The sequence below is a fragment of the Roseibium sp. genome, assembly GCF_039982295.1.
Lineage (GTDB): Bacteria > Pseudomonadota > Alphaproteobacteria > Rhizobiales > Stappiaceae > Roseibium.
Genome location: NZ_JBDWYP010000092.1, coordinates 115,343 through 346,028 on the forward strand (window position 1 = coordinate 115,343; position 230,686 = coordinate 346,028).

Below are 230,686 nucleotides of genomic sequence, written 5' to 3' on the forward strand. Positions count from 1 at the left end.
CGCCATAGGCAAAATGCACATCCTCAAAACGGATTTCGCCCTCGCTCACGACAAGATCCGTCGACGTCGGATTGTCCTTGAGCACGGGAACGTCATCGATCAGCTCATACATCAACCTGACGCCGACAAGGCTGTTGTTGAGATTGACCTGCAAACGGGCCAGACGGCGCGCGGGATCATAGGCCATCAAGAGCGCTGCAATAAACGAGAAGAAGGCGCCTGGATCCTGCTGGCGCTCGACGACGGAATAGCCGCCATAGAGAATGACCAGAGCAATTGCGAAACCGGCCAGCGTATCCATCAGGGGAGATGTCCGCGCGGTGAGCGACACAATCTTGTTTGACTGCCGCTCCACATCCGAGACTGCATTGTTCATTCGCGCCTGCATCGTCGGTTCAACGCCAAAGGCCTTGACGACGCGAATACCCTGAACGGTTTCCTGCAGGGCCGACATGATCTGCGTGTTGGAAACGAACTGCATTTTTGCATATTTGCGCACGCGGCGGATCAGGACGGCAACGCCAAGCACCGCAGGCGGCATCACAAGCAGCGCAAAGCCGCTCAGGAGCGGATCCTGAATGATCATCACCGCCACAAGCGCAATCACTGTCAACACATCACGGCCCAATGCGATGACCACCGTGTCGATCACCGATCTGGTGTCCGTTGCACCCCGGCTGATGCGCACGGCAATGTCACCGAATGCGGTCTTGTCGAAATAGGAAATATCCTGCTCCGACATATGCTTGAAGAGCTTTCGTTGAAGCTTCGCGACGATCGCATTTCCAATACGGCCCAGAATCAGCATCTGACCGTAGGCAGCGCCTCCCTTGACTGCGAAAATCGCCATCACAGACAGGGCGATGATGTAAATCATCTGCTTGTCGCGATTGATGAAAACCTCGTTGATCACATCACGGAGGATCCAGACACTCGCAGCCGTCGAGGCAGCGACAAGGCCCATAAAAATAAAGGCAAGGACATAACGGCTGGCGTGTTCGCGAGCGTTCTCACGGATCAGCCGCTTGATCAACTGCACGGACCCGTCCGGATCGTTCAACATCTGCCACTTGGCTGGATTAAGCAAAACTGCCTCTTTCAAGCAAAAGGGCCGGTTTCCCGGCCCTCGAGATATTCATCGGCCAAATCATCTGACTTGCCCCATATAAGCGGATCGGCCTCAGGGCGCCAGCTGTTCAGGCAGCTTTCTGCCCGTCAGCCATCCCTGCCGATACTCAGCTTTCCGGCAGGTTCAGACGCAGATGAAGCTCACGCAGCTGGGCCGCCTGCGGATCCGATGGTGCGTTCATCATCAGGTCTTCCGCCTTCTGGTTCATCGGGAACATGATGACCTCACGGATGTTCGCCTCATTGGCCAGCAGCATGACAATCCGGTCAATCCCGGCCGCGCAACCGCCGTGGGGGGGGGCACCATACTGAAAGGCTGTGACCATGCCGCCGAAGCGCTTTTCAACTTCTTCCTTGCCATAGCCGGCAATCTCGAAAGCCTTGTACATGATCTCCGGCTTGTGGTTCCGGATCGCACCGGAGACCAGCTCGTGACCGTTACAGGCCAGATCGTACTGGTAGCCCAGGACTTCCAGGGGATCACCTTCAAGCGCTTCCATCCCGCCCTGAGGCATGGAGAACGGGTTGTGCTCGAAATCGATCTCACCGGTGTCCTCATCCTTTTCATAGATCGGGAAATCGACGATCCAGGCGAACTCGAACTTGTCGAGATCGGTGAGACCCAGCTCTTCACCGATGATGACACGGGCTTTGCCGGCAACGGTCTGAAAGGCCTTCGGCTTGCCGCCGAGGAAGAAGGCTGCGTCGCCAACTTCGAGACCAAGCTGCTGGCGGATCGCTTCTGTCCGCTCCGGACCGATGTTCTTCGCCAGTGGACCGGCAGCTTCCATGGAACCATCTTCCGCCTTGCGCCAGAAGATATAACCCATTCCCGGAAGGCCTTCGCCCTGGGCGAATTTGTTCATGCGGTCACAGAACTTGCGGCTGCCACCGGTCGGTGCAGGGATCGCGCGAACTTCCGTGCCTTCCTGCTTGAGCAGATTTGCGAAGATCGCAAAGCCGGAATCTTTGAAGTGCTCGGAAACGACCTGCATCTTGATCGGGTTGCGCAGATCCGGCTTGTCGCTGCCGTACCAGAGCGCCGCGTCCTTGTAGGAGATTTGCGGCCAGTTCCGATTGACTGGGCGACCGCCGCCGAACTTTTCGAAACAGCCAGCCAGCACCGGCTCGATGGTGTCGAAAACGTCCTGCTGGGTGACGTAGGACATCTCGAGATCGAGCTGGTAGAAATCGGTTGGCGAGCGGTCGGCCCGTGGGTCTTCATCTCGGAAGCAAGGAGCGATCTGGAAATACTTGTCGAAGCCCGACACCATGATCAGCTGCTTGAACTGCTGGGGCGCCTGCGGAAGAGCGTAAAACTTGCCCGGATGCAGACGGGATGGGACGAGGAAGTCTCGTGCACCTTCAGGCGAAGACGCCGTGATGATCGGTGTCTGGAATTCGTTGAAGCCGATGCCCCACATACGCTGGCGCAGGTCCGCCACCACATTGGAGCGCAGCATGATGTTGTTGTGTAGCTTCTCGCGCCGCAGATCCAGGTAGCGGTACTTCAGACGGACCTCTTCAGGATAATCCAGATCGCCAAAGACTGGCAGCGGCAGCTCTTTCGCAGCGCCGAGCACTTCCATGTCCCGAATGAAGATCTCGACCTCACCGGTGCCAATGTCCGGGTTGATGGTCTCATCCGTGCGCTTTTTCACATCACCATCGATGCGAATGCACCACTCGGAACGGACTGTTTCAGCCAGCTTGAAAGCCTTGGAATCAGGATCGATTACGCACTGCGTAACGCCATAATGGTCACGCAAATCGATGAAGAGCAGGCCTCCGTGATCGCGGACGCGGTGGACCCAACCGGACAGGCGAGTGGTTTCGCCGACATGGGTTGCGCGCAAGTCGCCGCACGTGTGACTACGGTAGGGATGCATGAATTCCTCGACAGTTTCAAAAGCCAATGGGATCTTGTCGTCTCTGCCGGATGGCAGGCCACGTCGGCTGGAAAAGCCACGTCAGCGGGGCAAAGTCAAGGGACCGGGCCATAAACGGCCAGCTTATTGACCACTTGGGTAACGATACGCCGATCTGATCAACCGGCACCGAATTAATCCAGCGCCTGCAGCAATGGGTGCCATTGGCTCCGGACATCCGCAGAGGCAGTATCCTTATGGTCGAAAATGCCGCTTCCCCGCGCCGCTTCACGTGCATAGATAACGCGGTCGCCGATGCGGCACAGGACCGGATAGCCCTTGTCCGACAAGGTCTCCTCAAGATCACCAAGCTGAGTCGAACGACGATTGACCCGGTTGGCGACCACATGGATGTCCGCCTTTCCCTTGCGCACCCGCTTCACCTCAGAGATGCCATCCAGGAACCTCAAGGTCGCATCCCAATCGAAGACGGAAGGCAAGACGGGCACAACGATGTCACTGGCTTCAGCAATCAGGGACTTGGCCAACTCGCTCCGCAAGCCGCCAGGCCCATCGATAATGATCACATCGAGATCCTTGCCCTTGTCTTCGCCGATGTTTTCCGCCTTGGACCAGTTGAGTGCCTTGATCGGTGCCATCGACTTGCTGCGACGCTTGACCCATTCGAGAGATGATTTCTGTCGATCCGCATCAGCCAGCGCCACATCCGCACCGCGCGCAGCGAAGGAAGTTGCCAGGTTCGTAGCCAAAGTGGTCTTGCCGCAGCCGCCCTTGGAGTTGACAACCAGTATCTTACGCATTCGCCAGTTCCCTCTTTTCCCTGTCCGTTTCGCGAGCGCCCCGCTCCGCCCTGCCCTGCCTCGGCGCCGTCAATCGACTGGCCTTTCAGCGCTTATTTGCCTGTCGCCTTCGTGCAACATCTCTTGCGCAATGCTACAATAAGCGCACTTATTGCACCCACACAACCAAAGACCAAGCCTTGCCTTGCGATTTCGTGGCGACAAAGTGGCAAGACTGCGATATAGCTCCCGATCACCATGCATGTGATTACGAATACAACAGAACTCGCCAACGCTTGCGAGCGCCTCGCCGCCCACGACTATGTCACGGTCGACACGGAATTTTTGCGAGAAACAACTTTCTGGCCGAAGCTTTGCGTCATTCAGATGGCTGGTCCTGATATGGCCTTCATCGTTGATGCCCTTGCGGACGGATTGGATCTCGAGCCGTTTTTCGCGCTCATGCGCGACGAGAGCGTGACAAAGGTGTTTCACGCCGCACGCCAGGACATCGAGATCGTCTTCAAGCTGGGCGGTCTGATACCCGCGCCTCTTTTTGACACGCAGGTCGCGGCAATGGTCTGCGGCTTCGGCGACTCGATTTCCTATGACCAGCTGATCTACAAGGTCACAGGGGCACGGATCGACAAATCCTCGCGCTTTACCGATTGGGCGCGCCGCCCGCTGACCCAGAAACAGCTGGACTATGCCCTGGCTGACGTCACACACCTGCGCGACGCTTATCAATTCCTGAAGGCCAACCTGGCAGAGCAGAACCGCAGCCATTGGGTCGAGGACGAGATGAAAATTCTCACCTCGGAGGGAACCTACCATACGGAGCCTGCCAATGCCTGGCAGCGGCTCAAGATGCGGGTGCGCAAGCCCATCGAGCTTGCCGTCATGATGGAAGTCGCCGCCTGGCGTGAGAGTGAAGCCCAGGGGCGCGACGTGCCGCGCAGCAGGGTTTTGAAAGACGACGCCATCTATGAGGTCGCCGCACAGCAGCCGCAAACAGCGGAGGCTCTCGGTCGCCTGCGGACAATTCCGCGCGGATTCGAGCGGTCAAAATCGGCAGATGAAATCCTCAAGGCCGTCAAACGGGCTATGGCCATTCCGCGCGACAAACTGCCGAAACTGCCCAAGGGGCGCCAGGCGCCTGACGGATCTGCCGCCGCTGTCGACCTTCTCAAGGTTCTACTGAAACTCGTAAGCGAGGCCCATGGTGTTGCATCCAAAGTGATCGCCACCGTTGATGACCTTGAAAAAATCGCGGCCGACGATCATGCGGATGTTGCTGCCATGAAGGGCTGGCGCCTCGAACTCTTCGGAGAAACGGCGCTGAAGCTGAAACGCGGCGAAGTGGCTCTGGCCTTCCGCGATCGCCAGATCGTCGCGATCGATCAGCAGCCGGAAAACGCAGAAGCGGCTGAGTAACACTTTCCAGCATTTGAAATGAAAAACGCGCCACATGGCGCGTTTTTTTGTTGCTCAGCGTCACCCACCTTTTTCTCAGGCAGGCAGTACGGCAATCATCCCTTTCGAGCCAATAAGCTTGGCAAACTGTCCGAGGCGCTTGCGAAGGCGCTCGCCCTCAAAGGTCGACAAATTGGCTGGCAGCCGCAGGATAACCATTTCATCATCGGCCAGAACGGATGTCTGCGGCAAGACGCCGGGCATGGACGCACTCAACAGGGACGCCACCCGGAGTGCTGCTCCCAGGATCCGCGCACGCTGGCTCAAACGCTCTGTTGAGAGCTTGCGGACCACAGGTGAAAGGCCGTCCTCATTCAAGCCCTGATGACGGTAGAAGACTGCTGCCGCCAAATAGGCGCGCGCCGCATGATCCAGCCCGACGAAGGCTGCATTGGAGATAATGTTGAGGCTTTGCTCTCCACGGTAATCAGGATGAGCGCGCCAGCCGATGTCGGACAAAAGGCAGGCCGCATGGCGCAGATGCCGCTCCTGTCCCGTTTCCTCGATCTCGAGTGCTTCAAAAATACCGTCCGTCCACGCAATCAGTTCCTCTGCGTGTTCCGGAGAGCGCGCGCGCAAGATGGAAAGTTCTCGGGCAGCTTCAATGACCGGATCCTGCACCTGAATTTCCGCCGGCAGCTTTTCATGCAAAAGCCCCTCGCGCACGCCCGTCGCCGACAAGACGACCTTGTCAGCGCGCATGGAGCGCAGGATCTGCTCCAGTACGACAGCCCCAAAGGGCACAAGTGCGCGACGCTGCTTGGACACGACCTCGGCTGAATCGACGCCTTCCAGATTGACCTTTTGCAGTGACTTGCAGAAGGCAATAGCCTCCTGGCCATCAATCTCGTAGTTGTGCATCACATGCAGCGGATATTTCTTCTGCTTCTGGTGCAGCCGCGCAAGAGAGCGCCACGTCCCGCCAACCGCGTAAAATACGCGCTCGCCATCGGCCATGTCCGGCCACGTGTACTCGGACAGGCATTCTTCGGCGATTTTCTGCGCCTTGGAGATCTTGCCGTCTGCCTCTTCCTGAATGCGCAGGCCACCAAGCGGAAACGTGGTGCCCCTGCCCGGTTTGTTTCCGGCCAATTGCACCAGCTCCAGACTGCCGCCCCCCATATCGCCGACGATGCCGCGAGGTTCCCAGAAACCGGCGACGACCCCAAGAGCCGAATAAAAGGCTTCCTCGTTACCATCCAGAATCCGGACAGGCTCACCCAGAACCTCCTCCACGCGCGCAACGAACTCAGCCCCGTTTTCTGCGTCACGAGCGGCGGCGGTGGCAATGACATGGGTCTCCTGAACCCCGATGTGATCTGACAGCGCACGAAAGCGCTTCACGGCGCCGAGCGCGATTTCAATCGATTCATCGGACAACCGGCCAGATGCCGCGATGCCGCGGCCCAATCCTGCGAGAACTTTCTCGTTGAAAAGCATAGTCGGCGTCCGAGCCTTGCGCTCATAGACAACCAGACGCACAGAGTTGGACCCGATGTCGACCACTGCGATGGGACCAGTGCCATTGAGCCGACCCCGGGCCGGAGAAAAACTACCTGTCATTTCGTCCAATTTTCACCTTAGCCACGTTCCGGGCGCTTTAGAAACGGACGCGGGCGATCACTCTTGAGCGACTTTCCACGACCGGACAGTGACGGATTTGTCATGAAATAGCGATGGGCATTGAAGGGTTCCTCGCTGGGAGCAGGAACAACCCGTTCATGGCTTCCGTCTGGCAGGATGCGCCAGCTTTGCTGGTTGTCCTTGAGGTTTGCGACCATGATCTGGTCGAGCACCTGTTCGTGCACCGTTGCGGTCTGCAGCGGCACTAGAACCTCAACACGACGGTCGATGTTACGCGGCATCAAATCAGCTGAACCGATGTAGACATGCGCTTGTGGTGACGGCAGGCCGTGCCCGTTGCCGAAACAGAAGATCCGCGAATGCTCGAGAAAACGTCCGACGATGGATTTGACGCGGATGTTCTCAGACAGGCCAGGAATACCAGGGCGGAGACAGCAAATACCGCGAATGATCAGGTCAACTTGAACACCGGCTTCACTTGCTCGGTAAAGAGCATCGATGATCTGTGGATCGACGAGTGAATTCATCTTCATCCAGATCTGTGCCGGACGTCCCGCCTTGGCATGGCCAATCTCGGCCTCCGTCAGCTCCAGCATGCGCGAGCGCAAATTGACAGGAGATACCGCAAGGGCCTTCAACTCTGCAGGTTCTGCATAGCCCGTGATGTAGTTGAAAACACGGGCCGCTTCCTGGGCGATGTTCGGATCGTCGGTGAAGAATGACAGATCCTCGTAAATCCGGGCGGTGATCGGGTGATAGTTACCAGTCCCGATGTGGCAATAAGTCTTGAGCTCACCATGTTCACGCCGCACGACCATGGACAGCTTCGAGTGGGTCTTCAGCTCGATAAAGCCGAAGACAACCTGAACCCCCGCACGTTCCAGATCACGTGCCCATTTGATATTGGCCGCTTCATCAAAGCGAGCCTTCAACTCGACAAGGGCGGTGACCGACTTGCCCGCTTCAGCAGCCTCGGCCAGAGCCTTGACGATGGGTGAATTTCTCGACGTGCGATAGAGCGTCTGCTTGATCGCAACGACATCGGGATCCTGCGCCGCCTGCCGCAGATACTGAACGACCACATCGAAGGATTCGTAGGGGTGATGGACGACGATATCCTTCTGTCGGATCGCGGCGAAACAATCACCGCCGTGCTCGCGGATCCGCTCCGGGAAACGGGCCGTGTATGGCTCGAACTTGAGGTCATTGCGCTCAAGGTCGACCAGCTGCGACAGATTGTTAAGCGCGAGAAGGCCGTCGGCAAGGAAGATCTCGTGCTCTTCGACATCCAGTGCGTCGGCGACGAACTCGCGCAAGGCTGGCGGCGTCGTGTCCTGGATTTCCAGCCGAATGACCGATCCGCGGCGTCGGCGCTTCAATGCGCTTTCGAACAGACGTACCAGATCCTCTGCTTCTTCTTCAATCTCCAGGTCGCTGTCGCGAATGACGCGAAATGCACCCTTTCCGAGGATCTCGTAGCCCGGGAAGAGCCTGCCGATGAAAAGACCGATCACGCGTTCGATCGCAACGAAACGGGACGCTCCCCCAGCCCCGTCAGGCAGCTGGACGAAGCGAGCGACCTGACCGGGAATACGGAGCAAGGCGATCATCCCGCGTCCGCCCCCGACCGGGGCAAGCTGGAAGACGATCGAGAAACCAAGGTTGGGTATGAACGGGAAGGGGTGAGCTGGGTCAATCGCAAGCGGCGTCAGCACCGGAAAAATGTAGGACAGGAAATGATCTTCCAACCATGACCGGTCCTCGTCGCTGATCGTCCGGGTGTCGAGGATCTCAATGCCTTTTTCTGCAACCTCGGCCCTGAGCTCACGCCAGATCGACTGTTGCGACGCCTGCAGGCCGCGCACGGCCTCGGAGATCTTTTCGAGTTGCTCGGTCGGCCCAAGGCCATCATCCGAGCGATGGGTCACGTCCGCCCTTTGCTGACCGCGCAGGCCTGCAACGCGTACCATGAAGAACTCATCGAGATTGTTCGCTGAAATGGAAAGGAAGCGCACCCGCTCAAGAAGCGGATGGTTGCGGTTCATCGCTTCTTCGAGAACCCGGTGATTGAACTGAAGCCATGACAGCTCCCGGTTCATGAAACGGGCGGGAGAATTCGCAAGATCGCTGATCTCGGTTCCCGGATCCGTCGTCAGCGAGTTGGGGGCGCTCGCCGATGCCTCAACTGCCTTTGATAGATCGACGTTCTCGTTCATCCCCGTCTCCTTCACGCTGGCAGTTTCCAGCGTACAACCTGACTTCCTGAAACCTGGACAGACGGACTGCCCAGCGCTGTTTCAAACGTTTCAGCCGTTGCCCGCCTGTACGACTTCGAGCACCCTTCCCGCAAGAGGCTTTGTGATCTTCACGCGGCCTGCAAGTGCTTCCCGATCAATGGCTTCCACAGCCCTGCCCGCAACGCCCAAAGACCGCTCCATGCGGACAACCAGATATTCGACTACTCCTGGATCAATGACAATTTGACGATCTGCGAAGAGTTTCACCAGGACCTGACGCAAAAGATTGTCGTCTGGCTCGAGAATTTCGACGGGGGTCGCGGCCCTCAGCCGAGACACCAGATCAGGAAGGGTCAGGTTCCAGGCCGTCGGCCACGTACGGCTGGTGATCAGAACGCGTACGCCCGCCTGACGAGCGGCATTGAGCAGATGAAACAAGGCCGTCTCATCCACACCTTTATGCGCATCTTCCAAGGCAACGGCGCCAGCCGCAACCAGGCCCGTCACGCTTTCGACCGTCAGATCTGCAGCCGCGAGAACCGATGCGCCTGTGTCCTCATGCCATGCTTCCACCAGATGGGTCTTGCCGGCGCCAACCGGTCCGGCCAGGACAACAACAGCCGAGGGCCAGTCCGGCCAACGTTCGAGAAGATCGAATGCGGCGCGGTTGGAGCTGCCGACGAGATAGTCATCCCGGCCCAGCGCCTGCTCATGCGGCAATTCCAAGGGCAGCTGACGAGGTGGTTCCGCCATATCTTAAAGCGCCTATTCCTCAGGGGTCGCCTCCTGGCGCCCGGTCCCCGTGTACAATGGGCTCGCTAGGTACTGCCTCAAGGCGAAACGCGCAAGTACACCGATCATGGCGGCTGCGGGAACGGCAATCAGCATCCCCACAAATCCAAAGAGATATCCAAAGGCAAACAGCGCAAACATCAAAGCGACCGGATGCAAGCCCGTGCTCTCTCCGACCAATTTGGGCTGAAGGACATTTCCCTCCAGAAACTGGCCAATCGCGAAGATGATACCAACCACAACGATCATGGTCCAATCTGGCCAGAACTGGACCAAAGCAACACCGAGCGAAACGATAAATCCAAGCCCTGCGCCCACAAAGGGAATAAAGCTGACGAGGCCGGCGCCCATACCGATGAGAAGGCCAAAGTTCAGCCCGGCCAGCATGAGACAAATGGCATAAAACAGTCCCAAGAGCACACAGACTGAGACTTGGCCACGCACGAAGCCAGCAACGGCCGTATCCATTTCCCCTGCGAGAGAACGGATCGTCGTAAGGTGCTGACGCGGCAACCAGCCGTCGATCCGCGCGACCATACGGTCCCAGTCCAGCAAGAGATAAAACGCAACAACCGGTGTGACGACGAAGAGCGACAGCACAGAGAGAAGCGCCTGTCCGCCGCTCCAGATCGATTTGGCAAGTCCTGCAACCCATCCAGCACCTTGACCGATCAAATCTCCCATGGACGACTGCAGATCCTCACCGGTCAAACCGGACATGCCAAGCAACCGCTCTCCAAGATTGCTCGAGAGGAGGCCTTGAAGCTGTTTCACCAATTCGGGAAGCTTTTCGAGGAATGCCGCGAGCTGATTTCCAAGAACCGGCAGCACCATGAGGAAAAACATCACGAGAACCACGACAAAGGCAAAGAGGATGCAGAGCGTTGCCCAAAGGCGCCCCATCCCCTTCGTTTCAAGCCAGTCACAAACCGGGTCGAGCAGGTAGGCGACCGCCATACCGGCCACAAATGGCAGCAGCACCTCTGAGAAAACCATCATGAACGCGATGAAAGCAATCAGCGACAGCAGCCAGAACTGAACGTGTCGGCGAAGGTTCATTTCAGTTTCTCCATGTTCGTGCGATCCGGCTCTGCGAGTGTCCGTTGACTGTTAAGCCGCTCAAGTTCCTTCGCACTTAGGAATGTCGACCGGAAAAGGTCAAGACCGCGAGGCGGTCCGGCGTCCTGTGGCAAACGCTCAAAGGATCGGGCATTTGCAGGTTCTTCCACCTGTTTCCGCCATGCCAGGTCCTGCCCTCCCCTTGTATTCCGCACAGACAGCCTGTAAGCGCGTGCGTATCTGTTTGGATCCAAGCCGCATACATCGGAGAGCCTCATGAGTGACACCAAGCCCTCTGGAGATAACGGTCTGACATATGCCCAGTCCGGCGTCGACATCGATGCAGGCAATGAGCTCGTCCGGCGTATCAAGCCTCTGGTCAAGGCGACGGCCCGCCCAGGTGCTGACAGCGATATTGGCGGCTTTGGCGGCTTATTCGACGTCAAGGGAGCCGGTTTCAAGGATCCAATCCTGGTGGCAGCCAACGACGGTGTCGGCACAAAGCTCAAGATTGCTATCGATACGCGGCAACATCGCACGGTCGGGATCGACCTGGTTGCCATGTGCGTCAATGATTTGATCGTTCAGGGCGCCGAGCCTCTGTTCTTTCTGGACTACTTTGCCTGTGGCGCGCTCGATCTCGAGACGGCAACCGATGTGGTGGCCGGGATTGCAGACGGCTGCAAGATGGCGGGATCGGCTCTCATCGGCGGTGAGACGGCTGAAATGCCGGGTATGTACGCCGAAGACGACTATGACCTTGCCGGCTTCTCGGTCGGTGCGGTCGAGCGAGGAGAGATCCTGCCACGCAAGGATGTTGGCGCTGGCGACGTTCTGTTGGGCCTTGCATCCTCCGGCGTCCACTCCAATGGCTATTCCCTGGTCCGAAAGATCGTCGAGCTGTCAGGCCTGTCATGGGAGGACCCAGCTCCTTTCGCTGATGGCAAGTCCCTTGGCGAAGCTCTGATGACGCCGACCAAGATCTACGTGAAGCCGCTGCTTGCAGCTCTCAAGGGTTCGTCGGGCATCAAGGCTCTCGCCCATATCACCGGCGGCGGGCTTCCGGAAAACCTGCCCCGGGTTCTGCCGGCTGACACGTCGGCGACAATCGATCTGAGTGCGATCGATTGCCCTCCCGTCTTCAAATGGCTTTCAAAGTCTGGCGGCGTTGCCGAAGCGGAGATGCTGCGCACCTTTAACTGCGGGGTCGGCATGGTCGTCGTCGTCGCCGCAGATGAAGCTGACAAGATCAGCGAAATCCTCGCTGGTGAAGGAGAGACGGTTTTCCGTATCGGCGAGGTTTCCAACGCAGGGGACGCGCCGGTGCTCTTTGCCAACTCCCTGGGACTTGGCGAATGAGCCCCCGCAAAAAAGTCGCGGTGCTGATTTCCGGACGCGGCAGCAATATGATGTCGCTTATTTCCTCGGCCATGTCGCCAAGCTACCCCGCGGAAATCGGTCTTGTGGTGTCCAACAAGCCCGACGCCGCGGGTCTGGCCAAAGCAGCAGACCTTGGAATCAAGACCGCAGTGGTGGATCACCGGGACTACAAGGGCGACCGCGAGGCTTTCGAGCATGCGCTCAATGGCCTCCTGAAGGACAATGCCATCGAACTGGTGGCGCTCGCCGGATTCATGCGCCTGCTCACGCCTTTTTTGGTCAACGAGTGGCGCGACCGCATGATCAATATTCACCCGGCGCTGCTGCCAAGCTTCAAGGGGCTCAACACCCACGAGCGGGCGCTGGATGAGGGCGTCAAGCTGCATGGCGCCACCGTTCATTTCGTCTCTGCGGAAATGGATGACGGTCCGATCATCATGCAAGGCGCCGTGCCAGTGCTTGAGGACGACACGCCCGAAACCCTTGGTGCACGCGTCCTTGGCGTCGAGCATCAGATCTACCCCAGGGCCCTGGAACTGGTCGCAAATGGCAAAGCCAGGGTCAAAGGCCAGAAGGTGTCAACCGCCGACACTGACGCTGCAGGTTCTGACACTCTGATCGCGCCCTGATCCGATTTATCCCGTGTAGCTCTGCCTTCACTTTCGCTGCGTATTGAAACCCTGGTGCACAATCGGACTTGCTCCTGACATAGCGTTGTCAGGAGGCTGCATTCTGTCGTCCGATTTCAGCACCTTGGCGTCTTGCCGATCACGACCTGCGAGTGTCATCAGAGGAATGTTCTCCGAACCTCTTCACCTCACAGGAACGCACCAAAATGGCTGAGCCACTGAAATACCTTTTCAATGATGCACTGGTCGAAGGCATGGCAGACCATTTCTCACGCCATTGGTCAGAATTTGATGCAAGAGGCTTTCAGCAGAGCGTTCTGGATGGCTTTGACGAACTGGAGTTGAAACAGCGCTCCAACCGGGTTCTGGAGGGACTGAAAAACTATCTACCTCGGGACTATGAAAAAACTGCGGAGATCTTTCTCGCCTCGCTTGCTCCTGATGACGATGCAGATCTTGCAGGTGCAACGATTACAGAGGCGGGAATTGCAGGTTGGGCGATTGCACCGATGTGCGACTATGCCGGACAGCTTGGCGCCGAGCATTTCGACACGTCTATGGACCTGATGAAGGAGCTGACCAAGCGCCTGACAGCGGAGTTTGGCATCCGCTACATCCTCCTTCGTGAGCCGGAACGGTGTCTTCAAACGCTGGCAGGCTGGATCGACGACCCGAGCCGTCATGTACGCCGGCTCATCTCGGAAGGCACACGTCCCCGCCTGCCCTGGGCGATGAGGTTGCCCGCCTTTATGGCGGACCCCGCGCCGCTCCTGCCTTTGCTGGAAGCACTCAGAGATGACCCGGAGGAATATGTTCGGCGGTCGGTCGCCAATCATTTGAACGACATTTCCAAGGACCACCCGGATGTCATTGCCGATCTTGCCCGGCGCTGGAAGGACAATGGGAACAAAAACAGAGGCCGGTTGATCAAACACGCTTGCCGCAGTCTCATAAAGCAAGGCCATCCGGGTACATTGTCGGCCCTGGGTTATGGCAACCCGCAAATCTCGGTCGAGGCGTTTCATGCCACAGAGAGGATCACTCTCGGCGACGCGATTGAGTTCGGCATTACACTCACGTCAACAGCGGAAACGAAACAGCGTCTGGTGGTCGATTTCGTCATCCATCATCGCAAGGCCAACGGCAAAACCTCTCCGAAGGCCTTCAAATGGAAAACCTTCGAACTTGAGCCCGATCAGGACATCCATCTGGTGAAACGGCACAGCATTCGACCGATCACAACCCGCACCTATTATCCTGGGACACATGCGATCGAAGTTCAGATCAACGGACAGAGCGTTGCAAAGGCCGATTTCGAGTTGGAGATATAATTTTCTCAGGCGCTAAGCCTTGCGGATCCAAACAGCAGTGTCGTGAAACGCCGCGCCGCCATACGGAGCGACCGGATCGGCACCAACGAGCGTGTTGATGCCCTTGCCGTCCACAAAGGCATCGTTCGGCCAGATCCCTTCTGAGATCACCGTGCCTGGCGTTAGGTGCTCGTAAAACCGGGCATGCAGGGTGATGACGCCGCGGTCATTGCCCATCTTCACAAGATCGCCGTCTGATACGCCATAGAGGGCGGCCTCATCCGGAAGCAGCCAGACCTCGGGCCGCTTTTCCTTCTTCCGCCCACTCTCGGTTTCATTGAAGCTGGAATTGAGAAAGGAACGTGCTGGCGCAGTCACCAAACGGAAGGGGTGGCGATCGTCAGCAGCCTCGATGGCGTCCCATTGATCCGGCAGCTCTGGCATCGTTGTCCAGGGCCCCATCGCCTGCCCCGACGCAGGCTTGTTCGGCGCTGCAGAGCGGCCCCAATCGGGACGAAAATGAAACTTGCCGTCCTCGTGGCCGAAACCGTTGAGAAAGTGGGAGGTCTCAAAGTCAGGCTGCAGGTCGATCCAACGCGTGGTCTCCAGCTCCTCCAGGGTTCCGTAACCGGACTGCTGCAACATCCAGTCGATATGCTCGCGGGCGGTCATCTTGAAGCCTGGATGATCCGGGGCGCCGAGGCGGTGCGCCAGTTCGTTCAGAACATAGAGATTTTCCTTCGGTCCCTCGGGCCCCTCGACAACCTTTGGCCCCAACAACAGATGCTGCTGCCCGCCCCCCTTGTAGAGGTCATCGTGTTCGAGGAACTGGGTCGCGGGCAGGACGATGTCCGCCATTTGCGCCGTTTCGGTCATGAACTGCTCATGCACCACCGTGAAAAGATCCTCTCGAGCGAAGCCCTTTTTCACAAGCTCCTGTTCCGGGGTTACCGACACAGGATTGGTGTTTTGGATCAACATGGCCTTCACTGGCGGACCGCCGAGAAGTGCTGCCTCATCGCCGGTCAGCACACGGCCGATCAGGCTCTGGTCAAGTGCGCGGACAGACGGGTCCTTCAGATCGGTCGCTTCGACCATTGATTTGTCGAGTTCGTAGATGGCGCCATTGTTGTGGAAGACGCCGCCACCTTCATGCTGCCAGCACCCTGTCACGGCGCCGATGGAGGCTGCCGCATGCATACCGACCACGCCATTGCGAGAGCGGGTAAAACCATAGCCGAGACGGAAGTAGGTTCTGGGAACCTGGCCGATCAACAGGGCAACTTCTTCGATCTGTGCAACATCGAGCCCGGTGACAGCTGCCGCCCATTCAGGCGTCTTTGACTTTAGGTGCGCCTCAAGTTCGAGCGGACAATCGGTAAACCTGGCCAGATAGTCTTGGTCCGCCAGGTCATCGCGGAACAGAATATGCATGATCGCGCAAGCCAAAGCAGCATCTGTGCCTGGCTTCAGGACCAGTCCGATGTCCGCCTGTTTCATGGTCTCGGTCCGGTAGACATCGATCACGATGATCTTGGCGCCGCGCTTTTTGCGGGCTGCGATTGCATGGGTCATCACGTTGACCTGCGTGGCAACCGGGTTGGTCCCCCAAATGACGATCTGATCAGAGACGGCCATCTCGCGCGGGTCGGGACCCGCCAGCTTTCCGGTGCCGGCCACGTAGCCCGTCCAGGCCATGTTGGTGCAGATGCTGTCGAACTGGAGCGAATACCCCTTCGCATGTCGGAACCGGTGAATTGAATCGCGCTGAACCATCCCCATGGTACCGGCGTAATGATAGGGCCAGATGCTCTGCGCCCCGAACTCGGCTTCAATCTGCAGGAATTTTGCCGCGATCAGATCGAGAGCTTCATCCCAGGAAACCTCTGCGAAACGCCCTTCTCCCTTGGCGCTGATCCGGCGGAGCGGCTTCAAAAGGCGATCCGGGTGGTAGAGACGCTCGGAGTACCGCGCCACCTTCGCACAGATAACACCGGCCGTATAAGTGTTTAGCGCCGAACCACGCAGCCGCCCTACTTTTCCATCTTCCAGAAGCTCGACATCAAGTGCGCAGACCGATGGGCAATCGTGCGGACAGGTGGAAAATGCAGTTGGCTTAACAGGCTTGTTCATGGTGCCGATATCTTTCATGGAGACGCTGCAAAGTCATCGGGAACACGTCAACTGTCAAGCAAAAGCCCGCACAAGCGCGGGCCTTGACACCTCTGAATTCTAGTTCATTTGACTGATGACCTAACTACCCGAGCACGGCATCTTGCCGCCGCGACGTGCACCGTCGGGGCGTGGGCCGGCTCCTCTGGGGGGGCGCATTTCTGCGCCTTGGCCGAGACGTTCGCCGTGTCCCGCAAGCCGCGCCCGTCTCGCTCCGCCGCCCCTTTTCAAGCGGCTAAAGCTCTGATCAGGAGATCCCATCCAGCAACGGGGAATGAATGGAAAGCTATCGGTCAACACATAGTGATACGTGCCGTTCGGGTACGCGGGCGTTACCGCAAAGCGGCCGTTGCACTGGTCCAGATCGCCCTTGCCATCCTGATATGCGTAATCCTGTGTAAAGACGCCGTTGTAGGGGCCGCCGGGGCCGCTCGGCCGTGTGCCGGATTTTACAACGTAGCTGCTGTTCAGCTTCTTCATTGACGAAGGTTTGGCGGAATCTGAATAGCCATAGTTGCCATAGATCGGAAACCCATCCGCAGCATACCCAATCAGGGCCGGGCTCTTTCGACCGCCATTTTGAGCCATCAGACCGGTCGGGAGGCCGTGATAGTGGTAGGTACCGTCAGGCTGAACATGGGCGTTGAACTTGTCGAGGCCCAACCTGCAGGCTCCGCCCTTCGCCTCGTAGTTCCATCCCGACTGCCTGTCGTTTTGCCAGGTTTCAGCAGTTCCCGGATCCATGAGCACACCGTTCAGTCCAATGCCGAAAGGTTTGTTGCCGATGGCGGTTGCCTGGCTGTTCCTTTTCGGTTCAAGCGGTACGGAGAGCTGATAGTTCTTCGTGCTGATCGCATGCGGGTTGCCGCGATTGGGGAAATTACCCGGCGCAATGTCGGGATAACCGTTGGCAGTGATGATCCGCTTGTTGCCCGAAACAGAGAATGTCGCAGAAGCTTCCGCCTTCGCGACGAACATATCCCACAAGGCCTCGGCAGCCGTCTGCTCAATGACTTCCGATTCGCCCTGCAAATGCAGGCTGCTCTCATGGGCGCCAGCGCCACATTGCATCGAGATCAAAAAAGCGCCCGTGACCAGCGGCTGAAAAAGTTGATGTTCGAATTTCATGTCTCGTTCCCATGCCGTATTGGCCAAAGTCATCAGGAACTTGCGACGTCAAAACTTGATTTCCAAGCCCAGGATCACCGGGAATTTGTATCGAGATGTAGGCTTGGAAACATTCCTTGCCACATTGAAAACAAAGCCTGCAGGTGACGTCATCTGCAGGCCTCTGGCGCAACTCCATAGAGTCTCTCAGTCGTCAGATCCCGCCGCCACCAGAGACGAGAGAGGGCGACAGAAGATAGTTATTGGCCCTTAGGTATCTAATGACTTCCTCGGCGACGTCTTCCGGGTCTTTTCCAACGTTGTTGAGCACAAGTTCCGGATCTTCGGGGGCTTCATAGGGGCTGTCGATACCCGTGAAGTTCTTGATCTCACCGGCCTCGGCCTTGGCGTAGAGCCCCTTGGGATCGCGCTTCTTGCATTCCTCGATCGGCGTGTCGACGAAGACCTCGATGAACTCGCCCTCACCCACCATTTCGCGTGCAAGCTGGCGCTCGGCGCGGAATGGCGAGATGAAGGAGACGAGCGTGATCAGGCCCGCATCAGCAAAGAGCCGCGCCACCTCGCCGACCCTTCGGATGTTCTCCACCCGGTCCACATCCGTGAAGCCCAGATCCTTGTTGAGGCCGTGCCGGACGTTGTCACCGTCCAGCGTGTAGGTGTGCCGGCCTTCAAGGTGAAGTTTCTTCTCAACGATCGAGGCAATGGTCGATTTGCCCGAGCCAGAGAGGCCTGTGAACCACAGTACAGCTGGTTTCTGGCCCAGGCTGTCCGCACGGGCGGTCTTGTCGACCTCAAGCGCCTGCCAGTGGATGTTGGTCGCCCGGCGTAGCGCGAACCAGACCATGCCTGCTCCGACTGTAGCGTTGGTCACCCGGTCAATAAGGATAAAGGATCCCGTGGTGCGGTTGGCCTCATACGGGTCAAAGGCAACGGGGGCTGCCAGTGCAAGATTGCAAAAGGCAATCTCGTTGAGCTCCAGCTGCTTGCCTGCCACATGCTCGAAGGAGTTGACATTGATCTTGTGCTTGATCTCCGTCACCGTCGCCGTGACCGTCTTGGCACCCATCTTCATGATGTAGGAGCGGCCCGGCATCAGCGCGTCTTCGGCCATCCAGATCAGATGAGCTGCCATCTGGTCGGCCACATCCGGACGCGAACCTGCCGCCGCCAGAAGGTCACCGCGAGAGATGTCGATTTCATCTTCCAGGGTGATCGTAACGGCCTCACCTGCCCTTGCAAGCCGGGCTTCACCTTGAGGCGTCAGGATCTGATCCACTTTGGATGTCTTGCCGGAAGCCGAGACGACAAGCTCATCGCCGACCTGAACGGATCCGGCAGCAATCGTGCCCGAATACCCACGGAAGTCGAGATTGGGGCGGTTCACCCACTGCACGGGCAGGCGGAATGGCTGCGCCAGTTCATGTTCGCCGATCTGGACCCCTTCCAGATGCTCCAGAAGAGTTGGACCATTGTACCAGCCCATTTTCTCGCTGCGTCCGGTGACATTGTCGCCATAGCGCGCGGACATGGGAATGGCCTCAAGGCTTTCGAAGTCGAAGCCTGCGGCAAAAGTCTCAAAGTCGCTCTTGATCTCGTTGAAGCGCTCTTCGGAGAAGTCGACCAGATCGATCTTGTTCACCGCCAGCACCACGTGGCGAATGCCAAGCAGCGAGGCGATGAAGGCGTGACGTCGGGTCTGAACCATCAACCCGTGGCGGGCGTCCACAAGAAGCACTGCCAGATCGGCGGTCGAGGCGCCTGTCGCCATGTTGCGGGTGTACTGCTCATGGCCCGGCGTATCGGCAACAATGAACTTGCGCTTGTCGGTGGCAAAAAAGCGATAGGCCACATCAATGGTGATGCCCTGCTCGCGCTCAGCCTCAAGACCATCCACCAGAAGCGCCAGATCAATGTCTTCGCCCACAGTTCCGTGTTTGCGGCTGTCTTTTTCCAGGGACGCCAACTGATCTTCAAAGATCAGCTTCGTATCGAACAACAGACGCCCGATCAGCGTTGACTTGCCGTCGTCCACCGAGCCGCAGGTCAGGAACCGCAGCTGGTCCTTTTGCTCCTGCGCGAGGATGTAATCGGTGACCGCCTCTTGCGGGGCTGTGCTTGTCGCCGTGGATGTATCTGTGCTCGACATCAGAAGTAGCCCTCGCGCTTTTTCTTTTCCATGGACGCGCTGTCGTCGTGGTCAATCAGACGGCCGGACCGTTCGGATGTCCGCGCGATCAGCATTTCCTTGACGATGGCTTCAAGTGTATCGGCGTCAGATTCGATCGCCCCGGTCAGCGGATAGCAGCCAAGGGTGCGAAAGCGGACCATCTTCTCCATAACCTCTTCACCAGGCTGGATCTCCATGCGCTCGTCATCGACCATCATGAGCATGCCGTCGCGCTCGACCACCGGGCGCTTGGCGGCCAAATAGAGCGGCACCATCGGGATATTCTCGGTCAATATGTATTGCCAGATATCGAGCTCGGTCCAGTTCGACAGCGGAAACGCCCGGATGCTCTCTCCTTTGGCGACACGCGCATTGTAGACGTTCCAAAGCTCTGGACGCTGGTTCTTCGGATCCCAGCCATGAGAGGCGTTGCGGAATGAAAAGACACGCTCCTTGGCGCGGCTCTTTTCTTCATCACGCCGCGCACCGCCAAAGGCTGCATCAAAGCCGTATTCATCAAGTGCCTGCTTCAGCGCCTCGGTCTTCATGATGTGCGTGTGCACCGAAGAGCCGTGCGAGAAGGGGCCGATGCCCTTTTCCAAGCCCTCCGGATTGGTATGAACGAGCAGGTCCAGCCCCAGCCGCTTTGCCGTCTCGTCTCGGAATGTGATCATGTCCCGGAACTTCCAGGTCGTATCCACATGAAGGAGCGGAAACGGCGGCTTCGAGGGATAGAAAGCCTTCATCGCGAGATGAAGCATAACGCCGGAGTCCTTGCCGATCGAATAGAGCATCACCGGATTGCGAAATTCGGCCGCAACCTCGCGGATGATGTGAATGCTCTCCGCTTCCAACCGACGCAAGTTACTCAGACGTTCGGCCGTCAGGCCTGTTGCCGTGATGTCCATCAGGATCAACCTTTTACAGCTCTCACCAGCCCTTGCGGGAACCGATGTAATAACAAATACGATTCAAGCCCGGCTTATGCGGGCTCTGGAACGATCCCGGCCTCGGCCAGGAGCGCCGTGTCGCACAGGGCGACAAAATGCGGATTGAGAAGATCGGACTTGGTCGCACCTACTGGAATCCGGTAAGCGCGCGGTTGCCAGCTCTGCGCCTCAAGAACCTGACCACCAGCGGCCCTCAAAACAGCATCGCCCGCTGCAATGTCCCACTGCATGGTCGGGGCAAGCCGTGGATAGAGATCCGCCCTGCCTTCTGCCACCACGCAGAGCTTCAGAGACGAGCCAAACGACACGCATTCGGCAACCTTGAAGCGTTCGATGAAGGCAGCGGTTTCTTGAGACAAATGCGAGCGGCTGGCCAGAACTGAAAGCCCTTCAGGCGGCGCCTTGCGCACTGTGATCGGCGCTGCATCGACAATCTCGCTGTCGACAACCTTCGCCTTGAAAGCGCCCTCGCCTGAGGCATCCGGTGCTGCCAAATCAGATGGAAGCGCACCACCCCAGTAGATATCACCGAGCACCGGGGCATAGACGACGCCAAACACCGGAACGCCCTGGTCAACCAACGCGATGTTCACCGTGAATTCGCCATTGCGGCTGACGAATTCCTTCGTTCCATCCAGCGGATCAACCAGGAAATAGCGTTCGCCCACGTCAGGTAGATTGCCCGCCTCGACCGCCTCTTCCGCGATCACAGGAACAGTGGGAAATGCCTTGGCGAGCCCGGCCAGAATGACACCCTCGGCCCTCTCATCTGCAACCGTCACTGGAGATCCGTCAGACTTCGTCTCAGCCGCAAAATCCTCGCCGTAAACTGACAGAATTTCAGAGCCGGCGGAAACCGCGAGCGAAAGAAGAAGAGACAATTGCGACTGGCTTTGAACGTTATCCGGCACGATAAATCCTGGCAGGTTCGAATTTATGGAGAAGCTATCCTCAATCCCTTGAGACGGTAACGAATGGCTTTCCGCTCAAAGTCAGGTGGCAGGGTTTTTTAATCTCAAATATGCGCTTTGACAAAAACGCAGGCACCCAAAACGAAAAACCCCTCGCCGATCAGGCAAGGGGTTTTGAGATTTGATGACCAGTTGCCCCGACTAACTGAGCATGGTCGGCACCAGAAGGACGAGCACCGGGAAGGCTATGATCAATCCTATTCGAACGATCTCGACCAGGAAGAATGGCACCACGCCGCGGAACGTCTCCGACATGGGGATGTCCTTCGCCAACGCATTGATGATGAAGACATTCAGACCCACGGGTGGCGTCATGAGCCCCAGCTCGACCACGATTAAAGCAAGGATCCCGAACCAGATCTTCAGATCTTCCGCATCCATACCAAATGTGGAAGACGCCGCTGTTGCGTAGTCGCCGCCGTTCAGATCGATCAGGACCGGCCAGAAAAACGGCACGACAACCAGGATCATCGCGAGCGATTCCATAAAGCAGCCGAGAACCACCAGGATCAGAAGCATGAGAACCAGGATCAGCCAGGGATCAAGGCCGCTGGTGCCTGCCCATGTTGCCATGGCCGATGGCAAGCCGGCCCGCGTGAAAAAGCCCTTCAGCACCTCGGCGCCAAACAGAATGAAGTAGATCATTCCACTTGTGATCGCCGTTTCCAGCAATGCAGTCTTCACGCCGCCAAGGCGCAATCCTTCGTCGTTCCAAAACCGCTGCGCAAAGCCATAGACCAGGATGGCAAAGACACCAACCCCGGCGGCAGGTGTGGGTGTGAACAGACCGATCCCGAGGCCGACAATGATCGAGCCAAAGATTAGCAGCACCGGAATGAGCTTGAGGATCGCACGGCGCCTTTGCGCCTTGTCCATGTCGGAAACTGATGGCGCCAGGTCCGGCTTCCATCGAACAAGAAGCGCGATCACTGCAATGAAGAAGACGACGGCAATAAATCCGGGGATGATGGCAGCCCGAAACATCTCGATGATCGAGGCTTCAACGATGACCGCGTAGATCACAAGCGCCACGGAAGGTGGAATCAGGATCCCGAGAGTTCCGCCAGCCGCAAGCGCACCGGTCGCCAGACGCGGGGAGTAATTCAACTTGCGCAATTCGGGCAAAGCCACGCGACCCATGGTTGAAGCCGTGGCAAGGGACGACCCGCATACGGCGCCAAAGCCTGCACATGCGCCAATGGCCGACATAGCCACGCCGCCGCGAAACCGGCCCATGAGCGCGTTCATGCCTTGGAAGAGGTCCCGGCTCAAATTGGCCTGACTGGCGAGATAGCCCATAAAGACGAAGAGCGGGACAACCGACAGATCGTAGTTCGCCATGTTCGACCAGAGCAGCGATTTGAACTGCTTTACATATGGCCCGAACCGTACATAGGAGACCGTAAGCGACAAGGCGTAAGTGCCGCCAACGCCGACAAGCAGCATCGCGAGGCCGACCGGCATCCTCAGTGCCAACAGGAAGAAGAGCACGGCGAGACCGGCAATGCCGATGAATTCCATTTCACCCATGGGATTTGGCTCCGAAGGCCTGCGCCAGAGAAATGAGCGCCCAGAGCGCCATCGACACGACACCCGGCAGATACCATGGCCACTCGGCCCAGCCCAAAACGGCAGTCATCGTGTTGTCAGAGCGCGTTTCGAGCAAGCCGATCCACATCCAGTAGGCAAGAAAGACCGCCAGCGTCATGGTCAGCAGGAGCCACAGCTTGTCGAGGGTCCGTTGCAGCCATTGAGGGAAGTTCTGAACGAAGAGCTCAACCGCAACATGCCCGCGTTTCATCTGACAGTAGGGAAAGAAGCTGAGCGCGGCTGCACTGATCGCCAGACGGACAAAATCCTCATACCCAGGCAGGGCAGACACAAAGATCCCAAAGTTTTTCAGGATCGAGTCAAGAATGAAAGCACCGACATTCACCGCCGTTACCAGCACAATTGCGACCACGAGCACTCCACCCAAGAGTGCCCAGAAGCTGATCGCTCGCTGCAGCAAAGAGTACATTTTTCAGACCTTGGAAAAGAAACGAACGGCGCTCACACGCCGTTCGCGCAGTAGGTAAGCCGGAAATGCTAGTTGCCGCTGGCTTCGGCGACGGCAGCGCGTGCTGCATCCACCATGCCCGAACCATCAAGCCCGTTGCCATTGGCGTCAGCAACCCAACGCTCAACGACGGGAGCCATCTTTTCGTCAAACGCGGCGTACTCGTCGTCGGACAGGGTGATCAGCTCACTTTTCTCGCGAATAAGCTTCTTTCCGCCCTCTTCACTGGCATCCCAGACAGCGCCATAGGTTTCAGCAATATTTCCCATGGAGTGATCGTCGATGACCTTCTTCAGATCGTCCGGAAGGCTTTCGTAGCTGTCCTTGTTCATCCCGATCATGAACGTCGCAGTGCCGAAGCGGTAGCTGTTCGGGCCCTCGACCGAGTGCTTGGTCAGTTCCTGGATCTTGAGCGGCGCCACAATCTCGAAGGGAATCAGCGCGCCCGCAACAATGCCCTTGGACAGGGCTTGCGGCAGGGCGGGAACCGGCATGCCCACAGGCTCGGCACCCAATGCCTCAATGGTCCATCCACCAATGCGCGACGGGGTCCGGAGCTTCATGCCGACCAGATCGTCCGGCGTACGGACCGGCTTGTCGACCATATGGAAGGCCTGTCCGCCGTGTGTGTGCACGAGGATAGGCTTGATATCCTTGAAGTCGTCCTTGATCAGATCCCAGGAGTTGGCGATCGCGACGGTTGTTTCCTCGGCGGAGCCGCGGTGAACCGTGGGAAGTTCGAACACTTCCGTGCGTGGGAAAACACCCGGCGTGTAGCCCAGAACCGTCCAGACAATATCGACCACACCATCGCGTGCCTGGCGATAGAGCTCAGGCGGCTTGCCACCGAGCGACATGGCCGGAAAGATCTCGACCTTGATGCGGCCACCGGAGGCCTCTTCGACACTCTTGGCCCAAGGCTCGATCATCTTGGTCTGTGCCGGAGCCTTCGGACCAAGAAAATGGTGAAATGTCAGGGTGACTTCCTGTGCACTGGCTGATGCAGCCAGCACGGTTGCAGTGGCGAGGCCAACCGCAACGGACATAATACGCTTCATACCAAACCTCCCAATTAGTCATACACGATGAGCCAAGACTTCCAAACGCAGACGCCGTGCATCTGCCCTCCCAAGCCTAACACCAGTGACCCCAAACGCTATGCTATCTCGTTCGTTATGTAAAATAAGCAATCATAGGTGATGAATAATCACTAGTTATGTATCTGCATTGTCGTTTTACGCAGTCTAGCGCGCTCCGATTACAGGTGCATGGACATCTTTTCAGCCGATGCCCGTAGAGCGCTCTGAAACATCAACAAGGCCGGCGTTGGCGGTGCGTCGGCACGGGTTGTCAGTCCAACAGGACCTGTTGTTTCCGACGTTTCAAGGGGCAATTCGACAAGCTCGCCTGCGGCAATGTCACGCGACACAACACCGCTCGAAATGATCCAGACTGCATCAGTATCGAGCGTGTAGGTTCTGCCGAAGGAGTTGGAGATGGTCTCGACCCTCTTCGGCAACCGGGTAATGCCATGCGTGATCAAAAGCCGCTCGATATAAGGGCGAATGATCGCTTCCTTGGTCGGATACAGAACCGGAAAATCGGCAATCCTCGCCAAATCACCGCTCTTTTCATACAAAAGCGGGTGACCTCGCCGGACCACAAACGATACGCTTTCCGAATATAGATGCGCGAAGGACAAACCAGCCATCTGCTCGGGGTCAGCCAGTCGGCCCACCACCAGATCCAGTTCGCCAACCCGCAGTCGGCTCAAGAGAAACGTGTTCGGCCCGGTGATGAGCGTCAGGGTGGTCTCCAGACTCTCTTCGGACTGGAATGTCTGGACGGCATCCGGGACTATGCGGGCGGCAACGCTCGGCAGGACGCCCACATTTAGATAGGATTCGCCTGACATGCGCGCCTGCGCGACACTGTCCAGCCCCTGCTTCAAAGCCGCCAGACTTGCGCCTGCATAGTGCAGAAAGACCTCGCCGAACTGGGTCAGAGACACGCCCTTGCGACTGCGCTCAAAAAGACGCACCTCAAGGATATCCTCGAGCTCTTTGAGCGTCTTGGAGACGGCGGGCTGTGTGATCGAAAGTGCATCCGCTGCCTTGACCAAACTCCGCCTTCTGGAAACCTCCAAAAAGCACTGGACATGCCTGTACTTCACTCGAGGATCAATCATCATTCCATTCCCAAGAGTTATTTTTCTCGCTTGATTTCTCATTTTACATAACTGAACAAAGAGTAAAATATGCAATCAATCAAAAAGTCACGACAAACCGACAAGCTGCCTGGTTCGCTTGAGAACCAGCGTGAGGAGACACCAGTCAGATGAACTTGATCAGGGCAAACGGCCAGGTCCTTCATTTTACCGATACGGGCGAAGACGATTTACCGGTTCTTGTCTTCGCCAACAGCCTTGGGACCGACTTCAGGATCTGGGACCGCGTTTGCGCGCAACTAGCCGGAACCTTCCGGCTCGTGCGCTATGACAAACGTGGACACGGATTGAGCACTGCTCCTGCGTCTCCCTATTCGATGGACGATCATGTCGATGACCTGGCCGCTCTTCTGGATACGCTCAAACTGAAGTCGGTCATCGTGGTCGGGCTTTCAGTTGGTGGCCAGATTGCTCAAGGCATCGCTCTAAAGCGCCCGGAATCGGTCCAGGCTCTGGTTCTCTGCGACACGGCGGCAAAGATCGGCGATCACGGCACATGGACTACACGGATGGAGGCGATCGACGCGGGCGGCATAGAAGTTTTGGCCGAAGCTATCCTTGCGCGCTGGTTCTCGGCAGACTTCAGAACCCAATGCGCGGATGAACTCGAAGGCTGGCGCGCCATGTTGGTGCGAACCCCCAGACAAGGCTATCTGGGAACCTGCGCCGCAATCCGGGGCACCGATTTCACACAGCAAGCGAGCCAACTGAAGCTTCCTGTTCTTTGCATCTGCGGAACGGAAGACCTGGCGACCACGCCGGAGCTGGTCCAGGCCACCGCCGGCCTCATCGACAATGCGCGCTATGTTCCCATTGAAGGCGCGGGGCATCTGCCCTGCATCGACTTTCCCGATGAGCTTGTTGATGCCATGACCAATTTCTTTCAGGAGAACAGTATTGTCTGATCGCACCTCAGGTTCCCGATATGAAACCGGCATGGCCACTCGGCGCAGCGTTCTGGGCGATGTTCATGTCGACCGGGCCAGTGAAAACATGACGGATTTCGACAGCCCGTTTCAGACGATGATCACAGAAGGTGCCTGGGGCACAGTCTGGTCCGGCGATGCGCTGACAAAGCGGGAAAGGTCCATTGTGACCATCGCCCTGCTGGCAGCTCTCGGCCACGAAGAAGAGCTGGCAATGCACATCAGGGCGACTGCAAACACAGGCGCGAGCGCGGAAGATATTCGGGAGGCCCTGATGCATGTGGCCATCTACGCCGGAGTTCCTGCGGCCAACACCGCTATCAAAGTGGCCAAGGACACCCTGCAGGGATTGAAGAAGTAAGCTTTTCGCTTTCTTCAGGAGGGGCGCGAAGGAATGCCTGCAAGGTATTCAGCTACCGGGAGAACCCCATGACAACCAAACAATCGAACAGTGACCAGAGGGCTCGGATGACCGGTGAATATTTTCAGCGTGACCGCAATCTCCAGCCTCCCGCCTATACACCTACCTACAAGACATCGATCACCCGCTCGCCACAAAAGGCTTTGCTGTCTCTGGAACAGTCCCTGTCAGAACTGACAGGGCCGGTCTTCAGTCACAATGATATTGGCGCGCTCGATCATGACATGATCCTGAACTATGCCACGGACGGCGAGCCCATTGGTCAGCGGATAATCGTTCATGGACGCGTGATCGACGAAAGCGGCCAGGGGGTATCAAACACCTTGGTTGAGGCATGGCAAGCGAATGCCGGAGGGCGCTATCGGCACAAGAAAGACACCTATCTCGCCCCCATCGATCCAAACTTCGGTGGCTGTGGACGATGCCTGACCGACGACGAGGGTTACTATTTCTTTCGCACGATAAAGCCCGGCCCCTACCCCTGGCGCAACTATGTCAACAGCTGGCGCCCCGCACACATCCACCTGTCGGTTTTCGGGCCCTCCTTCACGCAGCGTTTGATCACACAGATGTATTTCGAGGGCGATCCGCTGATCGACATCTGCCCGATCGTCAAAACCATTCCGGATGACGACGCAATAAAGCGCCTGGTCGCTCCACTTGATCTCAACGCAAGCATTCCCCTCGACTGCCGCGCCTACAAGTTCGATATCGTCCTGCGAGGTCGCCGCTCGACCTTGTTTGAAAACCGTCTGGAGGGCAATTGAGCCATGGTTCAGCCGCTGAATTATTTCAAGGAAACCGCCAGTCAGACCGCTGGCCCCTACGTCCACATTGGCCTTGCACCCGACTATGCCGGCTTCGACATTTTCGAGACCAATTTTTCCAACGTGGTAGCTGGTCCAGACACCAAGGGCGAACGCATCAAGATTGAAGGCCGCGTGTTCGATGGAACGGGCGCGCCTGTGCGCGATGTGCTGATCGAAAGCTGGCAGGCCAACTCGGAAGGCAAATACAACCACCCGGAAGATAGGCAGCAAAAACCGGTCGAAACGGATTTTCGCGGCTGGGGCCGGATTTGCTCGGACTTCGAAACCGGAATTTTCACGATCGAGACGATCAAACCAGGCCCGGTGCCCGGCCGGAACGGCAAGATCCAGGCACCTCACATCAGTCTCTGGATTGTTGCGCGCGGCATCAACATCGGCCTGCAGACCCGGCTCTATTTCTCCGATGAAACAGCGGCAAATGGCGAGGACCAGGTGCTTAACCTGATCGAGCAGGAAGAGCGGCGCCAAACACTGATCGCTCAACGCCGCGAAAGAAACGGCGAGACCATCTATAGCTTCGACATTTATCTGCAGGGCGACAACGAAACCGTCTTCTTCGACGTCTGATCGGCGCCCGCGTTCAATCAAAAGAACGACCCGCTCTTCCCCTGCGGGTTGTTTTCACAAGACCAACGAGTAGGAACCATGGCGAAATTTCAGTCCCTGGCCGATGCGGTTGCTAACACCCTCAACGATGGCGACAGCGTTGCCTTTGAAGGCTTCACCCATCTGATCCCGCATGCCGCTGCCCATGAGGCGATCCGCCAAGGCCGCAAGGGTCTGACCGTGATGCGCATGACGCCGGACATAATATATGACCAGCTGATCGGCATGGGCTGCGTGAAGAAGATGATTTTTTCCTTCGCGGGCAATCCTGGCGTTGGCCTGCTGCGCAGATTCCGGGACGCACTTGAAAATGGCTGGCCGCATCAGCTTGAGATCGAAGAACACAGTCATGCCGCCATGGCGAACGCCTATGAAGCGGGCGCATCCGGCCTGCCCTGTGCCATTTTCCGGGGTTACCGGGGCGCAGAGCTGACACGGGTCAATCCGAACATCAAACAGATCGAGTGCCCCTTTACAGGCGAAAAGCTGGCCGCCGTGCCCGCGCTTCGTCCCGATGTTGCGGTCATTCATGCGCTCAAGGCAAATCGCAAGGGGGATGTGTTCCTAGAAGGCATTACCGGCGTTCAAAAGGAAAGCGTCCTGGCAGCCAAACGCTCGATCGTCACCGTTGAGGAAGTCGTCGATGACTTCGATGATCTTTCGCCAAATGCGACGGTCCTGCCCGCCTGGACCGTAAGCTCCATTGCGGTCGTTCCGGGCGGAGCGCACCCATCTTATACACAAGGCTATTACAGCCGGGATAATGGCGCCTACCTGGAGTGGGACAAGATCGCGGCCGACAGAGATATGTTCATGGACTGGATGAAGGCCAATGTTCTTGAACAGACGTCGGATATTTTCGCTACCCGTGTTGCACACCTGAAGACCCAAGGCTGAGGAGCGCGGAGATGAGCACCTTCACCCCGACCGAAATGATGACGGTTGCCGCCGCACGTGCGCTGTCCAACGATGATGTCTGCTTTGTCGGCATCGGCGCGCCTTCGGCAGCCTGCAACCTGGCGCGTCTGACCCATGCGCCCGATATCACCCTGATCTATGAAAGTGGCACCATTGGAACGGCGCCAACGGTGCTGCCACTGTCCATCGGTGACGGCGAACTGTGCGACACGGCGCTGAACACGGTCTCGGTGCCGGAGATGTTCCGCTATTGGCTCCAGGGCGGACGCATCACTGTAGGCTTCCTTGGGGGCGCACAGCTGGACAGGTTCGGGAATATCAACACCACTGTCGTCGGGGACTATGATAACCCGAAAGTCCGCCTGCCTGGCGGCGGCGGCGCACCTGAAATCGCCATTTCCTGCGGCGAGATCTTCATCACCATGAAACAGTCGACCCGTGGGTTTGTCGAGAAACTCGACTTCATCACATCACTCGGCCATGGCAAGGGCGGATCGGACCGAGCCGATCATGGTGTCCATACCAAGGGACCGACAAGGCTCATTACCGATCTCGCAGTATGGGAACCGGATTCCCAAACCAAGGAGTTCACCGTGACCTCGCTGCATCCTGGCGCTTCTCGAGCGGACGTTCAGGACACCGTTGGCTGGCCCGCCAAGTTCGCCGAGCATGTGATCGAGACGCCCGCCCCGAGTGCCGAAGAGCTACAGATCCTGCGGGATCTGCATGCCCGCACCAAAGCCGCCCACGAAGGCCAATAAGGGAGCCCGCAATGCAACGTGCCTATATCTGCGACTATATCCGCACTCCCTTCGGACGATTTGGCGGATCGCTTGCCTCGGTTCGCGCCGACGATCTGGGAGCGATCCCGATCGAGGCCCTGATCGAGCGTAACCCGGATGTGGATTGGGCTGCGGTCGATGAGGTGATCTATGGCTGTGCCAATCAGGCTGGTGAGGACAACCGCAATGTCGCCCGCATGTCGTCGCTTCTTGCCGGTCTGCCCGAAACGGTTCCCGGCACTACGATGAACCGGCTTTGCGGATCGGGTATGGACGCGATCATAACCGCCTCAAGGGCGATCATCTCCGGTCAGGCGGATCTCATAGTCGCTGGAGGCGTCGAAAGCATGTCGCGAGCGCCTTTTGTCATGCCAAAGGCCGAAACAGCTTTCAGTCGCTCGAATGAGGTGCACGACACGACCATCGGCTGGCGTTTCATCAATCCCCTGATGAAAAGGCAGTATGGCGTCGATTCGATGCCGGAAACGGGTGAGAATGTCGCCGAAGACTTTTTGATCTCGCGCGAGGATCAGGACGCCTTTGCCTATCGCTCGCAAAAGAAAGCGTCAGCCGCCCAGGAAAGCGGGCGATTGGCGGAAGAAATCGTTGCGGTGACGATCCCGCAACGCAAGGGCGATCCTGTGATCGTGGAAAAAGATGAGCACCTGCGGCCGGACACCACCCATGAGACCCTTGCAAAACTGCGGGCACCCTTCAGAGACGGCGGCACGGTGACCGCCGGCAATGCGTCGGGCGTCAATGACGGCGCCGCGGCACTGCTGATTGCGTCTGAAGATGCGGTCCGCAAATACGGTCTCACACCGATCGCCCGCGTCGTTGGCGGCGCGACCTCAGGTGTTCCTCCGCGCATCATGGGCATCGGCCCCGCTCCCGCCACGCGCAAATTGTGTGGGAGGCTTGGCATTGCGCCGAAAGACTTCGACATCATTGAACTGAACGAGGCTTTCGCTTCACAAGGTCTTGCGGTTCTGCGCGATCTCGGACTTGATGAAACAGCTGACTGCATCAATCCGAATGGCGGTGCCATTGCCATCGGTCACCCGCTCGGCGCATCAGGTGCCCGGATCACGGGAACTGCGGCACTGGAACTGAAAAAACGTGGCGGCAAACTGGCGCTGGCGACGATGTGCATCGGAGTCGGTCAGGGCATCGCCATCGCACTGGAGAGCGCTTAGAACATGGGGCCGACTGCCTTCGACAGCCAGATCACGGGTGCACTTCTGACAGCTCCTGAGACCGCCACCCTTTTCGAGGACAAGGCCGTCATCAAAGCCATGCTCGATGTCGAAGCTGCGCTCGCATTGGCAGAGGCCGACTGCGGGCTCATCCCGGAGGTTTCGGCAGCTGCTATTGCGGCGACCTGCGATAGCCTTCTGATCGACCCGATCAGCCTCGCGGAACGGACTGCGAGAGACGGCGTCGCCGTCCCTGCCCTGGTTGCGCAACTCCGCGCAGCGGTCGGGTCTGAGCATGCCAGTTTTGTTCATTGGGGCGCGACCAGTCAGGACATTTGCGACACAGGGCTCATCTTGCGGCTGCGCACCGCAATTGATCTTCATGAAGCATCTCTGAAGCAGCTGGCCGCCCAACTGGCGAAGCTCGCAGATGCTCACCGCAACACGCCAATTGCTGCAAGGACACGCATGCAGCAGGCGACCCCAACGAGTTTTGGCCTGAAGGTCGCCGTCTGGCTCTCCGGTGTTTTGCGCCATCTGGAGCGGCTCAAAGGCATCAAGTCACGGCTTTTGGTGCTTTCATTTGGGGGCGCAGCGGGCAATCTCTCCGCCCTTGGCGAGCGCGCGGTCGCTGTCGAAACGAACCTTGCCGCGCGTTTGAACCTTGGCGTTTCACCAGCTCCCTGGCACACATTGCGCGACGGTCTGTATGACTACGCCGGCTGGTTGTCGCTTGTGACGGGGACACTTGGCAAAATCGGCACTGACATCGTGCTGCTGGCGCAGAATGAAATCGCGGAAGTGCGCCCGGGCGGCGGTGGCGGTTCCTCGACCATGCCGAACAAGGTCAACCCGGTCGGCGCCGAAGTGCTCGTTGCGCTTGCACGCCAAAATGCAGGATTGCTCGGAACCTTGCATCAGGCCGCGCTTCAAGAGCATGAAAGATCTGGTGCCAACTGGACCCTTGAGTGGCTGACACTGCCGCAAATCGTCCTCTCGACGGGCAGCGCCCTGGATCATGCGAACCGACTTGTCGGAGCGCTTGAGGTCAAAGGCGAGCCCATGCGCGCGACAATCGAGACGTCCAATGGCCTGTTGCTTGCCGAGGCTGCCAGTTTCGCGCTGTCAGAACACATGCCACGTCCAGAGGCGCAAGCACTCGTCAAGAGCGCCTGCAAAGAGGTCAATGAAAAAGGGGTACATCTCTTCGATGTCCTGGCAGGCCTCAGCGATACCACCGTTGACTGGGAAGACATGAAGGATCCGGCGCACCACATGGGCGCAAGCGATGCCATGATTGATCGTGTTCTGGAATCCTATCAGCATCTTGAGGACTAACGCTAAGATGTTGATTCAGTGACTTTGAAAGTTGAGTCAGATGTTTTCATTCAGCGTTTGATTGAAAACCCGTAGGTAAGCCCTTGCCTTCGCGCTGAGCATTTGGAGCTTTTCAATGCTGATCATTTTCTCCGGATTGCCCGGAACGGGCAAAACGTCGATCGCACGCGAATTGGCTTCAGATCTTCAAGCCGTTTATCTGCGGATCGATACGATCGAAAAGGTCATGCTGTCCTGCGAAGCGATCAAGACACCTGACGACATTGGACCTGCGGGCTATGACACGGCCCGCGCAGTCGCGTTGGACAACTTGCGCCTTGGGCGTTGGGTGATCCTGGACAGCGTCAATTCAGTCAGTCTTTCACGCGAAAGCTTTCACGAGACCGCCCGCGACGCAGGTGTCGCGTGGCTGGATGTCTGGGTCGACTGCTCCGACAAGGAGGAGCATCGTCAACGCGTGGAGAAGAGGAAGGGCAACAACCCGGATATTCAACTGCCTGATTGGCACACGGTGCAAAATCGTGAGTTTGAACCCTGGTCTGAGCGCCAGTCCGCAAACCTTTTGCAAGTTGATACGGCCCGTCATTCTCCCCTCGAATGCATCGCGCAGATCAAGACACACCTTCGGCCGCAGAAGGACTGACTCCCTTCAAAAATGTTGAGTGTCAACTGACCTCAACTGATCAGTCAAAATGTCCAAGTCTTCAATCAGATGATCCATTCCGTTCGCTGAGCTGGCTCCTAAGATCCTCCCAACACATCGAAATCGCCCTGGGGAGGATCGTTCATGCGCACACAGGTTGTCATCATCGGAGCGGGCCCGTCGGGACTGCTGCTTTCCCAGCTTCTGCATCTTGCCGGTGTCGACTGTCTTGTCCTGGAGCGACGGGACCCTGAGTATGTGCTCTCACGCATCCGCGCCGGTGTTCTCGAACAAGGCATGGTGGACATGCTGGAACGTGCCGGTGTTTCGGACCGAATGCGCAAGGAAGGCCTGCCCCATGACGGCTTCACACTGAGTGTTGCCGACACCCGGCTGCGGATCGACCTCAAGGGCCTGACTGGCGGCAAGAGTGTCATGGTCTATGGACAAACCGAGGTCACCCGGAACCTCATGGATGCGCACCGGGCGCGCGATGGAAAGGTCATCTATGACGCGTCGAACGTGACGCCCCTCGATTTTGACGGGCCCAGCCCGCGCGTCACCTATGACAAGGACGGCACGACGCATGAGATCGCCTGTGACTTTATCTGCGGTTGCGACGGTTTCCATGGCGTTTCACGCGCGTCGGTGCTCGATGGTGCGATCACCGAATACGAAAAGGTCTACCCCTTCGGCTGGCTCGGAATCCTATCTTATGTGAAGCCGGTCGACCATGAGCTGATCTATTCCAATCATCCCAATGGCTTTGCTCTTGCCTCCATGCGTTCGGAAAAACTGAGCCGCTATTACATCCAGGTTCCCATTGGAACGGACATCAACGCATGGTCCGACGATGCCATATGGGATGAGTTGAAAATTCGCCTTGGAGAACAGGCCGCGGCCAATATTCAGACAGGCCCCTCGATTGAAAAAAGCATTGCACCGTTGCGCAGTTTCGTCGCGGAGCCATTGCGGTTTGGCCGTTTGATGCTGGCAGGTGACGCGGGCCATATTGTGCCTCCCACCGGAGCCAAAGGCCTCAACCTTGCGGCCTCCGACATCCATTATCTGTCCAACGCCCTGATTGAATATTATGGCGAGAAATCAACGGCCGGTCTGGATGCATATTCCCAGCATGCATTGGCCCGGATCTGGAAAGCAGAGCGTTTTTCCTGGTGGATGACATCACTGCTGCATCAGTTTCCCGAGCTGGGCCCCTTCAACGCCCGCATGCAGCAGGCGGACATGGATTACCTTGCGAGTTCCAATGCGGCGCAGGTCAGTTTGGCGGAGAACTATGTCGGCCTACCCTACTAGAACGTCTCACCGGTCAAACAAAAGCCCCGGAGCATCGCTGCGTCGGGGCTTTTTGCTGACTGGGACCTGCCGCTGGAACTTTCAGTCAATCCTGCGTGCAACGTCCTGAAGTTCCTTGTCAATGGCCCCGAATAGAGCCGTGGGCATATAGACTCCCGCTGCATGGAGACGGACGAGAATGTCTTCCATCTCGTCAAGATCGATCGCATGATAGGTTCTTTGAGACAGAACAATAAGTTCGTTGCCATCGACAACCAATCTCTCGACGGTGCGCTCGGCTGCGTCCGTGTTCACGGCAACCATGACGGAAAACCCGAACATGAAAGCTGCAAAAACATAGACGGTAAAATAGCGGCTCGAGAGGTTCATGTGACACCCACCCTTCGTCAAATTAACAAATTATTAACCCCGCAAAAGTGATAAGCCGCAGAGGCGCCAAACACAATGAAGGGTTGTGCTTCGAGCCTGCAATTCTAAACAAATGGTTAATTTACCCAGTCAAATCCAAAGCATCGGAAGATGATATATCTCTGATCAGGTAGCGTGACGCGCACGAAAGTCGGCCGGAGCTTCTCCGGTTTCTTTTCTGAACACCCTGGAAAAATATGCTGGATCCTCATAGCCGAGGTCGTAAGCAACCTGGGAAATACTGAGGTCGGAGAATGCGATAAGGCGGCGCGCCTCCAGAATCACCCGATCGCGAATGCTCTGCGCAGCGGTCCGATCGGCGAACAATCGGCAATATCTGTTCAGCCGCTGCGTCGTCAGCCCCATCTCGGCGGCATAAAACTCGGTGGAACGCTGCGTTCTGAAGTGCTCATCAACCAAAGCGCGAAATCGAAAGAGTGAGAAACCCGGTGTTCGATCAAGTTCACCCGCGTCCGCTTTTCTGGAAAAGAGCAGGACAAGCGCCAGACTGAGGAGTGGGCGAAACATGTCGCGCCGTCTTCGCCCGTTGCCAAATTCCTCCGCCATTTCGTCAAGACAGAATGTCAGCCGCCGCTGGTCTTCCCGCTCCAGCTCGAACACCAGATTGGATGCGGCATGCAATGCCGATCGTTCTGCCTCGGCGCGGTTTTCTTCACGCCCTCCAAGATAGTCGGGGCTGAAGGAGACGACATAGCCTTGCGTATCCGGCGTAAAGGTCCAGCCGTGGACCGCACCCGCGGGGTTGAACACCGCCATCGTGGGCGAAATTTCCCGCTCACCGGTGTCGTCGACGAGATGGCCGGCGCCCTGCGTGATCATAAGCATCTGGAACAAGTGCGCATGGCTGTGCGCGCCCAAAGACCAGCCGTGCGGCTTTGACCGGGTCCGGATGGTTTCGATATGAAAGAAATCGAAATCCTCAACCGGGTCATCTTCACCGTAAAGGTGGTATGTGGGTATTGGGGTCGCCGAGGCCATGTGCCGGTTTTGTGCTCCTGATGATCAAGAGAACCGGACAGGTTCCCACTCGATAACATTACCCCAAACCATCAGGCCTCGCCAAATGATCGACAACCTGCCCTTGGTAGCCTCTACCCTCGCGCATGATGGGCATGCCAATGCCAGGCGATGTCGATGCGGCGCGTCAGCCAGACCTTGTCGTGGGAGGCGACATAATCCAAAAACCGCGCCAACGCAGCGGCACGGCCGGGCCGTCCCACCAGCCGGCAATGCAGGCCAATGTTCAGCATCTTGGGCGCGCCAGCCTCGCCTTCGGCGTAAAGCACGTCGAACGCGTCCTTCAGGTAGGTGAAGAACTGATCCCCGGAGTTGAAGCCCTGAACGGCTGCAAAGCGCATGTCATTGGTGTCGAGCGTATATGGAATGACCAGATGGTCGCCATCAGGCCCGTCGACCCAGTAAGGCAGGTCGTCAGCATAGCTGTCGCTGTCGTACAGAAAGCCGCCTTCTTCCATGACCAGCTTTTGTGTCTGCATGGAGCAACGCCCCGTGTACCAGCCCAGAGGCCGCGATCCGGTCACCTCTTCATGGATGCGGATCGCTTCGCGCATCTGTTCGCGTTCCTCCTCTTCGGGCATGTCCGCGTATTCGATCCACTTGAGACCATGGGATGCAATTTCCCAATCAGCCTCCTTCATGGCGGCAACGGCTTCCGGGTTGCGCTCCAGAGCTGTTGCGACGCCATAGACCGTGACCGGGATCGAGCGGCTGGTGAACATGCGCCACAAGCGCCAGAACCCTGCGCGCGATCCGTACTCGTAGATGGACTCCATGTTCCAATGCCGTTTACCCGGCCAGGGCTGAGCGCCGACAATTTCAGACAGAAACGCTTCAGAAGCTGCGTCGCCGTGCAGAATATTATTCTCTCCGCCTTCTTCATAGTTAATGACAAATTGAACGGCCACGTTGGCCTCGCCAGGCCAATTGGGCTGCGGCGCAGTCCGTCCGTAGCCAACCATGTCGCGCGGATAAGACGATGTCATTTCACGGAAATCCTGATCAGTATCTGGTTGCCTGAGCAAACCCCAACCGGCGCCATGTTGCAAGCGCACAATCGCCCGGAAACGGCTAAGGAACGGCAGCGCCTCGTCAAAAATACTATTGTATCAAATTTTAGTGGATCGGTTTCCTCGGCTTTAGAAAGTCGCTGCCTAAAAGCGGCTCAACAGCTTTTCAAGGAGATGGCCATGCATCTTACATCCGCCGGACTACTGCTCCTGCTCACGGGCGCAACCATGACGCTCTTCGCAGACTTCGACCCGGTCCCTGCCCACGCGCAGACTCCAATGCCCCACGTACAGTCAGCAGAAAACCACAACTAGGGCAGGTCCTGTCAGGTCCCGCCCCGATCAACTCGCGCGCCTCTTGTCGGCCCGCGCAGACACCGGAACCGACTGGTGAGCAGCCCCCAGCGCCAAAGGCCAGTTCAGGTTACGTTTTCCCCCATCACCGTCCTTCGCGCCCAGCATCATGATGGCTGAGCCCATGACCACAGAGGTCAGTGTGATGATGAACCCCACCGCCAACATCACGATGGGCAAAACCGGGTCTTCGGATCGGGTTACAAGCACCCTCAAATTACCGATGTTCGCCCAGAACACACCGGCCAGTAGCCCCCCGGATATAGCCACCCCGAGCACACCGTTGATCGTCAACAAACGAAATAACGGGTTTTTCGGCAGCAAATCTCGGAATGAACGGAAAGATCTGTTCAGCCATAGCATGCCATTTCCCCTTTCATGCGATTGTTCATCGGCATCGGCGTGGACCACCAAGACCTGGCGAACGCTTTCTGAAGATGGAAATCCAGTCTACCGCTGAGCTGACTCGAGCAGCAATGCGGCAAAATTCCTTGCCTTCTGCCCGTTTGTCGAAGGATCACAAATTTGTTATATCGATCACACATATATAGACACGATATATATAGAGCGAGTACCTAGTCAAATCACCGATGGTCAAAGTGACGGCAAATTGCCGCGGCCAATACAGGCCGGGATGTGACCCTTGAAGCGGCGTTGGCTTTCCCGACGCGGGAGTAATGGAATGAGCGTTCGCAGCCTCTGTCTGGCGATCCTCGGTTTTGGCGATGCCACGGGATACGAGATCCGCAAGGAATCGACCGAGGGCAAGTTTAGCTATTTCGAGGATGCGAGCTTCGGCTCCATTTATCCGGCCTTGGCACGGCTAGAAGCCGAGGGCCTTGTCACTGTGCGCGAAGAGCTGCAGGACGGCAAGCCGACGCGCAAGGTCTATTCGATCACTGAGGCCGGCCGTGCCGAATTCCTAAAAGGTCTCACCGAACCCCAGGCTGCCGACACATTCAAATCACCGTTCCTGCTGGTTGCTCTCTATGCGGAGCACATCGGGCCGGACGCCATCGAAAAGGCGATTGAGCGTCGCCGCAGTCAGGTTCAGGCAGAACTCGACACGCTGGTCGCCCAAGGCTGCGACGACTCGGACCCCGCATCCTGTTGGACCCGCTCTTATGGCGTCGCTTGCATGACTTTTACCCTTAACTACCTCGCCTCCCATGGCGAGGAACTTGTTCGCATCGCCAAGGGCGTTAGTGGCTTCTCCCAGGCCGTGGCAGCCGAATAGGCAATCGAGAAATTTTGGAGCTATTCCATGCGTTTGAAGTTTTCCTATATTCTGGCCCTTGGCCTTGCAGCAGGCATTGGCGCCTGGATGTACTCCGGTACGGTCGTGATCGGCGGGCGCGCCGACAGCCCGAACGCGACACCTCCTCCGGCTGAACGTCAGGATGCGGCGACAGATGGTCTCTTTCGGGTAAAAGTCGCGCATCTGACAGCAACAGAACGCAAGGCGGTTCTCGACATCCGCGGGCGGACGGAAGCGCACGCCAAGGTTCAGGTACGTTCGGAAACTGCGGCCCGCGTCATCGAACGACCGGCGAAGGAAGGCTCGCGGATTGCGGCAGGCGACGTCTTGTGTGTGCTCGCCAAGGGCACACGGGAAGCAAGCGTGCTTGAAGCCAAAGCGATGCTGGCCCAGGCCGAACTCGACCATTCCGCCGCAACACAGCTTTCGACAAAGGGCTTTACCGCACAGACCCGGGTCGCGGCGGTTCAGGCCTCTCTCGACGCTGCACGCGCGCGCGTCGAGGAAGTCGAGCTGGAACTGGACAGAACCATCATCCGTTCGCCCATAGATGGCATTATAGAAAGCCCCATGGCAAACATCGGTGCCCGCCTCAACGTAGGCGATGCCTGCGCGACCGTGGTCGATACGGATCCGATGACAGCCATTGGTCAGGTGTCAGAGGTCGATATCGCCAAGATATCCGTCGGCATGGCGGCGGAAGTCGAGCTGATCACCGGGCAGAGCTTTGACGGCGTGGTGCGTTACATTTCTCCTGCAGCTCACCCTGACACACGCACCTTCAGAATTGAAGTCGAGGTTCCCAACCCCGACGGGATCGCACGCGACGGCGTGACGGCGCTGACCCGTTTGCCGCTGGCGAGCGAAAAAGCGCACAAGATTTCACCAGCAATCCTGACCTTGAACGATGCAGGTCAGGTTGGCCTGCGCGCAGTGGACGACGATAACACGACCGAGTTCTTTCCGGTGACCGTGCTTGGTGGCGAGCAGGATGGCGTCTGGGTCAGCGGGCTGCCGGACAACGTCACCGTGATCACGGTCGGTCAGGACTATGTGACCGACGGACAGATGGTTGAGCCGGTTCTCGAGACCGCGGAGGTTGCCCAATGATCGACATGCTCGAAGGTGTCCTGCGCCGTCCGAAAACCGTTTTTGTGTTGATGCTGGCGCTACTCGTCGCCGGTATCTTCACCTATATCGCCATCCCGAAGGAAGACAGTCCGGACATTGATGTCCCGATCTTCTACATCTCAATCTCCCAGTCGGGCATTTCTCCAGAAGATGCCGAGCGCCTGCTTGTGCGCCCGATGGAGACAGGGCTGCGCGGCCTTGACGGCCTCAAGGAGATCACCGCAATTGCCTCCGAAGGCCATGCCGGGATCGTGCTTGAATTTGATATCGCCTTTGACAAGGACGAGGCCCTGGCCGACGTCCGCGACAAGGTGGATCAGGCCAAGGGAGAACTTCCAGCCGACGCAGAAGAGCCGACAATCGCAGAGACGAACTTCGCGCTGGTGCCAACGATCACCATCGCGCTTTCCGGCAATGTTCCAGAGCGTACGCTCTATCGCCACGCGCGGCGGCTGAAGGATCAGGTTGAAGCAATTGACACGGTTCGCTCCGCCGATCTTGCCGGACACCGCGAGGAACTGCTCGAAATCCTGATTGATGCCCAAAAGCTCGAGGCCTATTCGATCAGCCAGCAGGAGTTGCTGTCGACCCTCACGCTGAACAACCAGCTGGTTCCTGCCGGCTACATTGATGGCGGCAAGGGACGCTTCAACGTCAAGGTTCCAGGTCTCGTTGAGACGGCGGAAGACGTCTATTCGCTGCCGATCAAGCAGAACGGCGAAGGCCTGGTCACTCTCGGCGATGTTGCTGAGATCCGCCGGACCTTCAAGGATGCCAACAGCTATACGCGCGTGAATGGCCGACCGGCGATTGCCCTTCAGGTCACCAAGCGTATCGGCACCAATATCATCGAGAACAACGCAGCTGTTCGTGCCGTGGTGGAAGAAGCATCGAAAGAATGGCCTTCCACGATCAAGGTCGACATGATGCTCGACCAGTCCTCGAACATCTTCGAGGTTCTGGGATCGCTTCAATCGTCGATCCTGACCGCAATTTTCCTGGTGATGATTCTGGTGGTAGCCGCCCTCGGCCTGCGATCAGCGCTGCTTGTGGGCATCGCCATCCCGACCTCCTTCATGGTCGGCTTCCTGATCCTTGGCGGCATGGGGTACACGGTCAACACGATGGTCATGTTCGGCCTCGTTCTCACCGTCGGCATGCTCGTCGATGGCGCGATCGTCATGACCGAATACGCAGACCGCAAGATCTCGGAAGGCATGGAAGACCGGGAGGCCTATATCCGGGCGGCCAAGCTGATGTTCTGGCCGATTGTCTCGTCCACGGCGACGACCCTCGTGGCCTTCCTGCCCATGCTGCTTTGGCCCGGTGTTGCGGGCGAGTTCATGAGTTACCTGCCGATCATGGTGATCATCGTGCTGTCCGCGTCACTGGCCACCGCGATGGTGTTCCTGCCGGTAACTGGCGGGATCTTTGCGCAGGTCTCTCATTGGGCCTCGCGGAACGCGACCGTGCTTCTTGCCCTCGTATTTGCGGCCCTTTCCGCGACAATCGTCCTGAATGCCCCTGTCCTGCCCAGCCTGATGGCCGGCAATGTGCCTGGGGAACTTCTCGGCAATGTTCTGGGCCTCCTGGCCGTCGTCACCTTCGTGGCGGTCGGCGTGGCGAGCTTCTATGTGCTGCGGCCTTTCGTGCGCTGGTCGCAGGAGCGCGCCAAGGCGAGGCATGAAGCGGAAAAGGCCGATGCGCAGGCCCTGTCCGGATCGAACACCTTTGACGTTCGCAAGGTCAAAGGTGCAACGGGTCTATATGTGCGCGGCCTGAAGCTTCTGGCGGGCAATCCCGTCGGCAACATCGTCACCATCGTCCTGATGCTTGGCGGCTGCTTCATGATCTTTACCTCTTTCGCCTCGAATCCGACCGGCGTCGAGTTCTTCGTCGATGAGGAGCCGGATCAGGCCGTTGTGCTGATTTCCGGTCGCGGCAACATGTCGGCGGCCGAGTCCCTCGTTCTGGTGAAAGATGTCGAAGCGCAAGTCCTTCAGGTCCCCGGCGTCGAAAACGTCGTCAGCTCGGCAAATGTACCTGGCAGCGGCGGCGGTCCGGACTTCATTGGGGGTGTGCAGGACAAGCCTGCGGACGTCATCGGCGAGCTTCAGCTTGAACTGGCGGATTTCTGCTGCCGGCGTGAGGCCAAGGAAATCTTCGCCGAGATCCGTGAACGCACCGCGATGCTTCCCGGCATCAAGGTCGAGACACGCAAGATCGAGGGCGGCCCACCAACGGGCAAGGACGTTCAGCTGGAGATCAAGTCCACGGACTATGATACGCTGGTTGAAAATGTCGCGTTCGTCCGGTCCCATTTGAACCGGATGGATGGCCTGATCAACCAGGAGGACGACCGCCCCCTGCCCGGCATCGAATGGCAGATCGCCATCGACCGGGAACAGGCAGGCCGTTACAACGCTGACATCGCATCCGTCGGCTCCATGGTGCAGCTTGTCACCAACGGTGTCTTGATCGGAAAATACCGCCCGACCGACAGCGAAGACGAGGTGGACATCCGCGTCCGGCTGCCGGAGTCTGAGCGGACGGTCGACCGGTTTGACCAGTTGCGTCTTCAGACGCCGCTTGGTCTCGTTCCGCTGGCCAATTTCGTCGATCGTTCGCCGGCCCAGAAGGTGTCGTCGATCACCCGGCGCGACGGTCTTTATTCCATGATGGTGAAAGCGACCGTGGATCCTGCATCGGGCTCAACGCCGGACGCAAAGGTCAAGGAACTGGACGAATGGCTTCAGGCGCAGACCTGGCCGGACAACATCTTCCTGGAGTTCCGCGGTGCGGATGAGGATCAGAAAGAGTCCGGTGAGTTTCTGATGAAGGCCATGGTCGGATCTTTGTTCCTGATGTTCCTGATCCTTCTGACCCAGTTCAACTCGTTCTATCAAACGTTCCTGACCCTCTCGACGGTGGTCATGTCCGTGATGGGCGTGTTGCTGGGAATGTTGATCACGGGACAGAGCTTCTCGATCATCATGACGGGCACCGGGGTCGTCGCGCTGGCCGGGATTGTGGTCAACAATGCGATCGTCCTGATCGATACGTTCAACCGGTTCCGTGAAGACGGCCTGGAACCGCTAGATGCAATTCTGAAAACATCAGCGCAGCGCATCCGACCAATCCTGCTGACCACCATTACGACCATCGCGGGCCTCATCCCGATGGCGACGAAGGTCAACTTCGACTTCTTCAACCAGGTGACGGCATATGGCGGCATCACGGCGGTCTGGTGGGTTCAGCTTTCGACGGCGGTCATTTCCGGCCTTGCCTTCTCAACGATCCTGACGCTGATCATGATCCCGGTCATGATCGCACTTCCCAGTGTCTGGGTCGGGACCTGGCAGCGCCTGCGCAATCGCAGGGGGACTGGTCAGGATCAACGGCTGGAAGAGACGCCAGAGGGTGAAGAGCGGGCACAACCGGCTGCTGAAGAAGTACGGCCAGCCGCCAAGGTGGTGGCGCTGGAGAAGCGCCCGCAGGAAAACAACCGGCCGCTTGAGGGACTTCCGCACGCAGCCGAGTAACCTGGCGCGTACGTTTAAAAGCAAAGGCCGGCCCCGCGAGGGACCGGCCTTTTTCATTTCAGCGAAGAAATGTGGCTTAGCCGACGATTTCGTTACCGGCAAACCAGAACGCGATTTCTTCAGCAGCCGTCTCTGGAGCATCGGAGCCGTGCACAGAATTTTCGCCGATCGAAAGCGCGAATTCCTTGCGGATCGTGCCTTCGGCGGCGTCTGCAGGGTTGGTTGCGCCCATGACTGCACGGTTCTTGGCGATGGCATCTTCGCCTTCGAGAACCTGAACGATGGTCGGGCCCGAGGACATAAACTCGGTCAGTTCACCGAAGAACGGACGTTCGCTGTGAACTGAGTAGAATGCTTCAGCCTGGCGCAGGGACATCCAGACGCGCTTGGACGCAACGACGCGAAGACCTGCTTCTTCGAGCTTGGCAGTGATCGCGCCGGTCAGATTACGCTTGGTTGCATCCGGCTTGATCATGGAAAAAGTGCGTTCGGTCGCCATGGTTCTTCATTCTTTCCTGGGTTGGAGCTTCAAAAGCCCGTCAAAATCGCTGCGGCGAGCCACTGCCCGGCGCCTGTTCGAATTTGCGCTTCCTATATCTTTGCGGCGGAACAACTGCAAGGGGCTAGCCCGTGACAGTTTCATGTCCACGGCGCAGAATTCATCGAAAAGAAGCACGCCGGGCAAGCGACAGCGATTAAATACAACCAAAAATGGTTTATTTCCTTGCCACAGCCTCCCATTCGTTATTAAACCTCCCTCGTGATTTATGCATACATTGCAAAATCTTCGATGCCGGTCACAGCGGCGGGTGACTTCGGGGGGACTGACTTCATGAGAGCCTTCGTGCGAATGATGACGGAATACAATCGCTGGGCCAATGACCGGCTGTTTGCGGACTGCAGAACTGTTGAACCGGTTGAGATGACCCGGGATTTCAAGGCCGAGTACGGCTCCATCCATGGAACCCTTGATCATATCCTTCTGGTCGACCGCCTCTGGCTGGCTCGGTTCTCCAATCAGCCAGACCCCTTCATGAGTTACCAGGACATGGTGACAGAGGACTTCGACGAACTGGCCGAACAACGCGCCTATACGGACGAAGACCTCACGCTGTTTTCAGATTCGGTGACAGAGGCACAGCTGGCGCAGGACATTCGTTTCACTACCATCCGGGAACCGCAACAACTCGCCCAACCGCTTGGATCGGCGATAGTTCATCTCTTCCATCACCAGAGCCAATACCGGGCGCAGGTGCAGGTTTTCCTGCATATGCTTGGAGCGCGCTCCCAGATCCTCGACCTGCTTCATTTTCAGTGCCAGACCCGGCTGGGCGTCACTTCGCATCCCTGATCGCCACATGCTTTTCCTCTCAATCCCATAATGAAACTCTGGAACTTATCAGTTTCCAGGCTTACTTTCCGATAAGCCGACGCTGTTTCGCCCGGCTTTCTGCTCGATCAGGAGAGTGAAGATGCCTAGAGCAACGCTTCGAAAATGGCTGGACCTTCGTCCTTTTCTCCTTCTTCTCGGGCTGTCGGCATCCGCGGCGTTCACGTCTCCTGCGCATGCCGAAAGCAGTCTCCATGACCGCATGAAAGCTCTTTCCCCCGGCGCTCTGGAGGAGCTTTTCGTCTTTGTTGCCGGAAACACGCTTTTCACGCTGCATCACGAAGGCGGCCACATGCTCGTGTCCGAGCTGGGTTTGCCAATCCTTGGCCAGGAAGAAGATGCGGTAGACAATCTGGCGACTGTCACCATGCTCTCGTTCGGCAGCGAAGACATGGACCTTCTTCTCTCCAACGCGATGATTGGGTGGTTTCTCGCGGCTGAGACAGACCACGAGGATCTGACCTTTTATGAAGAACACGATCTGGATCTTCAGCGTGGATACAGAATGCTATGCCTGATGGTCGGCAGTGACCCGGCCGCCTTTGCGGATCTCGCATTCGATCTCGATCTACCCGCTGAACGTGCCGAAACCTGCAGCTTCGATTATGAGCAAGCCGCGATCTCCTGGGAGATTGCCACCGAGGCGTATCTGCGCCGCGAATTTGACACGCGTCGTCAGATTACGGTTCGGCACGATGATCCTGGCGCGGAGTTCGAACAGCTTTCGGTTTTTCTCAAGGAAAGCGAGCTGATGGAGACTGTCGCCGAAGAGCTGGACAGCCTTTACGAACTGCCGGCCGCTGTCACGTTTCGGGCGGCGACCTGCGGCGAAGAGAATGCGTTCTGGAACCCTCAAAACCACGAGCTGACGTTATGCTATGAGCTGGTGGCGGGTTTTGCGGACGTTTATTTCTCAGCCCTGATGAGCGACGGCTAGAGGACTTTGTGCACCATCGCCCGGCTTTCTTGACTTTGGCGTGTGCTAGGGGCTTGAAAGCTGCCGGAACCTCGGCCATTGATCCGCAATGCTACAAATATCCGACCTCACCTACCGCATCGGCGGACGCCTGTTGATCGACAACGCCAGTGTCACACTGCCTGCACGGACCAAGACCGGTCTCGTCGGGCGCAACGGCACGGGCAAATCAACGCTCTTCAAACTGATCACCGGCGATCTCAGCTCTGAGAGCGGCTCGGTCAGCATCCCGAAACAGGCTCGGTTCGGTCAGGTTGCTCAGGAAGCGCCCGGCACCGAAGAGAGCCTTCTCGACGTGGTGCTGAAGGCCGACACGGAGCGCTCTGATCTTCTTGCTGAAGCGGAAACAGCCACTGATCCGCAGCGCATCGCAGAGATCCATGTTCGCCTTGCCGATATTGACAGTCACACCGCGGAAGCAAGAGCTGGCGCGATCCTGTCTGGCCTCGGCTTTGATGCTGAAGCGCAACAACGCCCCTGCTCCGCCTTCTCCGGCGGCTGGCGTATGCGTGTTGCCCTGGCAGCTGTCCTTTTCTCAGAGCCGGACCTGCTGCTTCTTGATGAGCCCACCAACTACCTAGATCTGGAAGGCACCATGTGGTTGGAAAACTACGTCGCGCGCTATCCGCATCAGGTGCTGCTCATCTCCCATGACCGCGACCTTCTCAACAAGGCTGTCGACAGCATTGTTCACCTGGATCAACGCAAACTGACCTTCTACCGCGGTGGATACGACAGTTTCGACCGCCAGCGGCGCGAGACCATGATCTTGCAGCAGAAGGCTAAAGAAAAGCAGGACGTGCAGCGCAAGCACATGCAGGCGTTCGTCGACCGCTTCCGCGCCAAGGCATCGAAAGCCCGGCAGGCGCAATCGCGTCTGAAGATGCTTGAGCGTATGGAACCGCTCACCGGCCTGATGGAAGACAGTTCGACGCCGATCCACTTCCCGGACCCGAAAGGACGCCTTGCGCCTCCTATCCTGAAGCTCGAAGATGTTTCCGTGGGCTATGATGGCAAGCCTGTGCTCAAGCGCATTACAGCCAGCATCGATCCCGATGACCGGATCGCACTCCTGGGCGCAAACGGCAACGGCAAGTCCACCTTTGCCAAGCTGATTTCCGGTCGGCTGGCGGCCATGGGTGGCGACATCACCAAGGCATCCAAGCTCAAGATCGCATTTTTCGCTCAGCACCAGATGGACGAACTGCGGCCGGCCGAAAACGCGATTGCCCATGTCCGTTCTCTAATGCCCACAGCCTCCGAGGCTAAGGTTCGTGCACGTGTCGCCGGGTTTGGCCTGCCGACCGAGAAAATGACGACACCGGCAAAGGACCTGTCGGGGGGAGAAAAGGCCCGCTTGCTGCTCGGTCTGGCGACCTTTGACGGCCCGAACATGATCATCCTCGATGAGCCGACGAACCACCTGGACATCGATAGCCGCGAGGCCCTGGTCATCGCTCTCAACGAATATCAGGGGGCAGTCATCCTGATCTCGCACGACCGCCATCTGGTCGAGGCTTGTGCGGACCGCCTGTGGCTGGTGGGCGACGGCGGCGTCGCGCCCTATGAGGGAGACATGGATGATTATCGTCAGCTGATTCTCAAGGGTCCTGACGCCAAGAAAAAGAAACCCAAGGAAGAAGCTGCGCCAAAGCCAAAAGCTGAAAAGGCGCAGGAAAAACGCAAGGATGCCGCCGTCAAGCGCACGGAACTCAAGCCCCTGCGCAAACGGATCAAGGATGCGGAGACAGAGATTGCAAGGCTTCAAAAGAAGCTGGCCATGATTGACGAGGAATTGTCAGATCCTGGCTTTTACGTCGCCGACGCCGCCCGCGCAGCCAAGTTCGTCAAGGAGCGAGCCTTCTGTGAGAAGAAGCTGAACAAGACCGAAGAGGAATGGCTCGAACTGTCTGCCCAGTATGAGGAAGCGGGCTAGGATCACAGCCTTCGAGCGCTCCGAGAGCCTCAGCAAAAAAGCCCCGGTACAAGCCGGGGCTTTTATATTTTAGACGAATGTCAGCGCGCTCTCAGGCGCTCGAAGCTAGCAGAGTGTTTCACCGGAGTACCGTGTCGGTTTATTCAAGAGCAATCTCCAATTGCGCTTGAAGATATTCGTCCAGACAAGAAAAGGCAGACCTTTCAAGAAGTCCGCGGCGGAGCCCTTTCCAGCATTCCTCATTGTGCGGATCGCAACGCTCGGCAGTGCTGGTCGAAAGAAGCTTTTCGCTGTGATTGGCCGCCCTTCAACCAGCTCCCGAAGCGCTTTTCTGGTCGAAGATGGATTGTTCCAATCCGACCGGAACACGACACAGCCATTCTTATTGATGATGAAGACCGCATTGGGCATGCTGCCATAGGCTTGGTGAGCAAGACCTTCAAAGGTATCGATGAAGACAGTTCTCGTCTCACCGTCAGCATCCTTCAGCTGACGTGCACAGATCGCCTTGTCCTCAAAACTCTTGTGGCCAGGAATGTTGCTTCCAGGATGTGCTTCGCGCACATACAGAACCGCGAAACTCAGATTGCTGAACTCACTCTCTAGTGGCTGCATGATAGTCCGGCGGCTTTGGAACAGCGGACAGGTTCTGCTTCCCATTTCCAGAACCAAAAACTCACCGGAAAAATCGAGTAACCTGCGGTTTTCGCCATCTGTTGTTTCCAACGTGAAGTCCTTGGCTTTTCCGCCAAGCTCGACACCGTCCATGCTGTCAAAATCATAGTCGTTGGTCGAAAATTCTTCATAGTTGTAGCTTGCCATCATGCATCCCTCTTCTTTCGTGGATCAGCATCCGAAGCTGCCGTCACGGTCTCGGTTATTTTTCTGAGCGTTCTGGTCATTGTTTCCAGGTCTTCGGGTGGCACCCCGGCGACGGCCTGTGCGAGCAAAGCCTTGGCAATCGGAATGAGTTTCGCCTTGAGCTCTGCACCGTAGCGACTCACATCGATGATACTTCGCCTTCGGTCACAAGGATCTTCGGATCGCGTTACAAAGCCCTTGCGCTCCATCGTGTCGATCAGCCGGGTCACAGTGGTTCGATCCTTGAAAGTGACACTTGCCAGGTCGCCTGGCGTTTGCGGTCCCTTTTCCCAAAGCACTATCAGCAGGGCCCACTCTTCCGCACTAACGGTGTGACCTGCTTCACGAAACCTGGCTGTGAGCTCTCCTCTGCTGAGAAAGCCAAGCCGGTTTACCCAATGCAGGAAGATATTTTCATAATCAAACATTTGTGCATTATACAATAATTGTATATTACACTCAATAGCCTGATCGTGGGAATGCCAAAGAATCTGACGGTGGCTCAGCGAATAAAAAAGCCCCGGCAAAGACCGGGGCTTTTCCTAACGCAGTTGTCGCAGCCGCTTAGAACGTCAGCGGGCGCTCGCCGGCTTCGTCCTTGATGTAGGTCGGCAGACCGATGCGGTTCAGAATGTTGAGGAACGGCTTGGGGTCGAGTTCCTCCACATTCTTCATCGTTTCCACATCCCAGGTGCCATCGGCAATGAGCATTGCGGCGGCCACTGGCGGAACGCCAGCGGTGTAGCTGATGCCCTGCGAGCCCACTTCATTGTAGGCGTCCTTGTGGTCAGCGACGTTGTAGATGAAGACCTCTACATCCTTGCCATCGCATTTGCCCTTTACCAGGGTCCCGATGCAGGTCTTGCCGGTATAGTCAGGCGCCAGCGAGGACGGGTCAGGCAGGACGGCCTTCACCACCTTGAGCGGCACGACTTCGAGACCTTCAGCGGTCTTGACCGGCTGTTCGGAAAGAAGACCGAGGTTCTTCAGCACCGTGAAGACGTTGATGTAGTGATCGCCGAAGCCCATCCAGAAGCGCACATCAGCCTGCGGATAATTGGTTGCCAGCGAGTGAACCTCATCATGGCCGGTCATATAGGCCTTCTGGGTTCCAACAACCGGCAGATCCCATTCCTTGCCGAACTCGAACATCTTGTTCGACTGCCACTTGCCCTGCTGCCAGGAATAGACCGTGCCGGTGAACTCGCGGAAATTGATTTCCGGATCGAAATTGGTGGAGAACCAGCGGCCATGATCGCCCGCATTGATATCGACAATGTCAATTGAAGCGGGCTCGGTCACATAGTCATCAATACCCAGCTTGGCATAGGCATTGACCACGCCCGGATCAAAACCGACACCGAGGATCGCCGTGACCTTCTTCTCGGCGCAGCGCTCACGGCGCTTCCACTCGTAGTTTCCGTACCACGGCGGCGTTTCGCAGATCTTTTCCGGATCCTCGTGGATCGCGGTGTCCATATAGGCCGCGCCAGTCTCAAGACAGGCTTCCAGCACATACATGTTGACGAAGGCAGAACCGACATTGATGACGATCTGCGCACCGGTATCGCGGATCAGAGCGGCCACCGCTGCCGTGTCCATTGCATTGAGGGCATGAGCCTTCAAAACGCCGTCAACCTTCAGACTGTCCTTTTCGCGGATGCTTTCGATGATCCGCTCACACTTCGCAACCGTGCGCGAAGCGATGTGAATATCGCCGAGCAGGTCGTTGTTCTGCGCACATTTGTGCGCCGTGACCTGCGCGACGCCACCGGCGCCGATGATGAGTACGTTTTGTTTCATTTGGCCCATAGTCCTCCTTGGGTCGGGTTGGCATTCCAATTGTCGGAAGCCGGGGACCCGGCTTCCCTTCGCAGCAGCTTTACGAGGGTAACCCTCAGGAAAGTGCCGCTGCGAAGTCGTCGTAGCCGAAGCTACGGCAAACGTTTACAGACCCATCCAGTTCCTTAACGGCAATGGATGGCATCTTGACACCGTTGAACCAGTTTTTCTTGACCATCGTGTAACCGGCTGCATCCTGCATCGAGAGACGGTCGCCAGGCTTCAAGGGTTCCTCAAAACGAAACTCGCCAAAGATGTCTCCGGCAAGGCAGGATTTTCCGCAGATCATCCATTCTTCCCGGCCGGCATTCGGCAACACCTTGGCGGTTTCCCGGTAGATCAGCAAATCCAGCATGTGAGCCTCGATCGAACTGTCGACGATGGCCAGGTTCTTGCCATTGAACAATGTGTCGAGAACAGTCACTTCCAGTGTCGTCGAGCCGGTGATCGCCGCCTCGCCCGGCTCCAGGTAAACCTGCACCTCATTCTCGCCGGCAAATCGCTTCAGCCGTTCCGCGAACTTCTCGAGCGGATAGCCCTCGCCCGTGAAGTGAATGCCGCCGCCCAGGCTGATCCAGTCCATCTGACGGATGAGAAACCCGAAGCGCTGTTCGATGTGGCTGAGCATGCCATCGAAGCGGTCGAAGTCATCGTTCTCACAGTTGTTGTGGAACATGAAACCGGAGACCCGGTCGATGACTTTCGCGATCTGATCAGGATCGTGTTCGCCAAGGCGCGAGAACGGACGCGCAGGATCCGCAAGGTCGAACTCGGATGTGGAGACGCCGGGATTGACGCGCAGGCCGCGAATGTGACTGGCCGATTGCCTGTCGAACCGCTCAAGCTGTCCGATGGTGTTGAACAGGATCTTGTCGGAAGAGGCGATGACTTCGTCGATCTCGTCATCCGCATAGGCGACCGAATAGGCGTGGGTTTCGCCCGGAAACTTTTCGCGGCCGAGCTTCACTTCATAAAGAGAGGATGACGTCGTGCCGTCCATATACTGGCTCATGAAATCAAACACGGACCAGGAGGCGAAACACTTCAGCGCCAGCAATGACTTGGCACCCGACTGTTCACGCAGCCAGGCAATCTTCTCCATGTTCGGCAGAAGCTTTGACTTGTCGATGAGGTAGTACGGCGTGGAGATCATCTCATGCCCTTCTGATATCGGCGCAACAGCGCGCAGCGAAAATCACGAAGGGCGCCGATTAGCGCGTCTGGCCATCACACTCAACGGAAATCGACCCTTCCGCCTGCAAAATCCTCGTTCAGGTCAAGGACCAGCTGATGCATGAGAGAGCTTCTGGAGCTCCATCCTGTATCGTCAACAGCTGAAAGGCGGCAGGAAGCCCGCCCCATCAGGCACTTGCGCCGGGTAAAACGCTTGCTCTCGCTCTTTGGCGCAGTATAGCGTTTTGGCCGAGCTTTTCAGATTTTCAGCCCCTCCTTTCTCGTTAGCGCCCTGCATGATGGATGTACTCAAAATAGCCCTCGGCAACCATCTCGTCGCGGCCGATCTGCCGGAGGCTTTGACCTCGGGTCTGAAAGACAGTTTTGCACGAGACTGGGCCCTGCCTGCTGATCCGGACACCCGGGCACCGGTCTGCAATTTGCTAGAGGCAGTTGCCGCGCTCGCCCCGATCGAGGGCACCATTGGCCAATTGGCCTCGGCGCTTGTTCCGGTCCTTCCAAAGCTTGTCTGGGTCGTCGACTACCCGGAGCACTCGGTGTTGAAAGAACGCTTTGGCCACGCCGTGCTGCACTTGAGCCCCGACCTCCTCATAGGCTGCAACATCCTGGCGGCGGAGACCGACTATCCGGCCCATAGGCACGCTGCGGATGAGCTTTATGTTCCCATGACGAATGGATCGACGGGGTATTGGCAGGAAACGGGACAAACGCAGCATGTTTCGCCGGGGGAGATTATCCGCCACGCTTCGCGAGAGGCGCATGCCATGAGAACCGGTGCCGAGCCGGTTTTGAACCTGTGGGTCCAGTTCGGGGAAGCACCAGGTGGGCCCACCTGGTTCACTTGAGCGATGCGACCGCCTGCAATGGCACAGGAATGGTCAGGAATTCGCACAGATTTCCCACATGCATTCAACAGGCGTTCAACAAGCTTTCAACAGCTAGCCCTAAGGCTTTTCCACCGGACCACCGGTTTTGACCCAGTCGACAAATCCATCTTTCAGATGAGCACATTCAAAGCCCATGTCGTTCAAGGTGGCGGTCGTTAGGGCAGACCTCCAACCAGAGGCGCAGTGAAAGACAAAGGTTTTGGCCTCACCGAACACGTCCTTGAAATAGGGGCTCTCGGGATCGACCCAAAATTCAGCCATGCCGCGTGGACAGTGAAAACTGCCTGGAATGAAGCCAGAGCGTTGACGCTCACGAACATCGCGCAGATCGACAATCACCACATCAGGATCACCCCTCATGGCGATGCCATCCTGAGTTTCCACCTCGCGGATGCGCGCGCGGGCCCTAGCCACCAGTTCGGCGGATGAGATCTTCAGCTTTGCCATGGGGCCTCCTCCTCAGGGGCGATTCAACTTGGGGCAGTCTAAGACTTGCGGAATTCCGCAAGCACATGCGGGATCGTTCGATCCGGGCGAGCCAGCTCATAATCTTGAAAGTGCTTCAATGTGAGGCCGTGATCCTCGAAGCTCCGCCACTCAGAGGGCATTAGTGGCCAAGGTGGCCCGTCGGCGTCACTGCCCTCTTCTCGCGTTCGACTGATCAGAAGCAAAGTGCCACCTGGCGCGACCAGAGACGCAATGGCCGGGATTGCGTCCGCACGAAGAGGATCCTTCATCGCCTGGATCGTATAGCACTCGTGTACGAGGTCGAAAGCACCCTTCCAATCCTCCGGCAGCGCGAAGAGGTCGCCCGCGATATAATCGACTGCGGTTTCCGGGAAGCGCTTTTTCGCCCAAGCGATGGCCTCGCTGGCGAGATCAAAAGCCGAAGTTCTGTATCCGGCCGAAGCCAACGCCTCGGCATTATCACCAAGTCCGCAAGCCACATCGAGGGCACGGCGTCCCTGCCCCGGATTTTTGGCGAGCCAATCCACAAGCACTGCCTTTGGCGCCAGATCTGCCCAAGGCACAGCCGCAGGATCGCCGCCCGCCTCCAGATAGACCGTTTCAAACCAGGCCTGACGATCTTCAGCATCACCGCCGGTTGCACCAGTCAATCGATCATTCCGCTGCCTGGCGGCCTCGCGCCTTGCAAGAAAGTCGCCTGACTTAACATCGTCGTCGTTGTGCACGTTACACCCCGTCGATCCTGATCACGCCTTGCGTTCCCAGCCACCGTTTTCGCGCTGCTGCCAGTAGGTCACCTGAAAGCCCTCGGACTTTGCATCCTTCCAGCGCTGACGTGCATCGCCAAGCGCGTCTGGATCGTTGCCGTCGAACATATAGACCGCACGCTCATAGCCAGCCAGCGGCGGGGGCGCGGCCCTATCCACAAGAAACCTGACATCAGCGGCGTTCGGATTGTCTGCTTCGCTGGTCAGATAGATCGGCTGCTGCTCGGCAAAGCCGTCGGATTTTGTCCCGTGCGGCAGAAAGCTGTCGTCCTGAAACGTCCACAGATGTGCATCAAGTGCCTCGCATCTCTGCTGGGATCCGGCCTGCACGACAACCCGCCAATCCCGCTCAAGGCACTTCTGCAAGAGAGCAGGAAGGGCGGCTTCCAGCGGTTGGTGCATCAGATGATAGAAAAGCACGTCGACGGTCATGAACTTCTCAATTACCTTCTTCAGCAGCGGACGCTTTCAAGATTCACGTCCTGTCATGTCGCAACCGCGTCGATCACCCAAAGCCCAAATACGCTCGGGCCACGGGTGCGACAGCCAGATGTGATGCGGTTGCGCAACACATCCAAATGACCTTGCGGAATTGCGATTGCCAGCATGGACATGTGCAGCGAGTCGTATCATTAACCCTTCGCAAATGTCGATTAGCTAGAGAATTGACCAGGGATATTTCGTGAATCAAATCACGAAAGACGCCGGTCCGGCGTATCAACGGACACGACGTTTCGGGGGACTGAATGATTACGCGCGTTGTTGTGTTTTTTACACTCGTCTTTGCCATTGCTGGCGCTACTGCAAGCCTTGGCCTGGTTGTTACGGAAGAGGCCACAGCCTGCCAGGCCTACAAGACCTGCTAACCGAGCGTTCTTGTTGGCATCGAGCCAAACCAGACAGATTGAAAACCCGCCGGAACCGGCGGGTTTTTTGTTTCTGTGACCGGCTTACGCCTCGTAGAATTCGGCGACGAGACGATCCAGCAATCTCACGCCATACCCTGTCGCCCAGCTCTGGTTGATTTCATTCTTTGCAGGACCGAAGGCCATGCCCGCGATGTCGAGATGCGCCCAGGGCACATCATTTGCGAAGCGCTGCAGGAACTGGGCCGCGGTGATCGAACCCGCGGTCCGGCCGCCCGTGTTCTTCACGTCCGCATTGGGCGTGTCGATCAGCTTGTCGTAGTCCTTGCTGAGCGGCAGCCGCCATACGGTTTCTCCGGAGGCCTTGCCTGCGGCATCCAGCCTTTCAGCCAGCTCGTCATTGTTCGAGAAAACGCCCGCGTTGACATGACCAAGCGCAACAAGCACTGCGCCAGTCAGTGTTGCCAGGTCGATCATGAACGCCGGTTTGAAGCGCTCCTGCGTGTACCAGAGCGCATCGGCGAGTACGAGACGGCCTTCCGCATCCGTGTTGAGGATCTCGATGGTCGTGCCGGACATGGCGGTCAGGATGTCGCCTGGACGATAGGCATTGGCATCAGGCATGTTCTCAACGAGCCCGATGACGCCGATCACGTTGGCCTTGGCCTTGCGTGCGGCCAGGGCGTGCATAAGGCCCGTTACAGCCGCCGCACCGCCCATATCACCTTTCATTTCGTCCATGCCGGCGCCGGGCTTGAGAGAGATACCGCCCGTGTCAAACACGACACCCTTGCCGACGAAGGCAAGCGGTGCCTCACCCTTCTTGCCGCCGTTCCAGCGCATGATCGCCAGACGTGGTGGACGGACCGAGCCCTGTGCCACACCGAGCAATGCGCCCATCTTGAGCTTCTTCATTTCCTTTTCGGTGAGGATCTCCACCTCGACGCCGAGTTTTTCGAGACCACTGGCCGACTTGGCGAATTCCACCGGTCCGAGATCATTTGGCGGAAGATTGACCAAATCTCTCGCCAAGCACACTCCGTTGGCGACGCCCTCGCGTGCAGACCAAGCCTTCTTGGCGGCCTTCACATCGTCAACGGCGATTTCCAGCTTGGTCGCAATCGGCGCCTCGTCGTCCGCTTTTTTCGTCTTGTAGGTGTCAAAAACATAAGAGCGGAGCTTGGCGCCCATGGCGATGGTGGCAGCATCTTCCGCTGAGACAGGCTCATCAGCTGCAACATCCAACAGCAAGGTCGCCTTGTCGGCTTTCGCGCCTTTCAGAAGCGCCTGGATCGATCCGCCCAGTTTCAGCCAGTCCTCTTCGGCCAGATCAGCAACATTGCCCAGCCCGACAAGAATAACCCGATCAAGTTCCAGCCCGGCAGGTGCGATCAAATCCAGCGTCGTCAACTTCTTGCCGGTGAAGCCGCCGACCGAGGCCGCACGCTCCAGACCGCCCGCCAGTCCACCCAAGAGCTCTGATGTCGCTGCGCCGAGCGTCAGTCCCTCGCCTGCCAGCAAAACAGCGACACCTGCCTTGGGCGCGCCCGACTTTACAAAAGTTACCTTGGTCAGTTTGGTCATTTTCATTCCCGATGATGCTTGGCCAGTGTGGTCGGCCATATTTCCCGCACAGATGGTGCAGAGGCTGTACATGATCATGGTGCCTTGCCCTGCGCTCGGCAAGTGCTGAGAAATTAATCAAGATTAACCAAGTTTGTTGGTGGGCCGTTCACCAAAAACCGTGTTATTGCGTTGAGAGCATTTGACTTCACTCATTCGGCCTGGCGCCGGCAACCGAGCGACATGAAGACACTCGAGCGATACATCATCAAACGCGCGTTTTTCGCCTTTGCCATGACCCTGGCAGCGATGACGGGGGTGGTCTGGGCAACCCAAGCCCTCCGGCAGCTTGATCTGGTCACCTCCAAAGGCCAGACCATCGTTCAGTTCATCAGCATCACAATGCTCGCGATGCCGTTCCTTGTGGTCATCGTGGCGCCTTTTGCGCTCATGATTTCTCTCATTCTCGTGCTGAACGCGCTTTCCAGCGACAGCGAGCTGATCGTCATCAATGCGACCGGCGGGTCACGCTATCTGGTGCTGAAACCGGTCATGATATTCGCCGCGTTCGTGTTCGGGCTGAGCGCATCCATGTCGCTCTACTTCGCACCACTTGGCCTTGGCGAGCTGCGTGAGGAAATTGCGAGAGTTCGCGCAGATCTGATCGCGAACATCGTCAAGCCCGGGCGCTTCATCACAGTCGAGGACGGGTTGACGTTCCACATTCGCAACAGGTCGGGCAACGGCAATCTGGATGGCCTGCTGCTACACGACACCCGCGATGAGGAAACCGCATTCACCTACCAGGCTGAAACGGGACAAATCATCGAAGCTGCAGACCGGACGCTGCTGGTCATGCAGAACGGCACGATACAACGCCGTCCGAAGGCCGAGGGCGACATTTCCATCGTCCGCTTTCAGTCCTATGCCTTTGATCTTTCAAATCTGATCCCGGAAGCATCTGACCCGGTTTTCAAGGCAAGCGAACGGTCCACGCAAAATCTGATGCACCCGGATCCAGATGATGGCTATGCCAACGAGCACCCTGACAAGCTGCAAACCGAGTTGCATGAACGATTCAGTCAGCCACTTTATTGCATTGCCTTTGCGTTGATAGTGTTCGCGTTCCTCGGGCGGGCACGCACCACGCGCCAGAACCGTTCAGTCGCCGTTCTGGCATCCATTTGCGCTTGCATCGCTCTGCGGACAGCCGGTTTTGGCATCACTGCGATCACCGGGTCCAATTCCACCCTTCTGATCTTGCTCTATTTCGTACCGATTGCCGGTATTGTGCTGGCGCTCTGGGCAATCATGCGTGACGAGCACATGCCAATGCCGAGCTGGATCAGGGAAGCTGTCGACGGTCTCTCGATGATGATCGACAAACTCTCCGCGCGTTTGAATGGTCACAACACTGGCGGAGCGTCATAAGCCATGATCCTCGGCCGAACTCTCGGACTTTATTTTTCAGGTCGTTTTTTAAAGGCGATCCTGGGTCTTTTCCTGCTCGCGACAGTCCTGATCTTTTTGTTCGACGTCCTCGAACTTGTCCGGCGTGGAGGCGACCGGGATGGTTTCTCGGTTCTACGCGTCAGTCTGATCTCGCTATTGCGCGTTCCGCTGTTGCTCGAACAGGTGATCCCCTTTGCCGTTCTCTTCGGCTCCATAGCCGCCTTTGTGAGCCTCAGCCGCGCCCTGGAACTTGTTGTTACCCGCGCCGCCGGCATCTCCGTGTGGCAATTCACGCTTCCGGCCCTTCTGGTCGGTCTCGTGCTCGGCACCCTCTCCGTCACGGTCTACAATCCGGCTGCGGTCTGGTTGCAACAAAAATCCGACGAAGCTGCTGCGGGCCTGTTCGGCTCTGACCAGGGGCTGTTGCTGCAGACAACTGGTGATGTCTGGGTCCGCCAGGATGGGCTGGACGGAGAATCGGTCATGCTCGCGAAACAGCTGCTCAATGGCGGCGAACAACTGCTGACAGTTACGATTTTCACATTCGACAAGTCTGGCACATTTCAAGAGCGCATCGAAGCGAGAGAGGCCAGGTTGGGCAATCAGATCTGGTATCTCAGAGATGCAACGGTCTACACCACCGAGCGTGATCCACAGACCTATGGAAGCTACGAGGTCAGTACCTACCTGACCGCCACAGAGGTGCGTGAAAGCATCGGATCCCCCGAATCAATTTCGTTCTGGAAACTTCCACGTTTCATTGAACTGGCTCGAAACGCCGGATTGCCGGCCTACCGGTATGCTCTGCAATATCAAACTCTTCTTGCCCGTCCCCTGCTTTTGATGGCCATGATTTTGATTGCAGCGGCAGTTTCTTTGAGGGTTTCGCGTTTTGGAGGTCTCGGCGGAATGATTCTGGGTGGAATCATTGCTGGCTTCGTGCTTTACGTTCTATCTGAGCTCGCGAAGGACTTCGGAGGAGCGGGCATCGTCCCGCCCACAGTCGCTGCGTGGGCTCCGGGGATTTTTGGAGTGCTTATGGGGCTTACCATCCTGCTGAATCAGGAAGATGGGTGAAGAACGCGTGAATTGTCCTTCGAACATTTTTCCTGGACCGTATGATCGGTTGGCCGCGCGCGGGATGAGAACCGCAGCGCGAACCCTGTCGCTCGGCCTTTCCTTGTCTATCTCTGCTTTGGCAACAGGTGCTGTCGGCTTCAGCACTTCGGCACGCGCCCAGAGCAGCATAACCGATACGATTGCGAGCCAGGTCAGCGCGGATGCGCAGATGATGCTGGAATCCGCCCAGATTACCTATGACTTCGACCGCGACGTTATTGTCGCCTCGGGTAGCGTGCAGGTGTTCTACGACGGCTATACGGTCGAAGCTCAGCAGATTGTTTTCAATCGCGGCACACAAACGTTGACCGCCCGCGGCAATGTGGTGATGACCGAGCCGAACGGCACCGTCGCCCAGTCTCAGGAAATGATCCTGTCGGAGGATCTTGCCGAGGGGTTCGCCCGGGCGCTACAGATTGACACGCCTGAGCGCACCCGTTTCCTGGCCGAACGGGCCAGCCGTACAGACGGAAATGTCACGACTTTCGAGAATGGTGTTTACACGGTCTACACAAAGCCGACCAATCCGCCGAACAAGCCTCCCTTGTGGCGTATTCGGGCTGCCAAGATCATTCACGACGAGAAAGAACGGACCATCTACTACGAAGATGCGTCGCTTGAGTTCTTCGGAAGACCGATCGCCTACGCACCTTTCTTTTCGATGCCTGATCCAACCGTCAAGCGAAAGTCAGGGTTCCTCATGCCCGGCGGTATCGTGTCCGACAGTCTTGGATATGGGGTCACCGTTCCCTACTATTGGGCGCTCAGCCCCAATTACGACCTGACCACGACCCTCACCCCGATGACAAAGCAGGGTCTGCTCGGAGAAGTGTCCTTCCGTCACAAGCTTGTATCCGGATCCTATACGATTGCCGCGGCGGGGCTGTTTCAGGCGCGGCCGTCCGAGTTCGCCAACACCAGTGGCGACGGGCGCTGGCGCGGAGCCGTAAAGACCACAGGTAATTTCAAGCTTGCCGAAAACTGGGACTATGGCTGGAACCTGACCTACAAGAGCGACCGTGTTTTCCTGGAAGACTACTCGGCGGTTAGCTTCGACGACAACGGCGAGACTTCAGAAATTTATCTGGAAGGCAATACTGTCCGCAATGGACTGACGTTCCGCGGCTACGCCTTCTCGCTCTCCCAGGAAGACTACACGGGCGACGTGGAAAACGACCCAAGTTCGAACTTTTCGCCGCTTGGTCAGTCCCTTCAGGACAAGCAGCCGTTTGTATTGCCAGTCATCGACTATGACTACGTCTTCGCAGATCCCATTGTCGGGGGAGAGCTGTCCCTCACAAGCAATTTCACATCTCTGACCCGCGCAGAAACAGACGCGTTCCAGGCGACAGGTTCTGATGTTGACCAGTTCCGGGGTGTTGATGGAACCTTTTCCCGTCTTTCGATGCAGGGAGAGTGGCGCCGTACATTCATCGACCCGCTCGGCCAGGTCTTCACGCCCTTTGCCTATGTTCGCGGTGACCTTTTCTTCCTTGCTTCTGCCGACGAAGATGTGACCGCGCTTACGGGCGAAGCCTTTGTAGGCCGTGCGATGCCTGCAGCAGGTCTCGAATATCGCTATCCCTTCATTGCCACATTCGATGGTGGCAACCAGATCCTCGAACCGGTCGCCCAGATCGTGGTACGGCCGAATGAACAGCGGATTGGTGAACTGCCAAACGAAGACGCTCAGAGTATCGTTTTCGATGCGACGACACTCTTTGACTATGACAAGTTTTCCGGTTTCGATCGGGCAGAAGGCGGATCACGCGTCAACGTCGGTTTGAACTACAAACTGCAGCTGAACAGCGGGTACTATCTCAGCGCCTTGTTCGGACGTTCCTACCAGATCGGCGGTGAAAACTCTTATGCCACCTCCGACATCCTTGGTGCGACGCTGGATTCCGGTCTCGAAACCGATCAATCGGACTATGTTGGCAGCCTCTACCTGGATACGCAGTATGGCGTCCGCGTTGGAGCCCAGGCTCGATTTGACAACGAGGATTTCCAGGTCCGTCGGTTTGAGGCACAAGCAACGGGCACCTATGGCCCGGTGGTCTCGTCAATCGCATATGCCTTCCTTGACGCGCAACCAAGTCTGGGGATCGACGACCCGCGGGAAGAAATCCTTGGTTCTGCAAGCTTGCGGCTGAAGGAGAACTGGCGCGTATTTGGATCATTGCGCTACGACATTGAAAACTTCGACATGGTTCAGGACGGTTTCGGACTGGGCTATGACGACGAAGGCTTCTCGGTGTCGTTGTCCTATGCCGAGGACCGGAGCCGAAACAACGACGAAGATGTAGACCGAACATTCTACCTTCGGATTGGACTGCGCACGATCGGGAACACACAGGTTTCGACTGGCGTTCAATAAAAAGAGATGCCTCTCGCATTTATTTCCGGGTTTTGCCAAGTTTCCGACACATCCATGCGTCCTAAAGTACGGCATTCTTTGAATTTGCCGCCAGTTTGTGCAAGATCATCGGCAACGTTAAACGTGAGTCATCAGGCCGCTTCGTCGGCGCGGACAGGGTTTCAATGCGCTTCAGGTTTATTACTCTTTTTCTTCCGTTTGTCCTCATGGGCACCCCGTTGCCGAGCGCTGTTGCCCAGACCTCGATCAAGGTCATCGTCAACGATGAGGCGATCACCTCCTATGACATTCAACAGCGCGCGCGCCTTATCACAATGACGCAGCGCAAGGGCGGCGCAACGGCACGGCGAATGGCTGAACAGGAGCTTATCGACGACAAGTTGAAGCTGACCGAAGCGGCCCGTGTTCGCATTTCCATCTCTGACAGCCAGATCGATGGTGCCTACGCCAACATTGCCCGGAACGTGAAGATGAGCCAGTCTCAATTGTCGAGCGCATTGCGCCGGGGTGGCGTCAATCCGCAAACGCTCAAGGACCGTCTCAAGGCACAACTTGCATGGTCACAGGTTGTGAGAAGCCGCTTCCAGGCCGAAGTAAAGGTCACGGAGTCCGATGTGATCGCGGCGCTACGCAAGTCTGACAAGAAAGACCAGAATACAAGCATCGAGTATGATCTGAAGCAGGTCATCGTGGTCGTCCCGAAGAAGGCCAGTGGCGGTTTCAAATCCAAGCGCAAGCGCGAGAGCGATCAGATTCGCAAAGCCTTCAACGGCTGCGAACAAGCCGGGTCTGTTCTTGGACAATACAGCGAAGTCGTTCTGCGCCCTGTTGGCCGGCGGCTCGAGACCGAGTTGCCAGAGAACATGCGCGACGGCATCAATTCCACCGAACCTGGGCGCTTGACGAAACCCCAACAGACCGGTCGTGGCTACGAAATGATCGCCGTCTGCAGCAAGCGTGAAATTCAATCGGATATCGCTGCACGAACCGAGATGGAAAACGAGCTGCGCGCGAAGGAAGGCGAAGCCCTGTCCCGCCGCTACCTGATGGACCTGCGCCGGCGTGCCACGATCGTAGAGCGCTAGGTCTATGGTATCCATCAAGACGCCGCTGGCGGTCACCTGCGGCGAACCGGCCGGCATCGGACCGGATATCACCCTGATGTCGTGGGCTGCGCGCAAAAGCCTCTCGCTTCCGACGTTTTATCTGCGCGGCGACCCTGGGTTTATTGGACGCCGCGCAAGACGGTTGGGCATTGATGTTCCGGTCCAGGTTGTCGAGCCGGAAGAGGCGGCAGGCTGCTTTTCCAAGTATCTGCCGGTGGTGGCGACGGGCGATCCGGTGGATGACCGACCGGGCGAAGAGGTAGTGGAAACGGCTCACGCCGTGATCGCGTCAATCGAAGCATCTGTTGAGGATGTTCGTGAAGGGCGTGCAGGCGGTGTCGTCACCAACCCGATCAACAAGGCAGCGCTTTATAACGCAGGCTTCACCTATCCCGGACACACTGAATTTCTCGGGCATCTCGCCAATACGCATTGGCCGGAAGGTATGCATCGGCCCGTCATGATGATCGCCGGACCTGAACTGATGGTTGTCCCAATCACCATCCATATTGCACTCAAGGACGTTCCTGAGGCGCTCACAGAAGAGCTTATTGTCGAAACCGGACGTATTACTGCAAACGACATGAAAACGCGCTTTGGCTTCCCAGCGCCTCGTCTGGCCTTCTGCGGCCTTAATCCGCATGCGGGCGAGAATGGCGCCATGGGCACGGAGGACCAGTCAGTTATTGCGCCAGCGATAGAGAGGTTGCGTTCGGAAGGCATCGACGCCACCGGACCTTTGCCCGCTGACACAATGTTCCACCCGCAAGCCCGTCAGCAGTATGACTGCGCACTTGGAATGTATCATGACCAGGTCCTGGTTCCTGCCAAGACCATTGGCTTCGATGAGTCCGTCAACGTGACACTCGGCCTGCCCTTCGTCAGAACGTCTCCCGATCACGGAACGGCCTATGCATTGGCTGGCAGCGGCAAGGCCCGGCCCGACAGCTTTGCCGCGTCGCTTCGCATGGCTGCCGTCCTTTCCGACCCGAGCACTCTTTGATGGCGCAGATTGACGATCTTCCTCCCCTGCGAGAGGTCATCGCAACCCATGGCCTTGATGCGCGGAAATCGCTGGGACAGAACTTTCTTCTTGATCTCAATCTTACATCCAGAATTGCGCGGGCAGCCGCGCCATTAGATGACTGTACCGTTCTGGAGATTGGCCCAGGTCCCGGGGGCCTCACGCGTGCGCTTCTTGCCGCTGGTGCCAAACGTGTCATCGCCATCGAGAAGGACACGCGCTGCCTGCCTGCCCTGTCAGAGATATCCGACCACTATGATGGCCGTCTCGAAGTCATCGAAGGCGATGCGCTGAAGATCGATCCGGTCGCTCTTGCCGGAGGTGACAAGATCAAGATTGTCGCGAACCTTCCATACAATGTGGGCACGCAGCTTCTGCTCAATTGGATCACCACCGAGGATTGGCCACCCTTCTGGTCTTCCCTAACTCTGATGTTCCAGAAGGAAGTGGGCGAGCGGATCGTTGCCCGGCAAGGGTCAAAGGCCTATGGCCGGCTCGGCGTCCTGACCGGATGGCGCACGAACGCAAGCATGCTGTTCGATCTCAACCCCAAGGCCTTCACACCACCGCCCAAGGTGACGTCCACCGTGGTCCAGCTAACCCCGCGCGATACGCCTCTCCCCTGCTCTTTGAAGATGCTTGAGAAGGTGACTGCTGCAGCCTTCGGTCAGCGCCGCAAGATGCTGCGCGCCAGCCTCAAGTCACTCGGTGGCCCGGCAGATGACCTGATCGAGGCGGCAGGACTTCGCCCCACCGCGCGGGCGGAAGAAATCGACATAGAAGGCTTTGTAAGGCTCGCAAACCGCTATGCAGAACGCTAGCGCCCCCGCTTCAGCGCTTCCTGCAGGTCTTCAACCATACCATTCATGAGCTTGGCAACGGCGCCGGAGCGCTTCTGCTTCAGGCGTTCGGCCTTGAGGATGGAACGCACGTTCTGATAAGCGCGCTCAAGGTCCTCATTGACGACCACATAGTCGTACTTCGACCAGTGACGCATCTCGCCGACCGCCGTTTCCAGGCGACGCATGATGACCTCTTCCGGGTCTTCTCCGCGACCACGCAGCCGCGCCTTCATCTCGTCGATGGACGGAGGAAGAATGAAGACAGAGACAACGTCCTCACGCATCTTCTCATAGAGCTGAAACGTGCCCTGAATATCAATGTCGAAGAGGATGTCCTTGCCACCCTCGATAGTGTCTTCGACGGGCCCGCGAGGTGTCGCATAGAAGTTGCCGTGCACTTCGGCCCATTCCAGCAACTCGCCCTGCTCCTTCATGTCCTCAAACGCTTCAGGCGTACGGAAATGATAGTGAACGCCATCCACCTCGTTGGAGCGCCGCGGGCGGGTCGTGACAGAGATCGACAGGTCCAGATTGTCTTCCCGCTCCAGAAGCATGCGGGCAATCGTCGATTTGCCCGCGCCCGAGGGCGACGACAGAACCAGCATCAGGCCGCGCCGCTCTCGCTCGGCCTGATCAGCACTGACCATCGTGCTTGATTTTTCAGCCGGTGTCTCGGACATGACCCTACTCCAGGTTCTGTATCTGCTCGCGCATCTGGTCGATGACGGCTTTGAGGTCAAGGCCGATGGCCGTCAGCTCAACGTCATTCGATTTCGAGCAAAGCGTATTGGTTTCGCGGTTGAATTCTTGCGCCAGGAAGTCGAGACGTCGGCCAATGGCGCCGCCGGCAGCAAGCAGTTCGCGCACGGCGTCCACATGCGCATGAAGCCGATCAATCTCTTCACGAATATCTGCCTTCGTGGCGAGGATTGCAGCTTCCTGATGAAGACGCTGCGGGTCCAAGGCGCCACCTGCGGCGTCCAGCAACTCGGCCACCTGCGCAGAAAGGCGCGCCTTGATCGCTTCAGGCTGGCGCGAGGGCAAACCCTCGGCCCGCCCCGTCAGGCTCGCAACCGTATCGATCTGCTGTGTGACGATGGCGTTGATGGCCGCACCTTCACCGCGGCGCATGGCCACAAGCTCATCGAGCGCCTTGTCCAGGGTAGCCAGAAGTTCCACGAACATCGCTGCCCGGGTTTCCTCGTCGTCGTCCTGCTCCTTGAGCTCGAAGACGCCCTTTTGAGCCAGAATGCCATCAAGGGTCGGGGGCGCAACGTCCGGAACGCGAGACCGCAGAAGCTCAATTGCTTCCAGAACAGATTCCAACGCGCTCTCATTCACCGTAAGGGCTGCTTCTCCCTCATCTCGCTTCATGGACAGACCAACGGAAACGTTGCCGCGCTTGAGCACCTCCGCGCATCGTTCACGGATCTTTTGTTCAAGATTTTCCAGGCCTGCCGGTATACGGATCCTGACGTCCAGGTTCTTGCCGTTGACGGATCTCAACTCCCAGGTCCAGCGGACGACGCCTGCTTCGCCCTGGATACGGGCAAACCCTGTCATGCTGGCAAGCGTCATCTCGTTCTCCACTCAGTTCGATTGTGAGGCGGGCTGGTTCTTCTCGGCCTCACGCCGCTCCCGCTCAATCTGTCGCCACTTGCGCACGTTTGCCTGATGTTGCTCGTACGTCTCGGCGAAAATATGCCCGCCGGTGCCGTCTGCGACAAAGTATAGATCCTTGGTGCGAGATGGATTTGCAACAGCTTCCATCGCGGCGCGGCCGGGGTTTCCAATAGGGCCCGGCGGCAAGCCGTTGATCTGATAGGTGTTGTACGGAGTCTCTTTTCTCAACTCGGATTGCTTGATCGCTGACCGGTCTTTCAACCAGGCTTCACCGCCATGGATACCGTAAAGAATCGTCGGATCGGACTGCAGCCGCATGTTCCGATTGAGCCTGTTGACAAAGACGCCTGCCACTCTTGGACGCTCATCCGCCTTGGCGGTTTCCTTCTCGACGATGCTTGCCAGGATCACCAGTTCTTCTGGCGTCTCGATCGGAAGATCTTCGCTGCGCCGGTCCCAGATGTCGGACAAAAGAGCACTCTGGGCCTCCGTCATCTGGTCGATGATCTGCTGGCGGGAGCTGCCGCGGGTAAACGTGTATGTCTCCGGCAGAAGCACACCTTCTTCCGGCACCTCTGTAATTTCGCCAACCAGGACCGGGTGGGAGCGAACGCGCTCCAGAATTTGCGCTGTCGACCAGCCTTCCGGCACCGTTACCGAGTGAGTTACCGCATTGCCCTCAACCAGATCAGTCATGACATCCTGCATGCTGGTTCCGGCCTTGAAGGCATATTCTCCCGCCTTCAGTTTCGTTGCGTTCTTGTAAAATCGCACACCGGCATTGAAGATCAACTCGTCAACGAGTGTGTCCTCGATAACATTTTGCGCCTTCAACCGTTCGGTGATGCCGGAAAGACCAGAGCCGGAGGCGATCACGACAGTGCGGTCCTCGCTGAGCGGACCAGCCTGCTCGAAGACCTGCTTGCCGAAGTAGACCGCTGCGCCGGCTCCGAGCAGCGAAAGAACCGTGATCGAGATGACCATATTGATCAGGATCACGACTGGATTTCGAACGTGGCGAGAGCGCGGAGGAGGTCCCGGCGCTTGTTCTGGCTGGATCGCTTCGCGCGGGCTTTTCGGCTTGATGCGCATCTAAAACGCTCCTCCTGATAAGTCCGGATCACATCCGGTCGACCACTCCGGCGCAGCTCATCAAATACTCATAGCGTAAAAAAGGCGCTGCCGAAGAAAAACGCCGTCTCAGCTCACGCTAGACGGCGACTTGCGGGTGCGGCGCTTACGCCGCAACTTTCTTGAACACCAAGGAGGCATTGGTGCCACCGAAACCGAACGAATTCGACAGGGCCACATCAATGTTCATTGCCTTGGGCTTGTGCGCCACAAGATCGATCTCGGTCTCAACCGATGGATTGTCGAGATTGATCGTCGGCGGCGCCATGCTGTCACGAATGGCAAGCACGGAGAAGATCGCTTCCACGGCACCCGCAGCCCCGAGCAAGTGGCCAACAGACGATTTCGTCGACGACATTGTCAGCCTGGATGCGGAATCGCCAGCAAGGCGCGTGATCGCCCCCAGCTCGATTTCATCACCAAGCGGTGTCGATGTGCCGTGAGCATTCACGTAATCAACATCCGCCGCGCTCACACCAGCTCGCTTGAGAGCTGCTTCCATGCAACGATAGGCACCGTCGCCATCCGACGCAGGAGCCGTAATGTGGTGCGCATCGCCCGACAGTCCGTAACCGACGATTTCGGCGTAGATCTTGGCGCCGCGCGCGACCGCATGCTCGTACTCTTCAAGCACGACAACGCCTGCACCCTCGCCCATGACGAAGCCATCGCGGTCCTTGTCATAAGGACGTGAACCCTTTTCAGGCTGGTCGTTAAATCCGGTGGACAACGCCCGACATGCGGCAAAGCCAGCAAGCGACAGGCGACAAACAGGCGATTCCGTTCCACCGGCAACCATCACATCGGCATCGCCGAAAGCGATAAGACGGGAGGCATCACCAATGGCATGCGCGCCAGTCGAACACGCGGTCACGACCGCATGGTTCGGGCCTTTGAGGCCGTGGCGGATGGAGACATAGCCGCCCGCCAAATTGATCAGGCGGCCGGGAATAAAGAATGGCGACAGGCGCCGCGGCCCCTTGTCGGCCAGAACATGCGCGGCTTCCTCGATACCCTGAAGGCCACCGATGCCGGAGCCAATCAGAACACCAGCGCGAATCTGGTCTTCATAAGTCTCTGCCTTCCAGCCGCTGTCAGCCAGCGCCTGGTCGGATGCGGCAAGGGCATAGATGATGAAATCATCGACCTTGCGCTGTTCTTTGGGTTCCATCCAGTCGTCGGGGTTGAATGCCCCTTCGGCCGATGGATCGCGCGGGATCTGTGCTGCGATCTGGCATGCCAGGTCGTCGACCTTGAAGTTGGTGACCTTGTTGGCACCACTCTTACCTTCGAGGATCTTCTTCCAAGAGACATCAACGTTTCCGCCAAGCGGAGACACCATGCCCAATCCTGTTACAACAACTCGCCTCATGAACCCGCACTTGTTTCGGGCAGACAGCCGAAATCGGTCTTGCCTGCCCGTCCATTCGTCATCAAGTCCGGCGAATTAGCCGGCGTTCTTTTCCAGGAACTTAACAGCATCGCCAACCGTCAGGATGGTTTCAGCTGCGTCATCCGGAATTTCTACACCGAATTCTTCTTCGAAAGCCATGACGAGTTCAACGGTGTCGAGGCTGTCTGCGCCCAGATCGTCGATGAAGCTTGCAGCTTCCACAACCTTTTCAGCGTCTACGCCGAGGTGCTCGACAACGATTTTCTTAACTCGATCCGCGATATCGCTCATTTTCTACTTCCCTGAGTTTACAGTCTTAAAGCCGAGTCACCAGTTCCACCAGTTTGTCGACTTAATCACCGGAATGTCTATCTGCACATTGCACGGGAAAGGTCCATCCTCCTTGTGGGAGCCTCGAACCTTCACGGCGTTGAACACGTTCTGGAAGGACCGGATCTGCAAAACAGCTCGTCACCCTATCCCTTCGAACAATCGGCGGCTAGGTAACACACTTTATCTGCCTTGACCAGCCGCTCCCGACCGCGCGTACGCGGTCTGGTTTCTTTTTGCCGGAAATAAAATTCCGCCTTTTAAATCATGGCCATGCCGCCATTGACGTGCAGCGTCTGCCCGGAGACATAAGCCGCTTCATCACTGGCAAGATAAACGGAAGCGGCCGCGATCTCGTCCGCTTTGCCCAAGCGGCCTGCCGGAACGCTCTGCAGAATTGATTCCTTCTGCTTGTCATTCAGCTCGTCGGTCATGGCCGTCTCGATGAAACCAGGGGCAACGGTGTTGACGGTTATGTTGCGGCTGGCGACTTCCCGAGCAAGCGACTTGTACATGCCGATCATACCGGCCTTGGCCGCCGCATAGTTTGTCTGCCCGGGGTTCCCGGTGACACCGACAACAGAGGTAATTCCAATGATACGGCCTGTCCGACGTTTCATCATGCCCTTGATGGCGGCGCGGCATAGGCGGAAACCGGACGTGAGGTTCACTTCCAGAACCTGGTCCCACTCGTCGTCTTTCATACGCATGAAGATGTTGTCGCGGGTGATTCCGGCGTTGTTGACCAGAATGTCGACCTTGCCGAGTTTCTCTTCAGCCGCCGGGAGCAGCGCGTCGACGGCGGCACGATCGGAGAGATTGGCAGGCGTTACGAAGGCGCGTTCGCCAAGGTCAGCAGCGAGAATTTCCAGCTTTTCCGCGCGCGTGCCGGACAGGGCAACGGTCGCGCCCTGAGCATGAAGTGCGCGTGCGATGGCTTCGCCAATTCCGCCGGTGGCACCCGTGATGAGCGCTGCTTTCCCCTCGAGGGTGAACATGGAGCTTCCTTCCTTTGGATCGCGACCCAAGCCTTAAAGCTTGGGATCAGCCGTTCAATTTTTCAATGAGAGCGTCGATGTCTTCGGGCGAATTGACTGCGATTCCAGCCGTTTCCTTGGCGATACGCTTGACCATACCGGTCAGGACCTTGCCAGTACCAACCTCAACGAGTGTATCGACGCCCTCGCCCGCGAGCCATTCGACGGACTCGCGCCAGCGGACGGTTCCCGTCACCTGCTCGACCAGACGCTTGCGGATCTCACCCGTGTCGGAGATGGGCTGCGCCAGAACGTTTGCCACCAGGGGCACCTTGGGCGCCTTGATCTCAGCGCCTGCAAGCGCTTCGGCCATGGCATCTGCAGCCGGCGCCATCAATGAACAGTGAAACGGGGCACTGACCGGCAACAACAATGCGCGGCGCGCACCTTTTGCCTTCGCAATGTCAATTGCGCGCTCAACAGCTGCAACATGACCGGACACGACAACCTGACCCGGCGCATTGTCGTTCGCTGCCTGACAGACCTCACCCTGCGCTGCTTCGCTGGCAACTTCCTGGGCCGCTTCGAAATCAAGCCCCAGAAGCGCTGCCATCGCGCCCTGACCGACCGGAACGGCATTTTGCATGGCATCGCCGCGCACGCGAAGAAGCCGAGCTGCTGTCGCAACATCAAAAGCGCCAGCTGCAGCCAAAGCGGAATATTCGCCAAGCGAGTGACCTGCGACAAAACTGACGCTTCCCGCCAGGTCAAGACCTTTTGATTCCAGAACACGCATGGTCGCCAGACTGACCGCCATGAGCGCAGGCTGCGCATTGGCTGTCAGCGTCAGATCGGCCTCCGGGCCGTTCCACATGACATCGGAAAGCTTCTGACCAAGCGCGTCATCTACTTCTTCAAAGACTGCCCTAGCTTCGGGATAGGTATCAGCCAGAACCTTGCCCATGCCAACGGCCTGACTTCCCTGTCCGGGAAACGTGAATGCGATGCTCATGCGAGACGTGCCTCCGACGACTTGTTCTCTTGTTTTTATTATCAGGCTTACGGGAACTGTATGGCCCGGCCAGCTGACACAATGGCTGTGGAAGATCGGAAAATCCACTCTTGGGCGCGAGGCTATCGTACGGAGCACCCATGACTGTCAAGAGCTGCGGCCCGATTTGCCCGTATTCAAGGTGTTTCAAGACAGCAACCTGATAGGCTAGGTTCCAGTTCGTTTGTGACCAGGGACCGGAGAAACGAAATGGCCAGCATCACGATTCCTCTGCCGAAAGAACCAAAGCAGATGGCGACAGCGATCGTAGCCTATGCCGGCGTGGCAAAGCGGCTGCATCTGGAACTCACACATCTTGCAGAAACGACAGACATTGATCTGGAGGCCATCAAGGCTGATCTGATCAACGAAGCCAAGAAGGCCGTGCCGGCCGGAGATTTCACCAAGGATGAGGTCGGGCTGTATAATACAATGTTTGAAGCGATCGAGACCATCTTCAAACCCATAGACCCGGCACCCCAAGGCTAGGCGGACCGTTCCAGTCTGCCTGACGTGTCCGAAGTGCCTTGCATTTCCGCGAAGATCGGGTATACCCCGCGACGCAACCGGAAACTTGGCCGGGGGCTGAACGGAAGGGCGTGCAAACGTCAGGGCACATAAAACTGTCTGTCTTCCCGTGTCTCCGCTCTCGTTTTAGAATTCTCGTTCCTTTCCGGAGGTCACGAGGAGGCTTCGCGCCAGTTTCCGAATTGAAACCAAGGAAAGGCTTTTTTCCATGCCTCTTTACGAGCACGTGTTCCTGGCTCGCCAGGACGTTTCGGCCCAGCAGGTCGAAGCCCTCGTCGAACAGTTCAAAGGTTTGATCGAAACCGCTGGTGGAACTGTCGGCAAGGTGGAAACTTGGGGACTTCGCTCCCTCGCATACCGCATCAAGAAGAACCGCAAGGCTCACTACACGCTGATGAACCTCGACGCTCCGCATGCAGCGGTTGCCGAGATGGAACGTCAGATGGGCCTGAACGAAGACGTTCTTCGCTTCATGACGTTCAAGGTCGACGAGTTGGACGATGAGCCGTCAGCAATGATGCAGAAGCGCGACCGCGACGATCGTCGTGGTGGACGCGGCGACCGCTTTGGCGGTGGTGAGCGTGGCGGCGACCGCGGTGGTCGTGGTGGCGATCGGGGCGAACGCGCTCCGCGTCGTGCAGAAGGGGAGTAACAGATCATGGTTGATATCGCACAGATTCCGAGCCGTCGTCCGTTCTTCCGTCGTCGGAAGACCTGCCCGTTCTCCGGTGAGAATTCACCGAAGATCGACTACAAGGACGTTCGCCTCCTGCAGCGCTACATTTCCGAACGTGGCAAGATCGTACCGAGCCGTATCACCGCCGTTTCTGCAAAGAAGCAGCGTGAGCTGGCCCGTGCCATCAAGCGCGCTCGCCTGCTTGGCCTGCTGCCTTTCGTCATCAGCTAAGCTGACCCAAGCCCGGGGACTTCCCCGGGCTCCCGGATTGAGGCCGACCGGATCCCTTGTGATCGGCCTCTAACCGCCTTTGAAGGGCGGGACAGACCGCAGGAGTTACTCCAATGCAAGTTATCCTTCTTGAGCGCATCGCCAAGCTCGGACAGATGGGCGACACCGTCCGCGTTCGTGACGGCTATGCCCGCAACTTCCTTCTGCCTCAGGGCAAGGCTCTTCGCGCAAACAAGGCCAACATGGCCAAGTTCGAAGGCCAGCGTGCCCAGCTGGAAGCCCGCAACCTCGAGCGCCGCGAAGAAGCATCTGCTGTTGCCGCCAAGCTCGACGGCGAAAGCCAGGTCATGATCCGTTCTGCTGGTGAAACCGGCCAGCTCTACGGTTCTGTTTCCAAACGCGATATCGCTGAAGGCCTTACCGCAGCTGGTTTCTCTGTTGCGCGCAGCCAGGTTGAGCTCAACACACCGATCAAGACCATCGGTCTTCATAACGTTCTGGTTGCCCTGCATCCGGAAGTCGAAGTCACGGTCGTGATCAACGTCGCACGCTCCGAAGACGAAGCAACCCGTCAGGCTGCCGGTGAAGATCTCACCGCACCCGAGCAGGACATCTTCGAATTCGAGGAAGACGAAGAAGACGAGACCGAGGGTGAAGGTGAAGAAGGCGAAGCTTCTGAGGAAGCTGCCGAGGAAGAAGAAGCCTGATCGGCTTCGGACCTCTCCCCTTACCAAATCCAGAACGGCGCTCCTCGGGGCGCCGTTTTTGTTTTCAAGGCACTTCAACCTGGGGGATATCCGCCTCCCTGACGGAAACCGGGCCGCACAGGAAGAAACCCAGAAGTTTACCTCGTTTTTGCGCATGCGTTAATTTTTATTAACTATTTCAATGAGTAAGCCCACCAAGCGTCCGAGTCTCTTTCTGCCTGCGACGTCAAGATGTTGCTCCAGATTTCCCCGATGATTTCGACCCGGCTAAGGGAATCGGAGTCAAGATTTTTGATTCCTTGAAGCGCCGCCAAAGATCCGGTTAGACGATACCCGCACGGGTCATTCGGGGGACGTCATGAAGGGCAAACTACAGTCAGTTGAAACTGAAGATGCTACACAGCGCCTGGCGCCGCACAATGCGGAAGCTGAGCGCCAGCTCCTCGGCGCGATTCTGGTCAACAACGAGACCTACTATCGCGTTTCTGACTTTCTCGAGCCTTTCCATTTCTTCGTTCCTCCGCATCAGGATATCTACGAAAAGATCGGGCAGCTGATCCGGGCAGGCAAGACGGCCTCGCCGATCACCCTGAAGACCTTCTACCCTGCAGACACCAAGATTGCCGAGCTCAGCGCAACACAGTTCCTGTTGAGGCTCGCAGCGGATTCGGCATCGATCATCAACGCGGAAGACTATGGCCGCACGATCTATGATCTGGCCATGCGCCGGAACCTGATCCGCATTGGCGAAGACATGGTCAACATCGCCTATGACGCGCCCATTGACGTTCCACCCAACCAGCAGATTGATGATGCGGAACGCCGTCTGTTCGAGCTGGCGGAAACGGGACGGCAAGAAGGTGGTTTCGTCAGCTTCGGTGACGCTCTTACCGAAACTATCGAGATGGCTCATGCGGCCTGGAATCGTGAAGGCGCATTGTCCGGCATTTCGACCGGTCTGACCGATCTTGACCGGCTTATGGGCGGCCTGCAGCACTCGGATTTGATTGTTCTGGCAGCTCGTCCCGCGATGGGCAAAACCTCGCTGGTGACGAACATTGCCTATAATATTGCTCAGGCCTTTCAGGCCGAGGAACAACCAGACGGCTCGCTGAAAACGATGAACGGTGGCGTCGTCGGCTTCTTCTCGCTTGAGATGTCGGCCGAACAGCTGGCAACACGTATCATCTCAGAGCAGACAGAGGTTTCCTCGTCGAAGATCCGGCGTGGAGACATTACCGAGGAAGAGTTCACCAAACTGGCGGGCGCTGCCCAGCACATGCAGACTGTTCCCCTGCACGTCGACCAGACCGGTGGCATCTCAATCGCCTCCCTTGTCGCTCGTGCGCGGCGGCTAAAGCGCCAGCGCGGCCTCGATTTGATCGTGGTTGACTACATCCAGCTTCTTTCGGGCACATCCAAGACTGCTGGCAACCGCGTTCAAGAGGTGACGGAAATCACCACGGGCCTGAAGGCGCTGGCGAAGGAACTCAATGTTCCGATCCTGGCCTTGTCTCAGCTCTCGCGTCAGGTGGAAAACCGCGATGACAAGCGCCCACAACTTTCTGACCTTCGTGAATCCGGTTCGATCGAGCAGGACGCCGATGTGGTCATGTTCATCTATCGAGATGAGTATTACCTGTCGAAGACGGAGCCCGAAGAAGGCTCCCCGGAACATGAGGTTTGGCGCGACAAGGTCGAGCGGGTCAAAGGCAAGGCAGAAATCATCATCGCCAAGCAGCGTCATGGACCAACCGGCACGGTCAACCTGCACTTCGAAGGCCAGTACACACGCTTCTCGGACCTCGCACAAGACGACTACATGCCGGACCGGCACGACTAGGACACGCCTTTTCGGAGACCGTTTCTGCGACATCCAAACGCGCAAAGGCCGTAGCCTGGCGTTTGCGTTGGGCCTACTCTGACCTTGTCGGGTCGGCTGAGTGGCCGATTCTTTCAACAGGACTTCAAGAGGCAGCTCCTTGCAGGACGTCATGTGCGCATCTGAGAAACTCGCCGGCGGGCGTCTGACCATCGACCGCGATGCCATCGCAGCGAACTGGTCCCTTCTGAAGGGGCTCTTGAAGCCGGGTACGGCGTGCGCTGCGACGATCAAGGCCGATGCCTACGGGACCGGCACCACGAGCACGGCACAGCGTTTGTGGGCAGCCGGCTGCACGACGTTTTTCGTTGCCTTGCCAGAGGAAGGCGCCTTGGTCCGCTCGGCGCTGCCTGATGCCACTGTATATGTTCTGGGCGGGCTCTTTTCCGGTGCCGCAACGGACCTTGCGGCCGGCAACCTCATTCCGGTGTTGAACTGTATCGCAGAGGTTCAGGAATGGGCAGACTTTTGCAAAGGTGAAAACAGAGCGTTTCCTGCCGCTCTTCAGCTGAACACAGGCATGAACCGTCTCGGCATGGACCCGGACGAATTCGCAGATGTCATGGCGCAGAAAGACCTGACAGGCAGTTTCGACATTGCCCTGCTCATGACCCATTTGGCCTGCGGCTCCGACCCGGAAGCCCCCCTCAATCGTCAGCAGCTCAATACGTTTATCGCCGCGACCCAGCCCTTCGACCACCTTCCGCGCTCGATGGCCAACTCGGCCGGCGTTTTTCTCGGACCGGACTATCATTTCGATCTCGCACGGCCGGGCATCTCGCTCTACGGCGGCAAGGCACTCGACACCGCTGCGAACGTCATGAACCCCGTTGCCATGGTCGAGGCCCGGGTCATGCAGCTCCGCCACGTGCCCAAGGGCCAGACAATTGGCTACGGCGGGGCGGAGACCGTGACCCGAGACAGCAAGGTTGCGCTGGTTGCGGCCGGTTATGCGGACGGGCTGCATCGCCGCGCCGGATCCAGCGACGATCGACCGGGCGGCTTTGGTGTCATCGGCAACCATAAAGTTCCGCTGATCGGCCGTGTCTCAATGGACATGATCGCTTTGGATGTGACTGACGTTCCAGATGATGCCGTCGCGCGCGGCTCCTTTGTGGAAATGCTCGGCCCTAATGTTGCGGCCTCCGACCTGGCAGCTTATGCCGAGACCATTGACTACGAATATCTCACTGGTCTTGGGCGACGCTATTATCGCCGCTACGCCGCCCTGCCCGCGCCACAAGAGCGCTGAGGAGTTTCAGTCTGATGGCACGCCGTTCCACAAGCTTCGTTTGCCAGTCATGCGGAGCTGTCTATCCCAAGTGGACGGGACGCTGCGAATCCTGCGGCGAGTGGAACTCCATCGTCGAAGAACAAGTCAGTGGCGGTGTTGGTGGCGGTCCGGCCAAGACCAAACCGAGTAAGGGCCGTATCGTTCCCTTGGTCGGGCTTCAGGGGGACACCAAGGAAGCCCCCAGGATCAAGAGCGGAATCAAGGAACTCGACCGGGTCACCGGCGGAGGCTTCGTCCGTGGTTCGGCTCTGCTCGTCGGCGGTGACCCTGGTATTGGCAAGTCGACGCTCCTGATCCAGGCCGCTGCCGCGTTCGCCCGTCTGGGGCACAAGGCTGTTTATATCTCCGGCGAGGAAGCCATCGGCCAGGTGCGTCTGCGCGCGGAGCGCCTCGGTCTTACCGATGCGCCGGTGGCTCTTGCAGCTGAAACCAGCGTCGAGGACATATTGGCCACCCTGCAGGATGGCGAACCGCCTGCCCTGTTGATCCTGGATTCAATCCAGACCCTGTGGACCGAACAGGCCGATTCTCCTCCTGGAACAGTGACCCAGGTTCGCGCGTCAGCCCAGGCGATGGTCCGCTATGCCAAGAAGTTCGGCACGACTCTTGTTCTCGTCGGCCACGTCACCAAGGACGGTCAGATTGCAGGACCGCGGGTCGTGGAACATATGGTCGATGCCGTTCTTTACTTCGAAGGCGATGGCGCGCATCAATTCCGAATTCTGAGATCGGTGAAAAACCGTTTCGGAGCCACCGATGAGATCGGTGTCTTCGAAATGACCGGTTCCGGTCTCTCGGAAGTAGCAAATCCTTCGGCGCTTTTCCTGGGTGAACGATCGACCAACTCGCCGGGTGCTGCCGTTTTCGCCGGGCTAGAAGGGTCGCGTCCCCTGCTGATTGAGGTGCAGGCACTCGTCGCCCCCTCGCCGCTCGGCACACCCCGGCGCGCCGTGATCGGCTGGGACTCTGCCCGCCTTTCGATGATCCTGGCCGTGCTGGAAGCGCGCTGCGGGGTTCGCTTTTCTCAGCACGACGTCTATCTGAATGTCGCCGGAGGGCTTAAAATCAATGAACCGGGAGCGGATCTGGCTGTCGCGGCGGCGCTTGTCTCCTCACTCAGCGGGCTTGCCCTCCCGGCCAATTGCGTCTATTTCGGCGAGATCAGTCTGTCGGGAGCGATACGACCTGTTGCTCAGGCGCAATCAAGGCTGAAAGAAGCCCATAAACTGGGTTTCGACAAGGCATTCTGTCCGAAGGGAAACCTGAAAGACGGAAGGCGTACGGATTTCGCGGCGACGGGCCTCGAGGAACTCGGGGGTTTCATCGCCAAAATTGCGGCAAAGGGTGGTTCGGGCGCAGACGCCTGAGTATCAAAACCCATTGCCTTATGAAGCCGACCCGGCGCATGACGCGCCGTGGCAGGCCCGGACCGGGGACTGAACAGACACATGCCGATCACGCTGCTCGACGGAATACTTCTCGTCATCATGCTCATCTCGGCTGTGCTGGCCATGATCCGCGGTTTTGTGCGTGAGGTCCTGTCCATCGCGTCCTGGGTCGCAGCCGCTGCTGCCGCCTTCCTCCTCTACAAGCAGGTTCTGCCCTACGCGAAGCAGTATATCGCTCACGACCTCGTGGCGCTCGGCGCATCCGTCGCCGTCGTCTTTATCGTGACGCTGTTGATCGTCTCCTACATCACCATGCGGATTTCCGACTTCGTTCTGGACAGCCGGATCGGCGCTCTGGACCGGACACTCGGTTTCGTCTTCGGAGCCGTGCGCGGCATGCTGCTCGTCGTCGTGGCGCTGATGTTCTTCAACTGGTTCGTTCAGCCGGAACAGCAGCCGAATTGGGTGCTCAAGGCGAAGTCCCGCCCGATCCTGATTTCCGTGGGAGAACGGCTTGTAGCCGTGCTGCCAGAGGATCCCGAGCGCGCAATCATGGACAAGCTTCGCGATGGCAACGCCGCTGGCACGACAGGTGGCGAGGGTGAAGGCGAGGAAGAAGCTGGATACAGTGCTTCCGAACGGCAAGGGCTAGAACAGCTCACCACCGGCAGCAACTGATCCCAGACCGGAGCGGTAAAACGCTCGTGGTCCAGCGCCGACGTTACGATTTACGATGCCCTGCGCGGCTTGACGCGTGGTAACACAAGGAGCTTCGCCATGCTGGGCGAGACCGATCTCAATGAGTGCTTCGATCCCAATGCCGACCGGCTGCAGGAAGAGTGTGGCGTCTTCGGCGTCCTCGGTCATGAGGACGCAAGTGCGCTGACTGCACTCGGGCTTCATGCCCTGCAGCACCGTGGCCAGGAAGCTGCCGGCATCGTCACCTACGACAATGACCAGTTCCGCGCCGAGCGCCATCTCGGGCTTGTTGGCGATCACTTCTCCAACGCCGAGACCATGGCCCGGCTGACAGGCATGGCCGCCATTGGGCATGTGAGATACTCCACAAGCGGCGAGACGATCCTGCGCAACGTGCAACCGCTGTTCGCGGAACTCGAAGGCGGCGGCATCTCGATCTGTCACAATGGACATTTCACCAATGCCATGACGCTGCGCCGGCAGCTCATTCAAGACGGTGCAATCTGCCAGTCCACGTCGGATTCCGAAGTTGTTCTTCAGCTTCTGGCCCGTTCTCGTGAAAAGAAAATCGTCGACCGCTTTGTCGAGGCGATTTCCAAAATGGAAGGCGCCTACGCGCTGGTCGCTTTGACGCGCAAGAAACTGATCGGCGCGCGCGACCCCTTCGGCATTCGCCCTCTTGTTCTCGGCGACCTCAATGGCGCGCCCGTGCTTGCCTCGGAGACCTGTGCACTAGACATCATCGGCGCCACCTTCATTCGCGAGATCGAAAACGGCGAAGTGATCGTGTGCACGCCGGGCGGCATCGAATCCTTCTTCCCCTTTGGCAAGCGCCCTGCCCGTCCGGACATCTTCGAATACATCTATTTTTCACGCCCCGATTCGATCCTGGGCGGACGCAGCGTCTATGACGTGCGCAAGGAGTTCGGCCGAGAGCTCGCGCGTGAGGCACCGGTTGAAGCCGATGTGGTGGTGCCGGTTCCCGATTCCGGTGTGCCTGCGGCCCTCGGCTATTCCCAGGAAGCTGGCATTCCCTTCGAACTGGGCATCATTCGAAACCACTACGTCGGCCGTACCTTCATCGAGCCGACGCAAGCGATCCGGACGCTTGGCGTCAAGCTGAAGCATTCGGCCAACAGGAGCCAGATCGAAGGCAAGCGTGTCGTTCTGATCGATGACAGTCTGGTGCGCGGAACGACTTCGGTGAAGATCGTCCAGATGATCCGCGATGCGGGTGCCTCGGAAGTTCACTTCCGCCTGTCCAGCCCTCCGATCCGCTATTCGGACTATTACGGCATCGACACTCCGGTTCGTGAAAAGCTTCTTGCTGCCAAATACAATCTGGAAGAAATGCGCAACTACATCGGCGCAGACACGCTGGCGTTCCTGAGTGTTGACGGCGTCTACCGGGCCATGGGCCATGAGGGACGCGACAAGACCAACCCGCAGTTCACCGATCATTGCTTTACCGGCGACTACCCAACTCCGCTTACGGATCTGTCCGAAGAACAGGAGTTCACCCAAACGCCCCGTCTGGTCGAAGTAGGCTGAGGAAGCTGAATGTCTCAAGATTTTGAAGGTCAGGTGGCGGTCGTCACCGGTGCGTCTCGCGGCATCGGCTATCAGATTGCCAAGGAGCTGGGTCGCCGCGGCGCGCACGTCATCGCCATTGCCCGGACCGTTGGCGGACTGGAAGAGCTGGACGACGACATCAAGGCCGCAGGCGGCCAATCTGCGACGCTGGTTCCTGTCGACCTGACAGACTATGACGCGCTTGATCGGCTTGGCGCAGCTATCTACGAGCGATGGCAGAAGCTCGACATTCTTGTCGGCAACGCTGGTCAGCTTGGTGTTCTCGCGCCGCTCGGGCATATCAGCCCGAAAGACTTCGACAAGGTCATGGGCGCGAACGTGACGGCCAACTGGCGCTTGATCCGCTCGCTTGACCCACTTCTGCGTCAGTCACCTGCCGGGCGCGCTGTGTTCATGACATCTCACCACGCTCGCGAGGCAACGCCGTTCTGGGGTCTTCAGTCGATCTCCAAGGCCGCTCTGGAGGCCATGGTGCGGACCTATGCCCATGAGACCGAGAAAACCGCGCTTCGCGTCAATCTCTTCGATCCGGGACCGGTTCGCACAGGATTGCGCGCCAAAGCCATGCCGGGAGAAGACCCCGGAAAGCAGCCCCAGCCGACGGAGATCGTGCCAGACCTGCTGAAGATGCTCGGCAGCGAGGTCACTGCGACCGGCCACCTTTATGATCGCTCACTCGGCACACTCAAGGCTCTTTAGAAGCTCTATTCCTCTTCAGAAATAAAAAAGGCGCGTCCCGAGCGGGCGCGCCTTTTTTTGTTCTGACGTGCTTATGGAAGACCGGTGATCGATGGCGCTATCGCCGCGGACCGAAAGACGCTTCGACAATTTCAGCAATGTCCTTGAAGACACCAGGACCGCCAACAACAACGCGGGTGCCGTTGGCCAGCGTATGGTCGGCATCATAGGGCGCAACCATACCGCCAGCTTCTTCGGTGATCAGCATGCCGGCCAGGCAGTCCCAGGCGTTCATGTGGGATTCGCAATAGCCGATGAGACGGCCGGAAGCGGCATAGGCCAGCATGAGGCCACCGGAGGCATTACGGAAGAAAACACCGCCCTTGGAGACCAGCGCGCCGATGCAGTTGATTGCGTCGCTGGCTTCGGACCGTCCATTGAAGCCGACGCCCAGGGAGCCATTTGACAAGCTGTCGCTGTCTGTGACCTTGATGGCTCTGTCATTCAAGAAAGCGCCTTCGCCTTTGGCGGCGTGGAAGGTCTCGTTGGCATTGGGATCATGAATGACGCCAACGACGGTTTCTCCGTTGTGAACGCAGGCAATGATCACGCACCATTGCGGGATACCTGAAACGAAATTGGCAGTCCCATCAATGGGATCGATAACCCATGTGTAGCCAGACGTGCCTTCGACACGACCGTGCTCTTCACCGACGATGCCGTCCTGCGGATAGGCCGCAGCCAGCTCCTTGCGAACCAGGGTTTCCACGTCGCGATCGGCTTCGGACACCAGATCCTGATGACCTTTTTTCGTTACCGTCAGGGTCTCGAGGCGGCGGAAGTAATCCATTCCCAGTTCACCGGCCTTGCGGGCCAGGGTTGCGGCAAATTCGAGCCGTTCGGACGCCATCAAATGTCTCCTTGAAGGGAAATGTGAAGAAAGGAACAGGAAGGCCCCGCAGGCGGGGCCGCTATCACTTAAGTGTCTTTTGCGACGGAAAGTTGACTATTGAATCTTGCGTTTTTTCTTCACCGCGTAAGGATTCTCGCCCTTTCGGTAGGAAAGGCGGATCGGCGTTCCGTGAATATTGAACGTCTCACGCAGCTTGTTCACAAGATATCGCGTGTAGCTCTCGGGCAACTGCTCGGGACGGGACGCAAAAGCAACGAAGTGCGGTGGCCGGGTCTTCGCTTGTGTCATGTAGCGAAGACGGACGCGGCGGCCGGCAACTGCAGGCGGCGGATGGTTGATCGTGACCTTGTCCAGCCAGCGATTGAGCTTCGACGTGGAAACGCGGGAGTTCCAAGCCTCATACGCCTTGAAGACGCTTTCAAACAGCTTGTCGATGCCCTGCCCCTGAATACCGGACATGGTGACGATCTGAACACCGCGGATCTGATTGAAATAGCGCTCGTTCGCATCCTTGATGCGTTTCCAGGCCTCTTCCCGGTCCTCGATCAGATCCCACTTGTTGATTGCAACGACAAGCGCACGGCCTTCTCTGGCGACCAGTTCGATGATCTGAAGGTCCTGCTTCTCGAAGGAATTGGTCGCGTCCAGCGTGATCACCACGACCTCAGCGAACTTGATCGCACGAAGGGCATCTGCAACGGACAGCTTTTCCAGCTTCTCCTGAACCCGCGCCTTGCGGCGGATGCCCGCCGTGTCGAACAGCTTGATATGGCGATCATGCCATTGCCATTCGACGGAAATGGAATCGCGAGTGATCCCCGCCTCCGGTCCCGTCAGCATACGGTCTTCGCCAAGCATCGAGTTGATCAGTGTCGACTTTCCCGCGTTGGGTCGTCCAACGATCGCAACCCGCAAGGGGCGCTCGGTGGTGCCAACCGGCTCGTCTTCCTCGAGCGGCTCCCCATCTTCGTCAACTGCGATGTTGGTGCGCGCCTCTTCGACTTCGGCACCCGCAGCCGCCAAAGCCTCTTCCTCATCGATCCGATCGACCAGCGGTTTCAGCGCGTCATAGAGGTCAGACAGGCCTTCGCCATGCTCTGCGGAAATTCCGATTGGATCGCCCAGACCTAGGGAGAAGGATTCGTAGAGACCGCTCTCCCCGGCCTTTCCTTCCGCCTTGTTGGCGAGAAGGATCACAGGTGTAGTGGTCTTGCGCGCGACTTCCGCGAAATGCGCATCCAGCGGCGTGACGCCGGCGCGGGCATCAATGACGAAGAGAACCGCGTCGGCTTCGACGATGGCTTCTTCTGTCTGATGGCGCATGCGGCCTTCAAGACTCGCATTGTCGGCGTCCTCAAGACCCGCCGTGTCAACAATCGTAAAACGCAGATCGCCAAGGCGAGCATCGCCCGGCCGACGATCACGCGTCACGCCAGGCGTGTCATCCACCAGGGCCAGCCGTTTGCCGACAAGACGATTGAACAACGTGGACTTGCCGACATTCGGCCGTCCGATGATGGCGACTTTTGCGCCCACGATCATTACTCCTGATAAGCCGCGCTGACCCGGCGTCCGGGTCAGTTAAATGCGGCGACGGCGTCATCGCCGTCCAAAACGATCATCCGCCCACCGGCAACGATCGGGGTCACATAGACCTTGGTCTTGACGTCATAGGTGGCCATGATGTTGCCAGACGTGGCATCAACCATCGCCATCCGTCCGTCGCTGGATATAGCGACAAGAGCGCCATTCGCAAGCACCGGACCAGCCCAGTTGCGGCGTTTCTTCTTTTTCTCGGGCCGCGGCAAGGTCGTTGCCCAAAGCGTTTCGCCCGACTTGCGATCCAGAGCGACCATGCGGTCATCCAGATCGATCATGAACAGTGCATTGCCCGATACGACCGGCGTATGCACGCTGCCCAGGTCCTGTTCCCAGAGCCTTTCGCCCGCCTTCAGGTTCGACGCAATTGTGCGCCCGGCAACTCCGGTCGCATAGACCGTATTGCCGGAAACAATCGGGCTTGCCGAAACATCTGCAAGACCGGACACGGCGAGTGTACGGAAGCCACGCGCGACGCCGTCGATCCAGGCCGGTTCACCGGTCTTGATATCGAGGGCCATGATTTCTCCAGAGGAGAACGGAACGACGACACGATTGCCGGAAATCGCCGGGCTCGCGGACGACAGGACGCCTGCCGTTTCCTCGATGCCGACGTAATTCCAGGCTTCGGTGCCATCTTCCTGATTCAAGGCATAGACTTCGTTGGACTGGGTCACGACGATGACAAGCCCATTGCCTGCAACAGGCGCGCCACGTGCCGGCGTGCCCAGCTCACCGGTCCATAAAACCTGGCCGGATGCGGCATCAAGCGCTGCAACCTGCTGATAGCCGGTCGCCGCATAAACGATGTTCCCGGAAACAACGACACCGCCGCCAGGTGCAACATCCTTCTCGCCTTCCGGACGCAGGGCCCGTGTCCAGAGGCGTGCACCGCCGGTGCTGAACGCAATGACATCGCCATTGGGCTTGTAAACAAAGATACGTCCCGCCGCACTGACCGGGCGCGCGGAGCCACGCAGGGCATCCGAAGTAAAGCTGCCGCCTGATGCGCCAATCGATGCGCGCCAGACGCGCGAGCCCGAGATACTGACCGCGATATTACCCGGGTCATTGGTCAGACCGCCGCCAGCTGTCGTCCAGTCCTGGCCACCAGTGGCTTTGCCAACCGACGCGGCACGGCCCTCCACAACGGCGGCCGGATCAGCGCCGTCAAAGACGGGTTTGCGCTCTCCGGCGAGTGTCTTTTCCTTGGAAAACGGATTCAGGCTATCGGAGAATTCGGAAACGCTGCCGCAGCCGGACAGAAGCAATGAAAACGCCACAGCCGCGCCGAACGCGCGCGCAGCCGCCAGACCAGAACGTTGTATCACTGGGCAGCTCCGTCGCTATCGTCGGCCGCGCCAAAGGCCGCGTCAATCACTTGTGAGAGAATCCCGACACGGCGCGCGACATCTGTCGGCGTTGCCGGATCGTCTTCCAGAGCTGCGATCCAGGATCGCGCCGTATCAACATCGCCAGCTTTCCATGCCGCAACAGCGAGAATTTCACGAGCCGCTGCACGGAAAGGGCCATCCTCTCCGGTCAGGCCTTCCACCCGGTCGGCAACCCCGGCATAGTCTTCCGAGTCGACAGCCACATAAGCCGCACGCAGGCTCGCAATATCGCGCAGGGTGCTGTCAACGCTGCTGTCGCGGGACAGCGCATCAAATTCGGCCAGAGCCTCGGTGGTCCGCTCTTCGCGAACCATGTCGGTGGCCGCACGCAACTTTGCCAGTGCCGGATAGCCGCCTGTTGCATCCGACAGTTCAGCGAACATCTGCTCCGCCTGCGCAACATCTCCGCTTTCGGACAGACGCACGGCTTCAAAGAATGCATCGCCAGCCTGCTGAGACTGGTTTTCCTGCCAATAGAGCCAGCCCCGGTACCCGCCGGTACCGACGACGATCAAGACAGCAGCTGCGATAACCCAGGGGCCGAGGCGATCCCATAGCCGACGGTACTTCTCCTGGCGGATGTCTTCATCGACCTCACGAAAAATATCGGACATGCGTGTCTTGTTCCTGCATTCAAGTTTGTTATGCCGACCGCAATCGCCTCGCGGCGACAAATCAGTTGGCCAGCGCGACACAATATCGACATGCCTCCCAGGAGGCAAACGCCAGTATCGGCTTCTTTTCAACGGTTTGATGGCGCAAGTTAGGCAAGGAGACGATTTATTTCCAAGCCCTTCTGCACCAAGCTTTCCCGTGCTTACGTCAAGGGGTAGCCAATGACAAGCTCATGGCCCTTCCAGACGAACAAACCATAGGCCACAAGTCCCGCCAAAATGACGAATATTTCCAGATAGGGACGGTCCTGATCAAGGCTGACCGAAACGACCGGGCCTTCCTCGACGCGCCTCTTCAGGGAAATCCGATCGACCACTGCCCAGACAAGAAAACTTCCGAACAGGAGCACTGACGCCAGATCTCCGCGCACAAGAAGGTGCGAAAAAGCCCAGAGCTTGATTGCAATCAGCATCGGGTGACGAAACGTTCTCTTGATACGACCCTGCACATAGGCCCCGATGAGCAGAATGAAGACCGGGATCATGAACAGCATGACCACATGCCGGGTCCATTCAGGCGGATCATAGAGCACCGGAAGATCCTCAACGCGCGCTGCGCCATATCCGGTGATGATTAAATACAGGCCGACAGCCGAGATCAGGGAAAAGGCGATCCGATACGCTGCCCCGCCGAAGCGTCCGATCAAATTTTCCCGAGTTTGAACAAACATCGGCAGACAGTGAATGCCGAGAAAAACGGCAAGGCCGATAACAAGCGCGTACATGAACCACTCTCCCAAGTTCGTCCTGGCCGAACAGTCGGCAAAGACGATGGGAACGTCAAGCATGGTGTTCAACGCGACCACCAGATCAAAGGTTCGTGCCACGCCCATGCACAAAAAGCCGCTCAATCGCGCCAACTTTCGTCCCAAACAGCAACGACTCTACAATTGAAACAAGCATTTGTTTAGATTCCAGGACTACACTCTGTTCTTCGATATTTTCGGGATCAAAGCCATGTCTGACGGACAGGACACAATCGAAGAACGACGTAGCGGCCCTCGCAAACGAACCCTGAAATCGGGACGCATCGTTTTTGGCGGCCTTTCCCAGGTTTTCAACTGCACAATTCGCAACACGAATGAGGATGGCGCGCTTTTGATGCTGCCGAACTCCTTTGGAGTGCCCGGTGCATTCCTGCTCTATGTCGACAACGAATGTACGCGGCGGCCGGTGGAAGTCGTGTGGCGCAAGGAAGATCGCATGGGCGTGCGGTATACTGGCCCAGCAGAAAGCACGTTGAAACGCGCTTCCTAGAAAATCAGCTTGATGAGTTTGCAAACGGCAGCGCCCTATAAGCGCTGCCGTTTTTTGTTTCCCAACTGGTGTTCGCGCTCCAGGTTCAACCAGCCCTGAAGCGCGAGGAAAAGCGTCAGCGCAGCATCGCCAGCGCTTCGTCCTTGCCAAGGCTTGCAGGCCGCGAGCACGGCGTCTCGATGTCCACAAAGCTTCCGGTTTCGCCCGATTTCAGGATAGAGGTCATCACATCGACCGCATGAAGTGCCCTGTCGAGGGAACAGCGATAATCCCGACCCTCAACAAGAGCCTGCGCCATATCTGCCAGTCCGGCCGCCCGGTAGTTGGCCTTCTTACCGTCGCCATGTTCCTCATTCGGGATACCGAAGGGATGACCGTCATCCGCCAGCGTCTCCGCCTGGCCATCACTGCCCGTCAGGACAACATCTCCGCCGAAGAAGTTCGGGTCGGGAACATAGAGCGACCCTTCCGTGCCATATAGCTCCATGTTTTCATGGCGATGTGCCCAGACATCCCAACTCGCCGACAGGGTGATGGTCGCCCCGTTTTCGAACTCGAGCAACGCATGGATGTTGGTTGGTGTCTTGACCGGAATTTTCTCGCCCGCTCTAGGCTGGCTTGAAATCGTTCGTGTCGGCGTTGCCATGGATGTCAGGGCCGCGACCCGCTTCACCGGCCCTACAAGATTGACCAGATTGGCGATGTAGTAGGGCCCGAGATCCAGGACAGGCCCGCCACCTGGCAGAAAGAAAAAGTCCGGGTTCGGGTGCCATTGCTCCATGCCGTGGCTCATGACATGGCATGTGCCGGAGGTGATCTTGCCAACGCGGCCTTCATCGATCGCGCGGCGCGCCCGCTGATGCGCACCGCCCATGAAGGTGTCAGGTGCGGAGCCAACCTTCAGGCCCTTTTCCGACGCAAGTTTCTGCATGGCCTTGCCGTCCTCCAGGGTCAGCACCAGGGGCTTTTCCGAGTAAACGTGCTTTCCGGCAGAGAGGATCTCCTTCGTGACCGGCCAGTGGGCATCGGGGATGGTCAGGTTGACCACGATGTCGATGTCATCGGCCCCCAGAAGGTCGTGCACCGTGTCCGCACGCACACCGTATTCGGTGCCTCGTAATTCAGCGGCGTCGCGATTGAGGTCTGCACAGGCGCGCACCTCCACGCCCTTGAACAGCGGCAGAAACTTGAAATAGGTGGTGGAGATGTTTCCGCATCCGATGATGCCCACGCCAAGAGTGTCACTCATATTCTTGCCTTACCAGGTCTGAGAGGCTTCGATGGAACGCTGCGCGAAACGGGTCGCATCGCTTGGCTTGTCGTGCTCCATGATGAACAACTGCGCCTTTGTGGCCTTCAGGGTTTCGTTGAGCTTTTTCCAGTCCATCGTGCCCTGGCCGACATCCGCCCAGCCATCTTCGTCCTCGCACTCTCCGTTCGGAGCAATGTCCTTCACGTGAACGGCGCTCAGACGGTCGCCATAGGCCTCGATCCATTCGAACGGGTCGCCGCCACCGCGCACGATCCAGGCGATATCAGCTTCCCAGCTGATGTTTGGCGCGTTGTCCAAAATGAGTTTCATCGGGACAGAGCCATCAGCCAGCGGCACGAACTCGAAATCGTGGTTGTGCCAACCGAAGATCATGCCACGGGCACCATAGCGCCCGCCGAGGGCCTCAAGGCGTTTTGCGAAGGCGATCCAGCCCGCCGCATCTGCTGGCCGATCGCTGGCGTCCAGATAAGGGCAATAGATGTGTGTGATGCCGAGAGCCGATGCGATCTCGCAGACTTTTGCCTCGTCCTCTTCGAGCATCTGGATCGAGAAATGGCCTGAAGGCATGGTCAAGCCCGCCGCGTCGAGCGCAGCTCGCGTCGCGCCGGTGTCCTCATAGACACCGCCGTAGCCTTCCACCTGCGCATACCCTGCATCGGCCACCATTTTCAAAGTGTCGGTCAGCGGGGGAAACTCACGCGCACTGTAGAGCTGAAACGAATAATCGCTCATGGTCGATCTCCTAATGTAGGCCGTGGGGCCCTGTCTCAATTGGATGAGCCTGCCGTCCGGGGCGCTGGAGGGTAGACACCCGACCGGCAGGCTTCAGGTCCGCGGATGAATGCGGACCGTGTGGGTCTGCCTGGTGCCCAGGCAGAATTTCGCGGGACGCAGAGACCCTAGATCCGTTCTTCCGTATCAGCGTCAAAGACAGAGGCGTGGTCGAGGTCAAACGTGATGACGACCTCTTCGCCGGGACTGAAGCGGGAACTGCTGTCTGTCCGCACGGACATTGACTGATCACCAAGGCGCAGCCAGACCAGGCTGTCGGCCCCCATAGGCTCTTCGAGCTCGACAACCGCCGGCAAGGACGGGCCGGAGGTCTGATCACGGGTCAGGGTGAGGTGTTCCGGGCGAACCCCAAAGATTACCTTCTGACCGTCCGACAAGGTTCCTTGCGCGTCATAGCCTGCAAGCGGCACCATGAGATTCTCACCAAGGCGCACCGATGGTGCACCGTCCTGAATTTCAATCTGTCCCTTCAGGAAATTCATGGAGGGCGAGCCAATAAAGCCCGCAACGAACAGATTGACCGGCTTGTTGTAGATGGTCAGGGGCGCATCCAGCTGCTGAATGATCCCGCCCTTCATGACCGCGATCCGATCCGCCAGGGTCAAAGCCTCGATCTGATCATGTGTCACATAAATCATGGTGTTGGTGAGGTTTTGATGGAGGCGCTTCAGCTCAACCCGCAGTTCCGCACGCAGCTTTGCATCGAGGTTTGACAGCGGTTCGTCGAAGAGGAAGACATCCACATCCCGCACGAGCGCACGGCCAATGGCAACGCGCTGACGCTGACCACCAGACAACTGTGCCGGCTTGCGCTTCAGCAACGGCTCGATCTGGAGGATTTCAGCAGCCCGCTTGATGCGTGCGGCGATCTCGTCCTTCGGCAGCTTGGCGATCTGAAGTCCGAAGGCGAGATTTTTCTCGACGGTCATCTGCGGATAGAGCGCATAGGACTGAAACACCATGCCGATGCCCCGGTCCTTCGGTTCTTCCCACGTGACATTCTTGCCCGAGATGAAAACCTGTCCCTCGGAGATATCGAGAAGGCCTGCGACGCAGTTCAGCAATGTGGATTTGCCGCAACCGGACGGGCCGAGCAGAACCAGAAACTCGCCTTCGTTGATGTCGAGGTTCAGCGAACTCAAAACCTCCAGAGATCCGAAGCGCAGTGTAAGATCGCGGACTGAGACACTTGTCATGACGGTTACCCTTTCACCGCGCCGGCCGCGATGCCGCGCACGAACAATTTTCCGGAAACGAAGTAGACACAAAGGGGAACGAGCCCGGTCAGGATCGTTGCCGCCATATTGACGTTGTATTCCTTCACCCCTTGGCTCGAATTGACGATGTTGTTCAGCTGCACGGTCATCGGATAGAGGTCCGGCTTGGTGTAGATCACACCGAACAGGAAGTCGTTCCAGATGCCCGTAACCTGCAGGATGATGGCCACAACGAAGATCGGCAGGCTCATCGGCAGCATGATGCGGAAGTAGATCGCCCAAAAGCCGGCGCCGTCGACCCGCGCCGCCTTGAAGAGCTCCTCGGGAACAGAGGCAAAATAGTTCCGGAACAGCAGCGTCAGTATCGGCATTCCGAACACCGAATGCACGAGCACGAGACCGGTCAGGCTGCCATACAGGCCAATCTCCCTGAGCATGATGACGAGCGGATAGATCATCACCTGGTAGGGAATGAAGGCCCCCACAATCAGGATGGTGAAGAAAAGCTCTGCCCCCTTGAAGCGCCAGTTGGCCAACGCATAGCCATTGACCGAGGCAATGGCGATGGAGAGCACCACGGAAGGCACAAGAATCCGTACTGAATTCCAGAACCCGCGCGAAAGCCCTTCGCAATTCAGGCCGGTGCAGGCTTCGGACCATGCCTTGACCCAGGGGGCGAAGGTGACCTCAACCGGCGGCGAGAAGATGTTGCCAAGCCGGATTTCCGGCATGCCCTTCAGGGAGGTCACCACCATCACGTAGAGAGGCAGCAAGTAGTATAGGGCAACCACGATCAGCGTGCCGTAGAGGATGATATTGCGCCGCGTCAGGACGCGCTTGGGCTTCTCGCCGCGAGGCCCTTCTGCGACGGATCCGTCCCCGGCATCACTTTGAGCCGAAAGAGAATTGGTGTTGAGATTTACGACTTTAGCCACGACGAGATTTCCCCCCGAATTCCAGATAGGCCCAGGGGACCACAACGATGACAACAGACAGAAGCATCATGGTCGAGGCGGCAAAGCCCTGCCCCAGGTTCTGCGACAGGAACATGGCGTCATAGACATATTTCGCAGGAACTTCGGAGGCGATTCCCGGCCCGCCGCCGGTCTGGGCGACGATCAGGTCGTAGACCTTGATGATACCGGATGCGATGAGCACAAGCGCCGTGATGAAGATGCCGCGCATCATGGGAATGACGATGAAGATGTAAGTCTTCCAGACCGGAATGCCGTCAACGCGGGACGCCTTCCAGATATCTTCGTCGATGCCACGCAACCCCGCCAGCATCAGACACATGATCAAACCCGTTTCATGCCACAGTCCGGCGATCAGTACGCCATAGATGACGATGTCGGGATTATAGAGTGGGTCAAAGTTGAAGCTTTCGAAGCCCATGCTTCGGACTACGTTTTGGACGCCGAAATCCGGGTTCAATATCCACTGCCACGCAAGGCCCGTGACGATGAAGCTGAGGGCAAACGGATACAGAAAGATCGTCCGAAACGTGTCCTCGAACCTGATTTTCCGGTCCAGAAGCGCCGCAAGCAAAAAGCCGACAACCATGGCAAAAACCAGGGAAAGCGCGCCGTAGATAGCCAGATTTTCAATGGAAATCAGCCATTTGTTACTGGACCACAAACGCTCGTACTGTGCCAGTCCAACAAACTTCTCCTTCGGCAGCAGCTTGGAGCTGGTAAAGGAATAAAGAACCGTCCAGGCCGTTCCCCCGACGAACACGATGCCTGCGGTCGCGATCATCGGGATCGCGGCCACCTTGGCGCTCAGGTTCCGGTGCCATCTGAACGGGCGCTTTGCAACCGCCATGCTTGAAGTGCCCTTTTCTCGGGTCGCTTTATGCAAACCTCAGCCGTTCCCAGGCACCTCGGTCGGCAACCCGGATCTTGAGTGGCTTTCTCGCGCGCCCTCTTCCGGACGCGCGAGAAAGCTGTTCTTGCTGTTCAGGTGTCAGCTTGCGTTGGAAATGATCGACGCGAAACGTGACTGCGCACTCTCAGCCGACATCGACGGGTCGTTGAAAAATTCGACGAAGAGATCATTCACCTGCGTCAGGTCATCTGCCGACAACAGCTGATCCGGCGCCTGAATGATGTTCCCCTTGGCGAGGATATCGAGACCCTTTTTCATGCAGTCATTGGCAGTATTCAGGTCAACATCGCCACGAACGGGAAGTGATCCCTTCTTGAGATTGAACGCAACCTGCGTCTCCGGCGAAATCATGACCTTGGCGAGCTCTGCCTGGGCAGCCGTCACCTCGGCATCATCCACCTTCGGGAAATAGAACGCATCGCCACCAGTCTGGATCACTTCATTGACACCAAGACCAGGCAGACAGGTGTAGTCCTTGCCCGCGACCTGTCCGGCAACCTGAAACTCGCCCTGTGCCCAGTCGCCCATGATCTGACCTGCCGCCTTGCCGGAGATCACCATTCCTGTCGCATCGTTCCAGTTCTGGATGTTGGAATCCTTTGCCATGTCCCGAGCTGCAGATGCGGCCTCGAAGACCTTCGCAAGCTCTTCGCCGCCTGCAAGTTCTGCATCCTTGCCGCCGAACACAGCAGTGTAGGTATCAGGACCAGCGAGGGCGACCAGGAGCACCTGGAATGCCAGCGTCGTCTGCCAGGGCTGCTGACCCATGGCGAGCGGGATGATTCCAGCTTCCTGCAATTTCGGCGCTGCGGCGGCGTATTCCTCCCAATTGCTTGGGACCGGCACACCGGCCTTTTCAAAGGCAGCGTTGGAAAGCCATAGCCACTGCTGGGAATGAATATTGACCGGGACGCAGTAAATGCGGCCATCAAGGGTGCAGCTATCGAGCAGGCTGGACGGACGTACAACATCCTTCCAGTTGCCGGCTTCGGCAATGTCGGTCAGATCACGCATCAGGCCGGCCTCCACCAGCTCCTCCGCCTGACGACCGTGGTTGAACTGTGTCGCCGCCATCGGATCGCCGCCGGTGATGCGGGAGATCATGATCGGACGGGCCGTGCCGCCGGACCCGGCAATCGCGCCGTCCACCCACTTGTTGCCGGTCGCGTCGAAAGCCTTGGCAAACTCGGCCACGGCAGCCGCCTCGCCACCGGACGTCCACCAATGTGTGACCTCCAGATCTGTTGCCAGCGCCCCTGCTCCCAGAGGCATTGCAACAGCTGCCATCAACAGCCCTGCCCGCTTCATTCCTTTTATCGAACCACGCATTTCATTCCTCCCATAACTGCGTTTTACTGCAACGTTATAGTTTGAGCCTAATCCGGCTTTTCAGAATTTTCAACACGGTATAAAAAAGTAGGTGTGCGTGTGCGAAAAAACTCTTGAAAAAATGACAAGCAATACCGAACAAACCTCTCCAATTTAACCAAAATCAGCACCTTATCTATTTGTTTTGATAGTTACATTCACTGTTTCCCGACAAGCCAGACACACGCCTTACGACCCATTCGCAGCCGCAGCACAACCAAAAAACTTCATGCGTAAAATACGCTTTGCGAGGCGAGAGCTTGCGTTTTTTCTGCAACGTTTTAGTATTTCAAGACTGACCTCCCTTGCCGCCCACGCTTGTGCTGCCTTTGGGAGATTTTGCCACCTCTCGACCCGCTACCGCGAGCGATCCGAGCCTCAGTGGCGCAAATCAACGCGGAAAATAAGCTTTCCCGGCATATCCTGGGGCTTTAGAAGATCTGAAACAAAATACATGGCTTTGCGCAAACTCCGGGCAGGATCCGCAACGTGACCGACCAGACAACAACCGACCTGCAACGTGAGACTGGCAACTCTGACGAGGCCGGCGCGCCAAAACTCGCGGCTGGACAACGCCCGACCCTCAAGACAATCGCCTTTATGACCGGCCTTGGCATTACGACCGTGTCCAAGGCGCTCAAGGATGCGCCGGACATCGGTGAAGCGACCAAGAAGCGGGTCCGTCTTGTGGCCGACCAGATCGGCTATCGTCCAAACCGCGCAGGCGTTCGCTTGCGCACAGGCAAGACGAACGTCATCAGCCTGATTCTCAACACCGAAGAAGAGATCCTCGGGCTGACAAGCCAGATGATCCAGGGCATCTCGGAAGTTCTCGCCAGCACCCCCTACCACCTGGTGGTGACACCCTACACGCATGCGAGCGACCCGATGGCTCCTGTCCGCTACGTGGTCGAGACCGGTTCTGCCGATGGCGTCATCCTCTCGCGCACGGAACCCGAAGATGTTCGGATCCGCTATTTGCATGACAAGAAACTGCCCTTTGCCACTCATGGCCGGACGGACATGGGCGTCGCCCACGCCTTTCATGACTACGACAATGCAGCTTTCGCGCGGGATGCCGTGGAAATTCTAGCCAAGCTCGGCCGCAAGAGGTTGACCCTGGTCGGGCCACCAAGGAACCTCACCTACTCGCGTCACATGATCGAAGGCTTTCTGGAGGGCATTGCCCGATATGACCTGCAGCAGGTGCCCATGCCCCCTGTGACGATCGATGATGACATTCACAAACTTGGAGATGCGGTCCACCAGCTGATGACAAGCGACCAGCCCCCCGACGGGATTATCTGTGGCAGCGGAAGCGCCGGCATTGCCGCCGCCTTCGGAACAGAGAAGGCCGGAGTGACCCTCGGCAAAGAAGTCGATATCGTCTCGAAACAATCTTCATTTGACATACTCAAGTGGTTTCGCCCCGGCCTCAATGTCATTGACGAGGATTTTCGCGAAGCTGGTCGGGACCTGGCACGCAAGGTCCTGGCGCGCATCGAGGGAACGCCGGCGGAAGACCTCCAGACCCTTGCCTACTCATCACCTCGAAAGCAGGACTGACGGCAGAGCTTCCCGATCGGTTAGTCCAGCCGGAGGTCAATCTCGCGCGGAGCACCGGTGCTGCCACGAATGATCAGCTCGACCGGCAAAATGACCGCGCCTGCCTTGACCGGCTTGCCTTCGACCATATCCAACATCTTGGTCATTGCGGCTTCGCCGATCAGCCTGCGGGGTTGCCGGATTGTCGTCAACGGTGGTGTCGTGCAGCTGGAAAACGGAATGTCGTCGAAGCCGATAACCGAGAAATCTCCCGGAACATTGTAGCCGCGCTGGCTCAAGGCCAGCAAAACACCAATGGCCATGTCGTCATTGGCGCAGAAGAATGCTGTCGGTAGGGCATCGCGTATGAAAAGCCGCTCAACGGCAAGACGCCCGCCCTCGATGGAGAAATCGCCATCCAGAATCAGGGCCGGGTCGACTTCCAGCCCACTTTGACGAAGTGCCAGCTCATAGCCAGCCCTGCGTTCGGTTGAGAGAATGTTGTTCGGCGGACCCGAGATATAGGCAACCCGCCGATGGCCCAACTCAGCGAGATGTCGAACGGCCGTTCGCGCACCGTGCTGATTGTCAACACCAACGAAGGGAACACTCCCCTCGGCGATCTCTTCGCAGGCCGCCACGATCGGTGGCAGGTGTTGACGCACCTCCGCCGCCCCGAAAGGCAAATGGCCAGTCATCAGGACGATGCCATCAGCCTTGTTCGACCGGGTGTAGGTGAGATAGGTCGCCTCCGTCTGGGGATCGTTCTCCGTGTTGCCAATCAAAAGGCCGTATCCGCGCCTCGTGGCCACCGCTTCCAGACCGAGCAGAATGTTTGCGAAAAACGTGTTCGATATATCCGGCACCATGGCCAGGATCATTTTGGATGACTTGCTGCGGAGGCTTTGCGCCATGGCGTTTGCGGTGAAGCCCGTCTTGGCGATCGCCGCGTTGACTTTCTTGCGCGTGGTTTCGGCCACTTTGCCGGGATGATGAATCGCACGGCTCACGGTCGCAATCGACACGCCCGCCATTCGCGCCACATCCTCAATCGTCGCCATCTCACGCACTTTCAAACAGTCAACTCCCAGCGCAACCCCGTGCTTTTAGGCGATTTTCGGGTCAACAAGCAAGCGAGCCGAAAGTGTGAACAGAATGATAATGTAAACCTTTACATCAAAAATGAAAACGTTTACATAATTTCCAACAGGAGGAAACTGGCACTGCCGGAGGATGTGATGCTGACCCGTCACGTCCTGGTGTCACGTCAGGATGATTTTATCGTCCGGCGCAAACGGCGACCTGGGAGGAAGACCATGAGCGAACTTCGCACCGGCATCGCTGGTGGCGGCGGGCAAGCTGTTGCGGGCCCTGCCCCGTCGAGCGCGCCTGCATCGGACAGGCAACCCGTGCTGTCCGCAAGGCATATCTCCAAGTCGTTTGGCGACATCCAGGTCCTGTTCGGAATTGATTTCGATGTGCTCCCCGGCGAAGTCCATGCGCTGATCGGCGAAAACGGCGCCGGCAAGTCCACCTTGATGAAAATCCTCTCTGGCTATCATCAACCAACCTCCGGAAAGCTTCATCTGGACGCACAGGAAGTGACCCTGCCCCCAGATGGCGAAGCCGAGGATCTCGGCGTCGTTCTGATCCACCAGGAATTCAATCTGGCAGAGCAGCTCTCGGTCGAAGAAAACATCTTTCTCGGCCGCGAACTTCGCCGAGGGTGGTTCATCGATCATGCGGCCATGCGCCGGCAAACCGAAGAGCTTCTGACGCACCTGAATGTCGACATGGCCCCGGACGCCACCGTCGCCAGTCTCTCCGTTTCCCAAAAGCAGTTCGTTGAAATCGCCAGGGCCCTGTCGAGGAACGCCCGCGTCCTGATCATGGACGAGCCCACGGCGGTCCTTACGCCGGATGAAACCAGCGCCTTCTTTGAACAGATCCGCCTTATGCGTGACCGAGGCGTCGGCATCGTCCTGATTTCGCACAAGCTGGACGAGGTCAAGGAACTGGCCAATCGCGTAACCGTTCTGCGCGACGGCCATCAGATCATCACCACCGGCGCGGAGAAGCTGACCGAAGACGACATGGCGCGTCACATGGTGGGCCGCGATCTCTCGGACATGTTCCCGCCGAAGAATGAGCCAGACGTCGATGCCCCACCGGTTCTTGAGGTTGATGGCCTCGGTGTAGGAACCGTGCTTCATGATGTCTCATTCAATCTGCGCAAGGGAGAGATCCTGGGCTTTGCTGGCCTTATCGGCTCGGGGCGCTCGGCACTCTTCGAAGCCATCATCGGTCTACGCCAGCGCACCGCCGGCACCACCCGGTTAAATGGCGAAACGGTCGAAATGACGGCCCTGGATCAGGCCCGCGACCGAGGCATTGCCTATCTGACCAAGGACCGAAAGGGGCAAGGCCTGCTTCTGAATGACGGTTTGAAGATCAATCTCACCCTGTTTGCGCTTCGGCAGTTCAGCAACAAGGGACTGATTGATGACACGCTTGAGGACGCTGCACTTGAACGCGCAATCCGGCGCTTCGACATTCGCGTTCGCGACAGGTCCGTACCCGTTGGCGCTCTTTCAGGCGGGAATCAGCAAAAGCTGCTGCTCGGCAAGGTGCTCGAGATTGATCCGAATATCCTGATTGTCGACGAACCGACACGCGGCATCGATGTCGGGACCAAGCAGCAAATCTACAATTTCATCGCGGCGCTTGCTGCGGAAGGAAAATCGATCGTCCTCATTTCTTCGGAAATGCCCGAAATCATCGGCATGAGCCACCGGGTCGCCGTCATGCGGTCTGGCCGCCTGACCGGCATCCTGCAGGGCGACGAAATCGAGGAACATGAAATCATGCGTTATGCGACCGGGCTCAAGAGCCAGGGTACGGCAGAGGCAACCGGGGGAAACAACACTGATGCAGACCATGTCGCGTAAGGCCGCAGCCATTGGCTTGGGCCCGTTCGATCTCAAGACCTGGGGGCCGCTTCTTGCGCTCATAGGGCTGATGGTTCTGGGCACGGCCCTGAACACGTCATTTCTGTCGGAAGGCAATATCTCCAACATTTTGACGCGGAGTGCCTTCATCGGGATCATCGCGGTTGGGGCGACCTTCGTGATCACGGCCGGTGGCATCGATCTGTCAGTCGGCGCCATGGCAGCGGTGATTTCCGGTGTGATGATCATCTCGATGAATGCGCTGATGAACGTCTTTGACAGCGCCAGCCTGATCATTGCCTGCGGCATTCTGCTGTCGCTCGCACTTGGCCTTCTCGCTGGCGCATTCAACGGACTGGTGACAACGAAAGGCAAGATCGAAGCCTTCATCGTGACCCTCGGCACCATGGGCATTTTCCGATCGCTGGTGACCTATTTCGCCGATGGCGGAACGCTCTCACTCGATTATGCCATCCGCGGTGCCTACCGCCCGTTCTACTATGGCGACCTTCTTGGCATACCGGTGCCGGTTATCGTCTTTGCGGTGGTCGCAGCGATTGGCTGGGTCATCCTCAATCGGACCGCTTTTGGCCGCCACTGCCGCGCGATTGGCTCCAATGAAGCCGTGGCCCGCTATTCCGCCGTTCAGGTCAACCGGGTCAAGACCCTGACCTACATTGTGCAGGGGCTCTGCGTTTCCCTGGCGACCATCATCTATGTTCCGCGCCTTGGCTCGGCCTCCTCCTCGACGGGCGTCCTGTGGGAGCTGGAGGCGATTGCCGCGGTAATCATCGGCGGCACGGTGCTCAAAGGCGGATCAGGCCGCATCGGCGGCACGGTGATCGGCGCGATCATGCTGACCATGATCGGCAACATCCTCAATCTGACGGATCTGATTTCCAACTACCTCAACGGGGCGGTTCAGGGCGTCATCATCATCGTCGCAGTCTGGCTGCAGCGCGGTGGTTGGAAGAACAAAGGCCAGTGAGCCCAAGAAACTTGCGCTGTGGTGTCCCGCCCGGCGCACGACCGGGACAGACCCGGAAAACTGGGAGTGGAGGAAAACATGAAGATGACAGGTAAATTCCTGGGACTGGCGACAGCTTTCGCCTTGTCTCTCTCCGGGACGGCGATCGCAGCCGACCAGATCAAGATCGGGGTGTCTATCCCCTCAGCGACCCATGGCTGGGCCGGCGGCTTGAACTATCATGCCAATGTCGCTGTCGACCGGATGGAAGAACTCTATCCCAACATCGACATGATCCTCGTCACAGCGTCCGATGCCTCGGCTCAGGCCAACGATCTTGAGGATCTAGTCAGCGTCCACAACGTGGATGCGCTCGTGATCTTGCCTTTTGAATCCGAGCCCCTGACCGATCCAGTCCGGATGGTGAAGGAAAGCGGTGCCTTCATCACCGTTGTTGACCGCGGCCTCAGCCAGGAAGGCATCGAGGACCTTTATGTTGCGGGTAACAACCCGGAGCTCGGCCGCGTTTCCGCCGAGTTCGTCAAGGAAAAACTCGACAACAAGGGCGACATCGTTGTTCTGCGTGGCATCCCAACCGTGATCGATGAAGAACGTGTCGACGCCTTCATGGCAGGGATCGAAGGCACCGACATCAAGGTCCTCGATATGAAACATGCCAACTGGAACCGGGACGATGGTTTCGAGGTCATGCAGGACTTCCTGTCACGTTTTCCGAAGATCGACGCGGTCTGGGCACAGGATGACGACATCGCCATTGGCGTGATCGAGGCTGTCAAACAGGCAGGCCGTGAAGACGAGCTGTTCATTCTCGGCGGAGCCGGCATGAAGGACATCATCAAGCGCGTCATGGATGGCGATCGTCTGGTTCCCGCTGACGTTCTCTATCCGCCGGCAATGATCGCCACCGCGATCGAGCTGACGGCACTGAACTACGTCTCCAATGCACCGGTCACCGGGCGCTTCATTCTGGGCGCTCCGCTGGTCACTCCGGAAAATGCCGAGAACTATTACTTCCCGGACTCGCCGTTCTAATCACAGCGAGCCATCCTTGGCAGGCGTCCGACAAGGGGGACGCCTGCCCTTTTTTCGTTTGGGAGAAAAGACATGAAGACCATGAAGGGGCCGGGATTGTTCCTGGCACAGTTTGCGGGAGATGCCGCGCCTTTCAACTCGCTCGAGGCCATCGCGGATTGGGCTGCGGACCTTGGATACAAGGGCTTGCAGATCCCGACCTTCGATGGTCGCTTATTCGATCTTGATCAGGCAGCCGCGTCCAAAGGTTATTGCGACGACATCAAAGGCATGCTTGCCGACAAGGACCTAGCGGTTACAGAGCTCTCCACGCACCTTCAAGGCCAGCTGGTTGCCGTTCATCCTGCCTTCAACGAAGCCTTTGACGCATTCGCCCCCGAAACCGTTCATGGCAATCCCGACGCACGTACCGAATGGGCTGTGGACCAAATGAAAAAGGCGGCTGTCGCCAGCCGTCACTTCGGTCTGGATGCCAGCGTCAGCTTTCCAGGCGCCCTCGCCTGGCCTTACGTCTACCCATGGCCGCAACGCCCCGCTGGTCTGATTGACACCGCCTTCGAGGAACTGGCAAAGCGCTGGAAACCGATTCTTGATGTCTATGACGAGCACGGCGTGGACGTTTGCTACGAGATCCATCCGGGAGAGGATGTCTTTGATGGCGCGACCTTCGAAATGTTCCTGGATGCGCTCGACGGTCATGCGCGCTGCTGCATCAACTACGACCCATCGCATTTTGTCCTGCAGCAACTGGACTATCTGGCTTTCATCGACATCTACCACGAGCGCATCAAGGCGTTTCACGTCAAGGATGCCGAGTTCAATCCGGACGGCCGTCAGGGTGTCTACTCAGGCTATCAGCCGTGGGTCCAGCGCGCCGGCCGTTTCCGCTCCCTTGGCGATGGACAGGTGGATTTCGCCGGTATTTTCTCGAAGCTAGCCGCCTATGACTACGACAGCTGGGCCGTTCTGGAATGGGAATGCGCGCTGAAGCATCCCGAAGACGGGGCTGCCGAAGGCGCTCCGTTTATCGCCGACCATATCATCCGCGTCACCGAGCATGCTTTCGATGACTTCGCCGGCGGCGGAACAGACGCTGCGAAAAACCGCCGAATGTTGGGATTGAGCTAGAGAAAAGGCACAGGACATGACAATCGAAAGCACTGGTAAAACGGGCCACCCCGGGACCATCCGCCTCGGCATGGTCGGCGGCGGACAGGGGGCGTTTATTGGCGGCGTTCATCGCATCGCCTCGCGTATTGACGGCGACTATCAGCTTGTGGCCGGGGCACTTTCCTCCGACGCGGAACGCTCCAAGGCCTCTGGTGCGGAACTTGGACTGGCTCCGGAACGCTGCTACGCCGACTTCAACGAAATGGCAAAGGCGGAAGCCGCCCGCGCCGATGGCATTGAAGCTGTCGCCATCGTCACGCCGAACCATATGCATTTCCCGGTCGCGAAGGCCTTTCTCGAAGCCGGGATCCATGTCATCTGCGACAAGCCGCTGACATCGACCCTCAAGGATGCCGAGGCCCTTGCCGAGGTTGCCGGAAACGCGGGGCGCCTGTTTGTCCTCACACACAATTACTCCGGCTACCCAATGATCCGCCAGGCGCGGGAAATGGCGCAATCGGGAACACTTGGCACCATTCGTCTTGTTCAGATGGAATACGTGCAGGACTGGTTGACCGAAGATCTGGAGTCCTCAGGACAGAAGCAGGCATCCTGGCGCACCGATCCTGCGCGATCGGGTGCTGGCGGCTGCATCGGAGACATCGGAACGCACGCCTATCAGCTCGGTGGCTTCGTCTCCGGACTGAAGACCGACACCGTTCTTGCAGACTTGACGAGCTTTGTTCCAGGCCGAAGGGTCGATGACAATGTCAGCGTGTTACTTCGGTTTGAAGGCGGCGCAAAGGGCATGCTCTGGGCGAGCCAGGTGGCGCCTGGCAACGAAAACGGTCTATCCCTGCGCGTCTACGGCGACAAGGGCGGCCTTGAGTGGCACCAGGAGCAGCCCAACCATCTCTGGTACACGCCTTTCGGCGAACCCAAACGCCTCATCACGCGCGGCGGTTCTGGGGCAACGCCTGCTGCCGAGCGCGTTACACGCGTACCGGCTGGACACCCGGAAGGTTACCTTGAAGGCTTTGCGACCATCTACCGCGAAGCGGCAGAGGCCATCCGGGCTGCGCGCACTGGCGCGTCTGTTTCCAAGGACGTTCAATTCCCTGGAATTGCTGATGGAATGAGCGGCATGCGTTTTATCGACGCCTGCATACGCTCTTCAAGTGAGGGCGCGGTCTGGACGAAGGTATGACGTTAGCTCAGTGAACGAAGAGCTCTACTGGACCGGGCGGGGCGTTGTCTCAACGTTTGCCGTCCGGTCAAGGAGCCAGACTGCACCTAGCAGTACGAACCCCATTAAAAGCGGCATAAAACCGGTAAACCAGAAAGTCGCGTTGGGATCTATATTGACCAGAAAAACCGCGACATAGGGCGCAATCCAAAGCAGTCCTGCCGCCAGCTGGAACAATAGTGGCCATGGAGCTCTTCCGGTCGCCAGCAGCAGCAGAGCGACAGAGACATGCAGCCAGTCGTACATCATGAAAGACGGCGCTGCGAAAGCTGCTGCAAGCAACGTGACGCCAACGCGTTCTTCTCGACTTCCGATATCCCTGACGTACCAAATCAGGCAGGCAGACAAGAAGATCGCTGTCACTTGAGTCAAGAGCCGGACACTGTCAGGCGCTGCCAGCTTTCCCGCCATCGTATGCACAGTCGGCATCAGGTCCAGCAAGAAGCCTGCCTGAGCTGCATGACCGCCGCTCACCAAGGAACCGACAAAGGCGGTCCAAATTGAGAGCTGGTAGATAACAACCGAAAGCAACATCAGCATAAGCGTTGCAATGGTCGCGACCAGCATTGTCTTCCAATAGCCTCTCGCTGCGAGAAAAACAGGTACCAGCAGACCGTATTGCGGCTTGATCGTTGCGAAAGCCAACAGGAGGCCGCTCACAACCGGCCGTTTCCCTGCATTCAAGAGCGCATAAGTCAAACAAAAGGTCACAATCGGTGACAGCTGAAGGTAGTCAAGGGTGAAAAAAAGTCCCGGAGACAAAGCAAGCAGGACAAATGCAGGAAGCGCCGATTTCGGAGACCAGCAGAAAGCCAACCCAACGAGCGCGAGCGCCGAAACCACCAAATAGGTGACCTTCGCCATCGGGTATGTCATCGACGCGAATGGTTGCATGAACAAAAGCGCATGAGGCGGGTTCAAGAATAGCAGGTTCTTGTTGCTCTCAGAGAACGGCTCCTGAAAGACCGCAGGTATATAGGACTGTGCAGCCTGTCCGAGACTCGCGAGTTGCCCCGCCCTGTAGAATGCCGCGATATCTTCGCTCTCAGCTGCTCCAAGAGTGGCTGGTAACTCAAAGATCATGCCAAAATTCGCCCACAGAGCGAAAATGGTAACAATTCCGCCTAGTACGACAGAAAGCATGAATATCACGCCTCCCGGCAGGAGCAGTTCGGCCTTCTGAGAGTGCGAAAAAATCGGAAATTCAGAGAAAAGCCCCATAGTTACCGAACGACGACAATCAGAAGAGGAAGACATTATCAAACTCAATCAACGAACAGCACACTCAAGATATAAATCAGATTTGTCACAATTGATTTAAATCCACGTTTACGTGCAGTTCTTTCTGGGTTTTTTCCTGATCAGCCCTACGCATTCAAGGAGCAAGAACGCAATTGGCGGTTTCCGCTACAACACGCCGGGCTGCAGCGATCAGGGGCGCGCGCAATTAAGGCCTCAAACCCTCCCGGGGCCTCGCTCAAAATGCTCGCGGGCAGTGCCTCAGTGCACCGTACAGGCGTGGCACAGGCCTCGGAGTTCAACGGTGGTTTTGGCCATCTGAAAGCCTTCTGCCTTCGCCCAGTTCTTGAGCATGTCGACAGCCTTGTCGGGGGCAAACTCGGTCACCAGTCCGCACTGCTCGCAAATGGCGAATGCGGCACTGTCATGGGACGTACATCCCGGATGGCGGCAGGCCACAAAGGCATTCAGGCTTTCGAGGCGATGCACCATGCCAAAATCCACAAGCTTCTCGAGCGCGCGATAGACTTGCAGCGGCGCCCTGAAGCCGTCTGCCCTCAAGAGATCCAGGATCGCGTAGGCGGTCAAAGGCCCGTCTGAGCCAGTCAGCGCGCCCAATACCAGAGTCTGGTTCTTGGTCAGAGACGGTTGATCTTTTTCATGATGAGCGCTCACGAAGCTTCTCCCTTACGGTTCTTTTTGTTCCCCCAGCCAAAAGACAAGGGGATCAGACTGATCATGAAGAGCATCAGGGCCGCCACGACGATCGACGGTCCTGACGGGGTATCCCACTCCAGTGAACCGAACAAGCCACTGATGACAGAAAGCGCACCCAACAATGCGGACAGAATTGCCATCTGTTCCGGGCTGGTCGAAAACCTGCGGGCGGTGGCAGCCGGCATGATCAAGAGCGCCGTGATCAGAAGGACTCCGACGATCTTCATGGCAATCGCAATGACGGCCGCCATCAAGAACATGAAGACCAGATTGACCCGCTCCGGTTTCAGACCTTCCGCGGCAGCGAGGTCAGGATTGACCGTTGCTGCAAATAAAGGCCGCCAGATCCAAATCAGGACCGCCAGCACCAGCGCGCCGCCCAGGTACACGACCCCGATATCGGATCGAGACACGGCAAGGATATCGCCGAACAACAAGCCGAGCAGGTCCATCCGAACCCAGGTCATGAAGGCCAGACAGACCAAGCCGACCGCAAGGGCAGCATGCGACAGCAACCCAAGCAGGGCATCTGAAGACAGGGTCTCCCGCTTGCGCAGAAGAATCAGGATCAGCGAGAGGGCCGCAGAGACCACAAAGACCGCGAGCGTTGTATTGACCTCGAGCAGAAGCGAGAGCGCAACACCAAGAAGCGCGGCATGAGAGAGGGTGTCGCCGAAGTAAGCCATCCGGCGCCAGACGATAAAACAGCCGAGCGGTCCGGCGACCATGGCAACACCGACGCCCGCCAAGAGCGCGCGCATGAAGAAATCATCAAGCATGGGTTTTCGCCTCTCTGCCTGTCGTGGTTTCAGCGTGTGCAGAATGGTGTGCATGATCATCAGAGCAATGTTCGCCTGCGCAATCGTCCGTTACCGAACCGTCCGCATGGCGCACTCGCCCATCAGGAAGATGGACATGATCATGATGGTGCTCATAGACCGCCAGGGCCGCTCCCGCGCGATGACCGAACAGCTCCCGGAAAGCAGGGCTTTGGGAAACAACCGTGGGCGTACCGCGGCAACAGACATGACCATTGAGGCAAACGACCTGATCGGTCGCCGCCATCACTACATGGAGGTCGTGGGAGATCATCAAGATCCCGCATCCAAGCTCTTCGCCGAGCTTTGAAATCAGGTCGTAGATCGCAATTTCGCCGGAATAGTCGACACCCTGCACCGGTTCATCAAGAACCAACAGGTCCGGCTTGCGGGCAATGGCCCGCGCCAGCAGAACCCGCTGCATTTCGCCACCGGACAGGTGGCGCACCTCGGCCTGCATGAGATGCGCTACATCTGTTCGCTCAAGCGCGGCTTTCGCCTCATCCTCGTGCAGACGGCTGGTCAGACTCATGAAGCGCCGCACGTTCAGGGGCAACGTCCAGTCAATCATCAGTTTTTGCGGCACATAGCCTATTTGCAGGCCGGGCCGCCGGTATGCTTTTCCCTCTGACGGCTTGAGGATACCAAGCGCCATTTTTGCCGTCGTCGACTTGCCCGATCCATTCGGCCCGATCAGCGTGACGATTTCACCGGCAGAGACCGAAAGGTCCACGCCTCTGACCAGCCATCGATCGGAACGACGAACGCCGGCCTGCTCCAGACGAAGGAGGCAGGATTTCTCATTTTCAGACGTCACCAAGGACACTCTCCGGAGGACCACACTCTGCGCCAAACGGTGCATCTCGAACCGAGTGGCATGCCATCAATGTTATAATATTACTATATAAGCTGTCGAAACAGAGACCGCAATCACCTAGTGCATCCAGAGACCGAAGACATCGCTCCTCCCGAGTGACAACATCGCCCATTTGCGCTGGTTCATTCTCTCCAAACGCCTCAGAGGCAAAGGCTTGGGCAACCGCCTCTTGGCGAAGGCCCTCGCTCATTGCGAAATTCAAGGATTTGACGAGATCCATCTCTGCCCCCTCAAGGGCCTGGTCGCTGCAAGAGTACTCTATGAAAGAAACGGTTTTTCACTCGTCGATGAATACGAGGGCGACCAATGGGGACGCAGTGTCACAGAACAGAAATTCGTCCGGAAAAGCTGACGTCATTCATCGGCTTCAGTTCAATCAAAATACTGGGCTGCAGGCCATACCGGCAGCCCAGTCTTAGCTAGTGCCCCGGACTAGACCTTGTAAATGGAATTTCCGCCGTCGCACAGCAGAGCGGCGCCAGTGATGAAAGACGCCTCTTCAGACAGGAGGTAGCGGGCCGTGCTGGCGATCTCCTCTGGCTTGGCCATGCGCTTGAGCGCATGCAAACCAGAGATAAAGGCGTGAAACTCCGGGTCACTTCCGGCCATGTCTGTGAGCGTTCCACCGGGCAGAAGCGCGTTCACGCGCAGATTGTTCGCGCCATGTTCGGCGGCAAGCACTTGCGTCAGGCCGACCAGTCCCGCTTTTGCCGCTGCATATGCCCCCATCCCCGGAAACCCGATCGTGTGGCCCACGAAAGACGACGTGAAGACAATAGACCCACCGCCCTGTGCCTCAATCGCAGGAACCTGGTACTTTGCAGCGAGAAATGCACTGTCGAGATTGGTCCTCAGCACCTCCTGCCAATTTTCGTAGGACATCGCAGGAACGTCACCCAAGTCTCCAACCGCGCCCGCGTTGTTGAATGCACCATTCAGGCCGCCGAACCTTCCGACAGCGAGATCCACCAACGCCTTGTTGTAGCTCTCATCCGTCACGTCGCCTGAAAGGACGACCGCTCGTGACGCCCCCTCGCCCAAGCTTTGGCGGACCTCTTCGAGCATCGCTTCCCGCCGCGCCGCGAGGACAAGGTTTGCGCCGGCTTCCGATAAAAGTCGTGCTGCGGCAGCACCAATGCCACTGCTCGCTCCGGTCACGATAATCGTCTTGTTTTCAAAGTTCATTGTCTGGTTCCTCATTGAAAGAGGGAGCCTAGATATGCGGGGTTTGAAGCACTAGAAACCCGATTTGCGAGCAGGCTGTTTTTGAAAATCAGCCCGCGTCGTGTTTGTCGCGATCTCCGAGATGATCAAGATCCGTGTCTTCGCAATCACCGTCATCATCCGCTGCAAGTGTCTGATCAGCTTTCAGATATGCCCCGTGCGATCGCCAGGCAAATGGGATCGATACCAGGTACAGAGCAGATCCGACAGCAAGCATCTGGAAGGGATAGCTGACGGTCAGAGCAACGATCAGAACGGCGAAGACAAAAAGCGGCAGCACAAAGTCACGCCGGACCCTCGTTCCCACACGCTTGCCCGAAAAAGTAGGCAGGCGGCTGATCATCAAAAACGCCACCGCAATCGCATATAGAGCAACCCCGGGCGCGAATTCCGGCCAATGAGGCAAGAGCCCGAGGAACTCCCAATAGATCGGCATCAAAACGATGAGCGCGCCAGCGGGTGCAGGTACACCGGTGAAGAAATTCGCAGCCCAGGCAGGCTTGCTTGGATCGTCGAGGGCAACGTTAAAGCGCGCAAGGCGCAGAGCAGCCGAAATGGCGAAAACCAGCGCTGCAATCCAGCCAAGAGAGCCCGCTTCGTTCAAGATCCAGACGTAGAGCATCAGGCCTGGTGTCACGCCGAAATTGACGAAATCAGCCAGTGAGTCCAGCTCTGCGCCGAAGCGTGACGTGCCCTTGAGCATGCGCGCCAGACGTCCATCGAGCGCATCTAGGACGGCAGCAACCAGCACTGCCCCAATCGCGAACTCCCAGCGGTCTTCAAACGCCATGCGAATGGCGGTCAGGCCCGAACACAAGGCCATCAACGTGACCAGGTTCGGCAAGATCAGCCGCAGTGGAACACGCCGGAAACGAGGTTGCCTGCGCTCGGACTTTCCAGCTGCATTCACGTCGTGCTCGTCGAAAGAATCGCTCACCGGCCCGTCCTTAGCTGACACGGGTCAGCGGTTGGGCCTTGCCGCCGTTTTCGGAAAGGTTCGCGAGCACGGTCTCACCGGCGATCATGGTCTGCCCCAGCGCAACCCGAGGCACCGTGCCTTGCGGGAAATAGACATCAAGCCTCGACCCGAAGCGGATAAGGCCAAAGCGCTCACCGGCGCCAATGCTCTCACCTTCACGAACAAAGCAGACAATCCGGCGCGCCACCAGGCCTGCGATCTGGACAACACCGATCCGTACGTCGCCGCGTTCGATCACGAGACCGTTGCGCTCATTGTGCTCGCTTGCCTTGTCCAACTCGGCGTTCAGGAACTTGCCTGCCCGGTAGGCGACGCGTGTGATCTTGCCGCCCATGGGAGCGCGGTTCACATGGCAATTGAAAACATTCATGAAGATCGACACGCGCAGCATTGGCTCGCTGCCAAGTTCCAGCTCTGCAGGAGGCATGACCGGCCCGACGTGGCTGACGACGCCATCGGCCGGCGAGACGATCAGATTGTCGTCAACGGGCGTCACACGCGCCGGATCGCGGAAAAAATAGCAGACCCAGCCTGTCAGGATCAGACCGATCCAGAACAGCGGATCGACGAACCAGCCGATGACGACCGTCGCAACCAATGCGATCGCAACAAAGGGCCAACCCTCGCGATGGATCGGAACGAAGGCCTTGGTGACAGAATCGACGAGTGACATTGGTGTTTCCTTGATTGGTCCGGCTGCCAGGCCGCAGTTTGAAATCGGGGCGCCGAACTGACGGCGCCAAAAGCACCGTTTTGTTTTTCGTTTCTTTTTCGGTTCTAGCGGCTTTTTGGCCGGGAATGAACCGTTCTCATCAAACGGAAGGTGGTTTTCCCGCTTCGGCAGCCCGACTGCTGCGATAATCGGTCTCCCAATAGGGCGGCTTTCCATATTTCGACTTCAAGAAGTCAATAAACGCCGAGACTTTTGGCGGCGTGTATTTGCCTGGCGGGTAGACGGCGCAGATGTCACCCGTGCGCGCGACCGGATAGTCTTCCATCAAAGAGATGACCCTGCCGTCACGCAGGTCTTCCCAGACGTGAGAGATGGATTTGACGCTTAGCCCAAGCCCGTGGATGGTGGCGTCATAGGCAAAGTCGCCGCTATCGCCGTAAATCGAGTGGACCACGCGATGTGCGATCTCGCCATCAGGACCGTGGAAGTACCAGAACGGCATGGCCTCGAGGCCAATACAATCGTGATTGATCAGATCTGAGGGTGACTTGGGTACCCCCTTGCGTGCAATGTAGTCAGGCGAGGCACATAAAGCCCGTTTGTTGCTGCCGAGCCGTCGCGCAACAAGCGAGGAATCGGGCAAGGGTGCACCCCTGATCGCCATGTCATACCCCTCGGCGACGATGTCGACGATCCGATCCGTGCAATCAATCGCAATCCTGATGTCCGGGTAAAGCTCCCTGAATTCACCCAGGTGCGGAAGCACGTGCTTTCGACCGAAAAACATATTGCAGGAAATGCGCAAAACGCCACTAGGCGCTTCGCTAACAGCCTCCAGATAACCAAGCGCCATGTCCATCTCCGACAAGGCAGTGGTGGTGCGATCCAGAAAGAGCCGTCCCGACTCCGTCAGTGTGGTGCGGCGGGTCGTACGTGCGAAGAGCTGAGCTCCAACGGCGCGCTCAAGCGTCGTCAGCCGGGAACTTGCAGCAGAGGGAGACAGGCCAAACTCGCGCCCGGCGGCGGACAGGTTGTTCAACGCTGCAACACGTGTGAAGAACCTAAGATCGTCGAGACGCATTATCCCAAAACTCCGAATGATCCTAACCAATCAAGCCTGATTATAGCACTCAATTGTACATGCGACACTCCTCTCATCACGAAAGGAGACCAACATGTTCCACACCGGAGATGAATTCGAAGAACGCGCACGCCTGCATCGTCATCAGGCCATACGCGCACTTTTTGGCCTGCTGATCGGCCGCCAAAAGAAGGCGTTGCAGAAAGGATCGATTTCCAAAACCGTCAAAAAAACAACCGAGCGCGCCTGCCTGCCCACTCAAAACGAAGCCGCCTGATCTGGGACGGCTTCGCAAAAAACTCCTGGGATCAGACGGGCTCACCTGCGCGAGGTCCACGCTGAACAACTCCAAGTTCATCGGCTTCCTTGGCAGCCCGCAAACGTTCTTCGGCCTCATCGGCCTCACGCTGGCGCGCCCACATGGAGGCATAGAGTCCGCCCTTTGCCATCAACTGCCCATGGGTGCCGCGTTCGGCGATCTCGCCCGCTTCAAGAACAATGATCTGATCCGCATTGACCACGGTGGACAAGCGGTGCGCAATCACAAGCGTTGTCCGGTTCTTCGACACCTGATCCAGAGCCGTCTGGATTTCACGCTCCGTATGCGTGTCCAGTGCTGAAGTTGCTTCATCCAGGATCAGGATCGGCGGTGCCTTGAGGATGGTTCGGGCAATTGCCACGCGCTGTTTCTCGCCCCCGGACAGCTTCAGTCCGCGCTCGCCAACCTCCGAGTCATAGCCACCGGGCAACCGCTCGATAAAGTCATGGATCTGCGCCATACGCGCGGCCTCCCTCACCTCCTCGTCTGTCGCATCCGGACGACCGTAGCGAATGTTGTAGGCGATGGTGTCATTGAAAAGCACCGTGTCCTGAGGAACCATTCCGATGGCGCTGCGCACGCTTTCCTGGGTCACGTCGCGAACGTCCTGATCATCGATACGCACCGCTCCGCCACTGACATCATAGAAGCGGAACAAGAGCCGTGAGATCGTGGACTTGCCTGCCCCGGAGGGGCCAACAATGGCGACGGACTTTCCCGCGGGAACCTCAAACTCGATACCCTTCAGGATCGGCCTGTCCTGATCGTAGTGAAAGCGGACGTTGTCGAAAACAATCCGCCCTTCGACTGCCTGCAGGTCACTGGCATCGGTCTTATCCTGAATTTCGGCGGGAACGCCGAGGAGATCGAACATGCTTTCAATATCGGCGAGGCCCTGACGGATCTCGCGGTAGATGAAGCCAATGAAGTTGAGTGGAATAGAGATCTGCATCAAGAGAGCATTGATCAGGACGAAATCGCCGATCGTCTGACTGCCCGCCATGACCGATCGCGCCGAAAGCACCATACACGCCGCCATTCCGATCCCAAGGATCACGGTCTGACCAAGGTTCAACCAGGCAAGCGACGTCCACGTCTTGGTCGCTGCTCTTTCATATTTTTCCATTGAGACATCGAAGCGCGCCGCTTCCATCTTCTCGTTGCCAAAGTATTTGACGGTTTCGAAGTTGAGCAGGCTGTCGATGGCCTTTGAATTGGCGTCTGTGTCGCTGTCGTTCATCTCGCGGCGAATGGCGATCCGCCAATTGGACGCCTTGATCGTGAACCAGACATAGGCAACGATCATCAGGGTGACAATCGTCAGATAGTCCCAGCCAAACTGATACCAGATCACGACCGCCATGATGGCGAACTCCAGCACCGTCGGGATCCCGTTGAGGATGGTGAAGCGAACAATCGCCTCAATACCCTTGACCCCACGCTCGATCACACGTGACAAGCCGCCGGTCCGCCGCGCCAGGTGAAAGCGCAAGGACAATTCATGCAAGTGCCGGAATGTGATGTTCGCCAGTTGGCGTACCGCGTGCTGTCCGACACGGGCAAAGAGCGCATCGCGCATCTGGTTGAAGGCAACAGCGAGGACACGGGCCGCATTGTAGGCAAGCACCAGCATGATCGGGGCGACGAGGAACGCCGGCAGATTATCGGTCTCTCCCGTCAGCGCGTCAGTCGACCAGGCAAAGAAATAGGGCGAAAACACCGTGACCACCTTGGCAACCACCAAGGCGACGACCGCAAGCAGGACCCGGCCTTTCAGGTCCGGGCGATGGGCTGGCCAGATGTAAGGCCACAGGTTGATCAGCGTCGCAAAGGTGGATCCCTCGTCCGCGCTGACAGGTTTTGCGGGCTGCGCATCAGCCCCAGCGGCATCCGGATCGGCAGAAAACTGTGAGGTCTGATCGGTCAAAAAGTATCTCCAGACGAAATTTCTGTCGTATCGGTAGTGTCGTAGCTCTTGCTATCAACGTAGGCGGTGGGCGGCATGGCAGATGGTGACGACGTTCCCCTGCCCGCTTTCAGGACGGCAGAGAAAAAGGTCTCGGCTGCGGCACTCGCCTCGTGAAGCCTGTCGACATCAAGGTCATAGTGGCAACAGCGACCACGGGTGCAGCAGGTGAGCAAACCGGCCTCTTTCAAAACCTGCAGATGCTGTGAAACCGTCGATTGAGCGAGAGGCAAGGCCTCAACAATATCGCCGCAACAGGCATCAGGGCGGTTCGCGAGGGCTTCGATGATCGCGATCCTGGCGGGATGACCCAAAGCCCTGAAAGTACGGGAGAGATCCATGTTTGGATCCTGGCTGACATTGTCGCGCCTGCACTTGTCCGAACTGTCACGCAAAGACGATCCATCGCCGGTCCGCGTCGGACCGGTTCGCTTGTCATCCATTGAGCGTCCTCTCCACCTGCCCGGCACATCAAGACTGCCCCGGCTCTCATCGTAAATATGCGATGAGTCAGATGTTTAACAAGGGCGTGAGATCAATTTTACGGATCAGCGCACAAGCTGGTGGCGTCAATGGGCCGTTAGCGATGGAAAGAAGGAGCCGCCGCACCCGGACAGGCTACGGCGGCTTCATAAAACACGCAGCAGGCGATTCTAGTTCTGTTCTGGCGCCCAGTTGAGATCGCCCTCAGGGGTCAGGAAAACTTGCCCGGGATAGATCAGGTCTGGATCGCGGATCTGCTTCTTGTTGGCTTGATAGATCGTCGTGTAACGAACGCCATCCCCATAGAGGCGACGAGAAATACGCCACAGATTGTCGCCCTTGCGAATGATGACGTTCGGCAAAGGCTTGGAGACGGTAACGCCCGCGCTGTCGGAGTTGTCTGCGGATTGGCCAGATGCAACGACCTTGGTCAGGACAATGGCTTCTGCTTCCTTTTCAAAGGTCACCGCGGCGCGCGCCAGCACCTTGCCATCAGCACCAATCATATCCGCACGCACCTCGACCGAACCGGGTGCAAGATCCTGATGTTCTTCGATCAGCCAACGGTCATTGCTGCCGACAAGCCCATCGCCAATCAACGCATCGGCAACATAGACCTGTATCGTGTTTCCAGCCTTGCCAGTCCCGGCCACATAGATCTTGCCGGCCTCAGATTCGACAGCATCGACGGTCACGGTGAGCGTCAACGGATCAGAGCCAGCCTCTTCCGCTGTCAACTGCGTCGCGGCCACTGCTTCACTTGCAGGCTTCTGGACGGGCGCCGGTTCTTCAGCGCTGCCAGCGTTGGCGGCCTCGGTTTCGGCAATCGGTTCCCTAACAGGTTTGGCAACCGGGTCTGCAGGACTTGCCGTTTCGACAGGAGCTGGTTCATCAGAGGCGTCGGACTGCGCATCAGAAACAGAAACCTCAGCGGCGTCGGCTGCCACGTCCGGTGCTTCTGCCTCAACGGCCGCAACGACAGTCTCAGCGGCAGCGGGTGCGCCTTCTTCGGCTTTGGTGTCGCCGGCCACATCAGAAACGGTGCCTGCAGCAGTCTCTGCGGCGGGAGCTTTTGTCTCCTCGACCTCTGCCGCCGCAACCTGCTGCTCTTGCTCCGGAGCGGCTTCAGCGAGCTCGGGCTTTTGCAGCAAGGTCGATGGCGCATCCGGGCTGTTCAAAACAACGAGGGGCTGCGACGTGCCGTCTTCGGGAACCGATACCGCCAGGCGCTGGCTCGAATCACGACTAGAAGTACCGTCAGCATTCTGGGTCTGTAGCCCGACATCATAATCACCAGATGGCAGCGGTTTATCGAGAATGATGGTCCATTCGCCCTTGTCGTTTGCGATGCCCTTGCCGACGACTTCTCCGTTTGCCGTTAGCGCCACGATAGCTCCCGGCTCGGAGCGTCCAGCGATAACCGCATCTCCGGTCGGCTCGACGCCGACCACATCAAACAGCAGGGTTTCCGGCGAGGCAGAGGTCGCTTCAGGCTCTCCGGCGGCACTGACGGTGTCATCCGGTGCGCTGGTTGCGGCGACTTCGTCCTTGCTGGCGCTGCCGGCAGGCTCTTGCGTCGTTTCTGCAACCGATTGCGTTGCAGGCGCCTGGTCGTCCTCGCCACCATTCGAGTAGATATACCCGGTGACCAGCGCGGCGCTCCCGACAAAAAAGGCAGCAATAACGGCCTTGATCAAAGCAGTGTTCGTCATTCTGACTTCCCATCCGCGGCGCGGAAACCCTGTTCCTTCCCCACCGTCAAGATCTTTTCCTGACTGGCCAAAGCATCAGGTCAGCTTCAGCAGTCGGTAAACTTTCACTAAGGCTATGAATATACGCCTTTTTGTATCGCGGCAAGAAATCCGCACCCTGTTTGAAAGGCTTGCCACATTTATGATCTGGGCGCTCAAATGCTGCGCTTGACCTTGCGACCTGCCGGTGCAAAATAAAACGGATGAAAAAAATTCAAAGCGTCTGTGTCTATTGTGGTTCCAGCTTTGGGACCGACCCTGTTTATGAGGCAACCGCCACACGCCTCGGGCAGTTGCTGGCCGAAACCGGTTTACGTCTCGTCTATGGCGGGGGCTCTGTCGGTCTGATGGGGACCGTCGCCAAAGCGGTTCTGGACGAAGGCGGCCAAGTCACTGGCATCATTCCACATTTCCTCGAAAAACGCGAAGAAATGCTGGACGCGGTCACCGATTTGACGATTACGGAAAACATGCATGAGCGCAAGCAGCTCATGTTTCAAAAGGCCGACGCCTTCATCGTCCTTCCCGGCGGGATCGGCACGCTTGAAGAAGCGGTCGAGATGATGACCTGGGCTCAGCTTGGCCAGCACAAGAAGCCGGTGCTTCTGGCCAACGTCAACGGGTTCTGGTCACCGCTGCTTGAATTGCTCGACCACATGCGCGCCCAGGGCTTCATCCGTCCGGACAGCGAGGTTCCCTACCTGGTCGCGAACCGAATCGAGGACGCGATTCCCATGTTGACGGACGCCGTGGGGGACGGTTCGGAAGAACCCGACCTCAAGGACGATCGCGCTCCGATGGAAAAGCTCTAAACCGAAGCTTTTGACACTTGATGATTGCAGCCCGCACAGGCGGGCTGCCTGCTCACGCCATCAGCCAGGTGTGGCGACCGCACGGCCCCGCTTCCAGCGCCGCAGGGAGTCAAAGCTAAAGACAGCCAACGCGGCCCAGATGATACCGAAGGTCATCAACGTGGTCTGATCGAGCGGCTCGCCCCAGACAAAAACCGCCATGATGAAATGCAGCGAAGGGGCTATGTACTGAAGCAGGCCGATCAGCACGAGCGGCAGGCGCCGCGCCCCGGCGGAAAACATGACAAGCGGCACGGCGGTGACCGCGCCACTGCCGATCAATGCCAGCAGGACCCAAGGCTGCTCGAGCACAAAGGCATTAGCGCCCCAACTCAGATTCAGCAGCAGATAGCCAAGAGCAATTGGCGACAGCAGGCTTGTTTCGATGAAAAGACCAGGCGTCGCCCGCACGGGAATGACCTTGCGCAGATAGCCGTAGCCGGCAAATGAGAACGCCAGGAACAGCGACACCCACGGCAGACCGCCGGCAAGAACAGCCTTGATCGCGACTGCCAGCGCTGCCAGTCCAACGGCCACGCCTTGAAGCGGCGTCAGCTTCTCTCGAAGAACGACCAGTCCAACAAGAATGCTCACAAGCGGGTTGATGAAATAACCCAATGAAATATCGAGCACTTTCTCCTGGCCAATGGCCCAGACGAACACCAGCCAATTGAACGATACAAGTGTCGCCGATATGGACAAGAAACCGACCAGTTTCGGTGTCCGCAAAATCTCCAACACTTCGCCGAACCTGCGCATCAGCACAAGGAACAGCCCGACGAGCAGCACAGCCCAGACGATCCGGTGCGCCACGATGAGGTCCGCACCAACCGTGTCTGTCAGCTTGTAATAGGCTGGCAGGAAGCCCCAAAGCCCATAAGCGCCGAAGGCATAGGCAAGTCCGACCTTGATGTCGGCTTGATCATCTGACGCAGATTGACCGCCGGGACGGGTCGCAGGACCGGGCACCTTGCTCATGCTCATGCCTTTCGAAGCACCCGCGTCAGGCAGCTACGGCCTTCAGCAGTGCATAATTGATGGAGTCGACCAGGGCCTGAAAAGAGGCATCAACAATATTGCTGGAAACACCAATGGTGAACCAGCGCCGATGCGCGGTCGTGTCGTGGCTCTCGATCAGAACCCGCGTCACAGCCCCTGTGCCGCCGTTGAGGATGCGAACCTTGTAGTCGATCAACTCAAGCCCGTCGATGGCGGCCTGGTATTTTCCAAGATCCTTGCGCAGAGCCATGTCGAGCGCGTTCACAGGACCATTCCCTTCTGCAACCGACATGCGTTCCTCGCCGCCAATGTCGAGTTTGACGACAGCCTCGGAAACGCTGACCAGCTCGCCGATGGCATTGTGACGGCGCTCCACCATGACGCGGAAAGAATTCACGGCAAAGAACTGCGGAACCTCTCCGAGTGCCCGGCGCGCCAACAATTCGAAAGATGCATCGGCAGCCTCATAGGCGTAGCCCTCGGCTTCCTTCTGCTTCACATCCGCCAAAAGGTGGTCGAGACGCGGATCCGTCTTGTTGACTGAAATTCCAAGCCGTTGCAATTCGCCGAGCAAGTTGCTCTTTCCAGCTTGATCAGAGACCAGAACACGCCGACGGTTGCCGACGGATTCCGGCGCCACATGCTCATAGGTCTGGGGATCTTTCAGGATCGCAGACGCGTGGATGCCTGCCTTGGTCGCGAAAGCGGTCTCGCCAACATACGGGGCATGCCGATTGGGCGAACGGTTCAGGATCTCGTCAAAGGCATGGGAGATCGACGTGATCTCGGCCAGTTGTTCCCTGGCAACACCAATCTCGAAACGGTCCGCATAGGCAGGTTTCAGAAGGAGTGTCGGGATCAGGCTGATCAGGTTGGCATTGCCACAGCGCTCGCCGATGCCGTTCAGAGTGCCCTGGATCTGCCGTGCGCCAGCCTCAACGGCCGCCAGCGCGTTGGCAATGGCATGGCCCGTGTCGTCATGGGTGTGAATGCCAATATGGGTCCCGGGAACAACAGCCTGGACCTTCGTGACAATGTCCTTGATCTCGTCGGGCAACGTACCGCCATTCGTGTCGCATAGAACGACCCAACGCGCACCGGCGTCATAGGCGGCCTTGGCACACGCCAGCGCATAGTCCGGGTTTGCCTTGTAACCGTCGAAGAAGTGCTCGCAATCGATCATCGCTTCACGCCCGGTGGCAACTGCCGCCTTCACGGTGTCGGCGATGGACTCGAGATTCTCCTCGTTGGTGCAACCGAGCGCGACCTTGACGTGATAGTCCCATGACTTGGCGACGAAGCAATAGGCATCCACGTCTGCTGCCAGGATCTGCTGCAGCCCGGGATCATTGGATACGGAGCGTCCGGCCCTCTTGGTCATACCGAAAGCCGTGAACCTGGCTTTCTGCGTACGTTTTTCGACGAAGAACTCATCGTCCGTCGGATTGGCGCCTGGGTAGCCGCCCTCCGCGTAGTCCACGCCCAGGCGATCCAGAAGCTCGGCGATCACGATCTTCTCGGTTACGGAGAAATCGATCCCGCTTGTCTGGGCTCCGTCGCGAAGCGTCGTGTCGAAGAGATAAAGGCGTTCCCTGGCCATGTTCAAACCTTGTCGCTCGGTGCTGGCGTGTCCCAGCTTATTGTATCGTGATCAGGATGTTGGAGACTTTCTATCCCGGCGAAGACCGCTGCGGCAGCCGCTTCTTCCTCGGGCGAGCGCTCGGGCAGCTCCGTCAGCCCCTCACACCAGGGCAGGCGATTTTCAACGCCAAGCTGCAGCACTGGCGCAAAACCCTCGGGCTCATCGAGAGAGGCAATGGTAATATCAATGTTCGACGCCTCGAATTCATATGTCAAAGGCGTGCCGCAATTGCCGCAGAACCCCCGGCGCACGAGATTGGAACTTTGAAAATAGCTGGGCTCACCACGGGTCCAGCTCAGATTTTCGGTCACAACAAGCGCAGCGAAGGGACCACCGACAGCCTTCTGGCACATGCGGCAGTGACAAATAGTCGGCCTCTTCAAACCGGATACGCAATAACGGATGGCCCCGCATTGGCAGCCTCCAGAATGGATGTCAGGCTCACTCATGACTGCTCCCTTCCGCAAACCGCCAAGATGCGCCGACAGACGCCATCCAGATCCCGTTGCACTTCAGAATTCCAGAACCGCAGGGTCGTCCAGCCGAGAGCTTCAAGTCTTGCGTCACGCAGATGGTCTGCCTCAACAGCGTCGTTATCCGCATGCTGTGAGCCATCCAGCTCAACGATGACTTTTCGGGATGGGGCTGCAAAGTCGACTATGAAACCATCAATCGGCATCTGGCGGCGAAAGGCGATTCCACCCAACCGATGCGCCCGAATGACTTGCCAGAGACGTTTCTCCTCCGGTGTCATCTGCTTGCGAAGGCGTTTGGCATTCGCGCGCATATAGCCGGGCTGAATGTGTCTGGGCATGAGACCGTGTTCCCCCCCTCTGTCGGCTCGCGCCGACATCTCCCCCTCTAAGGGGGAGAGTGGAGTGTGTGGGAATGCTTTCATTTCCACAACCGATGGTGAGTCAGGATAGAATCCTACACCACACGGAAAAGCCCCCTCTCCCCCCTGGAGGGGGAGATGTCCCTGCAAGGGACAGAGGGGGGGATATGAGGCGCCCATCAAAAACACTAGCGTTTGACTTCCCAGGTGGTCACGCGCTTGCCGGTTTCGGAGTCTTTTGAATCCATTAGCTGAATTCCCTCAGAAACCAGTTCATCGCGAATACGGTCTGCCTCGGCGAAGTTTTTGACCTCGAAAAAAGCCAGGCGTTCTGCAATCCGCGCCTCTATTGAGCCCGTGTCCAGGGAGGCCGTATCAACGGCCACTGGAGCAACCCCGAGCAAAGTCGCGGACGCCGAATAAACGGCAAGCCTTTCCGGATCGCGCGCGGCCTCGCCGGCAAGCGCATGGAGAGCCTGGATCGCAGCCGCCGTGTTGAGGTCGTCACCGAGCGCGGCCATGACATCTTCCGAAGGAAGAACATCGGTTTCGATCACTTCCGGCCACTTGCCGAGCAGGCGTTCGGCCTCCTCCAGCCGCTTGACCGAGAAGTCGATCGGTTCGCGATAGTGGGTCATCAGCATCGCAAGGCGCAGGACTTCGCCGGGCCACTTTCGACCGCCGAACTTGTCGGTCTCCAGCAGGTCATGAATGGTGACGAAGTTGCCTTCGGACTTGGACATCTTCCGACCCTCCACCTGCACGAACCCGTTGTGCAGCCAGTAGTTGGCCATCTTGTCCGTGTCATGGGCACAGCAGGACTGAGCGATCTCGTTTTCATGGTGCGGGAAGATCAGGTCCAGCCCGCCGCCATGAATGTCGAAGACCTTGCCGAGGTGATGCTCGCTCATGACCGAGCATTCGATGTGCCAGCCGGGACGACCCCGTCCCCAAGGGCTATCCCAACCTGGTTCATCGCCGGTGGACAGCTTCCACAGGACAAAGTCGCCCGGACTTTTCTTGTGTTCATCTACCGCGATGCGTGCACCCGCCTTCTGGTCGTCGAGATTGCGCTTCGACAGACCGCCATAGGCAGGCATCGATGCCGTATCGAACAGCACTTCACCGCCAGCCTGATAGGCATGGCCCTTCTCGATGAGGGATTCAATCATCGAGACCATGCCATCGATATGCTGCGTCGCGCGAGGTTCCACGCTCGGCTCCAGGCATCCGAGCGCCTTGACGTCGGCATGAAACTGATTGGCCGTTTTCTCGGTAACCTTCGAAATCGCTTCGTTCAGCGGCAATTCCGGGTAGTCGCGCAAGGCGCGGGCGTTGATCTTGTCATCGACGTCGGTGATGTTGCGCACATAGGTGACATGCTCGGCGCCGTAGAGATGACGCAGCAGGCGGAACAAGACGTCGAAGACGATCACGGGCCGGGCATTGCCGATATGGGCGAAGTCATAGACCGTTGGCCCGCAGACATACATGCGCACGTTTTCTGGGTCGATCGGGACAAAGTCCTCTTTCGACCGGGTCAGCGTATTGGTGAGCTTCAGTCCCTTGAAACCGGGCTTCGCTGCGCTCATGACAAAGATCTCCTGACCGGCTGGCCGGGCGATCCGTCTCAAGGTGCGTGATGCAAAGAGGGAACGGCCACAGCCAGCGGTGTCGCTAGCTGCAAATAATGGTGATCGAAATGATGTTCCGTGTGGCCGTCATCATGGATGGGTTGTCGCCTCTTTCGCCCGACCGGTCAAGCCTGCAGGTTTACAAACGACCGGCTTTGTTAAAATGGCCTCTGTTCCGGCTCCCGGTTCGGCCGAACGCTGGACAACCACGCCGCATGGACTAGGCTCTTTTCAAGGATTCGGATGGCATGCCTGATAGGGCGCCGACGACAGCTTCAGGGTCAAGCTCCGGGGGGACGTGATGACAATTGGAATTCGGGCAGTCTGCCAAAAGAGATACAAGTCCAGCTTTCTCACCGCCTTCTTGCTTGCCCTTCTCTCCGGACCGATCGGCGGCATGCCCGCGATTGGCCAAACAGAAGCGCCCCTTGCTGCGGAGACGCCGACCAAGGCTGCCGCGCCTTTGAGCTTCGCCTTGCTGGCGGAGATCGGCAGCCGCAATATCGATGAAAGTGTCGCCGCCTTTTATGAAGCGCGCGGCTATGCACCGATCTGGCTCGACACGGAGGGGCTTCAAGAGCGCGGGCATCTGACCCTGGCTGCCTTTGCCGCCGCCAATGATCATGCGCTCAATCCCGACAACTACGGCCTGCTTCTTTTTGCAGAAAGGCTGGATGCCGCACAAAGCGATGAAGACTGGGCAGCTCTTGAACTGGACCTGACCGCGCAGTTCATTCGTTACGCAACGCACATGTCCTCGGGCCGTGTTCAGCCGAACGAAGTCAACAAGGCGCTCAACATATTCCCGCATGTGCCGGACCCGGTCGACTTGCTGACCCAGGCGCACGAAACCGTCGATTTCAGCGCCTTTCTCGAAGCCCTTTCCCCGAACACACCGAACTACGCAAGACTGAAGCGCCGTCTTGCTCAGTACCGGGACAAGGCAGCGCTGGGCGGCTTCACGGTCATCCCGGATGGCGAGGTTCTCAAGCCTGGCATAGAGGACGACCGGACGGCCCTATTGCGCCAAAGGCTTGCCGAGGAAGACTACATGCTCGCCACGGACCACAGCGGGACGGTTTACGACGGCGCGCTCGTTGAAGCGGTCAAGACATTTCAGGACTATCACGGGCTCGCAGTTGATGGCGTGATCGGCAATAACACTCTGGCAGAGATCAACGTCCCGATCCGGCAGAAGCTGATCCAGATGGAACTCAACATGGAGCGCCGCCGCTGGATGCCCGATTTTCTCGGCGACACCTATGTTTTCGTCAATCTTGCCGACCAGAATCTCAAGCTGGTGAAGAACGGCAAGACCTGGCACACCACGCGGGTGGTCGTCGGCAAGCCTTACCATGCCACCCCGGTTTTTTCCGATGAAATGACCTACGTGGAAATCAATCCCTACTGGAATGTCCCCTATTCCATCGCGACCAAGGAATATCTGCCGAAACTCAGGCAGAACCCGAACGCACTTTCTGCACAAAACATTCGGGTTTTCAGCGGCGAGCAGGAAGTTGCGCCGACACAGATCGCCTGGAACTCCTATTCGGGCAGCAACTTTCCGTTCAAGCTGCGCCAGGATCCGGGCGGGCGGAACGCGCTGGGCCGGATCAAGTTCATGTTTCCCAACCAGTTCAACATCTACATCCACGATACGCCGTCCAAGACCTTGTTCGACCGGGCGCAGCGGGACTTCAGCCATGGCTGCATCCGCGTGTCAGATCCCTTCGCGCTTGGAGATGTCCTGCTGTCGGACCAGGGATATGACCGGTCACGTCTTGAAGCCATTCGCGATGCCGGAGCCCGCAAGGTGGTCAAGCTGAAAGAACCGGTTCAGGTCCATCTGACCTATCTGACGGCCTGGATGAACAAGGACGGATCAACACACTTCCGGCGTGACATCTATGACCGCGACGAGGTGCTCCTGAAGGCCCTGGCGCGCGCCATGACCGAGAACCTTTGAGGCATTGCGACCCCCGTTAAACAAACTGAACCCTATCTGAACGAGGCCCTCAGGGGCGGTTCAAGGCCCCTCTCCTATTGTCATCTGCATCAACCCCGGATGCGGATCAGGAGCGGGTCATGTTTCAACGTTTGTTTGCAGTCGTTTTTCTCACAGCCGTTCTGGGCGCCCCTTTCGCAGGCCTTTTCAGCCTTGCCGGTGTCACCGAAGCGTCGCCCGCCGTCAGCCAGCAGCGCAGCATGTGCATCACCACGGGTGTTGGCTGTGGTTCGGGCCACATCCTCCTGCCGGCCATTGGCCGGATGTAATAAATCGATTTAGAAATCAGCCCCTATCGTAGCGTATTGCTTGCGATTTCAGGCCGATTTGGGCATTGTCCCGCTCATGAACCAAGAAGCTCTTGAAGATAACGCTGAAGATGCGGCCCGTTTTATGAAAATGCTGGCCTCGGCTCCGCGCCTCCTGCTCTTGTGCAATATGTTCGATCGGGAATGCAGCGTCGGGGATCTGGCAGAGAAGACCGGCATGCGGATGCCGACCGTCTCGCAACAGCTTTCTCTTCTACGCGCGCAGGGGCTTGTGGAAACCCGCCGCGAAGGCACGACGATCTACTACCGATTGGTCAGTGATGCTGCCCAGGAGATAATGGCTGTGCTCTACAAGCACTTCTGTGCGGAGGGAACGGAGCCTGCAGCCGCAGGCCTTCAGGAGATGGCCGACGCTGACTGAGGCAAGCCGCTTCAGCGTTCATTTCAGATCGCCGTCAGGCCCAAGCATATCCCTCCATAAAGATCAAAACGACCGCCAACCGCGGTCCTTTCATGTTTCGCACCAGGTCAATCTGACTCAATCGTCGAGATAGTCGCCGCAACGTGGGGGCGTTTGATCGCCCCATGGCATCAACGGCACAGTCGAAGTCGAGTTCTTCGGGCTGCCTTCGATCAGCTTGTCGGAATAGACAAGATAGACTAGGACGTTGCGTTTGACGTCGCAGCCACGGACAATCCGCATCTTCTTGAAGACGAAGGACCGTCGCTGGCGAAACATTTCCTCGCCCTGTTCAAATTTTTCCGTGATTTCAACAGGGCCAACCTGCCGGCAGGCAAGGGATACGTCCGACACTTCTTCCGCGATGCCGACCCAACCCGAAATGCCGCCTTTTTCGGGCACCGTGAAATGGCATGCAACACCAGAGACGATGGGATCATCGATCGCATAAGTCGCCAGCTTGTGGTCTGGCGTCAGAAACTTCCAGACAGTCGATTTCTTGAAGATCAGGTCGGGCTCATCCGCCGCCGATGCGCCGACCGGCGAAAGTGCAAGTGCAGACAGGCACAGGGAAAGAGCTAGGGACGTTATGCGCATTGAGACATCACCGCGTTTGGATCAGGTTCACCCAGATGTGGGCAGTAAACGCGGTAATGTCCAGTCGGTTGCAGACGAGGGAATTCTTGTCAGGCGTTTTCCGGCTCACGAACCTTGTCGGATGTGTCTTGTTTCTCCGAAGTGGCCGCCTGCTCTTCGGCGGACTGAACGACCTCCTCCAGAACATCGTCATCCACATTACCAGCTTCCGCGATCTCCGCGTCCTCGCTTGCCGCGCCAGGCTCTGCCACCAGCCCGTGGAGCGCGTCCCAAAGATCACGATCCCGCTCGGCGGTCCAGACTTGCGGCATGTCGAGACCATGAGCCTCGTCATAGGCCCTGGCGACGTTGAACGGCAGGCAGTGGTCATGGATCGCATAGTCGCCAAACAATGGATCCATGACAGATTTCACCGCCAGGAACGTGTCCTTGATGCCCATTCCGGAGGCAACGCAGTCCGCGGCCGTGTCACGCAGTGTGGTGATAAAGGCCTCGGTGTGATCAAGCGCCTCCATCACGGCACTGCTGCCGATGACGGCGTCTCCACGCCCGGGCATGAGGGCTGACGGCCTGAAGGCACCAATGCGATTGAGAGCGCGCGGCCAGTCGCCCAGATGAGCATCCCCGCAGTAGCAGGCGGATTTGGATTCCACCAGATCGCCGGAATACATGACGCCGGCATCAGGGACCCAGACCACGGCATCTCCCATCGTGTGACCGCGGCCGAGATGCATGATGCGAACATCCCGGTTGCCGAGGTTCAGTGACAGTGACGATGCGAAACTCAGCGTCGGCCAGGTCAGACCGGGAATGCTGTCGGCGTCCTTGAACAACCGGGGGAACCTTGCAAACTCTGACTTCCAGTCCGCTTCCCCGCGCTCCTCGATCAATCGGCGCGTCAAGTCGGATGCAATGATCTCGCTTGCGCCATATGCGCTCGCACCCAAAACTCGCACCGCGTGGTAGTGGGTCAGAACGACATGCTTGATCGGCTTGTCGGTGACTTCTCGAATTTGCTCGATGACCTGTTCAGCCATGGCGGGCGTCGCCTGGGCGTCGACCACGAGGACGCTGTTGTCACCAATAATGACACCGGTGTTCGGATCGCCCTCCGCGGTGAAGGCGTAACAGCCCTTTCCGATTTCGGTGAAGCTGATCTTCTTGTCCTCAGTGTCGTTGGCGGAAGCAAAGTCGTTGCTCATGGCAGCTCTTTCATTTTCCGACCTGGCCGAGTTTCTCTTCGTCCCGGGTCTGATTGGTCCAGGCCGGCTTCTTCTGCCCGGATTGCAGATTTTCGCGCCGCACCTTGAAAAGGCTGCATAAAATTCCGCATTCCAAGACGGTCTCAGTTTCGCGGACCGATTCGCAAATCCTGGCGGTCATCACATGTGACAATTTGCAGTTTTTCAACAGATTGATGCCATCACGCAAGGAAATACAAGATATTGTTTCCTTTATGGCAACAACCGACCGGCGAAGAGTATTGTCACAATGTTCGAGGGTGCTTGCTCACGTTGATGTACCAATTTCTCAATCAAAGGCTTTGGTGCGGCCAGGAACGACTATAAAATACCGATTGTCAGAACCATGAGACCGAAAGACTTGAGCGCATGAGCGACGACGATATCCCGGCACAGAAGACCAACCAAGTTAGCAGGTCTTGCGACAGTGTGCTGGCGCTCGAGGACTTCCTTCCCTACCGTCTCAATCTCGTGTCTGAAACCGTGAGCCATTCGTTTGCGCGGCTCTACGGCGAACAATTTGGCATGACCAGACCGGACTGGCGCGTCATCGCGATCATCGGACAATGCGGACGCGTGACTGCCAAGACGATCGGCGAGCGCAGCACCATGCACAAGACCAAGGTAAGCCGGGCGGTCTCGACCCTGGAAAAACGCGGCTTTGTCGTGCGCACTCCCAACCGGGAAGACATGCGGGAAATCTTTCTGGAGCTGACCCCCGCGGGCCGGAACGTTTACAATGCGCTTGTTCCGCAGGCCTTTGCCTTCACCCGGCATTTGACAGATGCGCTGAGCCCGGAGGAACGGGAACAACTCGAGACCATCTTGAACAAACTGGTTCAGTCAGCTGCGACCTTTGGCGACTAGGTTTCGAGGTCATAAAAGAGGCTGATCGGACGTTGAACGCTTCTGGATAAAGCGTTGAAAAACTGGCGCCTTGCCTGATCGAGGGTGCGGTCTCAATCCGGAGTGCCCAAGCTGGCACCGAAGCATATGCAACAGCCGGTCTGCACCTAAGGGTGTCGTCGGCGCTCGCACATTAACTCCAAATCAGCGCTTTGCTTGCTATGTTGCTTTCACCTGCCGATAGTGGTGAGTGGCAGGGGGCGTTTCTGACGCCAATGGGACAGGTTGCACAATGAGATCTGAGTGGCAGGTACGGCGCTTCTTCGGAGCATGCCGCAGTGCTTTGGTTTTGATCGCCGTGATGTGCGCTTCAACCGCTGCGGAGGCAGCGACATGCGCCGCCATTCGGGCGGAACTGGCGAGCCTTGGCACGTCGTCCTCAAGATCGCTCAGCCCAGCCGCCCAGAAGTGGCAGGCGGCGCAACGCCAGCAGCGCAAGGCCATTGCTGCGGCGACGCGCGATGCACGCTTCTTTCGCTGCGACAATGCTCCCCAATCGCCCAAGTGCAAGGGGCTCGCAAACAAGATCAAGCGTATGCAAAAGAACCTGCGCGCGATTGATCGCAAGCAGGCTCAGTCGTCAGGTCCGTCAAAGAGTAATATCGAAAGTCGGCGCCGCCGTTTGCAGGCAAGCCTGGCCGCGCAAAAATGCAATGCGCCCAAGCCTGCCCGAACGGCAAAGACCCAGTCCGGCGGCAATGGGCTTTTTGGCAAGATTTTTGACAAGAAGATCGAACAACCGACCGCAGCTACCGACCAGAACTATCGCACCTTGCCAAATGGCCTTGTCGTTCAAAGGCCCAGAAAAGACCTTCTGCTTGCGCGCTCGAACGACCAGGATCTGACACAGCTGAAGTCACGCGCAAGCCTTGCCCGAGACACAAGGTCAAACAGGGCTCGCATCCCGACAGGCGGGACCTTTCGGACCCTCTGTGTCCGGACCTGCGACGGCTATTTCTTCCCGGTCAGCTTTTCGACGGGTCAAAGCCAGTTCGCGGATGACGCAGCCCGTTGCGGGGAAATCTGTCCTGCAGCGCCGACCGAGCTGTTCGTACACCGCAACCCTGGCGGCCTGGCAGAGGAAATGATTTCCCTTGCCGGCATTCCCTATGCCGAAACGGAGAACGCTTATCGGTACAAAACCGAATTTGTTCAAAACTGCAGCTGCCGCGACAGCCGAAACGCTGCCACTGATAGCAAGATGACGCCGCTTGCTGGGCACAACGCCGGAGCGTGGACCAATGAGGACGGCCGCATTCAGGTGTCTTTAAGGCTCGATGGACCAGCGCCCTTCTTTGACAGGGAAAATGTCGCTGCGCGAGGCAGCTGGAGCCTGGATCCGTTGCTTCCTGATCAGCTGCCGAGAGGGACCGATCCGGCCACCCGCATGGATCTGGAAGGCGGTTTCAACGCAGCAATTCGCATTGTTGTCGATGCGGAAGAACCGGACGCTGCAGCGGCGGACCGCGAGCCGGCTTCGGACCAGTTGCCCTTGCTGACATCCCGTGCGGCCAAGGAGGCACCAGCCCCCGAACCGGTTTTCACCAAGCTCGAGGAAAAGGACCAGACCCGGCAGGCACCCAGCGGGCCTATCCGGGTAGTCGGTCCAGAATATTTTGTCGCCCAATAAGGGGAAGCAGCGCTTTCATGTCCGGCCCGTGATCAAGCCCGGTCAATGCGCGGCGCAAAGGCATGAACAGTCCTCGTCCCTTTCGGCCTGTCTCTGCCTTCAAAGCTGACGTCCAGGCACCCCAGGTTTCTTCGGTGATGTCGCCTTCCGGCAGGAGATCACCTGCCTTTGCAATAAATTCGCGGTCTTCGTCCGCCACCTTGCTGTCTACGCTTCCGTAGACGATCTGCCAGTAGTGCTGCGCATCGGAGACCTTCTCGCAATTCTCCCGAATGAGCATCCAGAAGGTCTCGCTCGCGCGGATACCCAGCGAGCGAAGCCGATCCTCCACCACCTCAAAGGGCATGTCGTGGACCAGTTTTGCATTCAGGCCGCCGAGATCTGCCGGATCGAATTTCGCGGCAGAACGTGAGACGGACGACAGGTCGAATTTCTCTGCCAGACCGTCGAGATTCGAAACTGGCTCAACGGCCTGACTGGTACCTGTCAGCACCGCCAGAGAAGCGACAGCCATCGGCTCAAGCCCAGCCTCGCGCAGAGAACCAATGGACAAAGCTCCCTTACGCTTCGACAAGCCTTCACCATCGCGTGTCGTCAGCAGGTTGTGATGGCCGAAGGTGGGCATCTGGGCGCCAAGTGCCTTGAAGATCGCGTATTGAACGCCGGTGTTGGCAACGTGATCTTCGCCGCGAATGACATGGGTGATGCCCATGTCGATGTCATCGACGATGGATGGCAGCGTATAGAGATATGTTCCATCTTCCCGGATCAGCACAGGATCGGAAAGCGAGGCCAGGTCCACCGACTGCTCGCCGCGGCAAAGGTCCGTCCAGGTCACTTCTGTCCGCCGGGGCGAAAAGGGGTCGCCATCGTGGTTTGGCAGAAGGAAGCGCCAGTGAACCTTACGCCCCTCTGCTTCCAGAGCCGCTTTTTCAACAGCGCTGAGCTTCAATGCCGCGCGGTCATAGACAGGAGGCCGACCAAGGGCTCTGGCTCGCGAGCGGCGGCGCTCCAGCTCATCAGCCGTTTCATAGCAGGGATAAAGCAGCCCTTCGGCCTTCAGCTTTTCCGCAGCGGCGTCATAAGACGCAACGCGCTCCGACTGCCGCTCAACCCGGTCAGGCTTAATTCCGAGCCAGGCAAGATCAAGTTCGGTCGCGTCGGCAAACTCTGCTTTCGAGCGTTCCTTGTCGGTGTCGTCGAAACGCAGAACGAAGGATCCATTGTTCTTTTTGGCGAAGAGCCAGTTGAACAATGCGGTTCGGCTATTGCCGATATGGATATGGCCAGTCGGGGACGGCGCAAAACGAACTGTAACGGTCATGGTCCTTGAGGTACCTCCCTGCCCGCGTTGCCGCAAGCCTTCATTGGCGTTTTACCCGGCTGCGCGATCAACGGCGCACGAAACCGGTTTACGTTCGATGGCCCCGTCTTTCAGCAATACGCGAAGTCAGAAAGAGCAGTCCAGTGACCAGGGCACAATATCCACTCATGCCCATCAACTGGCTATCGTAGGAAACCTGAAGATCAATCAGCACGCCAATCAAGCCGGGCCCTGCGGCGGATGCAAACACCATCATAGCGAAGGCCACGGACCGGATGGCGCCAATGTGGCGTGTTCCGTAAAGCTCGGGCCACAACGCACCACCGAGCGTCGCTGTAAAGCCGTTGCTGATACCCAAAAGCGCCATGAAAATGAAGGCGGCCGCCTCGATGTGAACGTTCGCCAGAACGATGCAAGCCAGTGTCAGCGGCAAAAGCATGAAGGGCAGAACGCCTCGGGCCGAGAAACGATCAATCAGCACCCCCAGCGTCAGGGAGGAGAGGATCGCAACCATCGCCATGACAACAAAGGCGGCCGCAAAGAGCTCTAGCGACCAACCGCGCAGATCAACCAGATAAACCTGGTTGAAGAGAATTGCGGTTCCGATGAAAGGCGGAGCCAGGACACCGGCAGAGACGCCCCAGAACACAGGGTCAAGCAATGCCTCGCGGCGTGTCCACTGGCGCCCAGCCGCCTTTTGACCATCGCCGTCGAGAGACTTTGGCTGGCGGTCCTGTTTGAGCAGCCACAAGACCACCGGTAGCGCGAAAAGAAACACCAGCGCAGCGGCAGCGGCCCAACTCATGCGCCAGCCCAAAAGACCCGATGTCAGAACAAAGAGTGCGGGAAAACAGCTTTCGGACGCCGGAAATCCAAGGCTCGCGATGGACACCGCCCTGCCCCGTTGCGCCGAAAACCATCGCCCCATGGCTGTCATCGACGTGTGGGTCATCATGCCCTGCCCGCTCAGGCGAAGGCCGAAAATCACGAAAAAGAGCATCCAGACCGAACTTACATTCGCCATCGCCACACATAGGCCAGTCAGCGCGAGCATCACAACGAAGGCAACGCGCTGCACCGGGAAGGCATCCACGCTGCGCCCGACCCAGGGCAGACAGACAGCCGACCCCAGAGTGGCGATCATATAGAGAAGCCCAAAATCGCCGTGGCTGAGGCCAAACTCCTGGCGCAAGTGGCCTGATGAGAGAGAAATGTAGAAGGTCTGGCCGAAACCGGAAAACGTGGTCAGCAGGAACCCTGCTGCTAGCCAGCGGCTGTTGGCGCGCAGGAACGAGGCGTAGGACAAGGCACATCCAGACAACGATTGGGATCAGGGCCAGCTGGCTGCAAGCCCCGGGGAAAACTTCATCACACGGAGAGATCCCCGCGCCATTTCGCTGAATCCAGCAAAGGTAGCCCTTGAGCTACCTCAGCTGCGATCCCGGAAACGATTGGTAATCGGGTAACGGCGATCACGACCGAAATTCCGCTCTGTGATCTTCACGCCAGGGGGCGCCTGGCGCCGCTTGTATTCGGCAATATACAACAGATGCTCGATCCGGTGAATGAGCGCCTTGTCGTGGCCCCGCTTTTCAATGTCGCTGACCGACATCTCATGCTCGACGAGACAGGAGAGGATATCATCCAGAACATCGTAGGGCGGCAGGCTGTCCTGATCGGTTTGCCCTTCGCGAAGCTCGGCGGTTGGCACCTTTGAAATGATGTTTTCCGGAATCACCATCCCTTCCGGGCCAAGAAGCCCCTCGGGCCGTGTCGTGTTGCGCCAGCGGGACAGGTGATAGACCTGCGTCTTATAGAGATCCTTGATCGGGTTGAAGCCGCCATTCATGTCGCCGTAGAGGGTCGCATAACCGACAGACATCTCGGACTTGTTGCCGGTGGTCACCACCATTGAGCCAAACTTGTTGGAAATCGCCATCAGGATGACACCGCGTGCGCGGGACTGAAGGTTCTCCTCCGTGGTGTCCTGTTCACAGCCAGAGAAAATGGTGGCCAGGACACGCCCGAACCCCTCGACAGGCTCGGCAATCGGCACCGTGTCGTGGCGAATGCCCAGAAGCCTTGCGCAATCGTCAGCGTCTGTGATGCTTTCGCGCGATGTATACCGGTACGGCAACATGACCGCATGGACCTTGTCCGCGCCAAGCGCGTCGACAGCCATTGCCGAGCAAATGGCAGAATCGATGCCGCCGGAGAGCCCAAGCACAACACCTGGAAAACCGTTTTTCAGCACATAGTCGCGCAGCCCCAGGACACAGGCGCGCCAGTTGGCCTCGTCGATCCCAGGCAGAGCACTGACCGGCCCCTCCGTGCAAACCCAGACCTCGTCATCATTGCGAACCCATTCCGATAGAGCGAGGCTGGTTTGGAACTGGGGCATCTGGAACGCAAGGGAACGATCTGCCTGCAAGGCGAAAGAGCCACCGTCGAAGACGAGTTCGTCCTGCCCGCCAAGCTGATTGCAATAGATCAGCGGCAACCCGCTTTCGACGACCCGCGCAACAACCACCTGCAAGCGCTCTTCGGCGCGGTGCCCCCAGTAAGGCGAAGCGTTGGGAACCAGCAGGATCTCCGCGCCTGTTTCGGCAAGGCACTCGCAAACTTCGTCGTTCCAGATATCTTCGCAGATCGGCACGCCGATTCGAATGCCGCGGAAATCCATCGGCCCCGGCAAGGGGCCTGCTTCGAAGACGCGTTTTTCGTCAAAGACGCCATAGTTCGGCAAATCGTTCTTGTAGCGGATGGCCTGAACCTCACCGCCATCCAACAGCGCGACCGCGTTATAGAGCTTGCCGTCTTCGTCGAGCCACGGCGTTCCTACCAGCATCGCCGGACCGTTGTCAGCAGTCTCTGATGCCAAAGCATCGACTGACTTCATGCAGTGGCTGACAAAGGCATGCTTCAAGACCAGGTCTTCGGTGGGATAACCGGCGATGGCGAGTTCCGGATAGAGCACCAGATCGGCGCCCAGACCGGCAGCTTCCTGTCGTGCTGCGCGGATCAGCTCGGCGTTGCCGGCAACGTCGCCGACAGTCGGATTGAGCTGCGCAACAGCAAGGCGGAAACGTCCATCGAGGGTGGCAGGCTTGGATGTGCTGGTCATAAGGCTGATTTAACCCGGCTTTTCTGCCGTGGCAATCTAAAGCAGCGCCATCGAAAGAGGATCTTTCTTCACTCTTGCAGACCCGGCCGCAGGCTTCGTGGCTTGCCCTGCGGCAGGGGACCGTTTGGGCGCTGCAGCAACCTGGCCATAAACACCTTTGCAGCGCCCGTGCAATTGCTGCTTTTGCAGGATATCGCCGATCCGATCGTAGAGAACCGCAGGCGAAACCGGTTTGGCGATAAAACCGTGCACGCCGAGTTTCATGGCTTCCAAAATGGTCGCCTTTTGCGAATGCGCGCTGACGACGACGACCGGGATCGTGCTGATTAATCTGTCCTTGTCGGACCTGAGAATCTTGATGAAGTCCGCGCCGCTTACAGGTGCCATAGCCCAATCCACCAGAACGAAATCCGGGGTTCGATCGAGCACGATTTCGAGACCATCGGCACCGTCTGACGCCTCATAGATCTGCCGCACGCCAAAGCCGCTCAGCACCGAGCGCAGGATGCTTCGCATGTGAATATTGTCTTCAATGACAAGAAAAGAAGTCTGAGACAGATCCCAAGCCCTGTTCATTCTACCTACCCCCTACGCTGCACCCAGCGCGCGAGATATGCGCTCCTTGCGTTAAAACGCGATGACCAGAATCGCCGTTCTTCGGCCATGAAGGGAAAAATCCGGAAATAATTCAGACAAAAAAACGGGGCAGCTGTTGCCACCCCGTTTTCAAACCTTCGAGCCGCTCTTTTCAGCAGCTCAAGCCGCGCTCAACCGTTAACGGCAATCGGGTCGTCGTGACGGCCCTCGCGTTCGGTCTTGAGGTTCTCCGCAATCAGGAAAGCCAGCTCAAGCGCCTGATCGGCGTTCAAACGCGGATCACAATGGGTGTGATACCGGTCACCCAGCTGGTCGGCGGTCAACGCGTGGGCACCACCGGTGCACTCGGTGACATTGCGACCGGTCATTTCGACATGGATGCCGCCCGCATGGGTGCCCTCGGCACGATGCACGGCGAAGAAGGATTCAACTTCCTTCAGAATCTGATCGAATGGACGAGTCTTGTAGCCGCCCGCGGAGATGGTGTTGCCATGCATCGGGTCGCAGGACCAGATCACGGACTTGCCTTCCCGCTCCACGGCGCGCACCAGCTGCGGCAGATGATCGAAGACCTTGTCTGCCCCGAAGCGACAGATCAGGGTCAAACGGCCAGGCTCGTTGTCCGGGTTCAGGATGTCGATCAGCTCAATCAGGCCTTCCGGCGTCATGGAGGGACCACACTTCAGGCCGATCGGGTTCTCGATGCCGCGGAAGAACTCCACATGCGCATGATCAGGCTGACGCGTGCGGTCGCCGATCCAGAGCATGTGGCCGGACGTGGCGTACCAGTCACCAGAGGTGCTGTCGACGCGCGTCAGGGATTCTTCATAACCAAGCAGAAGGGCCTCATGGCTCGTGAAGAAATCGGTAGAGCGCAACTGAGGAACAGAGGTGGAATCGATGCCGCAGGCACGCATGAAGGCGAGCGCTTCTGTAATCCGGTCCGCCAGTTCCTTGTAGCGATGACCCTGCGGGCTGTCGGAGATGAAGCCGACCATCCACTGATGCACCTGATCAAGGTTCGCGAAGCCACCCTGAGCGAAAGCACGCAGCAGGTTCAGCGTCGCCGCCGACTGGCGATAGGCCATGCTCAGGCGGTTCGGATCCGGAATACGGCTTTCCGGGGAGAAGGCGATGTCGTTGATGATGTCACCGCGGTAGCTGGGCAGCTCGACGCCATCCTTGGTTTCCGAATTGGAAGACCGGGGCTTTGCGAACTGACCGGCAATGCGGCCGACCTTTACGACAGGCTGGCTCGCAGCATAGGTGAGCACGACAGCCATCTGCAGGAAGACGCGGAAAAAGTCGCGAATGTGATCGGGATGATGCTCGGCAAAGCTCTCCGCACAATCACCACCTTGTAGCAGGAAACCTTTTCCGGCCGCGACGTCGGCAAGTTGGCGCTTCAGATCACGCGCCTCACCTGCAAAAACCAGCGGCGGATAGGTCGACAGACGTTCTTCAACGTCAGCCAGGGCCTTTTCATCGGGATATTCCGGAACCTGCAAGATCGGCTTGGATCTCCAGCTGTCCGGTGTCCACTTCTCCGCCATTTCAACTACTCCTGAAACGGGACCGGGCGTCCCAAAATAACATTTCTCACCATGCCCGGATAATTTTCTTTCACGCAGTGCTCCTCATGTGGAGCAAACGTGCGGCCTTATACACGGCTCTTCCATTCAAGACCACAGGCTGGCACTTTAAAAATGCCAGCAATTGCAAGCCAAATTCATGAAAGATCTTGTTGATGCCTCTAGAGCACAGTCACGCCCCGCAAGACATCGCCCAACGGCTCAACGCAGGGCCCAGGATCAGCTACCTGAGAGACTGGGTCTATGGTGGAATCGATGGCGCAGTGACGACCTTTGCCATCGTCGCGGGGTCACTCGGAGCCAATCTGTCTCCATCGATCGTCCTCATTCTCGGACTCGCCAACCTGCTGGCGGACGGGTTCTCCATGGCAGCTGCGAATTACTCCGGCACCAAGTCGGAAGAAGATGATTATGTGCGGCTTGAAGGCATCGAAGAAAAACACATCCGTCTCGCGCCCGAGGGCGAGCGTGAAGAAATCCGCCAGATCTTCAAGGCGAAGGGCTATGAGGGAGAAGAACTGGATACCCTTGTCTCCATCATTACCTCGCGCCGCCAAACATGGATCGAGACCATGATGCAGGAAGAATACGGCATGGCAGCCGTGCAGCGCTCCGCCCTAAGAGCGGCCCTGTCCACATTCGCAGCGTTTGTGGTCTGCGGCAGCCTGCCTCTGGTACCGTTTGTCTTCGGCTTATCCGCCTCCGGGACGATCACCACAGTCATGACGGCCTGCGCCTTTTTCCTGATCGGCTCAATCAAGGCGCGCTGGTCCACCCGGAAATGGATTTTCTCGGGCCTGGAAACCACCGCCATCGGCATGGCGGCAGCCGGCATCGCCTGGCTGGTCGGATATCTACTGCATGTGCTCATTGCCTAGCTCACGGCCAGAACCGGCCGCGCTGACTAGACTGTGTTCAAGTCAGGTAAAAAAACGAGCGGGAGGCGCTTAAAGCAATCGTTGCAGAACCAGTCGAAGCGATCTCGCGACAACCGAGCCGGTGGTTCACCCCTCCGCGAGATAAGTCACCTTCTGATCGGCAAGGTGATCGTCAATCATTTCCTGCACCTCAGGCTGCAGCAACACGGCGCGCGGATAGACGGGTGCGTTGCGATCGGCGAGGATTGGAACGTGCCAGCCTCTGGTCGTTTCGATGAAATGACGAATGCCTTCTTCGCCCCAAAACGCGTGGAAGCCCGCAAGAACGCAGTCGACATAGCTTTGCAGGACCGGATTTTCGGCATTGCCCCAGCCGTAATGCTCCGGTTTTGAGCGATACAGGAACATGGCGTCGCCACCAGGCTTTCCTTCCGCATCACAGCGGAAAGCGCTGCCAACGCCATCAATACGATGGTAGCGCCCCTCGCGCTTGTCGAGTTTTTCAAGACCCGCCTTGGGTTCCCGCGCGCTGACGCCCCTGATGGAGGTCGTCGCCTCTGGAGCCACGCTGAGCGCACAAACGCCCTGCCCCTGCATATTGGCACCCCGGATCCGCCACTCGCGCACCCAGCCCGTCAGCGTTCCAGGTTGAACCACTGTGGCAGAACCAAGCGTTGCCACATTGACGAGAGAGCCGTAGCCGAAATAGGTAATGGTCATAAGCTTCATGTAGTTACCCTGCGAGCGCTCGTAAAGCCTCCCGCCCAAGGACTGCCCCATGCCAGCTGATCTGGATTTGAATGCCGATGACATCGCTTTGCTGCGCCGGGACACCCCTGGCTGCGCCAACCGGATCCACTTCAATAATGCGGGCACAGGGCTCGCCCCCCTGCCCGTTCTCAATGCGGTCAAGCAGCACCTGGACCTTGAGGCCGAGATTGGCGGCTATGAAGCGCATAGCGTTAACATCGGTGCGCATGAAGCGTTTTACACCAACACCGCTGCGCTCCTGAACGCAGACAAGTCCGAGATCGCGTTTATCGAGAACGCCACCCGTGCCTGGGACATGGCCTTTTACGGCATCGACTTCAGGCCCGGCGACAGGGTCATCACAGGGCGCGCCGAATATGTCTCCAATTTCGTGGCGCTGCTTCAGATGAAAAAGCGTGTCGGCATCGAGATCGACCTGATCGAAGACGACGCGCATGGTCAGATCGACCTGAAGGCGCTAGAGGCTGCGATCACCCCGAAAACGCGCCTGATCGCCCTCACCCATATTCCGACCTTCGGCGGGCTCATCAATCCGGCTGAGGCGGTTGGTGAAATCGCCGCCCGGCACAAGCTTCTCTATCTTCTCGATGCGTGCCAATCAGCCGGACAGGTGCCGCTCGACGTCAAGGCGATCGGTTGCCACATGCTGTCTGGTACGGGGCGGAAGTATTTGCGCGGGCCACGCGGCACCGGCTTCCTATATGTCAGCGATGGCGTGCTCGACCAACTCGAACCGCCATTTGTGGATCTGGAGGCAACCACCTGGACAGGTCCGGACAGTTATGTGCTGAAGCCGGATGCAAAGCGCTTCGAAAACTGGGAACGGTACTTTGCAGGCCAGATCGGCCTTGGTGTCGCGGTTGGTTATGCGCTTGGCTTCGGCGTGGCCCAACTTTCCCGCCGGATCATCGAGCTGGGCGCCGCCCTGCGCAAAGGCCTTTCTGAATTGCCGGGCGTTGAGGTTCATGACAAGGGCCTGAACAAGGGCGGTATTGTCACCTTCCTGGTTGAGGGGGAAGATCCCGTGCGAACCAAAGCCAGGCTCGCAGAAGCCGGCATCAACGTGTCTGTCTCAACGGCGACATCGTCGCAGATCGACCTGCCTGCCCGCAATCTTTCCGCTTTGGTACGTGCGTCCGTTCACGCCTTCAACACGGACGCAGAAATTGAGACATTGCTCGGCGTTCTTCGATAGCAGCCCGGGCCCTGCCTCAAGCAACGAAACACAAAATCTCCCTGCGTCTTCCATCAATTAGAGACTGTTTTTTCTCTTTTTTCGATGAAACTCAGCACTTCGCATTAACCCCTGAATGCTAGTTTACGCCTAGATACTTCGATCAAGGACCAGGATGGACCTTAGTGGCTGAACAGCATAATCGCAGATATACTGATCGAGACGATGGGCAATCGCGACAACATATTTCCATTCTGGCGTTTCTTCTCGCCGGCCTACTGATCGCGGTGACGTCGATCTCCCTGCTCTTTGTCGGATACATCGCGACACGTGCGTCGGACGATCAGGCGATCCGAAACGAACGCCGACTTTTTCACACGACCCTGGTAGACCGGGAACGTCTGATCGTGCGGGAAGTGGCAGCCATCGCCCGCTGGGACATGTCCGTTGAGAACATTGTCCTCGACTTCGACTATGAATTTGTCCGAGAGCATGTCGGAAGTCTTTGGCTGAACCACGGGCACAACAGGAGTCTTGTGGTTTCGGGCGAAGGCCGAATTCTCGCCGAGACGTTCCGGGACTATACTCACATCAGCAACCGATCTTTGAGCGAAACGCCCGAGCTGATGGAGTTGCTGGAGCAGGCTCGAACCCTTTACAGGCAGAATCGGGTAAGGGTTCCAGGCGGCTACAGCTACCGCTCCATCCAGTCGTTGGCACCATCAGAATTTGCGGCTATTTCCTTCGTTGAAATCGACGGAAAAATAGCACTTGCCGCGGCAATGCCCATCATTCCCGACCATGAAACAGTCCGCCTTCCCGATGGCGAACCGACGATCCTCATTTCGGCAAAATTCGTCGACGAGCCGTTCCTGCGGGACCTCAATGCTCAACTCTCCTTCAAGGAGATGACCTTTTCCCGGACGGTGACTGAAATCCTGGAAGGCCCGGGACACCTTGTGAACAACATCAAGGGCGAAGGTCTTGGCGCTTTCGTCTGGGTCAGCGAAACCCGTGGCGACACCATCTGGCCGACTGTCGTTCCGGTGATCTTGCTGCTTTCACTGGCGCTCGCAGCGCTCGCCTTCGGCATCGCCTGGCGTATCGGCAAGCTGACAACATCTCTTCAGGCAAGTGAACGGCAAAATCGCTTTCTTGCCTTGCACGACACCCTTTCAGGCCTGGCAAACCGCCTGCAGTTCAATCGCGTTCTAGCCTCATCGGTCAAGAACTTGCCCGAGAAACCATTTGCCGTCATTCACTGCGACCTGGACAAGTTCAAAACGGTGAACGACACAAATGGTCACGCGGCAGGTGACGAGGTCATAAAGACTGTCGCGAAACGCATGAAGGAAGTCGTTGGTCGCGGCGGGCTGGTATCACGTGTCGGTGGCGATGAATTTATCATTCTCATGAGAACCGTCACCGATCGCAATGGATTGCGGGAGTTGTCAAACCAGCTGATTGCATCGATCGCCCAGCCGATAGAATTCGCAGAAGGCGCCGAAGCAGAGGTCGGATTGAGTATTGGCATCTCGCTGGCGCCAGACCAGGGAAGCGATGGCGAAGCTTTGGTCGCTGCAGCTGACGCAGCTCTCTATTATTCCAAACAGCATGGCCGCGGCCGAATGGTCTTCTCCAGCGATTTGCCTGCGCTGGCAGCCTCCGAACCCCACGAAAACAGCCTGGAACCCGCGATCTCTGCAGGCGCAGGCAGCTCTATATAAAGCAAAGAAGCCAGGGAACGGCTTCGTTCCCTGGCTTCTCGGTTTGATCAACGCCGATGAAAATCCGGCGCCTAGCCTCGAATGCGTTCTGTCGGCTCGCGCATGGTCACCAGCTCCTCGGCAGCGGTGGGGTGAACCGCGATTGTGCGATCGAAGTCGGCTTTGGTCGCCCCCATCTCGAGCGTAATGCCCAGCACCTGCGCAAGTTCGCCTGCATCCGGCCCCATGATGTGGACACCCAGGACCTTGTCCGTATCCGCATCGACGATGATCTTCATCAGCATCTTTTCGTCCCGGCCGGAAAGCGTGTGCTTCATCGGACGGAAACCAGACTTGTAGATGTCGACGTTGGGCGTGACTTTCAGCGCTTCTTCCTGGGTCAGACCGACCGTGCCAAGCTCCGGCTGGGAGAAGACTGCAGTTGCAATCAAGCTGTGATTCACCGTCCAGGGCTTGTTGCCGAAAATCGTATCAGCGAAGGCATGCCCCTCACGAATTGCGACAGGCGTCAGATTGGCACGATTGGTTACATCGCCAACGGCATAGACCGACGGGACCGACGTTGTGGAAGACGCATCTACCTTGATCGCACCGATGGCATCCATCTCGACGCCGGCCTGCTCCAGACCGAGGTCCACCGTATGCGGCTTGCGCCCGATCGCATGCATGATCTGATCAGCGTCCAGAACCGCGCCCTTGCGAGTCCTGCCTGAAAGCGTGCCGTCCGCCTTTTTCGAGATTTCCGCGAAGGTATCGCCAAGAACAACGCGGATGCCCTTCTTCTCCATCTCGTCACGAACCGCCGTACGCAACTCCATGTCGAAACCGCGCAAGATCTCATCGCCGCGGTACATCAAGGTGGTATCCACACCGAGACCGTTGAAGATCCCGGCAAATTCGACGGCAATATAGCCGCCACCGACAACCACAACCTTCTGCGGCAAGTCCGCCAGATTGAACGCCTCATTCGAGGTGATAACATGTTCGCCGCCGACCAGATCGTCATCGACATTCGGAGAGGCGCCAACAGCGATCAGGATGTATTTCGCGGTGAACGTCTGGCCAGTCGCGAGCAGCCGGACCTTGTTTGGTCCTTCCAGAACTGCGCGGCTGTCATGAGGTTCGACGTTCGTCCGCTCCAGATTGCGCCGATAGATACCCTCGAGACGGGTGATCTCCTGGTCCTTCGCAGCAACGAGCTTTTCCCACGAGAACTGACGCTCGCCGACACTCCAGCCGAAGCCCTCGGCATCTTCGAACTCTTCCGAGAATTTGGAAGCATAAACGAAGAGCTTTTTCGGGACACAGCCGCGAATGACACAAGTCCCGCCATAGCGGAACTCTTCTGCGATACCAACCTTCGCGCCATGAGTGGCTGCGATCCGGGCAGCACGCACGCCCCCCGAGCCGCCGCCAATGACAAAGAGATCGTAATCAAAGTCGCTCATGGGATCCTCATTGTTTGATTTGGCCGCTCGCAGGCCCGCTCCGCATCACCTTGAAAGATGAGCGGATATCGGAGTTGTTCTTTCAAAAAACAAGGCCGCAGAAGCGGCCTTGTTGCATTTCGGCGTCACGAAGCAGTGAGTGGCGGCTACTCAGCTGCGCGCTTGTCCAGTTCTTCACGAACGAGAGTGACCATCTCGGTCGAAATCTTGTCCTGCCACTGACGCGCGGCACCAATCGCCAGCGCGGTGATGGTCGGGCCATTCGCAGCAAGCTTGGCACCAAGCGGTGAGCGGTAAAACTCGGCAAGCTGGTTAAGTTCTTCTTCGGAGAACCGTCGAGCCCAGACTTCATAGACCATGTTGTTCAGTTCACTGCGACGCGGCGCAAGTTTCAGCGCTACTTCCGTGGAAACATCGACAACTTCCTGCGTGCGGGACGGGTCCGACTGGATGAACAAGGTGCGCGTCTGCTCAGCGAGAAGCGGCAAAATGTCATCGAACGAACTTAGCGCCTTGGTTTCCTTGACAACCTGACGAGCCGCTTCGAGATGGCTCGCGCTGAACTCCTGCGCCTGGGCGCTCAACGGAAGAAAACCGGCGACAAAAAAAGCTGCGCCAACAAAGGGACCAGCGGACAGCAGGGACTTAAGTTTCATAGTCGAACTCCATCACGGACAGGTCGTTGTACGCTACCTGTCGTCAAATTCCAAAAATCAATTTGCGGCGTCTTGCGCTGCGGCTTCCACAACGCGCACACCATCAGCTCCGGCCACATAGGCCTTGTCCGCAAGACCGATGAACAGGCCATGCTCTACAACACCGGGAATGGCCGCCAGGTCTTCTGCAAGGCAGGCAGGATGCTCTATGCGCCCGAGCGAAGCGTCGATGATGTAGTGCCCACCATCTGTGACGAAAGGATGATCCTTGCTGCCACGCAAAGTGAGGTCACCTGACAAACCGTTTTCTGCAATCGCAGCCTCGATCGCATTCCATGTTGCGCCCAAACCGAACGGCATCACCTCGATCGGCAATGCAAATGCGCCAAGCACATCAACCACTTTGCCTGCATCCGCGATGACGATCATCTGTCTGGAAGCTGCCGCGACGATCTTCTCGCGCAAGAGCGCGCCGCCACCACCCTTGATGAGAACAAGCGAAGGATCCAGCTCATCCGCGCCATCGACCGTAAGATCCAGTCGCGGCTCTTCCTCAAGCGTGGTCAGTTGAATTCCTTCGGATTGAGCCAGTTCGCGCGTGCGCTCGGACGTCGGCACGCCGATAACATCAAGGCCCGCGCGCACGCGCGCACCCAAGGCTTTGACAAAGTGCTCTGCTGTGGAGCCGGTTCCGATCCCAAGCTTCATGCCGGGCATCACATCCTCTACAGCACGCTCGGCAGCAAGGCGCTTCCACTCATCACTCATTCTGCTCGTCATCCCTCATCCGCAGCAGACTTTCACGAAGCGAAAAAACCGTTTTTCAAAGGCAAGGTGAAAGCCCTGAAATTTGCTCCGCGCGATCATCTGAGCGGCGTGATTAGCACGCCTTTGATGAGCGGCAAAGGGCAAAGCAGCCGTTTCCCGACGAGAAGATGAAAACGCACCGTTAACAAATTAACCATAAGTTTTAAATTATAATTCTTCAATTACTTAAAACTTCCGCTGGTGGAGGCGCTGCAGGAAATGAAACTTCTCAAGCTAAAACGGAAGTCACCGGAAGTTTCTGCGCTGATGCAGTCGGATCTGCCAGTTCTGGAAAATGAACAGGAATCCACCGATACCAGCGAAATGATGGCCTTTGCGCTCGATTCCATCGAGGATGACCTTCAGGTCGCGGCCAAAGACGTCAGCAAGGACGCAGCGGCGGTTCAGGACAAGATCTCCGAGCAGATTCAACTTCTCAGCCACATTCAGGCCGAAAGCGGCGGTCTTCGAGAACAAAGTGCAGAGGCCGCCGCCAATGCGACGGCCCTGGCTGATTCCATCACCGAACTCGCCACCTCCAGCAACGAGATCGGCAAGCAGGTCGTTGTCTCCAACCAGCTGGCGGAACAGGCTCGTGACGTGGCCGATGAAGCCAATGCGGGTGTTCTCAACCTGAAGACCGCCATTGAGGATATTGCAAACGTCGTGAAACTGATTTCCGATGTTGCCAAGCAGACCAACCTTCTTGCGCTGAACGCGACGATTGAGGCGGCCCGGGCAGGAGAAGCCGGCAAGGGCTTCGCTGTCGTCGCCAATGAAGTGAAATCACTTTCCGTCGAAACGCAAAACGCCACGGATGAAATCGTCGCCAACATCGACAGGCTGCAAATATCAGCAGAGACAAGTATCGGCTCGGTCAATCGCATCATCGACGTCATTGGCCAGATCCGGCCAAGCTTTGCCGCGGTTGAAGAAGCCGTTCAGGAGCAGATCGGCACGACAAGCCAGATTGGTGAGCGCGCCAGTGAAACGGCCACGTTCGTCCAGGATGTCACCGGCCGTGCCGATGCAATTGATACTTCGACAAATGACGCGTTCCTCGTCGCAAATGAAGCCAGTCAGGCCAGTGCCGACATGGGTGTTTCCGCCCGAAATCTCGGCAACCGTTTCACAATGATGATCCGTCAGAGCGCCGTTGGCGACCGCAGGAAATCGGACCGTCTTCCGATCAAGCTCAAGGGCCATGTGGTCGCTGGCAGTGAAAGAATCGCCATCGAGACGATTGACATTTCCAAGGGTGGTGTCCTCTTCAAAGGATTCAGTGAAGAGGCACTGGCGAGTGGCCAACAGGTCAAGCTCTCTCTCACTGGCCTGGAAGACTGCGATGCCAGGATTGTCCAAATCTCCGAAAACGGCGCTCATTGCGCTTTCTCTTCGCAGAGTACGGCCTTCGCGGCAGCGCTCGACCATTTGATCGAACGCATTCATGCGGACAACAGTGTTTTCGTGGAGCGAGCGGAGAAAGGTGCAAGCAAAATTGCCGCAGCCATGGAGCAGCTTCTTTCGAGCCGCCGGCTGTCCGTCGACAGCCTGTTCGACACAAAGTACCGGCCGATCCAAGGCACAGACCCTCAGCAATACAGCACTGGTTGCATCACGCAGCTCGAGGAAGTGATGCCTGCGATCCTGGAAGAAATCCTGTCTCTGGACCAGAGCATGGCATTTTGCACCGCTGTCGACAGGAACGGATATCTGCCGGTTCACAACAAGGCCTATTCCCATCCCCAACGTCCGGATGATCCTGTCTGGAACGCGGCCAATTGCAGAAACAAACGCATCTTCGATGACCGCGCCGGCCTCAGCGCGGGGCGCAACACCCGCCCCTTCCTGATCCAGAGCTACGCCCGGGACATGGGCAACGGCAAATTCGTCTGGATGCGCGAAGTCGACGCACCGATCATCGTCGACGGCCGGCACTGGGGCGGTTTCCGAACAGCCTACAAGCTCTAGCAGATACCTTGTCGCGAAGGATTTGAGAGGTTAAGCAGCGAAGTCGCTGCTGCCTTCCATCCTCGAAAGGGCTGTCCATGTCTGTTCTCGTGTTCGATCTTGACGGCACGCTTGTGTCTTCCATGTCAGACCTGACCGCGACGCTGAACGTCGTTCTTGTCGACAACGGCTATCGCTCTGTCGCGCCGGAGAGCGTGCGTGCGCAGGCGGGACAAGGGGCAAAGGCGCTCCTGCAGAAGGGGCTCGAAGCAAACGGTGTCACCTGGACCGACGATGACATCACGCCTCTGTTTGACCAGTTTCTGATCTATTACGAAGCGCATATAGCCGATCATACCCGCCCCTTCCCCGGAGCGATCGACGCGATGACACACCTGCGGGACGAAGGCTGGCGACTGGCCGTCTGCACCAACAAGATGGAACGGCTGACCCACGCCCTGCTGGACGCTCTCGACATGACCCGTCATTTCGACGCGATTGTCGCGCGCGACACATTTGCAAATGCGAAGCCTCATGCGGAGCCGGTACTAGGCGCCATTTCCCGCGCTGGCGGCATGCGGGAACGATCGGTCATGATTGGCGACACAGCGACAGACATCGACGCTGCACGTGCGGCTGGCATTCCGGTTGTCGCGGTCGACTTCGGCTACACGCAGGTGCCCGTCTCGGATCTGGCTCCAGATCGTATCATTTCCCACTTCAACGAGTTGCCGCAAGCCATCCAGGACCTTGCCCGCTCATCCTGAGTCACGGACTTTGCCCGGACCGGGCATCCGGTGCCATGCCAGCTGACCGGCGGGACAAGACATTGCGTTCAAGGGCCCTCGCTGCACCACAATCTGCGTCGGGGCGGGCTCATTGCCGTCTTTCCACGAAAAATCGCGCCAATGCCGCCCAGTCACCGACCTGTTCCCTCCTTCCTGAAGCCCTGCCTGCTATACCTTCAAGAAGTGATTCTCGCTGGTGACAGGTAAGGACCGATAGAACGATGGCGCCAAAGACTGCAGCCAATCCGTTGATGGAAAAGATGCACAAGGCGCTCGCCTACCAGAAGCAGGGCGAGACCGAAAAGGCACAACGGCTATACAAGCAGGTCCTGAAAAAGGTGCCCAACAATCCCGACGCCAATCATCTGCTTGGCGTCTGCTACCGTCAGCTCGGCTTCCCGAAACGCGCCATGGAGTACATCCAGAAGGCTATCGAACTTGCCGATGACCGCGCACCCTTTTACGCAAATCTTGCCAGGACGATGTCGGATCTTCCAGGCACAACGCCAGAGACCACGCTGGCAGTGACGCAAAAGGCGCTTTCCCTTGATCCCAACATTGTCGAAGCGCAAAACCTGCAAGCGATCGCACTGAGCAAGCTGGACCGCCTGGAAGAAGCCGAGGAGATATTCCAGCGCCTGATTGTCCGCCACCCGGAGCATCCCGATGCCTATCGAAACTACGGCATTCTCTTGCGCGATAACGGTGATCACGACAAGGCGGCGGTACTCTTGTTCAAATGTATCCAGCTGGATCCTGACAATCCCGAAAACTACATCCAGCGCGCGAGGGCCAGGCACGAGGCAAATCAGTTCAAGGAAAACGAAGCGGAGTTGAACAAAGCCCTCGATCTGTTCCCAGAGAACGGTGATCTGCATCACGAGTTGGCACGAACTCTGTTCAAGCTGAGCCGTACCTTTGAAGGTCTGCCGCACGCGGAGTTTGCAGCAAAACAGGACCCTGACAACTACCACAAGCATGTCACGCTTGGCGTTCACCACAACGCAATGGGCGTACTGGACAAGGCAGCAGCGTCTTACAAGAAGGCGCAAGCCGTTGCGCCCGGAGCACTTCCAGTTGTCGATTGGAACTTATCTCTTGTTCATCTGGGCATGGGCGAACTTGGTCGGGGTTGGGATTTGCATCGCGCCCGTTTTTTAGACACAAACACCACGACGCTTTGCCGCGAATTCGAAAAGCCCGAATGGGACGGAGAGCCACTCACCGGAAAGTCCATATTGCTTTGGCCAGACCAAGGCCTGGGTGATGCGCTGCGCAGCGGGACCATTATTCCCGACCTTCTGGAGAGCGGTGCCAGTGTGCTCATCGAATTGCCTCCGAAGATTCGGGAGGCCTTTGCCTTCAGCTTTCCTGAAATTGAAATTAGACCAACCGCTTTCGACTCGGCGACCATAATGGCGCAAACCCACGACTATGACTTTCATTGCTCCCTAACTGACCTTGCGAAGTTCTACCGTCGCTCCCACGCGGACTTTGAAAAAGCAAAATTTCCCGCCTTTTCCTTCGACGCGAAAACGGCGCGCGAGTTTCTTCATCGCCTGAATGGCGATAAAGAAAAGCCAATAGTCGGAATTAGCTGGAGGTCTAAAAACCTTGCGGAATACCGGGCAAGATACTACCTGTCTGTACCAGAGATTTCGCCAATTCTGGAGTTTGACGACGTTATATACGTCAACTTGCAGTATCTCAGCATTGAGCGTGAACGTGAGTATCTAGCCCAAAAAAGAAAGTTCAACTTTCACCATTTCGATGATGTTGACCTATTTGACGACATCCACGCGGCAGCGGCTCTGACTGCCTGTTGCGACCTTGTGATATCGGCAAACACCAGCGTTGCGGACATTGCCGGTTCCTACGGCATCCCATGTTGGCGTTTTGGTCCGCCGGAGGCAATTATCATGCTCGGCAAGGACTATATCCCCTGGTCCCCTCTCACAACGCACTTCCCCGTCGCTGAAGAGGAACCGGCAATAGCGGTCGTTCCCCGCCTTAAAGAAGCGCTAAAAACCTGGCTGGAGACCTTTTCACCGGAAGAGCGCAACGAGCGTCTTGGCCTGTAGGTAGTTTGAGCTGACAAAACCTTCGCAGATCAGCAATCTCCGGGCGCAGTTGCAACCGCAACGAGCGTGTCTGTCGCATCGATCTTGCGCAAAGCTGCCTCATAGGCTGCTGTGAGTTCAGGAGTATCGACGATCGAAAGGGTTGACTTATGTCCACCCGGCTTTGCGTCAGCGAGCCAAGTCATGTGATTGGACAAGGGGTAGCGCTGAACCCCTTCAATCATAACCTGTTCAAACCCAGCATATGAAATCATCCGCCGTAAACTCTCCCGCGTATGCAACAGCAAATGCTGGCTCCAAAGGGTAAAGGCCTTAAATGCTTCGCAGCGGACCTGTGACAAGAGCAGGTCGCTGGCATGGGGAACCTCGACGATAAGTCGTCCACCTGGTTTCAGCTTGGCCCTCATCGAGGCCAGATCACTTAGCGGACCGGGAAGATGCTCAAGTACGTGAAAGCAAAAAAGCGCATCCAGCGAAGCATCCTCAATTTCCTGCAATGAGGTGACGCAGCTAATGCCGTCCTGCCGGAGAGCCTGCACAAAGCTTTCCTGCAACTCGACGCCGATTACGTCTCCTGCATCTGACGAAATCGCTTGCAGAAAAGCGCCTTCCCCACACCCAAAATCGGCAACTCGTTTGCCAGTATAGAATTGGTCATAAGATTTCGACCGCCGCGATGCATCCGCCTTGACTTCATAGTCACGAGCGCCAGCTCGTTCCACGCTCTGTTTCCGATACCCACCGTCGCAATAGGTCTCGTCTCCCACATAAAATGTGTCAATGAATACAACGCCAGAAAGTCGATCGCGATAGACATTGAGAGGTTTTACATCGCGTGTCTCTTCCGCATAGATCTCCAACGTATCTTCACTCGACAGGTTCAGAACCTCAAGCGTCTCGCGAATCCGATTGCGGACTTCACCTGTATTTGCTGAAGGTCCACCTTTCGAAGTCATCTCGTCTCCAATCCCCTGTTGCGCGCGGCTTCAATTGCCGAGGAGCTTCCTCGAAATCAACAGGTCACAAAACTCACGCACAGCGCCCTGCCCGCCGCGTCGCTCCAGAACAACATCAGCCTGCGCCTTTACCTCCGACTGCGCGCTGCGTGGTGCGGCGCTGAGACCACAGGCAAGCATCGCGGGCAGATCGCTTATGTCCTCGCCGATGAAGGCGATCTGGTCCCACTCCAGTCCCTTGGCAAGCCGCCATTCGTCGAGAACTGCTTTCTTGTCATAAGGATGGTATCGAAATTCCATTACAAGCTTGCGCGCTCGAGCCGCGGCCAGCGGACTATGCTCACGCTCAAGCATGAGAAGGTCCGTTCCCCGGCCAATCAAAAGATCGAGCCCCATCTCGTCACTGCGATTGCATCTGATAGTTTCATTTCCGTCAGCGGAAACGAATACGCTATTGTCAGTATGAACGCCTTCGAACGAGCTTACCAACGCCTTGATCGGCGCGACCGAGTCCATATCGATCGCACCTGTAAAGGGCTCGGTTTTGATGAAAGCCTCGGCGATGTCCCAGTCCTGGGACGTGTCGATCTCGATCCAGGTCGAGTCCAACGGCACAAGTATTGTCTTTCCGCAGTAGCGGTTTCCCGTCTCGAGAAACTCTGGCACGCGCATGGCATAGACAGCACCGTTCTCGCGGTATCGTGCGGATATATCCTGTCGGCGAATTCTGGGCATGCTGGGATCGTGATTGAGCCCCACGCCTGCGCCGTGCTCATCGACCTCCCAGTAGAAGCCGTGATCGTCCACGACAGATATTGCACTGGTCGCACCCTCAGACAAAAGAGCTTCAACAACCTGATCAACATGGTGTGCGAGTGTGAAGGGAGCTGTGCATTGAAGAAAGACAAGAATGTCGGGAGCGTCCGCCAGCAAGGACGGCTCGTTGCGAAGCAGATGTATCAGTGCCGATTCCGAACTGGCAGTCGGACCGCTCAGCTCGTCCGGACGCTGAAACCCGATCGCACCATACTTACGCGCAACAGATAGAATTTGCTCGGAGTCACTGGATACGAACACATCCGAAATGAAACGCGATCCGCGTGCGGCGCGAACTGTTCGCCCCACAAGCGGAATCCCGTTCAGCGGACGAATATTTTTTCCTGGAAGCCCAACCGATCCGCCACGGGCAGGAATAGCGGCAACAATTTTCATTTCAGAGGCTCCAGGACTGCCAAATTGCCGCTTTCCACTCCATCCATCATTCGGCGACCTTTCTCGCAAAAACGGTCACAAACGATCCCCAAAATGCAGGCGATACACTGCTCTTCCCCTCCAGCATGGCCTCGCATGCTTCAACGGAGGCGAACCGTGTGTTGAAGAAAGGAAACTCGACTTTCTCAATGACAAACCCCTCATCGCGCAAAAGGCGTAGCAGCGAGTCATCTGTAAAGAGGCTGACGTGGGTGGGATCATGCAAGAGCCGAAAGCGATCCCCGAAAACACGAGCTGCAGCGCTCGCAAAATTAGGTGTACCGCAGACAAAATGACCACCTGGTTTGAGAATGCTGCAGATATTTCGAACAAAGCCGATAGGCTCTTCAACGTGTTCGATTACATGGTGGGCGATCACCACATCGAAATTATTGGCGGGAAAGGTATCGCCTTCAAGGATACCCAGTCTTAGGTCGGCATCGCACCTTTCTTGTGCAACATCGATTGCTCGCTGCGAGGTGTCCAGACCGATACAGTCATGGCGCACCTCCAGTTGCTCCAGCAGCTCTCCCAACCCAAAACCTATGTCCAAAACCTTCCCTGGCATCAGGCCGTTCACGAAGGCAGCTATGTAAGCCAGATCGCTCTTTCGTTGATCACGCTCGCCGGCAAGGTCACGAACGTTCCCATCCGGGTCGACTTTTGCGTTCCAATAATCCTGCGGCAATGGTCTTGCAGGATAATGTACAAAATAGTCGAGCGTTTCATAGAGGCGCAGACAGCGATCAATCATGGACATTGCGAAAAACGACTCTCCGTCTGAGCATTTCTGCGCAGCGGGTGGTCACGCAGACGATCTAGATTAAACCCATTCCAAGTGATTCGTGCCATCTACTCGCAACAGATCCGGCTAAGAACGAATTCTTCACCCGGCTCTTTAAGGCACTTACACAGCTCAAAACGCTATGCGTACGCTCTAGAGCCGGTTTTTTCTGATCAAATCAGAAACGTCTGGGCGTCAGACACCTAGACTGTCTGGTTCCGCCGCAGTTTTTCGGCAATGGGCTTTTCGTCGTCGTAAACGCGAATGGTTCCATCTCCGAGGGCAACCTCGAGGCGGCGGATGTCGCTCACCAGATCAGTCAGCTCACTCATCTCGATTGAAGCGGCCTGATCGGAGCCCCAGTCCGAGCGGTCCAGTGTGACATGACGCTCAACGGAAACCGCACCGAGCGCGACGGCTGCAACCGTCGGCATCAAGCCGGTTTCATGGCCGGAGTAGCCAATCTTGAGATCAGGAAATTCTGCTGCGAGCGTTTGAACGCCGCGCAGGTTGATCTCGCCATCCTTGGTCGGGTAGGTCGAGGTGCAGTGATAGAGGCATGCGATTGTGCCGCCGGCGACGTCAATGGTCGCAACGACACGGCGTATCAGGTCAAGATCACTCATCCCGGTGGAAACGAGCAGCGGGCGCCCGGTGCGGGCGCAATGCTCAAGGAAATCCCTGTCCGTCAACATGGCGGACGCGACCTTGAGGTAAGGGCTCTCATAGCCCATCAAAAACTCAGTAGATCCTTCGTCCCACGGAGACGCGAACCACTCGATGCCGATCTCCCGGCAGAGGGCATCAATCCGGTCATATTCGGCCTTGCCGAACTCCAGGCCACGTTTCTGCTCGCCATTGGTCGTGCCGAAAACGCTTTCCCTCGGCCGTGCCAATTCTTCGGGGGAGTAGACGACGTCGATCGTGCGCTTCTGAAATTTGACAGCGTCGCAACCGGCTGCCCGAGCGGCCCGGATCATTTCCAGAGCCTTGTCGACATCGCCGTTGTGGTTGATGCCGATCTCGGCGATGACATAGCAGCTGCTGTCGGTGATCATTTGGCCCTGGTCCGTTTCGCCATTCAGCCTCAAGGCGATGTCCCTGAAGTAGAATGCCTATTTTGCGGTCACGCGCATAGCGTCGAGGCAATCTTCCTGCCACTACCACTCACGGCTGTCCAGCGCTCTGCAGGCGATGCGCCGCTCGCTGCCCTGCTTTCTTTGGAAAAAGCCGGAAACACGGGCGCCAAACAGAACTGGCGACGCAAAACGGCCGCCTCTCGGCGGCCGCTCAAACCATTCTCTATACGTGAAAGAATCACCCAACAAACGCGCGTTCGACCACGAATTCGGCGGGCTTGTTGTTGGCGCCTTCGGTCAGGCCGGCTTTTTCAAGCAGGACCTTTGTGTCCTTGATCATGTCCATGGAGCCACAGATCATGCCGCGATCAATGGCCGGATCCAGAGGCGGCACGCCCAGATCAGTGAACAGCTTGCCGTTTTCGATCAGGTCGGTGATGCGGCCCTTGAAGGGGTAATCTTCCCGCGTCACCGAGGTATAGTGAATCAGCTTCTCTTGCGCGAACTCGCCAATCAGAGGATCGTTCCTGGTCGCTTCGACCAGGTCGAGGCCATATTTCAGCTCCGCCACGTCGCGGCAGGTGTGGGTCACGATGACCTGCTCGAACTTTTCATAGGTATCCGGGTCGCGGATCAGGCTGGCGAAAGGCGCAAGGCCCGTGCCGGTGGAGAACATATAGACCCGCTTTCCGGGAACCAGTGCATCGTTGACCAGCGTGCCGGTCGACTTCTTCTTCATCAGCACGGCATCGCCCGGCTGGATCTTCTGCAGGTGCTGGGTCAGGGGACCGTCGGGCACCTTGATGGAAAAGAACTCCAGCTCCTCGTCCCAGGACGGGCTGGCAATCGAATAGGCGCGGTAGAGCGGCTTGCCGTCAATCATCAGTCCGATCATGACAAATTCCCCGGACCGGAAGCGGAAGCTCGCGGGGCGCGTCATGCGGAACTTGAAAAGACGGTCGGTGTAATGCTGGACCGAAGTGACTTCCTGGACGTAGGCGCCGGCAGGCGCGGCAGCTTCCAGATCGGCAGCCTTGGCAAGGACATTCATGTGGTTTGGACTTCCGCTCACGATAGTGTCGACATATTCAGGCTACTCTCTAACACCTGCCCGGCCTTGATTTGAAGCAATCGCGGTCTCTGATTTGCAGAAATGGCAGAAAATTGATCCCGATCGCCCGCTGGCAGCGACAAATATCCCCACCGTCAGAGCCGGCTTCCCGGTCACTGGCTCTCAAAAGAGCATTTGGCGAAAAAATCGCCCTGGAATGGCTGAAGCGTTGTGCAGGTGTTTGGTGACGGCAACCCGAAGAGGGCATAAACAAGTTCAAGTGCAAGACTTGTTTGACAGAAACGAGAATTCGAAGCACTCTCGAAATAATAAAAAAACTTACACTTTCCAGACACTTCAAAAGGACTGAAACCATGTCCGATCGGGAACAGTATTCAGAAGGAAAACGGATAGCATTCGTCATCCTTGATCGCTTCTCGATGATAGCGTTTTCATCGGTCATAGAACCTTTGCGACTAGCAAACAGGCTGCTCGGAAAAGAGTACTATACGTGGAAGACTTACTCCTTAGACGGCAATCCTGTCACGGCGAGCAACGGCGTCGAAATTTCGGTTCAATCTTCTATTCGCGAACTGGATGACGCTGACGTTACACTTTTGTGTACTGGCCTGGATGTTGAGCGACTTCCGGTCGACCCGGAGCTCGGCAAGCGCCTGCGCCGCCTGAACGCGATGGGGCGCACTTATGGCGCCATCTGCACGGGGTCCTATCTGCTGGCCAGATACCATCTTCTGGATGGCCGACGCTGCACAATTCATTGGGAAAACCTGCGCTCGTTGCGCGAGGAATTTCCGGACGTCGAAGTGCGTGCCGACATTTTCGCCATCGACCGCAATTGCATCACCTGCGCGGGCGGCATGGCCTCGATGGACATGATGCTGCGACTGATCGCAATCCAGCATGGCGCGCACCTTGCCCATGAAATTGCGGAGGTATCGCTTTACCAGAACATCCGTTCCGGCGAGAGCGCCCAGCGCCACGACGCAGAGGCGCGTACGGGCATTTCGAACGCCAAGATTCTCGATGCGGTGCGTATCATGGATCTGCATATCGAAGACCCGCTGAGCTGCCAGCAGCTTGCAATGACCGTCAGCCTGTCTCCGCGCCAGCTGGAGCGGCTTTTCCGCCGTCATTTCAACTGCACGCCCGGCCAGTACTACCTGCGCCTTCGCCTGGAGACCGCACGCGATCTTCTACGCAGAACAGGTCGGCCCGTGCTGGATGTTGCGCTCGCCTGCGGTTTCGCCTCAACCTCGCATTTCACGAAGTGCTACCGGGAACGGTTCAGCTGCACTCCGACCGAGGAACGTCAGACCTACCAGTGGGGCACTGACGCAAGCAGATCCCTTCAGGCGGTTCGCTGACCTGAACCGTTGAAGCCGGGTCAGCCCGAGAAAACAGGTCTCGCAACGATGAAGAGACCAAGGATCAGAAGACCTGTGTAGAACAATTTCCGGAAGAGGCTCTCCGACAGCCTCTTCCGGATCGCCTGCCCTGCGAAAAAGCCCAGAAACGCCGGAGCTGTTGCCCAAAGCGACGTCAGCCCCATTTCCTGTGTCATCAGGTTGTTTCCCGAAAGCGTCAGCGCCAGTGCAATCGTCGAGCCGAGAAACAGCATGCCCATCGCCTGGACGAACTGATTGCGGTCAAATCCCAGGCTTTGCAGGTACATGACCCCCGGCACGGCGTAGGATCCGACCATGCCGGTCAGCATTCCATTCACAGCGCCGAAAACAATACCGAGCCCCTGCTCCCCCCCTGCCGGCGTCTTCATCTGATAATCCGAGAAGGGCGTAGGCGACAAGCACAACGCCCAACAAGGCAGACATCAAGGACAGGTCCGCCCCTTCCAGCACCAGACCTCCGAGCCAGACCACCCCCGTCGCCAGAAGCAGAAAAACCCAGATCCGCTTCACGATCTCCAGGGCGTGCCCGCCGGTCAGGGCCTGCAGGACGTTGGTGGCAAAGGTTGGCACCAACATAAGCGCCATGGCCGTCGGCAGGTCTGTGACAACTGTCATCAGGCTGAGCGCAACCGTTGGCAGTCCAAGCCCGATGACGCCTTTCACAAGGCCTGCGAGACAGAAAACAGCAATGATCAGGGGAACAAGAATCGGATCGGTCATTCGGGAAATGCTAATGAATGCGGCACGAGAAAGAAAACCGATCGGCAATCGCACTTCGCATTTCGGGTTCACCTCGCACGAAAGATGCTGCTACCACTTGTCGAATGACCCAGCCTCTCGACACGGCCGCCCTGCCGCATCTTCCCAACTCCACCGCCCGCCGCCTGTTCATGTCGCGGCACGGCCTGTTGCAGACACCCAAGGGACCAGGCAAGGGCTCGGACCTGCTCGGGGTCATCGAAGACCTCGGCTTTGTCCAGCTTGACAGCATCAACACGGTGGCACGAGCGCACCACATGATCATCGCTGCGAGGCGACCGGCCTATCGCGAGAAGTTCCTGAAGTCTCTCTACGAGAAGGACGGACACCTGTTCGAGCACTGGACGCATGATGCCTCCGTAATCCCGATCCGTTTTTACCCCCACTGGAAGCTGAAGTTCGCGCGAGATGCCGAGAAGCTGAAGGGCAGATGGCGCAACTGGCGGCGCGACGGCTTCGAGGAAAAGTTCGACGCCGTTCTGAAACGGATCGAAGCGCATGGGCCGGTCACCTCCGGAGATGTCGGCAAGGACGAAGAGCGCAAGAGCGGCGGCTGGTGGGACTGGCACCCGTCCAAGACGGCGCTCGAATATCTCTGGCGCTCCGGTCAACTGGCGGTTTGCCGCCGGGACGGTTTTCAAAAGGTCTATGATCTGAGTACCCGTGTCATTCCTCAGCAACAACTGGCCGCCCTGCCCGACCCGCAGGACACGGTCAGCTGGGCATGTGAGGAGGCCCTCACTCGGCTGGGTTTCGCCACCTCCGGAGAGATCGCCGCATTCTTTGATATCGTGACACCGCAGGAAGCAAAAAGTTGGTGCGCGCAAGAACTCGCAGTAGGCAGGATCATCGAGGTTATGATCGGCTGCGGCGAAGACCTGACACCTCGGCGCAGTTTTGCCTTCCCGGACGTTTTGGCCGAGGCAGACGCTTTGGAAGCGGCAACATCGCGCCTGCGCATTCTGTCCCCCTTTGACCCGATGCTGCGCGATCGAAAGCGCGCAGAACGTTTGTTCGGTTTTCACTATCGAATCGAAGTCTTCGTACCTGAACCCAAGCGCAAGTACGGCTATTACGTCTTCCCTGTTCTGGAGGGTGAGCGGCTGGTCGGGCGTATCGACATGAAGGCGTTTCGAGCCGAAGACAGGCTGCAGGTCACCGCCTTCTGGCCAGAGCAGGGTATCAAAACCTCAAAGGGACGCCTCGCCAAACTTGATGGCGAACTGGCGAGAATGGCAAGGTTCGCCGGCGTCTCCAGGGTCGACTATGCAGACGGCTGGCTCCGGACGCCGTTCAGCTGATCTTCATCGCTCTCACATGGAGCCTCCGCAGGACGCTTTGCCGCAAGGATCTCTTCTGGCAGGACAAGCGCAAAGCGTATATGTTCAATTTAGTGAATATATACTTTGACCAACTTGGCCCTGCTGGAGACTGTAAAATGTCCATGGAACGCAAACTGATCTTCGTCGCTGGTGCAATCGTCCTGGCCTCCGTTCTTCTCGCCGTCTACCAGAATCAGAACTGGCTGTGGCTGACAGGCTTCGCCGGAGCCCACATGATGTTCACTTCGGCCACCAACATGTGCCCGCTTGTTCGTTTTCTGACACGCAACAGCAAGCCAGAACTCAACTGAGCCACCAAATGCGGTCGCATGTTGGCCGTCCTTGGGGTTGCTGCGTCCACTAATCGTGTCGCTTTCACTCCCCGGGCTGTCGCATATGTGATCTTTGTTGCAGCGCGCATACCTCTAGCGTTTTGAATGACATCAAATAAGCTCTCGCCAAAGCAAGGCAGCAGCAAATACAAGTCATCATGATCGCACGAGAGGAAGCCCTGGCATGAGCAGTGATATCGAGATTGCGCGCGCGGCAAAGATGCGGCCCATTGCCGATATCGGCGAAAAACTTGGCATTCCAGAAGACGCCCTCATCCCGTTCGGCCGGACGAAGGCCAAGATCGAGAGTGATTTTCTGAGTTCTCTCGCGGACCGACCAGATGGAAAGCTTGTTCTCGTCACGGCGATCAGCCCTACCCCGGCAGGTGAAGGCAAGACCACGACCACTGTCGGGCTCGGCGATGGTTTGAACCGGATCGGCAAGAAGACAGCCGTATGCCTGCGCGAACCCTCTCTCGGTCCCTGTTTCGGCATGAAGGGTGGCGCCGCTGGCGGCGGCAAGGCACAGGTCGTGCCCATGGAGGACATCAACCTCCATTTCACCGGTGACTTTCACGCGATCACATCTGCGCATAATCTCCTGTCGGCGCTGATCGACAATCACATCTACTGGGGCAATGCGCTGGAGATCGACACCCGCCGCGTCACCTGGCGCCGGGTCATGGATATGAACGACCGCGCCCTGCGGACGATCGTCAGCTCCCTAGGAGGCGTCTCAAACGGATTTCCCCGAGAAGCCGGTTTCGACATAACGGTCGCTTCCGAGATAATGGCAATCCTTTGCCTCTCGACCAGCCTGGAAGACCTGCAGGACCGCCTCGGCAATATCATCGTCGCCTACAGGCGCGACAAGAGTGCGATCACGGCACGAGAGCTTGAGGCAGACGGTGCGATGACTGTCCTTCTCAAGGAGGCAATCCAGCCAAACCTGGTCCAGACCCTGGAAAACAATCCGGCCTTCGTCCATGGCGGCCCCTTTGCCAATATCGCCCATGGCTGCAACTCGGTCATGGCCACAAGATCCGCGCTCAAACTTGCCGACTACGTGGTGACGGAAGCGGGCTTCGGCGCCGATCTGGGTGCAGAGAAGTTCTTCGATATCAAATGCCGCAAGGCAGGGCTTTCCCCCAAGGCCGTGGTGATTGTCGCGACCGTCCGTGCGCTCAAGATGAACGGCGGTGTCGCTAAAGAAGATCTGGGATCAGAGAATGTCGAGGCAGTTGCAAAAGGCTGCGCCAATCTGGGCCGCCACATAGAGAACGTCAAACAGTTCGGCGTGCCAGCTGTCGTCGCAATCAATCATTTTACCGCGGACACGGACGCGGAAATCGCGGCCATCAATGCCTATTGCGCCAGCCACGGCACAGAGGCCGTTCTGGCGACACATTGGGCTGATGGAAGCGCGGGCACAGAAACCCTGGCCCACAAGGTGGTGGAGCTCGCCGAAAGCGACACCGCGCAATTTGCGCCGCTTTACACTGACGACATGCCGCTCTTTGAAAAGATCGAGCAGATCGCGAAGCGCATCTACCGGGCGGATGACGTTCTGGCAGACAAGTCGGTGCGGGATCAGTTGCGCCGCTGGGAGGCCGACGGTTTCGGACATCTTCCGGTCTGCATGGCCAAGACCCAATATTCCTTCTCGACGGATCCCGCCTTGCGCGGCGCCCCGACAGGTCACAGCGTGCCGGTCCGAGAGGTTCGGCTGTCAGCGGGCGCGGGCTTCGTCGTGGCAATCTGCGGAGAGATCATGACCATGCCCGGTTTGCCAAGGGTTCCCTCGGCAAACCACATTGGACTGGACGGCAAAGGTCAGATCGAGGGGCTATTTTAGCCTCTCACCCGGGCGACGATCACACGTCCACATCCACCTTGCCGATGGGATGAGAGCAGCAGGCTAGAATATAGCCCTCTGCGATCTCATCCTCCGAGATACCGCCGTTGTGCACCATATGCACCTCGCCCTTGCGCTTCCTGACCTTGCAGGTCCCGCAAACACCAAAGGTGCAGCCTGAGGGAATGTTGAGGCCCGAGGCACGTGCCGTTGCCAGAACCGTATCCGTCTCCTTGCATTTGGCCGTGACGCCGGAAAGGGCAAAGCGGATTTCAGCGCCTGAATCCTCGTCAGGAACAACGTCATCCACTGCCGGTAGCTCTTCAACGGCCTGCGTCGGAGCGTGGAAGCTTTCCTGATGGTAGCGGTCCATATCAAAGCCGAGCCCCTGAAGCGCTTCGCGAACCGCTTGCATGAAGGGCTCGGGGCCACAGCAGTAGACCTCGCGCTCCAGATAATCCGGCGCCATGAGCCCGAGCATCAGCTGGTTGAATTGTCCCTCGTAGCCGGTCCAGGGACGATAAAGGTCCGGCCCATCGACAACGAACTTCAGATTGATGCCCGGAGACCGGCTGGCCATATGCTCCAGGCGCTCCCGGAAGATGATTTCCGACGGGCGGCGCGCGCAATTGATGAAGACGATATCCGGCTCGGATCCCAGATCGAACATCCACGTGGTCATGGACATCATCGGCGTAATGCCCGAGCCCGCAGAAATGAAAAGGTACTTGTCCGAAGGATGATGGACCATGGAGAAATGTCCAGCCGGACCGATGGCCTTGATCTTCATGCCGGGCACCAGGTTGTCCAGCATCCACCGGGTTCCGATGGAATTTTCCTGGGCCTTTACGGTGACCGACAAGGAGCGTGGACGTGATGGCGACGAGGAGATCGTATAGGTCCGGTGAAGCGGGCCGCCGGGCACAGGGATCTCCAGCGTCAAGAACTGGCCAGTCAGATAGTCGAACAACGCGCCGGAGGGCGCGCGGAACGAGAAGGTCATCGTGTTGGGCACTTCCGGAATGACGGAAACGCATTCCAACAGTTCGCTGTCTTTCCAGACGCCGGAACCCTGGATCGGAGATAGGTCGCTCAAGGTCTTACTCCGCTGCAATCACTTGCGGCGCGACGTTGCGGCGCAAGGTGTCCAGATACCAGTCGACGAACTGCAGCACGCCAGACTCCTGCGACGGTGAATAGGGACCGGGCTCATAAGCCGGTGAGTTGATGCCCATCTGGTTGTCCTCAACCACCTGACGATCCTCGTCATTGGTCGTCATCCAGACTTCGGTCAGGTGCTGAATGTCGTAGTCGCGCCCCTCGACCGCATCCTTGTGCACGAGCCATTTGGTCGTCACCTGGGTTTCCATGGGCGACACTGGCGTGACCCGGAAGACGATCGAATGATCGGCGAGGAAATGGTTCCAGGTCGATGGGTAGTGGAACTTCAGCAAGGTGCCGGCGTCAGGCAGCATGACACGCCCCAGCCACGGCGTGACCGCGAATTTTCCGTCCATCGTATAGCTGAGAGCGCCTTCCTTGAGCGGCATGCGCGCCAGACGGAATTGACCGTCCTCCGCCAGATGAAATTGTGACGGTAGCCCCTTGGCTTCACAGCGCTCGAAATGTGCCTGCAAGTAGGGCGGGGTCTCACCACCTTCGCCGATGCCCGACACCGAGGGGTCATCCGGGAATGTCCGGCAGAGCGCAGGGTGATTGCCGCCGCAATGATAGCATTCACGGTTATTTTCCCAGACCAGCTTCCAGTTGCCATTCTCGGTAATCGTACTCTCGAACGCGACTTTTGCATTCTCGAGCCCGTGGGGCAGAAGATAAGGTCGTGCCGTTTCCGCAAAGCGTTCGAAATCCGGTGGCGTATCTGCCATGCAGATATAAATCAGTCCCTCCAGTTCCCGGCAGGCGACAGATTTCAGACCATGCTTGGAGGCGTCGAAATCGGTACCCATGTCACGCGCCCAAAGAAGACTGCCGTCGAGTTCATAAGTCCACTGGTGATAGGGGCAGACCAGCTTGGGCGCATTGCCCTTTGCCGCCTTGCACAGGACCGAGCCGCGGTGACGGCAGGTGTTGTGAAAGGCACGGATCTCGCCATCGGTTCCACGAACGATGATGATGCCATAATCACCAACACGGTGTGTGACGTAGCTGCCCGCCTTGGGAAGCTCGCAGGTGGCGATGGCAAAAAGCCACTCTTTGTAGAAGAAGGTTTCCAGGTCCATCTGGTAGATGTCCGGATCACTGTAAAATGCCTGCTCGAGGGCATGACCTTGGCGGTGGCGATGCAGCAGTTCGAGCGATTGTTGAGCCGTCAACATGGGCGTGACTCCAGAAGCCTGTAGGCGAGAATATGCGATGACAAGAAACCGTATGTCTCCATTGTGCTTAGCACCACAAGAACACACCGCATTGCAACGAAACCGACACCGAAATGCCGGTTTCGGACACGCCTGTCCGCCGGGCTGATTATCGGCGGATTCACTTGTGGATGAGTGGGGCCAAATCTGTCGCAGGTGCGACTTCGCACGTCGTTTTAAAGACACCCCGACCGCCGACCCGGATTCATTGTCGATGACAGGCGTATACCAGCCAGGGACGGAGCCACCATGTCGGACGATGATATCGATCTCGCCAGCCTCACCGACGATGAACTCGTCGAGCAGATGCATGACGACCTCTATGACGGTCTGGCTGATGAAATCCAGGAAGGGGTCAACATCCTTCTGGGACGTGGCTGGACACCCTATGACGTCCTGACCAAAGCCCTTGTCGAAGGCATGAGGATTGTCGGCGTCGACTTCCGAGATGGCATCCTGTTTGTTCCGGAAGTTCTTTTGTCCGCCAATTCCATGAAAGCGGGCATGGGCATTCTGCGGCCGCTACTCGCCGAGACCGGCGCGCCGAAGGTCGGCAAGATGGTCATTGGCACGGTCAAGGGCGATATTCACGACATTGGCAAGAACCTGGTTTCCATGATGATGGAAGGAGCCGGTTTTGAGGTGATCGACATTGGCATCAACAATCCGGTCGAAAACTATCTGGCTGCACTGGAAGAGCACAAGCCGGATATCCTTGGCATGTCGGCTCTTCTGACCACGACAATGCCCTACATGAAGGTCGTGATTGACGCGATGATCGAGAAGGGCATTCGGGACGACTACATCGTCCTGGTGGGCGGCGCGCCTCTCAACGAGGAATTTGGCATGGCTGTCGGCGCCGATGGATATTGCCGCGATGCTGCGGTTGCCGTTGAAAGCGCCAAGGACCTGATTGCGCGCAAGCACAATCAGCTGGCCGGCAAGGTCTGAGACCATGTTGCGGGAGGAGGCAGTGTCCAACATCGACACCCCTCTCCCTCACGGCGACGATTGCGCGCCTGCTGGTGCAAAATCGGTTCTCGTCATCGCCTGCGGCGCCCTTGCCCGCGAGATCCTCGCGATTTGCGCGGCCAATCAACTCGATCATGTCGAATTGACATGCCTGCCGGCCCAACTTCACAACACTCCCGACAAGATCCCCGAAGCTGTCAAAGCAGCGATCGAGGAAAACAGAAACCACTACAGCGAAATTCTGGTCGCCTATGCCGATTGCGGCACCGGCGGTCTTTTGGACAGGGTTCTCGAAGACACTGATGCCCGGCGGATCGATGGAGCGCATTGCTACGCGTTTTTCGCCGGCATTGAAGCCTTCGACCTGCTTGAACAGGATCAGCTCGGCACCTTCTATCTGACCGATTTTCTGGCGCGACATTTCCAGACGATGGTGATTGAGCCTCTCGGGCTCGACTGGAACCCCGAACTGCGGGACCTTTATTTCGGCAATTATTCACGTGTGCTTTACATGGCGCAAACCGATGACCCCATGCTTGAAAACGCCGCCCGGTTTGCCGCAAAGAGACTGGGCCTGCCCTTCGAGATGACCCGCACCGGATACGGCTTGCTGGGAGATTTCCTGAATGCTCCGGGCAACGCCTCCGATCCGGGCGGCCAGAGCTCATGAGACAAAATTTCCCCGCGTCGCTTTTCCATGCCGCCATGACGCAATCCCTCGTCTGGACATGCGACCGGCCCGACACTGTTGGTCCAGACGCGCTCGGGGGAGGAGCGAGGGAGCACTGATGGCACACAAAATCATCGTCTACTGGCGGGATATCCCGGCCCAGGTCCTGATCAAGCAAGGCCGCAAGGCTGCGCGCCGTGAATTGCCGCCGGTCTTCATGGAGGCGATTGACGCCTGCGCGATGAAAGTCGGTGCGAAGGACAGCGAAGCCTATCTTGCCGAATGGCGCCGATCCGACCCGGTCGAGGTCTCCGATGATCTGGAGCCAGAGGCAGACAGCGCGCTCGCAGAGATTGTCGACACCTATCAAAAGCCCTTGATCAAAGCCCTGATCGCCAACGCAGGTTGGGCAGCTGGAGATAGAGCATGATGCAGATTGCAACGCCCCTGCCCGCTTCCACCGAGATGTCGCCGCGGCAAGTCATGGAGAAACCAGAGCTTCTTGAGCTCATTCCTGCCGGAACGCGCGTCTATGTGACAGATCTCGGCAACGCGCCGGAAGATCAGATCGTTGCGGCCAGCGCACGGCTGACCGAGAGTGGCCATCTGCCCGTTCCGCATATGGCAGCGCGGCGCTATCCAAGCCTTGCCGCTTTCGAACGCCGGATCACGCGTTTGACGCAAGAAGCGGGTGTTCGCCATGTGCTGGCGATTGCCGGCGAAGCAGACGTCAGCGGCCCCCTCACCTCTTCTGTCGCGCTACTTGAGACCGGGCTGTTCGACAGGCTGGGCATTGGAAGCGTCGGTGTTGCGGGTCATCCGGAAGGCGCGCCAGATATCCCTCCCGAGGTCATCCGGAGCTTCCTTGAGCGCAAGCACGAGCTGGCAGCGGAAAGCGACGCCAGTTTCCACATCGTCACCCAGTTCGGCTTTGACCCGGTGCGGCTGAACCTCTGGCTCGACACGCTGACGCAATGGGGCAACAGGTTCCCGGTCCATGTGGGCGTTGCAGGACCTGCCAAGATGACGACGCTGCTGAAATATGCCGCCTTCGCCGGCGTCGAAAACTCCCTCAACTTCCTGAAGAAGCGCGGCGGATCCGTGGTCTCCATGCTAACTGGATATGACCCGGAGACAATGGTTGCGCCGCTCGAAGCCCGTCTCCAGCGCGAACCTCAAACGCCGCTCGCCCAGATCCATGTCTATCCATTCGGCGGCGTCGCCAAGACATCCGAGTGGCTCAACATGCGCGGCAGCTGGTCCTTTCGGGACGCAGCCAGCGTGACACCTCAGGAGATCGCCCAATGACCCGCACCGTTGTTGCCTCAGCCACGAAGGAAATCACAATCGGCTTCGACCAACCATTTTGCGTGATTGGCGAACGGATCAACCCTACGGGCCGAAAGAAGCTTGCAGCGGAAATGGTTGCCGGGAATTTCGACACGGTCACCGCCGATGCACTTGCGCAAGTCGCTGCCGGTGCCACCATGCTCGACATCAATGCCGGTGTGACGGCCGTCAATCCGAACGAGACCGAGCCTCCTCTGCTTGTTCAGACACTTGAGCTGGTTCAAGGGCTCGTCGACGTCCCGCTTTCCATCGATTCCTCTGTTACGGCTGCCATTGAGGCCGGCCTGAAGGTCGCCAAGGGCCGCCCCTTGGTCAATTCGGTGACGGGCGAAGAAGAAAAACTCGAAGCCATCCTGCCATTGATCAAGAAATACGATGTGCCGGTGGTCGCCATCTCGAATGATGAAACCGGCATTTCAGAAGATCCCGATGTCCGCTTTGCGGTCGCAAAGAAAATCGTTGAGCGTGCGGCAGACTTCGGCATTCCAGCTCATGACATTGTGGTTGACCCGCTGGTCATGCCGATCGGAGCGATGGGATCCGCTGGAGACCAGGTGTTCAAGCTTCTCCGGCGACTGAAGGAAGAGCTGAAGGTGAATTCGACCTGCGGTCTTTCCAATGTATCCTTCGGCTTGCCCCATCGCCACGGCATCAATGCCGCTTTCATTCCCATGGTCATCGCCTCAGGCATGACCAGCGCGATCATGAACCCCTGCCGACCACAGGAAATGGAAATGGTCCGAGCGGCAAACGTTCTGGCTGGCCACGATCCCAATTGCCAGGACTGGATCATGACCTACCGTGACCATACGCCCGCTGCTTCGAGCGCTGCGGCAAGCGTGGAAACTGCAGCGCCTGCAACCGGCCGCCGCCGGGGTGGCCGTGCCGGCCGTCGAGGCGCAGCAGCAGATTGAGGTCGGCGCTTTCCCATGACTGAGCCCGCACAAACTGCAAGGGTCGTGTTCCAGCCCAGCGGACGGCGGGGCACCTTCCCGATCGGCACGCCTCTTCTGGATGCGGCCCGCTCACTCGGGGTCTATGTCGAATCTGTCTGCGGCGGGCGCGGCATTTGCGGCCGGTGCCAAATCTCCGTTTCGGAAGGTGCGTTTGCCAAGGAGGCCCTGACAAGTTCGGCTGACCACCTTGGAGACGAAAGTGAGGCGGAAGCCCGCTATCGTTCCTTGCGCAACATGCAGGCCGACAGAAGGTTATCCTGTCAGGCGAAGATCCTCGGCGACCTCGTGGTGGATGTACCGACCGATGCGCAGACCAACCGGCAGGTCGTGCGCAAGCGCGCCGAGGCCAGGGCAATCAGCCCAAGGTCCGCTCTTTCCCTCGTCACCGTGACGCTTGCAGAACCAGATATGGAAACACCTCGCGGTGACGCGGACCGACTGCGTGACGCCGTTCGTGACAAGATCGCACACGATCAATTATCGAGCGATTTTATTACGATAGATCCGTTTCTTCTTCCAGAGATTCAAAAAATTCTGCGTCAAGGAAAGTGGTGTGTAACGGCCGCTGTTCATCGTGATGGTGACGCCCCGGCGACCATTGTTGCCATTTGGACGGGCGAAAAGGCGACCACCTACGGGCTCGCCGTCGACATTGGTTCAACGACCATTGCGGCCCATCTTTGCGACCTAGCCACAGGCCGAACCGTATCCTCCGCAGGCACCTCCAATCCGCAAATCCGCTTCGGCGAGGATTTGATGTCGCGGGTCTCCTACGTTCAGATGAACCCGGCACGACTGCCCGACCTGACGCGCACAGTACGCGAGGCGGTCAACGCCCTGATCGGGAAACTTGCAGCGGACGTCGGTGCCGAGCGAACGGACATTCTGGATGCCACCTTCGTTGGCAATCCGGTGATGCATCACCTGTTCCTAGGCATAGACCCGGTCGAACTTGGCGGCGCGCCCTTTGCCCTGGCCGTTTCAGATGCGCTCCATCTCAAGGGCCGGGATCTGGATCTTGAAATGAACCCGGGCGCACGCGTCTACATGCTGCCCTGTATTGCAGGTCATGTGGGGGCGGACGCGGCCGCCGCGACCCTGGCCGAAGCTCCCGGCTCGGGCGACGAGATCATGCTGCTGGTTGATGTGGGCACCAATGCCGAGATCGTTCTCGGCAACCGGGAGCGTCTGCTGGCGGCCAGCTCACCGACAGGCCCAGCCTTCGAAGGCGCCGAGATATCGTCTGGCCAACGGGCAGCGCCCGGCGCAATCGAACGCATTCGCATCGACAGGGATACGCTGGAACCGCGTTACAAGGTGATCGGTGTTGACGAGTGGTCGGATGAAGAAGGCTTTGCCGAGAAGGTCGATCAGGTCGGCGTGACCGGCATCTGCGGGTCAGGCATCATCGAGGCGGTGGCGGAAATGTTCCTCAGCGGCCTGATCACTGAAGACGGCGTCATTGACGGCGCGATGGCTGCGCGAACGCCGCGCATTATAGCCACCGGGCGAACCTTCTCTTATTCCATTGCCTCGGATGGCATCGAAATCTCAATTCAGCAAACGGATATTCGAGCGATCCAGCTTGCGAAGGCTGCGCTTTATGCCGGCGTCAAACTCCTGCAGGACAAGCTGGGCACCAATCGCATTGATCGCATCCGGCTGGCAGGTGCCTTTGGCAGCTACATCGATCCGAGCTACGCCATGGTGTTGGGCCTCATCCCCGACTGTCCACTCGACGGCGTGTCGGGTGTCGGAAATGCGGCGGGAACGGGCGCTCGCATGGCGTTGCTCAACACCGACCATCGCCGCGAGGTGGAAAAAACCGTGCGCGAGATAGAGAAGATCGAAACGGCACTGGAGCCGAAATTCCAGGAGCATTTCGTCAACGCGATGGCCCTTCCGAACAAGGTCGACCCGTTCGAACACCTGCGCGCTGCGATGTCATTGCCCGAACGCCGCGCAACGTCCGGGGACAACGGCACGCCCAGACGCCGCCGTCGCCGCCAGAGCTAGCTGACCGCTGTTAGCCACCTGCACGCGCACTCACCGGTCAAAATCATCGTATTGCCACATGCGTTGCTGTCTGAGCTTTTCGCCGATCAGGCAGTCATAGGGCTTTTGAAACAAGAGCTGGGCGCGCCAGACGCGTGGCACCGACAGGTCGTACCCGATCTCCAGCACCAGTTTGCGTCGGACAGCTTCGGCAAATTGATCCCAGGCATTCACCGGGACCACGAAGCTGCCGGGCCCGCCGATCACGCAGCGGCGATAGTATTCGTCGAGATCATCGATGTTGAACTGCGACCCAAGGCCGCCACGCGTCATCATCGGCAAGCCATTGATCGTAATACCCTGCGTCAGCGCCTCATCGCGCGCCTCGGTCACCGGAAGCCCCTGATTGTTCGGACCGTCGCCAGAGATATCGATCACGTGGCGATCCGCCAGATAAGGCAAGCTTTCGAAAAGGCTGGCGCCATGCCGGATCGCCCCGGAAATCGACGTCCGCCGCGCGCCTGCGCTGTTCCCTTCCAACAGCTGTGCTGCGATCGCCTCCGCGTCAGCCGGGCTTTCTATCAGCGTCCAGCCGAGGATTTCACGGGAATGAAAATTGCCCGCCCATTCGAACATCGTGACGGCAATCCGGCGATAGGCACCCTGACCGATCGCCCTGATGACTTCCGGGCTGGCAATAGCCGATGCGTAGCCTTGCCGCTGAATCCGGAGTTCTTCGTAGGACATTGAGCGTGAGACATCGACGGCCAAGACAAGTGCGACGTCGATACGCTCCTGCGCCTTGAGCGGCAGGCACGCAAAAAGCAAGGCAGAAATCATGGCGCCGGCAACCGGCTTCAACGCACGGATGTATCCCATTGGCACAAGGTACATCAAATTGGCGCGCTCCCCTAGGCTCGACCCTTCCAGACCTGCCTAAAGATCGCACTTGACCTGCTCAAATTGGCGTTACAGCCAAAAACCGACGTAAAACGAGCTAGCCCCGACGGCGGCTCCTGCGTGGAGTTGCACCGTTTTCTGCGGCCTTGTTTGGTGGTGACACCAACGGACCGATACGCTCTATGACATCTGCCACAGTGGGGCGGTCAGTCTTCTCATGACTATCCAGGGCGCCACGCATCGCAGCAAGATGCGCGGCCGAGGTGCCACAGCAACCGCCAATGATACGCGCACCTGCGTCGACCGCCAAGCGCACATAGTCGGCCATCAGATCCGGCGTTCCCGAATAGATCAGATCCTTGCCGCTGATCTTGGGAATGCCGCAGTTTCCCTTGGCAACCACGACCGCATCCGGATCGGCTTCAGTAATCTCCAGGATCGCCGCGAGAAGGTCGGAGGCTCCAACGCCACAATTCGAACCGATCGCAACAGGCGTGCAGGAAAACTCCGAGCGCAAATCGTTAAGGCCCTTGGGCGGCAGCCCCATCATGGTCCGGCCAGCGGTGTCAAAGCTTGCAGTGATGACAAGCGGCACACCCTTGTCCTTCGCCGCTTCGCTAGCTGCCTTCATTTCTTCGACCGCCGACATGGTCTCGACCCACAAGACATCGACACCCGCCTCGACCAATGCATCCATCTGCTCGGAAAAGGCCTCAACCGCGTCTTCATAAGTCAGGGCTCCGAGCGGCTGAAACAACTCTCCGGTTGGCCCGACCGATCCACCGATCAAGACATCGCGATCAAACTCAGCGGCCGCTTCACGCGCTCGCTCAAAGCCCGCCATGTTCAACTCACGCACCCGGTGGGCGTCGTTGCTGAGCTTGAGCCGGTGCTTGTTACCGCCAAAGGTGTTGGTCAGGATGATATCCGCACCGGCGTCCAGGAAACCCTTGTGCATCGCCCGGATCTTGTCAGGCTCGTCCACGTTCCAGAGCTCAGGCGCGTCGCCGGACTGAAGCCCCATGCCGAACAACGTCGTGCCGGTTGCACCGTCGGTAAGAAGAATGCCCTTCTCTGCCAGATGCTCTTCCAGTTTGGACATTTGAGTGCCTCTCTTTATATTCAAGCGTCAGTCGGCGAAGGCATGAGCAAGGTAGCAATAGCGGCGACTTGATCTTGTGAACCCGGCCAAGCCAACGCAAACATCACCCTGTCGATCATCCTAGCTGCGCGGCTTCAGATTTTCCGGATCATAGAGCGGCTTATAGCCAACGGCGACCACTTCGACCGGATAAGTCTCCGAGAAATACTCAACCTCCAGCTTCCTGCCAATCTGACAATAGCCATGGGGCAGATAGGCAAGCGCGATGTTCTTGCCAATGGTCGGCCCATAGGCAACGGAGGTCGTGTAGGACAGACGCCCCAGCTCATCGACAAGCGCTTTTCCGGTTCCCGGTTCCATGACCGGCATCGCCCCGACCGGGTAGCGCTGAACACCGCTGGCGTCCGTGTTTTCGCTCATGACAAGAGTGCAAAGCATGGCCGGCTGATGTTCTCGCGCCTTGTACTCGACATGTTTTTCCTTGCCGCGGAAGTCCGCCGCCTTGACCTTGGGTCGGGCTAGGTCGCTTTCCATGAGATTGTATTGCGTCAGAAGATCGGCGTTTTGCAGACGCAGGCTCTTTTCCATGCGTCTGGAGTTGGCATAGGTCTCAACACCGACAGCCATGATGCCCAGCGCCCGCAACGCATCCCAGACAGCCAGGCCGTCTTCATACTTCATGTGAAGTTCCCAGCCCTGCTCACCAACATAGGACAGCCTGAGCGCGGTCACCGGCTTGCCGGCAATCTCGATCTGCCGGATCGCCGCGAAGGGGAAATTTTCCGGATCAAGCTGAGCCGGATCGGCGATAGCCTTTTTCAGGTTTTCACGCGCGTTCGGACCCCAGATGCCGATGGTCGTGAACTGCTCGTTCACATCGGTCACGGTGACGTCGAACCCCTTGTCCGCTGCGACACGCTTTACGTAATGGTAGTCGCGCGGGCCCGCGTCAGCACCATCGATCACGCGGCAGCGATCCTCCATCCGGATCACGGTCAGATCGGCACGGACCATGCCCTCGTCATCAAGGAAGTGGGTGTAGATGCCCTTGCCGATGTTGCCGTCTCCGCCGATCTTGGCGGCGCAGAGCCATTCCATCAGCTCGACATGATCCGGACCTTCGACATCGAACATGTAGAAGTGAGACAGGTTGATGAGGCCGCAGTCTTCGCTCAGTGCCAGGTGCTCTGCATTTGAGACAGGCCAGAAGTGGCGGCTGTCCCACTCGTTCTCTCGAACCGGCACCTTGTCGGCATACTTTTCAAGGAGATGTTCGTTGGCTGCATATCCATGAGCGCGCTCCCACCCGCCAAGTTCCATGAAATAGCCGCCAAGTTCCTTCTCGCGCTCATAGAAAGGTGAGCGCTTGATGTTGCGGCTCTTGGCATAGGGTTCACGTGGATGGATCGCCGGGAAGTAGATTTTCTGCGCGGCTTCGTAACAGCGGTCCTCAATATAGCTCTCTGTCAGCTGATGGTCATAGAAGCGGGAATAATCGATTGTGGCGTGGTCGATTTCAGTACGACCGTCAGTGATCCAGTCAGCGATCAGCTTGCCATATCCCGGTCCATCCTTGACCCAGATCGCGATACAGTACCAGAGCCCGCGCACCTTCTGGCTCTCGCCGCAAGATGGGCCGCCCGCTGCAGAGACCTGAAGCAGGCCATTGAAGGAATGGCTTTCGTTATAACCGAGCTCAGCAAGGACAGGCGTCAGTTCCATGGCACGCTCAAGCGGCTCGATGACCTGGTCCATTTCCAGATCCCGCTGGGATGGCGACAAGCGCGCTTCTTCCTTGGACTGAAGATCGCGGGGATGGCACATGCGCGGGTTGGTCGGCTCGTAGTAACCCCACTCGATCTGGCCGCCTTCGGTTGTCTTCGGGTCGCCTGTGTCGCGCATGTAGGCTGAGTTACCCTGGTCGCGCAGAAGCGGATAGCCGATGTCCTTGCCGGTGCCTTCAAACTCATTGTAGGGACCGAAGAAGGTCAGCGGATGATCAACCGGCATCACCGGCAGGTCCTCTCCGACCATATCGGCAATCATGCGTCCCCAAAGTCCGGCACAGACAATGACGTGATCTGCCTCGATCGTACCGCGATGAGTTACAACGCCCTTGATCCGGCCGTCCTCGACCAGGAGGGATTGCGCGGGCGTGTTCGCAAAGGCTTTCAGCTTGCCGTTTTTTTCGCCCTGATCCACCAACTTGCCCGCAACCGTCTGCGAGCGCGGAACAACTAGACCCGCATCCGGATCGAACATGCCGCCCTGGACCTGATCTTCCTCGATCAAGGGGAACATTGCCTTGATCTCGGCCGGATTGACCAGACGGACGTTGGTGCCGAACGCCCTGCCGGACGTCACTTTGCGCTTGATCTCTTCCATCCAGGCGTCATCGCCCGTGCGTGCCACTTCTAGTCCGCCGACGCGTGCGTAGTGCCCCATTTTTTCGAAGAAATCGATGGAGTACTGCGTTGTCCAGACGGAAAGGTAGTCATGGCTTGTCGTGTAGCAAAAGTCTGAGGCGTGGGCCGTCGAACCAATGTCAGTCGGGATACCGGACTTGTCGATTCCGACGATGTCGTCCCACCCACGTTCAATCAGATGGTGCGCGACGGACGCACCGACGATTCCACCAAGACCGACGATGACGACTTTTGCCCTGTCAGGAAATGCTGACATTTTTCAATCCTTTTGCATGTTCTCAGGCAACCATCTGCCGCCGAGCGAAAGGGCTTCATTTAAGAAACAAACTAGGCAGTCGGATGCGCATGAATTGGCCCCGGACCGACATCTCCTGTTCTCAAGCCGCCATTGCAGTTTTCACGCCTGGCCCCGGGTCCAGACACTTCCTGCCCCGCTGACATTTGAACGATGCCGCTTTTGAGGTAGGAAAAGACGGAACAAAGCTTCGGCACTTGGTCGGTCCACGTCAGGATGACCATGAACAAGTGCAACAAGCGCGATCAAGATGCCCAGGGAGCCCCACATGACCGACCAGGCCGATCCAGACCTTTCAGCAAACGCCACGCCTCGTGCGTCGGGCCGCAGAGGACGATCAGCGCGAAAGGAACGTCGCCAGTCGGGCTCGGGTCAAATCTTTGCTCCATACCTCAGCCGAAACATCCCTGTTCTCGAATACCTGAGTGATGAGGGCTGCGAAAAGATCGAGGCCCAAACCGATCGCATCCTTTCTGAAATCGGCCTGGAATTCAGGGACGACCCCGAGATACTTCAGATATGGAAAGAAGCTGGCGCAGAGGTTTCTGGCGAACGGGTCCGTTTTCCAAAGGGAATGCTGCAGGAGCTGATCAAGACAGCTCCCGCCCAGTTCACCCAACACGCACGAAATCCGGCTCGCAATGTCGAGATCGGCGGAAACAACACTGTGTTTGCACCGGTCTACGGCCCTCCCTTCGTCACGGACCTGGACCAGGGGCGCCGCTACGGGACGATTGAAGACTTCCGCAATTTCGTGAAGCTGGCCTATATCTCGCCGTTCCTGCACCACTCTGGCGGCACCATTTGCGAGCCTGTAGATCTGCCGGTCAACAAACGCCATTTCGACATGGTCTACAGCCATCTCAAATATTCTGACAAACCGTTCATGGGGTCGGTGACCGCACCGGAGCGGGCAGAAGATTCGGTGAAGATGGCGCAGATCGCCTTTGGTGAGGATTTTGTCGATCAGAATTGCGTGATGATCCAGCTGATCAATGCAAATTCGCCGCTTGTTTTCGACGGTACAATGCTCGGCGCGCTGAAGGTCTACGCGCGCGCCAACCAGGCCTGCATTGTATCGCCCTTCATCCTCGCCGGAGCCATGAGCCCCGTCACGGTCGCAGGAACCTTGTCGCAAGTCTTGGCGGAAGCACTTGCCGGCTGCGCTCTGACACAGCTTTTGCGCCCAGGCGCGCCGGTGGTCTTCGGTGCCTTTGTGAGTTCCATCTCCATGCAGTCCGGTGCACCGACATTCGGCAGCCCGGAAGGCACACTGCTGCTGAATGGCGCCGCCAAGCTCGCAAGACGGGTGGGCCTGCCCTACCGCTCGGGCGGATCTTTCACTGCCTCCAAGTTGCCCGATGCACAGTCCGCCCAGGAATCCGCCCATACGATCACGGCCACCGTTCAGGCAGGTGTCAATTTCTGCCTCCATTCTGCAGGCTGGCTCGAGGGGGGATTGTGTTCCTCATACGAGAAATTCATTCTCGATGCTGACCAGCTCGGCATGATGCATGTTCTGGCAAAGGGCATCGATCTTTCAGATGAAGCCATGGCCATGGACGCGCTTGAAGAAGTGGGCCCTGGAGGACATTTTCTAGGTGCCGGACACACGCAGCGCAACTTTGAAAGCGCATTCTACCGGTCGTCGATTGCCGACAACAATTCCTACGAGCAGTGGCTTGCTGACGGCCAGAACGATGCAGCACGGCGCGCCAACGCAATCTGGAAGCAGCAACTTCAAGAGTACACAGGTCCGGAACTGGATCCCGGGATCGATGAAGCGCTGCTGTCATTCATGACCGAACGCAAGGCATCCTTCCCTGACAGTAATGTTTAGCGTGTGAGAGCGTCGAGATGCTCTGGTCCACTCGCTTCACTGAGTGGTTTAACATGCTTCGCCCGGCTTGAACCGTATCTCGTTGTTCGTTCGAGATTGGCTTCAGAGCACCGCGCGTAGCGCCGCCGCTGGCGCCTTCGTGCCGCAGATCCGTCGATTTGCACGCCTTTCCCCTAAATACCGCAGGAAGACCGTTTTTCAGCACTATTTTAGAGTTTCATTTTTTCCGGATGCCCTTATTGATACTCATCCTCTTGGGGTAGATGGCTTGAACCATTATGGTGGCAACCGCGGAAGCGCTGGAGTAGTATGGATTCTAGAGATCTAAAAAGCTTCGCCTGAGGGGGGCGGTTTCAAGTTGAGGGAAACGAAGTCAGAATGTTAATAGCTTAATCTCAATAGGTTTTTGAATTAGAATTGTAGAAATCGCGTCAAGCGTTGCGGAATGAAGGTCGACTTGTGGCATCCCTTACCTCCAATATTGATATTCTAGGTTTTTCCAATCGACTGCCGGGCGCGAATTCGTCAGAAGAATTTTGGAAGCTGCTCGCCGACGGCACCTGTGCTGTCGCCTCCATCGAAGAGGAGCGCTGGCCCCTTGCACGCATGGGCCATCCGAACAAGGCAGCTCCGGGAAAATCCTACACATGGGCCGCAGGTCAGATCGATGATGTCTGGGGCTTCGATCCAGCGTTCTTTGGAATCTCGCCGCGCGAAGCCCTGCAAATGGATCCGCAGCAGCGGCTGTTGCTGCAATTGGTCTGGGAAGCCCTGGAGCATGCGAATGTCAAGCCAAGTGATTTAGCTGGCAGCAACACCGGCGTTTATGTCGGCGCGTCTTCGCTCGACTATCATCACCGTTTCCTGGTCGACACGGCAAATTCGGACATGCAGTTCATGACCGGCAACACCTTGTCGATCGTGTCGAACCGGATCTCCTATATTTACGATTTGCGCGGACCGAGCTTTACCGTCGATACCGCTTGCTCGTCCTCACTTGTCGCGCTCCATGAAGCTGTAGCGGCGCTTGAAAGCGGCCAAATCGATACCGCAATCGTTTGTGGTGTCAGCCTGCTGCTCAGCCCGTTCGCATTTGTAGGCTTTTCCCGTGCCACGATGTTGTCTCCGACCGGCCTGTGCCAGGCGTTCGACGCCAATGGCGACGGCTATGTGCGTTCTGAAGGCGGCGTGGCGATCGTCCTTCGCGCAAATCGTGCCGGAAAGCTCAAAGGGAGCCGCAGCCACGGCAAGCTGCTTGCTAGCGGCATCAATGCTGACGGCCGCACGGTTGGCATGTCCCTGCCCTCGCCCTATGCGCAGGCAGATCTTCTGCGTGAAATGTATGAAGACCTTGGCATCTCGCCGAAAGACCTTGCTTTTGTCGAAGCGCATGGGACGGGAACACGCGTCGGCGACCCGGCTGAGGCGGACGCACTTGGCAAGGTGATCGGTCAGAAACGCGATTTGGTTCTGCCGATTGGTTCGGTCAAGACCAACGTAGGACACCTGGAGCCGGTCTCCGGCCTTGTTGGCCTGCTCAAAGCCATTTTGTCCCTGAAGAACAACTCTTTCCCGAAATCGCTTCATTTCCGCGACCCCAATCCGGATATCCCCTTCGAGGAGCTCAACCTTCAGGTTGCAGCTGAAGCCGTACCTCTCGCCAAGTCGGAAACACCGCGTCTTGCCGGCGTCAATTCCTTCGGCTTTGGTGGCACAAATGCTCATACGGTGGTTGCAGATGGTGACGCCGATGAAATTACGGCTGTCAGCTGCGATCCTGCGGCGCCGCTGGTTCTCACCGCTCGCTCGAAGGAAGCGCTGAAAGAGCTGGCTGGATCCTTCCGCGATCTGATGACGGAAACCGATGACGACGGCGCAGCGCACCTCGGCGTGAGCGCGGCTCACGCTCGCGACCTCCTGTCGGAACGCCTGATTGTGCAAGGCGCGACAGGCGATGAGAAAATCGCAGCGCTGACGGCATATCTGGAAGACGATGCTGGAAGTGAAACTGTATCCGGCGACGCGATGCGCGCCGCCGATGACGTTGGATTCGTTTTTTCCGGCAACGGCTCACAATGGGCCGGCATGGGTCAGGACGCCTACCAAAAAGATGCCGTATTCCAGGAAACCTTCGAAAAAGTCGACCGTATATTCATGGGAGTTGGCGGCTGGTCGCTTCTGACGACCATGTTTGCGGAAGATCTGGAAAACGATATTGAGCGTACCGAGATCGCTCAGCCATTGCTGTTCGCGATTCAGGTCGCAGTCGTGGAATCCTTGCGAAGCCGCGGCGTTGAAGCAGATGCCGTCGCAGGACATAGCGTCGGCGAAGTGGCAGCTGCATGGTGTTCAGGTGCCCTGTCGCTGGAGCAAGCTGTAACGGTGATCCACGCCAGGTCCACCGAGCAGGAAGTCGTCCGCCACCTTGGCTCCATGGCAGCGTTGCTGCTGCCGGCCGAGAAGGCCGTTTCTGCCATTGAGGCCAGTGGCTTGCCACGGTTGGAACTTGCGGCGATCAACAGCCCGCGCAGTGTGACAATTTCAGGCGATACAGATAGCCTCGATGCATTTGCCAAGTTTGCACGTAAAAACAAATGGGCGATGCGGCGCCTAAACCTTGCCTATCCATTCCACAGCGCTCTTGTCGACCCGATCAAGGAACCACTGCTGAAGAGCCTCGCGAGCGTCTCGCCGGAAACGCCCAAAACCCGCTTCTACTCTACAGTGGATACGGACGAAGAAGCACCGATGCTGGACGCTGACTACTGGTGGCGTAACGTTCGTCAGCCGGTTCTCTTTGCCGATGCGATCAGCAATATGATCGAGGACGGAATCGGTGTGCTTGTTGAAATCGGCCCCAAGGCTGTGCTCGGCACCTACATGAACGACGTGTTGCGAGGTGGCGGCAAGAAAGCCAAGGTTCTGACAAGCCTCGACCAACCAGGCAAAAATGCGAAGCCGGTTGCCAATCCTGTTGTGCAAGCCGCAAGTGGCGTTCTTGCAAGCGGGGGCAAGGTTGATCTTTCCAAGTTTGTCGGCCCTATGCCCGCGTCCCTTGCGGATCTGCCGCTCTATCCTTGGCAGAACACGAAGATCAAGCCAGAGCCGACTGCCGAACAGGTGGATTTCATCTTCGGCCAGACCTGGCCACTGCTCGGCTATCGTTTCCGAAAGGATACGGCCGAATGGTTCAACCATGTCGATGCGGATGCCATTCCTTGGCTCGCCGATCACAAGGTCGAAGAATCTGTTGTTTTCCCGGCCGCAGGCTATACCGAAATGGCGCTGCGCGCCGCTCTGCGCTGGACCAAGGGCGAGACGGTCGAACTTCGTGACCTCGACATTCTCCGCCCGATTGTGATCGAAGCTTCCGAGACATTCGAAACTCAGGTTCGAATTTCTCCGGATGACAAGGTGATCGAGATCCTTTCACGCCCGCGTTTGCAGGACGGCGATTGGGCCCTGAACGCTCGTGGCCACTTTGTATCTGTTTCCAACGACAGCCGCGCGTCCTGGATCAAGACGGGCGAAACGGTTTCATCGACCCTCGATCACGAAGAACTCTATGAAATTACGCGAAGCTTCGGCCTGGAATACGGACCGGTGTTCCGCCGTGCTGAAAAAGTCGTAACTCATGATGAGCGCACAGCCACCGTCTACCTGAAGCCACAAAGCGAAGTTCTTGCGAAGAACGAGCTTTCCCTCTGCCCGACACTTGTCGACAGCGGTTTCCATGGCCTCTTCGCGTTGCTTCAATCGGTTGAGGGCGTTCCGGAAAAAACCAGTTTCCTGCCCATTCGCATCGGCTCGCTGCGTTTGCTAAAGGCCGACACACCGCCTTCGACTGTGCGCATCAAGGTGACGAAAGCATCGCCACGCTCGATTGAGGCCAGTTTTGAGTATCTGGATGTAGAAGGCGACGTCGTTGCCCGGCTGTCCCAAACTCGCTTCCGCGCCGTGAAACTGGGGCGCGAGACGCGTCCGAACGAACTGGTTTATCGTCAGTTGGCAGCACATTTGCCGGAAGCAGATCGCCTGTCGCCGGTCGGTCAGGCAATCGGTGAAGATTTTGTCGCATTCGCTGCGGCTGGCGGCCTGACGTCCGAGACGCCACAAGACCTTTCCGACCAGACCTTGCTTGTCGAAGCGCTTGGCAGAACCATCAGCCATGAAACGCTATGGTCCTATTGCAAAGACGGCGTTCTCGACGCAAATGACCTTCTCGCAACCGAGGAATGGGCAGAAAGCGCGAAACCTCTTGCATTTTCCCTGCTCAACTGGCTCTGCGAGAGCGGTTTGGCCGAAGCATCGGAGGAAAACCGCTGGACGCTGACTGATCCGTCCGAAGGTCCAGGCGTCGACGCCCTTATGCAGACAATTGCCGTTGAAGCGTCGAGGCACATCGCCGAAGCCGCCTTGCTTGCGAGGCTTTCGAGTGATCTTCGTGAACTCCTTGCGAACGGTTTGAAGAGCACTGCTCGCGACCTTTATGCTGGCGGATTGTTCGAAGCCTACATCACAGCCTCCCCGGCAGCCCTCGCCCTGACTGGCGCCCAAAAGAAACTGGTGGCGGAACTGATCTCGGCTTGGCCGGAAGCGCATCCCTTGCGCGTATTGGTGCTCGGGGCGACCTCCCTCGACATCCCGCAAACCGTCGATGAGTTACTTGATCCGCGCCGAATGGATGCGGTCGTAACGGATGCAAGCGATGCGGTCCTGGGCCGTGCCGCTCGCCTTTGGTCTGGCAGCACATCCAGTGAATTCATCGAGTTTTCCGATGACGCCCTGTCTGAGAAGGCACCCTACGACGTTCTGATTTGCGCCTCTTCTCTTTCGGACCTTGATCAGGACCAGCGCGCTCGCCTGGCCGGTCTCATCGCCCGGGACGGTCTGCTTCTGGCCGCAGAACACCTGCCCTCACCACTGACTGACCTTCTTATGGGTGTCGGTGCGGACTGGTGGGACGATGGTGCGCTCGGCGACTTCCCTGTGTCACGTCAGGGATCCGACTGGCCCCAGTCCTTGACCGCCGTTGGATTTGAGCGTGTAGAGACTGCAGCGCTCGATAGCGCGGACGCAGAAATTGACCTTATCGCGGCGCGTTGTCCGGCGTTGAAAGCGGCCAATGACGATGTGGTCGTTGCCGATCCCGATCAGGAAACGACCGAAGCAGTTGATCAGCCAACCACCAGCTGGCTTCTTATCGCCGACGATCAGGGCCCGTCGAAAAAGCTTGCCGATGCTGTTGCATCCAGCCTTTCGAGAGATGGTGCGGCGACGCGCCTTGCTGTTCTCGGCGATGAGACTGCTCTCACCGATGACGGTATGCTCAGCATCAACTTCGATGCAGAGCTGGAGACCCTGAAGCCATTCGTCACCGCAAGCGATCTGAGGATTGTGTATCTCCTTGGTGCCTATGATGGCGACAAGGATGCGCTTTCGTCTGCCGACCACCGCATCTGGCCACTGACGAGATTGCTCAATGCCATCGGCGCCGATGATGCAGCCGTCACGGTCGTGGTGCCCGGCGGCGCTCAGGACCTTGCTGGTGGTTCTGCACACTGCCCGGCACAGACGGCGACCTGGGCTTTTGGCCGCGTGGCAATGAACGAGTTCCCCCAGGCGGGCATTCGCTTGATCGACCTTTCCCCCGACCTTGAGCCAGGCATTGCTGCCGTCAGACTGGTCGAGGAATTGCAACGTCCGAATGGCGAGCGGGAAATCATCATCGAAGGCGGCAAACGTTCCGGCTTGCGCATCTTGCAAGGTGGTGTTCTGCCCAAGGCAACCTTGCCGGCTGGCGCCGAGCCTGGAATGCGCCTGGACATCCTGCGGCAGGGGGCGCTTGACCAGCTTTCCTGGCAGGCAATAGCGCGTCCGCGCCCAGAAGCCTCGGAAGTGGAAATTGCGGTTGAGGCCAGCGGCCTTAATTTCCGCGATGTCATGTGGGCACTGGGCCTTCTTCCCGAGGAGGCACTGGAAGACGGATTTGCCGGCCCGACACTGGGGATGGAGTGCTGTGGTACCGTTGTTTCCTGCGGTCCAAACGTGACGCGCTTTCAGCCGGGCGACAAGGTGATCACCTTCGCCCCGGCCTGTTTCGCAAGCCATGTGACCGTGGACGAAAGCGGCTGTGCGCCGATGCCATCCAACGTGTCCTCCGAAGAGGCTGCGACGATCCCGGTCACCTTTCTGACAGCGTATTACGCCCTGGTTCATCTGGCCAAGCTGTCGGACAGCGAAACGGTTCTGATCCACGGCGGTGCCGGCGGCGTCGGCCTTGCGGCCCTGCAAATCGCGAAATGGCGTGGAGCCAAGGTCATCGCGACCGCCGGATCGGTCGAAAAACGCAACTTCCTCAAGCTGCTCGGCGCGGATGTTGTCCTTGATTCCCGATCTCTCGAGTTCGTCGATGCGGTGATGATCGACACCGATGGCGAGGGCGTGGATGTCGTTCTGAACTCGCTGTTTGGCGAGGCCATGGAGCGCAGCATCGAGGTTCTTAAGCCATTCGGCCGTTTCCTGGAACTGGGCAAGCGCGACTACTATGGCAACACGCGGATCGGCCTGAGACCGTTCCGGCAAAACCTGACCTATTTCGGCATTGACGCTGACCAGCTTCTGACGCGCCAGCCGGCGCTGGCAGAAGAATTGTTCAGAGATCTTGTCGGGCTTTTTGAAGATGGCACCCTGAGCCCTCTGCCGCATCGGGTTTTCGACGCCAATCGGGTCGTCGACGCGTTCCGCCTGATGCAACAAGCCGGACACATCGGCAAGATCGTGCTGCGCCCGCCGAGTGTGCCGGAGAGCTTGCCTGAAGCATCAACGCTTTCCTTCAAGGCAGATGCGACGTACGTGATTGCAGGTGGCTTCGGTGGATTTGGTGTTGAGCTGCTCAAGCGCCTGGGAGACATGGGCGCGCGGCACCTTGCTGTTCTCAGCCGTCGTGGCGACACCACCGAGGAAGCACAGGCGGCAATCGCCGAGCTTGCAAAAGCTGGTATCACCGCCCGGGCGTTTGCCTGCGACATCACCGACGAAGCTGCCATGTCTGGCGCCTTTGAGGCCATTCGCTCCGATATGCCGGAGATCCGAGGTGTGTTCCACACCGCGATGGTGCTGAATGATGTCCTGATCGCCAACCTTGATCACGACGGCCTTTCCAAGGTGCTCGCCCCCAAGGTTCGCGGGGCAGAACTCCTGGACACCCTGACGGCCAATGATCCGCTCGATCACTTCGTCCTCTATTCGTCCGCCACAACCCTTGTCGGCAACCCGGGACAGGCAAACTACGTCGCAGCCAATGGCTATCTGGAAGCGCTTGCCCGCAAGCGTAGAGCCGAAGGCCGCCCTGCCCTGACCGTTGCATGGGGTGCAATCTCGGACGCGGGGTACCTGACCCGCAACGAGGATGTGAACGAGATGCTGTCGCGCAAGCTGGGCCGCCATGCGCTGTCGGCAAAAGAAGCTCTTGATGGCCTGATGGCCTTGATGGCGCTGCCGCAAGAGAGTCTCGAGACCGCGGCTGTAGGCTATGCCCGCATCGACTGGCAATCAGCGCGCAAGGACCTTGCTCTCCTGGACACACCACTTGTCAGCCTTCTGGGCCTTGGTGATGGTGATGACGGGTCTGCTGGAGAAGGAGTCATCGACCTTCACGCGCTTCTGGAGGGAATGGACAATGTGACGGCCGCACAGACCGTTGCAAAGCTTCTCGCTGGCGAGATCGGCAAAATTCTCCGGATCGCACCGGAAGAGATCGATGCTCACAAGCCACTCTCCGAGATTGGCATGGACTCGCTGATGGCTCTGGAACTGCGGATGAGCGCGGAGCGCCAGTTGGGCATCGACATTCCGTTGATGTCGCTTGCCAACGGCGCGACCCTGATTGATCTGTCCACGCGTGTTGCCAATCGCGTGTTGGGGGAAACGGGCGAAGACACCATCTCGTCGGACAGCCGACAGCTCGCCAGTCAACATGTCGCCGATGACCGTACAGAGACCGAAGATCTTAGCGATATTGCCGAAAAGGTCGAAAGCAAGAGCCGCGAACTGGGGTCATTCCTATGACTGACAGCAAAGACAGCCCCAAGGGAATCGCCGCCGACGAGCGCGCCAAACTGATGGACAGCCTCAGATCCGGTCATCGCTCTTCGCGCCAGCGCAGGCCGGAGACCAAGACCGCCACGGCGCCTGCGCCAAAACGCAAGGCCTTTGACTTTCGCGAGCTGCCCCAGATCAAGCAACTGCAAATGCAGCGGGCTGCTGCGGACATGATGGGCATCGAAAATCCGTTCTTTCGTCCCCATGACGGTCTTGCAGCCGGAACCACCGAGATCGACGGCAAGACCTTCGACAATTTCGCGTCCTACAACTACCTCGGTCTGAACGGACACCCTGAAATCAACGAAGCGGCTGCACATGCGGTCGAGACGTTTGGGACCAGCGTTTCCGCCAGCCGAATTGTCGCTGGCGAGCGCCCTCTTCATGGCGAGCTGGAAGATGCTCTGGCGCGGGTTCATGGTGTCGAGGCTGCCATCGTCATGGTGTCCGGCCACGCGACCAATGTGACGACCATCGGGCATCTGATGAAAAAGGGCGATCTGATCCTGACCGACAGCCTGGTGCACAACTCCATCGCAGAGGGTGCTCGGCTTTCAGGTGCAACCCGGATCAATTTCGCTCATGATGATCTGAACGCCCTGGAGAAACTCCTGGCGGAAAACCGGCACAAGTTCGAAAACGTGTTGATCATCGTCGAGGGACTTTATTCGATGGATGGTGACTTCCCGGACCTGAAACGGGTCGTCAAGCTCAAGCAGTCCTATGATGCCTGGCTTATGGTCGACGAGGCCCATTCGATCGGTGTCCTGGGCGAAACAGGCAAGGGAATTGCGGAGCACTATGGTGTTGACCCCCAAGAGGTCGAACTGTGGATGGGAACGCTCAGCAAGACCTTTTCGTCCTGCGGCGGCTACATCGCCGGATCTCGGGTTCTTTGCGACTATCTCAAAGTGACAGCACCAGGGTTTGTTTTTTCGGTCGGCCTCGCGCCCGCCTTGACGGCAGCGGCCATTGCTTCCATTTCCGTCATGGAACGCGAACCTGAGCGAGTGAAAAAGCTTCAGGCCAATGGGCAGCTGTTCCTGAAATTGGCGAAAAAGGCAGGGCTGGATACCGGCCCGAGCGCGGGTTACTCGGTCGTTCCGGTGATCGTCGGCGATTCCGTTCGCGCCGCCATGTTGTCCAACAGGCTGCTGGCGCGGGGCGTAAACGCGCTGCCGATCATCTTTCCGGCAGTCGCAGAAAAGTCAGCGCGGCTGCGGTTCTTCATCACGAGTGAGCACACGAGCGAACAGATCGAACGCGCCGTCCGGATCACAGCGGAAGAACTCGCCGAGCTCTCCGGAGAAGGCAGCGCCGTCGACAAGCTTATCCGCGCGACACGCTAAACCGAGCGCTCGTACCGGCTATTTTCTAAAGCGCGGATCTTCCTCGATCTCCGCTTTGAAACCACCCATAAAGAGATCTGAAATGCGCGCCGGCAGTAGGTTTTGCAGCCGAATTCCCGTCGCCAGCACGAAAGGGAATGCGTAGAAGGCGCGTTTTCGTTCGATTGCCTTGCGCATCTTGCGCGCAGCTTTTTCAGCTGACATCTCGAAGGGCTTCGAGCCTTTGTGGCGCGCCGACATCGGTGTTGTCACGAACCCAGGGCAGATGATCGAAACATCCACGCCGAAGGGTTTCAGCCAACCACGCAGGGAATGCCCGTAGGCAATCACCGCTGCTTTGGATGCGGAGTAGCTTGGCATGTCCGGCAAGGCACGCATGCCCGCAAGCGAGGCCACCAGGACGATTTGACCACGCCCGCGCAATCGCATCGCCTCAACCACACCCGTCACCGCATTCACCGCGCCGCGGTAGTTGATATCAAGCTGTCTGTCCGCCTCGGCGTCGCCCTCACGGCTTCTGTTCGGGCCCAGCCCTGCCGTCACCCCTGCGTTGGCTATGATCATGTCGACAGGGTACCGGGAATCCAAGTCGATCAGGAAGCTGTGAAGCGCGTCTCTATCGCGCACATCAAGCGCAGCTGTTTCGACAGAACCACACCGCTCTCTGACAGCTGCGGCAAGAGCCTCAAGCTTCTCTCTGTCCCTTGCGATCAAGACCAGCCTGCGGTTTTCACGTGCCAACTCGTGCGCGAGCGCGACGCCGATACCGCCGCTCGCACCTGTCATGACAATCACGTCTTGAACATCGTGGTGCATTTTCCAGCCTTCCAAAATCCTGCAGTCTCAAAGGCCGATCTTGCGGCCAACCCAGGATGCTCTTCGCAAAAAATTCGCCTTGAAGACATGCCATTTGTTTCGCCGCAGTCCTGCCAAGCGCTCGATCAAGAACTCCGGCGTACATGGCAAAAGCGTAACCGGGTCGATCGTTCTGGAATAGACACAGAGCGCAAGGAAAACCACCTCTTCAATGGACCTTTCGCGCGTCCGACGCTCGCTTTGTGTCAGATCCTCGCTCAGCCCCCACCCTGCATAAAAAGGCAGGCCATGAACCGTGACATCCTTGCCGCGAATGAGCGCCTCAAAGCCGGACAAGGACGAAAAAGTCTCAACCCTGTCAACAGCTTCAATCAAGTCGATAATATCTGCATTCCGGGCAATTTCATCGGCGTACCGGAGCGCCTCATGTGTCTCCAGCCGGCCTTTCCTCAAGCCGGTTTCCACGTCAGGATGGGGTTTGAAAACAATGTGCGCCGCCGGCCAGCGCTGCCGGGCAATGCGAAGCAAATCGCTGTTTACATTCGGCGTGTTCGCGCAGTCGATGGTCGTTGACTTTGACTTGCGGACGGCCGCGTCATCGGCAACCTGTCCAGGCACGAGAACGAGCTGCTTGTCTTTGGGAAACTTAAAACGACGGGCGTTGCCGAAATTGTACTTTGATACACGTGCGGCGATCATTGCCTTGATAAGTGTGGCTCCACGCTGCCGCTCCTCGGGCGCAACCTCGTAGGTCTCGAGCAGAGTTTCAAGACGGCTGGGCCGCGAAGGGTCATAGTAGATCCCGGTGTCGTCCATCGCCAAGGCCGCGCCTTTGGCCAGCCCTGCCCCGAGCCCCACCGATCTGAGAAAACCGTCCTCGATCCGAAGCAATTGAACCTGGGCATCGCGACACGCCAGTTCAAACTCCGGCCGGGTTCGCCCGGCCCAGGACAAAACGCGACCGCCAGTCGTCAAGGCTTCTGAGAGGGTTTCCTCTTCGCTATCATGAAAACTGACGCCACCGCCCTTTCCCTTGAAGGTCGCGTTGATCGCCGGGTGGTTCCAGTATTGTGCGCCATAGCAGTGGGAGGGAACGTCATTGGCGTTCAAGCTTTCCTGCATCAGCCCGGCGACTGACAGCATGTTCTCGAAGGAGCAACGGCTGCCGTCATAAGGTTCGAACCAGCGGCAGTGATGCTTCAAAAGGTTGCCTAGGTATTTGTCGAGGTCTTCGCCCTGATCCTCTACCGCAGCGGCCCACGTTGCCCAAAAGCCCTTGGGTTGCAGTGTCCCCGCCTTCGGCTGATCGCCGTTCAGCAGGCTACGAAGGGTCGCATTCTCGCTTTCCGGGTCACTGAGAATGCCATTGCCCAGGTCAGACATATCTTCACGCCAGCGCAGGAGCATCTTGCTGGCGTCGACGTCCGAGCTGCCATCCTCGGCAAGAAGGCTCGACATCACGGCGTTTTCCAAGCTTCTCTGATCTCTCGCAGTCTTCACGGAAATTCCGATATGAACCAGCGACGTCGGGAAAGACTTCTCTTCAATCGAAAATGGCCCGGGCAGGATGAGTGTCAATTGCCGCGCGCCATCGGCCACGCTTTTGCGATGCCGTTGGTAGAGCGTCTCATCGGGGCCAATGACAAGACCGTCCAATCCAGCCAACTTAGCCTTGAACGGCTTCAGCGCCGGATCGATGATTTTAGGTTCGCAGTTCATAGCGGCACACCGAGCGCACGTGCCTTTTCAAGCCGCGGTGGGAAAGCGCTGAAAGCGCCAGGCTCATTGACGCTCAGGTCCAGGATCCTCTGAGCCATGTTCCTGGCCGCAGCTTCAACGCCATCACGATTATGGATCGAACCGCGCACCTGGACTGTTGCCGCGATAGCCCTCAGATAGTCGCTGAGCAACTCGAGATCCGGCCCTTCCGGCGATGACCAGAAGCTGGACAGATCTCCCTGATGGGTCATTCCCTTGATGTCATAGTGCGCCGGCATCAGGCTCTTGACGGGAACACCGGCTTGCATCGCCTCAACGCCTGCCGTCGAATTCAATGTCACAAGACCCGACGCGCCATCAAAAAGGTCTCCAAGCCGTCCGCCGTCGAGGAAAACGACCCGCTCTGTCAACCGATGCCGCGACTTGAGGTCTGCAACAAGGGCGGGCCAATTTTCAAACCCGACATCCAGAGGATGGGTCTTGATGACAAGCTGGCTCGTCCTTGGAGCGTTCTTGGCAAAAGACGTCACAACGGTTTCAATGACCTCAGCGAAGCTTTTATAGGGCGAATGAGCGCGCAGCTGAAAGTCGCCCTCCAATTGAAGCGGGAAAATGAAGTAGGGGCTTCCACTTGCCCGCAAGGCTTCGATCTGCTGCCTCACAAGACGGTCTCTTCGTCGTTCGGTTGACAGGCGCCACGCGCCGCGCAGGTATTCAAGAACCGGCGGATAGAGTGTGTGCCGTTGGTAGTTCGGATAGAGCGGCTTAAGAAACACATTGGCCAGATTATAGACAACATCGGGCGCAATCTCGAGCGCTACCGATTTCGGGAACCGGGGTGCAAAATCTATCTCACCAGCACGATTGGAAATGGCCCTTATGGCACCCGCTTCGTTTGGAAACCGGCTCAAGGTCGCGAGACCCTCTCGCTCAAGCGTCATCCAACCGGACCGCAAAAGACCCAACTCAGTCACGAAGACCCGAATGCCCCGTTTGCTCGCCTCAGTGATCGCGGCCTTGTGATAGATACGTTGATCTCCGTGAAGGACCAGATCGGTTATCCCTTCGCGCTCCAGAAACTCGGCAATATGTGTGGGCCAGGCATCGGTTTTACCTTTGAAAGACCTCGTCCGAGCCCCGTGCCAGTGAAGCCAGTCTCCCGGGCAGAAATTGATCCGCTTCACCCGGCAACCTGCCGCCAAAAGTTCTGCGCCCATCTTCTTATAGAGCGGAGACAAGGGTCCCTGCAAAAACAGAAATGTCCGGCGCGAAGCGTCCGCTGGCATTTCAGCCCTGCCAGACATGGGTCCAGCGTTCTGTCTTGCCGCGTGACGCGATCTGTTCGTCGAATGTCGTCGCAATTCCCAAGTCGCGCGCCCGCTTCAACCGCGGAGCCACATCACAAAGCGCTCCGGGGAGATTGACGCTTCCAGCTGCAAGCCTGCGCGCGATTTCATAGGCTCCCGCGCGCCTGCCCTGGTCCGTATAAAAGCAACCCTTGACCTGTATGGTCGCCGCGAGCAGTCGTTCGAGCGCGTCAAGAAGCTCGGGGTCCGGTTTGCTGCCGTCGCGCCAGAAGTCATCAATCGGTTTCTGGCAGGTCAAGCCATCAATATCATAAAGGGCGATCCCAAGGACCTTGGTCGGGCAGGATACGCGCAGAGAATGCAGCCCCGTTGTCGAGTTGATCGTCAGCGCTCCCGCAGAATGGCGCAAAAGCAGATCCAGGTTTCCCCCATCGATCACATAGACACGTTTCTTGACGCCATAGCGTTTGGCGATGGTGCGCAAGATCTTGCGCCAAGGTTCCATGCCGTTGTCGAGGGGGTGCACCTTGAACACCAGCCGCGATGCAATGGGCGCAGACTTTGCGAAAGATCTGATAACCTCTTCGGCTGCTTCTGCAATGTGGTCAAACGGCGAATTGTAGCGCAGCTGATAGTCGCTCTGCAGCTGCAGGGGAAAGACGAAGTAAGGGCAGCCTGACGATATGACGTCATCGATCAGATGGGCCGCATTTCTGGCCCGTCGACGAGAGAGAATGAGCCTCGGTATGTTGCTCAGGTAGTCGATGAATGGGTGATAGAGTTTGTCGCGGGTGTAACGCGGGTAGAAGCCAGCGAAGAGCACGTTCGACATATTGTATGTGACCTCCGAAACTGCTTCAGTTTCAAAGGAAAATGGAAAAAGCGGCCGCCTGTCAATTTCCGGCAAACCTGCTGCGGCTTCGCGAATGACATCAGGGTCTTTTGGAAAGCGGGAATGCGCTGACATTCCGTCTCTTTCCAGTGTTATCCAATCCGGACGCAGGTATCCGAACTCATATGTGGTGCAGGTCAGCCCTAGAGAATTCCCGACCTCGGCAGCAGCTGAATGATAGGGAACGCGATCCGCGTAGTAGATCAGATCAGTGACGCCATTTTCTTGGCAAAATTTCGCGAGCCACTTTGGCCAATCCGCAAGCGTCCCGCGATAGGAACAGGCACGCCTGTCGTGCCAGAAAAGCCAATCCCCCGGGCAAAGATTGATGCGCAGGGTCTTGCAGTTCAGCAATTCAAGTTCGTCGGCAATTGTCCTTGCGAAGATCGAGGGGGGCCCTTGCAGGAACAAAAAGACTTTTTGTTTGGCAGTAGGCTTGCTCACACCACACTCGATTTTCTCAGTGTCGGACAGTGAGCCCGACACCATTGCTCGTTCCTAAAAGAGACTAGTCGGTAATACCCTGGACGGTAGAAACATTGCTGATCAGAGGCGCAATGATCTGCAGGAACTTGCCAAGTTCGGCAGTCGGATGGTTCGACACGTATAGTATGTCCTTGTCACGCATTTCGAAGAAGCGCGACAGGAAGAAACCATTCGGATCGCGCAAACTCAGCTGATAGACAACTGGCACCAGTTTTTCGTTCACAACATGCTTCGCCAACTCTGGGCGAATATCACGCACAAGATCAGCATCTTCATAGCGGAAGAGGAAAATACCGCCCGAGTCGGCCTTGAAATCGTTGAGCCCGCCAACCGTCGCGAGGGCTTCGGCGAGTGTCACACTCTTGGTCTTGAAGGGCACAAGCTGATTCGATTTCACCGCGCCAAACGCCGAGAAGGTCCGCGGCCGGTGCGACAACAAAATGTTGTCATTTGGAGACACGAGAACATTGTTCTCCGGATAATCGATCAGGTGCTCCATCCGTGTCGTACCGGACTGCCGGCCGCGTTTAAGCGTGACGACAGTTTCATAGGTCGCCTGACGCGAACCACCGGCTGTGGCCACCAGGTCAAGAAGGCGGGTCTGGCGAAGTGGCAACGGATAGACGCCGGGCTTGGCAACATCACCAACGACGACCGCCGTCTTACTCAGTTTCTGCTGCAAAGACACCAGAACCTGGGGTTCAACAGCCTTGCCAACCAATTTCTTCTGAATGGACTGGCGCAATCCTTCAACACTCAACCCAGCGGCACGAATGCGGCCAGCATAGGGAATGAAGATATAACCGGTCTCATCAATCACTGCCGGAATCTGACTGCTTCCGCTGTCAGAACTGGAGAACAGACCGTCTGGTGCAGCCTCCCATATTCCGACTGAAAGTGTATCACCAACGCCGAGCAGCGTGCTTGACCCACCACTGCCAACACCGTGAAACTCATTTGCGAAGGCCAGGGGACGATATCGCTTGATGACGTCGATGTTTTCACGATCGATGCGGATAATCGAATACCCGTTCTGGGAGGAATCAGTTTCAATATCCTGCGAGGAAATATTGATCGCACCCGGCCCATCCCCAGGCAGCGCTGCACATGACGCAAGTACCATGGACAATATAACTACAGCTGCAAATTTCATTACAAATCCGTTCCACCCAACCAACCGCAGGCTTGGTAACACGCCCAGATGCGCCCTGTCCAAGAAAGCTTCGTGATTTTTGGTCGTGCATCAATTATCTGTTGTTCCCCGGCAACACTCCACCCTGAATTCGTTAACGAACTGAGATCAGGATACTCTTTTGCGACCTTTTGCTGCCACAGGGGAAAAGAAAAAGGCAATATCTCGGCTAGAATAGACGAATCGTCCTTCGCTTCAGAGCCGCATAGATCGGATGCCCTGATGGCCCAAGTAACCCATTCTGACGCAGCCGAAACGGCCGTCGTCCAGACGGCCGACAAGCTTTTGACCTGGCTGATGGACGACGCCCTTCCGGTTTGGTCGGCCAAGGGCGCCGACAAGCAATACGGCGGCTTCCATGAAGCTCTTGAATTGCCTTCGGGCGACGGGCGCCAAGTTCCCAAGAGAGCGCGTGTGCAGCCGAGGCAGATCTATAGCCTCATAGAAGCCGGCCGCCTCGGCTGGGATGGGCCGGTCAACGATATCGTCCGCGAGGGACTGGACTGGTATCTGGAACACTTTGCTCTTGAAGACGGTTTGATCGCCGCCGCGGTCGCGCCCGACGGCTCTGTGGCCGACGCGCGCTTCGATCTTTATAATCACTCCTTTGCGCTGTTCGGTCTGGCCCAGGCCGCTGAAATCCTGCCCGAGCTAAAGACGGAACTTCTGGCTCGCTCGAGAGACATGCTGGCAGTGCTTCGCCGTCAATACGGACATGCAGAGCGCGGATTTCGCGAGAAAAATCCGGACGAAGCTCCGCTTTGCTCCAATCCGCACATGCACATGTTCGAGGCAGCGCTCGCCTTGGAGCAAATTGACGCCGACGGACCATGGCTTGCCCTTTCTGACGAGATCGCCGGTCTTGCCATGGAGTGCTTCATCGATCCGGTGAGTGGCGGCCTGCGGGAGTTCTTTGATCTTGACTGGTCACCGATGCCCGATGACCGCGGACGCGTGATGGAGCCGGGTCATCAGTTCGAGTGGGCCTGGCTTCTTGTCAGATGGGGCACGTTGCGTGACAACGCCAAAACTCTGCAGATGGCGCGGCGCCTCTACCAGATTGGCAACACCTACGGCATCGACGCGGATCGGCAAGTGGCGATCATGGCCCTGAACGATGACTTCTCCGTACGCGACCCGCTAGCGCGCCTCTGGGGTCAGACGGAGTGGATCAAGGCCGCTGTCGCTCTGGCCAGCCAGTCAACGGGCATCGAACGCGAGGCCTGTCTTGAGGACATCGTTCGCAGCTCAGATGCGCTTTATCTTTATTTCGACGCGGCCCCCACGGGCCTTTGGCGCGACAAGCTCAAGCAGGACGGTTCGTTTGTCGACGAGCCTGCACCCGCAAGTTCTTTCTATCATATCGTCTGTGCGATCGCGGAACTTGACCGCTTTGCGAAAACACTCGCCCCCGCCGCGGCGTGACAGTTTCCATCCGGCGCATCGCCCCCGACCGGGGCAAATGACGCACATGCAGATCACGATCGCCGGTTTTCGGGCTTTCCCGATTGGCTTGAGCTTTCTATAGAGAGCATGAGTTTCAGACACCAAGGGGACCGGCCATGTCACAGGCACGCATCATTGACGGCAAGGCGATAGCCGAATCCGTACGCGACGAGATCTCAAGCCGTTCAGCCGCGCTCTTCGAGGCCAGCGGCGTGCGTCCGGGCCTTGCAGTCGTGCTGGTTGGCGAAGATCCGGCAAGTCAGGTCTACGTCCGCAACAAGGACGCCACGGCTGCTGCTTGCGGTTTCCATTCCGTCAAGCACTCACTGGACGCCGACACGTCGGAAGCAGATCTTCTGGATCTGATCGGACAGCTGAATGAGGATGCCGCCATCCACGGCATTCTCGTGCAGCTGCCGTTGCCCGGTCATATCGACGAAAGCAAGGTGCTGCGCCTGATCAAGCCGGAAAAGGATGTTGATGGGTTTCATCCGGTCAACGTCGGTCTGCTGACTGCCGGAGAGCGCGACACGGCCCTTGTGCCCTGCACGCCCGCTGGAAGCCTTGTTCTTCTGAAGCGAACACTGGGCGACACGCTATCCGGCATGAACGCCGTTGTCATTGGACGTTCGAACATCGTCGGCAAGCCCATGGCCAACCTGCTTCTGCAGGAAAGCTGCACGGTTACGATTGCCCACAGCCGGACCAAGGATCTGCCAAGCGTGGTGCGTGCAGCCGACATCGTGGTGGCTGCTGTCGGACGTCCGGAAATGGTGCGCGGCGACTGGATCAAGCCTGGAGCCACCGTCATTGATGTTGGGATCAATCGCATTCCGGCACCGGAGCGCGGCGAAGGCAAGAACCGCCTTGTCGGTGATGTCGCATTCGAAGAGGCCGTCGGCCATGCAGGCGCCATTACACCAGTGCCTGGCGGCGTCGGACCGATGACCATTGCGATGCTCATGGCGAATACGCTGACTGCAGCGCGTCGGCAGCTTGGCCTCGCAGAAGAAGCGGCTCTTTTCTAAGCCGTTTTCGGGCTCACACGCACCGCGACAACCCGGTCCCAGTTGTCTTCAAGGCTTTTCCGTGATCTATCGAGTGTCAGGGTCTCTTAACCAAGAGACCCTAAACTTTGAAAGGGGATGGAATGGTCTGGCGGACAAACCAGGGGCAATTTTCGGCCCGTTGATCAATCTGGACATGGCCCGCAACGGGATCTCCCTTCCCTGCCGCACCGAGTGCTGGCAGGATCTACCGAACAGGCGGCAGTAAGTGGTGAGTCGACCGTCTAAAGCGCGCAGGACCTGCGCCCGCGCAATGCTCTGGAGTTCAACTGCCAACGACCTGATTGGCGGCAACCCTTTCTTGTGCCTGCGCAGAAGCATCTCCAGCCTTGCGTTCGTTGCTTTGTCGGGCCTGCCTTTGAGCATGACGGCGGAGCCCGCTGCGGCCTATGAACTTTTTGGCTTCAAGTTTTTTGAAAACGAAGCCGAGCCGGTCGAGACGGTCCCGGACCCCCTGCCCTATACCACCGAGTTGACGGTTTCGGGCGACCAGGAAGATCTGGAGAAAAGCCTGAAGGCCACCTCTCTCCTCGTGACAAAGCAAAAACAGTCTCCCTCGGGACAGGCGGGGCTTTTGTCGCGCGGCCTTGCTGATCTCGACCGGCTGGTCGCACAGCTCTATACCAGCGGTCACTACGGTGGCACCGTCGACATCGCCTTCAATGGAACCGGTCTGGAAGCAGCGCTCGGAACCGGCACGATCCCCGGTTCCCGCCCGGTGGTCACCACGATCAATGTTTCACCAGGCCCACAGTTTACCTTTGGCCGCATCGAGATCGACGCGGACGGGACCAACGGCTCACTCCTGTCCGAGGAGCCGTCCTTTTGGGGTCTGACGCCCGGGGACACGGCAAGTTCCGGGAAGATACTACAGGCGGAAAGCCGGATCGTGCTGGTCCTGCGCGGGCGAGGCTATCCGAAAGCCGGGATCAGCGAACGCGTGATTGTCGCAGATCACGCGACCAACAAGCTGGACGTTCGAATTGCCGTCGAAACGGGCCCTCGGGCCACGTTTGGCACTGTCAGTGTCGGCGGAACCGAGGTCACGGACCCGGAGTTTGTCGCGCGGCAGGCGATGATCCCGGAAGGCACGGTCTATTCGCCGAAAGAACTTGAAGACGCGCGGAAGCGGTTGAACAACCTCGGCATTTTCTCCTCGATACGTCTGGTCGAAGGTGATGTGGTCGGCCCGGACGGCCGCTTGCCGATCACGATCGAGGTCAGCGAACGCAAACGCCATGTGATTGGTGCCGGCGCCTCCTGGTCAAGCACGGAAGGTTTTGGCACGGAGGCCTATTGGCGGCGCCGAAATCTCTTTGGCCGCGGAGAGCTGCTGTCCATCGAAGGCTCGGTCGGGCGTATTGGCAATTCCGAACTTGAAGAGATGGAGTATTCAGCGCGGATCGCGTTTGAAAAGCCGGGGGCATTCGGGCCACTCACGAAGTTCACAACGAGCCTTGGGGCCAAACAGGAAGCGCCGGACGCCTACACCAGCCGCAGCGTGACACTGGACGCCTATCTGGCACGCGAGTTCAGCGAAAAACTTCATGGCCGGGCCGGTGCAGAGATCTTCTACGCCAATGAGGAAGACGCCTTTGGAACCGGCGACTATCTCCTTGTGGGCCTGCCCGCAGACCTGACCTACGACAGCCGCGACGACAAGCTCAATCCCTCGAAGGGGATCTTTGCTGCCGCAGCGGTTGAACCGGCCTATGACACCCTCGGCCAGAACGCGATGGTCTTCCTCAAGGCGACGGCCTCGAGCTACATCGCCCTCGACAAGGCGAAGCGTTTCATTCTTGCGGGCAAGATCTCGGGCGGCAGTATTCTTGGGCCAAGCGTCGAGGACATCCCGGCCAGCAAACGCTTTATCGCCGGTGGCGGTGGATCGATTCGCGGCTATTCCTACCGGAATGTCGGGCCGCGCGTCGATGGTGAAGTTGCCGGCGGGCGCAGCCTTCTGGAACTTTCCGGAGAGGTTCGCGTCAAGATGACAGAGACCATCGGTGTCGTCGCCTTTGTGGACGCCGGGAATGCCTATTCGGACAGCACTCCGGACTTTGATGAACCTTTGAAGATAGGCGTGGGTGCTGGCATAAGGTACTTTACGCCGATCGGGCCGCTTCGTATCGATGCCGCGGTGCCTCTGGATCCGGAACAGGATGATCCCGACTTCGCGCTTTACGTCGGTCTCAGCCAAGCGTTCTAACCTCGGAAGAGCGATTTGAAACGACTTCTCAAAGGCCTCCTCTGGCTGGTTTTGCTTGTTGCCTTGCTGCCTGTTCTTGCCCTTGCCGGCATGCAGTTCGAGGCAGGGCGGACATTTGTCTCCGGCCTGATCAGCAAGGTTGCCTCGTCGCCCGAGCAAACCATTGAACTGGAAGACCTTTCCCTGAGCTGGTCCCTTGATGCCGGTCTCGGTGCCCTTCGGATTTCGGACAGGAACGGCGTCTGGCTGGATGCAAATCGTCTTGACGTGACCTGGTCACCGCTCAGCCTTTTGAGAGGCAGGGTGGACATTGAGACCGTTCATGCCGAGGCGATTGCGCTCTTGCGCGAACCCGTACCTGCACCTGCCAGCCCTGACGAAGAGACAGACGAGGAGGAGCCACAGAGTTTCGGCCGATCCGCACCGGAAGCCCGCCTGGGCAAGCTGACAATTGACAAGCTCGTACTTGGTACACCGCTCTTGGGGGAAGAACTTTCCCTGACCGTCAATGGCTCGGCGGAGGTTTCAAACGACCCGCTGGATCTGGCGGCCAAACTCGACATTCAGCGCATCGATGAGAGCGGCGGAACGATCCTGGCAGACATACGCTTTGCACCGGATCTCGAAACGCTCGACTTTGATTTGACCGTCCGTGAACCGCGCGAAGGGCTCGTCGCGCGGCTGCTTGATGTTCAGGATTTGCCGGCACTGGACCTGACCCTTACCGGCAATGGGCCTCTCGACAATTGGGCCGCAGAGCTTGCCCTCGCCCTTGATGGCCGGGAGACAGTGAGCGGAAAGGCCGTGCTCAAGGAAGCAGGCAGCAATCGTCAGCTGGATGTGGATCTCGATGGCAGCCTCGCGCCGCTGATGCCTGATCTTACGACCGCTTTCTTCATCGGCACGACCGATCTCAAGGGCACCGCTGTCTTTGACGAGAGTTTTCAACCGACCTCGGCGGACCTTACGCTGAAAACCCAGACACTCGAGTTTGCAGGGCGCGGCAACTACGACCTTGCGACGGAGACCGTCGGGGCCTCGGCAAACCTCAAGGTCAGCGCCGGTGATGGCAACCTGATCGCTCTCGACCTGACCGACCGGCGTCTGGCCTTTGGTCCGTTGTCCGTGGACACTCAACTCTCCGGGAAACTGGAAAACGCCAGCTGGACGATCGACGTGCTGGCACAAAGCCTGTCCACGACCGAAGGTGATATCGGTCAAACCCACCTAAAACTCGCCGGTACCAATGCCAAATTGACACCAGAGCAGCAGAGCAGCGATTTCACGCTTGATCTGAGCGTAGACAACTTGCGTCCCTCAGACGCAAAGCTGCAGGCCATCTCTGGCAAGAGCGACCTTTCGGCGAACGGCGCGGTTTCCGCATCCGACGAACAGATTTCCCTGCAAGCTGCGCGGCTTGTAACGCCGGCGGGAACGCTCGAACTTGCATCTTCCGTCTTTTCACCAGACCACTTCGACACGAGCGGCAAGATCGGCCTGGGCAACTTGTCCATGTTCTCGGCGCTCGCCGGGCAGCCTCTGGCAGGTTCTCTCGCCCTGACGTTCCAGGGCAAGGGCGATCCCGCAGATAAAAAGGCCGACGTTGATGTTACCGCGAACGGCCGCAATCTCAGCCTGGGCATCGCGCAGCTGGATGCGCTCTTGCGCGGGTCAACAACCCTGACAGCCAAGGCGAAAGTCGACGGTGTTGATGATCTAGAGCTGACGTCTCTTGTCTTGAAGGCGCCGGGGCTGGACACATCAGGCACCGCCAGTCTTGATGCAGACGCGCTTTCGGCTAGGCTCACCGGCGCATTTGCCGACCTGTCTCTCTTGAACCCGGACGTCGGCGGAACACTCAAGTTCGAGCTTTCTGGTGCCGGGCCCGTTTCTTCGCCCGAAATCTCTGCGGATCTTTCTTCGGACAACCTCGTGCTGTCGGGGACGCCGCTTGAGAAATTCAAGCTTACAGCACAGGCAACCGCCTCCGCGTCCGCTCCTCAGGGCAGCATCGAGACCTCCGGCGAACTCAACGGCGCACCGCTGACGCTGACAGCGGATCTTTCCAGCGCGAACGGCGCGGCCACCATCGAGAATTTAAACGCGGCCGTCGACGGCAACCGGATCACCGGACGGTTTGAGATCGCGGACCTTGCAAAGGCGCCCGACAGCCTGTCTGGACGCCTGACGATTGATGCGCCGACGCTGGCAGCTCTTTCCCCGCTTGCGCTGCGCCCGATCAGTGGTGCCCTCACCGGCGACATCGTGGTCACAGCCGCAGATGGAACAACCCAGGCCGTAACCCTGGACCTCAAAGGCAGCGCCCTGTCCGCCGACAGCCTGGAGATCGGCGACGTCACGGCGAGCGCCAAAGTAACGACACCTTTCGGCACGCCGCGCGTCAACGGATCGGTGCTGGCAACGCAGATCATCGCGGGCAGCATGCCGATCCAGAGCCTCAAGCTGGATGCAGACAATCAGGGCTCGGAGACGGCATTCAGCACGGCCGTGCGTCTGACGGCGGGGGCAAGCGCCGACGGTCTGGACGCCAGTGGCCGCATTGTTCAGGCCGATGAGACAATCACGCTGAACCTCAACTCTTTGGATGGCAACTATCAGGGTCTGAAGACCTCCCTGAAGGAACCTGCACGCGTGACCTATGCAGGCAGTGCTGCGCAGATCGAGAGCCTGATCCTTGCGCTTGGCTCGGGGTCTCTGTCCGTGACCGGCAGTGCCGGGGACCAGCTGGACATTGCTGCCGAGCTCAATGCCGTGCCGCTGGCTCTGGCAAATGCCTTTGCCCCCGGCACCGGCCTTGGCGGCACACTGTCGGGCAAGGCGACCGCCAAGGGACCGGCTGCGGAGCCCGTCGCAGACTGGGCACTGACCGCAGACGGTCTGACCGCTGCCCAGCTGTCCAGCAAGGGTTTGCCCGCGTTGAATGTTGCCAGCACCGGGACATTCAAGAACAACCTCGTAAGCCAGAAAACGACTGTCAGTGGCGCGGAAGGACTTGCCCTGACCGCAGATGGCCGTATCGGCATCGAACGTCCCCAGTCGCTGGACATTGCCCTCAGCGGACGTTTTCCGCTGGCCTTCCTGCGCCGTCCATTGACCGAGGCGGGACTGCGCGCCAAGGGCAGCCTCGATCTTTCCGGCTCAGTGTCTGGCACCCTCGCCTCACCTCAATACGCGGTGACGGCAAGGCCGAACGGCATTTCGCTGACCGAACTGACCACGGCGCTGACGCTGCAGGATGTGACCGGCTCGATCGATGTGACACCAGCCGGCATCACGCTCTCGTCGCTGCAGGCAAAGCTGTCGAGCGGCGGGTCCCTTTCAGCGTCGGGAACAGTCGGTCTCGACGCAGGCCTCAATGCGAACATCAAGGCCAAGGCCGACCAGGCCCGCTACATCGACCCTGGACTGGTGACCTCCGTTGTGGATGCCGACATCACGGTCAGTGGCCCGCTTTCGAGCAGCTCGCAAGCCGCACTCATTTCCGGACTGGTCACGATCGGGAAAGCCGACATATCAATCCCTGAAACCTTGCCCGGTTCAGTGTCCCCCGTGGCTGTGCGTCATCTGAATGCGCCGAAGGCGGTGCGTGAACAATTGGTCGAGCTTGGCGTGGACAAGCAGGAAAGACAGACCGAAGACACGCCCGGCCTGCCTCCGAAACTGGATGTGAAGGTGTCTGCTCCCGGGCGGATCTTCGTGCGCGGACGCGGTCTTGATGCAGAACTCTATGGCGATCTCACCATTGCCGGGACGACAGAAGACCCGCAGGCGGTCGGCGCCTTCTCGCTCAAGCGCGGCCAGATGGATATTCTGACGCGGCGCCTGGCCTTCTCCAAGGGGTCAGCAACCTTCTATGGATCCCTGACACCGATCATCGACTTTCTGGCCTCTACGACTGTCAGCAGCACAACCGTCAACGTCGGCGTTGAAGGACCTGCAGATGACCCCGTCATCAGCTTCACGTCCTCGCCCGATCTGCCGCAGGACGAAGTTCTGGCACTGCTTCTGTTCGGCAAGGAAATGGGAACGCTTTCGCCCAGCCAGATCGCACAGCTTGCGGCCGCCATCGCAACGCTGACAGGCGGCAATGACAATGGCCCTCTGGCACAGATCCGCAAGTCGCTCGGCCTTGATGCGATCGATGTCAACACGGACGGCGACGACGGCCCCAGCATCGGCATCGGCAAATACGTCAATGACAACATCTACCTTGGCGTCGAACAGGGTGTTGGCGAAGGAGGCAGCCGGGTCAAGGTCGACATAGACCTGGACCGTGGCGTCAAGGTCCGGGGCGAAGTCGGCGCCGACGGCTCGTCGAAGGCAGGTATTTTCTTCGAAAAAGAATACTGATGTCCCGAGGCCAGAGAGCCTTGAAAGTTCTGACAAGGAGCAGGTTCATGAGCGTCCGGCCATGTCGGCATGGCGACGCTCGACTTATCGACCATTGTCATTCGGGTCGCGCCTGTGTCAGGTTTGGCCAGTCGAAAAGAGCAAATGAGGAAACAATTTGATGATCCGCCCGAAAGCTGCCAGCGCTCCGTTCACACCTCCAGCGACGGACTACACGCTTGGGGAGCGGATCTGCCGTGCACGTGATTCCGTCGGATTGTCGACCGCACAGCTGGCCCGGCGCCTTGGTGTGAAGACCACCACACTTCAGGGCTGGGAGAGCGACCGCTCCGAACCGCGTTCGAACAAACTGGTCATGCTGGCCGGACTGCTCAACGTCAGCCCCACCTGGCTGCTTGTCGGGCGGGGAACCCCGCCGCAGATCGATGATACCCCGGACACAAATGCGACCATGCGCCAGTCCCTTGACCGGGTTCAGGCGCAAGCGCTCGCTCTCGTCGACGAGATCGAACGCCTGAAGCTCTCTCTCGACGACTGAAGTCCTAAATTTTCAGAACGAAGAGCGTGATGCCGAGTGCCATGGTCGCCAGGAAGACGGTCTCGGCAACGATCACACCGATATGCCGTGGCCCGAGCGCTGCCATCGCCCGCAGCGAGGTCTTGACGCCCAGCGCCGAGATCGCAGCGATAAGCAGCCAGCGTGAGGACACCTGCAAACCTTCCTGAACCACGGGCGGGATCACACCAGTGGAGTTCACCAGCAGCAGCGCGGCAAACGCCACAGCAAACCATGGGAAAGACGCTTTACCCGAGTTTGCGGCGGTTCCGTTCTTCCTGGCTGCATAGCCATAGGCAAAGGCCAGGATCAACACGACGATGGGAAGCATCGCAACACGCAGCAGCTTGACGTAGGTGGCGATGTCACCGGCCTCGTCGGACACCGCATAGCCGGCTCCGACAACCTGGGCGACATCATGGATCGTCGCTCCGAGCAGAATGCCGATGCCCACATCCGAGAAGCCAAACAGGCCGAAGACAATCGGATAGGAAATCATGGCGATGGTCGACAGGGTCGTCACGGCGATCACCGTGAAGAGCGTATCGCGTTCCGCCTCACGGGTTTGGGGCAAGGCCGAGGAAATCGCCAAGGCCGCCGAAGCTCCACAAATGGCCACTGCGCCGCCGGTCAAAAGGCCAAAGTCGCGACTGCGCCCGAGCAATTTTGCAATGATCCAGCCAAACAGAATTGTCGCGGAAACGCAGAAGATCACAAGCAGGACCGGCCCGATGCCGAGAGACTGGATCTGTTGCAGCGTGACGCGCGCCCCGAGGAGTGCAACGCCAACACGCAGCAGCTTGCGCGCCGTGAATTCGATGCCCTGGACGCAGGTGCCTTCCTGGGACAGGAAGTGGAAGGCGATGCCCAGAAGCAGCGCAAAGAGCATCACCGGCCCGCCATAATGGTCGGACAGGAAACCCGCGGCACCTGCGATGGTGAAACACAGCAAAAGCCCGGGGAGAAGCGTCGCGGCTTGATCGGAAAGCTTACGGATATTCAAGGTCATGCGGCTTCCACTCCCTTTGCTAGATGACGGACTTCTTCAAGGATCGGGGTTGGCAGGCTTATCCCTTCCCGTTCGGCCTTCTCGCGGAGCGCGAACCTGCGGCTGCCCGGCAGCCGTGCGCCCTCCTCGCCTTCGACCGCCTCGACCAGTGTGGTGATGCGGTCGCCAAAGACACCTCCCGAGATCATGCCCGGGTTGAGCACGAGGATCACCTGACCGAGGTCTGGCGCAGCACCCTCGCCGACAAAGAGACTTGAGGCCTCAAACCCGAAACTGCCGCCAACGATTGCCGCCGACATGACCTCGACCATCATGGCGAGCGCTGCGCCCTTGGCTTCGCCAATGGGCAGCATCGTGCCGGCAATGGCTGCCGTCGGATCGGTCGTCGCGTTGCCATCCTTGTCCAGCGCCCAGGTGTCGGGAATGGTCGTGCCAGCGCGTTCCGCGGCCATCACCTTGCCACGTGCGACACGTGACATGGCCAGATCAATAACCAGTGGCTCGCGGCCCGGCACAGGCGCACCAAAGGCAATCGGATTGGTGCCGAACATCGGGTTCTTGCCGCCCCAGGGCGCGATGGCCTTATGCGCATTGCCGAAGACAAAGGACACCAGACCCTTGTGCGCGAACGCTTCGCAATGGGACCCACCCTGACCGAAGTGATGCGAATGCCGGATCGCCGCCATGGCGATACCCTGCGACCTGGCCATCTCCGGCAAGGTGTTGAGCACCAGGTCAATAGCCGGATAGGCAAAACCATAACCCGCATCGACCCGCAGGAGAGACGAACTCACCTTTTCGAGTGTCGGCGTGACCGTGCCTTTCACCTTGCCTGTTCTGAGCTGCGCCACATAAGAGGGCACACGGGACAGACCGTGTCCCGGCTGGCCGGACGCTTCTGACAGAACAAGCGCATCGGTCACGAACCTTGCGTTTTCTTTAGATGCGCCGTTGGCGATCAAAGCGCTGAAAACGAGGTCGCGCGCTTCATCGAGCGAAATGGTGGTCTGGGTCATTGGCAAGGGTCTTAAAACCGGAGGGAAAGGCAGGCAACCTCCCAATAACGATCCTGCGCCCCGGTGGCAATACGCCGCGCCCATCCCATCCCCAAACCCTTCAGGAACAAGTGTTGCAGCGCTCGTTGAGCTTGACCCGTGTGCGCGCACATTGTTTTCTGCTGCCATCTTCAGTCTTCGCCGGGCGGACGGTGATTCCGTCTCAGTCCACGGCAATTCAAACATCTCCGAACCGACCGGTCCGAAAAGGTCCGGGGCATGGCCAGAAGGGAACCACAGATGAGTCTCGACACGACCTTTATGAAAGAATCCGTCTACATCGCGGGCGAATGGCTCCCGGCAGACAGTGGCAAGACCGTTGAGGTCATCAACCCGGCCACCGGCGAAACCATTGGCACCGTACCTCATTGCGGCGGAGCCGAAACCGCTCGCGCCATTGATGCCGCCCATGCTGCTTTTGGCCCATGGAAAGCCAAAACGGCTGGGGAACGCGCAGGCCTGATGCAGAAGCTGGCCGATGAAATCATGGCCAACATCGACGCCCTGGCCGAGATCCTGGTCACCGAAATGGGCAAGCCCATGGCCGAGGCAAAAGGCGAAATCACCGGCGGCGTGAATTACATTCGCTTCTTTGCCGAGGAAGCTCGCCGGGTTTATGGCGACATCATTCCCTCTCCCTGGGCCGACAAGAAGATCCTCGTCACCAAGGAAGCGGTCGGCGTTGTCGGCGCCATCACGCCCTGGAACTTCCCCAACTCCATGATCGCCCGCAAGCTGGGCGCAGCGCTTGCGGCCGGATGCACCATGGTCATCAAGCCGTCCGAGCTGACCCCTTTCTCCGCCCTCGCCTATGGCGTCCTGGCTGAAAAGGCAGGTATCCCCAAGGGCGTGATCAACATTCTGACCGGCGATGCGCCCGCGATCGGGACAGAGATGTGCTCCAACCCCAAGCTGCGCAAGGTCACGTTTACCGGCTCTACCCGGGTCGGAAAATTGCTGGCATCCAACGCCGCAGCCAACATGAAGAAAATCTCGATGGAACTCGGTGGCAATGCGCCGTTCATCGTCTTTGACGACGCCGACATCGACCGGGCAGTTGCCGGCGCGATCGCATCCAAGTTCCGCAACTCCGGCCAGACCTGCGTTTGCGCCAACCGGATCTACGTTCAGGCCGGGATCTATGATGCCTTTGCGGCCAAGCTCAAGGCGGCCGTCGAAGCTGAACTCAAGCCGGGCAACGGTCTGGAAAGCGGCTCCACGCAGGGCCCGCTCATCGACGAGCGCGCGATCACCAAGGTGACCGATCACCTCACGGATGCCCTGGCCAAGGGTGCGACCCTGATCAGCGGTGGAGAGAGGGCCGGAAACGTCGGCACCTTCTTCCAGCCGACCATCGTGACCGGTGCCACGTCGGAGATGAAAATCGCCACCGAGGAAACGTTCGGTCCTTTGGCCGCGCTGTTCAAGTTCGAGACCGAGGCCGAGGCTGTGAAGCTCGCAAATGCGACCGAATACGGGCTTGCCTGCTACTTCTACAGCCAGGATCTTGGCCGGGTGTTCCGTGTGATGGAAGAGCTGGAGTATGGCCTTGTCGGTGTCAATGAAGGTGTCATCACCACCGAAGTTGCGCCCTTCGGCGGCGTCAAGGACAGTGGCATGGGCAACGAAGGCTCGAAATACGGCCTCGATGACTACCTGAACATCAAATACTCCTGCATCGGTGGCCTCGGCCAGTAGGCCCTGCCGTCCCGATCGACTGGATTGCTATCAAACCAGAGCCCCGCAGGACATCCTGCGGGGCTCTTCTGTTTCAGTCGTACAGCGCCAGGAGAGCTCTGAAACTAGTTGGCCTCTTCCAGAAGACCGTCTTCGACCTCACGGTAGAGTGTCACCGCATCGATGTTCATCTGCTCAACGCCGCAGCGCACCGCCGTTTCAAAGACAGATCGGTCCGATCCGCCATAGAACATCTGGGTCACGAGACCGGCAGCCTTTGCCTCGGAACAACGGTCAGGGGTCAGGGTGTCCTCGTTGAACTCAAGGATATGGGCCCCGAGTGCGACGGCACGTTCGACCGAGCCGACATGCTCAAACAGCACCATCCGGCGAAAGTCGGGAACCCGTGCACGGGTCTCGGCGCGAATGCCCTGGTCGAAGGAGAAGGTCCATGCGTCCTCCAGAAGACGGCGCGAGGCAAGCATGTCGCGCACCCTTGCCGGATCGGCCAGCTTGATTTCCGCATAGGTCGCGATCCGACCCTTGCAGGCATCCAGAAATGCGTCGAGACGCGGCACCCGTTCGCCGGCAAATTCGGCGCCAAACCAGCTGCCAGCATCCAGCTGATCGATCTCCGCAGACGTCATGTCGGAGACATAGCCGCTGCCGTCGGTCGTGCGGTCCACCGTCTCGTCATGCATGACGTAAAGCACATCGTCCTTGCTGGTCCGGATATCGAATTCGACCGCAAAGGCTCCGAGGGCAATGGCGCCTTCAAGGGACGCCATGGTGTTTTCCGGAGCGGTTTGAATTGCCCCCCGGTGGCAAACTATCCTGGCCTTGTGCACGGGCCTCTCCCTGTTTTTTGATCTGGCGCCCGCATCATGATGGGATGTAAAATCCCGTCCTGTACGGGAGCGCCGGATTTTGATGAAAATGTGCTGCGTCGAGAGTGCCACGATTCGAACGATCAGCAGATGACAAGCCGGCAACAATCAGGGCGATTATTCTAGTTTCAATGCTCGTCGCATCCTCGCCCGCAATCGCGACGCTGGCTCTACATAAAGGCCGGACGAGCATTGCGTTCATTTGATGGCCGGTGAACGCACAACTGTTCACCTACATTTGACAGTCAGTCAAATTGTCTTCCTCAGGATCATGTCTATCTCTGACCCATGGCGCTCGATCCCGGGAGCCTTCGCGTTTCTCTCGAATTGAGGTTTCAAAATGATCCGTTTCGCATCTTCCGCCCTCGCTCTTTCCCTTCTGGCGGGCGCAGCCGTTGCAGAACCTGTCGCCTACGACTTCGATAAGTCCCATGCCAACCTTGCCTTTTCCTACAATCACCTTGGCTATTCGACCACGGAAGGCCGTTTTGGCGAGTGGGACGGCACGCTACTGATCGACCAGGAAACACCAGCCAATTCTTCAGTCGAGTTCGTCATCGACGTCAATTCTCTCGACACATTCTGGGCCGACCGCGACAAGCACTTCCTCAGCGCAGATTTCTTCGAGGCGGAAAAATTCCCCAAGGCCTCCTTCAAAAGCACATCGGTTGAGAAGACCGGTGAAAGCACCCTGAAAGTCACTGGTGATTTGACCATCAAGGGCATTACCAAACCCGCCGTTCTGGAAGTCAACGTCACCAAGATCGGGGATCATCCGATGGCCAAGAAACCGGCGGCCGGTTTTGCCGTCACCAGCACGATCAAACGCTCGGACTATGGCATGGACAAGTTTGTTCCCTATGTGGGGGATGAGATCTCGGTGACCTTCCACGCCGAGACGCTGAAAGCTGCTACAAACTAAGGCCTTCCGAGCCCTCAGGCCGGCGCCCTGCACGGCGCCGGCCTTCGTCCCTACCGACACTGCCTGGCGCGTGAGCTTGCTCACGCACGGTCCCCGTGGAGTGCATCATGATCCGCAACACATCCGTTGGTTACGGCCGCGTCGCGATTGTCTTTCACTGGACAATGGCGCTGCTGATTCTGGTGATGCTGGCGCTCGGTCTCTACATGACCAGCCTGCCGCCGACGGACCCGGAAACATTTCGGCTCTACCAGCTGCACAAATCCATCGGCTTCGTGGTGCTTGCGCTGGCCGCGCTGCGTCTTGCCTGGCGTCTCGTGAACCCGTCGCCGAGGCTGCCCGATGGCATGACAGCCATTGAAAAGCTCGCCGCTCACCTGGGTCATGCCGGTCTTTATGCCTTTCTGTTTGCCATGCCGATCACCGGCTGGCTGATGGCGTCGGTTTCCCCCTGGGGCATTCCGACCATCGTGTTTGACGTCCTGCCGGTGCCGCATCTGCCTGTGCCGGATGCGCTTGGAACGCAAGCCGAGGCCGAGGCCATCTTCAAGCTCCTGCATGAATACGGAGCCTACTTGCTGATGGCGCTGATTGTCGTCCATGCAGCAGCGGCCCTCAAACACCACTTCATTGCGCGCGACGACACCTTGATACGCATGCTTTCCACCGCCCCGGCGCGCGCCAGAAGCTGACCTATTTTCGAAGGAAACCACCATCATGCCGTTGAAATCACACCTGTCTGCTGCCGTCCTGATGACCAGCCTGATGGCACCGGGCGTTGCCCTGGCCGACACATGGACCGTCGACCCGTCCAGGAGCCAGCTTGCCTTTGAGGTCGCTCAGGCCGGGTCCCCGCTGAAAGGCGTCTTTGAAACCTGGACCGCCGACATCGAGTTCGATCCGGCAACACCGGAGACAGCCGACATCTCTGCCGAGATCACGACGCTGAGCGCCGCCACCGGCAACCAGCAGTTCGACGGCACCTTGCCCGGGCGCGGCTGGTTCAATGTGAATGAATTCCCAGTCGCGATCTTCACAACGACGGATGTCAGCCCCGCAGGTGATGGCGCCTATGTCGCCAATGGCACATTGACGATCCGCGACATTTCCCTGCCGATCGAGCTGGCCTTCACGCTCGACATTCAGGGCGACACTGCAACAGCCAGGGGCGAGGCCAAGGTCAATCGGGCCGCCTACAAGCTCGGCGCCGAAGTGAACGGCGACACCGTGGGCGAAGTGGTCACCGTGACGCTTGATCTGACGGCAACGCGCTGATCGCAGCAAAAAACACCGGCTTCGACAAATTGGGAAGGCAGCAGCGCTTGGCGTTTGCTGCCTTTTTGCCTTATGACACGCACATCCGTTTTGCCACGCGCCTGTGTCTGCACAGCGTGCCAGCCAGACCAAGAAGGCCCTGAGATGAACGCTCCGACGACCCCGCCCAAGTATCAGCACAGCTCCCTGTTTCCCTTGAGCGAGGACAAGACGCCCTACCGCAAGCTCACCTCGGACCATGTGAAGACCGCCGAATTCAACGGCGAGGAAGTCCTGATGATCGAGCCTGAGGGTCTGCGGCTTCTGGCCGAGGAAGCCTTCAAGGACATCAACCACTACCTGCGCCCCGGACATCTGGCCCAACTGCGCAAGATCCTGGATGATCCCGAGGCGACCGAAAACGACAAGTTCGTGGCCTTCGACCTCCTGAAGAACGCCAACATCGCCGCCCATGGCGTCCTGCCCATGTGTCAGGACACGGGCACGGCGATCATCATGGGCAAAAAGGGCCGCCGGGTGTGGACCACAGGCCAGGATGAAAAAGCGCTCGGCGAAGGCTCCCGCGATGCCTATTTCAAAAAGAACCTGCGCTATTCGCAGCTCGCGCCGATCTCGATGTTCGAGGAAAAGAACACCTCCAACAACATGCCGGCGCAGATCGAGCTCTATGCAGAAGGCGATGACGCCTACAAGTTCCTGTTCATGGCCAAGGGTGGCGGCTCGGCCAACAAGAGCTTCCTGTTCCAGGGCACACCGTCCCTGTTGACCCATGACCGGATGATCGAGTTCCTGAAGGAAAAGGTCCTGACACTCGGAACGGCGGCCTGCCCGCCCTACCATCTGGCGATTGTCATCGGCGGCACCTCCGCCGAGATGACCTTGAAGACGGCCAAGCTTGCCTCGGCCCGCTATCTCGACGGACTGCCGACGCAAGGCTCCGAAGGCGGTCACGCATTCCGCGATCTCGAGATGGAAAAAGAGATCCACAAGCTGACCCAGGCCAGCGGCGTGGGGGCCCAGTTCGGCGGCAAGTATTTCTGCCACGACGTCCGCGTCATCCGCTTGCCGCGCCATGGTGCCTCCATGCCGATCGGCATGGCTGTGTCCTGCTCGGCCGACCGTCAGGCCATGGGCAAGATCACCAAGGACGGCATTTTCCTGGAACAGCTGGAAATGCAGCCGGACAAATACATGCCGGAGATCACCGACGAGCATCTGGACGACGACGTCGTTCACATCGACCTGACCCGGCCAATGTCCGAAATCCTGGGCGAACTCACCAAGCACCCGATCAAGACGCGCCTGTCTCTCACCGGCTCCCTGATCGTTGCCCGCGATCTTGCCCACTCCAAGCTCCGCGACCTGCTGGAAAGCGGCCAGCCGCTGCCGGATTATTTCAAGAACCACCCGGTCTATTATGCCGGTCCCGCAAAGACCCCGGACGGTATGCCGTCGGGCTCCTTCGGGCCGACAACGGCGGGCCGTATGGATGCCTATGTGGATCAGTTCCAGGCCGCAGGCGGCTCCATGGTGATGCTGGCCAAGGGCAACAGATCAGCCCAGGTGCGCCGTGCCTGCCAGGCCCACGGCGGCTTTTATCTCGGTTCGATTGGCGGCCCGGCCGCCCGTCTGGCGCAGGACTGCATCAAGAAGGTGGAAGTGGTCGAGTTCGAGGAACTCGGCATGGAAGCCGTCTGGAAGATCGAAGTCGAAGACTTCCCCGCCTTCATCGTCGTCGACGACAAGGGCAACGACTTCTTCAAGGAACTGAACCTGGGGTGATTTTCACCTGAACCCGGTTCGAAAACACGAAACCCGCTGGCTGGGAGGCTGGCGGGTTTTGTTTTCCTTTCGCAAAGCCTACCAATACCAAAAGATGCATTTACTGGACCCTCTCGCGCTGCTTGCCTGCAAGCTCTTCCTTCTGATAACTATGTAGGGGAACACAAATAAATTTAGATCGAAGAATTAGAACTAGAAAAAGTCCTAAGAAATGAATTCAAAACTCGGCAAAATTTTCACACCCAACGACACTCCAACAACTACCTATGTTGGGCGCCAAGACCTGAAACTTGAAGAAAATTTGGAAGCCTACTGCCAGCTTCCCAAGATGGTCGTCTCCATCTCAGGGCCTTCGAAGACTGGTAAGACGGTCCTTATCAAAAAGGTTTTAAAGGAAGAGCTTATCATTCCAGTGATCGGTGCCGGAATCGAAAGCCCCGAAAACCTCTGGAATCGTGCATTACAATGGATGGAAACCCCCACCAGCGAAACCCTAACTAAGACCACATCATCTCATGTCTCTGCTTCAGCAAAGGCTGGGGGTGAAGTTGGTGTCCCTTTGGTCGTGAAGGGAAAAGGTGAGACGTCTTTGAGTGGTGGGTCGCAGTGGACAGGATCAACATCTACAACCACTGAGAGCGCAGGACTTACGAGAATAGTTCGCGAAATCGCCAATAGTGACTTCGTGATCTTTATTGATGATTTTCACTACATCCGACCAGATCTCAGAGAAGAAATAGGCAGACAAATAAAAGTCGCAGCCGACAACGGTGTAAAAATTGTCACTGCGTCCGTGCCCCACAGAACAGACGATGTTGTTCGAAGCAACCCTGAGCTACGTGGCCGCGTTGCGGCGGTCGATCTTGGTTACTGGAGCAAGGATCACCTCGCCTTGATTGCAAGACAGGGCTTTTCCGCACTCAACGTAGAGCTAGCACCAAAAGTAGAGCGAAAGCTGACCGAAGAGGCACTAGGTTCTCCTCAGTTGATGCAAACAATTTGCTTCATTCTTTGCAACGTTCTTGGGATTCATGAGCCGCTCCTTGAATATACCCGCTGTCACGTCAATGATGAACAAATTTCGCAAGCGCTTTATCAGACTTCTCATTTTACAGATTTTTCGAAGATGCTCTCTTCTCTTCATGCCGGGCCGCGAACAAGAGGCCAGGAAAGAAAAGAACACCAACTAGCAGACGGAACGGTTGGCGATGTTTACCGGGCAGTCCTTCTTGCCATTCGGGACGAACCGATTTCGATGTCGTTTTCATATGATGAAATCAATGGTCGCGTGAAGAAGGTTTGTCTAGAAGATAGTCCCGTTGGCTCGAGTGTAACCTCGTGCTTAGACCAAATGCACCTGATCTCGGAAAACTTGCAGCCAGGCCAACCTGTTCTAGCTTGGGATGGCGATCGACTTGATATTGTGGATCCTTATTTTGCTTTTTTCCTCCGCTGCTCAGACAAGCTCTCCATCTTGGCGAGCTAGTTTGTCGTCAGTGGTGGGCGCAGCGTCAAATGTGGTCAGGCCCGACCGCTCCCACAGCAGTCATCCCCGCCCCGCGAAGCGGAAATGTGCGGGGATCCAATGGCCCTTTCTGCGAGTCGAAGCCCAGGAATGGGTCCAGAGACTGCCGCAAGTCCACACGGCTTGAGCTGCACTGCTCTGGGAATGAGTGGATCCCCGCATAGGGCGGGGATGACGGCTGAGTGTGTGCGGCGTCAAATGTAACGAACGCTCGCCCCTCCCCCCGTCATTGCAGGACCTGATCCTGCAATCCATGCCGTGACGTCTGCTGGCAGCACGGCTTCTGATTGCCGCACGGCAACGGCATGGATCTCCCCAAAAGCGGAAATGGGGTCGAGCCATGGGACGGCGGCTCCTGGGGAAGTACGCTCGACATTCACCTCCCCTCGACGTCATGGTGCACCTCCATCGCGGCCTCAATTCCGGTCGTCATCACAGGTCATTGTGACTGGTCATTTCAGGGGCTCCATGCCAGTCTGGCCGCGATGCGGAGATCGTTCCGCAGGCACGACGTGACCAGAGTTTTTCCATGAACCAACCTCAAGATGCCGCCACCCGCCGGGCTGTGAAGCCGGTGATCTGTTATCCGCCGGAAACACTGCCCGACCCGGATCTCAGCCTGTATGCGGCCGCCCGCGAAACAGCTGAAAAGATTGATGAGGTGCTTGTCGCCCCGCGCGAGGCCGCCAGCATCAAGGTGCCCGCCGGACATTTCCTGAAGATGTCATCCGTTGAGGGCTCACAGGTCGGCGATCTCAATCTCTTCAACCTGCATGACCTCAGCGAGCGGTTCTATTCAGGCAAGACGCGGGCGCTGCACGGCACGCATGTGACCACCGGCGACCGGTTGTGGTCGTCCTTCCCGACCCTGCGCCCCATGGCAACCGTGACGACGGACACGCTCGACTGGTACGGCATCGATGAATTCGGCGGTTCGGTGCATGACGTGATCGGGACGCGCTGCGATCCCTATACGGGCAAGCTGCTGAACGGCACCGACTACCATCATTGCTGCCACTCGAACCTGACCCGGGCGCTGGCCGATGCCCGCGGCCTGGCGCTTGAAGAGGCCGAGCGCCATGTGCACGACGTGCTCAATGTCTTCATGTGCACCGGCTTCACCCGGGACACGGGCCAGTATTTCATGAAGGCCAGCCCGGTGCGGCCGGGCGACTATCTGGAGCTTTTCGCCGAGATCGACCTGCTGGCGGTTCTGAGCGCTTGTCCGGGCGGCGATTGTTCGTCCGAACACACCAGTGACGTTGCCGCCTGCTATCCCCTGTTGATGGAAGTCTTCCGACCGGGCGACGGCACGCTCGGCAACTGGTCGCAGCCTGCGGTCAATGGCTACGATCGGAGCCACGGCCGCTAAGCCTCAGACCAGAAGCAAGGCGCTGCGAACGATGAGCTCCGCAGCGCCAAGCTGACGCCGCCCAGGAGGATCCGCAATTTCGCGCCAGCTTCATCGAGCAGTTCGTTCTGCCGCGCGAGGAAATCGTGACCGACATCCTTCAGCGTGCCGTTGAAAGCGGTGAATTGCCGCCAGGCAGTGATGTCGCAATGCTCACGGCAATGGTCCATGGCGCATTCTGGTACCGTATGCTGAACGACTGGCCGCTTGATGCAAGCTTCGCCGAGGCGATGGTGTCCCGGATCTTCGGATCCTGACGGCGCCCAGAGCGTTTCGGGCTGAGCGTTTCGGCAGCCGCTTTTGATCCGCAGAAAAATGTTATCCTTCAAAATGCAAAAAAGGCCGGGCGTTGGCCCGGCCTTTTTCAATCTTCTTTTTCAAGTCGCGCCAGCTGTTCCGGCAGCGCCCTGAAAAACAGGACTTAAACTTCCTGCAGGTTGTCCGCAGCGGACTTGCCGGAGCGACGGTCCTGAACAACTTCAAAGCTGACCTTCTGGCCTTCTGTCAGCGGCTGCATGCCAGCGCGCTCAACAGCGGAGATGTGAACGAACACGTCGTTGCCGCCATCTTCCGGCTGAATGAAGCCGAAGCCTTTGGTGGAGTTGAAGAACTTAACTGTTCCAATAGCCATAACGATTTTCCTTTTCAATCGGTCATGTAGGGGTGCCTTTGGCAAGATTGCCTCGGGCGGTTAGCTCGACGTTGAGAGGAAAGATCGTTCGGTGCGCGGTTGCCCACGCCGTAACAAGTTCTTCAAGCAATATCGATGCGCAGGAAATAGTCCTAGTTCGTGACCAATTCAAGGCTTTTCGCGGTGAAAAAACGAATAATGCCGCACGTGTCCCTATCTACCTTGTCAGAAACACTTATCCCCCTCCGTCAAACCTGCCGTATCATCGCTCCTGTTCCTGCCATCACGGGGCCGAGTGCGGACCGTCCGTTCGCGGTGGTGGGGACCGGGTTTCGAGGGGTTTTCTGCCGTGTAACGGACGGCGGAGGGCACCGGTGACTGGCAGCTTGGACCTGCAGCGGGGAGTGACACGGCAGGTCTCAGGCGCGTTTCGTATCTGGCAAACCGGAGGACGCTCTACTTCCGGCGCGCAGAAAAGAGAAAGGCGCACGTTCAATCACTTGGGACACGGAACTTGGGCAGGCGTGACGGCCTTGCACATCCCACATTCCCAACCGCTCCCGGCAGGTCCGGAGCGCCTGCCATCCCGTTTCTGACGGGAAACAGACCAGCCAAAACGCCGGGGAGACATCCTGCGGCGAGTTTTGTGCTGGCTGCGAACTGGCGCAAACGCTTTGCGGCTAGCTTTCGACTGCGACGAACTGCGGATAAGGTCCCTTCAACGTCGCGAGATAGTCGACCGCTGCGCCCAGAACGAAGACGGCAAAGGCCTGATGCCACAGCGCCAGATGCAGCGGCACCGACATGACCAATGTGGCAATGCCAAACACCACCTGAAGCGCGACGAAACCGACGATATGACGAGCAGGCATCATCACCTGCTTGCGGCCACTGACTTTTTTCGACCGGATCATCAGCCAGAGTGCGACGACCACAAGCACATAGGCGGTGACCCGGTGCTGGAACTGGACGGTCATGACGTTTTCGAAGAAATTTGCCCAGGCCGGAGACATGGCCATAAGGCCGCGGGGGACAAACTGCCCGTCCATCAGAGGCCAGGTATTGAAGGTGAAGCCGGCGTTGAGCCCGGCCACCAGACCGCCCATGAAGATTTGCAGGAACACCAGCGCAAGGAACAGCCAGCCGACACCACCGAGAGCCCGCGCTTCCTCCGCATTTGCGCTCTCGCGCGGTGCAAGACGGCGTGCAATCCAGAACAGATAGGCGAAGATCACGCAGGCAAGCGTCAGATGGGCCGCAAGGCGGTATTGGCTGACGTCGATCCTGTCGACGAGGCCCGAGGCGACCATGTACCAGCCCAGAGCGCCCTGGAGGCCGCCCAGAACCAGACCAACAACGAGGCGCGGCTTGAGCCAGGGTTCGATGCGGCCCTGCATCCAGAAGAGCGCCATGGGCACGAAGAAGGCAATGCCGATGAACCGGCCCAGCTGACGGTGGCCCCACTCCCACCAGAAGATGAACTTGAACTCCTCAAGGGACATGCCCTTGTTGACCACCTCGTACTGGGGGATCTCGCGGTACTTGGCGAACTCCTCCTCCCACTCGGCAACCGACAGCGGCGGGATGACGCCGTGGATCGGTTTCCATTCGGTGATGGAGAGGCCTGATTCCGTCAAACGCGTTGCGCCGCCGACAACCACCATGGCCAAGACCAGCAGGCAGATGCCATAAAGCCACCAGCGGATCAAAGTGCGATTGCGTTCAACACGCGAGCGTTCGGCGTTGGTGGTTACAAGTCCGGCGCTGTCACCTGTCTCGGAGGAAGCAGACATTTCCCATCCCGTCTTTGAACCCGGGATCACTGCCCGGATTTGACCTATCACCGGGGGAGATATAGGTGCATGACAATGGCGGCAAGTCGCAGGCCGGTCTTTGCGACACTCTAACGCTGCAAAACCTTATCAGGAAAGTGAGTTCCCCAGCATGGTTCCCTCATTTCGGAAGTTCGTCGGCATGGTGGTTCTTGTGGTGTTTGTGATCGTCTATGCGCTGGTCGCCATGGTGATCGGCGACATGACCTTGCAACAATCCTCGACGCTCATGCGCCTGGCTTATTTCGCCGTGGCGGGACTGGCCTGGGTCATTCCGGCCGGCGCCATCATCTGGTGGATGGAAAGAGGCGGGAAACGCCCGACCTGACACTGCCGCGACGACAGGCCCAGCGGGCGACGTGATAAAGAGCGAAAGGCGCACCGGTCAGATATTGGTCGATGACATAGGGGTCCTGAAAACGGCCATTCAGGGAGACCCTGGGCAGCAGCATCGGGTCGCGGGCATTCACCGACTTGAGCAAGCCGGGAAAGGTTGTAACGGCCGAGTTGAAACCAGCCTCACTCAGGATCTGTGCGTCCCGTTTGCTGACTGCAATCTTGTTGCCATAGGGATAGGCGAAGTGTTTCGGCTTGCGGCCGAGTTCCTGCTGCATGCGCTCGATCCCGCGCTCGATGTCTGATCTGGCGTCAGCAGCCCCAAGACGCGCCAAGGCATGATGCGCATGGGTGTGGGCCGCCAGGGTCACCAGCGGATCTTGCGCCAGCTCCCTGAGTTCGTCCCAGGACATCATCATTTCGTCGGCGAGGCCTGCCAGGTCGAAATCATAGCGCTCCGCCAGCTGGCGAATGATCTCGCGTTGCTGGCTTTCGTCAACGTCCTGGGTCAGCCAGCGCGTCAGCTGCTCGTAGCAGGCGTCCTTTTCCGCCACCGTGCGACAGGAGATCGCCTCTCCCGTCGTTTCGCCCGACAGCCGGATCTCGTCATTCTGGCCAATGATGCGCTCAAGCGCGATCCACCAGAGTTCGCTCTCGCGGTCGACAAGACCCGTCGCAACATAGATGGTGAAAGGAACATTCAGTTCTTTCAGGATCGGATAGGCAATCTTGAAATTGTCTCGGTAGCCATCGTCGAAGGTCAGAGCAGCATAGCGCTGATTGCCATAGCCGCTCTTGAGAAGGTCAACAGCTTCATCAAGTGCGATGATTTCATAGCCGTTGCTTCGGATCTGCTCAATCGATCGGCGCAGGAATTCCGGAGTAATTTCAAGGTGCAGATTTGGCTGGTATTCGTCATCACGCCCAGGGCGAACGTGATGCATCATGAAGATCGCACCACAACCTTGAGTAAACGGCGCCATGACACGACCAAGCCCACTGCTGCGCAAGAGCTTGAAAGCATTTCGGAATATTCTTTGACGAGCACCCATTTACGTCGGTCGACCCCTGATTTCTGGCAGCAGATTAGGCACTGTTTCTTTAATTTTTATTGCTATTTGTCTCTAGAGTTGAACGAGCAGGATGGAAACTGAGCACATGGTAGCGACCGGGGCAAACGCCCTTGCATCAGACCCTGATGAGCGCCTCGTCGGATCGGCCGATAAAACCACAGGCTGCAACCGACAGACAGTCGAATTGCGCCTGACGCGGCTGGATGATTTCGCCTCCGCACGTGAGTTCATCGCCCGGCTGGGCGAGGACAGGCTCACCCTCCCCTACCATGAAGCGTCCTGGATCGAAGCCTGGCAGGCAAGCTTTGGCGAGATAGAACGATGCGAACCGGTCCTGGTCGCAGGTTTTCTGGATGAGCAAGCCGCCTTCTTCTTGCCGCTTGCTCTACAGCAGCAAGGGCCGCTGAGGACGCTGAGCTTTCTGGGCCAGAACAAGGCCAATCAGTCCACCGGAGTGTGGCGCCGCTCAGCCGTCGATGCTGTGGAACCAGCTGTTCTCTACCGGCATTTGTTGGCGCTCGGAAAGACGCTCGACGCAGACCTTCTGCGATTGGCCAATCTGCCGGAACATCTGGGCGAAAGCTCCAATCCGCTTTGCTTCGGCAAGCTCGTTCAAAGTCCAAGTCCGGTTTTCATCGGGCCCTTGTCTGACGACTTCGATGATCTGTTCCGGACCAGTCACAGCAAGGCTGCGCGTAAGAAGCTGGCCAAGAAACAAAAATCCCTGGAGGCTGCAGACAACTTCCAGATCGTCTGCGCGGCGACTGATGCTGAAATCACCCGCGGGCTCAACGCCTTCCTTGAGCAAAGGGCGGTGCGCGCCGCAGCGACCGGAATTCCGAATGTTTTCACGGGCGAGAAGGAAAAGCTCTTTCTCGAATGCTTGCTGAAGTCCGGCCAGGAACCAGACCAGACAGGATTGAACCTGTGGTGGCTGGAATGTGATGGCGAGATTCGTGCGACCTATCTCAGTTGCCGGTCGGGCGACCGGCTGATCGGGTATGCCAACAGCATTTCCCATGATGACATGACGGCACACAGTCCCGGTGTCGTGCTGCTCAAAGAAATTATCGCGAGAGCCTGCATGGACCCCGGCCTCCATTGCCTGGACCTTGGCCTTGGCGATGAACGCTACAAGCGGTCCTGGAGCGAGACGGTCGCGCTTTTCGACAGCTACACGCCCCTGACGCTCAAGGGCCGGCTGGCATTTTTCGCTTTCAGCAAGAAGCAAGCCCTGAAAGCGCGAATCCGAAAATCAGAGACCCTCTGGCCACTCGTGCGCAAGATGCGCGCCCTGAAGGCACGTGTGCTGTCCGGCTAAGGCTCACGTGTCCTCTCTGCGGATCGGTTGCAAGGACGATACAGGCGAGCCCTAAGCCGCCCGGCCCGATCCGCGGCGTTTTTTGTTGCCCTGAGCAATCACCTCGACTGCTGCGCCCGTGTTGCGGGCCAGAAGACGGGCGGCGCTCTTCAGCTCATGATCGTAGCTCGCATCGCCGGACATCAACAGGACACGATCGGCCCTGCGCAGAAGGTTTGCGCTCGCAAGCGACCCATCAATGGCTCCAAGATCGACCACAACGGCATCATAGGTGTCGGCGATGGCGTCAACCGCCATCTGGAAGCGTTCACCGCTGGCCATCTGATCATCGATCGGCTGCGTGCCCGCTTCAATGATATGCGCGGGAGAACCGGCATCGCGATAAACCACCTTGGAAAAGACAACGTCGCCAGCGACAAGGTCGGAGAAGCCTTCTGCTGCTTCCGGCGTCTCGATCTCCGGAAACACTTCGAGAAGAAGCACGCCCTCACCTTCTTCCGCAGCGCGGCGCGCCATCTCGAAGGCCCGGTTGTGCGACACGGCGGGATCGTCGACGCTCAGCACGACGATGACGCCCTCAACGGCAAGAGCTGCCGGGCTGTCTTCGGGAGCGGCAGCCAGGGCAGCATCAATCTTGCTCGCACGCTCATACTGTTGATCGGCGCGATCAGGCTGACTGTCGCGCTTGTATTCGCGAGCGCGTCCAGCAGGTTTGGCAAGGTCCACAGCGCGTTCCAGCAAGGTCTTGTTGCGGCTTGTCTCCCTGACCGCCTTTTCCTTGGGTTCGGCGGCAACAGCCGGCTGCGGCTCAACTTCAGGCTCAGCTTCGAATTCGGCGTGTCTCGCGTCGTCCGCCATCTCCTGAACATACCGGGCAGCCGCCTGCTTTTCATCGCCATAGGAAAAACTCGCAGTCATCGCCACGCCTTGGGCAGAGGCGGCGGAAGGCCAGTTGCCATAGTGCGCCCCACTTTCCGGCAGTGTCGGCTCCTGCGGCTGGCGCAGCGTCGTCGCATCATAGGCAACCGGATAGAGCACGTTGCCCGACAGAAACTCGCGCATGATCACGAAGGTGCAGCCGATCACAAAAGTCGCCAGCGCGGCGATGATCGTGATGGCGATCACCTTCGGCGCGTAGGGTTCAATCGGAACAGCCGCCCGGGAAATGATCCGCGCATCCGCAGGCAGGGCCTGCGCTCTCAGCCTGGTGTCGGCGTCGCGGAAACTGTTGATCAACTGATCCAGCTGCCGCGCCTTGGCATTTGCTTCGCGCTCCAGCTCCGCCAGGCGCACCTGATCAGAATTGGTCTGGGCCGCAGCGACCTTGAGTTCACCAAGACGTCCTTTCAGAGCCTCGGCCTGCTGGTTCGCCACCTTGGCATCATTCTCAAGGCCGACGAGTACCTTGCGCGCTTCTTCGCGGATGAGCCGGTTATAATCAGCCAACTGCGACTGCAGCGCCTTCAATTGCGGATGGTTCGGCAGCAAGGTGATGGACAGTTCTGCGATGTTCGACTGGATCGCCACCTGCCGTTCGCGCAGCCTCTGAATCAGGAGAGAGTCCAGAACGTCACTCGCTGTTTCGAGCGAACCACCGGATTTCAGAAGGTCCCGGATCAGGTCCGCCTTTGCCTGGGACTCCGCCTTGTCGGCCTGCGCCTGCGAGTAGCTGCTGCTGATCTGCGCCAATTGCTGCTGGTTCAGCGTCAGATTGTCGGTTCCCATCAGAAGGTCGGCATGGGCACGAAAATCCTCGACCGCCTTGCGCGCGGCCTGAACTTCCGCTTTCAGGCTTTCGATCTGGGGCTCCAGAGATGTGGTCGCAAATTCAGTGGTCTTGCGCTTCGCGCTGGACTGAAGGGAAATATACTCGTCAAGAATTGTGTTGGCGACAGCCGCTGCCAGTTCCGGATCCTGAGCGGAAAAATCGACGGCAATGACGCGCGAACCTTCCAGTCGGTATATGTCGAGATTTTCGAAGAAGACCTTCAGCACCCGTTCTTCGGGAGAAATGCGAGCCGGGTCACGAGAAATTCCAAGCATCACGAGTGCGTCGCTAACGATACTGCCGCCGCCGTTAGCCTTGAATTCGGCAATGAACGCAAGATCAAGGCGCTTGGCAACCCGCCGCGCCAGATCGGCCGATTTCAGAAGCTGCACCTGGCTGGCAATGCCTTCGTTGTCGAGAACCGCCCGCTCCTCTTCAACACCGCGTGTGGTGCCGGGATAATCGGAGTCCTTGCTCTCAATCAGAACCCTTGCCTCGCCCTTGTATTTGGACGGTACGAACTGAAGGACAAGGAAGACACTTGCAGCAACGATAAAAACCAGAGGCAGCAGCCAGCGCAATGCGCTGCCGATTGCTCTCAGCAGGCCAGCAAGGTCAAGGGCCATGTCATCATCTTGTACCGCGTTGCGGGTCGAACTCATTTCAAAACTCCAGAACGAACCCGACAACTATGACGAATTAGGGTAAGCGATCGGTTAAGCTCGTTTCCGGCACGACGAAAGCTGCGTTAATTTTTGTCTCGTCAATTTTGACAGGGCTTGCAGGCCATCCAAAATCTCTTCACCGAGCATTAACCATGACTTGCGATGGTGCGAATGACCTTTAGGAGAGTCGTGAATGCCCATCAGACTGTTTCTTGTTCTGGCGATGTGCGCCAGCATGGTGGCTTGCAGTGGCTACAAGCGCCCGCCAACCGCGTTTCATGAAACGCTGACACAACCCTATCGCCTGGACTCCAGCGACAGGCTGCGGATCATCGTGTTCGGTCAGGACGATCTCTCCAACACCTATGTTATTGACCAGGCAGGCTATATCTCCTTTCCACTGGTCGGCAACGTAGCCGCACGCGGCAAGACACAACAGGAACTGTCAGCCGAACTTGGACGCAAGTTGCGCCAGGGCTACCTGCGTGATCCGGACGTTTCTGTCGAGGTGGATACCTACCGCCCGGTCTTCGTCATGGGCGAGGTGCAAAACGCAGGCCAGTACTCCTATGTGGCCGGCATGACCGTGCAGAATGCCATAGCGACCGCAGGTGGGTTCTCGACCCGGGCACAACAGCAAGATGTTGACATCACCCGGCAGATCAATGGTGAAATCCTAAACGGCCGTGTGCCTATTTCGGACCCCTTACGGCCCGGAGACACGATTTACGTCCGCGAGCGCTATTTCTGATCCTGTCCCTGGGTTAACCGGGGACTCATCTCCCTTGTCTAATGTGCAGGCATTCAGCTTCACGGGTTCAAAAAGAAACCTGGAGGCTGCAACAGGGAGCCTGCACCATGACCAAGGATCCGCTCCGGATCATCCACTGCGTACGCTCGCCGATTGGCGGCATATTCAGGCACATCAAGGACCTTGCGACCAGCCAGGCAGCGGCCGGTCATGAAGTCGGCCTGATTTGTGACAGCACGTCCGGCAGTGACTACGACAACGCCATTGTGGATGACCTGCGCCCGCAGCTTTCGCTCGGCGTCGCAAGATTTCCGATGCAACGTCAGCTGACGCTTCAGGACCTGCGTGCGACACGTGACCTTTACAGGCATGTTCGCAGCCTCAAGCCCGACGTCCTTCACGGTCACGGCGCCAAGGGCGGAGCCTATGTGCGGACCATCGGAACGTTGCTGCGCTTTCAGGGCCAGGAAGTCACCCGGATCTACTGCCCGCATGGCGGCAGCCTCCACTACGATCCGAACCGGCTCGAAGGACGCGTCTATCACACCATAGAGCGTGTCCTGTCACGTTTGACGGACGGTCTGATCTTTGTGTCCGACTATGAATATGCCGCGTTTGAAACCAAGGTCGGTCATCCGCAAGCGCCGGCCCGGGTCGTCTACAACGGCCTTCAGCCCAGCGAATTTTCTCCGGTGACGGAGAACGAGGACGCTGCCGATTTTCTTTACATCGGCATGCTTCGCGACTTGAAGGGGACCGACCTCTTCATTGACGCGCTTCACAACATCAAGCTGAAGACCGGCAGAGCGCCGACAGCGCATATTGTCGGCGAGGGTCCGGACGAAGACCGTTATCGCAAGATGGTCGAGACGCTTGGCCTCAGCGATACAGTCACCTTCCACGGCGCATTGCCGGCCCGTGAGGCCTTCCGCATGGCGAAGTGTGTTGTGGTGCCGTCGCGCGCCGAGGCCATGCCCTATATCATTCTGGAAACGGTTGCCGCACAGAGGCCACTGATCGCCACCCGCGTCGGTGGCATTCCGGAGATCTTTGGCCGCTATGCCTCGCGTTTGATCGAACCGGGCCATATCGACAAGCTGACCACCGCCATGGAACGGGCGATGGCCAACCCGGAAGCGATGCAGGCCGCCGCTGCCGAGCAGCGCAGCTGCCTGGCCGAAACTTTCTCCATCGACCTGATGAGCGATCGCATTACGACGCTCTACCAGCAGGTCCGTGGACAATTGCCGACCGACAAACCCATTTCAGCACCTGCCGCCAGCGTTGCATCAACGTCATCGGCCCAATCCGTTTATGCCAGATCGAGCAACAGATAATGAAAAACCTGGCGCCAGAAGCCGATAGTCCTTCAGAGCCGAACTCCACCTTCCGGTCCGCTCCTGACCTCAGGAGCAGATTGACCAGCGGCCTGCGCCGCGCCGACGCTGAGCCAGCCACGCCAACCACTCATAATGCCAATTCGGCGCCGTCCGGGCCCTCTATACAATCACCGGCAAGCGGTGGTCTTTCGAACGAGGCGCAGGAAATTGCCGAATCCCTGCATGACGACGGCGTCTCGGTGCCGGTCCTGACGGGAACCGTTCGCCTGGTGGACATGGCGCTGATCGCCGCCACCGGCGTCATCGCAGCCATGACTGATGCGGGAGCGACGCAGCTTGGCGTTGTCCATGGCATTGCCGTTGCGATCGCCATGCTGTTCTCCCTCGCCTTCTTTCAGGCCTCCGACGCCTATCAGGTGTCGATCATGCGCCGTGGCCTGTCCCAGATCGGCCGGATCGGCGCTGGCTGGACGCTCGTCTTTGCCATGATCTTTCTCATTCAGATGACAACCGGCCTCGGCTCCGGCCTGTCCCAGAACTGGATCGGGGCATGGTTCGTGCTGGGCATGACCGGGCTCGTCTGTGCCCGTCTGGTGGTCTATCGCATCGTCCGCCACTGGATGGAAAACGGCCGCCTGGAGCGGCGCGCCATCATCGTGGGCGGCGGCACGGCAGCAGCCGACCTGATCCATGAACTGGAATCCCAATCCGACAATGATATCCGCATTTGCGGTATCTTCGATGACCGTGCCAACGACCGCTCCCCGCCGGTCGTGGCCGGTTATCCGAAGCTTGGCAACATCTCGGCCCTGGTGGAATTCTCGCGCCTTGCGCGGATCGACATGTTGATCGTCTGCATTCCGCTCAGGGCCGAACAGCGCGTCTTGCAGCTGCTGCGCCGGCTCTGGGTGCTGCCCGTCGACATTCGCCTGTCGGCCCATACGGACAAGATCCGCTTTAGAAATCGCGGCGCATCCTTCATCGGCACGGTTCCCTTCGTTGACGTGGTGGAAAAGCCGATCACCGATTGGGACATGGTCGCCAAGCGCGTGTTCGACGTCGTGTTTGCGAGCCTGGCGCTCATCACCCTGTTTCCGGTCATGATCGTGGCTGCGATCGCCATCAAGCTGGACAGCAAGGGGCCTGTGCTCTTCCGCCAGAAGCGCTACGGCTTCAACAACGAGATCATCGATGTTTTGAAGTTCCGCTCCATGTACACGGAAATGGCCGATCCGGACGCCAAGTCGGTTGTCACCCGGAACGACAGCCGGGTCACCCGGGTCGGCCGCTTCATCCGCAAGAGCTCCATCGATGAATTGCCTCAGCTGTTCAACGTTCTGCGGGGTGACCTGTCTCTCGTCGGTCCGCGCCCTCATGCGGTCAACGCCCATACGGACAATCACACCTGGGACGAAGTGGTCGATGGCTATTTTGCCCGCCACAAGGTGAAGCCCGGCGTGACCGGATGGGCCCAGATCAACGGCTGGCGCGGCGAAGTCGACCGGCCGACGAAAATCCAGAAGCGGGTCGAATGCGATGTCTACTACATCGAGAACTGGTCGATCCTGTTTGACCTGAAGATCCTCTTCATGACTCCCTTCAGCCTGTTCAACACAGAGAACGCCTATTGAGCATGGGGACCGCAGACCCCCGGACGTTTGGCACCGTCCGGCCACGGCTTCCGGTGCGCGCAAGCAGCATCGGTGACGGAGCCCTGTGGCTGGCCGCCTTTCTGTCCGGGTTCGTGATCCGCGAACCTGCCCCTTACGAACTCTACATGGTCGGCCTGACAGTCGTCTGGCTCGGGTTCGGTCTGAAGCTGCGGCGCGAGTTCGGTCCGCTGATCGTCTGCATGATGCTCTACATCACCGGTGGCATTGCCGCGATCCCGCTTGCGCGGGAGATGGACGATGCCATCATCTACATTGCGGTGTCCGGCTTTCTGGCGATCACCGCGATCTTTTATGCCGCCATTCTGGCGGAACGGCCAGAGCGTTATCAGCTGATCGAAAAGGGCTATCTGGCCAGTGCCGTGCTCGTGTCGCTGTTCGGCATCGCCGGCTATTTTCATCTGTTTCCGGGCGCGGATTTCTTCACGCTTTATGACCGGGCGCGTGGCACCTTTCAGGACCCGAACGTCTTCGGCCCGTTCCTGGCCCTGCCCACGGTCATCCTGATCCAGCGGCTTTTGACGCAGCCCTTGCGCGTGTCCCTCACCTATCTGCCCGCGCTCGCGATCCTGGTGCTGGCGATCTTTCTCAGCTTTTCGCGCGGGGCCTGGGTGGTGCTCGCGGCAGCCTCGATGATCGTCTACCTTCTGGCGCTGATCACCGAGCAAAAGGCCGTCCGCCGGCTGCGCCTTCTGGCGCTCGGAGCTCTCGGCATCGTCGCGCTCATTGCGCTCCTAGGCGTCGCCCTGTCCATTGACAGCGTTGCGGAAATGTTCGAGCAGCGCGCGCGTCTCGTGCAGGATTATGACGGCGCGCGTCTTGGCCGCTTTGCCCGCTACTCCCTCGGCTTCCAGCTGGTGATGGAACATCCGCTCGGCCTGGGGGCGCTGGAGTTCAACAAGTATTTTCCCGAGGATGAGCACAATGTCTATCTGAAGGGGTTCACCACCTATGGCTGGCTTGGCGGCACGGTCTATCTGCTGCTGGTCGGCTGGACGCTCGCCCGCCTGACGCCGCTGCTGTTCAAGGCCCGCGACTGGACCCCCTTCGTCCATTGCCTCTTTGCCATTCTGGTGGCTCATGTGATCCTGTCGATCATCATCGATACGGACCATTGGCGGCACATGTACATGCTGTACGGCCTCGCCTGGGGCCTGATTGCGGCCGACAGGCTCGAGCGGCCACGCGGCCTGCACTTCTCGCGCACAAGAACTGTGGACCAAGCCGCATGAAGCGCCTTGCGCTGAGGCAACGAACCGGTTACGTAGGTCCCGTTCGGGCAGTAGCGCAGCCTGGTAGCGCACTTCACTGGGGGTGAAGGGGTCGTCGGTTCAAATCCGGCCTGCCCGACCAACAAAATCAATGACTTAGGTCATTTCAGTAAAGTGCTCCTTGGTTCACATGAACAGGAAGCCAATGCGGGGTTAGCCATGCCTGTTCTGCTAACTGATATATGCCCGCCTATTTCATAGTTCTCTTGAAAAAATCAGAATTAACCGTCTGAGGCATTTAGACGACGGCTTCGTAAATTTGGGCAATGCAGGCTGGCAACCTAGTGCAAATATGAAAATTAATGCCGCAAACCATTGCCAAGCATGACCTATCAGCTACCTTGCTATTTCTTGCAGCTGCACTACGTTTGAAGATGTAGGTCCGCAAAATTGGACATAGTTCGACTGTTGCATTTTCACACTTTCGTCGGGATTGCATCCTATGATAGAGACCTTAACTACGGAAGCATCACTCACTAGCGACTACTAGGACATACGTTCAAAACTCATTTTGGAATGAGTGCGTTATTGTTTTAGTAGGAAATGCATGCGAAGTAATATGTGTAAAAATAGGAGTGCATCAATGGCTACGCCAGTTCAAACAGCAGCCTCAATGACCGGGCGCGTTCCGATGCAAGATCGTGAGTTCCCGAAAGAGGCGTTCGACTACGACGCCGAAGTTACCAAGGAAGCGATCGACCAGATCAAAGAAAAAGCTGCGACTACAATCAACTCGGAAGAGTGGGAAATTATTGACGGCTTTCGCTAGATGACTGTTCCCAGCTGGGTTGCGCAACAGCCTTCAGCATTTGACATCGTTGCATGCTACTTCCCTGAAAAAGACGTGACGGACGGAGGCGAGATTTTTAAACTTCGTCCGGCACTTGTTTTGAAGGTTCTTAAAGGAAAGAACACTGGCAGCATCGCATGCGAAGTAGCCTACGGCACGAAGAATCTTAAGTTCGTTCAGCGCAAAAATCGAGACGTTATCATACAAAATGCTGCTGACTTGACCATAATTGGTTTGGCAATGGCCACGCGATTTGATCTCGACAACACCCTCATCTTGCCATGGTCAGAAAAGTTCTTTGGTTGCTGGACTGGTTACCAGCATCCGAAAATAGGACAGCTCACAGAAAAGTACGTTAAAGACTATGCCTACACAATGATGCTACGTCAGGGCATTAACGACTAGTTCACTTTAGAAAATTAATTAATATTATTGAGATAGAAGTAATCTGCTCGATTACGTCCTTGATCGGCTCACTGCAGATCATTTTTGATTTTCCCCAATCCTGTAAATTTCGCCCGAAAAGTTACCTTTCCGCAATAGCGCGAACTCCAGCAGGCGTGTTCTTGCGATCTGGGAAGATGTGGCAGTTCAGGAACAGTCACATCGCCTAATTTTGCCCGGGATCTCGATCCATTTTATGCCGCTTTGAAATCGGCGCTCCTGACAGTCGGCATTTAATCGCATCGCCGTTAGAAATTCCCACACCTCACCCACCCCCGTTGCAGACACCAACTGAGCGGGTGTTTTGGCCTATGCCACGATAGGCAAAGTTCTGTTTCAAACGCGGAAATCGTTAAGCAGAAGGCACGAAAAAGGCCACCACTCGGTCGGAGCGATGGCCTGTCGTCTTTGCGCCCGACAATTTACCTGCCGGTGATCCAGGGCGCGGCGATCAGGATGGCCAGCGCCAGCATCTGCATGGCGATGAATGGCAGGAGCGACCGGAAGATGGTTCCAAGCGATATGTCCGGAGGCGCGACGCTCTTCAGATAGAAGGCCGCGGGCCCAAATGGCGGCGACAGGAAAGACACCTGCATGTTCATGCAAAAGAGCACGCCAAACCAGACCGGGTCGTAGCCAAGCTGCGTGATGATCGGCACGAAGATGGGCATGGTCAGAAGGGCAATGCCGACCCAGTCCAGGAACATGCCGAGGACGAACAGGATCAGCATCATGAACAGCAATATGATGGTCGGATCGTCCGAGATGCCGGTGATCAGCGCCGAAACGAACTTGATCCCGCCCATCAGGTTGAACACGCCAACCAGGGCACTGGCTCCGATCCCGATCCACACGATCATGCCGACGGTCTGAAGGGTCTGCAGCGCTGACCCTTTCAGCAGGCCGAGCGAGAATTCGCCGCGCAAGATGGTGGACACAAGCACGCCGGCGACGCCAACCGCCGAGGCTTCGGTGATGCTTGCCACGCCGCCATAGATCGAACCAAGGACACCGGCCACCACCAGCAGCGGCAGGAACAGCCCCTTCAGGAGCCGAATCTTTTCACCTGTCGAAACAGGCTCTTCATCGGGAATGGGGGCAATGGCCGGGTTCAGGTAGGCCCGGATCAGCACATAGGCCACATAAAAGCCGGCCAGCATGAGGCCGGGGATAAAGGCGGCGGTGAAGAGATCGCCGACCGAGACGTTGGCGGTCAGACCGTAGATGATGAGCACGATGGATGGTGGCACCATCGTGCCGAGCGCACCACCTGCGCAGACAACGCCGATCGCCAGCTTCTTGTCATAGCCAAGCCGGAGCATCTGCGGCAGCGCGACCAGCCCGAGCAGAACGACTTCCCCGCCGATGATGCCGCTCATCGCCGCCAGAATGACAGCCACCACGATGGTCTGAATGGCGACACCGCCGCGCAGGCGCCCGCCGAGCAGTTTCATCGCGTCAAAGAGATCGCGCGCGATGCCCGATCGGTCCAGGATGGCCGCCATCAGAACGAACATGGGAACCGATACAAAGACAAAGGACGAAACGAAGGTGTAGACCCGGCTCGTGATCAACGGGACGACCATCGGCCCAAACCAGCCAAGGGCGAACACCAGGGCAACGAGCAGCGTCACGAACGCAAGCGGAATGCCCGAGACCAGCAGCCCCAGGAGCATCACGAACATCAACAGGGTACCGCTCTCGATCCCGAGCGATTGAAAAGATCCGAAAATGTCAGTCACCGGCGCCCCCGCGCATAGTTATAGGCAAGGATCAGAAACTGGACGGCCATGACCGCCAGAACGGCCAGGAGAAAAATCTTGATCGCACCGGGATAGACCGGGTCCCAGGCACTGCCGGACCGCTCCAGGCGAAAGCTGCCATCGGGCCGAAATGCGGCCCTGAGAACCATAGTCCACGCCGCCCATGAAAAAATAGCGCTCGCACCGGCGCAAACCAGCGAAATCACGATGTCGAGAAGTCTGCGCAGACGCCTGGGCAAAACGTCATAGATCAGAACGACCCGAATGTGCCTGTCACGCGCCGTGCAGTAGAGCCCGCCGTAGATGAAGGCCGTGCCGCACAGAAAGATCGTTGTCTCATGCGCCCAGATGGTCGGCGCATTGAACAGGTAGCGCAGCAGCACTTCATTGATGAGAATGACCATCGACAGGACGATTCCGATGGCGAACACGATGCCACCCCGGTCGATCCACCGGCCAAGCATCCCGGCCTCGGCAATGGCACCGGGGTCTTCTTTTTCGATTGCGTGAGCGTCTTCCAGGTCCGACACCAGATCCCTCCTTCCAATAAAAACGGGCGCCAGGGGCGCCCGTTCTCATTAAACCATGCAGATCACTGCATCAGGCCGTTTTCCTTGAGATAGCTGGTCAGGACGTCATAGACGCGCTGCGCGTTCTCGGAGCGGGCAGCCACTTTCTCCCATTCGCCCTTGGCGATGGTGCGGAACTTGGCACGTTCTTCAGGTGCCCAGTCGATCACGGTCACTTCACCGCCTGCCTTGGCTTCCTCGACCGCCTTCATGTCGCGTTCTGCCAGCGCTGCGACCTGGCTGCGGGAAAACTCGGCGACACTCTCGGTCAGCGCCGTCTGCAGGTCAGCCGGCAGCGCGTCCCACTTGGCCTTGCTCATGGAAATTTCGACCAATGGCATGGAGTGGAAGCCGGGATACACGGGAAAAGGCGCAACGCCATGCATGCCCTGGGCATGGTTGGTCGAAAACACTGTGTAATCGGCCGCATCGATCACGCCCTTGTCGAGCGCCGTGAAGACTTCAGACCCCGGCAGGTTGACCGGAGCAGCACCAGCCGCCGCGAAGACCTGCTGAACGAGGCCTTCCGGTGCGCGCATCTTCAGGCCTTTCAGGTCATCGACGCCATTGAGCTGAACCTTGGAAACAAACGCTTCGAGGCCAGGTGTTGTCGCACCGATGAAGTGCAATCCATAGGGCTCAAGAAGCTCGTTCATGAGTTCCTTGCCGCCGCCGTTGTCCATGAAGGCGAACATCTCGTCAGGAGACGACCAGGCGCCAACCGGATTGGCAACGAGACCAAATGCCGGGTCCTTGCCGGAAAAGTAGGATGTGTCGGTGATATGGCCGTCGAGAATGCCGGCGACGATCGCATCCTGCGTTTCGTTGTGCGCCACGATCGATTCCACAGGCAAAAGCTCTATGGCGACACGCCCGCCGGTCTTGTCGCTTACGCTTTCAGCCCAGCCTTGCTGAAGCTGAAAATTCGGATTTCCGGCGGGGTCAGATGACTGAAAACGGAACTCGAAGTCCGCGGCCAGCGCAGAAGAGGCAATGGCCCCGATAGCGACTGTCGCCAAAGCGATTTTGGAAAATTTCTTCAACATGCTTTTCCTCCCAGGTTGTGCTGCATTGTCCGGAAACTGTCAGACAATGCTTTGTGCGGGCGCACCGATGCGCCGCAATTCATCAAGTGCCGCGACGACCACTTCGTCGATTGGCACGTTAATCTCGAGTGCAATGCCGCTTTCATCGTTTTCAAGCGGCTCCAGAATGCCCAGCTGACTGTCCAGCAACCCAGCTCCAACGAAATGGCTTGTGCGCGCCTCAAGCCGTTCGGCGATCAGCGCCCGGGGACCGGCCAGGTGCAGAAAGACGCTGTTTCCGAGCTGATCACGGATACGATCCCGGTAGACGCGCCGAAGACAGGAGCACGCGACAACAGCGCCACCTGTCGACTGAACCTGCCGCTTTGCAGCCGCGGAAACTGCATCGAGCCAGGGCAGCCGGTCAGCGTCGGTCAACGGCAGGTCCCGAGACATTTTGCGCCGGTTCTCATCGCTGTGGAAGTCGTCAGCCTCCACCATCGCAACGCCGAGCGCATCGGCCAGCCGGCGTGCCAGCAGGCTTTTCCCCACGCCGCAGACCCCCATCACGATGACAGGCCTTGCAGCGACGGGTGTTGAGGCGCGCTCCCCTGTCTCCCGATGATCCATTTTTGTCGTTGCCCTTGTTTCTTCCGGGCACATACAAAATGACAGCGCTAACATTTGTCAAATGATTAGTTTTCATCTATGTTCAAAAAGCATGATGATTTAGTGTCAAACTACTGATTTTAAGGGATAATTTGAAAGCAAACTTATCAGACGTCGCCAAGGAAGCCGGTGTTAGCGCCATAACAGTGTCGCGCGCACTGCGCCATCCGGACAAAGTGTCAAAGAAGACGCTGGACAAGATCATGTCCGTCGTCGACCGGCTCGGCTATATCCCCGACCCTGCGGCACGGGCGCTTGCAGTCGGCAAGACCAACGTCATTGGCGTCGTCGTTCCCTCGGTCACCAACAACGTCTTTTCAGACGTCATGCGCGGTATCTTCGAGACATCAGAAGGCACGAAATGGCAGATCCAGCTTGGCAATTCGCGCTATTCCCCGCTGGAAGAAGAACGGCTCGTACGAACCTTCCTGAGCCAGAAACCGGCTGGCCTCATCCTGTCCGGGCTTGAGCAGTCGGATGCGACCTCAAAACTCCTGATGAATGCCGATTGCCGGATTGTCCAGATCATGGAATGCGGTCCCGCCCCCTACGACATGATGATCGGTTTTTCCCATATCGAGGCCTCGAGGGTTGCGACCCGGCACCTTCTCGACAGGGGATACAAAAAACCCGGTTACATTGCAGCGCGGCTTGATCCGCGCAGCCAGAGGCGGCTGCAAGGCTTCGAGGAAGTCACCACTGCCGCAGAGCTCTACGACCGGGCGCGGATCGTGACGACCCCGCGGCCCTCGACCGTGACGCTCGGCTGCGAACTCACCGCAGACCTCTTGTCCAAGGCACCGGATACCGACGCGATCCTCTGCAACAATGATGACCTGGCGCTCGGCGCGCTGTTCGAGTGCCAGCGACGCGGCTTGAACATCCCGAACGAGATTGGGATCTGCGGTTTCAACGACCTTGAGATGATGGCCGTGGCAAACCCTGGAATTTCCAGCGTGCACACCCACCGCCTTCAGATTGGGCAGCAGGCCATGAGCATGATGGATGCGGCCCTGACCGGCTCCGGGCCCGATCCGAGCGTCATTGACGTCGGCTTTGACATGATTGCGCGCCAAAGCACCAACCGCGCCGCCAGATAGCGCGTATGCACAAAGCGTCTTCATCGTGATCGAGCCCAATCATTCGGCTCTACGCCAGAACGAGCAACCGTCGTGTGATCTGTCGCCGCCAGTCAGCTCTGGTGAGCAAGGCGTTTCAAATCCGCTTTTCTCAAGACTTTCAATTCGCTAGGCTGGCACCTTGGCAGATGGATTCAATCCGGTCTGCCAGAGTGCTCTTGCCAGTTCCGGACCAGTCATGCCCCTCGCCTTCGATCCGCTTTCACCCGCCTTTGCACGGAATCCCTATCCGTTTTATGCAGCTTTGCGAGAGACTCCCGGGCTGACGTATTTCGAGGATTTCGACATATGGCTGGCGGCACGCTTCGAGGACGTGGGCGAGATCGCCCTGCATCCGGCGATGGTTCGCTCGCTGGAGGGGCTTGTCAGTCCGGAGGAAATCGCTGAGCAGAAACGGGCAGGCAATTGGCATGACATGCCGAACCACTCCCGCTTTGTACAATTCTCCCTGCTCGACAGCGACGGCGAAGTGCATGACCGGCTGCGCAAGCAGGTGTTCAAGCTGTTCACGCCCAAAATGGTCAACACGCTGCGGGGCGAAATCCAGACCTATGTGGATGGCCTGATCGACAGTTTGAGCGACCGGACGGAGATCGACTTCGTCGAGGATCTGGCCGCCCATGTGCCCGGCCACATCATCGGCCGGGTGCTTGGGGTTCCTGATGCCGATTGTCCGCAGCTCCGGGTCTGGTCCGAGAACATCGTCCAGTTCTTCGACATCGACCGGTCGGACGCGCGCAAGGAGCTGGCCGAGCGCAACACCACCGAGTTCTTTCAGTATCTGCAAGGCCTCAAGGCGGAGCGCCTGAAAACCCCGAAAGACGATCTGATATCGGCAATGATCGTTGCCGAACAGGCCGGGCTCATGAATGAGGACGAGTTCTTCTCCACCGCCATGCTGATCCTCATGGCAGGTCACGGCTCAACCATCGATGTTCTGGGCAGCGGCTTGCATGCGCTGCTGAAATTCCCGGACGAGATGCAGCGTCTGCGAGCAGACCCTGGCCTGATGAAGACTGCGGTGCAGGAGATGTTCCGATATGAAAGCCCCCTGCCTTTTTTTCATCGCTACGCAACGGAAGAGGTTCAGATCGCGGGACAGAGCTTTCCGGCCGGCACGAAGTTCGGCGTGCTCTATGGTTCTGCAAACCGGGATCCGGCCCAGTTTCCGGATGCCGGTCGCTTTGACGTCGCCCGCACGCCCAACTGGCACATTGCCTTTGGCCGCGGCGCGCACTTCTGTCTTGGCAACCACCTGGCTCGGCTCGACATGGACATCATCTTTTCATCGCTTTTGAAGCGGTTCTCGTCAATCGAGCTGTGTGACCCGGATCCGGTTTACAAATCAGGCCTCTCCGTCAGGGGGCCTGCGTCTCTGGAAATTCGCTGGCAAGCCGGGTGAAGAGCGATATTGTAGTGTCACGTTGCAGCGTCATGGTCTCGCGACGCCATGATCTGGCGCTGACTTTCCCGTCCCCATTTCCAGGAGTTTTCATGCACCGCCTTTCCCTCACCTGCCTGATCGCATTCGGCGCAACGCTCGGCGCGTCCGGGTTTGCCAACGCCGACACCCAGGTTCACCTCGGGCCACGGCCGCTCTACCTGGTGGATCAGATGCAAGACGGCGCGTTGAAGGACAAGCTTCTGGCATGCGCTGCCACCCCGGCGGCAAGGACCGATTTTTCCATCGGCCACCGCGGCGCTGCGCTACAATTTCCCGAACATACGGCGGAAGGCTATGTGGCCGCAGCGCGGATGGGGGCCGGTATCATCGAATGCGACGTGACCTTCACCAAGGACAAGGAGCTGGTGTGCCGCCATGCGCAGAATGATCTGCACACGTCGACCAACATCCTCGCAACAGATCTGGCAGACAAGTGCACGCAGGGCTTCACGCCGGCCGGCAATGGTTCGGACGCGGCGGCGGAGTGTAGGACCAGCGACCTGACACTCGCCGAATTCATGTCGCTCAAGGGCAAGATGGATGGCCGCGACAAGTCCGCGGAGACCGTTGAAGACTACATGGGCGCCACTGCAGGCTGGCGCACGGACCTTTATGCGCCCACGGGCACGCTGATGACACATGCCCAATCGATCGAGCTGATCAAGGCCCAGGGCGGCAAATTCACGCCGGAGCTGAAGTCTCCCGCGGTGGAAATGCCCTTCAGCGGTTTCTCGCAGGCCGACTACGCCCAGAAGATGATCGATGAGTACAAGGCAGCCGGTGTTTCCCCGGAAGATGTCTGGCCCCAGTCGTTCAATCTGGACGACGTGCGTTACTGGATTGAACATGAGCCGGAGTTCGGAAAACAGGCGGTCTACCTTGATGGCCGCTACGGCCGGAACGGGATCGACCCGAGCAATGCGGAAAGCTTCAAGCCCTCTATGGAAGAGCTGAAAAACATGGGCGTCAATTACCTCGCGCCGCCCATCTGGATGATGCTCGCTCTTGACGAAAACAAGAAGATCGTGCCGTCCGTTTATGCCCGCGCAGCCAAAGAGGCTGGTCTCAAGCTGATTGCCTGGACGCTCGAGCGGTCCGGTCCACTTGCATCAGGGGGCGGCTGGTATTTCCAGACGGTCAAGGATGTGATCGACAGCGACGGAAAGCTCTATGAAGTTCTCAACGTTCTGTCGGAAGATGTTGGTGTTGAAGGCGTTTTCTCTGACTGGCCTGCCACAGTGACCTATTACGCCAACTGCATGGGCAAGTAGAAACGCATCAGGCGGCTGCCCGCTGGGCAGCTGCCTCTTTTCTAACGCGCCTGATCCAGGATGCGTTTGCACTCAAGCAATTCAAACAGAGTGGACTGAAGGCGGCGGACGTCGTCCTTGGACATGGCGTCCGGCGCGTCCGCTGCCTGATGACCGGCTTCCTTTTCAGACCGGAAGCGATCCATGAAGCGTGTGGATCCGGGTGTTTTTTCAGCGACTTTGCGTACACTGGTTTCCGGCAGCACGTCGCGCGGCGTGACCTCCTGCGGCACGGTGTCAACGGCCTCTGGCTCCGGTGGTGT

At 58.1% G+C, this 230,686-nt stretch carries 199 protein-coding genes, 1 tRNA gene and 2 pseudogenes (2 of these 202 cut by a window edge); 98 read left to right on the forward strand and 104 right to left on the reverse strand.

What is annotated here, in order from left to right:
* The 3 genes from ABJZ52_RS20740 to ABJZ52_RS20750 all read right to left on the reverse strand — a co-directional run.
* Positions 1 to 1,087 carry the 5' portion of an ABC transporter ATP-binding protein gene (locus ABJZ52_RS20740; RefSeq protein WP_348190805.1) on the reverse strand. The gene continues 704 nt to the left of window position 1, outside the view, so the window shows 1,087 of its 1,791 coding nt (coding positions 1–1,087); the start codon lies at positions 1,085 to 1,087; its stop codon lies off the left edge, out of view.
* 148 nt (positions 1,088 to 1,235) lie between these two features.
* On the reverse strand, positions 1,236 to 3,017 hold the full coding sequence (gene aspS / locus ABJZ52_RS20745; protein ID WP_348190997.1) for an aspartate--tRNA ligase: 1,782 nt from the start codon (positions 3,015 to 3,017) through the stop codon (positions 1,236 to 1,238).
* Positions 3,018 to 3,190: 173 nt separating this feature from the next.
* The gene (locus ABJZ52_RS20750; RefSeq protein ID WP_348190807.1) at positions 3,191 to 3,817 is read right to left on the reverse strand and encodes a ParA family protein; all 627 of its coding nucleotides are present in this window, start codon (positions 3,815 to 3,817) and stop codon (positions 3,191 to 3,193) included.
* A 237-nt stretch (positions 3,818 to 4,054) separates the two neighbouring features.
* Between ABJZ52_RS20750 and rnd the strand changes: the two genes are divergently transcribed.
* On the forward strand, positions 4,055 to 5,230 hold the full coding sequence (rnd, locus tag ABJZ52_RS20755; protein WP_153769364.1) for a ribonuclease D: 1,176 nt from the start codon (positions 4,055 to 4,057) through the stop codon (positions 5,228 to 5,230).
* 75 nt (positions 5,231 to 5,305) lie between these two features.
* On the opposite strand, the gene ABJZ52_RS20760 is transcribed toward rnd, so the two are convergent.
* The 4 genes from ABJZ52_RS20760 to ABJZ52_RS20775 all read right to left on the reverse strand — a co-directional run bounded on the left by ABJZ52_RS20760 (position 5,306) and on the right by ABJZ52_RS20775 (position 10,941).
* The gene (locus tag ABJZ52_RS20760; RefSeq protein ID WP_348190810.1) at positions 5,306 to 6,832 is read right to left on the reverse strand and encodes a Ppx/GppA phosphatase family protein; all 1,527 of its coding nucleotides are present in this window, start codon (positions 6,830 to 6,832) and stop codon (positions 5,306 to 5,308) included.
* Between the two features lie 17 nt (positions 6,833 to 6,849).
* On the reverse strand, positions 6,850 to 9,069 hold the full coding sequence (locus ABJZ52_RS20765; protein WP_348190812.1) for an RNA degradosome polyphosphate kinase: 2,220 nt from the start codon (positions 9,067 to 9,069) through the stop codon (positions 6,850 to 6,852).
* Between the two features lie 90 nt (positions 9,070 to 9,159).
* On the reverse strand, positions 9,160 to 9,843 hold the full coding sequence (locus ABJZ52_RS20770) for a hypothetical protein (protein ID WP_348190815.1): 684 nt from the start codon (positions 9,841 to 9,843) through the stop codon (positions 9,160 to 9,162).
* A gap of 12 nt (positions 9,844 to 9,855) precedes the next feature.
* Complete coding sequence (locus ABJZ52_RS20775) at positions 9,856 to 10,941, reverse strand: AI-2E family transporter (protein ID WP_348190819.1); 1,086 nt, start codon at positions 10,939 to 10,941, stop codon at positions 9,856 to 9,858.
* 276 nt (positions 10,942 to 11,217) lie between these two features.
* Between ABJZ52_RS20775 and purM the strand changes: the two genes are divergently transcribed.
* From purM to ABJZ52_RS20790, 3 genes are all read left to right on the forward strand, one after another.
* A complete protein-coding gene (gene purM / locus ABJZ52_RS20780; protein WP_348190822.1) occupies positions 11,218 to 12,300 on the forward strand; it encodes a phosphoribosylformylglycinamidine cyclo-ligase in 1,083 nt (360 codons plus the stop codon).
* Complete coding sequence (purN, locus tag ABJZ52_RS20785) at positions 12,297 to 12,950, forward strand: phosphoribosylglycinamide formyltransferase (protein ID WP_348190825.1); 654 nt, start codon at positions 12,297 to 12,299, stop codon at positions 12,948 to 12,950. Before purM ends, purN begins: the two co-directional genes overlap by 4 nt.
* Before the next feature lie 206 nt (positions 12,951 to 13,156).
* Positions 13,157 to 14,281, forward strand: coding sequence for a DNA alkylation repair protein (locus ABJZ52_RS20790; RefSeq protein ID WP_348190827.1), 1,125 nt, complete (start codon positions 13,157 to 13,159; stop codon positions 14,279 to 14,281).
* Between the two features lie 12 nt (positions 14,282 to 14,293).
* On the opposite strand, the gene ABJZ52_RS20795 is transcribed toward ABJZ52_RS20790, so the two are convergent.
* The 9 genes from ABJZ52_RS20795 to pcaQ all read right to left on the reverse strand — a co-directional run bounded on the left by ABJZ52_RS20795 (position 14,294) and on the right by pcaQ (position 25,895).
* Positions 14,294 to 16,393 carry a molybdopterin oxidoreductase family protein gene (locus tag ABJZ52_RS20795; RefSeq protein WP_348190830.1) on the reverse strand — a complete coding sequence of 700 codons (2,100 nt, stop codon included), beginning with the start codon at positions 16,391 to 16,393 and terminating at the stop codon, positions 14,294 to 14,296.
* Positions 16,394 to 16,513: 120 nt separating this feature from the next.
* Positions 16,514 to 17,560: a YHYH protein gene (locus ABJZ52_RS20800; protein ID WP_348190833.1), complete on the reverse strand. Its 1,047-nt coding sequence runs from the start codon at positions 17,558 to 17,560 to the stop codon at positions 16,514 to 16,516.
* Between the two features lie 193 nt (positions 17,561 to 17,753).
* Positions 17,754 to 19,706, reverse strand: a complete 1,953-nt coding sequence (cysN, locus tag ABJZ52_RS20805) for a sulfate adenylyltransferase subunit CysN (protein ID WP_348190836.1) — start codon at positions 19,704 to 19,706, stop codon at positions 17,754 to 17,756.
* Positions 19,706 to 20,635, reverse strand: a complete 930-nt coding sequence (gene cysD / locus ABJZ52_RS20810) for a sulfate adenylyltransferase subunit CysD (RefSeq protein WP_348190839.1) — start codon at positions 20,633 to 20,635, stop codon at positions 19,706 to 19,708. Before cysD ends, cysN begins: the two co-directional genes overlap by 1 nt.
* A 74-nt stretch (positions 20,636 to 20,709) precedes the next feature.
* On the reverse strand, positions 20,710 to 21,588 hold the full coding sequence (gene cysQ, locus ABJZ52_RS20815) for a 3'(2'),5'-bisphosphate nucleotidase CysQ (protein ID WP_348190842.1): 879 nt from the start codon (positions 21,586 to 21,588) through the stop codon (positions 20,710 to 20,712).
* 201 nt (positions 21,589 to 21,789) lie between these two features.
* Positions 21,790 to 23,178: a TRAP transporter large permease gene (locus ABJZ52_RS20820; RefSeq protein ID WP_348190845.1), complete on the reverse strand. Its 1,389-nt coding sequence runs from the start codon at positions 23,176 to 23,178 to the stop codon at positions 21,790 to 21,792.
* Positions 23,171 to 23,668 (reverse strand): TRAP transporter small permease, encoded by a 498-nt coding sequence (locus ABJZ52_RS20825; protein ID WP_348190848.1) that lies wholly within the window; start codon positions 23,666 to 23,668, stop codon positions 23,171 to 23,173. Before ABJZ52_RS20825 ends, ABJZ52_RS20820 begins: the two co-directional genes overlap by 8 nt.
* A gap of 68 nt (positions 23,669 to 23,736) precedes the next feature.
* The gene (locus ABJZ52_RS20830; RefSeq protein WP_348190851.1) at positions 23,737 to 24,765 is read right to left on the reverse strand and encodes a TRAP transporter substrate-binding protein; all 1,029 of its coding nucleotides are present in this window, start codon (positions 24,763 to 24,765) and stop codon (positions 23,737 to 23,739) included.
* Positions 24,766 to 24,965: 200 nt separating this feature from the next.
* Positions 24,966 to 25,895, reverse strand: a complete 930-nt coding sequence (gene pcaQ / locus ABJZ52_RS20835) for a pca operon transcription factor PcaQ (protein ID WP_348190854.1) — start codon at positions 25,893 to 25,895, stop codon at positions 24,966 to 24,968.
* A 149-nt stretch (positions 25,896 to 26,044) separates the two neighbouring features.
* Here pcaQ and pcaD point away from each other — a divergent pair, with 149 nt between their 5' ends.
* The 10 genes from pcaD (at position 26,045) to pobA (ending at position 34,911) form a co-directional block, all read left to right on the forward strand.
* Positions 26,045 to 26,839 (forward strand): 3-oxoadipate enol-lactonase, encoded by a 795-nt coding sequence (gene pcaD / locus ABJZ52_RS20840; protein ID WP_348190856.1) that lies wholly within the window; start codon positions 26,045 to 26,047, stop codon positions 26,837 to 26,839.
* A complete protein-coding gene (gene pcaC / locus ABJZ52_RS20845) occupies positions 26,832 to 27,221 on the forward strand; it encodes a 4-carboxymuconolactone decarboxylase (protein ID WP_348190859.1) in 390 nt (129 codons plus the stop codon). Before pcaD ends, pcaC begins: the two co-directional genes overlap by 8 nt.
* A gap of 68 nt (positions 27,222 to 27,289) precedes the next feature.
* Positions 27,290 to 28,048 (forward strand): protocatechuate 3,4-dioxygenase subunit beta, encoded by a 759-nt coding sequence (pcaH, locus tag ABJZ52_RS20850; protein ID WP_348190862.1) that lies wholly within the window; start codon positions 27,290 to 27,292, stop codon positions 28,046 to 28,048.
* A gap of 3 nt (positions 28,049 to 28,051) precedes the next feature.
* Positions 28,052 to 28,678, forward strand: coding sequence for a protocatechuate 3,4-dioxygenase subunit alpha (gene pcaG / locus ABJZ52_RS20855; protein WP_348190865.1), 627 nt, complete (start codon positions 28,052 to 28,054; stop codon positions 28,676 to 28,678).
* A gap of 78 nt (positions 28,679 to 28,756) precedes the next feature.
* On the forward strand, positions 28,757 to 29,614 hold the full coding sequence (locus ABJZ52_RS20860) for a CoA-transferase (RefSeq protein WP_348190868.1): 858 nt from the start codon (positions 28,757 to 28,759) through the stop codon (positions 29,612 to 29,614).
* Between the two features lie 11 nt (positions 29,615 to 29,625).
* Positions 29,626 to 30,396: a CoA-transferase subunit beta gene (locus ABJZ52_RS20865; protein ID WP_348190871.1), complete on the forward strand. Its 771-nt coding sequence runs from the start codon at positions 29,626 to 29,628 to the stop codon at positions 30,394 to 30,396.
* A gap of 11 nt (positions 30,397 to 30,407) precedes the next feature.
* Positions 30,408 to 31,613: a 3-oxoadipyl-CoA thiolase gene (pcaF, locus tag ABJZ52_RS20870; protein ID WP_348190874.1), complete on the forward strand. Its 1,206-nt coding sequence runs from the start codon at positions 30,408 to 30,410 to the stop codon at positions 31,611 to 31,613.
* A gap of 3 nt (positions 31,614 to 31,616) precedes the next feature.
* A complete protein-coding gene (gene pcaB / locus ABJZ52_RS20875; RefSeq protein WP_348190876.1) occupies positions 31,617 to 32,951 on the forward strand; it encodes a 3-carboxy-cis,cis-muconate cycloisomerase in 1,335 nt (444 codons plus the stop codon).
* Between the two features lie 115 nt (positions 32,952 to 33,066).
* A complete protein-coding gene (locus tag ABJZ52_RS20880) occupies positions 33,067 to 33,594 on the forward strand; it encodes an AAA family ATPase (RefSeq protein ID WP_348190879.1) in 528 nt (175 codons plus the stop codon).
* A 144-nt stretch (positions 33,595 to 33,738) separates the two neighbouring features.
* Complete coding sequence (pobA, locus tag ABJZ52_RS20885) at positions 33,739 to 34,911, forward strand: 4-hydroxybenzoate 3-monooxygenase (protein ID WP_348190882.1); 1,173 nt, start codon at positions 33,739 to 33,741, stop codon at positions 34,909 to 34,911.
* Between the two features lie 81 nt (positions 34,912 to 34,992).
* On the opposite strand, the gene ABJZ52_RS20890 is transcribed toward pobA, so the two are convergent.
* From ABJZ52_RS20890 to puuE, 3 genes are all read right to left on the reverse strand, one after another.
* Positions 34,993 to 35,280, reverse strand: a complete 288-nt coding sequence (locus ABJZ52_RS20890) for a hypothetical protein (protein ID WP_348190806.1) — start codon at positions 35,278 to 35,280, stop codon at positions 34,993 to 34,995.
* Positions 35,281 to 35,445: 165 nt separating this feature from the next.
* Positions 35,446 to 36,318, reverse strand: coding sequence for a helix-turn-helix domain-containing protein (locus ABJZ52_RS20895; protein WP_348190885.1), 873 nt, complete (start codon positions 36,316 to 36,318; stop codon positions 35,446 to 35,448).
* A gap of 113 nt (positions 36,319 to 36,431) precedes the next feature.
* Entirely contained in the window at positions 36,432 to 37,343 is a 912-nt protein-coding gene (gene puuE, locus ABJZ52_RS20900; protein ID WP_348190809.1) for an allantoinase PuuE, read from the reverse strand.
* A gap of 204 nt (positions 37,344 to 37,547) precedes the next feature.
* Here puuE and ABJZ52_RS20905 point away from each other — a divergent pair, with 204 nt between their 5' ends.
* Positions 37,548 to 37,682 carry a hypothetical protein gene (locus ABJZ52_RS20905; protein WP_348190888.1) on the forward strand — a complete coding sequence of 45 codons (135 nt, stop codon included), beginning with the start codon at positions 37,548 to 37,550 and terminating at the stop codon, positions 37,680 to 37,682.
* 27 nt (positions 37,683 to 37,709) lie between these two features.
* On the opposite strand, the gene ABJZ52_RS20910 is transcribed toward ABJZ52_RS20905, so the two are convergent.
* On the reverse strand, positions 37,710 to 38,084 hold the full coding sequence (locus ABJZ52_RS20910) for a hypothetical protein (protein ID WP_348190891.1): 375 nt from the start codon (positions 38,082 to 38,084) through the stop codon (positions 37,710 to 37,712).
* Between the two features lie 319 nt (positions 38,085 to 38,403).
* Here ABJZ52_RS20910 and ABJZ52_RS20915 point away from each other — a divergent pair, with 319 nt between their 5' ends.
* From ABJZ52_RS20915 to ABJZ52_RS20925, 3 genes are read left to right on the forward strand one after another with little or no spacing between them, the layout of a single operon-like run.
* Complete coding sequence (locus ABJZ52_RS20915; protein ID WP_348190894.1) at positions 38,404 to 38,958, forward strand: PadR family transcriptional regulator; 555 nt, start codon at positions 38,404 to 38,406, stop codon at positions 38,956 to 38,958.
* A 27-nt stretch (positions 38,959 to 38,985) separates the two neighbouring features.
* On the forward strand, positions 38,986 to 40,089 hold the full coding sequence (locus ABJZ52_RS20920; protein ID WP_348190897.1) for an efflux RND transporter periplasmic adaptor subunit: 1,104 nt from the start codon (positions 38,986 to 38,988) through the stop codon (positions 40,087 to 40,089).
* Entirely contained in the window at positions 40,086 to 43,652 is a 3,567-nt protein-coding gene (locus ABJZ52_RS20925; protein WP_348190899.1) for an efflux RND transporter permease subunit, read from the forward strand. Before ABJZ52_RS20920 ends, ABJZ52_RS20925 begins: the two co-directional genes overlap by 4 nt.
* A gap of 76 nt (positions 43,653 to 43,728) precedes the next feature.
* On the opposite strand, the gene ndk is transcribed toward ABJZ52_RS20925, so the two are convergent.
* On the reverse strand, positions 43,729 to 44,151 hold the full coding sequence (ndk, locus tag ABJZ52_RS20930; protein ID WP_348190902.1) for a nucleoside-diphosphate kinase: 423 nt from the start codon (positions 44,149 to 44,151) through the stop codon (positions 43,729 to 43,731).
* Between the two features lie 333 nt (positions 44,152 to 44,484).
* Between ndk and ABJZ52_RS20935 the strand changes: the two genes are divergently transcribed.
* From ABJZ52_RS20935 to ABJZ52_RS20945, 3 genes are all read left to right on the forward strand, one after another.
* The gene (locus ABJZ52_RS20935) at positions 44,485 to 45,003 is read left to right on the forward strand and encodes a DinB family protein (protein WP_348190905.1); all 519 of its coding nucleotides are present in this window, start codon (positions 44,485 to 44,487) and stop codon (positions 45,001 to 45,003) included.
* A gap of 121 nt (positions 45,004 to 45,124) precedes the next feature.
* Positions 45,125 to 45,979, forward strand: coding sequence for a DUF4344 domain-containing metallopeptidase (locus ABJZ52_RS20940; protein ID WP_348190908.1), 855 nt, complete (start codon positions 45,125 to 45,127; stop codon positions 45,977 to 45,979).
* An 88-nt stretch (positions 45,980 to 46,067) separates the two neighbouring features.
* Positions 46,068 to 47,954 carry an ABC-F family ATP-binding cassette domain-containing protein gene (locus ABJZ52_RS20945; protein ID WP_348190911.1) on the forward strand — a complete coding sequence of 629 codons (1,887 nt, stop codon included), beginning with the start codon at positions 46,068 to 46,070 and terminating at the stop codon, positions 47,952 to 47,954.
* Between the two features lie 105 nt (positions 47,955 to 48,059).
* Here ABJZ52_RS20945 and ABJZ52_RS20950 read toward each other — a convergent pair whose 3' ends face one another.
* From ABJZ52_RS20950 to ABJZ52_RS20965, 4 genes are all read right to left on the reverse strand, one after another.
* Positions 48,060 to 48,779, reverse strand: coding sequence for a deiodinase-like protein (locus tag ABJZ52_RS20950; RefSeq protein ID WP_348190914.1), 720 nt, complete (start codon positions 48,777 to 48,779; stop codon positions 48,060 to 48,062).
* Positions 48,776 to 49,243, reverse strand: a complete 468-nt coding sequence (locus tag ABJZ52_RS20955) for a MarR family transcriptional regulator (RefSeq protein WP_348190917.1) — start codon at positions 49,241 to 49,243, stop codon at positions 48,776 to 48,778. The genes ABJZ52_RS20950 and ABJZ52_RS20955 overlap by 4 nt, the downstream gene beginning before the upstream one ends.
* Before the next feature lie 136 nt (positions 49,244 to 49,379).
* The gene (locus ABJZ52_RS20960) at positions 49,380 to 50,618 is read right to left on the reverse strand and encodes a saccharopine dehydrogenase family protein (protein WP_348190920.1); all 1,239 of its coding nucleotides are present in this window, start codon (positions 50,616 to 50,618) and stop codon (positions 49,380 to 49,382) included.
* A gap of 94 nt (positions 50,619 to 50,712) precedes the next feature.
* Complete coding sequence (locus ABJZ52_RS20965) at positions 50,713 to 51,810, reverse strand: carboxynorspermidine decarboxylase (protein WP_348190923.1); 1,098 nt, start codon at positions 51,808 to 51,810, stop codon at positions 50,713 to 50,715.
* 316 nt (positions 51,811 to 52,126) lie between these two features.
* Between ABJZ52_RS20965 and ABJZ52_RS20970 the strand changes: the two genes are divergently transcribed.
* Positions 52,127 to 52,696 (forward strand): dimethylsulfonioproprionate lyase family protein, encoded by a 570-nt coding sequence (locus ABJZ52_RS20970; RefSeq protein ID WP_348190926.1) that lies wholly within the window; start codon positions 52,127 to 52,129, stop codon positions 52,694 to 52,696.
* Positions 52,697 to 52,795: 99 nt separating this feature from the next.
* Here the strand turns inward: ABJZ52_RS20970 and ABJZ52_RS20975 are convergent, their stop codons facing one another.
* The 4 genes from ABJZ52_RS20975 to ABJZ52_RS20990 all read right to left on the reverse strand — a co-directional run bounded on the left by ABJZ52_RS20975 (position 52,796) and on the right by ABJZ52_RS20990 (position 56,423).
* A complete protein-coding gene (locus ABJZ52_RS20975; RefSeq protein WP_348190929.1) occupies positions 52,796 to 53,185 on the reverse strand; it encodes a rhodanese-like domain-containing protein in 390 nt (129 codons plus the stop codon).
* Between the two features lie 38 nt (positions 53,186 to 53,223).
* On the reverse strand, positions 53,224 to 53,856 hold the full coding sequence (locus ABJZ52_RS20980) for a class I SAM-dependent methyltransferase (RefSeq protein WP_348190931.1): 633 nt from the start codon (positions 53,854 to 53,856) through the stop codon (positions 53,224 to 53,226).
* A gap of 96 nt (positions 53,857 to 53,952) precedes the next feature.
* Entirely contained in the window at positions 53,953 to 54,405 is a 453-nt protein-coding gene (locus tag ABJZ52_RS20985; protein ID WP_348190934.1) for a DNA polymerase III subunit chi, read from the reverse strand.
* A gap of 518 nt (positions 54,406 to 54,923) precedes the next feature.
* On the reverse strand, positions 54,924 to 56,423 hold the full coding sequence (locus tag ABJZ52_RS20990) for a leucyl aminopeptidase (protein WP_348190937.1): 1,500 nt from the start codon (positions 56,421 to 56,423) through the stop codon (positions 54,924 to 54,926).
* Positions 56,424 to 56,645: 222 nt separating this feature from the next.
* On the opposite strand from ABJZ52_RS20990, the gene lptF reads away from it, so the two are divergent.
* The 6 genes from lptF (at position 56,646) to rsmA (ending at position 64,301) form a co-directional block, all read left to right on the forward strand.
* Positions 56,646 to 57,833, forward strand: coding sequence for an LPS export ABC transporter permease LptF (lptF, locus tag ABJZ52_RS20995; protein WP_348190941.1), 1,188 nt, complete (start codon positions 56,646 to 56,648; stop codon positions 57,831 to 57,833).
* A 3-nt stretch (positions 57,834 to 57,836) separates the two neighbouring features.
* Complete coding sequence (lptG, locus tag ABJZ52_RS21000) at positions 57,837 to 58,931, forward strand: LPS export ABC transporter permease LptG (RefSeq protein WP_348190944.1); 1,095 nt, start codon at positions 57,837 to 57,839, stop codon at positions 58,929 to 58,931.
* A 64-nt stretch (positions 58,932 to 58,995) separates the two neighbouring features.
* A complete protein-coding gene (locus tag ABJZ52_RS21005) occupies positions 58,996 to 61,350 on the forward strand; it encodes an LPS-assembly protein LptD (RefSeq protein ID WP_348190947.1) in 2,355 nt (784 codons plus the stop codon).
* Positions 61,351 to 61,514: 164 nt separating this feature from the next.
* Positions 61,515 to 62,435 (forward strand): peptidylprolyl isomerase, encoded by a 921-nt coding sequence (locus ABJZ52_RS21010; RefSeq protein WP_348190950.1) that lies wholly within the window; start codon positions 61,515 to 61,517, stop codon positions 62,433 to 62,435.
* Positions 62,436 to 62,439: 4 nt separating this feature from the next.
* A complete protein-coding gene (gene pdxA / locus ABJZ52_RS21015) occupies positions 62,440 to 63,459 on the forward strand; it encodes a 4-hydroxythreonine-4-phosphate dehydrogenase PdxA (protein WP_348190953.1) in 1,020 nt (339 codons plus the stop codon).
* Positions 63,459 to 64,301: a 16S rRNA (adenine(1518)-N(6)/adenine(1519)-N(6))-dimethyltransferase RsmA gene (gene rsmA, locus ABJZ52_RS21020; RefSeq protein WP_348190957.1), complete on the forward strand. Its 843-nt coding sequence runs from the start codon at positions 63,459 to 63,461 to the stop codon at positions 64,299 to 64,301. The genes pdxA and rsmA overlap by 1 nt, the downstream gene beginning before the upstream one ends.
* Here rsmA and gmk read toward each other — a convergent pair.
* The 7 genes from gmk to fabD form a co-directional block, all read right to left on the reverse strand.
* Positions 64,298 to 65,002, reverse strand: coding sequence for a guanylate kinase (gene gmk, locus ABJZ52_RS21025; protein WP_348190960.1), 705 nt, complete (start codon positions 65,000 to 65,002; stop codon positions 64,298 to 64,300). The genes rsmA and gmk overlap by 4 nt on opposite strands.
* A 4-nt stretch (positions 65,003 to 65,006) precedes the next feature.
* Positions 65,007 to 65,900 carry a YicC/YloC family endoribonuclease gene (locus ABJZ52_RS21030; protein ID WP_348190963.1) on the reverse strand — a complete coding sequence of 298 codons (894 nt, stop codon included), beginning with the start codon at positions 65,898 to 65,900 and terminating at the stop codon, positions 65,007 to 65,009.
* Positions 65,901 to 65,912: 12 nt separating this feature from the next.
* A complete protein-coding gene (mltG, locus tag ABJZ52_RS21035; RefSeq protein ID WP_348190966.1) occupies positions 65,913 to 67,037 on the reverse strand; it encodes an endolytic transglycosylase MltG in 1,125 nt (374 codons plus the stop codon).
* Positions 67,038 to 67,182: 145 nt separating this feature from the next.
* Positions 67,183 to 68,448, reverse strand: a complete 1,266-nt coding sequence (gene fabF, locus ABJZ52_RS21040) for a beta-ketoacyl-ACP synthase II (RefSeq protein ID WP_348190968.1) — start codon at positions 68,446 to 68,448, stop codon at positions 67,183 to 67,185.
* Between the two features lie 75 nt (positions 68,449 to 68,523).
* A complete protein-coding gene (locus ABJZ52_RS21045; RefSeq protein WP_153769414.1) occupies positions 68,524 to 68,760 on the reverse strand; it encodes an acyl carrier protein in 237 nt (78 codons plus the stop codon).
* A 299-nt stretch (positions 68,761 to 69,059) separates the two neighbouring features.
* Complete coding sequence (fabG, locus tag ABJZ52_RS21050; protein ID WP_348190972.1) at positions 69,060 to 69,797, reverse strand: 3-oxoacyl-[acyl-carrier-protein] reductase; 738 nt, start codon at positions 69,795 to 69,797, stop codon at positions 69,060 to 69,062.
* A gap of 46 nt (positions 69,798 to 69,843) precedes the next feature.
* Positions 69,844 to 70,788: an ACP S-malonyltransferase gene (gene fabD / locus ABJZ52_RS21055; RefSeq protein WP_348190975.1), complete on the reverse strand. Its 945-nt coding sequence runs from the start codon at positions 70,786 to 70,788 to the stop codon at positions 69,844 to 69,846.
* Positions 70,789 to 71,037: 249 nt separating this feature from the next.
* On the opposite strand from fabD, the gene ABJZ52_RS21060 reads away from it, so the two are divergent.
* The 10 genes from ABJZ52_RS21060 (at position 71,038) to ABJZ52_RS21105 (ending at position 80,524) form a co-directional block, all read left to right on the forward strand.
* The gene (locus ABJZ52_RS21060; protein ID WP_348190978.1) at positions 71,038 to 71,316 is read left to right on the forward strand and encodes a hypothetical protein; all 279 of its coding nucleotides are present in this window, start codon (positions 71,038 to 71,040) and stop codon (positions 71,314 to 71,316) included.
* A gap of 247 nt (positions 71,317 to 71,563) precedes the next feature.
* Positions 71,564 to 72,007 (forward strand): 30S ribosomal protein S6, encoded by a 444-nt coding sequence (rpsF, locus tag ABJZ52_RS21065; RefSeq protein WP_153769418.1) that lies wholly within the window; start codon positions 71,564 to 71,566, stop codon positions 72,005 to 72,007.
* Between the two features lie 6 nt (positions 72,008 to 72,013).
* The gene (rpsR, locus tag ABJZ52_RS21070; protein WP_153769419.1) at positions 72,014 to 72,262 is read left to right on the forward strand and encodes a 30S ribosomal protein S18; all 249 of its coding nucleotides are present in this window, start codon (positions 72,014 to 72,016) and stop codon (positions 72,260 to 72,262) included.
* 113 nt (positions 72,263 to 72,375) lie between these two features.
* Positions 72,376 to 72,969 (forward strand): 50S ribosomal protein L9, encoded by a 594-nt coding sequence (gene rplI / locus ABJZ52_RS21075; protein ID WP_348190982.1) that lies wholly within the window; start codon positions 72,376 to 72,378, stop codon positions 72,967 to 72,969.
* A 358-nt stretch (positions 72,970 to 73,327) separates the two neighbouring features.
* Positions 73,328 to 74,812, forward strand: coding sequence for a replicative DNA helicase (locus ABJZ52_RS21080; RefSeq protein ID WP_348190985.1), 1,485 nt, complete (start codon positions 73,328 to 73,330; stop codon positions 74,810 to 74,812).
* A 151-nt stretch (positions 74,813 to 74,963) separates the two neighbouring features.
* Positions 74,964 to 76,103 carry an alanine racemase gene (gene alr, locus ABJZ52_RS21085; protein WP_348200013.1) on the forward strand — a complete coding sequence of 380 codons (1,140 nt, stop codon included), beginning with the start codon at positions 74,964 to 74,966 and terminating at the stop codon, positions 76,101 to 76,103.
* Positions 76,104 to 76,117: 14 nt separating this feature from the next.
* A complete protein-coding gene (gene radA, locus ABJZ52_RS21090; RefSeq protein WP_348186695.1) occupies positions 76,118 to 77,512 on the forward strand; it encodes a DNA repair protein RadA in 1,395 nt (464 codons plus the stop codon).
* An 81-nt stretch (positions 77,513 to 77,593) separates the two neighbouring features.
* The gene (locus ABJZ52_RS21095; RefSeq protein ID WP_348186697.1) at positions 77,594 to 78,211 is read left to right on the forward strand and encodes a CvpA family protein; all 618 of its coding nucleotides are present in this window, start codon (positions 77,594 to 77,596) and stop codon (positions 78,209 to 78,211) included.
* 99 nt (positions 78,212 to 78,310) lie between these two features.
* Positions 78,311 to 79,783 (forward strand): amidophosphoribosyltransferase, encoded by a 1,473-nt coding sequence (gene purF / locus ABJZ52_RS21100; protein ID WP_348186699.1) that lies wholly within the window; start codon positions 78,311 to 78,313, stop codon positions 79,781 to 79,783.
* Between the two features lie 9 nt (positions 79,784 to 79,792).
* Positions 79,793 to 80,524 (forward strand): SDR family NAD(P)-dependent oxidoreductase, encoded by a 732-nt coding sequence (locus tag ABJZ52_RS21105; RefSeq protein WP_348186701.1) that lies wholly within the window; start codon positions 79,793 to 79,795, stop codon positions 80,522 to 80,524.
* Between the two features lie 97 nt (positions 80,525 to 80,621).
* Here the strand turns inward: ABJZ52_RS21105 and ABJZ52_RS21110 are convergent, their stop codons facing one another.
* The 5 genes from ABJZ52_RS21110 to ABJZ52_RS21130 all read right to left on the reverse strand — a co-directional run bounded on the left by ABJZ52_RS21110 (position 80,622) and on the right by ABJZ52_RS21130 (position 85,943).
* Positions 80,622 to 81,413 (reverse strand): inositol monophosphatase family protein, encoded by a 792-nt coding sequence (locus ABJZ52_RS21110; protein WP_348186703.1) that lies wholly within the window; start codon positions 81,411 to 81,413, stop codon positions 80,622 to 80,624.
* A 96-nt stretch (positions 81,414 to 81,509) separates the two neighbouring features.
* A complete protein-coding gene (der, locus tag ABJZ52_RS21115) occupies positions 81,510 to 82,952 on the reverse strand; it encodes a ribosome biogenesis GTPase Der (protein WP_348186705.1) in 1,443 nt (480 codons plus the stop codon).
* Positions 82,953 to 82,993: 41 nt separating this feature from the next.
* A complete protein-coding gene (locus ABJZ52_RS21120; RefSeq protein WP_348186707.1) occupies positions 82,994 to 84,346 on the reverse strand; it encodes a PQQ-binding-like beta-propeller repeat protein in 1,353 nt (450 codons plus the stop codon).
* On the reverse strand, positions 84,343 to 85,023 hold the full coding sequence (locus ABJZ52_RS21125) for a tetratricopeptide repeat protein (protein WP_348186709.1): 681 nt from the start codon (positions 85,021 to 85,023) through the stop codon (positions 84,343 to 84,345). Before ABJZ52_RS21125 ends, ABJZ52_RS21120 begins: the two co-directional genes overlap by 4 nt.
* 203 nt (positions 85,024 to 85,226) lie before the next feature.
* Positions 85,227 to 85,943: an NnrU family protein gene (locus ABJZ52_RS21130; protein WP_348186711.1), complete on the reverse strand. Its 717-nt coding sequence runs from the start codon at positions 85,941 to 85,943 to the stop codon at positions 85,227 to 85,229.
* 97 nt (positions 85,944 to 86,040) lie between these two features.
* Here ABJZ52_RS21130 and ABJZ52_RS21135 point away from each other — a divergent pair, with 97 nt between their 5' ends.
* Positions 86,041 to 86,340 (forward strand): PilZ domain-containing protein, encoded by a 300-nt coding sequence (locus tag ABJZ52_RS21135; RefSeq protein WP_348186713.1) that lies wholly within the window; start codon positions 86,041 to 86,043, stop codon positions 86,338 to 86,340.
* Between the two features lie 115 nt (positions 86,341 to 86,455).
* On the opposite strand, the gene ABJZ52_RS21140 is transcribed toward ABJZ52_RS21135, so the two are convergent.
* The 6 genes from ABJZ52_RS21140 to ABJZ52_RS21165 form a co-directional block, all read right to left on the reverse strand.
* Entirely contained in the window at positions 86,456 to 87,589 is a 1,134-nt protein-coding gene (locus ABJZ52_RS21140; protein ID WP_348186715.1) for a Gfo/Idh/MocA family oxidoreductase, read from the reverse strand.
* Between the two features lie 9 nt (positions 87,590 to 87,598).
* Positions 87,599 to 88,345, reverse strand: coding sequence for a sugar phosphate isomerase/epimerase (locus ABJZ52_RS21145; protein WP_348186717.1), 747 nt, complete (start codon positions 88,343 to 88,345; stop codon positions 87,599 to 87,601).
* Positions 88,346 to 88,512: 167 nt separating this feature from the next.
* On the reverse strand, positions 88,513 to 89,601 hold the full coding sequence (locus ABJZ52_RS21150; protein ID WP_348186719.1) for an ABC transporter ATP-binding protein: 1,089 nt from the start codon (positions 89,599 to 89,601) through the stop codon (positions 88,513 to 88,515).
* A 5-nt stretch (positions 89,602 to 89,606) separates the two neighbouring features.
* Positions 89,607 to 90,557 (reverse strand): carbohydrate ABC transporter permease, encoded by a 951-nt coding sequence (locus tag ABJZ52_RS21155; protein WP_348186721.1) that lies wholly within the window; start codon positions 90,555 to 90,557, stop codon positions 89,607 to 89,609.
* Positions 90,550 to 91,446, reverse strand: a complete 897-nt coding sequence (locus ABJZ52_RS21160) for a sugar ABC transporter permease (protein ID WP_348186723.1) — start codon at positions 91,444 to 91,446, stop codon at positions 90,550 to 90,552. Before ABJZ52_RS21160 ends, ABJZ52_RS21155 begins: the two co-directional genes overlap by 8 nt.
* Positions 91,447 to 91,587: 141 nt before the next feature.
* Positions 91,588 to 92,817, reverse strand: a complete 1,230-nt coding sequence (locus ABJZ52_RS21165; RefSeq protein ID WP_348187152.1) for an ABC transporter substrate-binding protein — start codon at positions 92,815 to 92,817, stop codon at positions 91,588 to 91,590.
* 573 nt (positions 92,818 to 93,390) lie between these two features.
* Between ABJZ52_RS21165 and ABJZ52_RS21170 the strand changes: the two genes are divergently transcribed.
* Complete coding sequence (locus ABJZ52_RS21170; RefSeq protein WP_348187154.1) at positions 93,391 to 94,443, forward strand: LacI family DNA-binding transcriptional regulator; 1,053 nt, start codon at positions 93,391 to 93,393, stop codon at positions 94,441 to 94,443.
* 20 nt (positions 94,444 to 94,463) lie between these two features.
* Here the strand turns inward: ABJZ52_RS21170 and ABJZ52_RS21175 are convergent, their stop codons facing one another.
* The gene (locus ABJZ52_RS21175; protein WP_348187156.1) at positions 94,464 to 95,483 is read right to left on the reverse strand and encodes a LacI family DNA-binding transcriptional regulator; all 1,020 of its coding nucleotides are present in this window, start codon (positions 95,481 to 95,483) and stop codon (positions 94,464 to 94,466) included.
* Positions 95,484 to 95,738: 255 nt separating this feature from the next.
* Here ABJZ52_RS21175 and ABJZ52_RS21180 point away from each other — a divergent pair, with 255 nt between their 5' ends.
* From ABJZ52_RS21180 to ABJZ52_RS21200, 5 genes are all read left to right on the forward strand, one after another.
* Positions 95,739 to 97,370, forward strand: coding sequence for a sugar ABC transporter ATP-binding protein (locus tag ABJZ52_RS21180; protein ID WP_348186725.1), 1,632 nt, complete (start codon positions 95,739 to 95,741; stop codon positions 97,368 to 97,370).
* On the forward strand, positions 97,360 to 98,358 hold the full coding sequence (locus ABJZ52_RS21185; protein WP_348187158.1) for an ABC transporter permease: 999 nt from the start codon (positions 97,360 to 97,362) through the stop codon (positions 98,356 to 98,358). Before ABJZ52_RS21180 ends, ABJZ52_RS21185 begins: the two co-directional genes overlap by 11 nt.
* Before the next feature lie 84 nt (positions 98,359 to 98,442).
* Entirely contained in the window at positions 98,443 to 99,390 is a 948-nt protein-coding gene (locus ABJZ52_RS21190) for an ABC transporter substrate-binding protein (protein ID WP_348186727.1), read from the forward strand.
* Positions 99,391 to 99,462: 72 nt separating this feature from the next.
* Complete coding sequence (locus tag ABJZ52_RS21195; protein WP_348186729.1) at positions 99,463 to 100,518, forward strand: sugar phosphate isomerase/epimerase; 1,056 nt, start codon at positions 99,463 to 99,465, stop codon at positions 100,516 to 100,518.
* Between the two features lie 16 nt (positions 100,519 to 100,534).
* Positions 100,535 to 101,707 carry a Gfo/Idh/MocA family oxidoreductase gene (locus tag ABJZ52_RS21200; RefSeq protein ID WP_348186731.1) on the forward strand — a complete coding sequence of 391 codons (1,173 nt, stop codon included), beginning with the start codon at positions 100,535 to 100,537 and terminating at the stop codon, positions 101,705 to 101,707.
* A 24-nt stretch (positions 101,708 to 101,731) separates the two neighbouring features.
* Here ABJZ52_RS21200 and ABJZ52_RS21205 read toward each other — a convergent pair whose 3' ends face one another.
* The 4 genes from ABJZ52_RS21205 to ABJZ52_RS21220 all read right to left on the reverse strand — a co-directional run bounded on the left by ABJZ52_RS21205 (position 101,732) and on the right by ABJZ52_RS21220 (position 105,337).
* Positions 101,732 to 102,889 (reverse strand): glycosyltransferase family 87 protein, encoded by a 1,158-nt coding sequence (locus ABJZ52_RS21205; protein WP_348186733.1) that lies wholly within the window; start codon positions 102,887 to 102,889, stop codon positions 101,732 to 101,734.
* Positions 102,890 to 103,246: 357 nt separating this feature from the next.
* The gene (locus ABJZ52_RS21210; protein WP_348186735.1) at positions 103,247 to 103,660 is read right to left on the reverse strand and encodes a Fur family transcriptional regulator; all 414 of its coding nucleotides are present in this window, start codon (positions 103,658 to 103,660) and stop codon (positions 103,247 to 103,249) included.
* The gene (locus tag ABJZ52_RS21215) at positions 103,657 to 104,481 is read right to left on the reverse strand and encodes an iron chelate uptake ABC transporter family permease subunit (protein ID WP_348186737.1); all 825 of its coding nucleotides are present in this window, start codon (positions 104,479 to 104,481) and stop codon (positions 103,657 to 103,659) included. The genes ABJZ52_RS21210 and ABJZ52_RS21215 overlap by 4 nt, the downstream gene beginning before the upstream one ends.
* Complete coding sequence (locus ABJZ52_RS21220; protein ID WP_348186739.1) at positions 104,474 to 105,337, reverse strand: metal ABC transporter ATP-binding protein; 864 nt, start codon at positions 105,335 to 105,337, stop codon at positions 104,474 to 104,476. The genes ABJZ52_RS21215 and ABJZ52_RS21220 overlap by 8 nt, the downstream gene beginning before the upstream one ends.
* Before the next feature lie 163 nt (positions 105,338 to 105,500).
* Here ABJZ52_RS21220 and ABJZ52_RS21225 point away from each other — a divergent pair, with 163 nt between their 5' ends.
* Positions 105,501 to 105,749 (forward strand): GNAT family N-acetyltransferase, encoded by a 249-nt coding sequence (locus tag ABJZ52_RS21225; protein ID WP_348187160.1) that lies wholly within the window; start codon positions 105,501 to 105,503, stop codon positions 105,747 to 105,749.
* An 80-nt stretch (positions 105,750 to 105,829) separates the two neighbouring features.
* Here the strand turns inward: ABJZ52_RS21225 and ABJZ52_RS21230 are convergent, their stop codons facing one another.
* From ABJZ52_RS21230 to ABJZ52_RS21245, 4 genes are all read right to left on the reverse strand, one after another.
* Positions 105,830 to 106,582 (reverse strand): SDR family oxidoreductase, encoded by a 753-nt coding sequence (locus ABJZ52_RS21230; protein ID WP_348186741.1) that lies wholly within the window; start codon positions 106,580 to 106,582, stop codon positions 105,830 to 105,832.
* An 88-nt stretch (positions 106,583 to 106,670) separates the two neighbouring features.
* Positions 106,671 to 107,558 carry a phosphatidylcholine/phosphatidylserine synthase gene (locus tag ABJZ52_RS21235; RefSeq protein WP_348186743.1) on the reverse strand — a complete coding sequence of 296 codons (888 nt, stop codon included), beginning with the start codon at positions 107,556 to 107,558 and terminating at the stop codon, positions 106,671 to 106,673.
* A 10-nt stretch (positions 107,559 to 107,568) separates the two neighbouring features.
* Positions 107,569 to 108,273, reverse strand: a complete 705-nt coding sequence (locus ABJZ52_RS21240; protein ID WP_348186745.1) for a phosphatidylserine decarboxylase — start codon at positions 108,271 to 108,273, stop codon at positions 107,569 to 107,571.
* A 139-nt stretch (positions 108,274 to 108,412) separates the two neighbouring features.
* A complete protein-coding gene (locus ABJZ52_RS21245) occupies positions 108,413 to 109,354 on the reverse strand; it encodes a LysR family transcriptional regulator (protein WP_348186747.1) in 942 nt (313 codons plus the stop codon).
* A gap of 94 nt (positions 109,355 to 109,448) precedes the next feature.
* On the opposite strand from ABJZ52_RS21245, the gene ABJZ52_RS21250 reads away from it, so the two are divergent.
* Positions 109,449 to 109,631 (forward strand): hypothetical protein, encoded by a 183-nt coding sequence (locus tag ABJZ52_RS21250; protein ID WP_348186749.1) that lies wholly within the window; start codon positions 109,449 to 109,451, stop codon positions 109,629 to 109,631.
* 31 nt (positions 109,632 to 109,662) lie between these two features.
* Here ABJZ52_RS21250 and ABJZ52_RS21255 read toward each other — a convergent pair whose 3' ends face one another.
* The 3 genes from ABJZ52_RS21255 to ABJZ52_RS21265 form a co-directional block, all read right to left on the reverse strand.
* On the reverse strand, positions 109,663 to 111,495 hold the full coding sequence (locus tag ABJZ52_RS21255) for an ABC transporter ATP-binding protein/permease (RefSeq protein ID WP_348187162.1): 1,833 nt from the start codon (positions 111,493 to 111,495) through the stop codon (positions 109,663 to 109,665).
* Between the two features lie 101 nt (positions 111,496 to 111,596).
* Complete coding sequence (locus tag ABJZ52_RS21260) at positions 111,597 to 112,082, reverse strand: metalloregulator ArsR/SmtB family transcription factor (protein WP_348186751.1); 486 nt, start codon at positions 112,080 to 112,082, stop codon at positions 111,597 to 111,599.
* 210 nt (positions 112,083 to 112,292) lie between these two features.
* Positions 112,293 to 113,834: a LysM peptidoglycan-binding domain-containing protein gene (locus ABJZ52_RS21265; RefSeq protein ID WP_348186753.1), complete on the reverse strand. Its 1,542-nt coding sequence runs from the start codon at positions 113,832 to 113,834 to the stop codon at positions 112,293 to 112,295.
* A gap of 242 nt (positions 113,835 to 114,076) precedes the next feature.
* Here ABJZ52_RS21265 and ABJZ52_RS21270 point away from each other — a divergent pair, with 242 nt between their 5' ends.
* On the forward strand, positions 114,077 to 114,685 hold the full coding sequence (locus tag ABJZ52_RS21270; RefSeq protein WP_348186755.1) for a TIGR00730 family Rossman fold protein: 609 nt from the start codon (positions 114,077 to 114,079) through the stop codon (positions 114,683 to 114,685).
* Between the two features lie 60 nt (positions 114,686 to 114,745).
* On the opposite strand, the gene rarD is transcribed toward ABJZ52_RS21270, so the two are convergent.
* The 5 genes from rarD to cysS all read right to left on the reverse strand — a co-directional run bounded on the left by rarD (position 114,746) and on the right by cysS (position 119,792).
* Positions 114,746 to 115,708 (reverse strand): EamA family transporter RarD, encoded by a 963-nt coding sequence (gene rarD, locus ABJZ52_RS21275; protein WP_348312900.1) that lies wholly within the window; start codon positions 115,706 to 115,708, stop codon positions 114,746 to 114,748.
* A gap of 19 nt (positions 115,709 to 115,727) precedes the next feature.
* Positions 115,728 to 117,323 (reverse strand): citramalate synthase, encoded by a 1,596-nt coding sequence (cimA, locus tag ABJZ52_RS21280; protein WP_348186759.1) that lies wholly within the window; start codon positions 117,321 to 117,323, stop codon positions 115,728 to 115,730.
* Positions 117,324 to 117,325: 2 nt separating this feature from the next.
* Positions 117,326 to 117,814, reverse strand: a complete 489-nt coding sequence (locus tag ABJZ52_RS21285) for a GFA family protein (RefSeq protein WP_348186761.1) — start codon at positions 117,812 to 117,814, stop codon at positions 117,326 to 117,328.
* Positions 117,811 to 118,179 (reverse strand): DUF559 domain-containing protein, encoded by a 369-nt coding sequence (locus ABJZ52_RS21290; protein ID WP_348186763.1) that lies wholly within the window; start codon positions 118,177 to 118,179, stop codon positions 117,811 to 117,813. The genes ABJZ52_RS21285 and ABJZ52_RS21290 overlap by 4 nt, the downstream gene beginning before the upstream one ends.
* 209 nt (positions 118,180 to 118,388) lie before the next feature.
* Positions 118,389 to 119,792 (reverse strand): cysteine--tRNA ligase, encoded by a 1,404-nt coding sequence (gene cysS, locus ABJZ52_RS21295; protein WP_348186765.1) that lies wholly within the window; start codon positions 119,790 to 119,792, stop codon positions 118,389 to 118,391.
* Between the two features lie 343 nt (positions 119,793 to 120,135).
* Here cysS and ABJZ52_RS21300 point away from each other — a divergent pair, with 343 nt between their 5' ends.
* The 3 genes from ABJZ52_RS21300 (at position 120,136) to ABJZ52_RS21310 (ending at position 122,529) form a co-directional block, all read left to right on the forward strand.
* Positions 120,136 to 121,800, forward strand: coding sequence for a L,D-transpeptidase family protein (locus tag ABJZ52_RS21300; protein ID WP_348186767.1), 1,665 nt, complete (start codon positions 120,136 to 120,138; stop codon positions 121,798 to 121,800).
* A gap of 119 nt (positions 121,801 to 121,919) precedes the next feature.
* Positions 121,920 to 122,108: a sugar transporter gene (locus ABJZ52_RS21305; RefSeq protein ID WP_192107092.1), complete on the forward strand. Its 189-nt coding sequence runs from the start codon at positions 121,920 to 121,922 to the stop codon at positions 122,106 to 122,108.
* A gap of 76 nt (positions 122,109 to 122,184) precedes the next feature.
* Positions 122,185 to 122,529, forward strand: coding sequence for a metalloregulator ArsR/SmtB family transcription factor (locus ABJZ52_RS21310; RefSeq protein WP_348186769.1), 345 nt, complete (start codon positions 122,185 to 122,187; stop codon positions 122,527 to 122,529).
* Between the two features lie 117 nt (positions 122,530 to 122,646).
* On the opposite strand, the gene ABJZ52_RS21315 is transcribed toward ABJZ52_RS21310, so the two are convergent.
* Together ABJZ52_RS21315 and ABJZ52_RS21320 are read right to left on the reverse strand one after the other, a co-directional pair.
* A complete protein-coding gene (locus ABJZ52_RS21315; protein ID WP_348186771.1) occupies positions 122,647 to 123,165 on the reverse strand; it encodes a CreA family protein in 519 nt (172 codons plus the stop codon).
* A 254-nt stretch (positions 123,166 to 123,419) separates the two neighbouring features.
* A pseudogene (locus tag ABJZ52_RS21320) lies at positions 123,420 to 124,367 on the reverse strand (MBL fold metallo-hydrolase); the annotation flags it as partial.
* Between ABJZ52_RS21320 and ABJZ52_RS21325 the strand changes: the two are divergent.
* The 3 genes from ABJZ52_RS21325 to ABJZ52_RS21335 all read left to right on the forward strand — a co-directional run bounded on the left by ABJZ52_RS21325 (position 124,366) and on the right by ABJZ52_RS21335 (position 126,942).
* The gene (locus tag ABJZ52_RS21325) at positions 124,366 to 124,488 is read left to right on the forward strand and encodes a hypothetical protein (RefSeq protein WP_348186773.1); all 123 of its coding nucleotides are present in this window, start codon (positions 124,366 to 124,368) and stop codon (positions 124,486 to 124,488) included. The pseudogene ABJZ52_RS21320 and the gene ABJZ52_RS21325 overlap by 2 nt on opposite strands.
* A 287-nt stretch (positions 124,489 to 124,775) precedes the next feature.
* Positions 124,776 to 125,273, forward strand: a complete 498-nt coding sequence (locus tag ABJZ52_RS21330; RefSeq protein WP_348186775.1) for a MarR family winged helix-turn-helix transcriptional regulator — start codon at positions 124,776 to 124,778, stop codon at positions 125,271 to 125,273.
* Positions 125,274 to 125,613: 340 nt separating this feature from the next.
* Positions 125,614 to 126,942: a DUF2865 domain-containing protein gene (locus ABJZ52_RS21335; RefSeq protein ID WP_348186777.1), complete on the forward strand. Its 1,329-nt coding sequence runs from the start codon at positions 125,614 to 125,616 to the stop codon at positions 126,940 to 126,942.
* On the opposite strand, the gene gltX is transcribed toward ABJZ52_RS21335, so the two are convergent.
* From gltX to ABJZ52_RS21360, 5 genes are all read right to left on the reverse strand, one after another.
* Positions 126,902 to 128,266 carry a glutamate--tRNA ligase gene (gene gltX / locus ABJZ52_RS21340; RefSeq protein WP_348186779.1) on the reverse strand — a complete coding sequence of 455 codons (1,365 nt, stop codon included), beginning with the start codon at positions 128,264 to 128,266 and terminating at the stop codon, positions 126,902 to 126,904. The two genes, ABJZ52_RS21335 and gltX, sit on opposite strands and share 41 nt — an antisense overlap.
* An 88-nt stretch (positions 128,267 to 128,354) precedes the next feature.
* Positions 128,355 to 129,572, reverse strand: a complete 1,218-nt coding sequence (locus ABJZ52_RS21345; RefSeq protein ID WP_348186781.1) for an MFS transporter — start codon at positions 129,570 to 129,572, stop codon at positions 128,355 to 128,357.
* A gap of 123 nt (positions 129,573 to 129,695) precedes the next feature.
* Positions 129,696 to 131,390 (reverse strand): NAD+ synthase, encoded by a 1,695-nt coding sequence (locus ABJZ52_RS21350; protein WP_348186783.1) that lies wholly within the window; start codon positions 131,388 to 131,390, stop codon positions 129,696 to 129,698.
* Between the two features lie 36 nt (positions 131,391 to 131,426).
* On the reverse strand, positions 131,427 to 131,966 hold the full coding sequence (locus ABJZ52_RS21355) for a response regulator (protein WP_348186785.1): 540 nt from the start codon (positions 131,964 to 131,966) through the stop codon (positions 131,427 to 131,429).
* Between the two features lie 191 nt (positions 131,967 to 132,157).
* Positions 132,158 to 133,540 (reverse strand): 3-deoxy-7-phosphoheptulonate synthase class II, encoded by a 1,383-nt coding sequence (locus ABJZ52_RS21360; protein ID WP_348186787.1) that lies wholly within the window; start codon positions 133,538 to 133,540, stop codon positions 132,158 to 132,160.
* Positions 133,541 to 133,734: 194 nt separating this feature from the next.
* Between ABJZ52_RS21360 and ABJZ52_RS21365 the strand changes: the two genes are divergently transcribed.
* Positions 133,735 to 134,457 (forward strand): VIT1/CCC1 transporter family protein, encoded by a 723-nt coding sequence (locus ABJZ52_RS21365; protein ID WP_348186789.1) that lies wholly within the window; start codon positions 133,735 to 133,737, stop codon positions 134,455 to 134,457.
* 126 nt (positions 134,458 to 134,583) lie between these two features.
* Here the strand turns inward: ABJZ52_RS21365 and ABJZ52_RS21370 are convergent, their stop codons facing one another.
* Entirely contained in the window at positions 134,584 to 135,186 is a 603-nt protein-coding gene (locus ABJZ52_RS21370; protein ID WP_348208096.1) for a gamma-glutamylcyclotransferase family protein, read from the reverse strand.
* Between the two features lie 49 nt (positions 135,187 to 135,235).
* On the opposite strand from ABJZ52_RS21370, the gene ABJZ52_RS21375 reads away from it, so the two are divergent.
* Positions 135,236 to 136,423: an aminotransferase class V-fold PLP-dependent enzyme gene (locus ABJZ52_RS21375; protein ID WP_348186793.1), complete on the forward strand. Its 1,188-nt coding sequence runs from the start codon at positions 135,236 to 135,238 to the stop codon at positions 136,421 to 136,423.
* Between the two features lie 164 nt (positions 136,424 to 136,587).
* The gene (locus tag ABJZ52_RS21380; RefSeq protein ID WP_348186795.1) at positions 136,588 to 138,129 is read left to right on the forward strand and encodes a diguanylate cyclase; all 1,542 of its coding nucleotides are present in this window, start codon (positions 136,588 to 136,590) and stop codon (positions 138,127 to 138,129) included.
* A 71-nt stretch (positions 138,130 to 138,200) separates the two neighbouring features.
* Here ABJZ52_RS21380 and gor read toward each other — a convergent pair whose 3' ends face one another.
* The 3 genes from gor to rpiA form a co-directional block, all read right to left on the reverse strand.
* Positions 138,201 to 139,577, reverse strand: coding sequence for a glutathione-disulfide reductase (gene gor, locus ABJZ52_RS21385; RefSeq protein WP_348186797.1), 1,377 nt, complete (start codon positions 139,575 to 139,577; stop codon positions 138,201 to 138,203).
* A gap of 146 nt (positions 139,578 to 139,723) precedes the next feature.
* Positions 139,724 to 140,233 (reverse strand): DUF2059 domain-containing protein, encoded by a 510-nt coding sequence (locus ABJZ52_RS21390; protein ID WP_348186799.1) that lies wholly within the window; start codon positions 140,231 to 140,233, stop codon positions 139,724 to 139,726.
* A 57-nt stretch (positions 140,234 to 140,290) separates the two neighbouring features.
* Positions 140,291 to 141,001 carry a ribose-5-phosphate isomerase RpiA gene (rpiA, locus tag ABJZ52_RS21395; protein ID WP_348186801.1) on the reverse strand — a complete coding sequence of 237 codons (711 nt, stop codon included), beginning with the start codon at positions 140,999 to 141,001 and terminating at the stop codon, positions 140,291 to 140,293.
* Between the two features lie 258 nt (positions 141,002 to 141,259).
* On the opposite strand from rpiA, the gene ABJZ52_RS21400 reads away from it, so the two are divergent.
* From ABJZ52_RS21400 to ABJZ52_RS21410, 3 genes are all read left to right on the forward strand, one after another.
* Positions 141,260 to 143,011, forward strand: a complete 1,752-nt coding sequence (locus ABJZ52_RS21400; protein WP_348186803.1) for a methyl-accepting chemotaxis protein — start codon at positions 141,260 to 141,262, stop codon at positions 143,009 to 143,011.
* A gap of 77 nt (positions 143,012 to 143,088) precedes the next feature.
* Positions 143,089 to 143,757: an HAD-IA family hydrolase gene (locus tag ABJZ52_RS21405; RefSeq protein WP_348186805.1), complete on the forward strand. Its 669-nt coding sequence runs from the start codon at positions 143,089 to 143,091 to the stop codon at positions 143,755 to 143,757.
* 242 nt (positions 143,758 to 143,999) lie between these two features.
* Entirely contained in the window at positions 144,000 to 145,859 is a 1,860-nt protein-coding gene (locus ABJZ52_RS21410) for a tetratricopeptide repeat protein (protein ID WP_348186807.1), read from the forward strand.
* A 29-nt stretch (positions 145,860 to 145,888) separates the two neighbouring features.
* Here the strand turns inward: ABJZ52_RS21410 and ABJZ52_RS21415 are convergent, their stop codons facing one another.
* From ABJZ52_RS21415 to ABJZ52_RS21435, 5 genes are all read right to left on the reverse strand, one after another.
* Positions 145,889 to 146,815: a class I SAM-dependent methyltransferase gene (locus ABJZ52_RS21415; protein ID WP_348186809.1), complete on the reverse strand. Its 927-nt coding sequence runs from the start codon at positions 146,813 to 146,815 to the stop codon at positions 145,889 to 145,891.
* Positions 146,816 to 146,845: 30 nt separating this feature from the next.
* Positions 146,846 to 148,027: an acylneuraminate cytidylyltransferase gene (locus tag ABJZ52_RS21420; RefSeq protein ID WP_348186811.1), complete on the reverse strand. Its 1,182-nt coding sequence runs from the start codon at positions 148,025 to 148,027 to the stop codon at positions 146,846 to 146,848.
* A 46-nt stretch (positions 148,028 to 148,073) separates the two neighbouring features.
* Complete coding sequence (locus ABJZ52_RS21425) at positions 148,074 to 148,826, reverse strand: class I SAM-dependent methyltransferase (RefSeq protein ID WP_348186813.1); 753 nt, start codon at positions 148,824 to 148,826, stop codon at positions 148,074 to 148,076.
* Positions 148,827 to 149,053: 227 nt separating this feature from the next.
* Positions 149,054 to 149,908 carry an N-acetylneuraminate synthase family protein gene (locus ABJZ52_RS21430; protein WP_348186815.1) on the reverse strand — a complete coding sequence of 285 codons (855 nt, stop codon included), beginning with the start codon at positions 149,906 to 149,908 and terminating at the stop codon, positions 149,054 to 149,056.
* Between the two features lie 259 nt (positions 149,909 to 150,167).
* Positions 150,168 to 150,980 (reverse strand): ferredoxin--NADP reductase, encoded by an 813-nt coding sequence (locus ABJZ52_RS21435; protein WP_348186817.1) that lies wholly within the window; start codon positions 150,978 to 150,980, stop codon positions 150,168 to 150,170.
* Positions 150,981 to 151,354: 374 nt separating this feature from the next.
* Here ABJZ52_RS21435 and ABJZ52_RS21440 point away from each other — a divergent pair, with 374 nt between their 5' ends.
* Positions 151,355 to 152,365 carry a GlxA family transcriptional regulator gene (locus tag ABJZ52_RS21440; RefSeq protein WP_348186819.1) on the forward strand — a complete coding sequence of 337 codons (1,011 nt, stop codon included), beginning with the start codon at positions 151,355 to 151,357 and terminating at the stop codon, positions 152,363 to 152,365.
* 20 nt (positions 152,366 to 152,385) lie between these two features.
* On the opposite strand, the gene ABJZ52_RS21445 is transcribed toward ABJZ52_RS21440, so the two are convergent.
* The gene (locus ABJZ52_RS21445; protein WP_348186821.1) at positions 152,386 to 152,703 is read right to left on the reverse strand and encodes a TSUP family transporter; all 318 of its coding nucleotides are present in this window, start codon (positions 152,701 to 152,703) and stop codon (positions 152,386 to 152,388) included.
* Positions 152,648 to 153,127 carry a sulfite exporter TauE/SafE family protein gene (locus ABJZ52_RS21450; RefSeq protein ID WP_348186823.1) on the reverse strand — a complete coding sequence of 160 codons (480 nt, stop codon included), beginning with the start codon at positions 153,125 to 153,127 and terminating at the stop codon, positions 152,648 to 152,650. Before ABJZ52_RS21450 ends, ABJZ52_RS21445 begins: the two co-directional genes overlap by 56 nt.
* A gap of 104 nt (positions 153,128 to 153,231) precedes the next feature.
* On the opposite strand from ABJZ52_RS21450, the gene ABJZ52_RS21455 reads away from it, so the two are divergent.
* The 3 genes from ABJZ52_RS21455 (at position 153,232) to ABJZ52_RS21465 (ending at position 156,675) form a co-directional block, all read left to right on the forward strand.
* Complete coding sequence (locus ABJZ52_RS21455) at positions 153,232 to 154,467, forward strand: crosslink repair DNA glycosylase YcaQ family protein (RefSeq protein WP_348187164.1); 1,236 nt, start codon at positions 153,232 to 153,234, stop codon at positions 154,465 to 154,467.
* A gap of 137 nt (positions 154,468 to 154,604) precedes the next feature.
* On the forward strand, positions 154,605 to 154,799 hold the full coding sequence (locus ABJZ52_RS21460) for a DUF2892 domain-containing protein (RefSeq protein ID WP_348186825.1): 195 nt from the start codon (positions 154,605 to 154,607) through the stop codon (positions 154,797 to 154,799).
* A gap of 205 nt (positions 154,800 to 155,004) precedes the next feature.
* Positions 155,005 to 156,675 (forward strand): formate--tetrahydrofolate ligase, encoded by a 1,671-nt coding sequence (locus ABJZ52_RS21465; RefSeq protein ID WP_348186827.1) that lies wholly within the window; start codon positions 155,005 to 155,007, stop codon positions 156,673 to 156,675.
* Positions 156,676 to 156,694: 19 nt separating this feature from the next.
* On the opposite strand, the gene ABJZ52_RS21470 is transcribed toward ABJZ52_RS21465, so the two are convergent.
* On the reverse strand, positions 156,695 to 157,771 hold the full coding sequence (locus ABJZ52_RS21470; RefSeq protein WP_348186829.1) for a hybrid-cluster NAD(P)-dependent oxidoreductase: 1,077 nt from the start codon (positions 157,769 to 157,771) through the stop codon (positions 156,695 to 156,697).
* A 4-nt stretch (positions 157,772 to 157,775) separates the two neighbouring features.
* On the reverse strand, positions 157,776 to 159,011 hold the full coding sequence (locus ABJZ52_RS21475) for an aromatic ring-hydroxylating dioxygenase subunit alpha (RefSeq protein WP_348186831.1): 1,236 nt from the start codon (positions 159,009 to 159,011) through the stop codon (positions 157,776 to 157,778).
* Between the two features lie 288 nt (positions 159,012 to 159,299).
* On the opposite strand from ABJZ52_RS21475, the gene ABJZ52_RS21480 reads away from it, so the two are divergent.
* The 6 genes from ABJZ52_RS21480 (at position 159,300) to ABJZ52_RS21505 (ending at position 165,014) form a co-directional block, all read left to right on the forward strand.
* A complete protein-coding gene (locus tag ABJZ52_RS21480) occupies positions 159,300 to 160,001 on the forward strand; it encodes a B12-binding domain-containing protein (RefSeq protein WP_348186833.1) in 702 nt (233 codons plus the stop codon).
* Positions 160,002 to 160,032: 31 nt separating this feature from the next.
* The gene (locus ABJZ52_RS21485; RefSeq protein WP_348187166.1) at positions 160,033 to 160,692 is read left to right on the forward strand and encodes a DUF1638 domain-containing protein; all 660 of its coding nucleotides are present in this window, start codon (positions 160,033 to 160,035) and stop codon (positions 160,690 to 160,692) included.
* A 118-nt stretch (positions 160,693 to 160,810) separates the two neighbouring features.
* Positions 160,811 to 161,122, forward strand: a complete 312-nt coding sequence (locus ABJZ52_RS21490) for a virulence factor (RefSeq protein WP_348186835.1) — start codon at positions 160,811 to 160,813, stop codon at positions 161,120 to 161,122.
* Positions 161,119 to 162,000: a methylenetetrahydrofolate reductase gene (locus tag ABJZ52_RS21495; protein WP_348186837.1), complete on the forward strand. Its 882-nt coding sequence runs from the start codon at positions 161,119 to 161,121 to the stop codon at positions 161,998 to 162,000. Before ABJZ52_RS21490 ends, ABJZ52_RS21495 begins: the two co-directional genes overlap by 4 nt.
* Entirely contained in the window at positions 161,997 to 162,956 is a 960-nt protein-coding gene (locus tag ABJZ52_RS21500; RefSeq protein WP_348186839.1) for a methyltetrahydrofolate cobalamin methyltransferase, read from the forward strand. The genes ABJZ52_RS21495 and ABJZ52_RS21500 overlap by 4 nt, the downstream gene beginning before the upstream one ends.
* A gap of 15 nt (positions 162,957 to 162,971) precedes the next feature.
* Positions 162,972 to 165,014 (forward strand): ASKHA domain-containing protein, encoded by a 2,043-nt coding sequence (locus tag ABJZ52_RS21505; protein ID WP_348186841.1) that lies wholly within the window; start codon positions 162,972 to 162,974, stop codon positions 165,012 to 165,014.
* A gap of 30 nt (positions 165,015 to 165,044) precedes the next feature.
* Here ABJZ52_RS21505 and ABJZ52_RS21510 read toward each other — a convergent pair whose 3' ends face one another.
* From ABJZ52_RS21510 to ABJZ52_RS21520, 3 genes are all read right to left on the reverse strand, one after another.
* Positions 165,045 to 165,887, reverse strand: a complete 843-nt coding sequence (locus ABJZ52_RS21510; protein WP_348186843.1) for a DUF1194 domain-containing protein — start codon at positions 165,885 to 165,887, stop codon at positions 165,045 to 165,047.
* 103 nt (positions 165,888 to 165,990) lie between these two features.
* Entirely contained in the window at positions 165,991 to 166,995 is a 1,005-nt protein-coding gene (bmt, locus tag ABJZ52_RS21515; protein WP_348186845.1) for a betaine--homocysteine S-methyltransferase, read from the reverse strand.
* 120 nt (positions 166,996 to 167,115) lie between these two features.
* The gene (locus ABJZ52_RS21520) at positions 167,116 to 169,677 is read right to left on the reverse strand and encodes an FAD-dependent oxidoreductase (RefSeq protein ID WP_348186847.1); all 2,562 of its coding nucleotides are present in this window, start codon (positions 169,675 to 169,677) and stop codon (positions 167,116 to 167,118) included.
* A 307-nt stretch (positions 169,678 to 169,984) separates the two neighbouring features.
* Between ABJZ52_RS21520 and ABJZ52_RS21525 the strand changes: the two genes are divergently transcribed.
* The 3 genes from ABJZ52_RS21525 to ABJZ52_RS21535 all read left to right on the forward strand — a co-directional run bounded on the left by ABJZ52_RS21525 (position 169,985) and on the right by ABJZ52_RS21535 (position 181,008).
* A complete protein-coding gene (locus ABJZ52_RS21525) occupies positions 169,985 to 171,556 on the forward strand; it encodes a trimethylamine methyltransferase family protein (protein ID WP_348186849.1) in 1,572 nt (523 codons plus the stop codon).
* Between the two features lie 459 nt (positions 171,557 to 172,015).
* Positions 172,016 to 179,626, forward strand: a complete 7,611-nt coding sequence (locus tag ABJZ52_RS21530; protein WP_348186851.1) for an SDR family NAD(P)-dependent oxidoreductase — start codon at positions 172,016 to 172,018, stop codon at positions 179,624 to 179,626.
* Positions 179,623 to 181,008 (forward strand): aminotransferase class I/II-fold pyridoxal phosphate-dependent enzyme, encoded by a 1,386-nt coding sequence (locus tag ABJZ52_RS21535; protein ID WP_348186853.1) that lies wholly within the window; start codon positions 179,623 to 179,625, stop codon positions 181,006 to 181,008. Before ABJZ52_RS21530 ends, ABJZ52_RS21535 begins: the two co-directional genes overlap by 4 nt.
* A gap of 18 nt (positions 181,009 to 181,026) precedes the next feature.
* Here the strand turns inward: ABJZ52_RS21535 and ABJZ52_RS21540 are convergent, their stop codons facing one another.
* From ABJZ52_RS21540 to ABJZ52_RS21560, 5 genes are read right to left on the reverse strand one after another with little or no spacing between them, the layout of a single operon-like run.
* Positions 181,027 to 181,824 carry an SDR family NAD(P)-dependent oxidoreductase gene (locus ABJZ52_RS21540; RefSeq protein ID WP_348186855.1) on the reverse strand — a complete coding sequence of 266 codons (798 nt, stop codon included), beginning with the start codon at positions 181,822 to 181,824 and terminating at the stop codon, positions 181,027 to 181,029.
* Between the two features lie 27 nt (positions 181,825 to 181,851).
* Positions 181,852 to 183,543, reverse strand: a complete 1,692-nt coding sequence (locus ABJZ52_RS21545) for a hypothetical protein (protein WP_348186857.1) — start codon at positions 183,541 to 183,543, stop codon at positions 181,852 to 181,854.
* The gene (locus ABJZ52_RS21550) at positions 183,540 to 184,847 is read right to left on the reverse strand and encodes a capsular biosynthesis protein (protein ID WP_348186859.1); all 1,308 of its coding nucleotides are present in this window, start codon (positions 184,845 to 184,847) and stop codon (positions 183,540 to 183,542) included. The genes ABJZ52_RS21545 and ABJZ52_RS21550 overlap by 4 nt, the downstream gene beginning before the upstream one ends.
* Positions 184,831 to 186,231: a capsular biosynthesis protein gene (locus tag ABJZ52_RS21555; RefSeq protein ID WP_348186861.1), complete on the reverse strand. Its 1,401-nt coding sequence runs from the start codon at positions 186,229 to 186,231 to the stop codon at positions 184,831 to 184,833. The genes ABJZ52_RS21550 and ABJZ52_RS21555 overlap by 17 nt, the downstream gene beginning before the upstream one ends.
* A 19-nt stretch (positions 186,232 to 186,250) precedes the next feature.
* The gene (locus ABJZ52_RS21560) at positions 186,251 to 187,381 is read right to left on the reverse strand and encodes a polysaccharide biosynthesis/export family protein (protein ID WP_348186863.1); all 1,131 of its coding nucleotides are present in this window, start codon (positions 187,379 to 187,381) and stop codon (positions 186,251 to 186,253) included.
* A gap of 261 nt (positions 187,382 to 187,642) precedes the next feature.
* On the opposite strand from ABJZ52_RS21560, the gene ABJZ52_RS21565 reads away from it, so the two are divergent.
* From ABJZ52_RS21565 to ABJZ52_RS21585, 5 genes are all read left to right on the forward strand, one after another.
* A complete protein-coding gene (locus tag ABJZ52_RS21565; protein ID WP_348186865.1) occupies positions 187,643 to 188,845 on the forward strand; it encodes an AGE family epimerase/isomerase in 1,203 nt (400 codons plus the stop codon).
* 137 nt (positions 188,846 to 188,982) lie between these two features.
* The gene (folD, locus tag ABJZ52_RS21570; protein ID WP_348186867.1) at positions 188,983 to 189,894 is read left to right on the forward strand and encodes a bifunctional methylenetetrahydrofolate dehydrogenase/methenyltetrahydrofolate cyclohydrolase FolD; all 912 of its coding nucleotides are present in this window, start codon (positions 188,983 to 188,985) and stop codon (positions 189,892 to 189,894) included.
* 292 nt (positions 189,895 to 190,186) lie between these two features.
* Entirely contained in the window at positions 190,187 to 192,142 is a 1,956-nt protein-coding gene (locus ABJZ52_RS21575) for an autotransporter assembly complex family protein (protein WP_348186869.1), read from the forward strand.
* Between the two features lie 15 nt (positions 192,143 to 192,157).
* Complete coding sequence (locus ABJZ52_RS21580; protein ID WP_348186871.1) at positions 192,158 to 196,513, forward strand: translocation/assembly module TamB domain-containing protein; 4,356 nt, start codon at positions 192,158 to 192,160, stop codon at positions 196,511 to 196,513.
* Between the two features lie 160 nt (positions 196,514 to 196,673).
* Positions 196,674 to 197,051, forward strand: coding sequence for a helix-turn-helix domain-containing protein (locus tag ABJZ52_RS21585; protein WP_348186873.1), 378 nt, complete (start codon positions 196,674 to 196,676; stop codon positions 197,049 to 197,051).
* A 4-nt stretch (positions 197,052 to 197,055) separates the two neighbouring features.
* Here the strand turns inward: ABJZ52_RS21585 and ABJZ52_RS21590 are convergent, their stop codons facing one another.
* Both ABJZ52_RS21590 and ABJZ52_RS21595 read right to left on the reverse strand, forming a co-directional pair.
* Complete coding sequence (locus ABJZ52_RS21590; RefSeq protein ID WP_348186875.1) at positions 197,056 to 198,078, reverse strand: putative sulfate exporter family transporter; 1,023 nt, start codon at positions 198,076 to 198,078, stop codon at positions 197,056 to 197,058.
* Positions 198,075 to 199,094, reverse strand: coding sequence for an Ldh family oxidoreductase (locus ABJZ52_RS21595; protein ID WP_348186877.1), 1,020 nt, complete (start codon positions 199,092 to 199,094; stop codon positions 198,075 to 198,077). The genes ABJZ52_RS21590 and ABJZ52_RS21595 overlap by 4 nt, the downstream gene beginning before the upstream one ends.
* Before the next feature lie 279 nt (positions 199,095 to 199,373).
* On the opposite strand from ABJZ52_RS21595, the gene ABJZ52_RS21600 reads away from it, so the two are divergent.
* Entirely contained in the window at positions 199,374 to 200,831 is a 1,458-nt protein-coding gene (locus ABJZ52_RS21600) for an NAD-dependent succinate-semialdehyde dehydrogenase (RefSeq protein WP_348186879.1), read from the forward strand.
* 104 nt (positions 200,832 to 200,935) lie between these two features.
* Here ABJZ52_RS21600 and ABJZ52_RS21605 read toward each other — a convergent pair whose 3' ends face one another.
* A complete protein-coding gene (locus tag ABJZ52_RS21605) occupies positions 200,936 to 201,658 on the reverse strand; it encodes a glycerophosphodiester phosphodiesterase family protein (protein ID WP_348186881.1) in 723 nt (240 codons plus the stop codon).
* Between the two features lie 379 nt (positions 201,659 to 202,037).
* Between ABJZ52_RS21605 and ABJZ52_RS21610 the strand changes: the two genes are divergently transcribed.
* The 7 genes and pseudogenes from ABJZ52_RS21610 to ABJZ52_RS21640 all read left to right on the forward strand — a co-directional run.
* Positions 202,038 to 202,619 (forward strand): YceI family protein, encoded by a 582-nt coding sequence (locus ABJZ52_RS21610; protein ID WP_348186883.1) that lies wholly within the window; start codon positions 202,038 to 202,040, stop codon positions 202,617 to 202,619.
* Between the two features lie 107 nt (positions 202,620 to 202,726).
* Positions 202,727 to 203,311, forward strand: coding sequence for a cytochrome b (locus tag ABJZ52_RS21615; RefSeq protein WP_348186885.1), 585 nt, complete (start codon positions 202,727 to 202,729; stop codon positions 203,309 to 203,311).
* A gap of 25 nt (positions 203,312 to 203,336) precedes the next feature.
* Positions 203,337 to 203,894, forward strand: a complete 558-nt coding sequence (locus tag ABJZ52_RS21620) for a YceI family protein (RefSeq protein ID WP_348186887.1) — start codon at positions 203,337 to 203,339, stop codon at positions 203,892 to 203,894.
* A 144-nt stretch (positions 203,895 to 204,038) separates the two neighbouring features.
* Positions 204,039 to 205,676, forward strand: coding sequence for a fumarate hydratase (locus ABJZ52_RS21625; protein ID WP_348186889.1), 1,638 nt, complete (start codon positions 204,039 to 204,041; stop codon positions 205,674 to 205,676).
* Positions 205,677 to 205,887: 211 nt separating this feature from the next.
* A complete protein-coding gene (locus ABJZ52_RS21630) occupies positions 205,888 to 207,162 on the forward strand; it encodes a hypothetical protein (RefSeq protein WP_348186891.1) in 1,275 nt (424 codons plus the stop codon).
* A 568-nt stretch (positions 207,163 to 207,730) separates the two neighbouring features.
* Positions 207,731 to 208,573, forward strand: coding sequence for a DUF1989 domain-containing protein (locus ABJZ52_RS21635; protein WP_348186893.1), 843 nt, complete (start codon positions 207,731 to 207,733; stop codon positions 208,571 to 208,573).
* Positions 208,574 to 208,638: 65 nt separating this feature from the next.
* A pseudogene (locus tag ABJZ52_RS21640) lies at positions 208,639 to 208,869 on the forward strand (TetR-like C-terminal domain-containing protein); the annotation flags it as partial.
* A gap of 164 nt (positions 208,870 to 209,033) precedes the next feature.
* On the opposite strand, the gene ABJZ52_RS21645 reads toward ABJZ52_RS21640, so the two are convergent.
* Entirely contained in the window at positions 209,034 to 209,243 is a 210-nt protein-coding gene (locus tag ABJZ52_RS21645; protein WP_153769525.1) for a cold-shock protein, read from the reverse strand.
* Positions 209,244 to 209,923: 680 nt separating this feature from the next.
* Positions 209,924 to 211,036 (reverse strand): COX15/CtaA family protein, encoded by a 1,113-nt coding sequence (locus ABJZ52_RS21650; protein ID WP_348186895.1) that lies wholly within the window; start codon positions 211,034 to 211,036, stop codon positions 209,924 to 209,926.
* 151 nt (positions 211,037 to 211,187) lie between these two features.
* On the opposite strand from ABJZ52_RS21650, the gene ABJZ52_RS21655 reads away from it, so the two are divergent.
* A complete protein-coding gene (locus ABJZ52_RS21655) occupies positions 211,188 to 211,403 on the forward strand; it encodes a DUF2842 domain-containing protein (protein ID WP_153769527.1) in 216 nt (71 codons plus the stop codon).
* Here the strand turns inward: ABJZ52_RS21655 and ABJZ52_RS21660 are convergent.
* A complete protein-coding gene (locus tag ABJZ52_RS21660; protein ID WP_348186897.1) occupies positions 211,363 to 212,358 on the reverse strand; it encodes a polysaccharide deacetylase family protein in 996 nt (331 codons plus the stop codon). The genes ABJZ52_RS21655 and ABJZ52_RS21660 overlap by 41 nt on opposite strands.
* 211 nt (positions 212,359 to 212,569) lie before the next feature.
* Here ABJZ52_RS21660 and ABJZ52_RS21665 point away from each other — a divergent pair, with 211 nt between their 5' ends.
* Positions 212,570 to 213,805 (forward strand): GNAT family N-acetyltransferase, encoded by a 1,236-nt coding sequence (locus ABJZ52_RS21665; RefSeq protein ID WP_348186899.1) that lies wholly within the window; start codon positions 212,570 to 212,572, stop codon positions 213,803 to 213,805.
* Positions 213,806 to 213,856: 51 nt separating this feature from the next.
* On the opposite strand, the gene ABJZ52_RS21670 is transcribed toward ABJZ52_RS21665, so the two are convergent.
* Positions 213,857 to 216,235 (reverse strand): exopolysaccharide transport family protein, encoded by a 2,379-nt coding sequence (locus ABJZ52_RS21670; RefSeq protein WP_348186901.1) that lies wholly within the window; start codon positions 216,233 to 216,235, stop codon positions 213,857 to 213,859.
* Between the two features lie 196 nt (positions 216,236 to 216,431).
* Here ABJZ52_RS21670 and ABJZ52_RS21675 point away from each other — a divergent pair, with 196 nt between their 5' ends.
* The 7 genes from ABJZ52_RS21675 to ABJZ52_RS21705 all read left to right on the forward strand — a co-directional run bounded on the left by ABJZ52_RS21675 (position 216,432) and on the right by ABJZ52_RS21705 (position 222,465).
* Positions 216,432 to 216,989 (forward strand): polysaccharide biosynthesis/export family protein, encoded by a 558-nt coding sequence (locus ABJZ52_RS21675; protein ID WP_348186903.1) that lies wholly within the window; start codon positions 216,432 to 216,434, stop codon positions 216,987 to 216,989.
* Between the two features lie 107 nt (positions 216,990 to 217,096).
* Entirely contained in the window at positions 217,097 to 218,326 is a 1,230-nt protein-coding gene (locus ABJZ52_RS21680; RefSeq protein WP_348186905.1) for a glycosyltransferase family 4 protein, read from the forward strand.
* 164 nt (positions 218,327 to 218,490) lie between these two features.
* Positions 218,491 to 219,960, forward strand: a complete 1,470-nt coding sequence (locus tag ABJZ52_RS21685; protein WP_348336489.1) for an undecaprenyl-phosphate glucose phosphotransferase — start codon at positions 218,491 to 218,493, stop codon at positions 219,958 to 219,960.
* A gap of 2 nt (positions 219,961 to 219,962) precedes the next feature.
* Positions 219,963 to 221,231, forward strand: a complete 1,269-nt coding sequence (locus tag ABJZ52_RS21690) for an O-antigen ligase family protein (RefSeq protein ID WP_348186909.1) — start codon at positions 219,963 to 219,965, stop codon at positions 221,229 to 221,231.
* 44 nt (positions 221,232 to 221,275) lie between these two features.
* Positions 221,276 to 221,352, forward strand: a tRNA-Pro gene (locus ABJZ52_RS21695).
* A gap of 501 nt (positions 221,353 to 221,853) precedes the next feature.
* Positions 221,854 to 222,039 (forward strand): hypothetical protein, encoded by a 186-nt coding sequence (locus ABJZ52_RS21700; RefSeq protein WP_348186911.1) that lies wholly within the window; start codon positions 221,854 to 221,856, stop codon positions 222,037 to 222,039.
* Positions 222,040 to 222,465, forward strand: coding sequence for a hypothetical protein (locus ABJZ52_RS21705; RefSeq protein WP_348186913.1), 426 nt, complete (start codon positions 222,040 to 222,042; stop codon positions 222,463 to 222,465). It begins immediately after the preceding gene.
* A 461-nt stretch (positions 222,466 to 222,926) separates the two neighbouring features.
* On the opposite strand, the gene ABJZ52_RS21710 is transcribed toward ABJZ52_RS21705, so the two are convergent.
* From ABJZ52_RS21710 to ABJZ52_RS21725, 4 genes are all read right to left on the reverse strand, one after another.
* A complete protein-coding gene (locus tag ABJZ52_RS21710) occupies positions 222,927 to 224,189 on the reverse strand; it encodes a TRAP transporter large permease subunit (protein ID WP_348187168.1) in 1,263 nt (420 codons plus the stop codon).
* A 53-nt stretch (positions 224,190 to 224,242) separates the two neighbouring features.
* Positions 224,243 to 224,797, reverse strand: coding sequence for a TRAP transporter small permease (locus ABJZ52_RS21715; RefSeq protein WP_348186915.1), 555 nt, complete (start codon positions 224,795 to 224,797; stop codon positions 224,243 to 224,245).
* 62 nt (positions 224,798 to 224,859) lie between these two features.
* Positions 224,860 to 225,882 (reverse strand): TRAP transporter substrate-binding protein, encoded by a 1,023-nt coding sequence (locus tag ABJZ52_RS21720; RefSeq protein ID WP_348186917.1) that lies wholly within the window; start codon positions 225,880 to 225,882, stop codon positions 224,860 to 224,862.
* Between the two features lie 39 nt (positions 225,883 to 225,921).
* On the reverse strand, positions 225,922 to 226,491 hold the full coding sequence (locus ABJZ52_RS21725; RefSeq protein WP_348186919.1) for a gluconokinase: 570 nt from the start codon (positions 226,489 to 226,491) through the stop codon (positions 225,922 to 225,924).
* 131 nt (positions 226,492 to 226,622) lie between these two features.
* Between ABJZ52_RS21725 and ABJZ52_RS21730 the strand changes: the two genes are divergently transcribed.
* The 3 genes from ABJZ52_RS21730 (at position 226,623) to ABJZ52_RS21740 (ending at position 230,384) form a co-directional block, all read left to right on the forward strand.
* Positions 226,623 to 227,630: a LacI family DNA-binding transcriptional regulator gene (locus tag ABJZ52_RS21730; protein ID WP_348186921.1), complete on the forward strand. Its 1,008-nt coding sequence runs from the start codon at positions 226,623 to 226,625 to the stop codon at positions 227,628 to 227,630.
* 217 nt (positions 227,631 to 227,847) lie between these two features.
* A complete protein-coding gene (locus ABJZ52_RS21735) occupies positions 227,848 to 229,071 on the forward strand; it encodes a cytochrome P450 (RefSeq protein ID WP_348187170.1) in 1,224 nt (407 codons plus the stop codon).
* Positions 229,072 to 229,163: 92 nt separating this feature from the next.
* On the forward strand, positions 229,164 to 230,384 hold the full coding sequence (locus ABJZ52_RS21740) for a glycerophosphodiester phosphodiesterase family protein (protein WP_348186923.1): 1,221 nt from the start codon (positions 229,164 to 229,166) through the stop codon (positions 230,382 to 230,384).
* 41 nt (positions 230,385 to 230,425) lie between these two features.
* On the opposite strand, the gene ABJZ52_RS21745 is transcribed toward ABJZ52_RS21740, so the two are convergent.
* Positions 230,426 to 230,686 carry the 3' end of a MerR family transcriptional regulator gene (locus tag ABJZ52_RS21745; protein ID WP_348186925.1) on the reverse strand. It continues 336 nt past the right edge of the window, so the window shows 261 of its 597 coding nt (coding positions 337–597); the start codon falls outside the window, past its right edge; it ends in the stop codon at positions 230,426 to 230,428.

Bases quoted from the DNA above. Each gene is read 5' to 3' on its own strand.
- ABJZ52_RS21250 (WP_348186749.1), top strand. From the start codon at position 109,449: ATGTTCCACACCGGAGATGAATTCGAAGAACGCGCACGCCTGCATCGT.
- ABJZ52_RS20925 (WP_348190899.1), top strand. From the start codon at position 40,086: ATGATCGACATGCTCGAAGGTGTCCTGCGCCGTCCGAAAACCGTTTTT.
- rpiA (WP_348186801.1), bottom strand. From the start codon at position 141,001: ATGAGTGATGAGTGGAAGCGCCTTGCTGCCGAGCGTGCTGTAGAGGAT.
- purN (WP_348190825.1), top strand. From the start codon at position 12,297: ATGAGCCCCCGCAAAAAAGTCGCGGTGCTGATTTCCGGACGCGGCAGC.
- ABJZ52_RS20880 (WP_348190879.1), top strand. From the start codon at position 33,067: ATGCTGATCATTTTCTCCGGATTGCCCGGAACGGGCAAAACGTCGATC.
- ABJZ52_RS20945 (WP_348190911.1), top strand. From the start codon at position 46,068: ATGCTACAAATATCCGACCTCACCTACCGCATCGGCGGACGCCTGTTG.
- ABJZ52_RS21635 (WP_348186893.1), top strand. From the start codon at position 207,731: ATGAACCAACCTCAAGATGCCGCCACCCGCCGGGCTGTGAAGCCGGTG.
- fabD (WP_348190975.1), bottom strand. From the start codon at position 70,788: ATGAGCATCGCATTCACGTTTCCCGGACAGGGAAGTCAGGCCGTTGGC.
- ABJZ52_RS21435 (WP_348186817.1), bottom strand. From the start codon at position 150,980: ATGAATGTCCTTGCCAAGGCTGCCGATCTGGAAGCTGCCGCGCCTGCC.
- pcaG (WP_348190865.1), top strand. From the start codon at position 28,052: ATGGTTCAGCCGCTGAATTATTTCAAGGAAACCGCCAGTCAGACCGCT.
- ABJZ52_RS21325 (WP_348186773.1), top strand. From the start codon at position 124,366: ATGGCAGCTCTTTCATTTTCCGACCTGGCCGAGTTTCTCTTCGTCCCG.
- ABJZ52_RS21290 (WP_348186763.1), bottom strand. From the start codon at position 118,179: ATGCCCAGACACATTCAGCCCGGCTATATGCGCGCGAATGCCAAACGC.
- ABJZ52_RS21645 (WP_153769525.1), bottom strand. From the start codon at position 209,243: ATGGCTATTGGAACAGTTAAGTTCTTCAACTCCACCAAAGGCTTCGGC.
- ABJZ52_RS21400 (WP_348186803.1), top strand. From the start codon at position 141,260: ATGAAACTTCTCAAGCTAAAACGGAAGTCACCGGAAGTTTCTGCGCTG.
- ABJZ52_RS21420 (WP_348186811.1), bottom strand. From the start codon at position 148,027: ATGAAAATTGTTGCCGCTATTCCTGCCCGTGGCGGATCGGTTGGGCTT.
- ABJZ52_RS21705 (WP_348186913.1), top strand. From the start codon at position 222,040: ATGACTGTTCCCAGCTGGGTTGCGCAACAGCCTTCAGCATTTGACATC.
- rpsR (WP_153769419.1), top strand. From the start codon at position 72,014: ATGGTTGATATCGCACAGATTCCGAGCCGTCGTCCGTTCTTCCGTCGT.
- ABJZ52_RS20860 (WP_348190868.1), top strand. From the start codon at position 28,757: ATGGCGAAATTTCAGTCCCTGGCCGATGCGGTTGCTAACACCCTCAAC.
- purM (WP_348190822.1), top strand. From the start codon at position 11,218: ATGAGTGACACCAAGCCCTCTGGAGATAACGGTCTGACATATGCCCAG.
- ABJZ52_RS21650 (WP_348186895.1), bottom strand. From the start codon at position 211,036: ATGTCTGCTTCCTCCGAGACAGGTGACAGCGCCGGACTTGTAACCACC.
- ABJZ52_RS21565 (WP_348186865.1), top strand. From the start codon at position 187,643: ATGGCCCAAGTAACCCATTCTGACGCAGCCGAAACGGCCGTCGTCCAG.
- ABJZ52_RS21165 (WP_348187152.1), bottom strand. From the start codon at position 92,817: ATGAAGCGGGCAGGGCTGTTGATGGCAGCTGTTGCAATGCCTCTGGGA.
- ABJZ52_RS21720 (WP_348186917.1), bottom strand. From the start codon at position 225,882: ATGTTGAAGAAATTTTCCAAAATCGCTTTGGCGACAGTCGCTATCGGG.
- ABJZ52_RS21735 (WP_348187170.1), top strand. From the start codon at position 227,848: ATGCCCCTCGCCTTCGATCCGCTTTCACCCGCCTTTGCACGGAATCCC.
- ABJZ52_RS20935 (WP_348190905.1), top strand. From the start codon at position 44,485: ATGAGAGCCTTCGTGCGAATGATGACGGAATACAATCGCTGGGCCAAT.
- ABJZ52_RS21080 (WP_348190985.1), top strand. From the start codon at position 73,328: ATGAAGGGCAAACTACAGTCAGTTGAAACTGAAGATGCTACACAGCGC.
- ABJZ52_RS21700 (WP_348186911.1), top strand. From the start codon at position 221,854: ATGGCTACGCCAGTTCAAACAGCAGCCTCAATGACCGGGCGCGTTCCG.
- ABJZ52_RS20770 (WP_348190815.1), bottom strand. From the start codon at position 9,843: ATGGCGGAACCACCTCGTCAGCTGCCCTTGGAATTGCCGCATGAGCAG.
- pcaH (WP_348190862.1), top strand. From the start codon at position 27,290: ATGACAACCAAACAATCGAACAGTGACCAGAGGGCTCGGATGACCGGT.
- ABJZ52_RS21315 (WP_348186771.1), bottom strand. From the start codon at position 123,165: ATGCGCATAACGTCCCTAGCTCTTTCCCTGTGCCTGTCTGCACTTGCA.
- ABJZ52_RS21680 (WP_348186905.1), top strand. From the start codon at position 217,097: ATGACCAAGGATCCGCTCCGGATCATCCACTGCGTACGCTCGCCGATT.
- ABJZ52_RS21555 (WP_348186861.1), bottom strand. From the start codon at position 186,231: ATGGTGTCGGGCTCACTGTCCGACACTGAGAAAATCGAGTGTGGTGTG.
- ABJZ52_RS21490 (WP_348186835.1), top strand. From the start codon at position 160,811: ATGGCACACAAAATCATCGTCTACTGGCGGGATATCCCGGCCCAGGTC.
- ABJZ52_RS21675 (WP_348186903.1), top strand. From the start codon at position 216,432: ATGCCCATCAGACTGTTTCTTGTTCTGGCGATGTGCGCCAGCATGGTG.
- ABJZ52_RS20895 (WP_348190885.1), bottom strand. From the start codon at position 36,318: ATGGCCTCGGCGACCCCAATACCCACATACCACCTTTACGGTGAAGAT.
- ABJZ52_RS21465 (WP_348186827.1), top strand. From the start codon at position 155,005: ATGAGCAGTGATATCGAGATTGCGCGCGCGGCAAAGATGCGGCCCATT.
- ABJZ52_RS21335 (WP_348186777.1), top strand. From the start codon at position 125,614: ATGTGCGCTTCAACCGCTGCGGAGGCAGCGACATGCGCCGCCATTCGG.
- cysN (WP_348190836.1), bottom strand. From the start codon at position 19,706: ATGTCGAGCACAGATACATCCACGGCGACAAGCACAGCCCCGCAAGAG.
- ABJZ52_RS20960 (WP_348190920.1), bottom strand. From the start codon at position 50,618: ATGAAACAAAACGTACTCATCATCGGCGCCGGTGGCGTCGCGCAGGTC.
- ABJZ52_RS21615 (WP_348186885.1), top strand. From the start codon at position 202,727: ATGATCCGCAACACATCCGTTGGTTACGGCCGCGTCGCGATTGTCTTT.
- ABJZ52_RS20985 (WP_348190934.1), bottom strand. From the start codon at position 54,405: ATGACCGTCGACGTGCTTTTCTATCATCTGATGCACCAACCGCTGGAA.
- ABJZ52_RS21460 (WP_348186825.1), top strand. From the start codon at position 154,605: ATGTCCATGGAACGCAAACTGATCTTCGTCGCTGGTGCAATCGTCCTG.
- ABJZ52_RS21060 (WP_348190978.1), top strand. From the start codon at position 71,038: ATGGCCAGCATCACGATTCCTCTGCCGAAAGAACCAAAGCAGATGGCG.
- ABJZ52_RS21620 (WP_348186887.1), top strand. From the start codon at position 203,337: ATGCCGTTGAAATCACACCTGTCTGCTGCCGTCCTGATGACCAGCCTG.
- ABJZ52_RS21575 (WP_348186869.1), top strand. From the start codon at position 190,187: ATGCTCTGGAGTTCAACTGCCAACGACCTGATTGGCGGCAACCCTTTC.
- ABJZ52_RS21125 (WP_348186709.1), bottom strand. From the start codon at position 85,023: ATGTCCGATATTTTTCGTGAGGTCGATGAAGACATCCGCCAGGAGAAG.
- ABJZ52_RS20915 (WP_348190894.1), top strand. From the start codon at position 38,404: ATGAGCGTTCGCAGCCTCTGTCTGGCGATCCTCGGTTTTGGCGATGCC.
- ABJZ52_RS21185 (WP_348187158.1), top strand. From the start codon at position 97,360: ATGTCGCGTAAGGCCGCAGCCATTGGCTTGGGCCCGTTCGATCTCAAG.
- gltX (WP_348186779.1), bottom strand. From the start codon at position 128,266: ATGACCGTTACAGTTCGTTTTGCGCCGTCCCCGACTGGCCATATCCAT.
- ABJZ52_RS21545 (WP_348186857.1), bottom strand. From the start codon at position 183,543: ATGAACTGCGAACCTAAAATCATCGATCCGGCGCTGAAGCCGTTCAAG.
- ABJZ52_RS21350 (WP_348186783.1), bottom strand. From the start codon at position 131,390: ATGACCAGCACATCCAAGCCTGCCACCCTCGATGGACGTTTCCGCCTT.
- ABJZ52_RS21215 (WP_348186737.1), bottom strand. From the start codon at position 104,481: ATGCTTGATGATTTCTTCATGCGCGCGCTCTTGGCGGGCGTCGGTGTT.
- fabG (WP_348190972.1), bottom strand. From the start codon at position 69,797: ATGTTCACCCTCGAGGGGAAAGCAGCGCTCATCACGGGTGCCACCGGC.
- aspS (WP_348190997.1), bottom strand. From the start codon at position 3,017: ATGCATCCCTACCGTAGTCACACGTGCGGCGACTTGCGCGCAACCCAT.
- ABJZ52_RS21260 (WP_348186751.1), bottom strand. From the start codon at position 112,082: ATGGATGACAAGCGAACCGGTCCGACGCGGACCGGCGATGGATCGTCT.
- ABJZ52_RS21310 (WP_348186769.1), top strand. From the start codon at position 122,185: ATGAACCAAGAAGCTCTTGAAGATAACGCTGAAGATGCGGCCCGTTTT.
- cimA (WP_348186759.1), bottom strand. From the start codon at position 117,323: ATGGCCAGGGAACGCCTTTATCTCTTCGACACGACGCTTCGCGACGGA.
- rplI (WP_348190982.1), top strand. From the start codon at position 72,376: ATGCAAGTTATCCTTCTTGAGCGCATCGCCAAGCTCGGACAGATGGGC.
- ABJZ52_RS21370 (WP_348208096.1), bottom strand. From the start codon at position 135,186: ATGAAGCTTATGACCATTACCTATTTCGGCTACGGCTCTCTCGTCAAT.
- ABJZ52_RS21525 (WP_348186849.1), top strand. From the start codon at position 169,985: ATGACCGACCAGGCCGATCCAGACCTTTCAGCAAACGCCACGCCTCGT.
- ABJZ52_RS21390 (WP_348186799.1), bottom strand. From the start codon at position 140,233: ATGAAACTTAAGTCCCTGCTGTCCGCTGGTCCCTTTGTTGGCGCAGCT.
- alr (WP_348200013.1), top strand. From the start codon at position 74,964: ATGTGCGCATCTGAGAAACTCGCCGGCGGGCGTCTGACCATCGACCGC.
- ABJZ52_RS21600 (WP_348186879.1), top strand. From the start codon at position 199,374: ATGAGTCTCGACACGACCTTTATGAAAGAATCCGTCTACATCGCGGGC.
- puuE (WP_348190809.1), bottom strand. From the start codon at position 37,343: ATGACATCGTCTTATCCGCGCGACATGGTTGGCTACGGACGGACTGCG.
- ABJZ52_RS21135 (WP_348186713.1), top strand. From the start codon at position 86,041: ATGTCTGACGGACAGGACACAATCGAAGAACGACGTAGCGGCCCTCGC.
- ABJZ52_RS21445 (WP_348186821.1), bottom strand. From the start codon at position 152,703: ATGGTCGGATCCTACGCCGTGCCGGGGGTCATGTACCTGCAAAGCCTG.
- pcaQ (WP_348190854.1), bottom strand. From the start codon at position 25,895: ATGATTGATCCTCGAGTGAAGTACAGGCATGTCCAGTGCTTTTTGGAG.
- ABJZ52_RS21670 (WP_348186901.1), bottom strand. From the start codon at position 216,235: ATGAGTTCGACCCGCAACGCGGTACAAGATGATGACATGGCCCTTGAC.
- ABJZ52_RS21005 (WP_348190947.1), top strand. From the start codon at position 58,996: ATGAGAACCGCAGCGCGAACCCTGTCGCTCGGCCTTTCCTTGTCTATC.
- ABJZ52_RS21585 (WP_348186873.1), top strand. From the start codon at position 196,674: ATGATCCGCCCGAAAGCTGCCAGCGCTCCGTTCACACCTCCAGCGACG.
- ABJZ52_RS21300 (WP_348186767.1), top strand. From the start codon at position 120,136: ATGACAATTGGAATTCGGGCAGTCTGCCAAAAGAGATACAAGTCCAGC.
- rsmA (WP_348190957.1), top strand. From the start codon at position 63,459: ATGGCGCAGATTGACGATCTTCCTCCCCTGCGAGAGGTCATCGCAACC.
- gmk (WP_348190960.1), bottom strand. From the start codon at position 65,002: ATGTCCGAGACACCGGCTGAAAAATCAAGCACGATGGTCAGTGCTGAT.
- ABJZ52_RS21265 (WP_348186753.1), bottom strand. From the start codon at position 113,834: ATGACGAACACTGCTTTGATCAAGGCCGTTATTGCTGCCTTTTTTGTC.
- pobA (WP_348190882.1), top strand. From the start codon at position 33,739: ATGCGCACACAGGTTGTCATCATCGGAGCGGGCCCGTCGGGACTGCTG.
- ABJZ52_RS21140 (WP_348186715.1), bottom strand. From the start codon at position 87,589: ATGAGTGACACTCTTGGCGTGGGCATCATCGGATGCGGAAACATCTCC.
- ABJZ52_RS21105 (WP_348186701.1), top strand. From the start codon at position 79,793: ATGTCTCAAGATTTTGAAGGTCAGGTGGCGGTCGTCACCGGTGCGTCT.
- ABJZ52_RS20765 (WP_348190812.1), bottom strand. From the start codon at position 9,069: ATGAACGAGAACGTCGATCTATCAAAGGCAGTTGAGGCATCGGCGAGC.
- ABJZ52_RS21660 (WP_348186897.1), bottom strand. From the start codon at position 212,358: ATGATGCATCACGTTCGCCCTGGGCGTGATGACGAATACCAGCCAAAT.
- ABJZ52_RS21190 (WP_348186727.1), top strand. From the start codon at position 98,443: ATGACAGGTAAATTCCTGGGACTGGCGACAGCTTTCGCCTTGTCTCTC.
- ABJZ52_RS21365 (WP_348186789.1), top strand. From the start codon at position 133,735: ATGCCTCTAGAGCACAGTCACGCCCCGCAAGACATCGCCCAACGGCTC.
- ABJZ52_RS21195 (WP_348186729.1), top strand. From the start codon at position 99,463: ATGAAGACCATGAAGGGGCCGGGATTGTTCCTGGCACAGTTTGCGGGA.
- ABJZ52_RS21535 (WP_348186853.1), top strand. From the start codon at position 179,623: ATGACTGACAGCAAAGACAGCCCCAAGGGAATCGCCGCCGACGAGCGC.
- ndk (WP_348190902.1), bottom strand. From the start codon at position 44,151: ATGGCGACCGAACGCACTTTTTCCATGATCAAGCCGGATGCAACCAAG.
- ABJZ52_RS21655 (WP_153769527.1), top strand. From the start codon at position 211,188: ATGGTTCCCTCATTTCGGAAGTTCGTCGGCATGGTGGTTCTTGTGGTG.
- ABJZ52_RS20950 (WP_348190914.1), bottom strand. From the start codon at position 48,779: ATGATGGCAAGCTACAACTATGAAGAATTTTCGACCAACGACTATGAT.
- ABJZ52_RS21415 (WP_348186809.1), bottom strand. From the start codon at position 146,815: ATGACTTCGAAAGGTGGACCTTCAGCAAATACAGGTGAAGTCCGCAAT.
- ABJZ52_RS21510 (WP_348186843.1), bottom strand. From the start codon at position 165,887: ATGTACCTTGTGCCAATGGGATACATCCGTGCGTTGAAGCCGGTTGCC.
- radA (WP_348186695.1), top strand. From the start codon at position 76,118: ATGGCACGCCGTTCCACAAGCTTCGTTTGCCAGTCATGCGGAGCTGTC.
- ABJZ52_RS21160 (WP_348186723.1), bottom strand. From the start codon at position 91,446: ATGGCGGTTGCAAAGCGCCCGTTCAGATGGCACCGGAACCTGAGCGCC.
- ABJZ52_RS21270 (WP_348186755.1), top strand. From the start codon at position 114,077: ATGAAAAAAATTCAAAGCGTCTGTGTCTATTGTGGTTCCAGCTTTGGG.
- ABJZ52_RS21475 (WP_348186831.1), bottom strand. From the start codon at position 159,011: ATGTTGACGGCTCAACAATCGCTCGAACTGCTGCATCGCCACCGCCAA.
- ABJZ52_RS21480 (WP_348186833.1), top strand. From the start codon at position 159,300: ATGTCGGACGATGATATCGATCTCGCCAGCCTCACCGACGATGAACTC.
- fabF (WP_348190968.1), bottom strand. From the start codon at position 68,448: ATGAGGCGAGTTGTTGTAACAGGATTGGGCATGGTGTCTCCGCTTGGC.
- ABJZ52_RS21410 (WP_348186807.1), top strand. From the start codon at position 144,000: ATGGCGCCAAAGACTGCAGCCAATCCGTTGATGGAAAAGATGCACAAG.
- ABJZ52_RS21200 (WP_348186731.1), top strand. From the start codon at position 100,535: ATGACAATCGAAAGCACTGGTAAAACGGGCCACCCCGGGACCATCCGC.
- ABJZ52_RS21145 (WP_348186717.1), bottom strand. From the start codon at position 88,345: ATGAGCGATTATTCGTTTCAGCTCTACAGTGCGCGTGAGTTTCCCCCG.
- purF (WP_348186699.1), top strand. From the start codon at position 78,311: ATGCTGGGCGAGACCGATCTCAATGAGTGCTTCGATCCCAATGCCGAC.
- ABJZ52_RS21710 (WP_348187168.1), bottom strand. From the start codon at position 224,189: ATGTTCGTGATGCTCCTGGGGCTGCTGGTCTCGGGCATTCCGCTTGCG.
- ABJZ52_RS21375 (WP_348186793.1), top strand. From the start codon at position 135,236: ATGCCAGCTGATCTGGATTTGAATGCCGATGACATCGCTTTGCTGCGC.
- ABJZ52_RS20910 (WP_348190891.1), bottom strand. From the start codon at position 38,084: ATGCTATGGCTGAACAGATCTTTCCGTTCATTCCGAGATTTGCTGCCG.
- ABJZ52_RS21355 (WP_348186785.1), bottom strand. From the start codon at position 131,966: ATGAACAGGGCTTGGGATCTGTCTCAGACTTCTTTTCTTGTCATTGAA.
- ABJZ52_RS20775 (WP_348190819.1), bottom strand. From the start codon at position 10,941: ATGAACCTTCGCCGACACGTTCAGTTCTGGCTGCTGTCGCTGATTGCT.
- pcaB (WP_348190876.1), top strand. From the start codon at position 31,617: ATGGGGCCGACTGCCTTCGACAGCCAGATCACGGGTGCACTTCTGACA.
- ABJZ52_RS21245 (WP_348186747.1), bottom strand. From the start codon at position 109,354: ATGCGTCTCGACGATCTTAGGTTCTTCACACGTGTTGCAGCGTTGAAC.
- ABJZ52_RS21550 (WP_348186859.1), bottom strand. From the start codon at position 184,847: ATGTCTGGCAGGGCTGAAATGCCAGCGGACGCTTCGCGCCGGACATTT.
- ABJZ52_RS21045 (WP_153769414.1), bottom strand. From the start codon at position 68,760: ATGAGCGATATCGCGGATCGAGTTAAGAAAATCGTTGTCGAGCACCTC.
- rpsF (WP_153769418.1), top strand. From the start codon at position 71,564: ATGCCTCTTTACGAGCACGTGTTCCTGGCTCGCCAGGACGTTTCGGCC.
- mltG (WP_348190966.1), bottom strand. From the start codon at position 67,037: ATGCGCATCAAGCCGAAAAGCCCGCGCGAAGCGATCCAGCCAGAACAA.
- ABJZ52_RS21205 (WP_348186733.1), bottom strand. From the start codon at position 102,889: ATGCTTTCTGTCGTACTAGGCGGAATTGTTACCATTTTCGCTCTGTGG.
- ABJZ52_RS20990 (WP_348190937.1), bottom strand. From the start codon at position 56,423: ATGACCAAACTGACCAAGGTAACTTTTGTAAAGTCGGGCGCGCCCAAG.
- ABJZ52_RS20975 (WP_348190929.1), bottom strand. From the start codon at position 53,185: ATGGCAAAGCTGAAGATCTCATCCGCCGAACTGGTGGCTAGGGCCCGC.
- rnd (WP_153769364.1), top strand. From the start codon at position 4,055: ATGCATGTGATTACGAATACAACAGAACTCGCCAACGCTTGCGAGCGC.
- ABJZ52_RS21625 (WP_348186889.1), top strand. From the start codon at position 204,039: ATGAACGCTCCGACGACCCCGCCCAAGTATCAGCACAGCTCCCTGTTT.
- ABJZ52_RS21430 (WP_348186815.1), bottom strand. From the start codon at position 149,908: ATGATCACCGACAGCAGCTGCTATGTCATCGCCGAGATCGGCATCAAC.
- lptG (WP_348190944.1), top strand. From the start codon at position 57,837: ATGATCCTCGGCCGAACTCTCGGACTTTATTTTTCAGGTCGTTTTTTA.
- ABJZ52_RS21540 (WP_348186855.1), bottom strand. From the start codon at position 181,824: ATGCACCACGATGTTCAAGACGTGATTGTCATGACAGGTGCGAGCGGC.
- ABJZ52_RS21610 (WP_348186883.1), top strand. From the start codon at position 202,038: ATGATCCGTTTCGCATCTTCCGCCCTCGCTCTTTCCCTTCTGGCGGGC.
- pdxA (WP_348190953.1), top strand. From the start codon at position 62,440: ATGGTATCCATCAAGACGCCGCTGGCGGTCACCTGCGGCGAACCGGCC.
- ABJZ52_RS20920 (WP_348190897.1), top strand. From the start codon at position 38,986: ATGCGTTTGAAGTTTTCCTATATTCTGGCCCTTGGCCTTGCAGCAGGC.
- lptF (WP_348190941.1), top strand. From the start codon at position 56,646: ATGAAGACACTCGAGCGATACATCATCAAACGCGCGTTTTTCGCCTTT.
- ABJZ52_RS21230 (WP_348186741.1), bottom strand. From the start codon at position 106,582: ATGAACTTTGAAAACAAGACGATTATCGTGACCGGAGCGAGCAGTGGC.
- folD (WP_348186867.1), top strand. From the start codon at position 188,983: ATGTCACAGGCACGCATCATTGACGGCAAGGCGATAGCCGAATCCGTA.
- ABJZ52_RS20970 (WP_348190926.1), top strand. From the start codon at position 52,127: ATGATGGATGTACTCAAAATAGCCCTCGGCAACCATCTCGTCGCGGCC.
- ABJZ52_RS21500 (WP_348186839.1), top strand. From the start codon at position 161,997: ATGACCCGCACCGTTGTTGCCTCAGCCACGAAGGAAATCACAATCGGC.
- ABJZ52_RS21725 (WP_348186919.1), bottom strand. From the start codon at position 226,491: ATGGATCATCGGGAGACAGGGGAGCGCGCCTCAACACCCGTCGCTGCA.
- ABJZ52_RS21405 (WP_348186805.1), top strand. From the start codon at position 143,089: ATGTCTGTTCTCGTGTTCGATCTTGACGGCACGCTTGTGTCTTCCATG.
- ABJZ52_RS20955 (WP_348190917.1), bottom strand. From the start codon at position 49,243: ATGTTTGATTATGAAAATATCTTCCTGCATTGGGTAAACCGGCTTGGC.
- ABJZ52_RS21595 (WP_348186877.1), bottom strand. From the start codon at position 199,094: ATGACCCAGACCACCATTTCGCTCGATGAAGCGCGCGACCTCGTTTTC.
- ABJZ52_RS20750 (WP_348190807.1), bottom strand. From the start codon at position 3,817: ATGCGTAAGATACTGGTTGTCAACTCCAAGGGCGGCTGCGGCAAGACC.
- ABJZ52_RS21590 (WP_348186875.1), bottom strand. From the start codon at position 198,078: ATGACCTTGAATATCCGTAAGCTTTCCGATCAAGCCGCGACGCTTCTC.
- ABJZ52_RS21455 (WP_348187164.1), top strand. From the start codon at position 153,232: ATGACCCAGCCTCTCGACACGGCCGCCCTGCCGCATCTTCCCAACTCC.
- ABJZ52_RS20830 (WP_348190851.1), bottom strand. From the start codon at position 24,765: ATGAAGCGTATTATGTCCGTTGCGGTTGGCCTCGCCACTGCAACCGTG.
- ABJZ52_RS21110 (WP_348186703.1), bottom strand. From the start codon at position 81,413: ATGGCGTCCGAACGGCTCGAATTTGCCGCAACCCTGGCCCGCAAGGCC.
- ABJZ52_RS21665 (WP_348186899.1), top strand. From the start codon at position 212,570: ATGGTAGCGACCGGGGCAAACGCCCTTGCATCAGACCCTGATGAGCGC.
- ABJZ52_RS21495 (WP_348186837.1), top strand. From the start codon at position 161,119: ATGATGCAGATTGCAACGCCCCTGCCCGCTTCCACCGAGATGTCGCCG.
- cysD (WP_348190839.1), bottom strand. From the start codon at position 20,635: ATGGACATCACGGCAACAGGCCTGACGGCCGAACGTCTGAGTAACTTG.
- ABJZ52_RS21560 (WP_348186863.1), bottom strand. From the start codon at position 187,381: ATGAAATTTGCAGCTGTAGTTATATTGTCCATGGTACTTGCGTCATGT.
- ABJZ52_RS21690 (WP_348186909.1), top strand. From the start codon at position 219,963: ATGGGGACCGCAGACCCCCGGACGTTTGGCACCGTCCGGCCACGGCTT.
- ABJZ52_RS21520 (WP_348186847.1), bottom strand. From the start codon at position 169,677: ATGTCAGCATTTCCTGACAGGGCAAAAGTCGTCATCGTCGGTCTTGGT.
- ABJZ52_RS21095 (WP_348186697.1), top strand. From the start codon at position 77,594: ATGCCGATCACGCTGCTCGACGGAATACTTCTCGTCATCATGCTCATC.
- ABJZ52_RS21285 (WP_348186761.1), bottom strand. From the start codon at position 117,814: ATGAGTGAGCCTGACATCCATTCTGGAGGCTGCCAATGCGGGGCCATC.
- ABJZ52_RS21150 (WP_348186719.1), bottom strand. From the start codon at position 89,601: ATGACAAGTGTCTCAGTCCGCGATCTTACACTGCGCTTCGGATCTCTG.
- ABJZ52_RS21740 (WP_348186923.1), top strand. From the start codon at position 229,164: ATGCACCGCCTTTCCCTCACCTGCCTGATCGCATTCGGCGCAACGCTC.
- ABJZ52_RS21450 (WP_348186823.1), bottom strand. From the start codon at position 153,127: ATGACCGATCCGATTCTTGTTCCCCTGATCATTGCTGTTTTCTGTCTC.
- ABJZ52_RS21030 (WP_348190963.1), bottom strand. From the start codon at position 65,900: ATGACGCTTGCCAGCATGACAGGGTTTGCCCGTATCCAGGGCGAAGCA.
- bmt (WP_348186845.1), bottom strand. From the start codon at position 166,995: ATGTCCAAACTGGAAGAGCATCTGGCAGAGAAGGGCATTCTTCTTACC.
- ABJZ52_RS21630 (WP_348186891.1), top strand. From the start codon at position 205,888: ATGAATTCAAAACTCGGCAAAATTTTCACACCCAACGACACTCCAACA.
- ABJZ52_RS21440 (WP_348186819.1), top strand. From the start codon at position 151,355: ATGTCCGATCGGGAACAGTATTCAGAAGGAAAACGGATAGCATTCGTC.
- rarD (WP_348312900.1), bottom strand. From the start codon at position 115,708: ATGAGCATGAGCAAGGTGCCCGGTCCTGCGACCCGTCCCGGCGGTCAA.
- ABJZ52_RS20820 (WP_348190845.1), bottom strand. From the start codon at position 23,178: ATGGGTGAAATGGAATTCATCGGCATTGCCGGTCTCGCCGTGCTCTTC.
- ABJZ52_RS20800 (WP_348190833.1), bottom strand. From the start codon at position 17,560: ATGAAATTCGAACATCAACTTTTTCAGCCGCTGGTCACGGGCGCTTTT.
- ABJZ52_RS21505 (WP_348186841.1), top strand. From the start codon at position 162,972: ATGACTGAGCCCGCACAAACTGCAAGGGTCGTGTTCCAGCCCAGCGGA.
- pcaD (WP_348190856.1), top strand. From the start codon at position 26,045: ATGAACTTGATCAGGGCAAACGGCCAGGTCCTTCATTTTACCGATACG.
- ABJZ52_RS20790 (WP_348190827.1), top strand. From the start codon at position 13,157: ATGGCTGAGCCACTGAAATACCTTTTCAATGATGCACTGGTCGAAGGC.
- ABJZ52_RS20905 (WP_348190888.1), top strand. From the start codon at position 37,548: ATGCATCTTACATCCGCCGGACTACTGCTCCTGCTCACGGGCGCAACC.
- ABJZ52_RS20890 (WP_348190806.1), bottom strand. From the start codon at position 35,280: ATGAACCTCTCGAGCCGCTATTTTACCGTCTATGTTTTTGCAGCTTTC.
- ABJZ52_RS20825 (WP_348190848.1), bottom strand. From the start codon at position 23,668: ATGTACTCTTTGCTGCAGCGAGCGATCAGCTTCTGGGCACTCTTGGGT.
- ABJZ52_RS21010 (WP_348190950.1), top strand. From the start codon at position 61,515: ATGCGCTTCAGGTTTATTACTCTTTTTCTTCCGTTTGTCCTCATGGGC.
- ABJZ52_RS20965 (WP_348190923.1), bottom strand. From the start codon at position 51,810: ATGATCTCCACGCCGTACTACCTCATCGACAAGTCAAAGCTTCTGCCG.
- ABJZ52_RS20795 (WP_348190830.1), bottom strand. From the start codon at position 16,393: ATGAACAAGCCTGTTAAGCCAACTGCATTTTCCACCTGTCCGCACGAT.
- ABJZ52_RS21305 (WP_192107092.1), top strand. From the start codon at position 121,920: ATGTTTCAACGTTTGTTTGCAGTCGTTTTTCTCACAGCCGTTCTGGGC.
- ABJZ52_RS21180 (WP_348186725.1), top strand. From the start codon at position 95,739: ATGAGCGAACTTCGCACCGGCATCGCTGGTGGCGGCGGGCAAGCTGTT.
- ABJZ52_RS21175 (WP_348187156.1), bottom strand. From the start codon at position 95,483: ATGGCGACGATTGAGGATGTGGCGCGAATGGCGGGCGTGTCGATTGCG.
- gor (WP_348186797.1), bottom strand. From the start codon at position 139,577: ATGAGCGACTTTGATTACGATCTCTTTGTCATTGGCGGCGGCTCGGGG.
- pcaF (WP_348190874.1), top strand. From the start codon at position 30,408: ATGCAACGTGCCTATATCTGCGACTATATCCGCACTCCCTTCGGACGA.
- ABJZ52_RS21330 (WP_348186775.1), top strand. From the start codon at position 124,776: ATGAGCGACGACGATATCCCGGCACAGAAGACCAACCAAGTTAGCAGG.
- ABJZ52_RS21360 (WP_348186787.1), bottom strand. From the start codon at position 133,540: ATGGCGGAGAAGTGGACACCGGACAGCTGGAGATCCAAGCCGATCTTG.
- ABJZ52_RS20940 (WP_348190908.1), top strand. From the start codon at position 45,125: ATGCCTAGAGCAACGCTTCGAAAATGGCTGGACCTTCGTCCTTTTCTC.
- ABJZ52_RS21425 (WP_348186813.1), bottom strand. From the start codon at position 148,826: ATGTCCATGATTGATCGCTGTCTGCGCCTCTATGAAACGCTCGACTAT.
- ABJZ52_RS21240 (WP_348186745.1), bottom strand. From the start codon at position 108,273: ATGTCACTCGTCGATTCTGTCACCAAGGCCTTCGTTCCGATCCATCGC.
- cysS (WP_348186765.1), bottom strand. From the start codon at position 119,792: ATGAGCGCAGCGAAGCCCGGTTTCAAGGGACTGAAGCTCACCAATACG.
- ABJZ52_RS20760 (WP_348190810.1), bottom strand. From the start codon at position 6,832: ATGACAGGTAGTTTTTCTCCGGCCCGGGGTCGGCTCAATGGCACTGGT.
- ABJZ52_RS20865 (WP_348190871.1), top strand. From the start codon at position 29,626: ATGAGCACCTTCACCCCGACCGAAATGATGACGGTTGCCGCCGCACGT.